Below are 229,367 nucleotides of genomic sequence, written 5' to 3'. Positions count from 1 at the left end.
CGGTGGGCGCGGATCGCCCAGGCGCAGGCCGCCGATCCGGTCGGGCTTTGGGTCGATGTAGACGAAGCGGCGGTCCACCTCGCGCTGCGCGGGGCGGTCGCGCAGCACGTTCATCGCTTCGGCAAAGGGCGCATTGACCAGCACCGACCCGTCGATCAGCGAGACATGCTCGGCATCGCCGCGCTGGCTGTGTTCGGGCATGATCCGTTCGACAAAGGCGGTGCGGCTGTTCCAGCCTTCGCCGCGCTCAGCCGCCAGCGCGTCGATCTCGGACAGTTCGAGCGAGGGGAAGGCCCCCGGAAAGCTCGCCGTGGCGCGCGCCGCGTAAACCAGTTCGAGCGGCGGAGCGAGGCAGCCGCCCGGCTGCTCGGGCGTATCGGCGCGGAACCCGATTGACAGGCGATGCTCGCTCTCCTCGATCGTTTCGGGGGAGTGGAGGTGGAGCCGCTCAAGGTGGCCCTTGAAGTCGGTCGCGGTGACGAACAGGTCAAGCGGGTGGCCGGGCGGGAGCAGCGGCAGCCCGGCAGGGGCCTGGGCCATCGCGTCGAGCGCCTCGCGCAGCAGGCGCGAAAAGCCGAGCCCGCCGAACGGCGCTTCGAACCAGCGCGAACGGATCAGCCGCGACAGCTTGGCCCGCACCTCGCTGCGGGTTTCGCGTGCGACGCTGGCGGAGACCACGTTGCCCGGCCGCTTGAGCATCCAGTAGACCAGCGGCATCGCCCAGAACTTGCTGATCCGCGACCACGGCCGCGCATCGGGATCGAGCAGCACGTCGACGTCAGCGCGTTCCAGCCATAGCTCGGTCAGCGGCTCCAGGCTTTGCCCGGAATGGATCGCCTGGGCCAGGAACACCCCGTTGATCCCGCCCGCGCTGGCACCCGCGACGATATCGGGCAGCACCCGCAGCCGCAGGCCGTGGTGCCGTTCCATCAGGTGCAGCAGCCGGGCATAGACCGCTTCGGTATCGCCCTGCGGCTCCTCTCCGGCGAGCTGGGCGCGGCTGGCGCGGGCGAGCTTCCACAGCTCCTTGGTCACGCCATGCATGTAGACCGCCAGGCTTACCCCGCCATAGCAGACCAGGGCGATGCGTAGTTCCTTTTGCCGCATGGCCGCACTGTGGCAGATTATGGCTAACCACGCCAAGCGCTTCGCATCGGGGAATGTGCGGATTGGTTGCTTGCGTTCTTGCTACGTTCCATTTATCGCCAGGCCATGGCCAAGCCCAAACGCCGTTATGTCTGCCAGTCCTGCGGCAGTGTCACCCACCGCTGGCAGGGCCAGTGCGCCGATTGCGGCGAATGGAATACCTTGAGCGAGGAAGCCCCCGCCACGGTCTTTTCCGCCAAGCACGACCTGTCGTCGGGCGGGCGGGCGATCCGGTTCGAACCGCTCGACGCGCCGGGCGAAGTTCCCAAGCGCCGCTCCACCGGGATTGCCGAGCTGGACCGCGCGCTGGGCGGCGGGCTGGTGCCGGGCAGCGCGATCCTGATGGGCGGCGATCCGGGCATCGGCAAATCGACCTTGCTGCTGCAAGCCGCGGCCAGCGTGGCCAAGGCGGGCGGCACGGCGGTCTATATCAGCGGCGAGGAAGCGGCCGGGCAGGTGCGCCTGCGCGCCGAACGGCTGGGCCTGGCCAATGCGCCGATCCAGCTTGCGGCGGCAACGTCGGTGCGCGACATCCTGACCACGCTGGGCCAGATGGATGCGCCGGCGCTGCTGGTGATCGATTCGATCCAGACCATGCATTCCGACACGATCGAGGGCGCGCCCGGCACTGTCAGCCAGGTGCGCGGCTGCGCGTTCGAGCTGATCCGCTATGCCAAGGAAACCAACGCCGCGCTGGTGCTGGTCGGCCATGTCACCAAGGACGGGTCCATCGCCGGCCCGCGCGTGCTGGAACACATGGTCGACGTGGTGATGAGCTTCGAGGGCGAACGCAGCCACCAGTACCGCATCCTGCGCAGCCTGAAGAACCGCTTTGGCCCAGTGGACGAGATCGGCGTCTTCGCGATGGAAGGGCAGGGGCTGCGCGAGGTCGGCAATCCCTCGATGCTGTTCCTCTCGGGGCGGGAAAACCCGGTGCCAGGCAGCTCGGTATTCCCGGCAATGGAGGGCACGCGCCCGGTGCTGGTCGAAGTGCAGGCGCTGATCGTTCGGCTGGCCAGCGGCGCCACTCCGCGCCGCGCCGTGGTGGGCTGGGACAATGGCCGCATGGCGATGCTGCTGGCCGTGCTCGAAGCGCGCTGCGGGCTGAATTTCTCATCCTGCGAAGTCTATCTGAATGTCGCGGGCGGCTATCGGCTGACCGATCCGGCCGCCGACCTGGCCGTGGCCGCCGCGCTGGTTTCCGCGCTGGCGGACAAGCCGCTGCCGGCCGATGCCGTATGGTTCGGCGAAGTGTCGCTGGCGGGCGAGATTCGGCCCGTCGCCCATGGCGGCATCCGCTTGCGCGAAGCGGCCAAGCTGGGCTTTGGCAGCGCCTTCGGCCCGGCCGAAGTGCCCGGGGGAAGCGACGGATCGCGCTATCGCGGCCTCGCGCTGCTACCGAACCTGGTTGACCGGATCATGGGCGGGGCGTAACCCATTGGCCCATGACGGGTTTCGACATTGCGATCATGATCCTGATCGGCCTTGGCGCGATCACCGGGTTCATGCGCGGGCTGGTGCAGGAAGTGTTCTCGCTCGCCGCGTGGGTCCTGGCGCTGGTCGCAATCCACAATCTGCACACCCCGCTGAGTGAACAGCTGGTCCCCCATGTCGGGACCGAATCCGGCGCGGCGGTGCTGGCTTTCGCCATTCTGCTGCTGGTCCCCTATGCGATCTTCCGCCTGCTGGCCGACCGGCTGGGCCAGGCCAGCCGGGATTCGGTGCTGGGCCCGATCGACCGGCTGCTGGGCTTCGGCTTTGGCGGGATCAAGGGCACGATCATCGCGGTCATGGCCTTTTCGGTGCTCGTGCTGGGCTATGACACGGTCTGGGGCGTGGGCGGGCGGCCGACCTGGATCACTCAGTCGCGCAGCTATCCCTTCGTCAACGCCGGCAGCGAAGCGCTGGTCAGCATGATCGCCGAACGCCGCCGCGCCGCCGTTGAGGCCGAACAGGCCAAGCTGGACGCGGATGCCAAGGGCAAGCCCAAGGCCAGGCATTCCGCCGGACGCAAGGCCGACTGACCATGAGCGGTGCCGCGCGGCTCTATTCGCCAGAAGTGCTGGCGCTGGCGACGCGGCTGGCCGCCTTTCCGCTGGATGAGGATCTGCCCCTGCGCGGCGCGGCGCGCTCGCCCGCCTGCGGCAGCCGGATCGAACTGGGTCTGGCCTGCGACGCGGCAGGCGCGATTGCCCGGATCAGCCTCAAGGCACAGGCCTGCGCGATCGGCCAGGCCGCCGCCGCTATCTTTGCCGATGCCGCAACCGGGCGCAGCCGCGCCGATCTGGCCGCCACGCTCGCCGCGCTGGAAGCCTGGCTGGCCGGCACGGGGGACCAGCCCGACTGGCCGGGGCTGGCGGCGATTGCCCCGGCGCGCGACTTTCCGGGCCGGCACGGGGCAATGCTGCTCCCCTGGAAAGCCGCGCTTGAGGCGCTTCCCAGCGCCTGAAACCGCCGCTAGAGCAGGCGCAATGCAACAGGCGGGAGAACATGCATGAGCGAGCCGGCACGCCACCCGGACGTCAATCCCAGTGCTTCGGAAATCCGGTTGGTCATCGCCGCTTCATCGGCGGGCACGGTGTTCGAATGGTATGACTTCTTCATCTACGGCACGCTTGGCGCGATTCTGTCGAAGACGTTCTTTCCCACCGGCAACGCCACGCTGGAAATGCTGCTGTTCTGGCTGGTCTTCGCGGTCGGCTTCGGCTTTCGCCCGCTGGGCGCGGTGCTGTTCGGTTATCTCGGCGACAAGCTCGGGCGCAAGTATACCTTCCTCGTCACCGTGACCCTGATGGGGATTGCCACGGCGGGGGTCGGGCTGATCCCCTCGGCGGACAGCATCGGATACTGGGCGCCGGCCATCGTCATCCTGCTGCGAATCCTGCAGGGGTTGGCGCTGGGCGGCGAATATGGCGGCGCGGCGATCTATGTGGCGGAACATTCCGCCTTCGCGCGGCGGGGCTATTACACCAGCTATATCCAGGCCAGCGTGGTTGGCGGCTTCGTGCTCAGCCTGATCGTGGTGCTGGGCTGCAAGGCCTTGATGAGCCCCGAAACCTGGAACGCGTGGGGCTGGCGCGTGCCGTTCCTGCTCAGCCTGGCGCTGCTGGCGATCTCGCTGTGGATGCGCCTCAAGCTGTCGGAAAGCCCGGTGTTCCGTGCGATGCAGGAAGAAGGCGAACTGGCCGGCAATCCCTTTGTCGAAAGCTTCACCTATCCCGGCAACAAGCGCCGGATCTTCATCGCCCTGTTCGGCGTGGCCGCCGGGCTGACGGTGATCTGGTACACCGCGATGTTCTCTGGCCTGGGCTTCATCAAGACCGCGATGCGGGTGGATGACACCACGGCCGAAATCCTGGTCGGGATCGGCGCGTTCCTGGGCATGGGGTTCTACCTCTATTTCGGGCACCTGTCGGACCGGATCGGGCGCAAGAAGCCGATCGTCATCGGCTATGCGCTGACCCTGCTGCTGCTGTTCCCGGCCTATTGGCTGATCGGCAATGCCACGCAAAGCGCGGCGGGCGGCCAGCCGTGGACCATCGCCGGGCCGGACTGCCGCTACAGCCCCTTCGCGCAGCAGCAGGAAACCGAGTGCGGCAAGCTGATCGGCGATTTCAGCGCGGCGGGCATCGCCTATACGCTGGAACATGCTCCGGCGCTGACGCTGACCCACGGCGTGCAGGCGCTGGACCTCACCGGGCTGGACTGGAAGGACGCCAAGGCGCGCAAGGCCCAGATCGAGGAACGCGCCGGGACCAAGGTGTTCACCATGGACAAGATCAAGCCGACGCTGGGCCAGTCACTCCAGATCATTGCCGGGCTGCTGATCCTGATGGCGCTGTCGGGGGCGACCTATGGCCCGGTGGCGGCATTGCTGGCGGAAATGTTCCCGCCGTCGATCCGCTACAGTTCGATGTCGATCCCGTATCACATCGGCACCGGCTATTTCGGCGGATTCCTGCCGTTCATCGCCGCCTACATCGTCGCCAAGACGGGCAATCCCTATTCGGGGCTGTGGTACACCTGGGTCGTTGTGCTGGTGGCCTTCCTGGTGGCCTGGTGGGGCCTGCCGAACGGCAAGCCACGCGATTTCAGTGACGATGCATCCTGACTTGCCGCCGCCAGCGCTGCGGCTGAAGCTGGACGGCGAGGCGCTGGCGGCCAACTGGCGCGCGCTCGATCGCCTGTCGGGCGCGGCCTGCGCCGGGGCGGCGGTCAAGGCCAACGCCTATGGCCTGGGGGTGGATTTCGCTGCTCCCGTGCTGCGCGATGCGGGCTGCGAGGACCTCTTCGTTGCGCACTGGGCCGAAGTGCCGGCCTTGCTCGATCACGTTCCCGCCAGCGGCGTAGCGGTGCTGCACGGCCCGCTGAGCGCTGCGGACGCCGCCTATGCCCGCGCCGTGGGCGTGCGCCCGGTGATCAATTCGCTGCCCCAGGCCCGCCTGTGGGCCCAGGCCGGGGGCGGGCGCTGCGACGTGATGGTCGACAGCGGGATGAACCGCCTCGGGCTGACCCTGGCAGAGCTGGCCGATCCGCTGGTCCAGGCGCTCGACGTCGAAGTGCTGCATTCGCACCTCGCCGCCTCGGAAGAGCCGGACAATCCGCTCAATGCCCGGCAGCTCGCCCGCTGGAACGAGGCGCGCGGCGCGCTGCGGCATCGCCGCGCGGCCTTGGCCAACAGCGGCGGGATCATGCTGGGCGCGGCCTATCACGGCGACCTGACCAGGCCGGGCATCGCGCTTTACGGCGGGGTGCCCTGCGCCGCGCTGGAAGGCGTGATCGCGCAGGTCGTCACTCCGCAGGCCGCGCTGCTCCAGGTCCGCGATGTCGAGATGGGGGAAGGGGTCGGCTACAACGCCACCTTCATCGCCCCGCGCGCGATGCGCATCGGCGCGGTCAGCCTTGGCTATGCCGATGGCTACCTGCGCTGCTGGTCGGGCAAGGGCCGGTTGCGGCATGGTGATGCGGTGCTGCCGGTGGTTGGCCGGGTGTCGATGGACATGACTCTGGTCGACCTGTCTGCTGCACCCATGCTGCGCGAAGGCGACTGGCTGGACGTCACCTATGCCTTGCCCGCCGCCGCTACGACAAGCGGGCTTTCGCAGTACGAGCTGCTGACCCTGCTGGGACGCAGATTCCTGCGCTGAACCGGCCATATTGCGAACTGCTTTGTTGCAAACGCGATATTGCGGGTGCTAACATCCGGTAACACGGAGAAGGGGTGGGCCATGAGCGGGGAAGCGGTCGTCATCAAGAAGTACGCCAACCGGCGGCTCTACAACACGCAGTCGTCCAGCTACATCACGCTGGACCACCTCGCCAAGATGACCCGCGAAGGCGTCGAATTCAAGGTCGTCGATGCCAAGACCGGGGCCGACATCACCCACCAGATCCTGACCCAGATTATCATGGAAGAGGAAAGCGCCAGCGGCGAACAGATGCTGCCGGTCAACTTCCTGCGCCAGCTGATCGGGATGTACGGCAATTCGATGCAAAGCCTCGTGCCGCACTACCTCGAAGCGTCGATGGATCATTTCCGCACCAACCAGTCGAAGCTGCGCGAAGCGTTCGAGGACAGCCTGGGCAACAACCCGCTGACCAAGCTGGCGCAGCAGAACCTGGCGATGTTCAAGGCCGCCGCCAGCGCCTTCATGCCGGGCCTGGCCGAAGCCAAGCCAAGCGAACACGACAAGGCTCAGGACGACGAACTGGCCGCCCTGCGCCAGCAGATGGCCGAAATGCAGGCCAAGCTGGACAAGCTCGGCAAGTAACCCCGGCTTGCCCCGTGGGCATGGCTCGGCTAACGGCCACGGCCATGAAGCACGCACTCAACGTCACTCGCGAGGCGGATTTTGCCGCCTGGTATCAGGAAGTCATCGCCGAGGCCGAAATGGCCGAGGAAAGCGGCGTGCGCGGCTGCATGGTGATCAAGCCGTGGGGCTATGGCATCTGGGAACGCATCCAGACGCTGATGGACGCGCGGATCAAGGCCGCGGGCGTGCAGAACTGCTACTTTCCGCTGTTCATCCCGCTGTCCTACTTCGCCGAGGAGGCGGAACACGTCGAGGGGTTCGCCAAGGAAATGGCGGTCGTCACCCACCACCGCCTGATCAGCGATGGCAAGGGCGGGCTGGTGCCCGATCCCGAAGCCAAGCTGGAAGAACCGCTGATCGTTCGCCCGACTTCGGAAACCGTGATTGGCAAGGCGATGAGCCGCTGGGTGCAAAGCTGGCGCGACCTGCCGCTGCTGACCAACCAGTGGGCCAACGTGGTGCGCTGGGAAATGCGCACCCGCATGTTCCTGCGCACCAGCGAATTCCTCTGGCAGGAAGGCCACACCGCCCACGCCGACCGCGCCGACGCGATGGTCGAAACGCTGCGTGCGCTGGAAATGTACCGCTCGTTCTCGGAAGACTGCCTGGCCATGCCGGTGATCGCCGGCGAAAAGCCCGAGAACGAACGCTTCCCCGGCGCGGTCGCCACCTACTCGATCGAAGCGATGATGCAGGACGGCAAGGCGCTCCAGGCCGGGACCAGCCATTACCTTGGCACCGGTTTCGCCGAGGCCGCCGGCATCCGCTATCAGGACCGCGAAGGCGGCCAGCAGCTGTGCCACACCACCAGCTGGGGCGTGTCCACCCGCATGATCGGCGGCGTGATCATGACCCACGGCGATGATGACGGGCTGCGCGTGCCGCCGGCCATCGCCCCGCACCAGATCGTGATCCTGCCGATGCTGCGCGAGGATGATGGCGACACCGCGCTGCTCGCCTATTGCGAGGAACTGCGCGCCGCACTGGCCCAGCAGTGGGCGCTGGGCGAACCGGTCCGCGTCCTGCTCGACAAGCGCGCCGGCAAGGCGACGAACAAGCGCTGGGGCTGGGTCAAGAAAGGCGTGCCGCTGATCCTCGAAATCGGCGGGCGCGATGCCGCCGCCGGCCAGGTTTCGGTGATCCGCCGCGACCGGCTCTACCGCGAGGACGGCAAGGTCCAGTTCGCCGCCATGGCCAAGGATGACTTTGTCGCCCAGGCCGTTGCCGATCTGGAAGACGTGCAGCGCACGCTCCACGCCGAAGCCACCGCGCGCCGCGACGCCAATATCCAACGCGGGATCGACAGCCTTGACGCCCTGGCCAAGTTCTTTGGCGAGGATCAGCGCTATCCGGGCTGGGTCGAACTGGCCTGGTCGCGCCCCACCGGCGATGCGCTGGAACAGGTGGTCCAGCAGCTCAAGGCGCTGAAGCTCACCATCCGCAACACCCCGATGGACGCCGCGCCGGTTTCGGGCCAGTGTGTCTTCACGGGCCAGCCCGCGGTTGAACGGATCTACGTCGCCCGCTCCTACTGATCGGCCCGCTGGGGAACCGATATGCTGGGTGCGATCAAGTACGCGCTGGCCAACCTGGCCAATCCCGCCGGCCGCGATGCACGCCAGACCTTCTGGTACTGGGTGCTCGCGGTGGTGGTGCTGCGCTTTGCCGCCAGCATGGCGCTGTCCGCGCCGCTGACGCTCAAGATCATGGCCACGGCGATGCATGCCGCGCAAAACGGTGCAGCGCAGGATCCCGCCGCAATGCAGGCGATGACGACCCAGCTGATCCTGGCGGAACTGCCGAAGATTGTCTGGGGCGGGGTCGCGATCGGCCTGGTCAGCATGGCGCTGCTCGCCGCCAGCCTGGTCCGCCGCCTGCATGACAGCGGCCTCAGCGGCTGACTGGTGCTGGTGCCCGGCGCGATCTATGCCTTTGTCCTGGCGCGGATGCCCGCCCAGGTTGGCCGTGTGGCCGATGCGCTCGCCACGCTCGATCCGGCCAACCCGCCCAACGCTGGAGCATTGATCCGGGCCGAAGGCGCGATGGCGCTGCTGCCCTACGTGTCCTTGCTGCTCGCCGTCTGGTTCGGCATGCGCAAATCCACCCCCGGCCCCAATCGCTTCGGCGATGCGCCGGTGCGGTTCTGAGCCCGATCATGCCCCGCAAACCCCATACCGTTCCCGGCCTGCCCACCCGCAAGCAGGTGCTCGACTTCATCCAGAACAGCGAAGTGCCCGCCGGCAAGCGCGAGATCGCCAAGGCGTTCGGCCTGAAAGGGCAGGAGAAGATCCAGCTCAAGGCGCTGCTCAAGGACATGGCCGACGAAGGGCTGATCGACGGCAACCGTAGCGCCTTTCACCGCCTCGGCGGCGTGCCCAAGGTCACCGTGCTGCGCGTGGTCGATACCGACGATGGCGAAGCAGTGGCCGTTCCCGACACCTGGCAGCCCGATGATGCCACGCCGCCCCCCCGCCTGCGCCTGATCGAACGCGGCCCCGGCAAGGTCCGCCCGCGCAGCGCCCTGCGCAAGGGTGACCGCGTTCTGGCCCGGACCGAGGAAACCGCCACCGGGTGGATTGCTCACCCGATGAAGGTGCTGCCCCAGCATTCCGAACAGGTGATGGGCGTGGTGGAAATCGACAAGTCGGGCAAGGGCTGGCTCGCCCCGGTCGACAAGCGTGAGCGCCACGCGCCGCCGATTGCCGATCTGGGCGGGGCGGAGCATGGCCAGCTGGTGCTGGCCGAACCGGCAGGCAAATCGCCGCGTTCCGGGGTCAAGGTAACCGCCGTGCTCGGCGATCCGCTCGCGCCCAAGGCGTTCAGCCTGATCGCGATCCACAAGCACGGCATCCCCAACCGCTTTGGCGAGGATGTGCTGGCCGAGGGCAATCGCGCCGCGCGCCTGCCGCTCGATCCGCAAGCCCGCGAAGACCTGCGCCACCTGCCGATCGTGGCCATCGACCCCAGCGACGCGCGCGACCATGACGACGCGATCTGGGCCGCGCCGGACGGGGCGGGGGGCTTTACCGCCCTGGTCGCGATTGCCGATGTCAGCTTCTATGTCCGCCCCGGCGGCGGGCTGGACGGCGAAGCGCGCAAGCGCGGCAACTCGGTCTACTTCCCCGACCGGGTCGTGCCGATGCTGCCCGAAGTGCTCAGCGCCGATGTCTGCTCGCTGCGCGCGGGCGAGGACCGGGCGGCGATGGCCTGCCACCTCGCGATCGACGCGCAGGGCCGGGTGACGTCATGGCGTTTCACCCGCGCAATCGTGCGAATCCAGGAGGTTATCGCCTATGAAGAGGCGCAGCGCCGGATCGACGCGGGCGAGGCGGCGGACAACCTGACCCACCTGTGGGCCGCCTGGCGGGCGCTCGCCGCCGCGCGTGAAAGCCGCGATCCGCTCGACCTTGACCTGCCCGAACGGCGGGTGGTGCTGGACGAGCAGGGCCGGATCACCCAGATCGCGCTGCGCGAACGGCTCGACGCGCACCGCGTGGTCGAGGATTTCATGATCGCCGCCAATGTCGCCGCGGCCAAGGCGCTGGAAGCCAAGGTTGCCCCGGTGGTCTACCGCATCCACGAGCCGCCGAACCGCGAAAAGCTGGTCGCGCTCAAGGATTACCTCGCCACCTTCGGACGCAAGCTGGCCCTGGGGCAGGTTATTACGCCCAGCATTTTCAACCGCTTTATCAAGGATATTGCGGACGAAGCTGAGAAAGCCTTGATCATGGAGGCGGTGCTGCGCAGCCAGACCCAGGCCTATTACGGGCCGCGCAATGCCGGCCACTTCGGGCTGGCGCTGGGCTCTTACGCGCACTTCACCTCGCCGATCCGGCGCTATGCCGACCTCCTGGTCCACCGCGCGCTGGTCGATGCCTATGGGCTGGAACAGCCGCGCCCGGCGGCCGACCTGCCGCCGACCAGCGGCCTGTCGGACCGCGACCGCGCCGATCTTGGCCGGGTCAGCGAAGCGCTCAGCGCCGCCGAACGCCGCGCGATGGAGGCTGAGCGCGAGACGATCGACCGCTATGTCGCCGCCTGGCTGTCGGCTCGCGTCGGCGAAGTGTTCGATTGCCGGGTGACCGGGGTGCAGCGCTTCGGCCTGTTCGCGACCATCCTTGGCCTTGGCGGGGACGGGCTGGTCCCGATCTCGGTCCTGGGGGCGGAACGGTTCAGCCACGATGAAAAGGCCCAGGCATTGGTGGGGGATCGCACCGGCACCCGCTTTACCCTGGGTGACATGCTCCGGCTGCGGCTGGCCGAGGCCAACCCGTTGACCGGCGCCTTGAAGTTCGAGCCGGAAGATATCTCAGGTTCTTACATAGAACCACGTGGCAAGCATTTGCCATTAAAGAAAAAAGGCAATCACCTGGTCGGCCAGCGGGGGCGTCCTGGTAATATCCGCCACCAGGGGCGGCGGCGCTAGCTCAGCCGCTCCAGCGCCTCGTCGTTCATCGCGCCGGGCACCACGTAAAGCGGGCAGGCGAGCTGTCCGGCAATCGCGGTGAAGTGCGATACCAGCGGCCCGGGCCCGCCGCTTGCCGCCGCGCCCAGCACCAGCGCGCTGACTTCGGGATGTTCGGCCAGGTAAGCGCGGATCACGTCCACCCCGTCACCGGTCTGGACCGAAATCACCGGCGGACGCTGGCTGTCGCCCAGCAGGCTGCCAGCCGCCGCCGTCACCAGCGCTTCGGCGCGGGCGCGGGCTTCCTCCTCGATCGTGGCCTGGATGCCGCCGAACGCGACGAACGGCTGGCGGGGGACCAGCGCCAGCAGATGCACCGTCCCGCCGGTGCGCGATGCGCGCCGAGCGGCGAAGCGCAGCGCGACGCTGGCCTCGTCAGTCTCGTCCATGATCACCAGGTAGACGCGCATTGTTATACCCCTGTCCGCCTTCGAATATCCGATACAAACGTATTCTGCGCAAGGACCTTGCCCCGCGCGGTCATTTTGGCCAGAGACGTAACGTCACAACGCTCCCCCCAGAAGGACCGGTTTCCGCATGCCGATCGCAATCAAGATGCCCGCCCTGTCTCCCACCATGGAGGAAGGCACCCTTGCCAAATGGCTGGTGAAAGTGGGCGATACCGTCAGTTCCGGCGACATCATGGCCGAGATCGAGACCGACAAGGCAACGATGGAATTCGAAGCGGTCGATGAAGGCGTGATCGTCTCGATCGACGTCGCCGAGGGAACCGAAGGGGTGAAGGTCGGCACCGTGATTGCCCAGCTCGCGGGTGAGGGTGAAGAAGCGAAGCCCGCCGCACCGGCCCGGGCCGCCAAAGCCGAGCCGGCACCGGCTCCGGTCCCGGCGGCTTCGGCTCCGGCGCCCGCCCCGGTGGCGGGTGCCGCGCCCAAGGGGGACCGGGTGGTGGCCAGTCCGCTCGCCAAGCGGATTGCGGCCGATCGCGGGGTTGACCTGGCCGGGGTCAAGGGCAGCGGCCCGAACGGACGGATCGTCAAGGCCGATGTCGAAGCGGCGCAGCCCGGTGCGGCCGTTGCCGCCCCCTCGGCGCCCCTTGCTGCCGCGGTGCCCGCTGTTGCTGCTGCGGTGCCCGACTTCGGCATCCCCTACGAGGCGGAGAAGCTCAACAACGTCCGCAAGACCATTGCCCGCCGCCTGACCGAGGCGAAGCAGACCATTCCGCACATCTACCTCACCGTCGACATCCGGCTCGACGCACTGCTCAAGCTGCGCGGCGAACTTAACAAGGCACTTGAAGCTGATGGTATAAAGCTTTCAGTCAATGACCTTTTGATCAAGGCCTTGGCCAAGGCGCTGGTCCGCGTGCCCAAGTGCAACGTCTCCTTCGCCGGGGACGAGCTGCGCAAGTATTCCCGCGCCGACATTTCGGTCGCCGTCGCCGCGCCTTCCGGCCTGATCACCCCGATCGTGGTCGATGCCGCCAGCAGGGGCGTTGCCCAGATTTCCCGCGAAATGAAGGCCTTGGCCGACAAGGCGCGCGAAGGCAAACTGATGCCCCACGAATACCAGGGCGGCACTGCCAGCCTCTCGAACCTCGGCATGTTCGGCATCAAGCAGTTCGACGCCGTGATCAACCCGCCCCAGGCGATGATCCTGGCCGTCGGCGCCGGTGAACAGCGCCCTTACGTGGTCGACGGCGCCCTCTCCATCGCCACGGTGATGAGCGCCACCGGCAGCTTCGACCACCGCGCCATCGACGGTGCCGACGGCGCGCAATTGATGCAGGCGTTCAAGGACTTGGTCGAAAACCCGCTCAGCCTGGTGGCTTGACGTCACCATGGCGGAAGAACTGGTCATCCGCGTCACGGCCATGCCGACCGACCTCAACCCCTATGGCGGGGTGTTTGGCGGCTGGCTGATGAGCCAGCTGGCGCTGGGCGCAGGCTCGCTTGCCTCGCGGCGCGGGCAGGGCAAGGCGGTGGTGGTTCATGCCACCGACTTCACCTTTCCCGGCGCGATGCAGGTCGGCGACGAGCTGAGCGTCTATGCCGAAATCGTCGGGCAGGGGCGCACTTCGTTCACTGTACAGGCGCGCGGGCAGGGGCGGGAACGTAATGGCGAGGCGACCGTCGACGTCGCCCGCGGAACTTTCAAATTCGTGCTGCTGGGCGAGGATGACCGGCCCCGCGCGATCGATCTGGCGGAGTGAACATGGCTGAACAATACGACGTTATCGTGCTCGGTTCGGGTCCCGGCGGCTATGTCGCGGCGATCCGCTGCGCCCAGCTCGGCCTCAAGACCGCGATCGTCGAGCGCGAGAACCTCGGCGGTATCTGCCTCAACTGGGGTTGCATCCCCACCAAGGCGCTGCTGCGGTCGGCCGAAGTGCTGCACAACATGAAGCACGCTGCCGCCTATGGCCTGGCGGCGGACAATATCCGCGCGGACCTGGACGCCGTGGTCAAGCGCAGTCGAGGCGTGGCTAAGCAGCTCAACCAGGGTGTCACGCACCTGATGAAGAAGAACAAGATCGCCGTGCATATGGGCACCGGCACGCTGAATGGCGCCGGGAAGCTGGAAGTGCAGGGCGAAAAGGGCAGCGAGACGCTGTCCGCCAAGCACATCATCGTTGCCACCGGCGCGCGGGCGCGCGACTTGCCGTTCGCTCCGGCCGATGGCAACCGGGTGTGGACCTATCGCCATGCGATGACGCCCAAGGAACTGCCGAGCAAGCTTCTGGTGATTGGATCGGGTGCGATCGGCATAGAATTTGCCAGCTTCTACAATGACATGGGGTCGGAAGTTACGGTCGTCGAGATGATGGACCGGATCGTTCCGGTCGAAGATGCGGACGTGTCGAACTTCCTCGAGAAGGCGCTGACCAAGCAGGGTATGACGATCATGACCGGGGCCGGAGTGGAGGCGCTCGAGGTTGGCCCGAAGGGCGTCAAGGCGCGGCTCAAGGGCAAGGACGGCAAGGTTGCCGAGGCGGAATACAGCCACGTGATCGTGGCGATCGGTATTATTCCAAACACTGATAATATTGGCCTTGAAGATGTTGGAATTAAAGCTGAACGTGGCATCATCGCAACCGATGGCCTGGGTCGCACCAATGCGCCGGGCATCTGGGCGATTGGCGACGTTACGCCGGGCCCCTGGCTGGCGCACAAGGCCAGCCACGAAGGCGTGATCGCGGCCGAGGCCATTGCCCAGGCGCTTGGCAACAAGGATGTGCATCCCCACGCCATGGACAAGCGCAACATCCCCGGCTGCACCTATTGCCACCCGCAAATCGCCTCGGTCGGCCTGACCGAAGCCAAGGCTAAGGAGGCCGGATACGCGGTCAAGGTTGGCAATTTCCCGTTTATCGGCAATGGCAAGGCTATTGCGCTGGGTGAGCCGGAAGGCTTCGTCAAAACGGTGTTTGACGCCAGAACCGGGGAACTGCTGGGCGCGCACATGATCGGCGCAGAAGTGACCGAGTTGATCCAGGGCTATGTCGTTGGCAAGACGCTGGAGACCACCGAGGCCGAGCTGATGGCCACGGTGTTCCCGCATCCGACGCTGAGCGAAATGATGCACGAAAGCGTACTTTCCGCCTACGGCCGGGCCCTGCATATCTGATCGAACAGCCAGGCGCTTGGGGCAGCAACTGCCCGCGCGTGATTTTGTCAATGGATTGCAATGCCCAGCTTTCCGTAACGGAAAGTAACCCCTAGTGGATTGATACCTTGCGATTTTTCGTGAGGATTAACGGCGTATTTACCCTGCCTGTGCAGGATAAATACCTATGGGTTCGCAACCATCCGTTTTCCTTTGCCTGTGGAAGCGCCTGCAAGGTGGCATGGCAGGCGCGCGCGCCGTGGCGGGCATCGTTGCTGGCGCGGCGCTGGCCATGGCCCAGCCTGCCCTGGCGCAGACCGTCAATCGCTACACCAATTCGACTGACAGCGCGACCGGCGGGATCAACGAATCCGCCTCACCTTGCACGACGGCAGGCTCGCTGAAGCGGACCTTCAGTATCGGGACCAGCTATACCGTGACAGACGTCAATATCGGCGTGCTGGCTGCGCACAGCTATCGCGGCGATATGCAGATGTTCCTGACCTCGCCGTCGGGAACGCGGGTACAGTTGACGCCGGGGTCAGGATCGAACGGGGCGAGCAATTTCAATGCCTTGTTCGACGATTCTGCGGCGGACGTCATTGCCAACTACACCGCCAATGCCACTGCCACGGCGACCACGGCAGTGCCGCCCTATGCCGGCAGCTTTCGCCCCAGCGCCGCTTTGAGCGCGTTCACCGGCCAGAATGCCGCCGGGACCTGGACGCTTGAACTGTGCGACCAGTACAGCGCCGATAGCGGAACCTTCTACCAGGCGGACCTGTACCTGGCGGCTGCGCCGACCAATTACGCCGACCTATCGCTCGCGATGAGTGTGAGCAACAGCGCCCCGACCAGCGGCGCGAGCATCGCTTACACGTTGACGGTCACCAATGCCTCGGGTTCGCCCCAGACTGCCAGCGGGATTACCGTCTCGAACCTGCTGCCGGCTGGAGTCAGCTATACCAGCTATTCGGGCACCGGCAGCTATTCCAGCACGAGCGGGATCTGGACGGTCGGCACCCTGGCGCCCGGGCAAAGCGCGACGCTGGTGATCAACGCCATGGTTACCGCCAGTTCAGGCGCGCCCATTACCCACACGGCGGAAATCTCGGCTTCATCGCAGGCGGACCTCGATTCCACTCCGGGCAACGGCACCAGCGGCGAGGATGACCTGGCCAGCACCAGCCTGACCGTTGCCGGCACCCGCGTCGCCGGGACTCCGCCCGTTCTGACCTGTGCAGCAGGGACCAGCCTGTTCGATTGGGATACCATCGCCTGGACGGCGGGGAGCACCAGCAACAGCTACACCCTGTCGGGGATCGGCTCGGTCGGCTTCTCGATCACCAATCAGGGCGCGTTCCTCAACAACGCAACCTATGGGGGGCAATCGCCCGCGCTGCAAAGCACCGTAACCGGCGGCCTGGCCGTGGCGCAGAGATCGCTGGCGCAGCTGATCGACCTGGTCAACCGGACGGATTCCGCCACCACCACGATCACGTTGGGCACTGCGGTTCCCGGGTTGCAGTTCCAGATCTTCGACGTCGACTATGCCTCGGGCCAGTTTGCCGATCGGGTGACTGTGACCGGCTCGCTGGCCGGGGCGACCGTGCTGCCCACGCTGACCAATGGCGCTGCCAACTATGTGATCGGCAATAGTGCTTACGGCGATGCGCTCTCGTCCGACACCCAGGCGAATGGCAACCTGACCGTTACGTTCACCAGTCCGGTCGACACGATCACGATCAACTATGGCGATCACGCGCTGGCCCCCAGCGCCCCCGGCCAGCAGGCGATCGAGATCTTCGACATCATCTTCTGCAAGCCGGTTGCCAGCATTGGTGTGACCAAGGTCAGTTCGGTGATCAGCGATCCGGTCAATGGTTCGACCAATCCCAAGGCGATCCCGGGCGCGCTGATCGAATACTGCATCCTGGTTTCCAATACCGGTAGCGCGACGGTGACCGGATTGACCGCCAGCGACACCTTGCCCGCCCAATTCCTCTTTGCCGCCGGGACCATGACGTCGGGCGCCAACTGCGCCGCCGCAACCACTGCCGAGGACGACAACAATACCGGCGGCGACGAGAGCGACCCGTTTGGGGCGTCCATCAGCGGCACGGTCCTGACCGCTACGGCCGGATCCCTTTCGGCAGGCAGTTCATTCGCCCTCAAGTTCCGGGGGACGGTGAAGTGAATGTTATCGGATATATCCTGATAGTTCAGTGCACTGGACTACTCTTATCGTGCACGACACGAGGTTTCGACCGGCATGCCACGGCCCGGCAAGCCGGCGGGAACAGCTAGGGGCCGCCGCTTTACCCTTAAAAACTGCCATTTCCTGCCGTTCAGACAAGGAATTTATCGCAGGATTGGTGGTTCGTTAACCATGGACCGATACGAGATGAACATGCAAAATACATTTTCAATCAATCGCTTGGCGCTTCCACTTGGGTCAGTCGTGGCCCTGTGCCTGCTGCCCCAGGTTGCCCATGCGACCGGTGTTTCGGCCGGGACGCTGATCCAGAACACGGCGTCGGCGACCTACACCTCTGGCGCAGCCAGCGGTTCGGTCACTTCGAACACCGTGACGCTTAAGGTCGACGAGCTGCTCGACGTTGCCGTGGCCGGCCTGACCACTACGCCGGTCGCCACCGGCGCAACGACGGCCGTACTCGAATACCGGATCACCAACACCGGCAACGGCCCCGAGGCTTTCAACGTCATCGTCAATCCGAGCGTGGCCGGGAACAACTTTGACGCGGTCGTGCAATCGGTAGTGATCGATAGCAACGGCAACGGCACTTACGAGCCTGGCGTCGATACCGTGCTGGCCTCGGGTTCGCCGACGCCGGCTCTGGCGGCCGATGCCTCACTCAAGACCTTCGTGATCGTTGCGTTGCCCGCTGGTGCTACCGATGGCCAGACGAGCCAGGTCCGCCTGACTGCCGAAGCCGTCACCGGCACCGGCACGCCCGGCACTTCGTTCAGCGGGCAGGGTGAAGGCGGCGGCGATGCCGTGGTCGGCGCATCCGGCGCTTCGGCCAACGGGCTCGATGCGCTGATCGCCAGCCTGGCCAGCGTTGCGCTGACCAAGTCGGCGGTGATCGTTGATCCGTTTGGCGGATCGAAGCCGGTTCCGGGCGCGGTGGTGACTTATACGCTGGTCGCTTCGGTTAGCGGTAGCGGCCAGGTCGACGGGCTGCACATCACTGACGCCTATCCCACCGGCACCACCTACCAGGCCAGTTCGCTCAAGCTCGAAGGGGCGGCGTTGACCGACGCCAGCGACGCCGACGCCGGTCTCGCTTCTGGCACCGGGATCGACGTCAACCTCGGCACAGTGGCCGGGGGGACGACCAAGACCGTCAAGTTCGACGTCAAGATCAATTGAGGAGCACGCACATGAAAGCCACCCTCCTGAAGGCGCTGATCGGCGCACTTATCGCAGCCGGCGGGGTTTCGTCCGCCACGGCGCAGGCCGCCCAGCCATTCGAGCTGGTCAACGAGGCCAAGCTTGCCAAGGTGACCATGGTCGATGGGCACGAAAAGCATGCGCTGGTCGATCCTGACGTGGTTGTTCCGGGCGACCGGCTGGTGTTCACCACCCGCTATCGCAACAACACCGGCCAGAAGGTCGAAAACATCGTGGTCACCAATCCGATCCGCCCTGGCATTGCCCTGGCTGCGGACGGCGCCGGCGCGCTCGACGTGTCGGTCGATGGGGGCAAGACCTGGGGCAAACTCGCCGCGCTGAAAGTGGCGGACGGGCAGGGCGCCGAACGCCCCGCTGCCAGCGGCGACGTGACTCATGTTCGCTGGGTGCTGGCTACGGTCGCACCGGGTGCTTCGGGCACGCTCAGCTTCAATGCAATCGTCCGCTGAAACGCGGCTGAACCGCCAAGGTACGCGGGCGGAAGGGATCGCGGACCATGTCCAATATCGGGGACCAGGAAATGAATAAGTCAGGCAGACTGCTTGGGACGGTCGGTGCTGCTGCACTTGCCGTTCTGATCGCAGATCCCGCACTGGCGTCAGGGACGCAAGCGGGTTCGAGCATTACCAACAACGTTACGGTCAGTTTCCAGGTTGGCGGTGTTTCGCAGACGGCCGAGGCCGCGGCGAACACTTTTACCGTTGACCGCAAGATCACGATGACCGTGGCCGACGCCGATGGTGCCACCACCACGGTTTCGCCGGGCGAGAACAACATGGTGACCAAGTTCACCGTGACCAACAGCTCTAATGCGGTGCTGGATTTCGGCCTGGCCGTTGCCCAGCAGACGGGCAATGCCGGTGCGCACTCGAACACCGACAGCTTCGACGCCACGAACCTGCGCATCTATGTCGACAACGGCGACGGGGTGTTCAACTCGGGCACCGACACGCTGGTCAGCTATATCGACGAGCTGGCGGCCGATGCCTCGAAGACGGTCTTCGTGGTGTCCGACATCCCGCTGAGCCTTGCCACGGGTTCGGTCGCGGCCGTCACGCTGACCGCCACCGCACGCGAAGGCGGCACCAGCGGTTCGCAAGGCAACGTGGTCACCCAGACCAGCGGCGCCAATACCTCGGGCATGGACACCGTGTTCGCCGATGCCGGCGGCGCGACCGACGCGCAATATGACGGCATGCATTCGGCCAAGGACGACTACACCGTTTTCGCCGCGGCATTGAGCGTGATCAAGACCAGCACCGTGATCAACGATCCGGTGAACGGCACGACCAACCCCAAGGCGATCCCGGGGGCAACGTTGGAATACTGCATCATCGTCTCGAACGCGGCGGGCAGCGCCACCGCGACGGGCGTGACCGTGTCCGACCCCTTGCCATCCACTGTCACCTATGTTGCCGATTCGACCTACCTCAACGGGTCGGTGACCAGCGGCGTCTGCAATTCGGACGGTTCGCTGGGTGGCACATTCTCGGCCGGTACGGTCAGCGGGACGCTGAGCAATATCGCCGCGAGTGACACCAAGACGCTGCGCTTCCGCGCAACGATCAACTGAGGAAGCGGACGGGCGGCAGGGTAACACCTTGCCACCCGTCCAGCCCTTTGCCCCGCACTCGGTAACGTCAACCAGGTCCATGGTCGCTTTCAGGAACCTCGGTATCTTCTTGGTCGCACTGCTGCTGGCAGTGGCGCTGCTTGCCGTGCCCGGCGCGCAGGCGCAGACCATCACCAACATCGCCGCCGCGAACTGGACGCTGGGCGGGCGCACCTATTCCACCGATTCCAATCCCGTCAGCTTCGAGTTGCAGCAGCTGCCGATTTCCATTGAAACCTTTGTCAATGGATCCGGCAATGGCAACCGCCTGGCATTCAATCCCTCCGCCTGCGGAGGCCAGACAATCGTGGTGCCGGGCGGATTGCCGGGCGGCACCTCGATTGCCTCGTTACAGCAGACCACTTCGATCCGCATCGGCAACACGCTGTTCTTCCGCCTGGCCGCGCCGAACGCCAATGTCGATCCGGCCAAGGTGGACAGCGTCAAGGCGATCCTGACCACGACTTCGGGTGACCGCGAGGAAATCACCGTGTTCGAAACCGCTGCTAACAGCGGCGTGTTCATCGGTGCAATCCCGACCAGTGCGATCCCGCCGCAGCCGGTGCAGGGCGATTGCCGCCTGTCGGTCGCGCCCGGCGATGCGATTTCGATCGAATGCGTGCGCACCGGCAACGCCAATGTGATCGCCACCGCGCGGGTCGAAATCCTGGCCGATCCCTTCGGCCTGTTCTTCGACAGCGAGGACGGTACGCCGATCGACGGCGTCAGCGTTACCCTGGTTGATGCGCTGACCGGCGCTCCGGCCCGGGTCTTTGCCGATGACGGCGTGACGGCCTGGCCATCGACCGTCGTTTCGGGGGCCAATATCACCGATGGGGCGGGCAACGTCTGGGCGATGCTGCCGGGCGAATACCGCTTTCCACTGGCGCCGCTGGGCCAGTACCGCCTAGTGGTCAACCCGCCCGCACCCTATTCGGCGCCGTCGAAGGCGACGCCGGGCCAGTTGGCGCTGCTGCGCCGTCCGGATGGCCATCCGCTCGAAATCGTCCCGGCCTCGTTCGGGGAAAGCCTGGCGTTGTCCAGCCCCGCACCGGTCCGCGTCGACGTGCCGCTCGACCGACCGGCAGTGGCGGTTGCGCTCAGCAAGTATGTGTCCAAGCCGATCGCCCTGCCGGGTGAGGTGGTGTTCTACACCGTGACCGCGCGCAACATGGATCCTGCCCGGACCAAGCGCGGCGTGACGCTGGTCGACACCCCGTCCGCGCTGCTGCGCCTGCGCAAGGACAGCGTGCGGATCGACGGCGTGGCCAATGCCGGCGCTGTCCAGGTTTCGGCCGATGGCCGCCATTTGACCATTGTGCTGGGCGATCTTGGCCCGAATGCGAGCCGGCAGGTGACCTATGCCATGACCGTGCGCGGCGATGCGCCTGCCGGTCAGGCGCTGAACAAGGCGGTGGTAACCGATTCCCGCGGCCTGTCGAGCGTTGCCAGCGCGGTTCTGAAGATCGGGCAGGACAACCTCGCCGCGCGCATGACGCTGATCGGGCAGATCACCGATGGCGGCTGTGCGGTTGATGGCCAGCACATCGGCGTGCCGGGTGTCCGCGTGGTGCTGGAAGACGGCAGCTTCGCCATCACCGATGCCGATGGCCGCTATCATTTTGACGGCCTGACGCCGGGCACCCATGTGGTCCAGGCGCTGACCAATACGCTGCCCAAGGGTGGCCAGTTCGTTGATTGCGCACGCTCAACCCGCAGCGCCGGCAGCCCCAGTTCGCGCTTCATTGTGGGGCAGGGTGGCACGCTCGCGGTGGCGGACTTTTCCGTGACTTTGCCTTACAAGCAGGCCGTAACCAACCAGGATCAGGCGAAAAAACTGAAGGACGAGGCCGAGGTCACGTCCGACCGCATCTCTGCGGGTGCCGAAACCGACTGGCTGGCCCTGGGCGACGGCCCGACCGACTTCCTGTTCCCCACCGTGGACCACAATCCGCGCGCGCCGGCCGTGCGCGTGGTGATACGCCACAAGCCCGGCCAGAAGGTCGAACTGCTGGCCGACGGCAAGGTGGTCGACAAGATCGCGTTTGACGGGAGCCGCACCGCTGCTGCCGGAACGCATGCGGTCAGCGTCTGGCGCGCGATCCCGATCTTCGGGGAAACCACCCGCCTGACCGCCTCGGTGCGCAATGCCGATGGCACTGTGGCCGCCACGCTGGCTCGCGATGTGCACTTCGTCGACACCCCGGTCCAGGTCGAATGGCTGCCGGCCCAGTCGCGCCTGATCGCCGATGGTAGCACACGCCCGGTGCTGGCGATCCGCGTGCTCGACAGCAAGGGCCGCCCGGTCCACGACGGCATCTCGGGTGAATTCACGCTTGGCGCGCCCTATGAAAGCGCCGAGGCGCAGGACGCCATGCAGTCACGCGCGTTGACGGGCCTCGGGCGCGCCGCGCCGCGCTGGACGGTCAAGGGTGACCAGGGCATCGCGCTGGTCGAACTGGCCCCGACCATGGTTAGCGGCAAGCTGCACATGGAATTCACCTTTGCCCGCGAACAGCAGCGCCGCCGCCAGCAGCTCGATGCCTGGGTGGTTCCGGGCGAGCAGCCCTGGACGCTGGTCGGTCTGGCCGAAGGCTCGGTTGGTGCGCGCAGCGTGGCCGATAACATGGAACGCACCGGCCGCTTCGAAAGCGATCTCGGTCAGCACGCGCGCGTGGCTTTCTATGCCAGGGGCCGGGTGCTGGGCAAATACCTGCTGACCATGGCCTATGACAGCGCCAAGCAGCGCGACGACCAGCGCCTGCTCGGCGAAATCGATCCGCGCGCCTATTACACCGTCTTTGCCGATGGTTCGGAACGCCGCTTTGACGCCGCCAGCCGCGAAAAGCTGTACGTGCGGATCGAAAGCCGCGCCTTCTACGCACTTTACGGCGATTTCGACACCGGCTTCAACCAGACCCAGCTGGCGCGCTACCTGCGCACCGCGACCGGGTTCAAGGGCGAGGTCAATGCAGGCGGCTTCCATGCCCAGGCCTTCGCCGCGAAGATCGCCGCCAGCCACCGCCACGACGAAATCCAGGGCGGCGGGATCAGCGGCCCCTATCGCCTGTCGAGCCGCGCGATCGTGGCCAACAGCGAAACCGTGCAGATCGAAGTGCGCGACCGCTTCCGTTCGGAAGTGGTGGTTGACCGCCGCAGCCTGAGCCGCTTCATCGATTATGACATCGACCTGCTGTCCGGCACCATCACCTTCAAGGAACCGGTGCTGAGCCGCGACGCGGCGCTCAACCCGCAGTTCATCCTCATCGATTACGAAATCGACGAAACCGCGCGGGGCGGGGCGCTCAACGCCGGCCTGCGCGCGGACTATACCACTGCAAATGGCAAGCTGCGCGTCGGCGCCAGCGCGATCACCGATACCGGATCGGGCGGGCCTGATGCTGCCCGCACCAACCTGGCCGCGCTCGACGTCCGTGCCCGGCTGGGCGAGGGGACCGAACTGCGCGCCGAACTGGGCGTGAGCCGCCGCGAGGGCGAGCAGGCCAAGGCCTGGCTGGTCGAGGCCGAGCACCATGACGGCAAGCTTGACCTGCTGGCCTATGCCCGCTCCTCCGATCAGGACTATGGCGTTGGCCAGATGACCGGGGCGGAACGCGGCCGCCGCAAGTATGGCCTCGACGCCCGCCTGCAGGTGACCGAGCCGATCTCGCTGACCGCCAGCACCTGGTACGATGACAGCCTGACCGATGCCTCGCACCGCTTTGCCACGCAGCTGGGTGCGCTCTATCGCACGCCGAAGACCGACGCCCGGCTGGGCGTGGCAATGATGCGCGATCACCTGGCCGATGGCCGCGACGCCAATTCGACCGTGCTCGAAGGTGGGGTGACCCAGCGCCTGGCCAACAACAAGCTGGAACTGGGCGTGACCAGCTCGATCGCGCTGGACAAGGGGGAATCGGTCGATCTGCCCGAACGCCACCGCTTCACCGCGCGCTATACGCTGACCCCGGCCCTGCGCCTGCTGGGCAGCTATGAAATTGCGAAGGGCGAAGCGGTGAACGCCCGCACTGCGCGCGGCGGGTTCGAACTGACCCCGTGGAGCGGCGCGCGCATGGTCGCGACGGCCGGGCAGCAGGACATCACCGAGCTCGGCAAGCGCAGCTTTGCCGCCTACGGCCTGGCCCAGTCGTTCGACGTGACCAAGCACCTGACCATTGATGCCACGCTGGACGGCGCCAAGACGCTCGGCGGGATTGACGCCGCGCGGCTGATCAATGCCCAGCATCCCGCGTCGAGCGGCGGCACGCAGGGCGAAAGCGGCGCGATTGCAGAGGATTTCACCGCCATGACGCTGGGCGCGACCTGGCGTGGCGGGCGCTGGAGCGCCACGGCGCGGGGCGAACTGCGCAATGGCCAGCTGTCCGACCGCAAGGGCGCGACCTTTGGCGCGATCCGCCAGCTGGGCGAAGGCAGCATGGTTGGCACCGGCTTCACCTGGACCCGCGCCACGGGCATCAACGGTGCCAGCAGCGAAGTGTTCGACGGCGCCATCGCCGCCGCGCATCGCCCCGCGAACTCTGCCGTCGCGTTTCTGACCAAGGTCGAATTCCGCAGCGACAGCGTGACCAATGCGGTCTCCGGCGAAGCTGGACCGGCCGGGCGCACCGCGCTGACGGTCGATGGCGATGCCCGCTCGCGCCGCGTGATTGGCGCCATTTCGGCCAACTGGTCGCCGCGCGGCAAGCATGACGGGCAATTCGTGCAGCGCACCGAGTTGGGCCTGTTCGCCGCCGTGCGCCACAACTTCGATGGCTACGAAGGCTTCAACCTGGCCGGAACGACGGTCATCGGCGGCCTCGACGCGCGACTGGGGCTGAGCGAGCATTTCGACCTCGGCGCGGTCGCAACGGTGCGGCACAGCCTGAACGATCACACCACCAGTTTTGCCTTTGGCCCGCAGATCGGGATCAGCCCGGCCAAGGACGTGTTGCTGACCCTGGGCTACAACATCACCGGCTTCCGCGACCGCGACTTCTCCGCCGCGCGCAGCACCGACAAGGGCCTGTTCGCGACCCTGCGGATGAAGGTCGATGCCGATACCTTCGGCTTCCTGGGGCTGGGCCGCTAAGGGCTGGCCATCGGCAGCGCGATAGGCTCTACTCCCCATGATGCCGGAACAACCGGCGCAACAGGGGACTGGATGCCATGAACGATACTACCAATGCGCCCGCCGCAGCCGCGCCGGGGCCTGTCGCCGGATTGGCGATCACTTTCATCGTACTGCTGGTGATCGTCGGCTGGATTGCGCTGGGGCTGCAATTCCTTGCCGATACGTCGCTGTTCGGCGGCTTCCTGCTGCTGTGGTTCTGGGCCAGCTGCGAACAGCTCGACTTCCGCCGCCTGCCGGTGGCAATCGCCGGGGCGCTGGTCGGGATTTTCCTGGCCTGGTTCATCGTCTTCGCCGGCGCGAAATGGGGCGGGGCGGGGCTGGCGACGGGTATTGGCTTGCTGGTGCTGGCGCTTTACCTGGACGTGATCAAGGCCGTGCCGCTGCTCGTCAACGGATCGACCATGCTCTACCTGACCGTTGCCGCCGCGCCGCTGATCCAGCTGCACGTCAACTGGCTGGAACTGGTCCTGTCGACCGTGGTCGGCGGGGTGTTCTTCGGCCTGGTGGTTGAAGGGCTGAAGCGGCTCGCCGCCCGCATGGCCCCAGCCGGCTAGGGCTGGCCCAGCACCGCGGCCCCGTCGAGCGAGCGGATCGGCACACCCAGTTCGCGCAGCAGCGGCAAGCTGCGCGCGATCCGGCCCGATAGCTCGCTCGCCGGGCGCCAGCACAATTGCAGCGCGGCTTCGACCATGGCTTCCATCGGTTCGATGTGATCACGCTCGTCCCAGCCGCCCACTTCCAGCGCGCCTTCACTGGCCACCGCGCCAACCGGGGCAAGGACGTTGACCGCTATGGCCTTGTCGCCCAGTTCGATTGCCCAGCCGGCGGTCAGCCGGTCAAGCGCGGCTTTGCTCATCCCGTAGACGGTCGGATGGTGCGACTGGTTGTATTCGACGATGCGCTGCGCCGGATCCCACGGGGCGACTGGCGGCAGATCTGCCGTGGCACTCGAAATGTTGAGTATCCACCCGGCGCCGGCCGCCTGAAGGTGAGGCAGCGCCTGCTGCATCAATTCGTGCGGCCCGATCAGGTTCATCTCCAGCGCCAGTTGCACGTGCTTTGGCTGCACTTCCCAGATCGGCACGAAGCGCGACCAGGCGGCGTTGTTCACCAGAATGTCGAGCCGGCCAAACGCGGCCACGGTTTCCGGCACGATCCGGGCGCGGTCCTGGGCGTTGGCAAGGTCGCAGGCAATTGTCACAGCTTCGCCGCCCGCCGCACGGATGGCTTCCGCCGTTTCCATCAAGCTGCCCGGCAGCTTGGGGTGCCGGTCCAGCGTGCGAGCAACCAGCGCCACCCGCGCGCCTTCCGCCGCGAACCGCCGTGCGATGGCCGCGCCGATCCCCCGGCTCGCGCCGGTCACGATCGCCACCTTGCCGTCAAGCTGCCCCGTGCTCATCCGATATTCTCCCGCTCTTGCATGGCGGACAGACCTGCTGGATCGGCAGCCTGCTGCCAAGTGGGCCAGCAGCGATTGAGTCCGGTTTTGCGAAGGGCCTAGAACGCAAGCGCGCGTGCGGTGGCGCGGGGAGGTTCATCTTCGCCTGTCGGGTCGCAGCGGACCAGCCATGTCGCGCGGGAAAGCGGGGCCTGCGCTCCGGAATCCTGGTTGCCAAGCGAAACAAGACCCGATTGCGACAGCGAGGCGCGGACAAAGGTGGTGCGCTGGCCCGCATCCGGCAGGGGCGCCGCCAGCGGCAGCGTCAGCCAGTCCAGTACGGCGTTAAGCGGACGGCCTTGCAGCAGCCCCAGCAAGGGGACCAGGAACAGGCGCGCCGTGACCATCGCCGAGGTTGGATTGCCCGGCAAGCCAAGCACCCAGCGCCCTGCTGCCTGGCCGAGCCAGACCGGCTTGCCGGGCTTGATCGCCACTTTCGCAAACAGCAGTTCGAGGCCGCGGTGCGCAAACATTGCCTTGGCGTGATCGCGTTCGCCCACCGATGCGCCGCCGGTCACCACCACCACGTCGGCCGCAGCCAGGGCATGGTCGGCAAGCTCGTGCAAGGCGGCCAGATCGTCAGCGCCGCTGAGCCGCGCAGTGATGTCCCCGCCAGATTGCCCGGCCAGCGCGGCCACGCCGAACGAGACCGATTCGGGGATCTTCAACGGGTTGGCGCGTGCCAGGCCGGGGGCAATCAGCTCATCGCCAGTGGCAATGATCGCCACCCTTGGCCGCTGATGTACCAGCGCATCGGCCCGGTCGGCACCGGCCAAGGCCACGATCGAGCGGGGACACAAATGCGTGCCCCGCTCCAGCACCAGATCGCCTTCGGCAAAATCACTGGCCGCCTGGCGCACGTGCCAGCCGGGGCCGAATTCGGCGGTGATGACCATGTCCGCCGCATCGGCAGTGCAGTTTTCCTGCATCACGACCCGGTCCGCCCCGGCAGGCAGCGCCGCGCCGGTGAATATCCTTACGCATTCCCCCGGCTCGATAGGCGGTGGCGGACTTCCTCCCGCAAAGCTGGCGCCAACCACGCGCAGTCGCGCGCCGAGTGCCGCATCTGCGTTGCGCAGCGCATAGCCATCCATCGCCGAAACAGCATGGCGCGGCGCCGAAACCGCCGCGTGGACGGGTTCCGCCAGAACGCGGCCAGGCAGCGCGTTCAGCGGCACCCGCTCGGTTCCCAGCGGCGCAACGCGATCATCCAGCAGGCCTATCGCCGCATCGAACCCGATCATGCGCAGACATCGCGCAGGCGGGGGAGGGCTCCGGCAATCGAACAGGGCTTGTGGCGGCTGTCGAATTCCAGTTCGAGCAACCCGTCCCAGGCATCGCGGCAGGCCCCGGTCGACCCGGGCACGCAGAAGATGAAGGCATCGCCCGCCTGCCCGGCAAATGCGCGCGACTGCATCGATGCGACGCCGACCGATTGCAGGCTCTTCTGGTGGAAGGCAACCGAAAACCCGTCCATCTCGCGCCGCAGCAGGGGACGGACGGCTTCAGGCGTATTGTCGCGCGGGGAAAAGCCGGTGCCGCCGGTGGTCAGGATGATCTCGATCTGCGGGCGTTGCAGCCAGAGTTGCAATTGCCCCCGGATTGCCGCGATGTCATCGGTGACGATGGCGCGGTCGTGCAGCGCATGTCCGGCCGCAAGCAGCCGATCGGCCAGCAAGGCGCCGGACGTGTCGGTGGCGAAGCTGCGCGTATCGGAAATGGTCAGTACGGCCATACCAAGCGGGTGGAACGGCAGGGCGGGGTCAATGCCAGGCAAGCGCTATCCTCCGATCGAGGCGAGGTGAGGGGTGCCGCCGCTATGCCCCTCGTGGAGGCGGTGAGCGGGAGCCTTGGTCCGAACCAGCGCCGCGATCCGGGCGAGAAGCGCGGCGTGCTGGTCATCGTCCTGCAGCAGCGGGCGCAGGTCGATCCCGGCATCGCCGAACAGGCACAGGTGCAGCTTGCCCCGCGCCGACACCCGCAGGCGGTTGCAGCTGGCGCAGAAATCGCGCGAATAGGGCGCGATGATCCCGATCCGCCCGCGCCCACCGGGGGCGGCATAGTCCACTGCGGGACCTGCCCCGGCCGCGCACGGCAGGCGCTGCCAGCCGGCTTGCTCCAGACGCTCGGCAATCTGCGCCCCCGCCAGGTGATGGCGGGCAAAGAAGGCCGGGTTGTCGTTGGTGCGCATCACTTCGATGAACCGCAGAGTCAGGTCCCGCTCGGTCACGAAGGCGGCGAAACGCTCCAACTCGTCATCGTTGATCCCGCGCATCAGCACGCTGTTGAGCTTGATCTGGCCGATCCCGGCTTCGCGGGCGGCGGCGATTCCGTCCAACACCTCGTGCAGCCGGTCATGCCCGGTGATCGCCGCGAAGCGCGCGGGTTCGAGCGAATCGACACTGACATTCAACGCCGTGATCCCGCAGGCGGCATATTCCGCCGCCCGCTCGGCCAGGCGGTAGCCGTTGGTGGTCATCGCCAGGGTGCGGATTCCCGGCACGTCAGCCACGACGCGGGCAATCTCGGGCAGCTCGCGGCGCAGGCTCGGCTCGCCGCCGGTCAGGCGCACCTTCCACAGTCCGAAGCTGGCAAAGGCACCGATCAGCCGGCGGATTTCCGGCACGGTCAGGTTGGCGGGCAGACCGGCCTGCTTGCGATAGCCGTCAGGCAGGCAATAGCTGCATCGAAAGTTGCAGACATCGGTCAGCGACAGCCGCAGGTATTCGAAGCGGCGGCCGTGGCCATCGGTAAGCGGCTCGATCATTCTATTGCACCATTGCCCCGTCCGCGCTGCCTAGCGCGACCCCGCTGACCCCGGCCTGCCCGGCCAGGACCGCGATGTATTGCGCCGCCGCCCGGCGATAGCTCGCTTCTTCGAGATAGTTGGCTATCGCCTCCCGTACCGCCTCGAACGGCAGCTGGCGTCCATCCACGCGCCGACCCGATCGGATGACATGGACACCGAACCGGGTCTTGACCGGTTGGGGGCAGAGGGTGTGCTCCGCCAAGCCGAACAGCGCCGTCTCGAACGGCTTGACCATCATCCCCGGGCCGACCTGCCCCAGGTTGCCGCCCTGCTCGCGCGAGGGGCAGGCAGAGCGGCTGCGGGCGAGGTCGGCAAAGCGCTCGGGTTCAGCCTGAAGCTGGCGGATCAGCGTGCGAGCATCGCCGGTGGCAAGGCCCATGGCGAAGGTATCGTCAGGATCGGCGGCGATCAGGATGTGCGCGGCCTCGACCAGCGTGGGCGAAGCGAAGCGCTCGCGGTGGCGCTCGTAGTAACGCCGGCAGGCGGCCTCATCGGCGCTGGGGGTGCGTACTTCGCGATCCAGCAAGGCGTCGATGCGGGCATCTTCGCCGGTCAGAGCTCGGCCTTCTGCATCGCGGCACTCGTCGGAGGCGATGCCCAGGCGTTCGGCTTCGGCCAGCAGCAATTGCCGCACCGCCAGCGCCCTGGCGGCGGCCTGCCATGCCGCTCCGGCGTCGGGGGCCGGGTGGTGCTGAGCCTCGGCGGCGATGGCGGCGGCCGGGATTTCCTGGCCGCCGACGATGACGGGTTCGACAGTCATGCCGCCAGCTTTCGCGAACGGACCACCTGGTAACCGGGCCGCCAGATATAGCGCACCGGGGCAGACAACATGTGCACCAGACGGGTGAAGGGGAACAGCAAGAGGATGGTCAGGCCGAGCAGCAGGTGCAGCTTGAACACCAGCGCGACATCGCGGATCAACTCGGCCGAGCCGGCACGGAAAGTGAATATCCCCTGCGCCCATTCCATGAACTTGACCATTTCATGGCCATCGAGGTGCTGGGCCGAAACCGGGATAGTCCCCAGGCCCAATGCCAGTTGCATCCACAGCAGCAGGATCACCAGGTTGTCGCTGAAACTGGAGGCGGCGCGCACGCGCGGATCGCCGAACCGGCGGTGGATCAGCATGGTCGCGCCGATGATCGCCATGACGCCGGCCAGGCCGCCCGCTACCATCGCCAGCAATTGCTTGGCACCGTGGGGCACGCCCAGCGCATCCCAGATCGCGATCGGCGTGAGCAGGCCGACCACGTGGCCCGCGAAGATCATCAGCACCCCGGCATGGAACAGCACCGAACCGACGATCAACTGCTTGCGGCGGAGCAACTGGCTGGACCCGGCGCGCCAGGAATAAGGCTCGCGATCATACCGGATCACCGAGCCGACCGCGAGGACGGCCAGCGCGATGTAGGGATAGATCCCGAACAGCAGGTGGTGGATGAAATCAGCCATGGGGGATGCTCCTGACGGGGGCGGAGGCGTGCATGCGGGCGACCAGCGCGGCGGCCTGGGGGCAGGCTTCGCCAGCGACGGGCGGGGTGGGCGCGTCGAAGCGGACCTGTTCTTCCGCCCAGGCGGCATCGAGCGCGGCCAGGTCTTCCGGATCGTCCGGCGGGGCGATCTCGAATGTCTCGCCGCCGGCCCCGGCCAGATCGGCCAGGATCCGCAGCGGCGCGGCATAGGGGGTCTGCTTTTCCTCGAGGCGCTCGGCGAGGGCCGAGAAGATTACGCCCGGTTGGGCAAGTTCCCCGAGTACCCGCTTCGAGGATAAAGTGGACAGGTACTCGAGGAACAGCGGGAGATAGTCGGGCAATTCGTTGGCGCTGATTTCCAGCCCCTGCGCCTCGTAGCGGCTGCGCAGGTCGACCATCGCCTGGCCCCGGTCGCGGCTTTCGCCGTGAACATGTTCGAACAGGTGGAGCGAGAAGGCGCGGCCCCGGTCGAACAGCGCGACATAGCGTTCCTGCAGGTCAAGCAGGTCGCCCGTGGCCAGATCGTCGATCAGCCCTTGCAGGCTGGCGCGCTGCGACGGGGCCAGCGCACCCTCGGCGGCCAGGGCGGGGGCGAAGGTGCCCGCAGCCTGCTGCACCGCCTCGTCGGGATAGCGCAGCAGGGCGGACAGGACTCGCAAGGTCAGGCGCATCAGAACACCTCCGTCGGGGTTTGCAGCTTCTTGCGGGCCGGGGCGCCGAACAGGTTCGGCTCGCTGGTTCCGCCCGAACAGCCATTGCCGAAGGAGAAGCCGCAGCCGCCCTTTTCGGCATACATGTCTTCCACATCCTCGCGGTGGCCAGTCGGAATGACGAAACGGTCCTCGTAATTGGCGATGGCCATGATCTGGTACATCTCCTCGATCTGCGCGCCGGTCAGGCCGACTTCGCGGGCGATGTCCTCGATCACGGTGCCCTGGACGGTGCGGGCGCGCATGTAGGCGCGCATCGCCAGCATCCGTTCCAGCGCATCGACCACCGGGGCTTCCTTGCCGGCCGTCAGCAGGTTGGCGAGATACTTCACCGGAATCCGCAGCGAGCGGACATCGGGCATCCCGTTGTGTGCGGAAATCTTGCCCGCGCTGGCCGCCGCGTTGATCGGCGAGAGCGGCGGCACGTACCAGACCATCGGCAGGGTGCGGTATTCGGGGTGCAGCGGGAAGGCGACCTTCCATTCCATCGCCATCTTCCACACCGGCGAATGCCGTGCGGCCTCCAGCCAGGCTTCGGGCACGCCATCCTTGCGGGCCTGCGCAATCACTTCGGGATCGTTCGGATCAAGGAAGATGTCGAGCTGCGCCTGGTAGAGATCCTCGACATGTTCGGCGCTGGCCGCTTCCTCGATCCGGTCGGCATCATAGAGCATGACGCCAAGATAGCGGATGCGGCCGACGCAGGTTTCCGAACAGACCGTGGGCTCGCCCGCTTCGATCCGGGGATAGCAGAAGATGCACTTCTCGCTCTTGCCGGTCTTCCAGTTGAAATAGATCTTCTTGTAGGGGCAGCCAGAGACGCACATCCGCCAGCCGCGGCACTTTTCCTGGTCGATCAGGACGATCCCGTCCTCTTCCCGCTTGTAGATCGAACCCGATGGGCAGGCCGCGACGCAGGTCGGGTTGAGGCAGTGCTCGCACAGCCTGGGCAGGTACATCATGAAGGTGTTTTCGAACTGGCCGTAGATTTCCTTCTGGACCCCTTCGAAGTTGTAATCCGCCGACCGCTTGGCAAATTCGCCGCCCAGGATTTCCTCCCAGTTCGGGCCGCCCTCGATCTTTTCCATGCGCTGGCCGGTAATCAGGCTGCGCGGGCGGGCGGTGGGAAAGGCCTTGCTTTCCCCGGCCGATTGCAGGTGACCGTAATCGAAAGTGAACGGCTCGTAGTAGTCGTCGATTTCGGGCAAGTCGGGATTGGCGAAGATCTTGGCGAGCAAGCGCCACTTGCCGCCCATGCGCGGGCGGATCGATCCCGCCGGGGTGCGTTCCCAGCCGCCGTGCCAGCGCTCCTGGTTCTCCCAGTCCTTGGGATAACCGACACCGGGCTTGCTTTCGACGTTGTTGAACCAGGCGTATTCCATCCCTTCGCGGCTGGTCCACACGTTCTTGCAGGTAACCGAGCAGGTGTGGCAGCCAATGCACTTGTCGAGGTTCAGGACCTTGCCGATCTGCGCGCGGACTTTCATGCTGCGTTCTCCCCGGCGGCCAGCTCTCCTTCGAGCCAGTCGACCTTGCTGAGCTTGCGGACGATCACGAATTCATCGCGGTTCGATCCGACCGTGCCGTAGTAGTTGAAGCCATAGGCCTGCTGGACGTAGCCGCCGATCATGTGGGTCGGCTTCAGGATCGCGCGGGTGACCGAATTGTGGATCCCGCCGCGCTGCCCGGTCAGCGGGGAACCGGGCATGTTCACGTGCTTTTCCTGGGCGTGATACATGAACAGGGTGCCTTCCTTCATCCGCTGCGACACGACCACGCGGGCCACCAGCGCACCGTTGGAATTGAAGGTTTCGACCCAGTCGTTGTCGACCAGGCCTGCCTTGGCGGCGTCCACCTCGCTCATCCAGACGATGGGGCCACCGCGCGACAGGGTCAGCATCAGCTGGTTGTCGGTATAGGTGGAATGGATCCCCCACTTCTGGTGCGGGGTGATGAAGTTGAGCACCACGTGCGGCTGGCCCGCTGCCTCGTTCAGCATCGGCGTTACCGCCTTGGTGTCGATGGGCGGGCGATAGACGCACAGCGCCTCGCCAAAGGCGCGCATCCACTTGTGGTCCTGGTAAAGCTGCTGGCGGCCAGTCAGAGTGCGCCACGGGATCAGCTCGTGCACATTGGTGTAGCCGGCGTTGTAGCAGACGTGTTCGCTTTCCAGCCCGGACCAGGTCGGCGAGGAGATGATCTTGCGCGGCTGCGCCTGGATGTCGCGGAAGCGAATCTTCTCGTCTTCCTTGGGCAGGGCCAGGTGAGTGTGATCGCGCCCGGTAAAGCGCGACAGCGCGTCCCACGCCTTGACCGCCACTTCGCCGTTGGTTTCCGGCGCCAGCATCAGCAGCACTTCAGCGGCGTCGATCGCGGTTTCGATCTTCGCCATGCCCGTGGTCGGACCATCGCCGCCGTGAGTGCCGTTGAGCTTGCGAAGGTTGTCGACCTCGTGGCCCGTGTTCCAGGTGATGCCCTTGCCGCCGTTGCCAAGCTTGTCCATCAGCGGGCCAAGCGCGGTGAAGCGGTTGTAAAGGTTCGGGTAATCCCGTTCGACCAGCGCAACATTGGCCATGGTCTTGCCGGGGATCGGCTCGACCTGGCCCTGGCCCCAGTCGGCCACGTCGAATGGCTGGGCGATTTCGCCCGGGCTGTCGTGCTGGATCGGCTGGAGCACCAGGTCATGCTCGACGCCGAGCACTTCGCCGGCCACTTCGGAAAAGGTCCGGGCAATCCCCTTGTAGATGTCCCAGTCGCTTTTCGATTCCCACACCGGGTCCACCGCCGCCGACAGGGGGTGGATGAAGGGGTGCATGTCGGAGGTGTTGAGATCGTCCTTTTCGTACCAGCTGGCCGTGGGCAGGACGATGTCGGAATAGACGCAGGTGGTGGACATGCGGAAGTCCAGCGTGACCAGCAGGTCCAGCTTGCCCTGCGGCGCTTCATCATGCCACTTCACTTCCCTGGGCTTCTGCCCGCCGCTTGCGCCCAGGTCCTTGCCCTGTACGCCGTGGGCCGTGCCCAGCAGGTGCTTGAGGAAGTATTCGTGCCCCTTGCCGGATGAGCCCAGCAGGTTCGAGCGCCAGACGAACATGTTGCGCGGCCAGTTGGCCTCGTCATCGGGATCGAGGCAGGACAGCTCAAGCTCGCCCGCCTTCAGCGCCTGCGCGACATAGTCCTTCGGCTCCATCCCGGATGCCTTGGCCGCCTTGCCGACGTCGAGCGGGTTGGTCTTGAGCTGGGGCGCCGATGGCAGCCAGCCCATCCGTTCGGCCCGGGCGTTGTAGTCGATCAGGCTGGCGTCCCAATCGCCCTTGGGCGCGGTGGGCGAAAGGATCTCGCCCACGCCCAGCGTCTCGTAGCGCCACTGGTCGGTGTGGGCGTAGAAGAAGCTGGTCGAATTCATCTGCCGGGGCGGACGGTTCCAGTCGAGTGCGAAGGCCAGCGGCAGCCAGCCGGTCTGCGGGCGCAGCTTTTCCTGCCCGACATAGTGCGCCCAGCCGCCGCCCGACTGGCCGACGCAGCCGCACATCACCAGGAGGTTGATGATCCCCCGGTAATTCATGTCCATGTGATACCAGTGGTTGAGGCCCGCCCCCAGGATCACCATCGACTTGCCGTTGGTCGCTTCGGCATTGGCGGCAAATTCGCGCGCTGCGGTGATGATCGCATCGGCGGGAACGCCGGTGATCTTTTCGCCCCAGGCCGGGGTGTAGGGCGAGGCATCGGCATAGTCGCGCGCGACGTGTTCGCCGCCCAGACCCCGGTCGAGGCCGTAGTTGGCGCAGAGCAGGTCGAATACCGTGGCGACGAAGGCCCGGCCGTCCTTCAGCTCCAGCTCGCGCACCGGCACGCGCTTCAGGAGCACTTCGGGGTGGTCGGTCCCTTCGAAATAGTCATGCTCGCGCCCGCCGAAATAGGGGAAGGCCACCTCGACCACCTCGTCGTGGTCCTTGTCGAGGATCGCGGTCATGCGCAGCTTCACCGCCTCGCCCCGGCCATCCCGTTCCTCAAGGTTCCACTTGCCCTGTTCGCCCCAGCGGAACCCCGCCGAACCGGACGGGGCCACAACCTCGTCGCGCTCCTCGTCGATCGCGACGCACTTCCAGTCGGGATTGTTCGCTTCACCCAGGTCGCCCGCAAAGTCGCTGGCGCGCAGCAGGCGTTCGGGCACCAGCTTGCCGTCCTGTTCGACCAGGCGGACCAGCATCGGCATGTCGGAATAGCGCCGGCAGTAGTCCTCGAAATAGGGCACCTGCCGGTCGAGATGAAACTCGCGCAGGATCACGTGGCCCATCGCCAGCGCCAGCGCGGCATCGGTGCCCTGCTTGGGGTTAAGCCACAGGTCGGCGAACTTGGTCGCTTCGGCATAGTCGGGCGAAACCACCGCGACCTTGGCGCCGCGGTAGCGCGCCTCGGTCATGAAGTGGGCGTCGGGGGTGCGGGTCTGCGGCACGTTCGAGCCCCACAGCATCAGGAAGCCGGCGTTGTACCAGTCCGCGCTTTCGGGAACGTCGGTCTGCTCGCCCCAGGTCATCGGGCTGGCCGGCGGCAGATCGCAGTACCAGTCGTAGAAGCTCATGCAGGTCCCGCCGAGCAGCGAGAGATAGCGCGAGCCTGCCGCATAGCTGACCATCGACATGGCCGGGATCGGGGAGAAGCCGATCACCCGGTCCGGTCCCCAGCGCTTGGCGGTATAGGCGTTGGCGGCAGCGATGATCTCGTTGACCTCGTCCCAGGTCGAGCGGACGAAGCCGCCATGCCCGCGGATCGCGGTATAGCTCTTGCGCTTGGCCGGATCGGCCTGGATCGACGCCCAGGCGGCCACCGGGGGCAGGTTCTTTCTCGCCTCGCGCCACAGCTTGACCAGGCGTTTGCGGATCAGCGGGTACTTCAGCCGCTGGGCCGAATAGATGTACCAGCTGTAGCTCGCCCCGCGCGGGCAGCCGCGCGGCTCGTGGTTGGGCAGTTCCGGGCGGGTGCGCGGATAGTCGGTCTGCTGGGTTTCCCAGGTGATGATCCCGCCCTTGACGTAGATCTTCCAGCTGCACGATCCGGTGCAATTGACCCCGTGGGTGCTGCGCACGATCTTGTCGTGCTGCCAGCGCTTGCGATAGCCGTCTTCCCAGTCGCGGGCTTCGCAGGTGGTCACGCCGTGGCCATCCGAGAATTGCTCCTTCTTCTGGCGGAAAAAGTTCAGGCGGTCGAGCAGGTGGCTCATGCGGAAGCTCCTTGGGCGAGGGGGGTAGTGGGGGCGGCCTGGCCGCGTTCGGCGGCGTGCAGCATGCCGCCCGGGCGGGCATAGACCCACCAGGTCAGGGCGGCGCAGCTGACGTAGAAGGCCAGGAAGCCGAACAGCGCGGGCAGGGCCGATCCGCTCAGCGTGATCGAGGTGCCGAACGCCTTGGGGATGTAGAAGGCTCCGTAAGCCGCGATGGCCGAGGTGAAGCCGACAATCGCGCCCGCCTCCTTTTCGGCCTGGCGGGTGGCGTCGGCGGCGGCCAGTTCCGGCATCAGGCGGGGCACTTCGCGGCGCATGATGTTCGGGATCATCTGGAAAGTGGAGGCATTGCCCACACCGGTGACCAGGAACATGAAGACGAACATGGTCAGGAAGCCGGCAAAGTCCTTGGCCTGGAGGAAGTGGACCACGCCCAGCACGCCCAGGATCATCGCCACGAACACCCAGAAGGTCACCCGCGCGCCGCCCCAACGATCGGCCACCCAGCCGGTTGCCGCGCGGCTGATCGCGCCGACCAGTGGGGCGATCCAGACGTATTTCAGCACTTCGACTTCGGGGAATTCCTTCTTGGCCAGCAGCGGCAGGCTGGCCGAAAAGCCGATGAACGAGCCGAACGTGCCGGTGTAGAGCCAGCACATCAGCCAGTTGTGCTTGCGCTGGAAGATCACCGCCTGTTCGGCAAAGCTGGCCTTGGCATCGGCAATGTCGTTCATCCCGAACCAGGCCAGCAGGCTGGCGGCCATGATGAACGGCACCCAGATGAAGCCCGCGTTCTGCAGCCACAGGTGCGCGCCGGTCTTGGCCAGCTGGGCATCGCCGCCGATCGCGCCGAACACCCCGCTGGTGATCACCACCGGCACGGCAAACTGCATCACTGACACGCCCAGGTTTCCCAGCCCCCCGTTCAGCGCCAGGGCATTGCCCTTGCGCGCCTTGGGAAAGAAGAACCCGATGTTCGACATCGACGAGGCAAAGTTGCCGCCGCCCAGGCCGCACAGCAGCGCCAGGATCAGGAAGATGAAGTAGGGGGTATCCGGGTTCTGCACTGCATATCCGATCCCGAAGGCCGGGATCAGCAGCGAAGCGGTGGACAGCGTGGTCCACAGCCGGCCGCCGAAGATCGGGACCATGAAGCTGTAGAAGATCCGCAGCGTCGCGCCCGACAGGCCGGGCAGGGCGGCCAGCCAGAACAGCTGGTCCGTGGTATAGTCGAAGCCGATGAGGGGCAGCTTGGCGACCACCACGGACCAGACCATCCACACTGCGAACGCCAGCAGCAGTGCGGGAATGGAGATGTAGAGGTTGCGGTTGGCGATGCGCTGGCCGGTCGCTTCCCAGAATTCGGCATCCTCGGGCCGCCAGTCGGTCAGCACCTTGGCCGGCTGTACCTGTGCGGCGTGGCGCGCGGCATCGTGCAAACCGGCCATTTCGGGGAATTGCGGCAGCGAACGGGTGTCGATCCCGGCAGCCTTCTGTTCCATCTGGCGGATCGCCAGGTGCATCCAGGTCAGCGCCACGGCAACCAGCGCGAACAGCACGGCAAAGCAGCTGGTCCAGATCCCGGTCAGATCGCTGACCGCGCCGAACACGATCGGCAGGACGAACCCGCCCAGCCCGCCGACCAGGCCGACCAGGCCGCCGACCGAGCCGACATGGTCGGGGTAATAGACCGGGATGTGCTTGTAGACCGCCGCCTTGCCCAGCGACATGAAGAAGCCCAGCACGAAGACGGTGATGACGAAGGGCACCAGGCTCATCGACGTGGCGAAGTGGATGTCGCCCTTGATCCCGTGGATGACATAGTCGGTCGACGGGTAGGACAGCATGAACAGGCACAGCAGCGACACGCCGAAAGTGGCGTACATGATCCGCCGCGCGCCGTAGCGATCAGCCAGGATCCCGCCATAGGCGCGAAACACCGAGGCCGAGAGGCTGAAGGTCGCGGCCAGCATTCCGGCCGCCTTCACATCGACGCCGTAGACCCCGATCAGGTACTTCGGCAGCCACAGCGCCAGCGCGACGAAAGCCCCGAAAACGAAGAAATAGTAGAGCGAGAACCGCCAGACCTGTTCGTTGCGCAGCGGTTCAAGCTGCTCGCGCAGCCCCCGCGGCGCCTCGCCGCTGAACTTGCGGGCGGCAAGGTCGGGATCGTCCTTGGCCAGCACGAAGAACAGCACCGCGGTAACCGCCAGCACGCCGGCCCAGATCTGCGCCACGGCCTGCCAGCCCAGCGCCACCATCACGAACGGCGCGGCGAACTTGGTCACCGCGGCGCCAACGTTGCCCATGCCGAAGAAGCCCAGCGCCGCGCCCTGGCGGTGCTGCGGGTACCACTTGGAAACATAGGCCACGCCCACGGCGAAGCCGCCGCCCGCCAGACCCAGGCCCAGCGCGGCGAGCAGCATCAGGCCATAGCTGTCGGCATGGCTGAGCAGCACGGTCGAGACAGCCGAGGCCAGCATGGTCAGCGGAAAGACGATCCGCCCGCCGTACTGGTCAGCCCAGACCCCCAGGAACAGCCGCACCAGCGATCCGGTCAGGATCGGAGTGCCCACCAGCAGGCCGAACTGGGTGTCGTTCAGCCCCAGCTCCGCCTTGATCTCGATACCGATGATCGCGAAAATCGTCCAGACGGCAAAGCACATCGTGAACGCGAAGGTGCTGAGCCCAAGCGCCCGGTGCTGCTCGGCAGAACTGATTGTTGCGTGCTGTGGCATGACATGACCCCCGTCCATCTGGGTGTGATGCTGCACGGCATGGCGTATCGCCCGGCCTTCAACTTGATCAGTATCAAATTTCCAAGCTGCGTGGCGCCTATCTCGATTTCGCCTGATCTAGGCCGATTCAGGAGCAAATCCAGATCAAGCAGGGGATTGATGCACATCAAGTGAGAGGCTAGACGGGGTGCATAACAGAAGCAGAGGTCAAGGCGTGCGTCCCGGCGAAAAACCCGAAATTGCGAACTTGCCCCTGTTCCGGGAAATGCAGGAAACCCAGCGCGAGCGGATCTTTTCCGGATCGTTCCTGCAGGTTTTCCCGCCGCAGCTGACCCTGTTCGAACTGGGGCAGCATCCCGATTTCCTGCACGTGCTGATCGATGGTCTGGTCGAACTCTATGCCCACAGCGCCGGGCGCGACACGACCATGCGGATCGTCGAACCGGTCACCAGTTTCATCCTCGCGGCGGTGGTCACCGACCAGCCCTACCTGATGTCCGCGCGCACCATTGCTCCGTCGCGCATCTTGCTGGTCCCGGCGGCGCTGGTGCGTGAAGTGGTCAAGGACGACCTGGCGCTGATGCAGGCGACCATGCGCGAACTGGCCCATGCCTACCGTGACATGGTGCGGGCACTGACCGACATGAAGCTGCGCCAATCGGCCGAGCGGCTGGGCAACCTGATCCTGCGGCAGGATCACCGCCAGGGCGGGCGAGGGCAGGTGACGTTGAAAGCGGAAAAGCGCCTGCTTGCTTCGCTGCTGGGGATGACGCCGGAAAACCTCTCGCGCGCGTTTGCTGTGCTGGGCCAGCACGGCATCACCGTGACCGGAGCCAGCGTGGCGATCACCGATCGCGCCGCGCTGGAAAAGTTCGTCCGCCCCGATCCGGTGCGCGACGACCTGGTCTGATCAGAACTTCGCTTCGACCTGGAACCACAGCTTGGTCGTGTCCGTGGCGAAGGCATCGGCTTCATAGCGCGCCGCCTTGGCGGTCAGTGCCAGGTGCTTGCCCAGCGGATAGCTGACCAAGGCATTCCATTCCCGGCCATAGGCGATCCCGCCCCGTGTCGATCCGAAATCGTGCCACGCCGCCCGCAGCGTCAGCCCCGCGAGCGTTCCCTTGCCGGGCACCTTGTAGGCAGCGTCGACATAGACATCGCGCAGGCCGTTGGCCGGCGTGGTCAGGAACTTGTCGGCCCAGCCGTTGAAGGCATGCAGCGTGGCCAGCGGCGTCTGCAGCGCCACCGTGCCATTGCCTTCCAGCCGCTCGTAACCGGCCTTTAAGCTGACCGCGCCCAGCTTCACCCCCGGTTCGAACAGCCAGTAATCCAGCGCGAACCGGCGCGGGTTGGCACCGTGATCATGCTGGCGAGCATACTCGGCGGCATAGAGCACCGACTTGCCCTTGCCGACCGGCAGCTCGCCAGCCATCCGCACGCCCAGGGTCCGCGAGCTTGAGGCCGGTGCTGAGGGAATATCCAGCCACAAGCCATAGCCTGAGATCGTGCCGACGTTCTTGATTGCATATGCGGCGCGGGCCGCATGAATACCCGTGTCGCGCCAGATGCCCTGGGGCGAATCCGGGCCGAATACCCGGTTGACCCGCCAGGCATGGAGGTAGTCCAGGCTGGCACCCTTGAGCGGCTTGACCGCCACTTTGACCGCGTCCAGCGTCTGGTCGTTCTGCCGCCAGCCGACCGAGCCGATCCAGCGCTGGTTATCGACATTGACCGCCTGCCGCCCGCCGGTCAGTTCCAACTCCGGGGCCGACCGCCAGCGCAGCCACGCCTGGTTGAGCAACACGTCCGATGGATCGGCCACGACCGGATAGGCCAGCTTGCCGTTGACGCTGTCGTTATAGCTGGTCTTGCCCAGCACGGCGATCGCCTCGCCTTCGACCAGGCCGCTCAGCCCGTGCCATTCGCCGGTCTTGACCCCGGCGCGCAGGCGCAGCGTCGATGCCGTCGCATCTTCGGGCAGGCCCGCCTGGTCAACCAGTTCAAGGCGATAGCGAATGTCCGCGTATGGCGTTACCTTTGGCTCGGCAGCATAAGCCGGCGCGCTGACCAGCAGAACGGCAAGGTACAGGGCGGGGCGATGAATGGATTGATACATGTTGGTCATATTTGCCGAAATTGCGATATTGTAATTGATATTCGTCAACGATAAGCCGGTCTCACACCGGGCAAGGAACCGGACATGAGCCTTGATCTCTTCACCCTGTCGCGCGTGCTGCATGTCATCGCCATCGTTGGCTGGATCGGCGGGGTATGGTTCGTCACGCTGGTCGTGATGCCGGCCATCACCCGGGCGGAAGCTCCTGCGGGTCGCCTCGCCGCCTTTCACCGGATCGAACAGGGCTTTGCCCCGCAGGCGAAGTTCTGGGTGCTGCTGGCCGGTGCCAGCGGGCTGTGGATGACCCACCAGGCCGCCTTGTGGAGCCGGTTCGCCGATCCACACTACTGGTGGATGCACGCCATGCTGGCGCTGTGGTCTGTGTTCGCGGTGATGCTGTTCGTGGCCGAACCGCTGTTCCTGCACCGCCGCATGGCCGCATCGCCGACACCCGCGGCCGACTTTGACCGCATGGTGCTGGGGCACCGGGTGCTGTCTGCGCTGGCCCTGGTGACCGTTGCTGGCGCCATGGCCGGCGCGCACGGACTGATCTGAGCGGATGACCTATCCCGGCGCCATCCTGTTCACCGCCCCGCACCGGCTGGCCTTCCTGGTCGGCAGCCTTGGCCTTGCCGCCATGTCGCTGTGGTGGCCGGCGCGGCTTGGGGCGCTGTACCTGGGTTGGCCAGGTCCAGACGACGCCAGCCTGCCGGCGCAATTGCTGCATGCACCGGTCCTGCTGCTGCAGGTCTATCCCGCCTTCATCTTCGGTTTCCTGCTGACGGTGTTTCCCCGCTGGATGGGATTGGCCGACCTTACCCCCCGGCAGCATGGTCCTGCCGCGACCGGGCTGGCCCTGGGGCTATCCCTGACCTGTGCCGGACTGTGGGCAGGGGCGGACGATGTGGTTCGAGCAGGCTTTGCGGTCTTCGCGGTCGCTTGGTTACTGGGCCTTGCGGTTCTGGCCGGGGTAGTCCGGGCCAACCGCCGGGCAGCCCGTCCAGCTTGCCTGCACGCGCTCTCCGCGCTTGCGGCACTCGCGCTGGGGTTGGCTTCGCTCGCCCTCGTCTTGGCCTTCTTCATCAGCGGAGATCCTCGCCAGCTGCGCTGGGGCAACGTACTGGGCCTGCATGGCTTCCTGATCCCGGTGTTCCTGACCGTGGCCCACCGGATGATCCCGTTCTTCGCCGGAAACGTGGTCGAACACTACCGGCGCTGGCGCCCGGATTGGTTGCTAGGAGCGCTTTGGGCACTCCTCGCGCTCCGCATCGTTGGGGAATTGGCCGTGCAGCCGGTCATTGCTGGCAGCGCGGCGGCGGGCCTTGCGGCCTGCACCGCGGTGATGGCCTGGCAATGGTGGCCGCGCGGTCCTGTACCGGGATTGCTGCGCGTGCTGTTTTGGGGCTTTGCCTGGGCCCCGCTGGGCTTTGCCCTGGGCGCGCTTGCGGCGTTCGGGTTGCCACTGGGGCTTGCCCCCACCCATGCTCTGGCCCTGGGATTTGCCGCCAGCTTGCTCGTGGCAATGGTAACGCGGGTCACCCTCGGCCATTCCGGACGGCCTCTGGCCATGGTCCCCATCGCCTGGCTGGCCTTCGCCGGCGTGCAACTGGCAGCAGTGCTGCGCATCGTCGCTGCGCTGGAAGGCGATCCGGCCATGCTGCTGGTCACGGCCGCGCTACTGCTCGTCGGCGGGTGGTTGCCATGGCTGACCCGCAATACGTTGATCTACCTGCGGCCAAGGCTTGATGGGAAGCCGGGCTGAACCGGCGGCGCGGGAAATGGCGGACAGGGTGGGATTCGAACCCACGGTGAGCTTGCACCCACGGCGGTTTTCAAGACCGCTGCCTTAAACCACTCGGCCACCTGTCCGTTTGAGCGCGGCTAGCGTCCTGCTGGGCGATTGTCACGCGGTTTGGCGTTTGCAAACGCGAAGCGCTGTGCGAAACAGGGGCATGTCGCTGTTTCGCAAGATCAAACTGGCCGTTCCCATGGGTCTGGCCGTGGCCCTGCTGTTTCCGCCCGCCGTGCCGGTGGCCGCGCAGGAGCAGGGGCAAGACACCAGCCGTCTGGGCTTTGACAGCTACATGCAGTTGCTTGCCGCCCGAGCGCGCGGCGAAGGGGTGAGCGAGGCGACCATTGCGCGCATGACCAACGGGTTGACCCCGAACCCGCGCGTGGTCGATCTTGACCGGGCGCAGCCGGGCGCCAATCCCAATGTCGCGCCCAGTTTCGCGGGCTATTTCCGCAGCCACGTCGACGGCGTGCGCATTTCCGGGGGCCGGACGATGCTGGCCCAGGTCAGCGGGCTCGTCCCGCAGGTCGAACGGGACTACGGCGTTCCGGCCAAGGTCTTGCTCGCGATCTGGGGCCATGAAACCAACTATGGCCGCTACAAGGGCGATTTCGACCTGGCCCGATCCCTGGCGACGCTGGCTTGGGAAGGGCGGCGGCGCGAATTGTTCGCGGACGAATTCATCGCGCTGCTCAAGATGGTCGATCGCGGCGTCCCGCGCGAACGGCTTTATGGCAGTTGGGCGGGCGCTTTCGGCAATCCGCAGTTCCTGCCCAGCGTCTATCTGCGCCTCGCCCGCGATGGCGACGGGGATGGCGATGCCGACATCTGGCAGGACCGCGCCGATACGCTGGCGTCGATCGCCAACTATTTCCGCGATGCCGGTTGGCGGCCGGGCGAGCCGTGGGGCACCCGCGCGCTGGTTCCGGCTGGATTTAATGCCAGCCCGGTAGTGACCCGGCTCGAAGCGCCGAGTTGTCCGCGCGTCCATGCCCGCCAATCGACCTGGAAAACCGTGGCGGAATGGCGCGCGCTGGGAGTGCAGCCCATGGGCTATCTGCCCGAAGGCACCATGGCCACGCTGATCGAACCGGACGGACGCGGCACGGGCGGATTCCTGTTAACCGGGAATTACAAGGTTATCCTGCAATACAACTGCTCGAACTACTACGCTCTGTCCGTGGGGTTATTAGCAGATGAGATTGCCCGTTAACCGAACCTTGCCGCTCGCGGCGCTTGTCCTCCTGGCTGCCTGCGGCGGATCTGGTGGAGCTGTCGAGGATATTCCCGCCGCGCCGAATGGCCCCGCCGGGGACTATCCGATGGTGCTGGGCCCGGTCTACAGCGTCGGCGGGGTGTCCTATACCCCGGCCGATGTGCTGAATTACGACGCGGTCGGGATCGCGGCGGTCAGCGGGGAAGGTGGGCCCGCAATTACAATCGCACACCACACCCTGCCGCTGCCCAGCTATGTCGAAGTGACCGCGCTCGATACCGGCCGAACAATCCTGGCCCGGGTCGAGCGGCGCGGACCGATGACCGGCAATCAGCTACTTCAGCTTTCCCCGGGCGCGGCCGCACAGCTGGGGCTTACGACCCAGCCCCAGGCCGAAGTGCGCGTGCGCCGGGTCAATCCGCCCGAGCCCGAGCGGTCCCTGCTGCGCATGGGCCAGCAGGCTCCGGCGCGGATGGACACGCCCAAGGCGCTGCTCGAAGTGCTGCGCCGCAAGCTCAGCCAGCAAAACGGCGAACTGACCCGTCCGGAAGCTCCGCCCCCGCCGGTCGGGGCACTGCCCGGCGGCCCCAAGTTGCCGCCGGTTCGCCCCGAACCGCAGGCCGCGCCGAGCCCCGCGCCCAAACCCGCGCCCGCGCCCGTCCCCAAACCGGCACCGACGCCAAAGCCCGCACCGGCGCCAAAGCCGGCTCCGACGCCCGCGCCTGTCGCCGCACCCGCTGCCACGCCGCGCGGCGCGCTGATCGTGCAGGTCGGGGCCTTTTCGAACAAGGCCCGCGCCGAAGCCGTGGCCAGCCGCACCGGAGCAACCATCGCCGAGGGCGGCGGGATCTGGCGCGTGCGCATGGGACCGTTCCGCACGCAGGCGGAGGCCCAGGCGGCTCTGGCGAAGGCCCGGGCAGCAGGGTATAGCGAGGCACGAATCCAGCGCGGCAAGTAGGGTCCTGAGGCCCCTCCGGCCGGTGCGCCGGAACGACGGGGACCGCGCTTGAAACCCACCTTGCTGCCGTTGTCGCTTGCACTGGCCCTGCCGGTTGCGGCTGGCGGGGCAGCGCCGGTGCCCGCTCCAGTGCCAGGCGCGGTGGATGCGGCGAAAGTGGCGCTGCTGGTCGATCTCTCGGCCGGGCAAACGCTTTATGCCAAGGGTGCGGAACAGCGCTTCCTGCCCGCATCGATGACCAAGGCCATGACCGCGCTGGTCGCTTTCGACCTGATCGCAGCCGGCAAGCTGCGCGAGGATGACGTGTTTACCGTCCGCCCGGAAACCGCCGCGCGCTGGGCGGGGAAGGGGACCACGCTGTCGCTGCGCCCCGGTGAACGGGTGCGGGTTGGCGATCTGCTGCGCGGGGTTACTACCGTTTCGGCCAACGATGCATCGGTCGCCCTGGCTGAAGGGGCGCTGGGCAGTACCGATGCGTGGTGCGCGGCAATGAATGCGCGCGCGCGGCAACTGGGCATGACCGGCAGCCACTTCGCCAGTCCCAGCGGCTATCCCGACCGCGGCAAAACCTATGTCACGGCGCGTGATCTGGTCCGGCTGGCCAATGCCCTGATCCGCCAGCACCCGCAGCTTTATCGCAGCTACTTCGGCCATCAGGCGATGGACTGGCGCGGGCAGCGGCTGACCAGCCACGATCCCTTTGCCGGTGTGTTTCCCGGCGCGGATGGGATCAAGACCGGCCACACTTTCGAGGCCGGGTTCAACTTCCTGGGCGCGGCAGAACGCGGCGGTCGGCGGCTGGTATTGGTGGTGGCCGGGCTCGAAACCGAACCGGGCCGCGCCAATGCCGCAAAGGCGCTGGCCGAATGGGGTTACCGCGAATGGGATTCCGGCCCGTTGGGATCGGCCGGCCAGGTGATTGGCGCGGTGAAGGTCCAGGGCGGCGATCTGCGCCGCCTGCCCGTCGCGCTGGAGCGCGGCTTTACCCTGGCCGTGCCGCGCGGCACCCAGCCGGCGGTCGCCACCCGGATCGTCTACGACGGCCCCGTCCGCGCGCCGATTGCCCAGGGCGCCCAGGTCGCCGGGCTGGAAGTGCGGATCGAGGGGCGGACGCCACACTACCTGCCGCTGGTCGCGGCTGAGGCAGTTCACCCGGCCGGGCCAATCGACAGGCTGGTCAATGGCCTGCTAGGGGTCTTCGAATGACGCGCGGAAAATTCATTGCCTTCGAAGGCGGGGAAGGGGCAGGCAAGAGCACCCAGGCCCGGCTGCTGGCCGATGCCCTGCGCGAGCGCGGGCTGGAAGTGGTGGTCACGCGCGAACCCGGCGGGACTGCCGGGGCCGAGGCGATCCGCGCGCTGCTGCTGGGCACCGATGGCGATGGCTGGCATCCGCGCGCCGAAGCGCTGCTGTTCGCCGCCGCCCGCTCGGACCATGTCGAACGCCTGATCCTGCCCGCGCTGGAACGCGGTGCCTGGGTGATCTGCGATCGCTTCTTCGATTCCAGCCGGGCCTACCAGGGCGGGGGCGGGGGCCTGTCGGACGCAGACCTGCGCGACTTGCATCGCATCGGCAGCCACGGCCTGCTGCCCGAGTTGACCTTGCTGGTCGAAGTGTCGCCTGCGGTTGCCGCCGAGCGGCTTGACTTGCGCGATGCCGGCAATGCCGATCGGATCGGCGGGCGCGATGCGGCCTATCACGCCAAGGTGGCCGCCGCTTTCGCCCGCTTCGCCGCCGAGGAACCTGCGCGATTTGCCCTGATCGACGGAGATGGTTCGGCCGAGGCGGTCCACGCGGCGATCATGGCCGCACTGGGCAGCTGGCTGCCATGACCCTGCGCGGCCATGACGAGGCCTGGCGCGAATGGCGCGAGGCCATGACGTCAAGTCGGATGCACCACGCCTGGATCCTGGCCGGGCTGGAAGGGCTGGGCAAGTCCAGCTTCGCCCTGGCCGCCGCCGCCGAACTGGTGCGCGAACCTGGCGTGCCGCAGCCGCCGCCCGACCGCCATCCCGACATCCTGATCCCGCAGCACCCGCCCGAAAACAGGGACGAAGCCAAGAAGCGCGACGATGGCCAGGAATACCGCCGCAAGCGGGCGATCCCGATCGACGAGATCCGCGCCCTGCAGCAGCGTCTGACTACCCGGCCAACCCTGGGCAGCCGCCGCGCGGTCATCATCGATCCGGCGGACGACCTGGAAAAGAGCGCGGTCAACGCGCTGCTCAAGAGCCTCGAGGAACCGCCGGCGGGAACCTACTTCCTGCTGGTCGCGCACCGGCCGGGCCGGCTGTTGCCGACGATCCGCTCGCGTTGCCGGATGCTGCGCTTCAATCCGCTGCCTCCGGCCGAGGTGGATGAGATCCTTCGCGCCGAAGCGCCCCAGGCCACCCCCGAAACCCGCGCCGCCGCCGTTGCCGCGGCGGAAGGCTCGCCGGGCGCGGCGCTGGCCTTTGTCGAGCAGGACCTGGGCGCATTGCACCAGTTGATGGGCCTGATCCTGGCCGAAGGCGACGATGGCTTTGCCTTGCGCGGCGCCCTGGCTGAGGAAATCGGCGGCAAGCCAAGCCGTGAGCGGCAGCAGGCCGTGTGCGACCTCGCCCGCGCGGTGGTGGCCGCCGGGCTGGCCGGCGCAAACCGCGAACGACAGGGCCGGATCATCGCCGTCCACGGCGATCTGGTCCGCCTTGGTGCCCAACTCCCGACCTTCAACTTCGACCCCGCGCTGGTGGCGATGGAAATTGGCGGGTTGCTGGCATCCCTTGCCATGCCTAGAGAGACCGCTCGCTAATCATTGGAAAGACTGCCCCGGCCATGGCCGAACCCTTCTACATTACCACCGCGATCAGCTATCCCAACGGCAAGCCGCATATCGGCCACGCCTACGAAGCGATTGCCGCCGATGTCATCGCCCGCTTCCAGCGCCAGCTGGGCCGCGACGTGCGGTTCCAGACCGGGACCGACGAACACGGCCTGAAGATGGCCCAGAAGGCGCGCGACCTGGGCATGACCCCGGCTGAACTCGCTTCGGAAATGTCGCAGCATTTCATTGATATGTGCGATGGTCTGAATGTGTCGTATGACGTATTCCTGCGCACCACCGAACCGCGCCATCATGCCTCTGTCCAGGAATTGTGGCGGCGGATGGAAGCCAACGGCGACCTGTACCTCGATCGCTACGAAGGCTGGTACTCGGTCCGCGACGAAGCCTATTACGACGAGAGCGAGCTGGTCGCCGGGGAAGGGGGGGAGAAGCTTTCGCCCCAGGGCACCCCGGTGGAATGGACGGTTGAGGAAAGCTGGTTCTTCCGCCTGTCGAAATATGCCGAACCGCTGCTGAAGCTCTACAACGAGCAACCCGATTTCATCCGGCCAGACAGCCGCCGCAACGAAATCATGCGCTTCGTCGAAGGCGGGCTGCGCGATCTCTCGGTCTCGCGCACCAGCTTTGACTGGGGCGTCAAGGTTCCGGGCAGCGACAATCACGTGATGTATGTGTGGGTCGATGCGCTGACCAACTATATCACGGGCCTTGGTTTTCCCGAGGAATCCGGCGATTTCGCCAAGTGGTGGCCGGCCGATCTGCACCTGATCGGCAAGGACATCACCCGGTTCCACACCGTCTACTGGCCAGCCTTCCTGATGAGCGCGGGCCTGCCGGTGCCGCGCCATGTGTTCAGCCATGGTTTCCTGCTCAACCGTGGGCAGAAGGAATCGAAGTCGCTCGGCAATGTCACCGATCCGATGGGCCTGGCCGAGCGGTTTGGGGTGGACGTCCTGCGCTATTTCCTGATGCGCGAAGTCGCCTTCGGGCAGGATGGCTCCTATTCGCCCGAAGCCATCGTGATGCGCGGGAATACGGAACTCGGCAACGCCTTCGGCAACCTGGCCCAGCGCACGCTGAGCTTCATCGCCAAGAACCTGGACGGCGCCTTGCCCCGGATCAGCGGCCATGACGAGGCCGATACACGCCTGCTCGAAGCTGTGGGCAAGGCGGTGCAGCAGGACGTGCCGGGCGCCTTTGCCGATCTTGCCCTGCAACAGGGCATCGACGCCTGGCTGCAAGCCGTGTTCGCCTGCAACGCCTACATCGATGAACAAGCACCCTGGGCGCTGCGCAAGACCGATCAGGAACGGATGGAAACCGTGCTGGCCACGCTGTTCATCTGCATCGCGCAGCTGGCCGTGGGCATCCAGGCGGTGATCCCGCAGAAGGCCGGGCAATTGCTCGACATGATGGGCATTCCGGCAGAAAACCGCGGTTTCGAGAGCATTTGCGGGCACTGGTACGCGGCCCTGGCTGAGAGCGATTTCCGCCTCGCCGCACCGACCCCGCTGTTCCCGCGCCTTGAGCTGCCGGCCGAAGACGCCTGATGCTGATCGATTCCCACTGCCACCTCGAATACAAGGGCCTGGTCGAGGATCAGGCCGGCGTGCTGGAACGCGCACGCGCCGCCGGGGTGAGGGGGTTCCTGTCAATTTCAACCCGCCAGCGCGAATGGGACCAGGTCATCGCCACGACCGAGCGCCATGACGACATCTGGGCCAGTGTCGGCATCCACCCGCACGAAGCAGATGGTCACGCGGACCTGGGCGAGGGCGCCCTGCTGGCTGCCGCCGAACATCCCCGGGTGATCGCGATCGGGGAAACCGGGCTCGACTACTATTACGATCATTCCGATAGAGTCATGCAGAAGGCTCTGTTTCGGCGTCATATTTCCGTGTCGCGCCAGACTGGCCTGCCGCTGATCGTCCATACCCGCGATGCCGAGGACGACACCGCTGCGATCCTGGCCGAGGAGATGGAGCAGGGGGCCTTTCCGGCACTGATCCACTGCTTTACCGCATCGGCTGACTTCGGTCGCAAGATGCTCGACCTTGGCCTGACGATCTCGCTTTCCGGCATCGTGACATTCAAGAATGCCAAGGACTTGCAGGCCATTGCGCGCGATCTGCCTGAAGATCGGCTGCTGGTTGAAACCGATGCGCCGTTCCTGGCTCCGGTGCCGCATCGCGGCAAGGTTTGCGAACCGAGCTTCGTCGCGGACACCGCGCGCTTCGTGGCCGAGTTGCGCGGTCAGTCCGCTGAAACGCTGGCGGACAGCACCGGCGCGAACTTTCGCCGGTTGTTCAGCAAGGCTGGGCTATGAAGGTCACGATCCTTGGCAGCGGCACATCGACCGGGGTGCCACGGATCGGCAACGATTGGGGCGATTGCGACCCTGCCGAACCGCGCAATCGCCGCTCGCGGGTTTCCATCCTGCTGGAAAGCGATGCCGGGCAGCGGATCCTGGTCGATACCTCGACCGATTGCCGCGCCCAGTTGCTGGCCAACAACGTCCCGTCGATCGACGCCGTGTTCTGGACCCACGATCACGCCGATCACTGCCACGGCATCGATGACCTGCGCCCATTCCGTTATGGCCGCGGTGGGCCGATCCCGGGCTATGGCACTGCCGAGACCGTGCGCCGGCTGCGCAACCGCTTCAGCTATGTGTTTGCCGGTGAATTCGGCTACGCGACGATCATCAACATCGAACCGCTTGACCGGCTGCGGATGTGCGTCGGCTTTGGCATCGGCTGGTGCCAGATGCCGCACGGACCGGCAAAGAGCACCGGCTATCGGTTCGATTGTGACGGAAAGTCCGTTGGTTACGCGACAGACTTCAGTGAAATTACACGCGAAATGGTGGACCTGTTCACCGGCGTGGATCTGCTGATCGTTGATTGCCTGCGCCGCGAACCGCATCCGACCCACGCGCATCTTGGCATGGCGCTGGAACTGACCGAGGCGGTGCGCGCCCGTCAGTCGGTGCTGACGCATTTGGACAAGAGCATGGATTACCGTTCGCTATGCGACGAAGTGCCGCCGCACGTGACGGTTGGCTTTGATGGCCTGGTGCTGCAGCCGTGAGTGCGATGGCTTTGGGCGTGTCGCTGATTTCGCTGCTCGGTTGGTTGGCGTTGAACGTCGCGAGTTTCCGCGATGATGCGCAGCGGCTAGGCTGGCGGCGGTCGGTGCAGATGGCGCTGGCGTGGTGCGCGATCATTGCCGGACTGGCGTGGCTGGTGACGCTGCTGAAGCCGTGAGGGGCCTCTCGCTCCGTCCATGATTTAACATAATATATATTATCATTCTTATATAGCCGGAGCAGCCATGCCCCCTCTCGACCGTCTCCTCGCCATCATGGCCCGACTGCGCGATCCGCAGCGCGGCTGCGAATGGGACCTGGCCCAGACCTTCGCCACGATCGCGCCGTATACAATCGAGGAAGCCTACGAAGTGGCCGACGCGATCGAGCGCGGCGACATGGCCGCACTCAAGGACGAACTTGGCGACTTGTTGCTGCAAGTCGTGTTCCATGCCCGCATAGCCGAGGAACGCGGCCTGTTCGTCTTCGGCGATGTCGCCGATGCGATCAGCGCCAAGATGGAAACACGCCATCCGCACATCTTCGGCGATGCCCCCGACCAGGGCCAATCGCGCGAGGAACGCTGGGAACGTCTCAAGGCCGAGGAACGCCGCGCCAAGGGCGCCAGCAGCGCGCTTGATGGTGTGGCCCTCGCCCTGCCCGCACTGATGCGGGCTGAGAAGCTGCAAAAACGGGCCGCCAGGCAAGGCTTCGACTGGCCCGATCCGGCCGGCCCGGCCGCCAAGGTGATCGAGGAACTGGACGAGCTGGCCCAGGCTGCAACAGACGCCGAACGCCAAGAAGAGGCCGGTGACCTGCTGTTCGCAGCGGTCAACGCGGTACGGGCCTATGGCGTGGCGCCGGAGGAAGCCCTGCGCGCCGCCAATGCCAAGTTCGAACGGCGTTTCCGGGGAATGGAAGAACTGGCCAAGGAGCGCGGAACAGACTTTGCCGCGCTCTCTCTCGACGAACAGGACGCGCTGTGGGGTGACGTCAAGGCGTCAGAGGCGGGTAAACCGGCCTAGCTCACGCGGTTCAAGCCGCACTTCGAGGCGGCGCAAGGGGCCGCGCTCGTCGCTTCCGGCATCCTCGTCGGCCAGGACTTCACCGTGGGCGTGGAGCCAGGCGAGACGCTGCCCGTCGCTTACCGGCAGGACAAAGGTGTGGTCCCGCGCACCCGAGGTCAGCAAGCGGCTGACCGCCGCAAGCAGGTCTTCGCATCCCATGCCGGTGATCGCGGATAGCGGCACGATCACTTCGTCCCGGCGGTGGGCGATCTGTTCCGACAGGTCCAGGGCGCGTTCCTCGTCAAGCAGGTCCCACTTGTTCCACGCCTCGACAATCGGCACCGTTGGCGCGCCGCCGTCTTCCTCGATCAGGCCAAGGTCTTCCAACACGTCTAGCACCTGGCGCTTCTGCGACTGGGTATCGGGATTGGCGATGTCGCGGACATGCACGATCACGTCGGCGGCGGTCACTTCTTCCAGCGTGGCGCGGAAGGCCGCGACCAACTGGGTCGGCAGGTCGGAGATGAACCCCACGGTGTCGGACAGGATCGCCTTGTCCACCCCCGGCAGGCGAATACGCCGCATGGTGGGGTCGAGCGTGGCGAACAGCAGATCCTCGGCCATCACCCCCGCCCCGGTCAGACGGTTGAACAGCGTGCTCTTGCCGGCATTGGTGTAGCCGACCAGCGCGATCACCGGCCAGGGCGCCTTTTCGCGGCGGCTGCGGTGCAGACCGCGGGTGCGGCGGACCTGTTCCAGCTCGCGCCGCAGCCGCGCCATCCGGTCGCGGATCATGCGGCGGTCGGCTTCGATCTGGGTTTCGCCGGGGCCGCCCAGGAAGCCGAACCCGCCGCGCTGGCGTTCAAGGTGGGTCCACGAACGGACCAGACGCCCGGCCTGGTAATCGAGGTGGGCGAGTTCCACTTGCAAGCGCCCTTCGGCCGTTGCCGCGCGTTCCCCGAAGATTTCGAGGATCAGCCCGGTCCGGTCGATCACCTTGCGCTTGAGCTTTTCCTCAAGGTTGCGCTGCTGGATCGCACTGAGCGGGCCATCGACGATCACCAGTTCCGCATCGCCCAGGTTGCAGGCGACGTCGATATTCTGGATTTGACCTTCCCCGAACAGCGTGCCGGCGCGCGCCTCGCGGATCGGGATGGCCATGGCTTCGACCACCTCCAGCCCGATGGCGAGCGCGAGCCCGCGCGCTTCCTCGAGCCGGGCAGCGGTATCGATCGCGGTCGCACCACGCCCCCGGAATTCCGGGTACACGATTACGGCCCGCGCCCCGCGGGTCACTTCCTCGCGGTTGTCGTCAAGAAAGCTCAGTCTTCCTCACCTTCCCAGCCATCGCCGGTCAGGTCCACCGGACCCAGCGGTTGGATGGTCGAAACCGCGTGCTTGTAGGCGAGCTGCACATAGCCTTCGCGTTCAAGCAGCATGCAGAACAGGTCATAGGCCGCGACCCGGCCCTGAAGCATCACACCGTTGACCAGGAACATGGTGACCTGCACCCCGGACGAACGCACGCTGGAGAGGAACACGTCCTGCAGCAGGCGCACCTTCTTGCCCCCTTCCCCGGCGCTGCCGAACTGGCGCGCGTCGATCGGCTGGCTGGGCATGATGGTGGACACGGCGTGCTTGTAGACCAGCTGCGACTGGCCGTCGCGGCGCAGCAGGATCGAGAAATTGTCGAACCAGGTGACGATGCCCTGCAGCTTCACGCCCTTCACCAGGAACATCGTGACCGGCACCTTGTGCTTGCGCAGCAGGTTCAGGAACTGGTCCTGCAGGTTCTGGCCCTTGGCGGCGGTGGTTCCGGTCAGCGGCGGCGGCGGGGCCAGCTCGGCTTCGTTGGATTCAACTTCGCCTTCGCCTTCGGGTTTGGGCGGGCGCGGGCGCGCAGTGAGAGTGCGAGAGGACATCAATGGGCTCCTTCTTGTTGGCGGCCGCTTCTGCGGTCCGCATTCTGGCCGCCGAACCCGTCAAGCAGGCGCGGCGAACCGGTATCTATTGCCAGATGGTAAACCCAACAGGCCTTTGCTGCAATGCGGAAAAAAGGAACCGGGCTCAGGCGCTTTCTTCTTCCTCCTCGTCCTCGCGCCGGTCGACCATGCCAAGCAGCTTGAGCTTGCGATGCAACGCCGAGCGCTCCATCCCGATGAAGCTGGCCGTGCGCGAGATGTTGCCCGAGAACCGCCGGATCTGGACGCGCAGGTATTCGCGCTCGAAATTCTCGCGGGCTTCGCGCAGCGGCACGCCCATCAGCGCGGAAATGCCGGAATCTCCCGAAATCCGGCCATTCAGCACTTCGGCGGGGAGCATGTCCGCCTCGATCCGGCCCAGGCGTTCGCGCGGGGTCAGAATGATCGTGCGTTCAACCACGTTGCGCAGCTGGCGCACGTTGCCCGGCCATTCATAGCTTTGCAGCGCCGCCATCGCTTCCATGCTGACTTCTGGCGGGGGCACGCCCTGATCGGTGGCAAAGCGGGCGAAGAAGTGATCGACCAGCATCGGGATGTCATCGCGCCGTTCGGCCAGTGACGGGATCGTGACCGGGACGACGTTGAGCCGGTAGAACAGGTCTTCGCGGAAGCGGCGTTCGGTGATTTCCTTTTCCAGTTCGCGCGCGGTCGATGACACCACCCGCACATCGACCCGGATCTGGCGGTGCCCGCCAACGCGGACGAAGGCCTGCTCGGTCAGCACCCGCAGGATCCGCGCCTGGGTGGACAGCGGCATGTCGGCCACCTCGTCGAGGTAAAGCGTCCCGCCATCGGCCATTTCCAGCAGCCCGGCGCGCACCAGCTTGCCGCCCTGCTCTTCCCCGAACAGTTCCTGTTCGAACCGTTCCGGAGTGATCCGCGCCGAATTGACCGTGACGAAGGCGCCGCCAGCCCGCGGGCTCCAGCTGTGGAGCAGGCGCGCGGCCACTTCCTTGCCCGCCCCGGCCGGCCCGGAAATCAGCAGGCGGCTGCCGGTATTGGCGACCCGCTTGAGCGTGGCGCGAACCTGGTTGATCGCGCTGCTGTTGCCGGTGAATTCATCCGATGAGACGAAGCCTTCGCGCAGCCGCGCATTCTCGCGGCGGAGTTGTTCCGTTTCAGTCGCGCGGGCGACCAGCAGCAGCAGACGCTCCGCTTCAAACGGTTTTTCGATGAAGTCCATCGCCCCGCGCCCGATCGCGGAGACGGCGGTATCGATGTTGCCGTGGCCGGAAAAGATGATCACCGGCAGTTCCGGCTCGCGGCTCTTGATCGCGTCGAGCACTTCGAGCCCGTCCATCGGGCTGCCGTGGAGCCAGACGTCGAGCAGCACCAGGCTGGGGCGGCGCTGGTCGATCATGTCCAGCGCGGTGGTGCTGTCGCCAGCGGTGCGGCATTCATAGCCTTCGTCGCTCAGCACGCCGGCCACGAGTTCGCGAATGTCGCGTTCGTCATCGACGATGAGGATATCGAGCGCCATTTCCAGTTCCCGTACTTGCTATTCCGCAGCTTCGCTCGGCCGCTGGTTGCCCAGCGGGTCGCGCGCGAAGCGCATGGTGACGATGGTTCCATCGGGGCTGCCCGGGGCGAAAGTCATTTCGCCGCCGTGCTCCTCGACGATCTTGTTGACGATGGCGAGCCCCAGCCCCGTGCCCTTTTCGCGGGTAGTGACATAAGGTTCGATGATCCGTTCCCGGTCCTGCGGCAGGCCGATGCCATTGTCGGCAATGGCCACCAGGATATCCTCGCCCTGCTTGCGCAAGGACAGTTCGATCCGCCCGCGAAAGTCGGCATCCTCGGTCTTCTGGCGCGCCTCGACCGCCTCGACCGCGTTCTTGAGCACGTTGGTCATCGCCTGGCCGAACTGGTGCCGGTCGCAGGCGATGATGCCGAAGTCGGGATCGGCAGCGAAGGCGAAGTTGATGTCCGGCCGGGCCACTTCCTGCAGGAACAGCGCCTGCCGGGCCAGATCGACCGGATCTTCGCCCCGGAACACGGGTTTGGGCAGGCGGGCAAAGCTGGAGAATTCGTCCACCATCTTGCGCAGGTCGCCGACCTGGCGAATGATCGTGCTGGTAAGCTCGTCGAACAATTCGGCATCGGCGGTAATCAGCTTGCGGTAGCGCCGCTTGAGCCGTTCGGTGGCGAGCTGGATCGGGGTCAGCGGATTCTTGATTTCATGCGCGATACGCCGCGCCACGTCTGACCAGGCCGCCTGGCGCTGGTCGACCAGCTGGCGGGTGATATCCTCGAACGTGATGACGTGACCGGTGCCTTCGCGGCTTACCCGCACGGCCAGGGTCAGCAGGTCGCCGCCCTTGGCGTACTGGACGATCCCGCCATCCTTGCCATCGGCGACCAGCGAGGCGATCGACGGGGCCACATCGGCGAGGCGCGCGCCTTCATCCAGCTTGCCGTCCTTGTCGATCAGCAGCTTCTGCGCGGAACCGTTGATCAGCAGGATCACCCCTTCCGCCGTGGTGGAAATGACCCCGGCGGTCACCGATTCCAGCACTGCCTCGATGAAGGCGCGGCGCTCGTCCAGTTGCTGGTTCGCGCCAACCAGGTCCTGGGTCTGCCGATCCAGCTGCTGGGTCATGCGGTTGAAGGCGCGGTTGAGCAGGCCGATCTCGTCCGCCCCGGTGCGCCCTTCGACCCGCATCGAGAAGTTGCCCGAGCCAACCTGGCGCGCGGCATCGACCAGATCGTACAGCGGCTTAACCTGCCGGTCGGCAAAACGCAGCGCGAACCAGATCGACAGGCCAACAAGCGCGAGCGAGGCGACGAACAGCGCGACGTTGACCTGCAATTGCTGGATCCGCGCCCGCTTGGTCAACTCGTCATAGGCGCGCACGATGTTCTGCGCACGCTGCCCCTGGCTGAGGCTGAGCAAGTCCGACTTGCGCGCGGTGTAGAGATAGATGCCCGAACGACGGTCGATCGGTGTGACCGCCTCGATCTTGTCGGGCTTGGCATCGATCACGATGTCGGCGCCGCTATCAAGCTGGCGCACGACGCCGAGCGATACCTGCCCGCTGAGCGGGTTGTCCCCCCGGGCAAAGGCCGCGCGGCTCAGTGTACCGTCGGGCAGCTTCTGCAGGATAGTGGATTCGTTGATGTTCCGATTGGTGATCTGGAACTGGTAGTAGCTCATGAACTCCGGGCTGACCGCGGATTCGCGGCTAAGGAAATCGCCAAGGTCTCCCGCCATGGCCAGCGACGAATACTTCATGTCGTTCTGGGTCTGCTCGTAATAGCCGCGCGCCAGCTTGTTGGCGTTTTCCAGCATCCCGCGCGAACTGTCGGAAAACCAGAATTCCACGCCCGTCTGGAACAGCACCGAGGCGAAGATCACCACCAACAGGGTCGGGATCGCAGATATCAGCGAGAAGAAGAACACCAGTCGGACGTGCAGCTGCCCACCCCCACCGGCATGATCGGCCGCGCGTTGCAGCGCCAGGCGCCGCCCCAGCAGCACCAGGATCGCCATGGCCGGAACCAGTGTCCCGACCAGCAGCGTCGCGGTCAGGTTGGTGGGCATCACCTGGTCGCGCTGGGCCTGGGCGGCGACGACGTACCAGGTCAGTCCGGTCATCAGCAGGAAGGCGACGACCGAGACCACTTCCATGATTGCAAAGAAATTGGCCCGCCGTGCGGCTATCTGCACGCGCCGCCACCAGCGAGGCGGGGCCTTGGACCTTGCGGCAATCATCGTTGCGCGGTTACAACACCACTGTTGCAACTATGCAAGGGGCAATTCAGCCAAGGCGGTGTACTTCCGCCGGATCGATGGCCAGGTCCGACAGGCGCTTGCGCAAGGTATTGCGGTTGATTCCCAGCAATTGCGCGGCGCGCAGCTGGTTGCCCTGGGTTTCGCGCAGTGCCTCGATGAACAGCGGACGTTCGAACGCGGCCAGCGCGGCATCATAGACGGTGCCGGGCGCCGGGCGGTTAGCCGCCAGCCACTCCACCACCGCCCCGGCCAGGTCCAGCGCCCCGCCGCCCTCGCCGTCGCTGCGCGCGGCCTGCTGGAGCAGGCTGGCGACGCTTTCGGCATCGATCGCGTCCTCGCGCGCCAGCAGGGCCAGGCGATAGATGAAATTGCGCAGCTCGCGCACGTTGCCACGCCAGGGCTGGCGCGACAGGAGGTCTGATGCCTCGTCAGACAGCTGGTGGCGGGGCAGCCCCTCACCCGCTGCCAGTTGCAGGAAATGGCGGGCCAGCGCGGGTATATCGTCAGCCCGCTCGCGCAGCGGCGGCAAGGTGATCGGCACCACGTTGAGCCGGTAGAACAGGTCTTCGCGGAACGTGCCGGCCGCGATCATCGGTTCCAGGTCGCGGTTGGTCGCCGCGACGATGCGGACATTGACCTTGATCTCCTCGCGCCCGCCGACCCGGCGGACCGAACCCGATTGCAGCGCGCGCAGCAACCGGGTCTGGGCCTGCATCGGCATGTCGCCGATCTCGTCCAGGAACAAAGTGCCGCCGTTCGCCTGCTCGAACTTGCCAATGTGCCGCGCCACCGCCCCGGTGAAGGCGCCCTTCTCGTGCCCGAACAGCTCGCTTTCGATCAATTCCGCAGGGATCGCGGCAGTGTTGACCGCCACAAACGGGCCGTCCTTGCGGTGGCCCAGCTGGTGGATCGCTTCGGCGACCAGTTCCTTGCCGGTGCCGCTTTCGCCCAGCACCAGCACGGTCAGATCGTTGCGCAGCACGCGGGTGATCATCCGGTAGACCGCCTGCATCGGCGCCGAGCGACCGACCAGCGGCAGACCGGCAACCGGTGCGTCCTCCTCGGTCTCCCCGCCCCGGCTGGTCGATCCGACCGCCTGGCGCACGGTGCGGGCCAGCTCGTCGATGTCGAACGGCTTGGGGAAGTATTCGAAAGCCCCGGTGTCGCTGGCGCGCACCGCCGTATCCAGCGTGTTCTGCGCCGACAGGATGATGATCGGCATGTCGGGCGCGGCGGCGCGGACGGTGCCGATCGTCTCGATCCCGTCGCCATCGGTCAGCATCACGTCGGTCACCAGCGCGGCAAAGCGCTGCCCGGCAATCAGCCGGTCGCGTTCGGCGATGGAATCGCAATGGGTCACGCGGAAGCCCTCGGCCTCGAGCGCGGCAGTGATCACCAGCGCGATCGAGGCGTCGTCTTCAACCAGCAGCACAGTCATGTCTTGTCCTCGCGCAGGCCATTGCGCCGTTCGCTGGCCATCGGCAGGTGGACGCGAAAGTGGGTCCAGCCCCCGTTTTCATCCCGGTCGTGGCCGATCCGTCCGTTCATGTCGCGCACCAGGCGGCGGACCAGCGCCAGCCCCAGCCCCTGCCCGCTTTTCTTGGTGGTGACGAAAGGTTCGAACACGTGGTCGCGCAGCGCCGGGTCGATCCCGGGACCGTTGTCGGAAATGCGCAGTTCGATCGGCAGGCGCACCGGCGCGCCATCGGTTCCGGGGTGCAGTTGCAGCCCGCTGGCAAAGCGGGTGCGCACGATCACCTGCGGCGCGGGGGCATTGCGGCACGCGTCGGCGGCGTTGGCGATCAGGTTCAGCACCACCTGCACCAGAGCATCGGCATTCCCGAGGACTGGTGGCAGCGATGGGTCGAACTCCTCGACAATCGGCGGGGCCGTGCCGCTGGCGGCAATCACCGAGCAAGCGCGCCGCACCGCCTCGTGCAGGTTGCACGGGGCCAGCGCCTGTGGCGTGCGGCGCGAGAGCGACTGCATCTGGTCGATCAGCTTGGCGATCCGGTCCACCTCGTCGGCAATCAGGCCGGTCAGGGCGAGGTCGCTGCCCTCAAGCTTGCGCCCCAGCAACTGCGCCGCACCGCGAATGCCGGCCAGCGGGTTCTTGATCTCGTGCGCCAGGATGTCGGGCGCGCGCAGCACGCTGTCGTCGCCGGCGGCGGGGTCCTCGCTCATCGCCTCGGCCCCGGAAATGTCGTGCAGGGTCAGCACTTGCCAACCCGGCTGATCGATCACCGGCGCGGCGGTGACGTCAAGGCGGCGCGGCCCTTGCCCGGTCACCACGACATTGGTGGCGCGCGCCGAAACATGGGCATCGGTTTCACCCAGGCGGGCGGCCAGTCGCGGCTCGACAAAGCGGATCACTTCACCAAGGGCGCGGTCCTTCAGGCGGCGAAAGCTTTGCCCGAGGAACTGTTCGGCGGCGGGATTGGCGGCGGCGATGCGTTGCCCCGGGGCCAGCAGGACTACCGCCAGCGACAGGCTGGACAGCTGCCGCTGCGCGTCCTGCATGGGTCAGGCCGCCTGCCGCGACAGGAACGGATCGTAGAATTCACGCAGCGCCTGCATCACTAGCGCGGCATCGTCGACGAAGTTCACCGTGTTGCGGAAATGGGCCGATCCGTGCAGCCCGCGCGTGTACCAGCCCAGGTGCTTGCGGGCCATCTTGACGCCGGTATCCTCGCCGTAAAGATCCAGCATCCACTGGTAGTGTTCAAGGATCAGGTCGAGCTGTTCATCCAGCGTCGGATCAGCCAGTTGCTGCCCGGTCTTCAGCCAGTGCATTACCTGCGCCAGCAGCCATGGTCGGCCATAGGCTCCGCGCCCGATCATCACCCCGTCCGCGCCGCTCTGTTCCAGCGCCTTGGCGGCATCCTCGATCCCGCAGATGTCGCCGTTGACGACCACCGGGATCGACACCGCGTCCTTGACCTTGCGGACAAAGGCCCAGTCGGCATGGCCCTTGTACATCTGGTTGCGGGTGCGGCCGTGGACGGTGACCATCCTGACCCCCAAGTCCTCGGCCCGGCGGGCGAGTTCCGGGGCGTTCAGGCTGTCATGGCACCAGCCCATCCGCATCTTGACCGTGACCGGCACCTTGACCGCCTTGACCGTCGCCTCGATCAGCGCGGTGGCCAGCGGCAGGTCGCGCATCAGGGCGGAGCCGGCATCGCCGTTCACCACCTTGCGCACCGGGCAGCCCATGTTGATGTCGATGATTGCCGCGCCGCGATCCTCGACCAGACGGGCGGCATCGCCCATCTGCTGCGGTTCGCAGCCGACCAACTGCATCGACACCGGCTCTTCCGCCGGATCCCACATCGCCTTCTGCACCGATTGGCGGGTTTCTCGGATCGCGGCGGGGCTGGCGATCATCTCGGTGACGTTGAGGCCCGAACCGAAGCGGCGGACCATGCGGCGGAACGGCAGGTCGGTGACGCCGGTCATCGGCGCCAGGATCACCGGGCAATCGATGCGTTCCGGCCCGACCATGATCGGGGCCAGCTGGGGCGGAGGAGGAAGCGGGTTCATCTGGGTGTGCCTAAAATTTGGGCAGCACATAGGGAATTGCCGAGCCAAGGGCAAGGCACTACCGCACTTGGCACGATGAGCGCCCTGCCCCACCCCGTTGCCGCCGTGATCGTCGCCGCCGGACAAGGCCTGCGCGCCGGCCAGCCCCTGCCCAAGCAATTCGCGCTGTGGCGGGGCAAGCCGGTGGTGCGCCATTCCGCCGAGGCGCTGGCCAAGGCCGGGATCACCCAGATCGTGGTCGCGATCCCCGAGAACGGAGAGGATGCCGCCCGCGCCGCGCTGGATGGTGTAACCGGCGTGCAGCTGGTGACCGGCGGGGCGACCCGGCAGGAATCGGTGCGCAAGGCGCTCGAGGCGCTGGCCGCCGATGCCCCCCAAGCCGTGCTGATCCACGACGCCGCCCGCCCCGGGCTGACCAGCGTGGTGATCGACCGGCTGCTGGCCGCCCTGCAGGACCACCCCGGCGCGATTCCCGTGCTGCCGGTGGTCGACAGCCTGACCGAAGCGAACGACGGTCTAATGGGCCAGCCTGCCCGGCGCGAGGTGCTGCGCCGGGTGCAGACCCCGCAGGCGTTCCGCTATGCCGAAATCCTGACCGCACACCGCCAATGGCCCGGCGCGGCCGAGGCCGGGGACGACGCGCAGGTGGCACGCGCCGCCGGGCTGGCCGTGGCCCTGGTCGATGGAGACGAACAGTTGCACAAGCTGACTTTTGCCAGTGATTTTGCCCAGGCGGCCCCCGCGATGCGGGTCGGCACCGGCTATGACGTCCACCGCCTGGCCGAAGGCGAGGAACTGTGGCTGTGCGGGGTGCGGATCGATCACCCACGCGGCCTGTCGGGCCACAGCGATGCCGACGTCGCGATCCACGCGCTGGTCGATGCGATCTTGGGCGCGGTGGCCGATGGCGACATCGGCAGCCACTTTCCGCCCAGCGATCCGCAGTGGAAGGGCGCCAGTTCCGACCGCTTCCTGGCCCATGCCGTGTCACTTGCCCACGCGCAGGGCTACCGGATCGGCAATGTCGATGTGACGATCATCTGCGAAGCGCCCCGGATCGGCCCGCACCGCCAGGCCATGCGCGAGCGTCTGGCCCAGTTGCTGGAAGCACCGCTGTCGGCCGTCAGCGTCAAGGCGACCACGACCGAGCGGCTCGGCTTCACCGGCCGGGCCGAAGGCATCGCGGCGCAGGCCGTAGCCATGCTGGTGCGGGACTGAGCAATGCGCTCGCTGGCCGCCGCGCTGCTGCTGGCCCTGCCGGGCACCGCCCAGGCAGCCGAGCCACCATGCCTGAGCGCACAGGAATTCTCGGCCGTCACGATCTATACCTTGCCCGCGATGGTGCGCGGCGCGGCGCAGCGCTGCGAGCCGGTGCTGCCCCCGAAGGCGTTCCTGCGCACCAGCGGCGAGAAACTGGCGCAGCGCTATGCCAAGGGGCGCGACCGGCAATGGCCCCATGCCAGGCAGGCGGTAATCAAGGCCGGGGGCAGCTTCGATCCGCAAGCCGGGCCACTGCTGGGCACCCTGCCGGAAGACACGCTGAAGCCGATGGTCGATGACCTGGTCATCGCGGTGGTCGACCAGCGCCTGCCCGAGAACCGCTGCAAGGCGGTGGACCGTATGCTGATGCTGCTGTCCCCCCTGCCCGCGCCAGTCGCCGCCGAGACGATCGCTCTGACCACCGGGCTTGCCGCCCGCACCGGCGAAAGGCGCCTGGGGCAGTTGCGTATCTGTCGCGCTTGACCTTCGCCCCAGACACGTGAAAGGCGCGTGCCGCCCGCACGAATCGGGCGTGACAGGATCGTTATGACGCTACTTCCCGCCGATATCGTTGCCCTGGCCGCCCAGGTGATCGCCGAAAACAAGGCCGCCGGCCGAAACATTGCCCTGGCCGAAAGCTGCACTGGTGGGCTGGTGGCCGCCGCGCTGACCGAGATCGCCGGTTCCTCGGCGGTGGTCGATCGCGGCTTCGTGACCTATTCGAACGAGGCCAAGCAGGAACTGCTGGGCGTATCGCGCGACATTATCGAGACCTTCGGCGCAGTCTCGATCGCCTGCGCCTGGGCGATGGCGCAGGGCGCGCTCAAGCGCAGCAATGCCGATGTGGCCGTGGCAATCAGCGGGATCGCCGGCCCCGATGGCGGGACCGACCAGAAGCCGGTCGGCACGGTCGTGTTCGCCCGCGCCATCCGCGGACAGGGTGAAGAGGAAGCCCTGGCAGAGGAACGCCTGCTCGACGGATCAAGCCGCGAGGCGGTGCGCCATCAGGCCGCGCTGGTGGCGCTGGAAATGCTGCTGCCGTAAAGCACGGCCGCGCGGTCCTCGAACGCCTGGACCATCTTGCGGAAGGCGCGGTCGAAATACTGGCCCGCCAGCTTTTCGAACACCGCGTTGCGGAACGTGAAGCGCACGTCGAACTCAACCTCGCAGCCGCCTTCCACGTCGCGGAACAGCCAGACATTGTCGAGATCGCGCATCGGCCCATCGACATAGTGGACCTTGATCCGCCCGGACCGGTCCTTTTCCACGCGGGAAGTGAACCTTTCCCGCAGCGCCTTGAAGCCGACGAGCATGTCGGCGATCATCTCGTGCTCGCTATCGCTCTTGACCCGGGTGGCCACCACCCAGGGCAGGAATTCGCCATAGCGGGCGACATCGGCCACCAGGTCGAACATCTGCGCGGCGCTGTAGGGCAGCCGCCGGGTTTCGTGGATACCGGGCATTACTTCTTGCGGGCCAACCCGACCTGGGCCTGACGGGCGGCACGCATTTCCTTGAAATCGTCGCCAGCGTGATAGCTCGAGCGGGTCAGCGGGCTGGCTGCGACCTGCAGGAAGCCCTTCGAGCGCGCCACAGAGGCATAGGACTTGAACGTATCGGGTGGGACGAATTCGGACACGGCGACGTGGCGCGGCGTGGGCTGGAGGTATTGGCCCATGGTCATGAAATCGATCCCGGCGCTGCGCATGTCATCCATCACCTGGTGGACCTCAAGCCGCTCCTCGCCCAGGCCTAGCATGATCCCGCTCTTGGTGAAGACCAGCGGATCCTGGTTCTTGACCTCTTCCAGCAGGCGCAGCGAAGCATAATAGCGCGCGCCGGGGCGGATCGTGGGATAGAGCCGGGGGACCGTTTCCAGGTTGTGGTTGTAGACGTCCGGCCCGGCCATAACGATCGCTTCGACCGCAGCGCGCATCTTGCCGCGAAAGTCCGGGGTCAGGATCTCGATCGTGGTGTCCGGCGTCTCGCGGCGCAGCGCCTTGATCACCTTGACGAACTGGCTGGCCCCGCCATCGGGCAGGTCATCACGGTCGACCGAGGTGATGACGATGTGTTCCAGCCCCATCTTGGCGGCGGCCACGGCGACGTGCTCCGGCTCAAGCGGGTCGACCGCGCGGGGCATCCCGGTCTTGACGTTGCAGAACGCGCAGGCCCGCGTGCAGATGTCGCCCAGGATCATCACCGTGGCGTGCTTCTTGGTCCAGCATTCGCCGATGTTCGGGCAGGCCGCTTCCTCGCACACCGTGTGCAGTTTCAGGTCGCGCATCAGCTGGCGGGTTTCGCCGTAACCCTTGCTGGTCGGGGCCTTGACCCGGATCCAGTCCGGCTTGCGCTGGCGTTCGGGCTTCGGAGCGGAGGCGATATCGTTCATCCCGGCCAGATAGGCGTATGCGCGCCCCCTTGCCAGAGGCAATTTCCTTCCCCATGTGGCTTGGCATGAGCGACCCCTTCTCCCCCGAACTCGGCCGGCTCATTGCCGGTTACCGCCGCTTTCGCGAAAATGGCTGGTCATCCAACCGTGAGCGTTGGTCCAGCCTGAGCGAGGGACAACAGCCCCAGGTGATGGTGATCGCCTGTTCCGACAGCCGGGTCGATCCCTCGCAGATCTTCGATGTCGATCCGGGTGAAATCTTCGTGGTGCGCAATGTCGCCGCGATGGTCCCGCCGTTCGAAACCACCCCCGGCTACCACGGGGTGTCGGCCGCGCTGGAATTTGCGGTGCAGTTCCTCAAGGTCAAGGAAATCGTGGTCATGGGCCACGGCATGTGCGGCGGCTGCCGCGCGGCGCTGACCCAGGAAATGCGCGGGTTCGAACCCGGCCAGGGCGGCTTCGTGGCCGACTGGATCGCCCTGCTGGACGACGCCCGCGAGCAAGTGGCCAGCACCCACGGCACCCACGGCCGCCCGGCCGAACGCGCGATGGAACAGGCCGGGGTCAAGGTCAGCCTGAACAACCTGCGCACCTTCCCCTGCATCCGTTCCAAGGAACGCAGCGGCGAATTGAAGCTGACCGGCGCCTTCTTCGCGATCAGCGACGGCGTGCTGCACATGCTGGACGAGGGTGACGGGCACTTCCGCCCGGTCGCCTGACCCGGCCTAAAGCCCCTTTTGCCGGTTGGCGGCATGGACGGCCCACAGCCGGGCCAGCGGTGCTCCGCCGCCGGTAACCCTGGCAAAGCTGGCCTGGGCTTCGGCAAATCTGCCCAGATCGAACTGCGCGATGCCAAGCCGCGTGTTGACCAGGTCTGCATTCGCGTCGGGCCGCGCCTGGGCAATGCGGTAGAGCTCCTCCGCCAGGTCCGGCCGGCCATAGGATAGCGCCAGGCTGCCGGCGCTGACGATGGTCGCCGTGCGCGCGCTGGCCTTGCGCGCATCGCGGTTCGCCAGTTCGAGTGCATTGCTCGCTTGATCCTTGGCCAGTTGCTGCCGGGCCCACTGCTGGGCGGAACTGACGAGTGGATCGGTGGCCTTGAGCAAGCCCGCGGCAGTCCCGGTCTGGACCGCGCCGAGCAGTTCCTGCGGCAACGCGGCAGCCGTGTAGACCCGGACCGATTCCAGGTAGTCCCGCGCTTCCCAGAAACCTGCGGTGCGATCAGCCAGTCTGGCAAGATCGACCATCACCTGCCGATCCGCGCCTTCAGCCTCGAGGCTGATGCGCAGTACGGCCACTGCCGCGGCCCAGTTCTTCCGGTTTGGCTCAAGCCGTGCCGCTTCCGCGCCGAAGTAGGAAGCGAGCAACGAATCGTGGATCTTGTACGACTGGGCCAGGCCCCGCCGCATGGCCTGCAATGACAGCGACTTGCCCTGGGCCTTGGCCCGTTCGCTGTAGAACAGAAGGACCTTCAAGCCTTCGAGCACATTCTTGTCAGGGGACTCCGTGAAATAGGATTCCGCCAGATAGAAATCGATGTCGTTCTCGAAAAAGCCGGCGCCCATCAGCTCCTTGAACCTGACCCGTGCCGACAGCAGATCCTTGTTGTCATAATCAATCTGGCCAAGAGCGAAGTTGAACCTTGGCCGCTTGTCCGGCGCGACCAGTCCCGATGCCAGCGCCAATTCCAGACCGCGGCGCAAAAGGCCGTTGTCACGCGTAAAGCCGCCGAATTCGATCACCATGTTTCCGGCAAAGAAGCGATCATCGTTGCTGACCGCGCTTGACTGGAGGTTCTCGATCGCCGCGCGCTCCGCGCTGAGCAGCCCGAGCAGTTCCGCCCGCTTGGCTTCAAACCTGGCCGCTTCCGGGCTTCCAGGCTTAAGCGGCGCAGCGGCGGTCTTTTGCTGGAACAGAACATCCAGTTCCGCCTTGCGGGCCTGCACTTCGGAACGCTTCCTGGCCTCATTCCAGGCAGACTGCGCGCTGCGGGCGAACGGCAGGAACTCACGCGAAGGCACGATTTTCGGGGACGATGCTGCCGCTTGATTGGCCCGCGCCTCGACATGGCATGTCAGTACCAGCGCCGCACCAAGCGATGCCGCAATCGAACGTCTGAACCGCAGCATCGTTAAACCTTTCCGGTATCCCGTAGTGACGAAACACGAAAATCATAGGGGTCACAATGCCTTGGCCAGACGTAACAGGAAAGGGCGGAGGTTGCCCCCCGCCCTTCTCTGGTCTCCAAAAGGCTGAACGGCTGATCAGCCGCCCTTGGCCTTGATCCCGGCCTGCACGGCCCAGACCTGCGCCACCGGCGCACGCGGGCCGGTGACCTTGCCAAAGCTCGCCGCCGCATCGGCGTACTTGCCCTGATCGTACTGGGCGATACCCATGCGGGTATAGACCAGGCCCTGATCCACGCCCGGCTTGTCAGCCGCCAGCTTGTAGAACTCCTCGGCCTTGGCCGGTTCGCCATAGGACAGGAACGAGTCGCCCGCGCCGACGATGGTCGCCGGCTTGGCGGTCGGCAGGCGCGCGTCGCGGTCATAGCCGCCCAGCAGGTTCTGCGCCGTGTCGGTCTTGATCCGGGCATTGGCCTGGGTGATCGCATCGGCGACCGAGATGTCGGTCTTGGTCAGCTTGCCAGCGGCAACCCCGGCGTCGATCGTCTTGAGCACTTCCTTGGGCAGGCCCAGGTTGGTGCCGATCTGGAGCATTTCCATGTAGTCCGAGCCATTGGAATAGCTGCCGGTGCGGTCGGCCAGGCGGGCGATGTCGAGCAGGACGTACTTGTCGTACCGCCCGGCGCGGCGCAGCGCGGCCAGGGTATCACCCCAGTTTTCGGTGTTCGGCTGGGCCTTGACCAATTCGCTGCCGAAGTAGCCGACATTGCTCACGTCCATCACGTCATTGGCGACCTTGAGCCCACGCTGCAGCGCCGGGATCGAGGCCGGACGGCCCTCGGTCTTGGCAAGTTCGTTGGCATCGCGCAGGACCTTCATCCCGCCCGGGCCGTCGTTCTGCGCAAAATAGGTTTCCGCGTGATAACGGTCCGCCTCACCATCGTGATAGCCGCCCGCGGTAGCCGCCGCCAGCGCGGTGCGCGCCGCCATGTAGTCCTTGGCGCCATAGGCGAACTTGCCGACGTAGTAGTTGAACAGCGCCACCTTGTCCGCCGGGACCAGGCCGCTCTGCAGTTCCAGTTCCAGGCCCTTGCGCTGAAGCGCCTGGCTGTTGGCGAACAGGCCCATGTCGAGCCCGATCGAGCCGGCCTGATACTTGTCATCATTGTTGGCGATCTTGGCAATCGCGCCGTCCAGAGCGGCGGAATCGGCCTGCATCAGCGCGAGCAGTTCGACCTGCTTGGCGTCATAGACCTTCTGCGCATCTGCCTGGGCACGGCGCGTGGTGGCGGCAACCAGCGCCTGTTCGGCAGCCTTCATTTCGGCCTGCTTGGCCAGCACGTCCGGACGCTTCTTTGTGTTCTGCCACTGGATCAGCACCGCGTTCGAGGCGGCCTGGAATTCCTTGGACAGCTTAAGCTTCAGCGGCGGGGGCGCCTTCTGCTTCTCGGCGGCCATGGCCGGCGCGGCGACCAGTCCGGCCCCTGCGACAGTGGCGAGTGCGAGTGCGATGCCCAGCGCCGGGCGCGAAAGAAACGAGGCGCGGATCATGAACCTTCTTCTCCTAAGCAACCGGCGTGGCGGACCTGATTCCGCCTTGCGCCGGGGCAAAACTTCCAACCCTGCCATTGGCGCGAAATCGCCGGTTTGGCAACTGGTGCGCTATCTGCATCGCCGCTGTTGAACCTTGATTGAACGCAACTTGCCGCATCCATTCAGCAAGGGTGCCAAGAGTGTGGAAAAATGCGCCCTTGCCGGGCCTTGTTGTGGCTATCCGGCGGCTCTTGGCCTAGTGCCGGAAGTAGCCATATTCCCGTCAACAACCGATCGAATTCCTGCGTGAGCGAAGAGCTGAACACCCCCGAATCCCAGGGCCCGATGGGCGAGTTCCAGCGCGTCGACATCGTCGACGAGATGAAGACGAGCTACCTCGACTACGCGATGAGCGTGATCGTCTCGCGCGCGCTGCCCGATGTGCGCGACGGGTTGAAGCCGGTGCACCGCCGTATCCTGTTCGCCAGTCAGGAAGGCGGGATGGTTGCGGGCCGCCCCTATCGCAAGTCGGCCAAGATCGTCGGCGACGTGATGGGCAACTATCACCCCCACGGCGACAGCGCGATCTACGACGCCTTGGCGCGCATGACCCAGGACTGGTCGATGCGCCTGCCGCTGATTGACGGCCAGGGCAACTTCGGCTCGATGGACCCCGATCCGCCGGCGTCGATGCGCTATACCGAAGCGCGCCTGGCCCGGGTCGCCAACTCGCTGCTCGACGATCTCGACAAGGATACCGTCGATTTCACCGACAACTACGACGGTTCGCGCCAGGAACCGACCGTGCTGCCGGCGCGTTTTCCCAACCTGCTGGTCAACGGCGCGGGCGGGATCGCGGTGGGCATGGCCACCAACATACCGCCGCACAACCTGGGCGAAGTGATCGACGGCTGCCTGGCCTACATGGACAACCCGGCGATCACTTCGGAAGAGCTGATCCAGTACGTTCCGGGGCCTGATTTCCCCACTGCCCCGCTGATTCTGGGCACCCACGGCGCGCGCTCGGCCTATCTGACCGGGCGGGGCAGCGTGATTATGCGTTGCCGCCACGAGATCGAGGAAGGCCGGGGCGACCGCCGCTCGATCGTGCTGACCAGCATCCCCTACCAAGTTGGCAAGTCGAACCTGGTCGAGAAGATCGCCGAAGCCGCCAAGGACAAGCGGATCGAAGGTATTTCCGACATCCGCGACGAATCCAGCCGGCTTGGCGTGCGTGTGGTGATCGACCTCAAGCGCGACGCCACGCCCGAAGTCGTGCTCAACCAGCTGTGGCGCAACACGCCGGCGCAATCGAACTTTGCCGCGAACATGCTGGCGATCCGGGGCGGCCGCCCCGAGACCATGACGCTGCGCGACATCATCAGCGCGTTCATCACCTTCCGCGAGGAAGTGATCACCCGCCGCACCAAGTTCGAGCTGAACAAGGCGCGCGATCGCGCCCATATCCTGCTTGGCCTGGTGGTCGCGGTCACCAATCTTGACGAGGTGGTGCGGATCATCCGCGGCTCGCCCAACCCGGCTGCCGCGCGCGAGGCGCTGCTGACCCGCGAATGGCCGATCGGCGAGATCGCCCCCTACATCAAGCTGGTCGAGGCGATCGAACCCAGCGCCGAGGAAACGGGCGGAACCTATCGCCTGTCCGAAGTGCAGGTGAAGGCGATCCTCGACCTGCGCCTGCACCGCCTGACCGCGCTGGGCCGCGACGAGATTGGCGACGAGCTCAAGGAACTGGCCGCCGCGATTGAGGAATACCTCTCGATCCTGGCCTCGCGCGCCAAACTCTACGGCGTGATGCGCGATGAACTGACCCAGATCCGCGAGGCCTATGCCACCCCGCGCCTGTCGCAGATCACCGCCGCCGCCGACGGGATCGACGATGAAGACCTGATCGAGCGCGACGACATGGTCGTCACCGTCACGATGGACGGCTATATCAAGCGCACGCCGCTTTCGACCTTCCGCGCCCAGGCACGCGGCGGCAAGGGCCGCGCCGGCATGGCGACCAAGGACGAGGATGCGGTGACGACGATGTTCGTCACCAGCACCCACAACCCGGTGCTGTTCTTCTCGACCGCCGGCAAGGTCTACCGCCTCAAGGTGTGGAAGCTGCCAGAAGGCGGCCCGGCCACGCGCGGCCGGCCGATCGTCAACCTGCTGCCCGCGCTTGACCAGGGCGAGACGATCCAGACCGTGCTGCCTCTGCCCGAGGACGAGGCCGAATGGGGCAACCTGTCGGTCGTGTTTGCTACGGCCAAGGGCAACGTCCGCCGCAACGCGATGGATGCCTTCGCCAACATTCCCAGCAACGGCAAGTTCGCGATGCGGTTTGACGAGGATTCGGACGACCGTCTGATCGGCGTTGCCTTGCTCGAAGCCAGCGACGACGTGCTGCTCGCCACCCGCAGCGGCAAGGCGATCCGCTTTGCCGGTGATGAAGTGCGCGAATTCACCAGCCGGACCTCGACCGGCGTGCGCGGCATGACGCTGAAGGGCGATGACGAGGTGATCAGCCTGTCGATCCTGCACCGCGTCGGCACCACCAGCGAGGAGCGCGAGGACTACGTCAAGTTCGCGCCGTGGAAGGGCGACAAGGACGGCGAACCGGCGATGAGCGCGGAACGCTATGCCGAATTGCAGGCGCGCGAACAGTTCATCCTGACGGTCTGCGCCAATGGCTATGGCAAGCTCAGTTCGGCTTACGAATACCGCCGCACCGGACGCGGCGGCCAGGGCATCACCAATATCGACAATATCGCCCGCAACGGCCCCGTTGTCGCCAGCTTCCCGGCCGTGCAGGCCGATCAGCTGATGCTGGTGACCGACCAGGCCAAGCTGATCCGCCTGCCGCTCGCCTCGCTGCGGGTGATCGGGCGCGGCAGCGCCGGGGTGCGCCTGTTCAACGTGGCTGATGACGAACACGTCGTCAGTGCCGTGCGCCTGGCCGAGGATGAAGGTGGCGACGAAGACGCCGGCGATCAGGTCGGCGGTGAAGCGCCTGAAGCCAGCGACAGCGAGGCGTGATGGCGCTGCGGGTCGAACCTTCGGGCGGGGCGTGCGGGGCACGCGTCACCGGGGTCGACCTGAAACAGCCGCTGGATGCGCAAACGGTCGCCGCGCTGCGCGCCGCCTGGCTGGAACACCACGTCCTCGCCTTTCCCGACCAGGGACTGGACGATGACGGGCTGGAACGCGTCACGCGCCATTTCGGCGGCTTCGGGGATGATCCGTTTTTCGCTCCGATCCCGGGCCGCCGGCACATCGCCGCAATCCGGCGCGAGACGGACGAGCAATCGCCGCTGTTTGCCGAAAACTGGCACGCCGACTGGAGCTTCCAGGCCCGTCCACCAGCGGGCACCTGCCTCAACGCGGTGGAGATTCCGCCCTGCGGTGGCGATACCCTGTTCGCCAACCAGCATCTGGCTTGGGAAGCCCTGCCGCCCGCGCGGCAGGCGCTCTACGCCGATCTGATCGCGGTCCATTCTGCCCGCCTGCCCTATGCCCCCGATGGCACCTATGGCGCGAGGGACAAGGGCCGCAGCATGGACATCCGGCCGAGCGAGGCGGCACTGGCGACGCAAACCCATCCCCTGGTTCCGGCCCATCCCGAAACGGGGCGGCGCGGGTTCTATTCGACGCTGGGCTATATCATCGGGATCGAAGGCATGCCGCAGGACCAGGCCGTGGCCCTGCTCATGGAACTGCAGCAATGGCAGGGTGACGATCGCTTCGTCTTTGCCCAGAAGTGGGAGCCGGGCATGCTGGTGATGTGGGACAACCGCTCGGTCCTGCACCGCGCGACCGGCGGCTACGAAGGCCACCGGCGCGAGCTGCACCGCACCACTATTGCCGCGTGGGACGGCGCCTGAGCTCGCCAATCACCCCGGTGCAGATCAGGAACTGCCCGAAATAGTAGAGCGGCCAGATCAGCAGGCCCGGCAGCGCACTGGTCGCCAGCGGACCAAGCCGGGCAAAGATCAACAGGTCCGACACCGCGAACAGCACTGCGCCGATCCCCACCTGGTAGCGCGGGAAACTGCTGGTCCAGGCCATCGCGGTCATTGCCGAGAGGCCCAGCGAATAGAACAGGATGCCCGGCGCGGCGGCTCGGTCGGCCGGCAGCAACCAGGCAATCAGCGGGATCAGAACCAGCATGGCCAGCGCCGCCAGCTTCTGGCTGGCACTGGTTTCGGCGCGGCGGTGCCGCCAATACAGGTGGATTGCCACCAGGTGCCCGATCAGGAAGGCCACGGCGCCAAGTTCCAGCGATAGTTCGATCAGCACATCGCCCAGCGCGCCCAGCGCCATGACTGTGCCGATCTGCCGAGAATCCGCGCCGTGATGGCGGACCAGTGCATAGACCGCGAGCAGGGCCACCCCTGCCCCTTTCCACGCCATCTGGTACACCCCCGGCAAGTGCCCGTCCTTGACGAACCAGAAGCTGATCCCGGCAATCAGGCTGGCCAGCAGCCAGGGCCGCTTTTCGATCAAGGCACGCTTGGGCATGGTCTGTTTCCCCCTGGCCCCATGCTTGGCGTTGGAAATTGCCGGGCGCAAGAGCTAGGAGCAGGCGCATGACTTATGACGTTCATATCATCGGCGGCGGCATGGCCGGCAGCGAAGCCGCCTGGCAGCTCGCCCGGCGCGGCCTGCGCGTGCGCCTGTCTGAAATGCGCGGCGGGGGAGACAGCACCCCGGCCCATCAGGGAACCGGCCTCGCCGAACTGGTCTGCTCCAATTCGTTCCGCTCCGACGATCACGAAAAGAACGCGGTCGGCCTGCTGCACCAGGAAATGCGCGAGCTCGATTCGCTGCTGATGTCCGCCGCGGCCAAGGCGCAGGTCCCGGCCGGTTCGGCCCTGGCAGTGGACCGCGACGTGTTTTCGGCAGAAGTGGAAGCCGCGCTGGCCGCCCAGCCGACGCTGACCGTGGTGCGCGAGCGGATCGACCGCCTGCCCGAAGCCGGCCTGACCATCGTCGCCACCGGCCCGCTGACCGCCGCCACATTGGCCAGCAGCATCGGCGCGGCAACCGGGGCCGACAGCCTGGCCTTCTTCGATGCGATTGCCCCCATCGTCTACCACGACACGGTGAACATGGACGTGTGCTGGATGGCCAGCCGCTGGGACAAGGGCGAAACCCGCGACTACATCAACTGCCCGATGAACCGCGAGCAGTACCTGGCGTTCCATGCCGGGCTGCTGGGTGGCGAGAAGACCGAATTCCGCGAATGGGAGGCGAATACCCCCTATTTCGATGGCTGCATGCCGATCGAGGTCATGGCCGAACGCGGGATCGACACCTTGCGCTTCGGGCCGATGAAGCCGGTCGGGCTCGACAATCCGCACGATGCCACGCCCGAATTTCCCAAGGGCCGCTGGCCCTATGCCGTGGTCCAGCTGCGCCAGGACAACAAGCTGGGCACGCTGTGGAACATGGTGGGCTTCCAGACCAAGCTGAAGCACGCCGAACAGGTCCGCCTGTTCCGCACTATCCCCGGCCTTGAAAATGCCGAGTTCGCGCGGCTCGGCGGACTGCACCGCAACACCTTCCTCAATTCACCCGAACTGCTGGACCGTCAACTGCGCCTGAAAAGCGCGCCGCACATCCGCTTTGCCGGGCAGATCACCGGCTGCGAAGGCTATGTCGAGAGCGGCGCCGTGGGGCTGCTCGCCGGGCTGATGACGGCGGCGCAGCTGGGCGGCAGGGACTGGACGCCCCCGCCCCGCACCACGGCCCTTGGCGCGCTGCTTTCGCACATCACCGGTGATGCCGAAGCCGATAGCTATCAGCCGATGAACGTCAACTTCGGCCTGTTTCCGCCGGTCGATCCGTCGGTCAAGAAGAAGCAGCGCAAGGAAGCCTACACCGCCCGCGCCAAGGCTGATCTGGCGGAGTGGCTACCGCTGGCTTAGCAGCGGCAGGCTGGCTTTTTCGCCGCCTTGGGCTTGGTCGTGGCGAATTCGGGGCGGGTGAGCTGCCCGTCCCCATTGGCATCCGCGCCCTTGAACCGGTTCGAGGTGGCGACAGCCCATTCCTCGAAGCTGAGCAGGTTGTTGTGATCGGTATCGAGCTTGCGGAACGCCGCGACGCGCGGGGCCAGCGCCTCGTTGCGGTTGATCAGGTTGTCGCGGTTGCGATCAAGCCGGTTGAAGCGCTTTTCCTCGCGCGTGGCCTCGTCCGCTTCGGGCAAGGCGCCGCCCATCAGCCCATCGCCATTCTCGGTCGGGATCGCGTCGGCTTCGCCCAGCGGGGCCGTCTCCACCGGGACCGGCGGGGGCGGCGCATCGGCCTCGGTCGCGGCGCGGCCCTGCCACCAGAACAGGCCGGCGGCGGCCAGCAACAACGCCGAAATCGCGCCCACAAGCGTGCGGTTCATGCCCTGCCCTTCATTTGCGGCCCCACGGCCTAGAATCCCGTCACGCCAAGCCGGATCGCGGCCAGCAGGCTGCCCGGCCCGGTCACCAGTGGCCGTGCCCCGCGATGCCGCCGGGCCAGTCCGTGCAGCACGGCGAGCGGCCGCAAGTCACTCGCCAGGCGCGCCCGCTGCCAATCCTCTGCGGTAATAATTTCAAGCACCTGTGCGCGCTCCTGCGGCAATCCGATCCGGCTGGCCAGATCGGCCAGCGCCCATTGCCGCCCTGCCCGCCGCGCCTCATCGTCCGCGCCGCGAAGCAGGCCTGCCAGAGCCGCCATGGCTGCCGAACGGCCATCGGCAAACGCGCTGATCGCCGCCGCATCGAGCGGATCGGCCAGCAGCAGCGCTTCCCACCCATCGACCAGCGCGGCAAGGTCGCCATCCTGCCCCTGGAGCGGCGCCAGCGCGGCAAGAATCGGCTCGCCCTTTGGCGCGGTTGTCGCGCCGCCCGGCGCAAGCCGTTCGCGCCACCAGGCCAGGCGCAGTTGCGCCAACATCGGCTCGCGTGCACCGCGCACGATACCGGCGAGCTTTGCGTCCAGCGCGAACACCCCCAGGAACAACGCCCGACTTGTTTGCGGAGCATAGGCCAGCGCAAGTCTTTGTTCGGGGGGCAAACTGTCAAGAAGCGGGGAATCGGCCATGGTTCGCCTCCTGACTACAGCCAACGAGGCCGCGCCGCAAAGCCTTGGCGACACGCGGGCGCCCTGACCATCGCAACAACTCGTTAACCACGTTGCTTGAAGGTCCGCACACCACAATCGCTTATCGCAGTCTCGATACCAAGGATTTCGGGTGCACCATGTTCGCTTCGATTCGGAAAAAACTCAACGAGTTGCGGTGTGACACCAGCGGTAACGCAACCATGCTGATGGCGCTGGGCCTGCCCGTCCTGATCGGCGGCTCGGGCCTCGCGGTCGATACCGCGCAGTGGTACATGTGGAAGAACGAATTGCAGTTCGCGGTTGACCAGGCCGCGCTGGCCGGGGCCTGGGCCCGCACCAGTGCCGACACGGCGGTTCAGGATACCTACAAGACCCGCGCGGCGCAGGAATATGCGGTCAACCTTTCGATGGTTGGCGACTTTGATTCCTTCAACAGCGCCGAAGATGTCACCCTGGCCAAATACGGCAACTCGTCGGTCGACAACAGCGTGGTCGTGCACGCCTCGGCGAGCAAGCCGCTACCGTTCTCGAACTTCTTTACCGGCGGCCAAGCCACGGTCACTGTCAGCGCCCAGGCCAAGTACACCTCGGGCGTGGCGTTCAACGCCTGCATGCTGGCGGTCCATCCCACGGCGGATTCGGCCTTCAAGTTCGGCGGCAGCGTCGGCGGTTCATCGACCTGCGGCGCGGGTTCGCTGTCGAACGATCCCAACGCGGCGATGAAGGAAGTCGGCAACACCTCGGTTCCGCTGGGCAAGCTGATCGCGACGGGCGGGATCGACCCCGGGTTTGCCAACAACGGCACGATCTATGAGGACCAGGCGGGCCTGCTCGATCCTTATGCCAGCCTCGATACGCCCAGTTCATCGGGCAGCACGGCCCGGGAATATAATTGCACCCCCGCCTCGTCAGCCGCCACCCAGGCGGACGTGACCGTGCGGACGGTGGTTGAATATGCCTATTACACGAAGAACGGGAACTCCTTCACGCTTAACAGCAATTATAACGGAACCTATAAGAAGTCGAAGAGTGACAACCAGCCTGGCGTGACCACGCAGGATCAGATCGTTACTTCAACCCTGGCCTACACCGATGGTCCGCACACCAGCGATTACGTGAAGTATGGCAGCGGCCAGACGACGATCTATGAAAAGACGACGACGACCAAGTACTACAGCTACTCGGACATCAGGACGATCCCGGCTAACGATGGTATCGCCCGCCCGCAGCCGGGGATCTATACCGATATCTCGATCGCCTGTCCGACGATCTTCCAGGCCGGGATCTACTTCATCAGCGGGTCGATCGACTTCGGGCAGAATCTGCCGGTTACCGCCGCCGGCACGCTGTTCGTGATGACCGGCAACAGCGGCACGATCAAGATCAACTCGAATTCGAACCTGAACCTCAAGGGTATCACCAGCACCACGCTGACCACCACTTATGGGTATGACAGCGCCCAGGCCGCGAAGATGGCGGGGATGCTGTTCTGGGACAAGAATTCCACCGCATCGTTCGACATGGAAGGCAATGCCACGGTCAAGATCGACGGCACGATGTACATGCCCAACCGCGATGCAACCTTCAACGGCAACGTCAATGCCGCCACTGGCGGCTGCATGATGGTCGCCTCGCGTACGCTGACTATCAACGGCAACTTCAACATCACCAATTTCTGTACGCCTTCGGGGGCGAGCTCGATGGCAATCGGCGGCGGCACTGCGTCGGTCAAGCTGGTGGGATGACGATGATCATGCGCCTGCTCCGGCATCTGCGCCGCGACCAACGCGGTACCATGGCGATCGAAACCGCGCTGGTTGCGCCGGTCCTGCTCGCGCTCAGCATGGGCGGTTACGAGGCAAGCCGGATCTTCGCCCGGCAGACCGAATTGCAGACCGCCGTGGCCGAAGCCGGCGACGTGGCAATCGCGATCAAGGTGGATACGTCGCTGGAACGGTCCAAGCTGCGCGACCGGATCAAGGCCTCGACCGGCCTGACGGATGCCGAGGTGACGATCGCCAATTCCTATCGCTGCGGAGCCGATTCAAGCACGGTCACCTCGTCGACGTCGTGCAGCGGGTCGCAGGTCATCACCACTTATCTCGAGATCCACGTCACCGACACGTTGAACCCGATGTGGTCGCAGCTGGGCTTTGGCGATGAGGTGAACTTCAACGTCCGCCGACTGGTGTTGGTCGCATGATCCGCCTGGCCAGCCGTTTGCGCGGACTGCGGCGCGACCAGACCGCCTCGTCCGCGATCGAATTCGGGCTGATCGCCCCGCTGTTCCTTGCCCTGTTCCTGGGTGTGCTGCAGATCGGGATCGGGATGCAGAACTATAACGCGATGCGCTCGATTTCGGCCGATGTGGCGCGCTTTACCGCGATTACCTATCAACAGGGCACCAAGCCCACAGACACGGCGATCGAAAGCTACGCGCTCGATGTGGCTGAAGCGCCGCCCTATGGGCTGCGCAGCGGCAAGCTGACGATCGAGGCCGACACGGTCGCGTCCACCCAGTTCACCGGGGCCAAGGAAATCACGCTCACGATTGAGTATAACGTGCCCAGTTTCCTCGGTTTCGTCGGCATTTCGGAAATACCGCTGACCTATACGCGGCCGATCTTCGTAATGCCGTGATCATTGGCGCAGGCGCGTCGCGGCGGCACGGTGAAGAAATTAACCTTCGCCGTTTATCAAGCGCTTACGCCTGCGATCTAATGAGAAGATCGCAGGATTGTCTTGAACGAGCGCTAGATACATGGTCGCAGAACCTGAAATCGCCAAAAATCAACGCGGTGTCGGCCTGCTGACGCGGCTGGCGCGCGATCGTTCGGGCAACACCCTGGCGATGATCGCGGCTGGCATCTTTCCCCTGCTGGCGATGGTCGGCGGCGGGGTCGACATGGGGCGCAGCTACCTTGCGCAGAGCCGCTTGCAGCAGGCCTGCGACAGCGCCGTGCTGGCGGCGCGCAAGAAGCTCGGCTCGACCGTGGTGGTCGACGGGAAGGTCCCGGGCGATGTCGTGACGGTCGGCAACCGATTCTTCTCGATGAACTTTACCGATGGTTCCTATGGCACCTCCGATCGTTCGTTCGAAATGACGCTGGAGCAGGACTTCGCAATTACCGGCACGGCCCATGTGACCGTACCGACCACGATCATGACCCTGTTCGGGTTCGACGACGTCAGCATCGATGTCGAATGCGGCGCAAAGCTCAACTTCTCCAACACGGACATCATGTTCGTGCTCGATACCACGGGTTCGATGGCGCAGAAGGCCACCCCATCCGATCCCGACACCAAGATCCAGTCGCTGCGCAACGTGGTGAAGAACTTCCACGCCCAGATCGAAGGCAGCAAGAGCCCGGGCACCCGCGTGCGCTATGGCTTCGTGCCCTATTCCACCAACGTCAACGTTGGCTACCTGCTCAAGTCCGACTGGGTGGTCGACAACTGGTCCTATCACGGGCGCGAAGCCAAATCGACCGGCAAGCAGTATCCGATCGACCAGTACGAAACGACCTACACGTACATCAGCGGCTCGTGGACATCGATACCCAGCTACGAAACCAGCGGGGCCTGCCCTCCCTATGCGGTGACCTGGACCTCGCTCGCTTCCGGCACGAATGCCGATGGCAGCACCTATGGTACCACCCAGGTCGATGGCGATGATCCCTGGTGCAATATCAGTTCGGACGGTGCGTCCAAGACGGTGACGGGCAACCGGTTCAACAAATACACCTATTCCTGGGTGACCAAGAAAACCGGCACCGTGATGTACGATGAGTACAAGTGGCAGTACAAACCGGTCAGTATCAACCTGGCCTTCGTGAAGGGCGCGACCGGCAACGACGTGCTGAAGCCCGGTTCGATCGATGTGCAGATGTATGGCTACCCCTCGCCCTCGCCGGCGAACCTGACTGCCTGGTTCAAGGGTTGCATCGAAGAGCGCGACACTTACGAAATCGACGATTACGACAACGTCGATCTCTCCAAGGCGCTCGACCTCGACATCGATCTGGTGCCGACCAAGGCCAATCCCAAGACCCAGTGGCGGCCGATGCTTCACGAAATCTCGTTCGAACCGGAAATCTGGTGGGACGGCACGGGCACGTTCAAGAAATCCGGCGCGCTGAGCAGCAGCGATTACCTGATGGCCGCCTGGGCCGGACTGTCGGCCTGCCCTTCGCCCGCGCGCAAGCTGGGTGAAATGGATAACTCGGCTGTCGCGGCCTATGTCGACAGCCTGGTCGCCGAAGGCAGCACCTATCACGACATCGGCATGATCTGGGGCGGCCGCCTGCTTTCGCCGACCGGGATCTTCTCGGGCGAGAATGCGGATTCCGGCGGCAAGACGACCAGTCGGCACATGATCTTCCTGACTGACGGTGAAACCGCGCCGCTCGATCTGTCCTATGGCACTTACGGGATCGAACCGCTCGACAGCCGCCGGTGGGACCCCGGCAATCCCAAGCTCGGCCTGACCTTGACCGATGTGGTGGAACGGCGCTTCGGCATTGCCTGCAATGAAGTGAAAAAGCGCAACATCACCGTCTGGGTGATCGGCTTCGGGGTATCGCTCAACCCGGTGATGACCGATTGCGCCGGGCCAGGACACTATTTCGAGGCAGCTGACTCGTCCGAATTGAACGATGTCTTCAACCGGATCGCCGCGCAACTGGGCGACCTGCGGATTTCGAAATGATCGCGCCCGCACCACAGCCCCTGCGGCGCGATGCGGAGGGCGCGACCGTTCTGGAGTTCGCGCTTATCACGCCGCCGTTCCTGGTGATGATGATGGGGCTGTTTGACCTGGCGCACAACCAGTACACCAGCGAAATGCTCAATGGCGCGATCCAGAAGGCGGCGCGCGACTCCACCATCGAAGCCGCGTCCGCCACGCAGACCAGCATCGATGCACGGGTGACCAAGGCGGTCCAGGCGGTTGCCCCGAACGCCACGATGCAGTTCGATCGCAAGGCCTACAGCGACTTCACCCGCGTCAATCGCAGCGAAGACTATAACGATGTCGACGGCAACGGCGTCTGCGACAAGGGCGAACCGTTCGAGGATGTGAACGGCAACGGGCAGTGGGACACGGACACCGGCACGGCCGGGTTCGGCGGTGCGCGCGATGCCGTGCTCTACACCGTGACAGTCACTTACCGGCGGGCCTTTCCGATCTACGCCCTGATGCCCGGGCAGTCGGAAGACATGACCTTGCGGGCCACCACGGTCCTGCGCAACCAGCCATACGGGGCCGCGCGCGGGACCTCCGCCCCGGAAACGGGAAACTGCGCATGAACCTGACCACCCTGCTTCGCCGCCTCCGCCGCGCCAGGTCCGGTGTGGCCATGACCGAATTCGCGCTGGGCGCCCCGATCCTGCTGACCGCCGGGTTGTGGGGCGCGGAAATGGCGAACTATGCCCTGATCAACATGAAGGTCAGCCAGCTGGCCGAACACATTGCGGACAACGGCTCACGGATCGGCGATTCCGGCACGCTGCAGAACCGCAAGATCTACGAATCCGACATCAACGACATCATGTACGGCGCCCAGATGCAGGCCGGCGGCGGCATGGACCTGTTCGAGAACGGACGGGTGTTCGTTTCCAGCGTGGAAGTGGATGCGGACGGCAACCAATATATCCACTGGCAGCGCTGCCGCGGGACGAAGAACGTGCCCTCGGGCTATGGCGCGGCCGGCAGCAAGCTGGGCACGGTCGGCATCGGCCCGGCCGGACAGGAAGTGTTCGCCCAGCCCGACGATGCGGTGATCTTCGTCGAGATCAATTACACCTATCAGCCGCTCGTTTCGGAAAAATTCCTGGGCGACCGGACCATCCAGGCCATCGCCTCGTTCACTGTCCGCGATGACCGCGACCTGACGCAGATCTACCAGCGCGACAGCGGCGATCCCGATGACATCCAGACCTGCTCGGAATTCCGTGGCAAGATGGGCATCGCGACCGACGGCAGCTTCACATCATAAGACCGCCGCGGGGCCTGCGCTGCCGGCGCAGGCCCCTGCCCGGCAGGATCAGCGATAGCAGACCTTGCGCACCGCAGCGGCGATCCGCCCGGCATCGATCAGCGCGGCCTTTTCCAGGTTCGCGGCATAGGGCAGCGGCACGTCTTCATCACAGACGCGCAGCACCGGCGCGTCGAGGTGATCGAAGCCTTCTTCCATGCAGATCGCCATGATCTCGGACGAGATCGAGCACTGCGGCCAGCCTTCCTCGGCCACGACCAGGCGGTTGGTCTTGGCCAGCGAGGTCAGCACCGCCTCGCGGTCAAGCGGGCGCAGCGTGCGCAGGTCGAGCACTTCGGCATTGATCCCTTCGTCCGCCAGCACGTCCGCCGCTTCGAGCGCCAGGCCGACGCCGATCGAATAGGACACGATCGTCACGTCCTTGCCCTCGCGCATGATCCGCGCCTTGCCAATCGGCAGGACATGATCGTCCAGTTCCGGCAATTCGAAACTGCGGCCATAGATCAGCTCGTTTTCCAGGAAGACCACCGGGTCATCGCTGCGGATCGCGGCCTTGAGCAGGCCCTTGGCGTCAGCCGCGTCATAGGGCGCGATCACCACCAGGCCGGGGACGTTGGCGTACCACGGGCCATAGTTCTGGCTGTGCTGCGCGCCGACGCGGCTGGCCGCGCCGTTGGGGCCGCGAAACACCACCGGGCAGCGCATCTGCCCGCCGGACATGTAATTGGTCTTGGCGGCGGAATTGATGATGTGGTCAATCGCCTGCATGGCGAAGTTGAAGGTCATGAATTCCACGACCGGGCGCAGGCCGCCCATCGCCGCGCCGGTACCGATCCCGGCAAAGCCATATTCGGTGATCGGGGTATCGATCACGCGCTTCGGTCCGAACTCTTCCAGCAGGCCCTGGGTGACCTTGTAGGCGCCCTGGTACTGGGCCACTTCCTCGCCCATCACGAAGACGCGGGGATCGCGGCGCATTTCCTCGGCCATGGCGTCGCGCAGCGCTTCGCGCACGGTGGAGGTCTTCATGTTGGTGCCCGCAGGCAGCGCGGGATCGGCCTTGCGCGGCGCAGCGGCCGGACGCTCCGGCGCCGCGCTCGCAGGCGCAGCTTCAACCTTGGCCAGAGGCGCAACGGCCGGAGCGGGCGCGGCCGCCCCACCCTCGCCGCCGATCACCGCGATGACCGTGCCGACTTTGACCCCTTCGGTCCCTTCGGGAACCAGGATCGCGCCGATCACGCCTTCATCCACGGCTTCGAATTCCATCGTCGCCTTGTCGGTCTCGATCTCGGCCAGGATGTCGCCGCTCTTGACCTCGTCGCCTTCCTTGACCAGCCACTTGGCCAGGGTCCCTTCCTCCATGGTCGGGGACAGGGCCGGCATTTTCAGTTCGATACCCATCAGTAGCTCTCCACCAGGACGTCGGTGTAGAGATCGTGCATGCCTGGCTCCGGTGAATTTTCCGCGAAATCAGCGCTTTCCGCCACGATGGCGCGAATCCGCTTGTCGATGTCCTTGAGCTTGTCCTCGGCCACGCCGCGCGCCGCCAGTTCGGCCTTGGCAGCGTCGATCGGGTCGTGCTTCTCGCGCATTTCCTGCACTTCCTCGCGCGTGCGGTACTTGGCCGGGTCCGACATCGAATGGCCGCGATAGCGGTAGGTCTGCAGTTCCATCAGCACCGGGCCATTGCCCGCGCGGACATAGTCCAGTGCCACGTTGGCGGCGGCGCGCACTTCCAGCACGTCCATGCCGTTCACGCTCATGCCCGGGATGCGGAAAGCGGTCCCGCGGCGGTAGAAATGGGTTTCGGCGCTGCCCCGGGTCACCGCGGTGCCCATGGCATAGCCGTTGTTCTCGACCACGAAGACCACCGGCAGCTGCCACAGCGCCGCCATGTTGAAAGCTTCGTAGACCTGCCCCTGGTTGGCCGCGCCATCGCCGAAATAGGCCATGCAGACGCCGCCGTCCTCGTTGTACTTGTGGGCAAAGGCCAGCCCCGCCCCCAGCGGCACCTGCGCGCCGACGATGCCGTGCCCGCCGTAGAATTTATGCTCGGTGCTGAACATGTGCATCGAACCGCCCTTGCCGCGCGAAATGCCCGCGCCGCGTCCGGTCAACTCGGCCATGATCACCTTGGGATCGATACCATAGGCCAGCATGTGGCCATGGTCGCGGTAGCCGGTGATGACGCTGTCCTTGCCCGGCGCCAGCGCCGATTGCAGGCCCACCGCCACGGCTTCCTGGCCAATGTACAGGTGGCAGAAGCCGCCGATCAGCCCCAGTCCGTAAAGCTGCCCGGCCTTTTCCTCGAACCGGCGGATCAGCACCATCTGTTCGTAGAAGCGGAGCAGTTCATCATCGCTCGCAGCATAGCGCTTGTCGGCCTCGAAGGCGTCTTGCAGGCTGCGAAGCGCGAAGTTTTCGTCGCCGACGGCGGCCTTGGCGGGCGCCTTGCGGCTCGAAGCGGACTTGGCCAATTGCATCTCCCTGGGGACTGGATTGCTCTTTGCGGCCTATACGGCGAAGGCGCCGTAAGGGAAACAGTCCCATACGTATTTTGTGATCGAATTGGCGAACAATTGTTGCCGCTCAATTGCCGAGCAGCATCACCATCTCGTCAGGGTGGACCACGTTCAGATCCTTGCGCAGCAGTTCGCCGGCAATATCGGGATCGACCCCGCGCGGATCGAGCAGCGCAACGCGGTTCTTCAGATCATCACGCTCAAGCGCGAGCTGCTGAAGTTCCTTCTGGCGCGATTCAAGCAGGCGGTTGTTTTCGCTCCACGCCAACAGGCCGCTAGGCCCGAACACGGCCATACCCGCCATCAGCAACAAGGCCGACAGGGCAAACGCCTGGGTAACGCGTTCCCGCTGGATTCGTGGTTCGTGTTTGCCGCCCCGCATGACGCCTTAGAATCACAAGTGAATCCGGCAGGCAAGCACTATTTGGTAACCACGTTGCAGATTTGTTGCGGCGCACTCACGCCTGGTATCGGCCGGGGGGCCAAACCGATTGAATTGTCGGCAAAATGGTGCGCCCGACGGGATTCGAACCCATGGCCCCCAGATTAGGAATCTGGTGCTCTATCCTGCTGAGCTACGGGCGCCCAACTGCGCCTCTACGGCGCGGGGCGCGCAGTGGCAAGCCGGGGCGATTCAGTTGAGCTTGTCCGGCGGGGCGACCGGGAGCGGCAGGGGCAGCACCGGCACACCCTCCTCAAGCAGTTCCCTGGCCTCCTGCAAGGTGGCCTGGCCGTGGACCGTTTCGTGCTCGCGCTCGCCGTAATGCATCTCGCGGCTGACGTCGGCAAAGCGGTCCCCGACCCAGCGCGACTGCTTGAGCGCCTCGGCCTGGACCTGGGCCAGCTTGCCCAGCATTTCCACCGCTTCGGGCGGCAGCTTGCCCGCCGCCATCGGCTGGACCGGCTCCGCCCGCTGGTTGCCCTTGCGCGGCACGGCGGGCGCCATCGGCGCCTTGATCACTTGGGCACTGCCGCAATGCGGGCAGCACACCAGCCCGCGTTGCTGCTGACCGGAAAAATCCTCGGAACTGGCGAACCAGCCTTCGAACCGATGCCCCAAAGGCTCGCACTGCAAGTCGAATACGATCATGGCGCGCGCTATCTGGGGATTTCGCGCTTGTTGGCAAGACTGGGCAGCTGCGAGCGCACTTCAGCAATGCGCGCCGGATCCAGTTCGGCAAAGCCCAGCCCGGCCTGCTCCCCGCCCATATCGAGCAACACGTCGCCCCACGGATCGATCACCAGGCTGTGGCCATAGGTTTCGCGCCCGTCGGCATGCTTGCCGACCTGCGCCGCGCAGACGACATAGGCGCTCGCCTCGATTGCCCGCGCGCGTTGCAGCACGTGCCAGTGGGCCGCGCCGGTCGGCACGGTAAAGGCGGCGGGGATCGAGATCACATCGCACCTGGCCCGCCCCAGCGCCTCGAACAGCGCGGGGAAACGCAGGTCATAGCAGATCGCCAGGCCCAGGCGGCCGACCGGGGTTTCTACCGTCACCACTTCCTCGCCCGGGGCATAGGCATTGGATTCGCGCCAGCTTTCGCCAGTGGCCAGGTCCACGTCGAACATATGGATCTTGTCATAGCGAGCGGCGATATTACCGCTGGAATCGACGACCAGGCAGCGATTTGCCCAGCGCCCGTCGTCGCGCAGTACCGGAATGCTGCCCAGTACCACCCAGATGCCGGCGCGCGCGGCGGCATCGCGCACTTGCGCCAGCACCACGTTCTGCCCCTCGGGCACGACATGGGCGCTGGCCCGCCTGCGGTCGCGGTCAACCAGTCCGGCCATCTCGGGCGTGAACAGCATTTGCGCCCCGCCCATGGCCGCTCCGCCCACCGCCCCGACAATCGCGCGGGCATTGTCCCCGGGCTCGATCCCCGAGGTCATCTGGAACAGGGCAATACGTGCCATCGCCTGCTAAAGCCCCAACAGTGGATCGAGCTTGCCGGCCGCATCCAGCGCGTGAAGATCGTCGCAGCCACCCACGGCCAGATCGTCGATCAGGATCTGCGGCACGGTCATCGCGCCGGGCACGCGGTCCTGCATTTCGGCCTTCTTCGGCCCGCCCAGGGTGATGTCATATTCATCGTACTTCACGCCCTTGGCGTCGAGCAGGGCCTTGGCCCGCACGCAATAGGGGCAGCCCCACTTGGTATAGATTTCGACCTTCGGCGCGCTCATGCAAATTCCTTTCGGGCAGGTCCCCACCCCCTTGAAACGATCCCGGGCTATCATATCTCTGCCGTGGTGTCATGGTCCCGAGCGGGCATGTCACCACAGTGGGAACGCCGGTTGCGGGTTCCCGTCAGACGTCAATTTCGCTCAAATACGAGGATTTTGCCATGAACCGTTTCGATTTTACCCCCTATCGCCGCACCATGGTTGGCTTCGACCGGCTGTTCGACCTGCTGGAGAACCACAACCGCCTGAACAGCGGCGACAATTACCCCCCCTTCAACATCGAGCGGCGCGGCGACGAAGCCTATCGCATCACCTTGGCGGTGGCCGGGTTCAAGCCCGCCGATATCGAGATCACCGCCCAGCAGAACCTGCTGGTGGTCCAGGGCAAGAAGGGTGATGAAGCGCCTGCCGGCCAGTATCTGCATGTCGGCATCGCCCAGCGCGGGTTCGAACGCCGCTTCGAGCTGGCCGACTATGTCCGGGTCGATAACGCCAACCTGGAAGACGGGCTGCTCAGCATCGACCTGGTGCGCGAAGTGCCCGAGGCGATGAAGCCCAAGAAGATCCCGGTCGGCACGCAGAAGTCGCTGACCGTGGTGGCATCCGACCAGGACACCAGCGCAGCGGCCTGAGCGCCGTTCATCCATGCCTTGAGATAATTCGGGGGTGAGGCCCAAGGGCCCCACCCCCACGGTGTTTGCACACCGCCTCGTCGGCGGATTGATCGTCCGGGTCGCAGAAGACGATCAGCGCTCGACAAGCACGTTGGACAGCATCACTGCCGCCCGAAACTCCAGTCCCGATTGCCTTGCCAATCGGGAAACAACCCGCAACGGGTTCGGTTACGATCACGTAACCGCAAATTGCGTCCAGCCCCTCATGGTCCGCGAGAGCAACACCCACGCCGAGACAGGGGCTGCCATCGCTGCAACAATCGCCATCTCGACCCGGACGTTCGCCTTGATGCGAATCGCTTTCAGTAACGCGTCGCTATTGGATTGCAGGCCCGGATGGCAAGCCAATCTTGCCAAATATGTGCAGATTTCGCCGCACATAGTCCTTTCGGACAAGCCAACCCAACCCGCAAACGTTTACACCAGGCGCGATTGCTGAACCGCCGCAGCGATGAAGCCAGAAAACAGCGGGTGCGGTTCGAACGGCCGGCTTTTCAGCTCGGGGTGGAACTGCACCCCGACGAACCACGGATGGTCCGGCCGCTCAACGATTTCGGGCAGCAGGCCATCGGGCGACATGCCGGAAAACACCAGCCCGCCAGCCTCAAGCCGCTCGCGATAGGCGCCGTTGACCTCGTAGCGATGGCGATGCCGCTCGCTGATCGTGGTCGCGCCGCCATAGATCGCCGAAACGTGGCTGTTGGCCGACAGTCGGGCTTCATAGGCGCCAAGCCGCATGGTGCCGCCAAGGTCGGTATCGGCCCCGCGCGTTTGCAAACCTTCGGGGCTCATCCATTCGGTGATGATGCCGACCACCGGCTCGTTCGTCGCGCCGAATTCGGTCGAGCTGGCCGCGGCGATCCCGGCAGTGTTGCGCGCACCTTCGATGCAGGCCATCTGCATGCCCAGGCAAATGCCCAGGAACGGCACCTTGCGTTCACGCGCAAAGCGCACGCTGGCGATCTTGCCTTCGGTCCCGCGCACGCCGAAGCCGCCGGGCACCAGGATGCCGTGCAGCGGCTCAAGCCGGCTGACGATCTCGCTGTCGTCTTCCTCGAACAGTTCGGCATCGATCCAGCGGATGTTGACCTTGACCCGGTTGGCCATGCCGCCATGGACCAGGGCTTCGTTCAGGCTCTTGTAGGCATCGGGCAGGCCGACATACTTGCCGACCACGCCAATGTTCACTTCGCCTTCCGGATGCTGGTAGCGATCGACGATGTCGGCCCAGCCAGTCAGGTCCGGCTTGGGCGCTGTCAGGCCGAAGTGGTGCAGCACTTCGTCGTCCAGCCCTTCGGTGTGATACTGCAGCGGCACGGCATAGATGCTGCTGGCATCCAGCGCCGGGATCACCGCTTCGCGCCGCACGTTGCAGAACAGCGCGATCTTGGCGCGCTCGTTCGCGGGCAGCGGGTGTTCGCAGCGGCACAGCAGGATATCCGGCTGGATCCCCAGGCTGGTCAGTTCACGCACCGAATGCTGGGTCGGCTTGGTCTTGAGCTCGCCCGCCGCCGAGACATAGGGCACCAGCGTGACGTGGACCGAGCAGCTGCGCTCGCGCCCCAGCTCGTTGCGCAGCTGGCGCAGCGCTTCGATGAACGGCAGGCCTTCGATGTCACCCACCGTGCCGCCGATTTCGCACAGCACGAAATCGAGATCCTCGGTATCGGCCTTGGCGAATTCCTTGATCGCATCAGTGACGTGCGGGATGACCTGCACCGTCGCACCCAGATAATCGCCGCGGCGTTCCTTGGCGATGATGTCGCGGTAAATCCGGCCCGAGGTGATGTTGTCCGCCTGCCGCGCCGAAACGCCGGTGAAGCGTTCGTAGTGGCCCAGGTCGAGGTCGGTCTCGGCCCCGTCGTCGGTGACGTAGACTTCACCGTGCTGATACGGGCTCATCGTGCCCGGATCGACGTTGAGATAGGGATCGAACTTGCGAATCCGGACCTTGTAGCCGCGCGCTTGCAGCAGCGCTGCAAGGCTTGCCGCCATGAGACCTTTGCCGAGCGAGGAGACCACGCCGCCGGTGATGAAAATGAACCGCGCCATGGGAGTCGCGCCTTAATCGGTTAAACGGGATTCGGGCAAGCGCTGCCTGCCGCAATCCACAGTTGGAACGTGCTGCAATGCGCCGCGACCGCGCGGAGCCAGGGCGGCCCCACGCGGCAATCGCGGCAATTGCGCTGCTTACTGCTTGGTCGCGCCGCCCAGCGGGTCGACCGGCGCGGCGGGCGCCGCAGCCGGCGCTTCAGCAGGGACCGCCGGCGCCGAGGCCGGGACCTGGGTGCGCTGCAGGCTGGTATCGATCGAGCGGCCCGAGGTGGTCCGCACCGCGAGCACCGCCAGGACGATGCTGAGCACGACGAACACCGTGGCCAGGATCGCGGTCGAGCGGGTGAGGAAATCGGCCGCGCCGCGCGCCGACATCAGCCCGGTGGGGCTGCCGCCAACGCCGAGACCGCCGCCTTCCGACTTCTGCATCAGGATGACGGTCACCAGCAGGGCGGCGACGATCGCCTGGACGACAGTGATGAAAATGAACAGCGACATGGCCTATCCGCATGAAACGAGAATTGCCGCGCATCTAGGCGCGGTTGGCGGCAAGCGCAAGGTTTGCCGCCCGAAACCCGCGATCAATCGACCGCCGGGCCTGCCGCCGCGACGATCTGGAGGAAGCTGTCCGCCGTCAGGCTGGCCCCGCCGACCAGCGCGCCGCCAACATCCGGCACGCCCAGCAGTTCCACCGCGTTGCCCGCGTTGACCGAACCACCGTAGAGGATCCGAACCGCCGCGCCCGCATCGCCATAGATTTCGACCAGCTTGGCGCGGATCGCGGCATGCATCGCCGCGACATCCCCGACCGAGGGGACCCGCCCCGTGCCGATCGCCCAGACCGGCTCGTAAGCCACGGTAACCCGCGCCGCATCGCCCTCGCCGAGCGGGAGCGAGCCGGCGAGCTGGCCGGTGACGACCGCTTCGGCCTGGCCGGCATCGCGCTCGCCCTCGGTTTCACCGACGCAGACGATCACGTCCAGCCCGGCGGCCAGGGCCGCATCGGCCTTGTCCTTGACCACGGCGTCGGTTTCGCCGTGCATCGCACGGCGTTCGCTGTGCCCCAGAATGGTGAAGGTCGCCCCCGCGTCCTTCAGCATCGGCGCCGAAATTTCGCCGGTGAAGGCGCCGCTCGGCTTGGCGTGGCAATCCTGCCCGCCCACGAACAGTGCCTGGGCGGCTTCGGCCATGGCATGAACCAGCGTGAACGGCGGCGCGATGCCCACGCGCACGCCGGGGTGGCGCTGGGCCCCGCGGTCAATCGCCCGGGCTTCGGTCATGGCGGCGCGCAGGCCGTTCATTTTCCAGTTTCCGACGATGTAGGGTCGGTGCGGCATGTTTTCCCCTGTCTGCTTTGGCTGAATGCGGACATCGCGTCCGTCGAATCCTGATTGCGCCTAGGCCACGGCGGCACGGCTTGTCAAAGCCCGGCATTAACCTTTGCGACAAGCCGTGGGTAGGCGCAGCAGCGCCATTGCGGGATGCCGAATTGCCGCCTAAAGCCGCGCGATGCGCCCGCAATCCGCGGGCGATCCTGTTTGGCGAAGGTGCAATGCTGCAGTTTTTCCGCAATTTCTTTCAGTCCAAGCTGGGCGTGATCGTGACGCTCAGCTTTGTCGGCCTGATGGCGCTGGCCTTTGCCGGGGGCGACATCGCCTCGAGCGGGGCGTTCGGCGGCGTTGCCGGGGGTGACCGGGTGGCCAAGGTCGGCAGCGACCGGGTCGATACATCGGAACTGGAACGCGCGGCGACCCGCATGGTCGAACAATTGCGCCAGGAAGATCCCAAGCTGACGATGAAGGACTTCCTCTCGCGCGGCGGGCTCGACCGGGTGCTGGGCCAGCTGGTCGACCTGGCGGCGCTGCGCAATTTCGGGGAAAACCACGGCATCTTCATCGGCGACCGGCTGATCGACAGTGAAATCGCCAAGATTCCCGATGTGAAGGGCCTCGACGGCAAGTTCAACGACCAGGCCTATCGCGGCTTCCTCGCCCAGCGCGGCCTGAGCGATACGCAGTTCCGCGATCAGATCGCCGCCTCGCTGATGGCGCGCCAACTGCTGACCAGCGCCGAACTGGGCGTGGCAGTGCCAACCGGCCTCAGCCAGCGCTATGCCGGGATCGTGCTGGAACGCCGCAGCGGGCAGATCGCCCTGCTCCCCTCCACCGCATTCGCGCCCAAGGCTGCGCCGAGCGACGCCGATCTCACCGCGTGGTACAAGGCCAACCAGGCCAGCTACGAACGCCCCGAACGCCGCGTGATCCGCTATGCGACCTTCACCGATGCGGTAATCAAGGGCCTGGCCGCACCGACCGAGGCCGAAATCGCCGCGCGCTACAATGCCAACAAGGCGCAGTACGCCGCCAGCGAGGCCCGCAAGTTCAGTCAGCTGATCCTGCCGACCGAAGCGGCCGCCAAGGTGGTGGCCGCCGAAGTGGCCGGGGGCAAGACGCTGGAAGCCTCTGCCGGCGCCAAGGGGTTGAGCGTTGCGACGCTTGACCAGCAGAGCCGCGAGCAGCTCTCGGGGCTGACGTCGGCAGCTATTGCCGATGCCGCGTTCAAGGCCGGCAAAGGTGCGCTGGTCGGTCCGCTCAAGGCGCCGCTCGGCTGGGTGGTGCTGCGGGTCGATGCGATTGAAGGCAAGGCTGGCAAGTCGCTTGACCTGGCCCGCGCTGAAATCGTCACCGCGCTGGCTACCGAAAAGCGCCGCGCCGCACTGACCGACTATTCGGCGCGGATCGAGGATGAATTCGACAATGGCGCGACCCTGGCCGACGTGACCAAGGAACTGGGCCTGACCCTGACCGAAACCGCACCGCTGACCGCCGATGGGCAGGTGTTCGGCAAGCCGGGCGAAACGGCCCCGCCGGTCCTCGCCCGCGTGGTCCAGACCGCCTTCACCATGGAAAGCGAAGGCCAGCCGCAGCTGGCCGAAGTGGAAGCGGGCAAGACCTTCGTGGTGTTCGACGTCGGCCAGATCATGGCCCCTGCCGCGCCCCCGCTGGCCGAAATCAAGGCCCAGGTGCAGACCGATTACATGCTGGCCAAGGGCGCCGAGGGCGCGCGCGAGGCGGCGAAGAAGATCGAGGCTGCGCTGAAGAAGGGCAGCGACATGCAGGCCGCCGTGGCCGCGCTGGGCCTGGCCCTGCCCGCGGTAGAAAAGATCGACCTTCCGCGCCAGGAGGTCCAGGCAATGGGTGAACGGGCCCCGCCGCCGGTGGCGATGATGTTCGCCGTGCCCAAGGGCGCGATCAAGCTGATGGCTGCCCCGCAGCGGCGCGGCTGGTACGTGGTCAAGGTGACTGACGTGATCCCGGGACAGATCGCCCCCAACGATCCGCGCATTGCCGAGGTCAAGGGCTCGTTCACCGGCATCCTTGGCCAGGAATACTACCAGCAGCTGATCGCCGCGATGCGCAAGGACGTGGGCGTGAAGCGCAACGACAAGGCGATCAAGGCGGTCGAAACGCGCCTGCGCGGCGGCAACTGATCCGATGATCGGCGCGGGACTTGAAAACGGCGAAGCGGCACGCGCGGCCCTGATCCAGGGCCGCCCGGGCATCGTCTGGCGACGGCTGATCGCGGACACGGAAACCCCGGTCGGCGCGGCACTCAAGCTGATTGAGCCAGGTCGCGGCGACTTCCTGCTCGAATCGGTCGAGGGCGGCGAAGTGCGTGGGCGCTACAGTCTGCTTGGCCTCGATCCCGATCTGGTGTTCCGCGCCACCGGCCCGGCGGCCGAGATCAACCGCGCCTGGCGCCACGACAAGCACGCCTTCGCCCCCCTGCCCGGCGGCAGCCTGGCCGAACTGCGCGCGCTGGTCGAAGCCTGCAAGATCGATGTCCCCGCTGCCCTGCCTCCGGTGCTGGCCTGCCTGGTCGGCTACTTCGGCTACGAAACCTATGGCCTGGTCGAAAAGCTGCCCCGCCCGCCGCAGAGCGCGTTGGAACTGCCCGACATGCTGTTCGTCCGTCCGACGCTGATCCTGGTGTTCGATCGGCTGAGCGACGAGCTGTACTGCGTCGCCCCGCTATGGCCGGGCGAAGGCAGTGCCGACCAGGCGCTGGCCGCTGCCGGCGACCGGATCGACTCCGCGCTGCGCCGGCTGGCCGCACCAGCCAGTGAGCCCGCACTGGACGCCAGCCTGCCCGAGCCGGTGCTGACCCCCACCCTGCCCGCCGGCGCCTATGGCCAGATGGTCGGCAAGGCCAAGGACTACATCGAGGCGGGCGATATCTTCCAGGTGGTGCTGGCCCAGCGCTTCACCTGCCCGTTCCCGCTGCCGCCGCTGGCGCTGTACCGGGCGCTGCGCCGGGTGAACCCCTCGCCATTCCTCTATTTCCTCGATTTCCCGGGCTTTGCCCTGACCGGGTCCAGCCCGGAAATCCTGGTCCGGGTGCGCGATGGGGAAGTGACGATCCGCCCGATTGCCGGCACCCGTCCGCGCGGCAAGACTGCCGACGAGGACCGCGCCAACGAGATCAGCCTGCTGGCCGATCCCAAGGAACGCGCCGAACACCTGATGCTGCTCGATCTGGGCCGCAACGATGTGGGCCGCGTGGCGCAGGCCGGCACGGTCAAGGTCACCGAAAGCTACACGATCGAGCGCTACAGCCATGTGATGCACATCGTCAGCAACGTGGTCGGCCAGCTTGATGCCGCGCACCACGACGCGATCGACGCGGTCTTCGCCGGCTTCCCCGCGGGCACCGTCAGCGGCGCCCCCAAGGTCCGCGCCTGCGAGATCATTGCCGAGCTGGAGCCCGAAACGCGCGGAGCCTATGCCGGCGGGGTCGGCTATTTCGCGCCGGACGGTAACCTCGACAGCTGCATTGTGCTGCGCACCGGGGTGGTCAAGGACGGCATGTTGCATGTCCAGGCCGGCGCGGGCATCGTCGCCGATAGCGACCCGGCCTATGAACAACGCGAATGCGAGGCCAAGGCCGGAGCGCTGATCGCGGCGGCCCGCGAAGCGGTCCGCGTGGCCGGACTGGCCGGGTTCGGACAATAGGGAGCAGCTCGATGGCAGACAGGCAACTCGCGCTGGTAACGGGATGTTCGACCGGCGTAGGGCTGCACGCTGCCGTGCGGCTGGCCGAAGCCGGCTGGCAGGTCGTCGCCACGATGCGCGACACCGGCAAGAGCGCGGCCCTGCTCGAGGAAGCCGCGAAGCTGGGCGTTTCAGTTGAGATTCTGCCGCTCGACGTGACCAAGCAGGCCTCGATCAACGGCGCGGTCGCCGATGTACTGACGCGGCACGGTCGGATCGACATCCTGGTCAACAATGCCGGGGCCGGATTCCTCGGCAGTGTCGAAAACACCAGCGATGCCGACCTGCGCCGGACGATGGAAGTGAACTTCTTCGGCGTGTGGAACATGACCCGCGCCGTGATCCCGCACATGCGGGAACGCGGCAGCGGGCGGATCATTTCGGTCACCAGCGTCGGCGGCCTGCTCGGCCAGCCGTTTAACGAATCCTATTGCGCGGCCAAGTTCGCGGTCGAAGGGATGATGGAAGGATTTGCCCCGCTCGCCCGCCAGATGGGGATCAAGGTCAGCCTGGTCGAACCCGGCCCGATCAACACCGAATTCGTTGCTTCCGTTCGCAGCACTTCCGCCGAGGCCATCGCTGGAATGACCGAGCCCTATGCGTCGATGGTGGCCAATTACCTGGGCGCCACGGGCAATGTCTTTGCCACCTATGGCCAGAGCGGTGATGACATCGCCCGCATCATCGCGGACCTGGCCCGCCAGGACAATCCGCCGTTCCGCACCATCACGTCCGATTTCGCCAAGGCAATGGTCAAACCCAAGGTGGTCGATGAAACCGGCAACAACGTGATCGACCTGTTCGCCGCCCGCCTGTCTCCCAAGGCCTGAAGGAAGGAAACAATGCGCAACCTGCTGCTTGCCCCGCTGCTCGCCCTGTCGGCCCTGCTCTCCGTACCGGCTCATGCCGAGGACTGGTCGAAACAGGCCAGCGAACGCGATGTGATCCTGCGCGATTTCCGGTTTGGCACGGGCGAGACGATGGACATCTCGATCCACGTCACCACGCTGGGCACGCCTCACCGCAACGCCAAGGGCGAAATCGACAATGCGGTGATGGTGCTGCACGGCACCGGCGGCAGCGGCAAGCAGTTCTACCGCCCGCAATTCGCGGACGAGTTGTATGCACCGGGCCAGCCCTTCGACCTGGCCAAGACCTATGTAATCCTGCCTGACAACATCGGGCACGGCCAATCGAGCAAGCCCAGCGACGGCATGCGGATGAAGTTCCCGCGCTATGACTATGACGATATGGTCACCGCGCAATACCGGATGCTGACCGAAGGGCTGGGCGTGAAGCGGCTCAAGCTGATCCTCGGCACCTCGATGGGCTGCATGCACGCGTTCGTGTGGGGCACCACTCGCCCCGGCTTTGCGGAACGGCTGGCCCCCTTCGCCTGCAACGCGGGCGCGATTGCCGGGCGCAACCGGATGTGGCGCAAGATGTCGATCGACGCAATCGAGGCCGATCCGGCCTGGAATGGCGGCAACTATACCAGCCAGCCCGAACTGGGCCTGCGCACCGCCCGCTACCTGTCGATGATTGCCGGGGCCAACCCGGTGGCGCTGCAGGTGCAGTATCCCACGCGCGACAAGGCCGAAGCGTACCTCGCGGAGAGCTACGCCGCCCGCGCCGCCAATGATCTCGACGCCAACGACCAGATCTACCAGCTCGATTCCTCGCGCAATTACAATCCCGAACCGCTGCTGGAAAAGGTCACCGTGCCTGTGCTGTGGATCAATTCGGGCGACGATTTCATCAACCCACCCGAGCTTGGCCTGGCGCAGAAGATGGTCAAGCGCATGCCCAAGGCGCGGTTCATCCTGATCCCGGCCAGCCCTGAAACCAAGGGCCACGGCACCCACACCTGGGCGAAGTTCTGGAAGCGCGATCTGGTGAAACTGCTGGCGAAATGACCCCGCTGGGCCTAGAGGGCGCGCCATGATCCTTGTCATCGACAATTACGACAGCTTCACCTGGAACCTGGTCCATTACCTGATGGAACTGGGCGCCGAAGTGGAAGTGGTGCGCAACGATGCCATGACCGCCGCCCAGGCGCTGGCCACCGGGGCGCAGGGCTTCCTGCTCTCGCCCGGTCCCTGCACGCCGAACGAGGCCGGGATCAGCCTGGACCTGGTCGGGGCCTGCGCCGATGCGGCCAAGCCCTTGCTGGGTGTGTGCCTGGGTCATCAGTCGATCGGGCAGTATTTCGGCGGCAAGGTGGTGCGCGGCGGGCTGATGCACGGCAAGGTATCGCCCGTCAGCCACGATGGCACAGGCCTGTTCAAGGGACTACCCAGCCCGTTCATTGCGACGCGCTATCACTCGCTGATCGTTACAGATATTCCGGACTGCCTGGTGGTCAACGCCACCAGCGATGACGAACATGTCATGGGCTTCCGCCACGCGCACCTGCCGATCCACGGCGTGCAGTTCCACCCGGAAAGCATCGCCACCGAACACGGTCACGCCATGCTGGCCAACTTCCTCGACATCTGCGGGATCAAGGCCCGCGAACTGGCGTGACCCTGGACGAAGCCGAAGCGCTGTTCGGCCGGATGCTCGACGGCGAACTGGCGGACGATGCCATCGCCGCCACGCTGGTTGACCTGGCCGAGCGCGGTGAAACCGCTGCCGAAGTGGCCGGGGCCGTGCGGGCGATGCGTGCCCGGATGAAGCCCGTCGCCGCCCCGCCCGGCGCGATCGACGTTTGCGGCACGGGCGGCGACGGGCAGCACAGCCTGAACGTCTCGACCGCCGTCGCGTTGGTGGTTGCCGCCTGCGACGTACCGGTGGCCAAGCATGGCAACCGCGCGGCCAGCAGCAAGGCGGGGGGCGCCGATACGCTCGAAGCGCTGGGCCTTAACCTGGCCCGCGCATCGGAGATGGCCGAAGCAACGCTGGCCGATCTTGGCATCGCCTTCCTGTTCGCGCAGGCGCATCACCCCGCGCTCGCCCGGATCGCGCCGATCCGCAAGGCACTGGGCCGCCGCACGATCTTCAACCTGCTTGGGCCGCTGGCCAATCCGGCCGGAGTCACTCGCCAACTGGTCGGCGTGTCGCACCCCGGCCTGATCGCGCTGTACCGCGACGCGATGAATCTGCTCGGCTCGGAAGCCGCACTGATCGTCTCGGGCGAAGAGGGTCTGGACGAGTTGTCCATCGCCGGGACCAGCTATGTCGCCGCGATTGGCCTGCCAGGGTTTCTGACCGAGATTCGCCCCGAGGATGCAGGGCTGCCCTCGCACCCCCTGGAGGAACTGCGTGGCGGCGATGCCGCGTTCAACGCCGATGCCCTGCGCCGCCTGCTCATGGGCGAACGCAGCGCCTACCGCGATGCAGTGCTGCTCAACAGCGCGGCGGCGCTACTCGTCGCGGGCCAGGTCGATGACTGGCTCGAAGGGGTGGAGGAAGCCGCCGAAGCGCTCGACAAGGGGCTGGCCAAGGCGCTGCTGGACTGCTGGATCGAGACTGTGAAATGACCGACAAACTTGCCGAAATCTGCGCCACCAAGCGCGAGGAAGTGGCCGAGCGCAAGCCGCTTGCCAGCCTCGCCGAACTCGACGCCCGCGCGGCCGCACAGACGGCCTCGCGCGGTTTCCGCCGCGCACTGGAATCCAAGGCCGCCAATGGCTTTGGCCTGATCGCCGAAATCAAGAAGGCCAGCCCCAGCAAGGGCTTGATCCGCCCCGATTTCCACCCGGCCGACCACGCCCGGGCCTATCAGGCTGGCGGCGCGGCCTGCCTTTCGGTGCTGACCGATGCGCCTTATTTCCAGGGGCACGAGGACTATCTGGTCGAGGCCCGCGCTGCCTGTGATCTGCCTGTTCTGCGCAAGGACTTCATGGTCGATCCCTGGCAGGTAGCCGAAGCCCGGGCAATTGGCGCCGACGCGATCCTGATCATCGTCGCCGCGCTGGATGACGGGGCCATGGCCGAGATCGAGGCCGCCGCGCTCGAACGCGGGATGGACGTGCTGGTCGAAGTCCACAACGAAGCCGAGATGGAGCGCGCCGCCCGGCTGCGCAGTCGCCTCATCGGGGTCAACAACCGCGACCTGAAGCGCTTCGTCACCGACATCGCCAACACCGAACGGCTCGTTCCAATGGCGCCCGAAGGCACGCTGCTGGTCAGCGAAAGCGGGATCAACAGCCATGCCGACCTGCTCCGGCTTGAAGCCCACGGGGTGCGCTGCTTCCTGGTCGGCGAGAGCCTGATGCGCCAGGCCGATGTGACGGCTGCCACCCAAGCCCTGCTGCACGGCTGAACCAGACAATGAGCGGCCTCACCCACCTCGACGAACAGGGCAAGGCGCGGATGGTCGACGTCGGCGGCAAGGCGGAAACGCAGCGCGTCGCCGTCGCCTCCGGCCGAATCACCATGTCGCCCGCCGCGCTCGCCGCGATCCGCGATGGCACGGTGCCCAAGGGCGACGTCCTGGCTACGGCGCGGATCGCCGGGATCATGGCCGCGAAGAAGACCGCCGAGCTGATCCCGCTGTGCCACCCGCTCGCACTCGATGCGGTAACGGTCGATTTCGCGCTGGAGGCGGACAGCCTGCGCGCCACCGCCAGCGCCAGCCTGACCGGGCGAACCGGGGTGGAAATGGAAGCTATGACCGCCGTCTCAGTCGCGTTGCTGACCGTCTATGATATGGCCAAGGCGGTCGACAAGGGCATGATCATCGGCGAAGTCCACTTGATCGAGAAGCGCGGCGGCAAATCCGGCCACTGGCGAGCGGCGGACTGATGGCCGCGCCGCTGCCGCTGGATCAAGCGCAGGCGCGGCTGCTGGCCCTGGCATCGCCGCTTACGATTGAGCGGATCCCGGCTGGAGAAGCGCTGGGCCGCTACCTCGCAGAACCGCTGCTTGCCCGGCGCACCCAGCCATCGGCAGACCTCTCGGCCATGGACGGCTACGCCTTGCGCGCGGCAGACTTACCCGGCCCCTGGCAGATTATCGGCGAAAGCGCGGCGGGCCATCCCTTTGGCGGCACGGTTGGCGCCGGGCAGGCGGTGCGGATTTCAACCGGGGCGCTGCTCCCCACCGGGTCGGACATGGTGCTGTTGCAGGAAGACACGGCACGCGATGGCACTGCCCTTGCCCTCACCGGCACGCCGCCGCAGCCCCATGACCGCCACATTCGCCGCTGCGGCAACGATTTTGCGGTTGGAAGCGAATTGCTCCCCGCCGGCACACCGCTCGGGGCAGCCCAGATCGGGCTGGCGCTCGCCGCCGGACAGCGGCTCGTCGCGGTGCGGCGCAGGCCCCGGCTGGCGGTGATCGACAGCGGCGATGAACTCGCCCCCGATCCAGAAGCCTGCGCCCTGCACCAGGTTCCGGCCAGCAACGCCGCCATGCTGGCCGCCATGGCGGCGCCCTATGCCCACGAAGTGCGGTGCCTTGGCCCGGTGGCAGACGATCTGGCCGCGCTGACCAGAGCCCTCGATTCGGCAGGCGACGCGGACGTCATCGTCACCAGCGGTGGCGCGTCGGTCGGCGATCATGACCTGATCCAGCCCGCGCTGGAGCGCTGGGGCGCGCAGATCGATTTCTGGAAAGTCGCGATCAAGCCGGGCAAGCCACTGCTGATCGCCCGGCGTGGTACACAACTGGTGGTCGGCCTCCCCGGCAATCCGGTATCGAGCCATGTTACCGCCTACCTGTTCCTGCTCCCGCTGCTCCGCGCTCTGGGCGGCAGCGCGCAGCCGCTTCCCCGCCCGTTCATGGTCCCCACCTCCGAGGCACTGCGTGCCGGTGGCGATCGGCGCGAATTCCTGCGCGGCTGGTGGGACGGCGCTGCGGTGACCACGCAGATCAACCAGGACAGCGGCGCACTCGCCGCGCTCGCCCGCAGCAACGTCCTGATCGAACGCCCACCCCTTGCCCCCGCCACCGCAGAAGGAACACCTGTTCCGGTCTATCTGCTCGAAAATGGCGGAATTGCTTGACGAGATTCGAATCGTTGCCTAATTGTTCCACATTCGTTCACTGAACGATGCGGGAACGTCGCCGTGATGCCCCCGCTTCGTTCCAACGGAGTATGGCCCGCATGCTGACCCGCAAGCAGCACGAGTTGATCCGCTTCATCCAGACCCGGCTCGAAGAATCGGGCGTCAGCCCTTCGTTCGAGGAGATGAAGGAAGCGCTGGATCTCAAGTCCAAGTCGGGCGTGCATCGCCTTATCTCGGCGCTGGAGGAACGCGGGTTCATCCGCCGCCTGCCCAACCGCGCCCGCGCGCTGGAAGTGCTGCGCCAGCCTGAAGACGTCGGGACCAAGGCCCCTGCCCGCGCGGCCAATACCAACAGCGCCGCCGCCGCCGTGGTCCGCCCGCCCGAGGTGAAGCCTGCCCCGGCCAACGACGTTATCGAGATCCCGCTGCACGGCCGCATCGCCGCCGGCGTCCCGATCGAGGCTCTGGAAACCTCGGCCACGCTGCCCGTCCCCGCCGCGTTGCTGGGTGCTGGGGAACATTACGCGCTGGAAGTGTCCGGGGATTCGATGATCGAAGCCGGCATTCTCGATGGCGATTATGCCTTGATCCGCCGCACCGACAGCGCCCGGGATGGCGAAATCGTGGTCGCCCTGGTCCGGGGCGAAGAAGCGACGCTCAAGTACCTGCGGCGCGAGAATGGCCGGGTGCGGCTCGATCCCGCCAATGCAGCTTACGAGGCGCAGATCTACGATCCGCGTGAAGTGGTGGTCCAGGGCAAGCTCGCCGGGCTGCTGCGCCGCTATCACTGATCGGCTGATTGCCCGGCGCCAGCGGCGTCCGGCAGGTGCGGAATTCAGGGGGCGCCCGTGGCCGTTGCCGCGGGCGTTCCAGCATTTGGCTCTGCACTTTCGGGTCTGTGGCGGGCTGGTCTGCGATCGGGCGGCGGGTTCCACCAACCGTGCTGGCCCTGGCCCTGCGCCACGCTGCGCACTTCTCCATCCGTCAGATCGATGGCCAGCCCCCCGCTCTGCGACAGGAACCGGCGGTCGGCCTTGAGCCAGCGCGGGCGGCAGGAGCGCGGCAGGTAGCGCTCGGAGATCACCACGTCCGCGCGTTCGCAGGCTGCGGCCAGAGCGCGCTCGGCGGTCAGATCATCGCCGCGTGATAGTAGCAGTTGCCAGTCACGCCCGCCCCGGTTGAGGCGGATTGCACAGAAGTCAGCATTGCAGCGCGCCCCGGGCCAGTCTTCAAGGGCGCGGACATCGCCGCTCATTCCCGCCAGTTCAGTCAGGTTTTCGAGCGCATAGCCGCCCCGTCCCGGGCGCAGCACCAGCAATTCGCTGGCCTCTCCCGTGATGCCGACATGGCGGCCATCGCCAGACACCAGCAGGTCTGGCGGACGCAGCGTTACCAGCAGGAGCACGCCCAGCGCCGCCGGAACCAGGCCCAGCATTCGCACCCGGCCACTCCACAGTGCCAGCCACAGCCCGCCGGCCACGAATAGCAGGAACGCCCCCTCGCCCATGGCCGGCATGCTGCTGACCGCACCAGGCATGGCCGCCGTCCAGTGCGCCAGCGCCAGCAGCAGCTCCAGCGACTTGCCGGTCAGCCACCAGACCGGCGCGCCTGCACCAATGGTATCGAACAGCAGCGCCAGCGCGATCAGCGGCATCGATGCCAGCGTGGTCAGCGGGATGGCGATGACATTGGCCAGCGCGCCGTAAACCCCGGCCTGGTGAAAGTGGAACAGTCCGATCGGCATCAGTGCCAGTTCGATCACCACCCCGGTCAGCAGCAACATCGCCACATGGCGCAGCTGCCGCGCCCACCACGGCTCCTCGCGCGGGGCGAGGAAGGCGCGCACCGGCGCGGCGCCGTGCAACGCGACAATAGCGATAACGGCCGAGAAGCTCATCTGGAAACTTGGCCCAACCAGTGCTTCGGGCCAGAACACCAGCACCAGAAAGGCCCCCACCGCGACCAAGCGCAAGGACAGGGGCTCCCGCCCAAGCACCAGGGCCAGCAGCACCAGCACCGCGCCGATGCACGAGCGCACCGTCGGCACCTCTGCCCCGGTCAGCAGGGTATAGCCGATCCCGGCCGCCGCCCCGGTCGCTGCGGCAAGCAGTGGTACCCGCACGCGCAGCGCCAGCCATGGCCAGGCGGCGAACAGTCGTCCGGCCAGGAAATAGATCGCCGCGATCACCGCGCTGACATGCAGCCCGCTGATCGACAGCAGGTGAGTCAGCCCCGAATTGCGCATCGCCTCCTCGTCAGCCGGGGCAATCGCGCCCCGGTCGCCGCTGGCAAAGGCCGCGGCCAGCGCGCCGGGCGAGCCATCAAGCCGTTCGCGCACATGGCGCGACAGCGCACGCTGCGCCCGGCCGAGCCCTGTCCCGCTGTCACCCGGAGCCAGGATCGCGACCTTGCCCACCACGCTGCCAGTTGCCGCGATTCCCGCGAACCATGCAGTGCGGGCAAAGTCATAGCCGCCTGGCAGCATCGGCGAGGCTGGCGGCATCAGCCGCGCACGCAGCTGCACCCGGGCCCCCTCGGTCAGCCCGATCAGATCACTGTCGGCATCGAGATTGACCCGCACCTTGATCGCCCGGCCGGTCCCTGGCTCACGCGTGGCAAGCAGCATTCGCACGCGGTGCTCGGCTGGTTGATCAGCACGGTCCAACACCTTGCCGACCAGGGTAACCACCATCGGCCGCTCGATCGCTCGGGTTCCGACCAGCGCCGACTTGGCCCAGACCAGGGCGCAGCCCATGGCCATTGCCAAGGCCATCGCCGCAAGTGCCTGGCGCGCAAAGGGAAAGCGCCCATCCTCGCGCAACATGAGCAACGACGCGCTGCCCAAGGCAGCCAATCCGCACAGCAGCGCAAGCCACTGCGCCGCGCTGTCCAGGGCGAACCACGCCGCGATCCCGACGGCAAAGGCCACCACCAGCCAAGGCGCGCGGTCAAACCCGGCCCTCGCAAGGAATTGTTCAAGGTGCGCAAGGCCGCTTGCCAAGTTCGCGCGCATGCGCCAATGGCCATGTTGCAGTGCAGCGCCCGTCGGCGCAGGACTGTCCATGGGCACGGGCGGGATCGCATCGCTGGCCATGGACACACAACAACAGGATGGATCGGGTAATGGCAAGTGGCGGCGTGACAGGCGGAGCAGCGGCAAGCGGCCGCGACGTCGTGACTCGCTTTGCCCCCTCGCCCACCGGCTACCTGCACATCGGCGGCGCACGAACCGCACTTTTCAACTGGCTTTATGCCCGCCACCACGGCGGCAAGTACCTGCTGCGGATCGAGGATACCGACCGCGCCCGTTCCACCGAACCGGCAATCGAAGCGATCTTCGACGGCTTGGAATGGCTGGGTCTGGCTGGCGATGAACCCGCAACCTTCCAGTTCGCCCGGTCGGATCGCCATGCCGAGGTGGCGCAGGCGCTGCTCGACGCAGGCCATGCCTATCGCTGCTATCTGACGCCCGAGGAACTCCAGGCGCGGCGCGAAGCCGCCCAGGCTGAACGCCGCACCTTCCGCATCGACAGCGAATGGCGCGATGTCGATCCCGCCACCTGGCCGGCGGACAAGCCTTATGTCGTGCGGATAAAGGCCCCGCGCGAGGGCGAGACGACGATCGATGACCAGGTGCAGGGCACGGTCACCGTCAGCAACGCCGAACTCGACGATTTCGTGCTGCTGCGTTCGGACGGCACCCCCACCTACATGCTGGCCGTGGTGGTCGATGATCACGACATGGGCGTGACCCATGTGATCCGCGGTGACGACCATCTCAACAACGCGTTCCGCCAACTGGTGATCATCCGCGCAATGCACGCGGTGGAGGGCGGCTGGCCTGATCCGATCTACGCTCACGTTCCGCTGATTCACGGCCACGACGGCGCCAAGTTGTCGAAGCGCCACGGCGCGCTGGGCGTCGATGCCTATCGCGACGAACTGGGTATTCTGCCCGAAGCGATGTTCAACTATTTGCTGCGCCTCGGCTGGGGCCACGGCGACGACGAGCTTATCGACCGTCAACAGGCGACCGAATGGTTCGACATCGCCCATGTCGGCAAGAGCCCGTCGCGGTTTGACCTGGCCAAGCTGCAGAACCTCAACGGGCATTACCTGCGCGAGGCGGACGACGCGCGGCTGGCCGATCTGGTTGCCCCGCGCATGGCGGGCGAGGTCGATCTGGCGCTGCTGACCCAGGCGATGCCGGTGCTGAAAGTCCGAGCCAAGGACCTGAACGAGCTGGCCGCCGGAGCCGCCTTCCTGTTCGCCCAGCGCCCGCTGGTGCTGGAACCCAAGGCCGAGGCCCTGCTGACCGACGACGCGCGCGGCCTGCTGGCGCAGGTTCACGCCCGCTTCGACGCGGAAAACGGCTGGACAAGCGAAGGGCTGGAAGTAAGCCTGAAAGCAATGGCGGAAGAGCTCGGACTCGGGCTTGGCAAGCTTGCGCAACCCCTTAGGGCGGCGCTAACGGGGCAGACAACTTCCCCGGGTATTTTCGATGTGCTGGTTCTGCTGGGGCGGGACGAAAGCCTGGCGCGGATTGCCGCGCAGGCCCGGTCCGCCTGAAGCGCGATCCGTTTGTTAGGAGTAGATAGGGTGGGCAATCAGGTGAAGGTGAACACCGGCAACGGTGAGTTCGAATACCCCGTGCTTTCGGGCAGCGTCGGTCCGGACGTGATCGACATCCGCAAGCTCTATGGCCAGACCGGCATGTTTACCTATGACCCGGGCTTCACCAGCACGGCCAGCTGCGAAAGCGCGCTGACTTATATCGATGGTGATGAAGGCGTCCTGCTGCACCGCGGCTATCCGATCGGTCAGCTGGCCGAACAGTCAAGCTTCATGGAAGTCAGCTACCTGCTGCTCAACGGCGAACTGCCGAGCAAGACCGAGCTCGACAACTTCACCCGCACGATCAGCCGCCACACCATGGTGCACGAGCAGCTGACCAGCTTCTACAAGGGCTTCCGCCGCGATGCGCACCCGATGGCGATCATGTGCGGCGTGGTCGGTGCGCTTTCGGCCTTCTACCATGACAGCACCGATATTTCGGATCCGGTCCAGCGGCGCATCGCCAGCCACCGCCTGATCGCGAAGATGCCGACGATCGCAGCGATGGCCTACAAGTATTCGGTTGGTCAGCCGTTCATCTATCCGGACAACAAGCTGTCCTACACCGGCAACTTCCTGAAGATGACCTTCGGCGTTCCGGCCGAGGAATACGAAGTCATTCCGGCCGTCGAAAGCGCGATGGACAAGATCTTCATCCTGCATGCCGACCACGAACAGAACGCCTCGACCAGCACCGTGCGTCTTGCTGGCTCGTCGGGCGCCAATCCGTTCGCCTGCATCGCGGCGGGGATCGCCTGCCTGTGGGGTCCGGCGCATGGCGGCGCGAACGAAGCCGCGCTCAACATGCTCAAGGAAATTGGCACCCCCGACAAGATCCAGCACTACATCGAGCGCGCCAAGGACAAGAACGATCCGTTCCGCCTGATGGGCTTCGGCCACCGCGTCTACAAGAACTACGACCCGCGCGCGACCGTGATGCAGCAGACCGTGCGCGAAGTGTTCGACGCGCTGAAGGTCAACGACCCGCTGTTCGAAACCGCGCTGCGGCTTGAGGAAATCGCGCTCAGCGATCCTTACTTCATCGAAAAGAAGCTGTTCCCCAACGTCGACTTCTATTCGGGGATCATCCTGTCGGCGATCGGTTTCCCGACCGACATGTTCACCGTGCTGTTCGCTCTCGCCCGCACCGTTGGCTGGGTCGCGCAGTGGAACGAAATGATCAGCGACCCCGGCCAGAAGATCGGTCGTCCGCGCCAGCTCTACACCGGGCCGACCCAGCGCGATTATCTTGCCATCGACAAGCGCTGAGCTTTGACCGATGCTGTCCCCGGCGGGTGCCCAGACAGAGGCGACCCGCCGGGAGACACGGTAAATGGCTGCAATCCGTCTGTTGTTAAGCGTGATCGCCGTACTGGCGATTGCCATGGGCCTGCTGTGGGTGGGCCAGGGCCTGGGCCTGATCATGTGGCCCAGTTCCAGTTTCATGCTGGCCGACCGCCAATGGGCGGTGAACGGTTCAATCCTCGCCGGGCTGGGCGCTGTCGGTCTGTGGCTGCTGCGCCGTCGTCGGGCGTGAGGCCAGCAGATCGGCCGGCACGCCGAGGATAAAGCGCGCACCCTGTCCGGGAGCGCTTTCCACGCTCAGGTCACCGCCCATCGCCCGTGCCAGCCGGCGCGAGATGTAAAGGCCGAGGCCCGATCCGCCATCCTCGCCGCTGCGGCCCAGTCGTTCGAACTTCTCGAACACCTTGCCCTGCTGATCCTGTGACAGGCCAGGCCCTTGATCGGCCACGATCAGGCGTGCCCGTGTGCCGGCATCTTCCAGCCTGATCCACACCTGCGAATTGTCCGGGGCATAGCGGATCGCATTGCCGACCAGGTTAAGCAGCACCTGCAGCACGCGGCGGAATTCCGCGATGGCAGGCAAATGCTCGCCCTGCTTGGGCGCATCGATCACGATCCCGCGCTCCTGCGCCCTCACCCCCAGGATCCCCGCGGCGCGGCGCGCCACGTCGGCCAGGTCGATGCGGTCGGGCGCGGTGTTGAAATCGTCGGATTCGACCACTTCAAGGTCAGCCAGGTCCTCGACCAGCGAAAGGAGGTGCTGCCCCGCCGCAGCAATATCGGCGGCGTACTGGCTATATTCGTCGGCCAGCGGCCCGGCGAGGCGCGTGCGGATCGTCTCCGCATTGGCAATGATCCGCGCGATCGGCTGGCGCAGCACCGGAGCAATGTCGCGCCCAACCAGGCCGGGGCCGTTCTGCGGCATGACATTGGCGGGCAATACTGCGCTGGGGGCCACCAGTGTCTCGGCCAGCGGCGTCTCAGCGGTCAGACACAATTCGAACCCGGCCGGTTCCGCGCCGGGGCTGGCCTGCGGAAACAGGCTGGCGCGCCAGCTGCGCTCCGATCCGGGAATGGCAATCACGGCGCCGTCCAGCAGCCGCCAATGCAGCGGCTGGCGGTGCACGTTGCCTTCAATCGTGACGAAATCGGTCCAGGGCAGCCCCGGGCCGGCACGCATCCGCTCGGCGAGGTCGACAAGGTCCGCCGCACCGGCCTCTGCGGCAAGAACGCCTTGTCCGGCATCGAGCCGGGCCGTGAATTCGGCCACGGTGCGATCGATTGCGGCGCGCCGTTCAGCCGTGGCGGCCATGTCCTCAGGCGGCAAGGGCACAGCCTGCCAACTGCGCAGGGCAATCTGGCACACACCATCGGCCTGCGGCTCGATCTCGACCCAGGCGGTGACCTGGTTCTGCCCATCGGTAGCACGCATCACCCGGGCCAGCTTCAGGCCATAAGCGCGCGCCTTGCGCACCTGCTCGAGCAGCGCCGGGATCGCCACGGTGCCTGGCAGCTCCCCGCCACAGCGCAAGTGCAGGCCGGCCAGCGGCTCGTCCGCGCTGACCAGGCGGTCGGCGGCGTCAACGGTGGCGCGGGCCAGAGGGACGGCCTGGGCTGTCATGGTTCAGCCGCCGAACACCACGGCGGAACTGGCCAGCAAGGCCGCCGCGCGGTCCGATCCGAGCGATTCGAACCCGTCGGGCAGCGCCACTTCGGGATGCAGCGAAACAAATTGCTCCTCGACCGCGGCGGGCTTGAGCCCGGATGCCCGCAGCGCCAACGCCAGACGCGCCAGTTGCCCTTCGTTCGTGGCCAGCACCGCCAGGTCACGGTCCTGGCCAGAGGCAATCGACAGGGCGGACAGGAACAAGGCCACCCCGGCATGGCTGATCGACAGCGCGGCCGTGGCCCCCGCCCCCATCCCCGTGATGATCCTGGCCATCAGCCCAAGCCGCCCGCGCGCTTCGTCATAGTCGGCGCGCAAGCTGGCCTCGGCTGCCGCGGCCAGATCGTCGCGCCCACCGGAAACTGCGTGCAAGGTGTGAATCGCGACATGGAACAGGTCACCCGGCAGTTCGGCCAGGGATAGCTGCATGCGGCGCTGGGCCTGCGCGAAGCGGGCCTGCGCGGCAAGCACGGACATTGCGCCGCCCGCCATGGCTGTATCCGGCGAAGCGATCAGTGCCTGCAGCAGCGGGGAAAGCACCGGATCGAGGCTGAGCCGGGCCTCGAGCCGTTCGGTCAGCTGCCATTCCAGTGCCAGGGCATGAACATGCGACAGGAACTGGGAATGCGTGACGAAAGCAGCAGTAATGGCCTGGCGCTGCTCGGCCGGATGCCGGCCATCGCCTTCAAGCCCGCTCGCAACCGCGAGCGCATCCAGCAACTGGCGCGCCAGATCATCCATCATCCCCCGAACCCGGGCGACGATTTCATCGCTGAACAACGAATGGTCATCATTGTTCAACAAGTGCCGCAGGATGGGCGCAACCGTGCCAAGCAGGGCATCGGCATGGGCCAAGTCTTCCCGCAAGGCGGTTTCCACGGGAACAGCGTTCATGAACTGGGCAGCGTTGTGGTTCATGCATGCTGCCATAGCCTCGCTTGGTTAAGCTCACGTTAGCTCAGAATCTCCGCGCGGGATGAGGATTCCTGCCAGCGCAAGGCCAATCGCCAGGGCGCGAACCGCTTCATCACCCAACCCCGAGATGGTCGCTCCGGCCAGCAAGACAGCCAGCAATGCGCGATCGTCGAGCCACGCCCCCCAGCGCATGCCCAGCGTGCGCGGGAGAATGCGCAGCAGCGCCACTAGCATGATACCCGGAAAATAGCGCACGTACTGTGGCACCATCGCCGGCAAGTCCGACCCCCAGGCGATCAGGGCCACCACGATCCCGTCCAGCAACCAGCCATAGGCTGCGTCGCTGCTCAGCGCTCGCGAGGCTTCGGCCCGCTGGTCGTCCTCGATCCGGGCCAGCAGAATCGCAGCATGCCTCAGGATCCAGCCCAGTGCGCAGGCCCCTAGTCCCAGCGGGACCAGGCCGAACCACCCCGCACCCAGCCCCAGCAACGCCAGCAGCGCCGCGCCGATCGCCAGCATCCCGGCCCCGCTACCTGCATGGAGCAACGCCGGGCCAAACCGCCGCACGCTGGCCAGCGCCAGCCAGCGCGATGGCCCCAGCGGGCGGTCCTGGTGGGTACGCAGACGGATCCATAGCGGCTCCAGCGCCAGCGCGTCAGCCTCTTGCCGAACTAGCGACCAGATCGGCCCGCGCTGGCCGGCGCCCGGGATCGGCCGCTGCGGCACCCCAGCCTGGAGCGCAATCCGCTGCAGCGCCGAAATCGCGTTGCAGTCAGCTGGCAACTCGGCCAGTCGCTCCACCAGTCGGCCCGGAATGCGCATCGCGCCGGCGCTGGCATGGTTGAGGTCGATCCGTTCGAACCCGGCATCCAGCCCCTGTTCAACCGGCTGCACCAGCACCCCTTGCCCTCGCCCCAGCAAGGTGGCCAGTTCTGCGCCCGGGGCCAACAGGCCATCGTCCAGCGCAATCACCTCGTCAGCGGCGGTCACCAGTCCCGACAGCGCGCGCGGCGCGGAAATCACGTGAAAACTTGCTCCGGCCTTTTCCACCAGGTGCTGCAATTCGACCAGTTCCGGGCTGATGCCGCTGCCCAGGCAGACCACCCGTTCGCATTCCAGCGCCAGCACCAGGCGCAATTGCTGGCGCAGCACGCTCGCTCCGCCGACGCGCAGCATCGCGCGCGGGGTATTGCCCGCGGGAACCGGTTCAATCGTGGATAACAGGGCGACCCGCAGCGTCTTGCTCCGCGCATGGGGATTGGGACGCAGGGTTTAGAGCTTCGGCTGGCCGCTGCCAAGCCATCACGAGTCTAGGCCGCGGCGAACTCGTCCAGAAAGGCCTTGATCCGGCGCAGCACGGCAGGATCGCCGGGCGCTCCGTCCAGCGCCTCGTCGGCCAGATCCATCAGCGGTTCGGCGTGAAAGCTGGCCGCCAGCCCCTTCAGGCGCAGCGCAGCCATCTGCCAGTTGGCATCGCAGCGCGAGCGCCGCAACAGGTCCAACTGGCGCGCGGCGCTTTCCGTGAAAGCCAGGCGCAGTTCGGCAAACAGTGCGGAATCCTCACCTGCTGCCGCCGCAAGGGTCGCGTCCAGTGCTCCTGCTTCGTAAGCCATTTCTCCCGATTAGTGCGATTTGGTTAAAGTGGGGTTTATCCACAGCGGGCCGCCGTGTTATCCCTGCGCGATGACCAGGGGATCACGGATTGTCGCCATCGATGCATCTGCCGAACAGGCCGCAGCAATCGAACCGCCTGCCAGCCTGGAAACGCCCCTCAAACTTGAGGAAGTGTGGGAGGACGCCGCGCCTGCCCTGGCCCGCCCATGGCGCCTGATCGCAGCAGCGTGCCTGGCAGTTGGCGCTGTGATCGGCTGGACCGTGCTGTTCGTCATGGTCAATCTGGAAGCCATGGCCGCAGGCGGTTCACCCGCGCAGTGGGCGGCGTGGATCGGTGACTATTGCGGCCCGGTGCTGCTGGTCGGCGTGGCCTGGCTGCTGGCGATGCGCAGCAGCCGGCGCGAAGCGCTGCGTTTTGGCGAAACGGCCCGGTTGCTCAGCGACGAATCCACCCGGCTTGAAACCCGCCTGATCACCGTGAACCAGGAATTGAGCCTGGCGCGCGAATTCATTTCCGCCCAGGCCCGCGATCTTGAGGCGTTGGGCCGGATCGCGGCCGAGCGGCTGGGCGAGAATGCCGACCGGCTCGCCGACCTGGTCCGCGACAACGGCCTGCGGATCGACGCGATCGGCGATGTCAGCAGCGCGGCGCTGGAAAACATGGAAAAGCTGCGCGGGCAGCTGCCGGTGATCGCCAGTTCCGCCAAGGACGTCACCAACAACATCGCTGCCGCCGGTCGCACCGCCCATGGCCAGCTTGAGGACATGATCGCCGGGTTCAACAAGCTCAACGATTTCGGCCAGGCGAGCGAACGGCAGGTGCTCTCGCTCAAGGCACTGGTCGAAAACACCCTTTCGGAATTCATCCGCCAAACTGACCAGCTCGATACCATCACCGGCCAGCGCTTCGCCGCGTTGGGCCAGCAGAGCGAGGAATTCCGCACTCGCCTGGATGGGCACGAAGTGGAAGCGCTGGCCGCAGTCCGCAGCCGCGCCAGTGCCATGGCGACCGAACTGGAACGCGCGCGCGAACTGCTCGACACGCAGGAAGCCGAAAGCCTCACCTCGCTGCGTGCGCGGCTCAGCGCGGTGCGCGATGAAGGGGCTGTGATCGGGCGTTCGCTGCGCGAGGCGGAAGCGACCGCTTTGGAAAGCTGGCGGGACGCGATTGTCCGGCTGGAAGAACAGCTGCGCGAAGCCATCGCCAAGATCGCCGATGTCGATGCCAAGGCGCTGGAAACCGCGCGCAGCCGACTGAGCGAACTCGCCAGGGAAGCGGAAGATGCCGACTCCCGCATGGCCGAGCGCGACCGTCTGTTCGCCGAAGAAATCGAACGTCGGCGCGACGAAATTGCCGCCCAGGGCGAAGCCTTCAGCGAGCGCCTGAACGCGCAGCTCGCCCAGCTTGACGCTGCCATTGCCGAACGCCGGGCCGAGCAGGATAACCACGGCCGCAAGATGGCGGAGCATGGCGAGGCGATTGCCGCGCAGCTTGGCGACTTTGCCGCGCGAATGGGCGAGGCCGCCGATCACGCGCGTGACGTCGAACAAGGCACCGCGAGCAGCCTTGCCCGCCTGACCGAGAACCTGACGCTGAGCCGCGCGGCGCTGGCCGGGACGGATACCGCAGTCAAACAACTGACCGACAACAGCGTGCGGCTGCTCGAACTGATCCAGGCCAGCGTACAGCACAGCAGCAACGATCTGCCTCAGGCCATGCAGCACAGCGAAGCTCGCCTGCGTGAGATCGAGGAGCGCGCCGCCGCCCTCAAGAGCCTGCTTGTCGAAGCCGAAGGCCAGGGCAGCGCCCTCACCGGTCACATCCAGCAAGGTCAGGCCATGCTGGCCGGCGCGCTGGGCGAGATCGAGATGCTGCATGGACGGATCGGTGGCCATGTCAGCGAACATGGCGAAGAGCTGACCCGGCTGTCCCGCTCCCTCGAACAGATCCGCAGCGAAAGCGAGGCCCTGTCCGGTCACGCGCAAGGTGAACTCAAGGTCTCGATCGAAGCATTGAACGCCGCCGCCAGCTCGGCCGTTGCCGAGATCGGCGAAATGAGTGCCGCCTCGATCAAGTCGCTGGCCGAACGGCTGGGCGAAGACAGCGCCCAGGCAATCGAGCAGGCGATGCGCAGCCGCGCCGCCGAAGTGGCCGGGCAACTTGAACTTGCCGCGGAACAGGCCGCCGGGGTCAGCCGCGAGGCGGCTATCCAGCTGCGCGACCAACTGGCCAAGGTCAACGAACTGGCGGGGCATCTCGAACGCCGGGTCGCCCATGCCCGCAGCCGCGCCGAGGAGCAGGTCGACAACGACTTTGCCCGCCGGGTGGCGCTGATCACCGAATCACTCAATTCGAACGCCATCGACATCGCCAGGGCGATGGACGTCGATGTCTCAGACAGCGCCTGGGCGGCTTACCTGCGCGGGGATCGCGGCGTATTCACGCGCCGTGCGGTCAAGCTGCTCGACACGCCCGAGGCCAAGTCGGTCACCCGCCTCTACGAACACGATCACGATTTCCGCGAACATGTCAGCCGCTACATCCACGATTTCGAAGCCATGTTGCGGCAGCTCCTGTCCACGCGGGATGGCCATGCGCTGGGGGTCACCCTGCTGTCCTCCGACATGGGCAAGCTCTACGTCGCGCTGGCCCAGGCAATCGAGCGGCTCCGCAAGTAGCGCAGTCTATTGGCCGATCAGGCCCGGGAACCAGCGGGTAATGTCGAGGTCTTCGATGCTGATCCAGCCATTGGTGTAATTGGCGTAATAGAGCGCGAAGAACACCAGCCCCAGCACCGAGGCGCGCCGAGCAATCTTGCGCGGATCGAAATGCGCGGGGGCGCTCTGCGCCTGGCCGGGCACCTTCGGCAAGCCGGCCTCATCGTGGGTGCGCACGCCGAACGGCAGCATGAAGATCGCCGCCATCACCCAGAACAGCGCATAGATCGCAATCATCGACGTCAGCTTCATCGCCTCAGGCCTCCGGCAGGATAACGCGCACCTGGGGCTTCTTGCCGGACCAGCGCGTTGCGGCGCGGCGGGCGGCAAGCCGCGCCACTTCGGTAATGGCATCGCGGTCATGCCGCTGCCCGCCCTTGAGCTTTGTCAGGGCCACGGCCACATCCTCGCGCGCTTCCGCGACGAATTCGTCATAGTCCTCGTCCAGCGGCAGGCCGATGCCTTCAACATGAACACGGCCCTTGCCGTCGAGCACCACGATCACCAGTCCGTTGTAAGCGAGGCGGCGGCGCATCACCATAGCCTCGCCATCGGCGGGAACGATCAGGTCGCCGTCCAGCACCAGGCGGCCAGCGCGCACCTCGCCGAACTTGCCGGGCTTACCAGGGGCAAGCCGGACCAGATCGCCGTTCTGCTGGACCACCGTCTGCCTGATCCCGCAAGACTTGCCGAGCCGGGCCTGCTCCTTCATGTGCCGCACTTCACCGTGCACTGGCATCAGTATCTGCGGCCTCAGCCAGCCATAGAGCGCTTCTAGTTCTGGCCGGCCGGGGTGGCCCGAAACGTGGATTTCGGCCTGGCGGTCGGTCACGATCACGACGTCACGTGCCGCCAGGCGGTTCTGGATCCGGCCGATCGCCAATTCGTTGCCGGGGATCTGACGGCTGGAAAACAGCACAACGTCGCCCGCTTCCAGCCCGATCTGGTGGCTGTCCTCGGCAATCCGCGCCAGCGCGGCGCGTGGCTCGCCCTGCCCGCCAGTCGCCACGATCAGGACTTCGCCGCGCGGCAGGTTCATTGCCGTGTCGAAATCGACCGTTTGCGGAAAGTGCTTGAGATAGCCCGACGCCTGCCCGGCGCGGATGATCCGGTCGAGCGAGCGTCCGGCCACGCACAACCGCCGGTTCGCCGCCTCGGCCACTTCGGCCAGCGTCTGCAACCTGGCGACATTCGAGGCGAAAGTGGTCACCAGCACGCGGCGGCCCTGGTGACGGCGCACTTCATCCAGCAGCGCCTGCCGCACTGCGCCTTCGGACCCGGAGGCGGAAGGATTGAACACGTTGGTCGAATCGCAGACCAGCGCCAGCACGCCTTCGTCGCCAATTTGGGTCAGCTGCGCCGGGGTTGCAGGCGTACCGATCAGCGGCTCATCATCCAGCTTCCAGTCGCCGGTATGGAAAATCCGCCCCTGCGGCGTTTCGATCACCAGCGCGTTACCTTCGGCGATCGAATGGGCCAGCGGGACGTAGCGGATGCCGAAGGGGCCCAACTGGAACGGATCGAGGTGGTCGATCACCTTGAGTTCAACGTCGCCGGCAATGCCCGCTTCGGCCAGTTTTTCGTTGACCAGGCGAGCGGTGAACGGCGTGGCATAGAGCGGCACGCCCAGTTCCTTGGCGAAATAGGGCACCGCGCCGATGTGATCCTCGTGCCCGTGGGTCAGGACGATACCAACGAGGTCCTTGCGGCGCTCCTCGATGAATTCAAGATCGGCAAAGACCAGTTCGACGCCGGGATATTCGGTCCCGCTGAAGGTCATCCCCAGATCGACCATCAGCCACTTGCCCTCGCAGCCATAGAGATTGACGTTCATGCCAATCTCGCCCGAGCCGCCGAGCGCGCAAAACAGGAGTTCCTTGCCGGGTCTGGTCATCACGCGGCCCTGCTGGCCTTTTCCGCCAGGATCGCCATGCCTTCCAGCGTCAGGTCGGGATCGACCGCGTCGAACAGGCTGGTGTGCTTCTGAAACAGGATGGCGAGCCCCCCGGTGGCGATCACCTTGGCCGGGCGGGCAATTTCCGCGCGCATCCGGGCGATCAGCCCTTCCATCATCGCAACATAGCCCCAGAACACCCCGATCAGCATCTGGTCCTCGGTGTTGCGGCCGATCACGCTGTCATTGCGCGGACTTTCGATGGCGATGCGCGGCAGCTTGGCGGTGTTGCCAACCAGCGCGTCGAGCGACAGGTTGATCCCCGGGGCGATCGAGCCGCCCTTGTAGGCGCCATTGAAGTCGATCACGTCAAAGGTGGTGGCCGTGCCGAAATCGACCACGATCAGATCGCCCGGATACTTCGCATGGGCGGCAATCGCATTGACTGCCCGGTCAGCACCTAGCGAGCGCGGTTCGTCCACGTCGATCTCCATGCCGTAGTCGACCGGCGCGATCCCGGCGACCAGCGCGGGGACCTTGAAATACTTGTCGGCCAGCACCTGCAGGTTGTGCAGCGCGCGCGGCACGACGGTGGAAATGATGATCTGGGTGATCGCACTGCGCTCCACCCCCTCGATTTCAAGGAGCTGCATCAGCCACACGGCATATTCGTCGCCGGTGCGGCGCGGATCGGTCGCGATGCGCCAGCGCGCCTTGATCGTGCGGCCTTCGAACAGCGCGAAGACGACATTGGTGTTCCCGACATCGACGGCGAGCAGCATGGTATGATCCTCAATTGCCAGGGGCGAGGCGAACCTCGCCAGCGTGGATGACACGCGTCGTGCCGTCAGCCAAGCGCAGTTGCAAGGCCCCATCTGCGGCCAGCCCCGCGAAAGTGCCGCGCAAGGGCTCCTCACCCGGTTCGCCGACCAGCAAGGGCGTGCCCTCGGCATGGCCCGCGGCCATCCAGCGGCGGACCAGCGGCTCCAGCCCGAAGGTGCGCCAGCGTTCAACTTCCCGGGCGAAGTTACGGGCCAGCGCTTCGGCAAACAGGTCACGGTCTGGCGCCGGGCCGAAGGTAGACAGCGCGATCGTCTCCCTGCCAGCCACCGTGGGGGCCTGAGCCAGGTTGACGCCAATGCCGACGATGATCCCCTGCCCCGCCCCTTCGAGCAGGATGCCGCACAGCTTGGCGCCGCCAATAAGCACGTCGTTCGGCCATTTCAGCACGGCCCGGTGTGGCGGCGGAATCACCGACGAGACTGTTTCGAAGACCGCCAGGCCAGCGACCAACGCCAGAGTACCGGGCAGCGGATCGCCCGGGCGGCGCTCGATCCAGGTCGAACCCATGAAATTGCCCAGGCCGTCAAACCAAGCCCGCCCCTGGCGGCCGCGCCCGGCAGTCTGGCGGTCGGCAACCAGCCAAACGCCCTCGCGCAGGGCCTCACCCGCCGCCACGCGGCAGGCAAGGTCGGCATTGGTTGAGCCGGTTTCGGCGACCGTGTGGATCAAGCGGCGTGGAACAACGCCGCGGCAGCAGCAGCGGCCAGGCCACCCAGGCACTTGGTCAGCAGATACCCGGCGGGCGAGATGAACAGCGCCGATGCGGCGAGCAGCGCCTGGTGAATCCAGTCGCTGTACCCCACAGCCTTCATCGCCGGTTCGTCGAAGTACATCAACTTGACCACCTTGAGGTAGTAGAAGGCGCCGATCACGCTGGCGGCAATCCCGATCACGGCGAGCGGCAGCAGCCCGGCTTCGACCGCGGCCTGGAACACCACGAACTTGCCCCAGAAGCCGAACAGCGGCGGAATGCCCGCCAGGCTGAACATCACCATGGCAAGACACGCCGCGAGCACCTTGCGATGGCTCGACAGGCCGGCCATGTCGGCAATCTGTTCAACGGGGTTGCCGTTCTCGTCCTTGAGCATCAACACGGCAACGAAGCCGCCGATGGTCATCGCGACGTAGATCGCCAGGTAAACCAGCATGCCCGCAGCCCCCGCGGGCGTAGCCGCAGCAAGACCGATCAGCAGGAAGCCGACGTTGTTGATCGACGAATAGGCCAGCAGGCGCTTGATATTCTGCTGCCCGATGGCCCCCAGCGCACCGACCACGATCGACGCCAGCGCGGCAAAGATCACGATCTGCTGCCAGGCCGAAACCTGGCTGCCGAACGCTTCGAGCGCGACCCGCATGGTCAGCGCAAGGGCCGCAACCTTGGGCGCCGACGCGAAGAAGGTGGTGACCGGGGTGGGCGCGCCTTCATAAACGTCAGGCGTCCACATGTGGAACGGCACGGCGCTGATCTTGAAGGCAAGGCCGGCCAGCACAAAAGTCACGCCGAACAGCGCGCCGGTGGATACCCCGCCCTGCAGCGCGGCCGAAATGCCTGCGAAGCTGGTGGTCCCAGTGAAGCCATAAGTCAGGCTCATCCCGAACAGCAGGATCCCGCTGGCAAGCGCGCCGAGCACGAAGTACTTGAGCCCCGCTTCGGCCGAACGGTCATCGTCCTTGAGGAAAGCGGCCAGCACATAGGCGGCGAGCGAGTTGAGCTCGAGCCCGATGTACAGAGTCAACAGGTTCGTTGCCGAAACCATGATCCCCATGCCGGCCGTCGCGAACAGCACCAGCACCGGGTATTCCGGGCGGTAGCCGCGCACACGCTCGAAGAAAGCAGGCGCGACCAGCAGCGAAGCGCCAGCGGCAGCATAGATCAGCAGCTTGGCATAAGAAGCGAAGGCATCAGCCGTGAAAAGGCCGTAGAAGGCCAGCGTTTCGGCTCCGCGCGCGCCGCCGAACGCCCAGGGCGCAACGATCGCCGCAGCCACGGCCAGGGTGGCAACTGCAAGCCAGGTGATCGCGCGGGCATCCCGCGCAGTCTTGGCCCAGGCCGAGCCGAGCAGTAGGACCAGGCCCGCAACGCTCAACAGTTCTTCAGGCGCAACCAGGCGCAGTGACTGGGACCAGTCCATTAGTGCGCCCCCCCATGCTGCGCAGGTTCGTGGTGTTCACCGGCCGCCTTCGGCTTGCCGGCAGTGAGCTTCGCATCGCCTTCCGGGCGTGCCTGCGACAGCCGGGCGTCAAGCGCGGCAATGTCCTGGCGCATCGGGGCAAGGAAGCTTTCGGGATAAACGCCCATCCACAGCACGGCGGCGGCAATGGGCGCAAGCATCACCAGCTCACGCGCCGACAGGTCGGGCATGGCGGCGGCATCGGCGTTCTTCTGTTCACCAAAGGCGATGCGCCGATAGAGGTAAAGCATGTAACCCGCCCCCAGGATCACTCCGCTCCCGGCAACGAAAGCCACCCAGCTTGAAGTCTGGTAGATCCCCGCCAGAGCGAGGAATTCGCCCACGAAGCCGCTGGTCGCCGGCAAGCCGACCGAGGCCATGGTGAACAGCATGAAGAGCAGGGCATACTTGGGCATGTTGATCGACAGCCCGCCGTAGCGATCGATCTCACGGGTGTGCAGGCGATCGTAGATCACGCCAACGCACAGGAACAGTGCGCCCGAAACCAGGCCGTGGCTAAGCATAACGATCATCGCGCCTTCCAGCCCCTGGACGTTGAAAGCGAACAGCCCGACCGTGACAATCGCCATATGCGCGACCGACGAATAGGCGATCAGCTTCTTCATGTCGCTTTGCACCAGGGCGATCAACGAAGTGACCACCACCGCGATCATCGACAGCGCGAAGACCAGCCAGGCAAAATGCGCACTAGCCTCGGGGAACATCGGCAGGCTGAAGCGAATGAAGCCATAGCCGCCCATCTTCAGCAGCACGCCGGCCAGGATCACCGAACCGGCGGTCGGGGCCTGTACGTGCGCGTCCGGCAGCCAGGTGTGAACCGGCCACATCGGCATCTTCACCGCAAAGCTGGCGAAGAAGGCCAGCCACAGCCACTTCTGCGCCTCGACCGGGAAGTTGTATTCCATCAGCGTCGGAATGTCGGTCGTGCCGGCTTCGTTCACCATCCACAGCATGGCGATCAGCATCAGCACCGAACCCAGCAGGGTGTAGAGGAAGAACTTGTAGCTGGCGTAGATCCGATCCGCACCGCCCCAGATGCCGATGATCAGGTACATCGGGATCAGCCCGGCTTCGAACATGATGTAGAACAGGTACAGGTCCTGCGCCGCAAACACGCCGATCATCAGCGCTTCCATCAGCAGGAAGGCCGCCATGTATTCGCCCACGCGCTTCTCGATCGAAGCACTGGCAAGGATGCAGATCGGCATCAGGAACACCGACAGCTCGATCAGCATCAGGGCGATGCCATCGATCCCGAGTTTCCACGAGAAGCCCGCGAACAGGGCCGCGTTTTCCTGGAATTGCCAGCGCGCGCCGCCGACATCGAACTGGCTCCACAGAACCAGGCCAAGCGCAAGGTCGATCAGGGTCGCCACCAGCGCAACGGTCCGCGCGGTGCGGCCATCGACCAGCAGACAGGCCACCGCACCCAGCAGCGGCACGGCCAGCATCAGCGAAAGGATGTGATTCAACATATCAGTGCACCATCACCCAGCTGATTGCCGCCGTCAGGCCCAGCAGCATGACCAGGGCATAGGAATAGAGGTAACCCGACTGGACCTTCTTTGCGGCGCGGCTGCCCTGCGCGACCACCCAAGCCGCGCCGTTGGGACCGAACCGGTCAATCAGGCCGATGTCGCCCAGCTTCCAGAACTTGTCCCCCAGCCAGAAGGCGGGACGGACGAACAGGAAGTTGTACAGCTCGTCGAAGTACCACTTGTTAAAGACGAACTGGTGGACCACGCCGAGCTGCTCGACAAAGGCGGCAGGCAGCTTCGGATTGCGGATATAGGCGAACCAGGCGGTGACGAAGCCCAGGGCCATCACCACGAAGGGCGCCCACTTCACCCAGATCGGCACGCCGTGCATGTGGTGGATCAGCTCTTCGCTGAACGCCACGCTGCCCTGCCAGAAGTGCCCGGCCCCTTCGCTGATGAACGAATGGTGGAACACGTAACCGGCGAAGATCGCGCCCAGGGTCAGCACGCTCAGCGGGACCAGCATGTTGATCGGGCTTTCATGCGGGTGATAGCCTGCCGTGCCGTCATCATCATGGGCATGGCCATGATCGTCGTGCCCGTGAGCGTGATCACCGTGACCGTGCGCGTCATGGACAGCGTGCTGGATATGCTCGCTCATCGCCCAGCGCGGCTTGCCGTAGAAGGTCAGGAAGACCAGGCGCCACGAGTAGAAACTGGTCAGCAATGCCGCCAGGATCCCCATCCAGAACCCGAAACGACCGCTGTCGCTGGCCGAGGCATAGGCCGCCTCGAGGATCGAGTCCTTCGAATAGAAGCCCGCGAAACCGAACACGTCGACGATGCCCAGCCCCGTGATCGCCAGGGTACCGGCAAGCATCGCGTAGTAAGTCAGCGGGATGTGCTTACGCAGGCCGCCGTAATAACGCATGTCCTGTTCGTGGTGCATGGCGTGGATCACCGAGCCCGCGCCCAGGAACAGCAGCGCCTTGAAGAAGGCGTGGGTGAACAGGTGGAACATCGCCGCACCCGGCGCACCGACGCCCGCAGCGACGAACATGTAGCCCAGCTGCGAACAGGTCGAATAGGCGATGACGCGCTTGATGTCCCACTGCGTGGTGCCAATCGTCGCCGCGAAGAACAGTGTCGCCGCGCCGACATAGGTGACGACCTGCATCGCGGTTTCGCTGGTCTGGAACATCGGCGACAGGCGGCAAACCATGAACACGCCTGCGGTCACCATGGTCGCGGCGTGGATCAGCGCCGACACCGGGGTCGGGCCTTCCATCGCGTCGGGCAGCCAGGTGTGCAGGCCAAGCTGCGCCGACTTGCCCATCGCGCCGATGAACAGCAGGATGCACAGGATCGTCATCGTATCCCACTGCGTGCCGAGGAAATGGATGGTCGACCCAGCCATCGACGGCGCGCGCACCAGAATTTCCGGGATCGAAACGGTGTTGAACACCAGGAAAGTGCCGAAGATCCCCAGCATGAAGCCAAGATCACCGACGCGGTTGACCACGAAAGCTTTGATCGCCGCAGCGCTGGCCGAAGGCTTCTTGAACCAGAAGCCGATCAGCAGGTAAGAGGCCAAGCCCACCCCTTCCCAGCCAAAGAACATCTGGACCAGGTTGTCGGCGGTCACCAGCATCAGCATGGCGAAAGTGAACAGGCTGAGATAGGCAAAGAACCGCGACTGATCCGGGTCTTCGGCCATGTAACCCCAGCTGTAGAGGTGAACCAGCGCCGAGACGGTGGTGATCACCACCAGCATGATCGCGGTCAGCGTGTCGACACGCAGCGCCCAGTCAAAGGTCAGGCTGCCCGAGCGGACCCATTGCAGCACCTGCACGACCTGCGGTTCGGCATGACCGGACACGAAGCTGATGAAGATCGGCCACGACAGCGCGCAGCTGATGAACAGCCCGGCGGTGGTCACCGACTTGGCCAGAGTGTTGCCCAGCGCGCGATTACCCAGCCCGGCGATGACCGAGGCGAGCAGCGGCAGGAAAACGATGAGGAGGATCGGATTCACGAGTCTCTTACCCCTTCATCTGGTTGACGTCGTCGACGGCGATGGTGCCGCGATCACGGAAGTAGATCACCAGAATCGCGAGGCCGACAGCCGCTTCACCGGCCGCCACGGTCAGCACGAACATGGCGAAGATCTGCCCCGTCAGGTCGTGCAGAAAGCTGCTGAAAGCGACCAAGTTGATGTTCACCGCGAGCAAGATCAGTTCGATTGCCATCAGAATGATGATGACGTTCTTGCGGTTGAGGAAGATCCCCAGCACGCCCAGCACGAACAGGACCGAGCTGACGATGACGTAATGTTCGATGCCGATCATCAGAGCTGGACCCCCTTGCCCACTTCCGGCTTGACGTTGACCGTCGCTTCATCAGGACGGCGCGCGATCTGCTTGGCCACGTCCTGGCCGCGCACCCCGCCGCGCTGGCGGTGGGTCAGCACAATCGCGCCGACCATGGCGACCAGCAGGACGATACCTGCCGCTTCGAACAGGAACAGGTACTTGCTGTAGAGCAGCGCCCCGATCGCTTCGATGTTGCTCGCACCAGGCGCTGGCGCGGCAGAGCCATCGGCAGTACCGAGCTCAAGCGCGCCGGTGCGATAGGCGCCGACGCCGATTACCAGTTCACCCAGGATCACCAGCGCGAGCAGCATGCCCAGCGGGAAATTGCGGATGAAGCCGGCCCGCAGCGTCGCGAAATCGATGTCGAGCATCATCACGACGAACAGGAACAGCACCGCGACCGCGCCGACATAGACGATGACCAGCAGCATCGCGATGAATTCGGCGCCGCACAGCACCATCAGGCCGGCAGCGTTGAAGAAAGCCACGATCAGCCACAGCACCGAATGGACCGGATTGCGCGACAGGATCGTGAAGGCCCCGGCGGCAATCGTCAGGGCGGCGAACAGATAGAAGGCGATGACCTGGATCATGATAGCGCGCGCCCCCTAGCGATACGGCGCATCGGCTTCAAGGTTCGCGGCAATCGCCCGCTCCCACTTGTCCCCGTTCGCCAGCAACTTGGCCTTGTCGTACAGCAGTTCTTCGCGCGTTTCGGTCGCGTATTCGAAGTTCGGCCCTTCGACGATGGCATCGACCGGGCAGGCTTCCTGGCAGAAGCCGCAGAAGATGCACTTGGTCATGTCGATATCGTAGCGCGTGGTGCGGCGGCTGCCGTCATCGCGCGGTTCGGCTTCGATAGTGATCGCCTGCGCCGGGCAGGTCGCCTCGCACAGCTTGCAGGCAATGCAGCGTTCCTCGCCGTTGGGATAACGGCGCAGCGCGTGCTCACCGCGGAAGCGGGGCGAAAGCGGGCTCTTCTCGAAGGGATAGTTGATCGTCGCCTTGGGCTTGAAGAAATACTTCAAGGTCAGCCAATGCGCTTTCACGAACTCCCACAGGGTGAAGCTCTTGATGAATTGGGCCGCGCTCATGCGGAATGCCCCCCAAAGTGACCCGTAGCCATCAGGTAGCCGCTCACCACGACGACGAACAGCAGCGAAACCGGCAGGAACACCTTCCAGCCAAGGCGCATCAACTGGTCATAGCGATACCGCGGGACGGTCGCCTTCACCCAGCTAAACACGAAGAAGAAGAAGAAGATCTTGATGAACAGCCACAGCCAGCCCGGGATCAGGTAGAGCACCGGCAGGTCGAGCGGCGGCAGCCAGCCACCCCAGAACAGCGTCGCGTTGAGCGCGCACATCAGCAGGACGTTGGCATATTCGCCCAGCCAGTAGAGCGCGAAGCTCATCGAGCTGTATTCGGTCTGGTAACCCGCGACGAGTTCGCTTTCCGCCTCGGTCAGGTCGAACGGCGCGCGCTGGGTTTCGGCCATGCCCGAAATCAGGAACATCACCCACATCGGGAACAGCAACGGATTGAACACGAAACCGTTGAACAGGCCGAGCACGTGGCCCTTCTGCGCCAGGACGATGCCGTTCATGTTGAACGTGCCGGCCCACAGCACCACGCAGATCAGGATGAAGCCGATCGAGACTTCATACGAGATCATCTGCGCCGAGGCGCGCATTGCCGAGAAGAACGGATACTTCGAATTCGACGACCAGCCTGCGATCACCGTGCCGTAGACCCCCAGCGACGAGATCGCGAGGACGTAGAGCAGGCCGACGTTGATATCGGCCAGGATCGCGCCCGAATTGAACGGGATCACCGCCCAGGCCATCAACGCGACGGTAAAGGTGATGATCGGCGCGAGCAGGAACAGCGCCTTGTTCGAGGCGCTGGGAATGATGGTTTCCTGCAGGAACACCTTCAGCCCGTCCGCGAACGACTGGAGCAGGCCAAGCGGGCCGACCACGTTGGGCCCGCGCCGCAGCGCCATCGCCGCCCAGATCTTGCGATCGACATAGATGATCATCGCCACCGCCAGCATCAGCGGCAGGGCAATCAACAGGATGCCGGCAATGGTCGAGGTGAACCACGCCCATTCATAGGTCATCCCGAGGGTCTGGAAGAACTCGGTCATTCCGCCGCCTCCGCAAAGGTTTCACCGTGCAGCAGTTCGGCCGAACAGCGCTGCATCGTCTCGCTGGCGCGGGCGATCGGGTTGGTGAGGTAGAAGTCCTTGACAGGGTAGCCCTCGATCACGCCTTCCGCCTTGGCCTTCCCGCCCTTGGGCAGCGCGCCGTAATCGGCCAGCCCTTCCCGGCCGAGCGCCGGGACGGCAGCCGCCATCGCCGCGCGCAGCTGGTCGAAGCTGTCGAAGCCCACCGACACGCCCAGCGCATCGGCCAGCGCGCGCAGGATCGTCCAGTCCTCGCGCGCATCGCCGGGCGCGAAGACCGCCTTGTCGGCCAGCTGGACCCGGCCTTCGGTGTTGACGAAGGTGCCCGGCTTTTCGCTGAACGCCGCACCGGGCAGGATCACGTCAGCCGCATGGGCGCCCTTGTCGCCGTGGTGGCCGATATAGACCACCGTCGAGCCAGCGAACTTGGTGTAGTCCACTTCGTCGGCGCCAAGCGAAAGCACCAGCTTGGGCGCGGCCGCGACCAGGTCGGCAATCCCGCCAGCCTGGAAATAGCCCAGCATCAGCCCGCCCATCCGCGCAGCCGAGAAATGCAGCACGTTGAAGCCGTTCCAGCCATCGCGGACCAGGTTGAACTTGTCCGACAGGCCGAGACAGGCCGCCAGCGCGCCCTTGCCGAGTGCGGCCCCGCCAGCAATCAGCGCCGGGCGCTGGGCCGCCTCGAAAGCGGCCTCCGCGTCCTTGGGCAGCTTGTTCAGCACGGCGAGGTCATTGCCGAGGTTGGTGACCGGATAGGTCGCATCCCATTCGGGGCCGACCACGAACACCTTCGCGCCGTGCTTCGCCGCCTTGCGCAGGCGGGCGTTGAGCAGCGGGGCTTCCCAGCGCACGTGGCTGCCGACGATCAGGATCGCATCGGCAGTTTCGATGCCCGCCAGGGTCGAATTGAAGTTGACCGCCGCGAGGTTCGAGCAGTCGTAGGCGAGACCCGTCTGCCGCCCTTCGAGCAGCGAGGAACCGAGCGCCCCGGCCAGTGCCTTGGCGGCAAACATGGTTTCGCAATCGACCATGTCGCCCGCGATCACCGCGACCGACTTGCCCGGATTGACGCTGGCGACTGCGGCAAAAGCCTCGTCCCAGCTGGCCGGAACCAGCTTGCCGTCGCGGCGGACATAGGGCCGGTCGAGCCGGCGCTTGGTCAGCCCGTCAACCTGGAAGCGGCCCTTGTCGCTCAGCCACTCCTCGTTCACGTCATCGTTGACGCGCGGCAGGATGCGCAGCACTTCGCGGCCCCGGCTGTCGAGGCGCACGTTCGCCCCGATCGCGTCAGACACGTCGATCGACAGGGTCTTCTTCAGTTCCCACGGCCGCGCTTCGAACGCGTAGGGCCCGCTGGTCAGCGCGCCGACCGGGCACAGGTCGATCACGTTGGCCGACAGCTCGTGCTTGGCGGCCTTTTCCAGGTAGGTCGTGATCTGCATGTTCTCGCCGCGATAGAGCGCGCCGATCTCATCGACCCCGGCGATCTCCTCGCTGAAACGCACGCAGCGGGTGCACTGGATGCACCGCGTCATCGTGGTCTTGATCAGCGGCCCCATGTACTTTTCAGTCACGGCGCGCTTGTGCTCGTGGAACCGGCTGGAACCACGGCCATAGGCGACCGACTGGTCCTGCAGGTCGCATTCGCCGCCCTGGTCGCAGATCGGGCAGTCGAGCGGGTGGTTGATGAGGAGGAACTCCATCACCCCTTCGCGCGCCTTCTTGACCATCGGGCTGTCGGTCTTGATCACCTGGCCTTCGCTGGCCGGCAGCGCGCACGACGCCTGCGGCTTCGGCGGCCCGGGGGCGACCTCGACCAGGCACATGCGGCAGTTGCCCGCGATGGACAGCCGCTCGTGATAGCAGAAGCGCGGGATTTCCTTGCCCGCCAGCTCGCAGGCCTGCAGGACGGTCGCGCCCTGCGGGACTTCAAGCTCAACGCCGTCGACGGTAACCTTGGGCATTACTCAGCCGCCTCCCGAACGTTTTCAGCGATCCGCTTTTCCAGCTCGGGGCGGAAATGGCGGATCAGGCCCTGGATCGGCCAGGCGGCCGCATCGCCCAGGGCGCAGATGGTGTGGCCTTCGACCTGCTTGGTCACGTCCCACAGCATGTCGATTTCAGCCACGTCGGCATCGCCGGTGCGCAGGCGTTCCATCACCCGCCACATCCAGCCCGTGCCTTCGCGGCAGGGGGTGCACTGGCCGCAGCTTTCGTGCTTGTAAAAGTAGGACAGCCGGCTGATCGCGCGGACGATGTCGGTGCTCTTGTCCATGACGATCACGGCGGCGGTGCCCAGGCCCGAGCCGACCGCGCGCAGGCCGTCGAAGTCCATCGGCGCGTCCCAGATTTCCGCTGCCGGAACCAGCGGAACCGACGAACCGCCGGGGATCACCGCCAGCAGGTTGTCACGCCCGCCGCGAATGCCGCCGCAATGCTTCTCGATCAGCTCGCTGAACGGGATGCTCATCGCTTCCTCGACCACGCAGGGCTTGTTCACGTGCCCGCTGATCTGGAACAGCTTGGTGCCCTTGTTGTTCTCGCGCCCGAAGCTGGAGAACCAGGCCGCGCCGCGCCGCAGGATCGTGGGAGCAACCGCGATCGATTCGACGTTGTTGACCGTGGTCGGGCAGCCATAGAGCCCCGCGCCGGCCGGGAACGGCGGCTTGAGGCGGGGCTGGCCCTTCTTGCCCTCGATGCTTTCGATCATCGCGGTTTCTTCGCCGCAGATGTAGGCGCCCGCGCCGCGGTGGACGAAGACGTCGAAATCGTAGCCGCTTTTCGCCGCGTTCTTGCCCAGCAGGCCCGCGTCATAGGCTTCCTGCACGGCGGCCATCAGCGTTTCGGCCTCGCGGATGTATTCGCCGCGAATGTAGATGTAGGCAGCCCGCGCGCGCATCGCGAAGCCGGCAACCAGTGCGCCTTCGATCAGCTTGTGCGGATCGTGGCGGATGATTTCACGGTCCTTGCACGAACCCGGTTCGGATTCGTCAGCGTTGATCACCAGGAAGCTCGGACGACCGTCCTTCGATTCCTTGGGCATGAAGGACCACTTCATGCCGGTCGGGAAACCGGCGCCGCCGCGCCCGCGCAGGCCCGAAGCCTTGATTTCCTCGATGATCTTGTCCTGGCCCAGCGCCAGCAGGGCCTTGGTGTTGTCCCAATCGCCGCGCGCCTGGGCGGCCTTCAGGTTCCACGGCTGGTAGCCGTAGAGATTGGTGAAGATGCGGTCCTTGTCAGCGAGCGACATGGCTTACCACTCCTTCCGGTAGTCGTGGTTGGCATCGACCATCGCCGTCAGCGTGCTGGGTCCGCCCAGCGGTTCGACGGTGTGGCGACCCGGTTCCTGCGTTCCGGCCTTGGGCGTCTGGCCGGCGGCCAGCGCATCGAGCACTGCGTCGAGCCGCTCGGGGGTCAGGTCTTCGTAATTGTCGTCGTTGATCTGGACCATCGGCGCCGAGGCGCAGTTGCCCATGCATTCGACTTCGGTCAGCGTCCACAGGCCATCGTCGGTGGTGTGGCCCTTGTGCATCCCGCGCTGCTTGCAGGCGGCCAGGATGTCGTCGCTGCCGCGCAGCATGCACGGGGTGGTGCCGCAGACCTGGACGTGGAACCGGCCCACCGGCACCAGGTTGTACATGGTGTAGAACGAGGCGACCTCGACCACGCGGATGATCGGCATGTCGAGATACTTGGCGACATATTCCATCACCGGGATCGGCAGCCAGCCCTGTGTGTTCGTTTCCTCACCCACCTGGCGCTGGGCGAAGTCGAGCAGGGCCATGACGGCGCTGCGCTGGCGCCCGGCGGGATAGCGCGCGATCGCGGCCTTGGCCTTGGCGTCCCAGGCGGCGTTGAAGGCGAAATTGCCCCAGCGCGCGCGCAGTTCAGGCGTATCGGGTTCGAGATGACGGTCAGCCATTAGCGGATGAACTCCACGCGAGAGCACTTGTCGCCCTCGAACGAGTAGACGGCGATCACGTCGAACGGCTCAACCAGTTCCGAACCATCGGAAGCCGGGCCGCGCGTGACGTGTTCGCGCATGAGGACATAGGTGCCGATCGCCTGCGCCTCGACGATTTCGGCATGGTTCTGCGGCCACTTGGCAAAGGCGGCGGCGAGGCCCGAACGGGTCCCTTCCTTGCCTTCGCGCACCACCGCACCGCGATAGTTGGCTTCGCAGGCATCGTCGGTCATGTACGAGACGTAGGTATCGACGTCCTGCGCATTGTAGGCCGCGATCATCGCCTTGGCGGTATCGAGGTTGCTCAACGGTCGCACTCCCCGAACACCACGTCGATCGCGCCGAGAATGGCGGTCGCGTCGGGCAGCATGTGGCCCTTGCACATGAAGTCCATCGCCTGAAGATGGCTGAAGGCGGTCGGGCGGATCTTGCAGCGGTACGGCTTGTTGCTGCCGTCCGAGACGAGATAGACGCCGAATTCGCCCTTGGGGCTTTCGGTGGCGACATAGACTTCGCCGGCCGGGACGTGGAAGCCTTCGGTGTAGAGCTTGAAGTGGTGGATCAGGCTTTCCATCGACTGCTTCATTTCCGCGCGCTTGGGCGGCGAAACCTTGCGGTCGTCGGAATTGACCGGGCCGGCGGGCATGTCGCGCAGGCACTGCTGCATGATCCGGGCCGACTGGCGCACTTCCTCGACGCGGACCATGAAGCGGTCATAGCAGTCCGAGTTGGTGCCGACCGGGATTTCGAAGTCCATGCGGTCGTACACATCATAGGGCTGGCTCTTGCGCAGGTCCCACGGAATGCCGGCGGCGCGGATCATCGGGCCGGAGAAGCCCCAGGCCAGCGCGTCTTCCTTGCTAACCTTGGCGATGTCGACATTGCGCTGCTTGAAGATGCGGTTGTCGATCACGAGGCTCATCGCGTCCTCGAACAGGGTCGGCATGCGCTTGTCCAGCCACACCGCCATGTCGTCGAGCAGCGCCTGCGGCACGTCCTGGTGGACGCCGCCCGGGCGGAACCAGGCGCTGTGCATGCGCGCGCCGGACGCGCGTTCGAAGAAGTTGAGGCAATCCTCGCGGATTTCGAACAGCCACAGGTTCGGCGTCATCGCACCGACGTCCATCACGTGCGACCCCATGTTGAGCATGTGGTTGCAGATGCGGGTCAGTTCCGCGAACAGCACGCGCAGGTATTGCCCGCGCAGCGGCACTTCGACGTTGAGCAGCTTTTCGACCGCCAGGACGTAGCTGTGCTCCATCCCCAGCGGCGAGCAATAGTCGAGCCGGTCGAAATAAGGCAGCGCCTGGAGGTAGGTCTTGTTTTCGATCAGCTTTTCGGTGCCGCGATGCAGCAGCCCGACGTGCGGATCGACGCGTTCGATGATCTCGCCGTCGAGTTCCAGCACCATGCGCAGCACGCCGTGCGCCGCCGGGTGCTGCGGACCGAAGTTGATCGTGTAGTTGGTGATGACTTCATCGCCGGTGGTCGGCGATTCCTCGAGGGTGAAGCTCATGCCTTCTTCTCCTCGGCTTTTTCATCGCCCGGCAGCACGTAGTCCGCGCCTTCCCACGGGCTCATGAAGTCGAACTGGCGCAGGTCCTGGGCCAGCTTGACCGGTTCATAGACCACGCGCTTGTCTTCTTCGGAATAACGCAGCTCGACATAGCCGGTCAGCGGGAAATCCTTGCGGAAGGGGTGCCCCTCGAAGCCGTAGTCGGTCAGGATCCGGCGCAGGTCGGTGTTGCCTTCGAAGATCACGCCGTACATGTCGAACACTTCGCGCTCGAGCCAGCCAGCGACCGGCCAGATCGTGGTCACGGTCGGCACCGGGGTATCCTCGGCAGCCGTGGTCTTGACGATCAGGCGGTGGTTCCTGGTCACCGACAGCAGGCAGTAGACCACTTCAAAGCGTTCAGCCCGGCCCGGATAGTCCGCGCCGGCGATTTCCACCAGCTGCTGGTATTCGTGCTCGTCGCGCAGCTGCCGCAGCGCATTGGCGACCTCGGCGCGGGCGACGGTGATCACGACTTCGCCGTGTTCTTCCTTGCCCGCGACAACCTTGGCGCCGAGCGCCTTGGTCAGCGCGTCAAGCACGCCTTCGTTCGAGGCGAAGCGCGGGGCGGAATGGAGAACCTTGCTCATCGCCTGCCCCTCAACGCTCGATCGTGCCGATGCGGCGGATTTTCCGCTGCAACTGCATCACGCCGTACAGCAGCGCTTCGGCGGTCGGCGGGCAGCCCGGGACATAGATGTCCACCGGCACGATCCGGTCGCAGCCGCGCACCACGGAATAGCTGTAGTGATAGTAGCCGCCGCCATTGGCGCAGCTGCCCATCGAGATGACGTACTTCGGCTCCGACATCTGGTCGTAGACCTTGCGCAGCGCCGGGGCCATCTTGTTGCACAGCGTGCCGGCCACGATCATCACGTCCGACTGGCGCGGCGAAGCGCGCGGGGCGACGCCAAAGCGTTCCATGTCATAGCGCGGCATGTTGACGTGGATCATCTCGACCGCACAGCAGGCGAGGCCGAAGGTCATCCACCACAGCGAGCCGGTACGGGCCCATTGGAACAGGTCCTCGGTGCTGGTGACAAGGAAACCCTTGTCATGCACTTCCGAATTGAGGTCATTGAAAAAGCCCTGGTCAGGCGGGATCACCGCCTGGCCACTCGAAAGGGGCTGACCCGCAGAGTTGACGAGCGTGCTCATTCCCAATCCAGAGCTCCCTTTTTCCACGCATAGGCGAAGGCGATCACCAGTTCGCCCAGGAAGACCATCATCGTCAGCCACCCGGCCCAGCCCGTTTCGCCCAGGCTGACCGCCCAGGGAAACAGGAACGCGGCTTCAAGGTCGAACACGATGAACAGGATCGCGACCAGGTAGAAGCGCACGTCAAACTGGCTGCGCGGATCCTCGAACGCGGGAAAGCCGCATTCATATTCGCTGTTCTTGTCGACGCTGGGCTGGTGCGAGCCGGTCAGGCGCGAAACGCCCATCGGCAGGAACACGAACAGCGCCGACAGGGCGAAGGCGATCCCCAGGAAGATCAGGATCGGCAGGTATTGCGAGAGATCGACCACAAACAGTGCCTTTCTGGGGCCTGAATCGGCCTTGCCAAGGAATGAGCGCGCCCTAGTCCCCACTGGCCGGACGCGCAAGTGGGGCTAGGGCCAAATCCGGGTGAAATATACGCTTCGCTTACAAGATCGCACACAACACGGCCGGGACCTGACGGCCCCGGCCCTGCTGCCAGCACCCCGGTGCCCCTACTTCTTGAGTTCGCGCGCCAGGGTTGCGTGGGTCTGTTTGCCGTAGGGCGGCTTGAAACCCGACAGCTTGCCCACGTCCAGCCCGGCCTGGCGATAGACCGCGCGGGCATGGCTGAAGGTCTTGAACCCGTCGAAGCCGTGGTAATTGCCCATCCCCGAAGGACCGACCCCGCCGAACGGCAAGTCTTCCATCGCGTTGTGGAACAGCACGTCGTTGACCGTGACCCCGCCCGAGATCGTGCGATTGAGCACCTTTTGCTCCTCGGCCTTGTCCTGCCCGAAGTAATAGAGCCCGAGCGGCCGGTCGTGCGCGTTCACATAGTCGATCGCCTGGTCGATGCTGTCATAGGTCATCACCGGCAGAATCGGGCCGAAGATTTCCTCCTGCATGACCTTCATGTCGTCGGTCACGCCGCGGACGATGGTCAGCGGCATCTTGTTGCCGTTGCTCGACTTGAAGTCCTCGCCCGCCGGGTTGACCTCGATCAGTTCGGCCCCCTTCTCGCGCGCGTCGGCCAGGTAGCCTTGCAGCCGCTCGAAATTGCGGCCGTTGACGACCGAGGTGTAATCGTCGTTCGCCAGCAGGCTGGGATACATCGCCGCAACGCCCTGGCGGACGCTGTCGATCACTTCGCCTTCCTGCTCCTTGGCCACCAGCAGGTAATCGGGCGCAAGGCAGATCTGTCCGGCATTCATCATCTTGCCCATGGCGATGCGCTCGCCCGCCTGGCCCTTATTGGCGCTGCGGCCAATGAAGGTGGGCGATTTGCCGCCCAGTTCCAGCGTCACCGGCACCAGGTTTTCAGCCGCCGCGCGCATGATGTGTTTGCCGACGCTGGTCGCCCCGGTGAAGATCAGGTGATCGAAGGCCAGCTTGCTGAACGCCGTGCCGACTTCGACCCCGCCGGTGAACACCGCCATTTCGCTCTCGTCGAAATACTGCGGGACCACTTCGGCGAACAGGTCGGCGACGCGTTCGGTAAACTCGCTCGGCTTGATCATCGCGCGGTTACCGGCGGCGAGGATGCCCGCCATCGGCACCATCACCATGCCTACGGGGAAATTCCACGGCGCGATCACCCCGACCACGCCTTTGGGCTGGTACATCACCTTGGCGCTGGCCCCGATCAGGCCCAGCGGGAACATGGGCCTCCGCTTGTCATCGCGCGACCAGGCCTCGAAATGCTTGCGCGCATGTTTGAGCGCACTGACCGACGGCATGACGTCGCTCATCAGCGTCTGTTCGATGCTGCGGTGGCCGAAATCGGCACTGACCGCCTTGGCGAAGGCATCCTTGTGATCAACGAGCAGCGCAATCGCGCGGTCGATCCGGTCGCGCCGGACGGACATCGGTTCCGGCAGGGCGGCGGTAAAGGCGGCACGCTGCTTGGCCAGCACGGGCTGCAGGCGGGCAATTTCAGTGTCGGACACGGGTCCCCTCCGTTGCAATTTGCCACTGTTGTTCCGCAAGTCGCCTCGCTTGGCAAGCACGGCCGCCGCGCATCTGCGCGATTGCCAATGATGCAGTGCAACATTATGCCACGCGAGACTCAAGGCTCTGCTGATAGAAAGGCGCACCCATGGCCACCTTTTCCGCCAACGATCCCGTCGTGATCCTGTCCTATGCCCGCACCCCGATGGGCGGCATGCAGGGCGAACTGTCCGAAGTTCCCGCCCCGGAACTGGGCGCCATCGCGGTCAAGGGCGCGGTTGAGCGCGCGGGCGTCGATGGCGCGGCGATCGAGCGTATCTACATGGGCTGCGTGCTCTCGGCTGGCCTGGGCCAGGCCCCGGCGCGCCAGGCGGCACTGAAGGCCGGCCTGCCCCAGTCGGTCGAGGCGACCACGGTCAACAAGATGTGCGGCTCGGGCATGCAGGCCCTCATCATGGGTGCCGAAGCGCTGGCTTCGGGCAGCATCGACTATGCCATTGCCGGCGGCATGGAATCGATGACCAATGCCCCCTACATTCTCAAGAAGCACCGGTCGGGCGCGCGGATCGGCCATGACATGGCCTATGACCACATGTTCCTCGATGGTCTCGAAGACGCCTACGAACCGGGCCGGGCGATGGGCAGCTTCGCGCAGGTGACGGCTGACGAATACCAGCTGACCCGCGAAGCGCAGGACGAATTCGCGATTGCCTCGCTGACCCGGTCGCAGGCGGCGACCAAGGACGGCAAGTTCGCGCGCGAGATCGTGCCGGTGACGATCAAGACCCGCGCCGGCGAAGTGGTGGTGACCGAGGACGAGCAGCCCAAGAAGGGCCGTCCAGACAAGATCCCCGCGCTCAAGCCCGCTTTTGCCAAGGACGGCACGATCACCGCGGCCAACGCCTCGTCGATCTCGGACGGCGCTGCGGCGCTGGTGATCTCGCGCGAAAGCGTGGCCAAGGCCAATGGCCAGGCCCCGGTCGCCCGGATCATCGCCATGGCCGCCCATGCGCACGAACCGGCCAAGTTCACCACCGCCCCGGTCGCCGCGATCCAGAAGGTGCTGGACAAGGCCGGCTGGACCGCCGCTGATGTCGACCTGTTCGAAGTGAACGAGGCTTTCGCCTGCGTCACCATGTTCGCGATGCAGGACCTGGGCATCCCGCATGACAAGGTCAACGTCCACGGCGGCGCGACCGCGCTGGGCCATCCGATCGGTGCGTCGGGCGCGCGGATCATCGCCACGCTGATTTCGGCGCTGCAGACCTACGGCAAGACCAAGGGCGTCGCCGCGCTGTGCATCGGCGGCGGCGAGGCGACTGCGGTCGCGCTCGAACTGGCCTGAGCACCGGCGCGCGGTCAGACGCGCGACACATTGCGACAGAAATGACCCGGAACTGACCAGTCGGTTCCGGGTCGCTTCATTTTCAGGGGGTTATCCAGCCTCTGTCACCCGAATGGCGGGTGGCAGCACCACGCACGAAGGAGGCTCCCCATGAACCGCAAGCTGCTCGGCATTCTGATCGTTGCCGGACTCGCCCTGCCCGGCGTTGCCCAGGCCCACACCACCCGCGCCGAACTGCACCGCGACCGGGTGGCGGTGAAGCACGAGCGCCATCAGTTGCACCGCGCCGCGGCCCACCACAACTGGCAGCGCGCCAAGGTGGAACGCCGCGACTTGGCCCGCGCCAAGCATGAACTGCGCGAAGACCGCCGCGACTTCCGTCGCCATCGCTGAAGCACTGGCCGGGCGGGCCTAGGGCTCGCCCGCGCCCCACAGGCGGCTTTGCTCGACATAGCCCTTGCGCTCGCCCACGGTGAACGCGCACCAGCCATTGGCGCAGTCCCCCAGCAGGCCGGTTACGCCCGGGGCAAGCCGCCACAGCAGCTTGGCCCCCGGCTCGCCGCTTTCGCGCATGTCGGCCGGTTCCTTGCCGATCACATGGCCCCCGCGCCGCCGGGTCAGGAAGCGCGAATGGACCCAGCCCTGCGCCCCGTCCGGATCGCGCACGAAGCGCCAGGCTTCCTTGATGCGCAGCACTTTCAGCGGCAGGTTCGGGCGGTGATAGACCCAGTTGATCTGGTATTCCTCGCCGGGGCCGACCCGCATGTTCAGCTCGTCCGGGCGGATCGAGGCCCAGTAGGGCACCTTGGGATCATCGGCGGCGCTGGCCGGTGCCGCCATGACCAGGCAGGACAGGGCCAGCGCGGCCCCTTTCAGGACAGTGCGGTAACGAAACATCATGAGTCGCTGATAGGCCGCCCAGCGCCTGCCATTCAAGCCGCTTGACCCGTGCCCCCGCAAAGTCCTAGCGGATAAACCGATGACCGTCGTCACCGATACCCCCCTGGCCCGCCGCGTTCACGGCAAGCCCCGCGTCGTGGTGACGCGCCACCTGATGCCCTCGGTCGAGGCGCGGCTGGCCGAACTGTTCGACGTGGTGCTCAACGCTGGCGACCTGCCACTGACCCGCGCCGAGCTGATCGCCGCGATGCGCGGGGCCGATGTGCTGGTGCCGACCGTGACCGACCGGATCGACGCCGAAATGATCGCCGAAGCCGGGGACCGGCTGGGCCTGATCGCCAATTTCGGCGCCGGGATCGAACATATCGACCTGGCCGCCGCCCGCGCCCGCAAGATCATCGTCACCAACACCCCCGGCGTGTTCACCGACGATACCGCCGACCTGACCATGATGCTGATCCTGTCAGTCCCGCGCCGACTAGGCGAAGGCAGCCGCCTGGTCCGCGATGGCCAGTGGACCGGCTGGGCCCCTTCGACGCTGCTGGGGCGCTGCATCGGCGGCAAGCGGCTGGGGATCGTCGGCATGGGCCGGATCGGCCAGGCCGTGGCCCACCGCGCCCGCGCCTTCGGCATGGAAGTGGTCTATCACAACCGACACCGCCTGCCCGCCAGCATCGAGACGATGCTGGGCGCCCGCTATGAGGCGGACCTCGACCGCCTGCTTGCCGAAGCCGACGTGCTGACCCTGCACTGCCCCGCCGGCCCCGGCACGCACCACCTGCTCAACGCCGCGCGGCTCTCCGCGATGAAGCCGGGCGCCTACCTGATCAACACCGCGCGCGGCGACCTGATCGACGAGGAAGCGCTGGTCGAGGCACTGCGCAGCGGCCACCTTGGCGGGGCGGGGCTCGATGTCTACGCGCGCGAACCCAAGGTCGATCCGCGCCTGATCGCCCTGCCCAATGTCATTACCCTGCCCCACCTGGGCAGCGCCACGGTGGAAGGGCGCGAACACGCCGGGGAAAAGGTGATCGCCAACATCCGGTTCTGGATGGACGGCCACCGCCCGCCCGATCAGGTGCTGGAAGGCTGGGCATAACCGTCCCACGGCGCAACATCCTGTCGCCTGCGCCTTGCCAGCGATGCAATCGTTGCCCTAAGCCCCCCGGCACGGGAATCGGCGCCTTCCAGGCGTGGGGAGAATAATCGCGATGCGCACCTTTTCAGCCTTGGCCCTGACCGCTGCCGCAGCGGCAACGCCCGTTGCCGCTTTCGCCCAGGATGCCGCGGTGGACGTGGCCGATACCGGCGACACCGCCTGGATCCTCATTTCATCGGCGCTGGTGCTGATGATGACCATGCCAGGCCTGACCCTGTTCTATGGCGGTCTGGTCCGGGCCAAGAATTTCCTCGCCGTGCTGGTCCAGGTCGGCGCGATCGCCGCAGTCGCTTCGTTGCTGTGGGTGATCTGCGGCTACACCATGGCGTTCGGCCACGTCACCAACGGCTGGCTGGGCGCGGGCAACGCGTGGATGCTGATTGACCTTGGCAACGTGCGCGAAGGGCTGACCATCCCCGAAAGCAGCTTCGCGCTGTTCCAGATGACCTTTGCCGCGATCACCCCGGCGCTGATGGCCGGGGCCTGGGTCGACCGGGCGCGGTTTGGCTGGGTGGTCGGTTTTGCGGCGCTGTGGGGCCTGCTGGTCTATGCTCCGGTCGCGCACTGGGTGTGGGGCGGCGGCTGGCTGTCGAACGCAATGGGCACGCTGGATTTCGCCGGCGGGATCGTGGTCCACACCACCGCCGGGGTTTCGGCGCTGGTCGTCGCCGCCCTGCTGGGCAAGCGCCAGGGCTTTCCGCGCACGCTGATGCTGCCGCATGCCCCCTCGCTGACCATGGCCGGCGCGGCGCTGCTGTGGGTCGGCTGGTTCGGCTTCAACGGCGGTTCGGCGCTCGCCGCCAACGACGATGCGGCCAGTGCGATCATCAATACCCATGTCGGGGCCTGCACCGCGGCGCTGGTCTGGCTGCTGATCGAACGCTTCACCGTGGGCAAGCCGACCAGCGTCGGCTTTGCCACCGGCGCGGTTGCGGGTCTGGCCACGGTCACCCCGGCGGCCGGGTTCATTTCACCGGGCGGGGCGATCCTGATGGGGGTGGCTGCCGCCTCGGTCTGCTATCCGATGATCCAGGTGGTCAAGGCGCGGCTCAAGATTGACGATTCGCTCGACGTGTTCGCCGTCCACGGGGTCGGCGGGATGATCGGTTCGATCCTGCTGGCCGTGTTCATGGCACCCGGCTTCGGCGGCACCGGCTATGCCGAAGGCAAGACCATGGTGTCGCAGCTGGCGGCGCAGTTTGTTGGCGTGGGCGTGGTGGCAATCTGGTCGGCGGTGGCCAGCGCACTGATCGCGGTGCTGGTCAGCCTGATCATGCCGATGCGGGTCAGCGAGGACGACGAGCGCGAGGGGCTGGACCTGGCCAGCCACGGCGAACGGGCCTGGGAATTTGACTAAGCCGGACCTGGCCGGGGGCACACTGCCCTTTGCCTATCCGGGCTTCGTCCCCACCCTGGGCGGGGTCCTGCGCCGCAGTTTCACGATCCGTGGCCGGGCGCGCCGCACCGATGTGGTGATCTATGCCGTGACCGCGCTGTGGCTGGTGCCGCTGGCGCTGTCACTGGGCGAAGCCGTGGCCGGGCGCGATCTGCCCCGGCAGGCCGACCTGGCGATCGGCGCCCTACTCACCCTTCCCTTCCTCACTCTGCTGGCGCGGCGCTGCCATGACAGCGGACGCAGCGGCGCGCTGGCCTGGCTGGCGCTGCCGGGACTGGCCCTGCCGTTGGTGCGCGGGATTGCCGGTGTGCTTGGCGGGATCGAGGCGAACCTGTCGCTCGATCCCCTGCTCTGGCCGCTCGACTGGCTGGCGATCCTCACCAACCTTGCGGTCGTGGCGCTATGCCTGCTGCCGGGCAGCGCCGGGTCCAACGCCCATGGCGAAGACCCGCGCGCCGCTGGCTGACCGCGCTCAGTCGCCGGTCAGGATCCGGTCGATCAGCTGCTTCACCGTGGGGGTGAAGTTGTTCGAATAGAACGGGTCGGTCTTGAAGTTGAACGCGGCGTGGCCGGCAAACATCAGGTTCTGGTCGATCGGCCCGCCGTGGGCGATCTCCTGCAGGGTCTTCTGGATGCAGAAGCTGCGCGGATCAGCCAGATAGCCCGTGGTGTAATCGTCGTGGTCCTTCCACGCCGAGAACCCGCAGTGCGACAGGCAGCCCATGCAGTCCTTCTGGTCCTTCTGGATCACCGCGCGCTCATCCTCGCTGACGAAGATGATCGTGTCGTCGGGGGTGCGCAGCCCTTCCTTGAAACCGGCTGCCACCCAGGCGCGGGCGCGTTCCAGATCGGCCGGGGCCACCCAGTAGTTCTTGTTGCCCACCCCGACATCAAGCCGCGCGGTGTGTTCGCCCGCCTCGACCTTGGAATAGGGGATCTGGCGTTCCGAGCGCGCTTCAAGGTTGCGCAGGAACGGATTGCGCACTGCCGAGCTGTAGAAGCCGGTGGGCGAAAAACGGTGCAGCAGCACGTCGCCCGGCTCCAGCGTGCGCAGGTGGTCCTTCCACGCCAGCGGGATCGGGCTTTCCTGCGTCAGCAACGGGCGGGTGCCAAACTGGAACACGATCTGGCCCAGTTCCGGGTTGTCGATCCAGTCGTTCCAGTCACGCAGGAACCACACACCGCCGGCCATCACGATCGGCACGCTGTCCGCAATGCCTTCGGCGCGCATCGTGTCGCGCAGCGCCTTGACGCGCGGATAGGGATCCTGCGGCTGGCGCGGATCTTCGGCGTTGGACAGGCCGTTGTGGCCGCCGGCCAGCCACGGATCTTCATAGACCACGGCGGCCATCAGGTCCGCGACCTTGTGATAGGCGCGCTTCCACAGCGCGCGGAACGCGCGGGCAGAACTGATGATCGGCAGGTAGTGGACGTTGAACCGCGCCGCGATTTCCGACAGCTTGTAGGGCATGCCCGCGCCGCAGGTCACCCCGGTGACCAGTCCCTGGGTGCGTTCCAGCACCCCTTCCAGGATCTGCTGCGCGCCGCCCATTTCCCACAGCACGTTAATGTTGATCGCGCCCTTGCCGCCCGCAATCTCATGCGCGCGCTGGACCTGTTCCACCCCACCCCGGATCCCGAACTGGACCAGCTGTTCGTGGCGTTCCTTGCGGGTCAGGCCGTCATAGATCTGGGGAACAATCTTGCCATCGGGGTCATAGCTGTCGGCATTGACCGCGCTGACCGTCCCGATGCCCCCGGCCGCTGCCCACGCGCCCGAGCTGGCATGGTTCGAAACCGCCACGCCCTTGCCACCTTCGACCAACGGCCACACTTCGCGCCCGCCGTAAAGGATCGGCTTCAACCCCTTGAAACTCATTACGTCCCCGTCTTTCCCTTGGCTGTGTTGCACGGCTTGATCGCAGCAGGATCGGGCCGGTCGCCCGAAGCCTCGAACTGCGCATAATAGCCCTTGAGTTCCGGCTTACGGACAAATTCGACCAAGCGAAAGCCCACTGCCTGAAATTCGCAGAATAGCAGCTCCGGCGGCATGCCGTGCTGGTCGGTCGGCCGGTCGGCATCGACCACGATCACCTGCCCGCCGGGGCGCAGCGCCGGGCGCAGCCGCCACAGGAAGGCATAGGGTTCGCCGACCTCGTGGTACATGTGGACCAGGAAGATGCGGTCGAACGAATTGTCCGGCAGGCGCGGATCGTCGGGCGTGCCGGTCTTGATCGAGACGTTGTCGAGCCGCTCGCGCACCACCCGCTCGCCCAGGCGCTTGATCGCGCCGGGGTCGATGTCCTCGGCCAGGACGCGGCCTTTTGCGCCGACCCGTTCGGCCAGACGCACGGTGTAATAGCCTTCGCCCGCGCCGATGTCGGCCACGGTGGTGCCTTCACCAATCCGGGCAAGGTCCATCACCACTTCGGCTTCGCCCAGGTTGTCGCGCTGGTCCTCGCTGGCGGCTTCCTTGCCGCCAAGTGCGGAGACGGAGCGCCAGGCGCGGGGAAACTCGCGCGCGGTGGCCGGGCGGTCAGCGTCGGGATCGCTAGCGGCGGTGCAGCCCGCCAGCGTCAGCAAGGTCAGCAATGCGGCGGCCAGTGGCCTCAATCGACATCCTCCACCTGCACCTTTTCACCCGTCACGCGCTGGGCCAGCGCGGCGGCCATGAAAGGATCCAGGGCCCCGTCTAGCACATCATCGGGCGAGGTCGAAGTGGCGCCGGTGCGCAGGTCCTTGACCAGCTGATAGGGCTGCAACACGTAGGAGCGGATCTGGTGACCCCAGCCAATCTCGGTCTTGGACTGGTATTCACCGCTGGCTTCCGCCTCGCGCTTGGCCAGTTCAGCCTCGTACAGGCGTGCCTTCAGCATGTTCATCGCGGTGGCGCGGTTCTTGTGCTGGCTGCGGTCGTTCTGACTGGCAACGATGATCCCGCTGGGCACGTGGGTGATGCGCACCGCCGAATCGGTGGTGTTGACGTGCTGCCCGCCCGCGCCCGAGGCACGGTACGTGTCGATCTTGAGGTCGGCCGGGTTGATCTCGATGTCGATGTCATCGTCGATCACCGGATAGACCCAGACCGAGCTGAAGCTGGTGTGGCGCCGGGCCGAACTGTCATAGGGACTGATCCGGACCAGGCGGTGGACGCCGCTTTCGGTCTTGGCATAGCCATAAGCGTTTTCGCCCTTGATCATCAGCGTCGCGCTCTTGATCCCGGCCTGTTCGCCCGCATGGTAGTCGACCAGTTCAACCTTGTAGCCGTGGCGTTCCGCCCAGCGGGTGTACATCCGCTGGAGCATTTCGGCCCAGTCCTGGCTTTCGGTGCCGCCCGCGCCCGCGTGAACTTCAAGGTAGGCGTCGTTGGCGTCGGCCTCGCCGGCCAGCAGCGCCTGGACCTTGTCGGCATCGGCGCGATCGGCCAGCGCGGCGAGCGCGGCCAGACCTTCGTTCACCGTGTCCTCATCGTCTTCCATTTCGCCCAGTTCGACGTATTCGACGGCGTCGGCCATTTCCTTGGCGATGCCCTGGACCGTGCCCACCGCTGCTTCGAGGCGGCGGCGTTCGCGCATCACGGCTTCGGCTTCCTTGGGATTGTCCCACAGCTTGGGGTCCTCGACCCGCGCGTTGAGTTCGTCGAGCCGGCGCAGCGCGCGGTCCCAGTCAAGGAACTTGCGCACCAGCGCCAGCGCGGCTTCGATCCGGTCGATATGGGCCTGCCCTTCGGCACGCATGGAAATCACTCCGCAAATTCGGGAGAGAGCGCCCTAGCCGGATCGCGCGCAAAGTAAAGGGGGCGTCCCCGCGTCAGGCGGGCTTGCGGCGCAGCGCGCGACGCAGCGGCAGCACGGCAAAGGCGCCTGCCATCAGCCCCAGCATGCCCGGCTCGGGCACGGGGGTCGGCCCGCCCCCGCCGCCGAACGTGGGCAGGTTCCAGCCCCCGCTGAACAGCAGACTGAAGAACCCGGTGCCCGTCCCGCTGGTCAGGTCGGTCGACATCACGCCGATATTGCCGGTCCCCAGCGAACCATCGGCGTTCTGCCTTAGCTGGAACAGGATGGGATCGGCTCCGGCATAAGTGGTGCAGGCTGCGCCGCCGGTACACCCGACATATTGCGTGGTTGCCGCATTGTAGATGTAGCCCGGCCCGGCATAGGCCCCCGATGCGAAATCGCCCGCACCCACGATCGAATAGCTGTCGGCGTTGTAATCGTAGACGATCGTCATGCGGGTATTGGTCGGCTGCCCGGAATTGAGCGCGGGATTGATTGCCCCGGTAATGTCCGCCGCGGTCGAATTGCCGACCCCGCCAGGCGTGGTACCCCCGTTGTAAAACGGTGAACTGACGCCGATCCGGTAAATTCCATCCGCCGCGAGTTGCCCCTGATAGACCCCGCTATCGTAAAAGGCGCGGGTCGGGACCGTGGCGTTGAAGCTGATCGAGACCTGATCGCCAGTCTTGTAGGGAAAGTCCGGCAGCGGCCCGGTGTAGCGCGTCAGCGAGCCATCGGGCTGGCGGATCATGATCGTGTCCGCGGCGCTTTGCGTGACCGTGCCGGTATAGGTCAGAGTGATCGTTTTCGAAATCGGCGCGGTCTGCGCGCTGGCGGCAAGCGGCGCCAGGACGAGTGCGGCAGTAATGGCGATGCGACCTAGCATGTCAGCCCCCTGTGGTTGGAGGGCAGACCCTGCTCCTGACCTAACTTATTGCAAGGCCTTGATTTAAACTGTCATGCAACGGGACAGTTTCAGCCCTTGGGCCGCGCCTTCAGCGCCCGCACCGCGGTCAGCGACTGCTTGACGTGATCCTTGTAGTCCATGTTGGTGTAGGTCAGCTTGATCCGCCCGTCCCGGCCGATGACATAGCTGGTGCGCGAGGTCATCGGCAGCAGCGCGCCGTCGGGCTTCTTCAGTTGCACCTGGTAGGCCTGGATGATCGCCGGAGTGGCAATCGCCACCGGGAACTTGTCGCGGCAATGCTCGGTCGAGAACTTCTTCTGGGTTTCCAGATCGTCCGCCGACAGGCCGATCACCGTTGCCCCGGCCTTCTGGAAATCGTCCATCGCCTCGGCAAAGGCGTGCGCTTCGAGGGTGCAGCCCTGGGTAAAGCTCTTGGGATAGAAATAGAGCACCACCGGCCCCTTGCGCAGCGCGGCGGTGAGGTTGAAGCCGAACGCCTTGCCCGCCAGCGCTCCCTGGGTGGCAAAGCCGGGGGCCTTGGCGCCGACCGGCAATTCAGCCGTAGCGGCGGCGGGAACGATCAGGGCGGCAGCGGCGGCAAGCGCGAGGGGCAGGATGCGAGTCATTCGCAAGAAATGCGCCGCTCCGCCGCGCTTGTCCAGAGCTTCCTACTGGTTGAGGATCGAAGGATCGGCCGCGATCGGCGGCGGAGAGGCCCCACCCTCGCCCGCGCTTTCGCCACCGGCTTCATCCGCCTTGGCCTTGGCCGCGCTGCCGCGGCGCAGCGCCGCGATCAACTGGTCGCGCTGCGAGGCAAGCTCATCCTGGCGGGTGGTGCGCTTGGCCTCACTGTCCTGCTTGAACGCTTCCCAGATGAGCGAGCTTTTCGCCTCAGCCCCCGGCGTGCCGCCGAACACGCGCTTGCCGGTGACCCGGTCAACCTTGACCATGTGGATCCCCTGCGGCGCAACGAACGGCACGCTGCTCCAGCGATTGCGGGTCTGCTGGACCAGTTGCTTGAAGATCGGCGCGGCGAAAGTACCGCCCTGGGCATAGCCGCCCAACGAACGCGGCTGATCATAGCCGAGATAGACCGCGCCGACGATGTCCTGCGATCCGCCCGCGAACCACACGTTGGTCGGGCCGGATGTGGTGCCGGTCTTGCCGAACAGCGGCAGGCCCAGGTCCGACAGCACCACCGCCGTACCACGCGTGACCACGCCTTCCAGCATGTGCACCACCTGGTAAGCGGTACGCGGATCCATCACCTGCTTGCCCCGCGTGCCCATGCGCGGCATCGGCTTGCCGTCCCATTCCGCCATGTTGCAGGTGGTGCAACGCCGCGTATCGGCGCGCCAGATCACCTTGCCCGAACGGTCCTGGACATAGTCGATCATGCTGGGTTCGTATTGCACCCCGTTGTTGGCCAGCGCGGCATAGGCGTTGGTCATCTGGAGCACCGTGGTTTCACCGGCGCCCAGCGCGAACGACAGGTAGGGCGGATATTTGCCAATCCCGACCCGGCCGATCGTATCAACCACGTGGTCCATGCCGGTATCGTTGGCGATCCGCACGGTCATCAGGTTGCGCGACTGTTCCAGCCCCCAGCGCATCGTGTGGGTGCCGCCTCCGGCGCGGTTGTCGAAGTTCTTGAAGCACTTCTGGCCGAGCGAGGCGCCCTGATAGACGCAGAAGGTGCCGTCCAGCACTTCGCTCGACGGGGTCATGCCGTAATCAAGTGCGGTGCCATAGACGAACGGCTTGATCGTCGATCCGGGCTGGCGCATCGCCTGGGTGGCGCGGTTGAAGCTGCCCAGCCCGGCGTCGAACCCGCCCTGCATCGCCAGCACCCGGCCCGAGCGTGGATCCTGCACCGCCATGCCGCCCGACACTTCGGGAATGACCTTGACCACCCAGGCGTTGCCCTGCGGCGCGGCGGCCGTCAGGTCGCCCGGCTTGATCGCGTCGGGCAGGCCGACCAACGGCGCGGTCTTGCCATCGGCAAAACCGATCGTTGCCTGACTGCCGCTGCGCGCGACGACCATGCCGATCCGCCAGTCCTGGTAATCGATCGACTTGTTGAGCGTGACCAGCTGGCTTTGCCAGTTGTCCTTGTCGAGATCGACGTGGGCCACCGGGCCGTGCCAGCCCCGCCCGCCGCCATAGCGCATCAACCCGGTGCGCAGCGCGTCCTGCGCCGCCTTCTGCAGCTGCGGATCGAGCGAGGTGCGCACCCACAACCCGCCGGCATAGACGCTGTTCGGGCCGTCTTCGGCATTTTCGCCGTACTTGTCGATCAGGCGCCGGCGCACTTCCTCGACGAAATAGCCGACCGAGGGATCATAGGCATCGGCATGGCGTGGCTGGAGGCCCAGCGGCTGGGACTTGGCCTGGGCGGCAGTCGCGACGTCGAGGTAGCCGTTCTTGACCATCTGCTCGAGCACCCAGTTGCGCCGTTCCAGCGCCTGCTCGGCATACTTGGCACGGCCATAGGTTTCGGGCGCCTTGGGCAGGATCGCCAGGAACGCCGCCTCGTGCAGTTGCAGTTCGGCGACGTCCTTGTTGAAATAGGCGCGCGCGGCGGCCTGGACGCCGAAGCTTTGCCGGCCGAGCGGGATTTCGTTGAGATAGAGTTCGAGGATCTGCTGCTTGTTCAGCACGCTTTCGATACGCCGCGCCAGGATCATTTCCTTGAGCTTGCGGGTGACCGAATATTCGTTGCCGATCAGTATGTTCTTGGCGACCTGCTGGGTAATGGTCGACCCGCCGCGGGCGCGGTTGCCCGAACCCAGCTTGGCCACATAGTCGACCACTGCCCCGGCGAGGCCCGTGTAATCGACCCCGCCATGGGTCCAGAAGGTCTTGTCCTCGGCCGAAAGGTAGGCGTTGATCAGCGGTTTGGGCAAATCGACGAAGCGCAGCTGCACCCGCCGTTCGCGGGCATAGGAATAGACGATCTCGCCGTTCACGCCGCGCACCATGGTCGGCAACGGCGGCTGGTAGGTCAGCAGGCTGTCGGCCGAGGGCAGGTTGCGCGTGACCGTGGCCCACAGCAGCAAGTTGAAGGCGACCAGCGCGGCCAAGGCGTACCCGGCGATGCGGAACAACTGGCTGGTGCGCCATTTTTCGCGCGACCAATCGCCCAGCGGGTGTTCGCGCAGCCAGGTCAGCAGGCCGCGCGCTTCGCGGCGGATGCGCAGGTGGACGGATTCTGGCGCGTCGGGATCGGTCATCTCGGGCCGGGCACTAGCATGGGAAAGAGAGCGTTCCTAGCCACCTGCGCCGCCTTGAGACTGGCGCGCGAAATAGGCCCGCACCGCCTTGCCGACGATCCCGGCGAATGTGGCGCGCCCTTCGGCCGAGGACAGGCGGGCCGCATCCTCCGGGTTGTTGATGTAGCCGCTTTCGAACAGGATCGAGGGCAGGTCGGGCGCTTTCAGCACGGCGAAGGCGGCCGATTGCTCGGAGCGTTCGCGGAACGGCAGGCGGCCCTGCCCTTCGCGCAGGATCAGGCGGGCGAATTCCTCCGAGCGGGCCTGCGTCTCGCGCTGCGACAGGTCGACCAGGATCGCGCTGACCGCCTCGCTCTGCTCCTTGATCCGTACCCCGTTGATCTCGTCCGCCGCGTTTTCGCGCGCGGCGATCTTTTCGGCCGCTTCGTTGCTGCCCTTGGCCGACAGGGTATAGACCGTGGCGCCGCTCGCGCCATTCGCGCTTTCGGTGCTGTCGGCATGGATCGAAATGAACAGGTCCGCCCCCAGGCGGCGGGCAATGGCGCTGCGTTCGGGCAGAACCAGGTAAGTGTCGTCATCGCGGGTCAGCGCCACGCGGATCCCGCCCCCGGCCAGCAATTCGTCGCGCAGCGCCTTGGCCAGCGCCAGGGTCAGGTCCTTTTCGCGGATCTGGCCAGTGCCCGCGCCGGGATCCTTGCCGCCGTGCCCGGCATCGATCACCACCAGCGGCCGGCCAGCATCGAGCGGTCCCTCGATCCGGGGCAGGCCGAGCGAGCGCTCGCCCTGCGGCAGGTCGACCCTGACGACATAGTCATAGCCGCGCCCGGGTGCGCCAAACATGCGGTCTGCCGCGACCATCGCCGCGAACACCCCCAGCGGGGCAAGAAACAGAACCAGGATCAGCAGGGCGCGACGCATCTGCGCGCCTGACTATAAGTGACCGCGCCAATGCGCAATTGTTTCGCTAAGGTTACCCATCGGGTTCTTACCAACTTGCCGCCAGCGCCAAGCGGTGCTAGCACTTGAGATCACCGGGGCAACCACGCCCGCCAGCACTGTTGCAGGCGGGCCAGAACAAACCTCCGGGGGAGAATTCCGGGCAGCTTCGCCCGGGGTCACACAGGTTGATGCTGGAATGAAGAGTTTTTCGCCGTCCCGTTTGCCGCTGCCCCACGGGCTTGCGGCAATGCAGGCTGCGTCCGCGCGTTCGGTTTCGCCGCGCCTTTTCATCCTTGCAGACACGCACCACGCCGCCGGCGCGAAGGATCGCCCCGGCTTTTTAGATACCTCCGCTCGCGGTGCCGGACCCGTTCCGGCCGCGCGCGGTCGTTCCGCACAGATCCGCGCCAGCCTGGCTGGTCGCCCCCTCTCGCAGGCGGCACCCCGGCGGCGCGCACGGAGAATACTTAATGACCCAGCGCATGCTAATCGATGCGCGCCACCAGGAAGAAACCCGGGTGGCGGTGCTCAAGGGCAACCGGATTGAAGAATTCGACTTTGAATCCGCTGAACACAAGCAGATCAAAGGCAACATCTATCTCGCCAAGGTAACCCGCGTCGAACCGTCGCTGCAGGCGGCCTTCGTCGACTTTGGCGGCAATCGCCACGGCTTCCTGGCATTCAGCGAAATCCACCCCGACTACTACCAGATCCCCAAGGAAGACCGCGAGGCACTGCTCGCCGAAGAAGCCGCCCACGCCGAGGAAGAGGCCGCGCTGCGCGCCATCGCCGAGGGTGAGGAAGACTTCGTCGGCGACGACGAGTTGGGCGAAACCCTGGCCGATGAACTGGCTGGCACCAGCCACGATCACCACGACAACGAATTCGGCGGCGTGACCGAAGTCGACACCGCCGAAAAGGACGAGGTCGCCACGATCGAGGACGGCCACGTCGAGGACGCGTTCGACCACGAGGGCGAGGAAGCCGCCGAAAGCGAAGCCGGCGAAGATCGCCGCGGGCGCCGCGGGCGCCGCCGTCAGGGCGGCAACAAGGGCCACGCCAAGGAAGCCGACGAGCTGCGCGCCAAGCGCATGGCGCTGCGTCGCCGCTACAAGATCCAGGACGTGATCCAGCGCCGTCAGGTGCTGCTAGTCCAGGTGGTCAAGGAAGAACGCGGCAACAAGGGCGCGGCGCTGACCACCTACCTCAGCCTCGCGGGCCGCTACTGCGTGCTGATGCCGAACTCCAGCCACGGCGGCGGCATCAGCCGCAAGATCAGCTCGGCCTCGGACCGCAAGCGCCTCAAGTCGATCATCTCGGAAATGGACCTGCCCAAGTCGATGGGCTGCATCGTCCGCACCGCCGGCCTGTCGCGCACCAAGACCGAGATCAAGCGCGACTTCGACTACCTGGCCCGCCTGTGGGACGAGATCCGCGAAAACACGCTGAAGTCGGTTGCCCCGGCGCTGATCCATTCGGACAGCGACCTGATCAAGCGCGCGATCCGCGACATCTACAACCGCGACATCGAGGAAGTGGTGGTCGAGGGCGAGCACGGCTACCGCGCCGCGCGCGACTTCATGAAGCTGCTGATGCCCAGCCACGCCAAGCGGGTGAAGCAGTATGCCGACCCGGTGCCGCTGTTCCAGCGCTATGGCGCCGAGGATCAGCTCACCGCGATGTACGACCCGGTCGTCCAGCTGAAGAGCGGCGGCTACATCGTCATCAACCCGACCGAAGCACTGGTTTCGATCGACATCAACTCGGGCCGTTCGACCAAGGAACACGGGATCGAGGCGACCGCGCTCAACACCAACCTGGAAGCCGCGCGCGAAATCGCCCGGCAGCTGCGCCTGCGCGACATGGCGGGCCTGGTGGTGATCGACTTCATCGACATGGAGTACAACTCCAACGTCCGTAAGGTCGAAAAGGCGATGAAGGACGCGCTCAAGAACGACCGCGCCCGCATCCAGGTCGGCCGGATCAGCTCGTTCGGGCTGATGGAGATGAGCCGCCAGCGCCTGCGCACCGGCGTGCTGGAAGCGACCACGCGCGGCTGCCCGCACTGCGACGGCACCGGCCTGGTTCGCACCGCATCCAGCGCCGGCCTGTCCGCGCTGCGCCTGATCGAGGACGAAGCTGCCAAGGGCAAGGGCTCGATCATCTCGCTCTATGCCAGCACCGAAGCGGCAGTCTACCTGCTCAACGCCAAGCGCGCCGATCTGTCCGAGATCGAGGAACGCTATGGCGTGCGCGTCGAAGTGCTGCCCGAGGGCGAGAACGAAGGCGCCAAGATGCGCGTCGGCTCGTCCGGTCCGCGCCCCGAATTCGTCCCCCGCTTCGAACCCATCGCCATCGAGGAAGATGACGACGAGGTGATCGAGGAAGAGGAAGAGTTCGAAGCCGAAGAACGCGCCGAAGACGACGATGCGCGCGGCAAGCGCCGCCGCAAGCGCCGCCGCCGGGGTGGACGCGATCGCGACGAGCGTGAAGATCGCGGCGAAGCCAGCGACGAAGCCGGCGAAGGCGAAGGCGAAAGTGACGACGCCGATGAAGACGGCGGCGAAGCTTCGGGCGATGAACGTGGCGAGGATGGCGAAGCACCGCGCAAGCGTCGCCGCCGTGGTCGCCGCCGGCGTGGTGGCCGTGGTCGCGGCGAAGGCGAAGGCACCGAGGGCGGCGACGAAGCCGCTGCGGACGGCGCCGACGAGGTAGCGGCTGAAGCCGCCGAAGCCACGGTCGAGGCCGAAGTCGCCGCTGAAGCGCCGGTGACCGAGGAAGCCCCGGCCAAGCCGAAGCGCACCCGCAAGAAGAAGGTCGAGACCGAAGCCGAAGTGCCCGCCGAAGCCGTGGTCGAAGCCGAAGCACCGGCTGAAGCTGCCGCCGAGGAAGCCCCGGCCAAGCCGAAGCGCACCCGCAAGAAGAAGGCTGAAGCCGAATCCCCCGCCGAAACAGCGGTCGAAGCCGAAGCACCGGTCGAGGCTGCCGCCGAGGAAGCTCCGGCCAAGCCCAAGCGGACCCGCAAGAAGAAGGTCGAAGCCGAAGCTCCGGCTGAAGTGCCTGCCGCCGAGGAAGCCCCGGCCGAAGCACCCGCCGCTGCCGAAGCCGAGGCACCTGCCAAAGCCGAATCCGCTGAAGCTCCGGCTGCGGAAGAAGAACCTGCCGCGCCGCGCCGCGGCTGGTGGCAGCGCACCTTCGGCGAATAAGCGCCTGCTGAATGCCTGAACCCGTCGCCGGTCCGGAGCTGCGCCCCGCGCATCACCGGCCCGGCGGCGGGTTTCGCAATCCGCCGGGCAGCCCGCGCCGCCGCGCGACCTTGCGCGATTACCTCAAGTTCCTGCTGTGGGACATGCGCGTGGCGCGCTTGCCCGCCCTGCCCCCCGACCTCGCCCTGCCCGGCACGCCGGACCTGGCCGCCCTGCCCGAAAACGCGGTGTGCTGGCTGGGCCATGCCTGCTTCGCGCTGCGCATCGGCGGCAAGCTGGTGCTGACCGATCCCTATCTCAGCCGCACGGCAGGTCCATTCGGGCTGGGGCCAAAGCGCTTCCTGCCCGCTGCCGTGTCGGCGGCGCAGCTGCCCCGGCTCGACGCGATCGTCATCAGCCACAACCATTACGACCACATCGACCTCGCTGCGCTGCGAGCCTATCGCTGGCGGGCAGAAACTCCGGTGGTCTGTCCGCTGGGGGTCGGCGCTCTGCTGCGCCGGCAGGGCTATCAAACGGTGATCGAGCTCGACTGGTGGCAGGCCTGGACGCTGGACGGCCTGACCGTCACCGCGCTACCGGCCGTGCACTTTTCCGGGCGCGGGCCGTTCGACCGGGACAAGACGCTGTGGGCCAGCATTGCGCTGGCCAGCAGCGAACGGAAGGTCTGGTTCGGCGGCGACACCGGCTATGGCGAAGTGTTCCGCGAGATCGGCCAGCGCGCCGGGCCGTTCGACCTCGCCCTGATCGGGATCGGCGCCTACGAACCGCGCGTGATCATGGAGGCAAGCCACGCCACCCCCGAGGAAGCGATCGCCATCGCCCGCGACATCGGCGCGGCTCGGACCATCGGCATGCATTGGGGCAGCATCATGCTGACCCCGGAAGACCCGTTCGAAGCCCCCGAACGCTTCCGCCGCGCCGCGCTGGAACAGCAGTATGGCGAAAGCAACGCCTGGATCCTGAAAGTGGGCGAGACCCGCACTTTCTAACAATCGGTAAGATTGCTGCTTGCCGAATCCGCCTTGGCCCGCCAAATTGCTGCCCAAAGCAGATACGGGAGAGCACGATGCAGGACTTCACGGGCCAGGTGGCCTTCATCACCGGCGGCGCTTCGGGCGCGGGGCTGGGCCAGGCCAAGGTGTTCGGCCGCGCCGGGTGCAAGGTGGTGATCGCGGATATCCGCCAGGATGCGGTGGACCAAGCGCTGGCCACACTGCGCGGCGAAGGAATCGAATGCCACGGCATCCAGCTCGATATTACCGACCGCGCCGCCTATGCCGCCGCCGCGGACGAGGTGGAGCACGTGTTCGGCCAGGCCCCGACGCTGCTGTTCAACACCGCCGGGGTCAACAATTTCGGACCGATCGAAAAGACCACCTATGGCGATTTCGACTGGCTGATCGGGGTCAACCTGGGCGGCGTGGTCAACGGCATGGTGACCTTCGTGCCGCGCATGATCGCCAGCGGCAAGCCGTGCCACGTGGTCACCGTGGCCTCGCTTGGCGGGTTCACCGGCTCAGCGCTGGCCGGGCCCTATTCGGCGGCCAAGGCGGCGGTCATCAACCTGATGGAAGGCTATGCCCAGGGGCTTGAAAAGTACGACATCGGCGTATCGGTGGTGTGCCCCGCCAACATCAAGTCGAACATTGCCGAAGCCACGCTGACCCGCAGCGCCCAGTATGGCGACAGCGGCTATGTCGAAGGGCCGGAGGCGATCGCCTCGCTCCATTCGATCTACCAGCACGGGATGGAACCCGAAGTGCTGGCCGCGCACATCATGCAGGGGATCCGCGACAAGGCGCTCTACATCATCCCCTATCCCGAAACGAAGGACATGCTGGCGGCGCACTTCGCCCGGATCGTCGATGCGATCCCGGCGCTGGAAACCGATCCCGATGGGGCGAAGCAGCGCACCGATGCGTTGATGGCATGGGCGCAGGGCGGCGCGAAGGTGTTTACGCCGGGGGCATAGCCCTACCGCTCCAGCGCGCATCCGTCCGGCTTGTCGGGCAGCACTTTTGCCGCCCACAGGACGCAGGCAGCCCGGTCACGATCGGCCAGATAGGTCGCGAGTTCGTGGCTCGGCTGGCTGAATTCGAGCGACTGGAACAGTGTGCTGGTCGCGCCCTTGCCGAAAGCAGCCGTGGTCCGCGCAATGAAATCCCGATTGCCGCCAAGCCGGGTATCTCCGCCCAGCGTATCGGGCAGGTTCAGGCCCTTGCCGTGCTTGGTAACCGCAGGATCGCGCGGGTTCCATGCGACGTAGAGCCGGGATAGGGCCGTGAACCGGGCCGGATCCAGCGGTTCGCGCCCGATCCCCAACTGCCCGCCACCGACCGCCGGGGCAAAGGCCGCAATCCGCACGTCCGACAGGTTCGCCGGGACTGGCGGCGGCTTCCTGCCGCCGGAACAGCGCATCGCCGCCCAGCCCTTGGCCGGTTCCGTTACCGCATCGAGGGCCGCAGCCCCGCCCAGGCTATGCCCGACAATGCTGACTTCGGTTCCTTGCCGGAACCGCGCCAGCAGGTCACGCAGGCCGCATTGCGCCATCCGCTCGGCATTGCCGCGCGCACGAGGGAACAGTCCGACCGGATAGGGGACCTTGCCCCCGGCACGGTGCAGCGCATCCCAATAGACTTCGACGTAGCGCTGTTCCGGGACGGCCCCCTGTTCGCCCAGCCACTGCCGCGTCGCGGCGAATTTGCCCCGGAAGCTGCCGAAGCTGTTGTTGAACCCCTTGATCAGCACGACGACCCGGCCTTGCGGCGCTATCCGCCGCGCTGCTTCGGCCAGGATTGCCTCACGGTCATAGGGTTGGCGTGCCTTGGCCAGCCCCTTGGCCAGGCCGAAGTGGCGCTGTTTGTCGAGATCGGCGGGCAGCAGCGCCAGGGCTGCCGGATCGGCGTCCAGCGGCCAGGGGTCGCCATTCTCGTCGAACACGATCCGCACCACCCCCGGCGGCGGGGGCTCGGTGTAGTCGCGCGCGGGCAGGCTGTGAAAGGCGACACAGCCGGACAGAACAAGCAGCAACGCCAGCGCGGAAAACAAACGTAAGATTGGCGGCATCACCCCGCCTTAACCGCCTCGCCCCATTCCATCCACCCGGCAAAGCGCGGCATTTTCGGGGCATAGCGCTGGCCCAGCACGTTCATGGCAAAGCCCTGCTGCGCAATCGCGCTGCTGACCGGGCGGGTCAGGTGGCAACCGCCGGCCAGCTTCTTCCAGACCGGTTCGATCCGGTTCTGCCACTTCTGCACCCCGGCATCGTGTGCGCGGCCGTGTTCGGCATAGAGCAGCCGCCCGCCCGGCTTCAGGATCCGGCGGAGTTCACGCACCGTTTGCATCTGGTCGCAGACCGAACAGAGCGTGAAAGTGCAGACCACCGTGTCGAAACTTTCATCCTCGAACGGAATCGCCTCGCCAAAGCCCTGGCGGATGTCAGCCTGCCAGCCCGAGTTCGCCACCGCCTCGCGCGTGTAGTCCAGCCCTTTGGTCGATGGGTCCATACCTGAAAACGAGGTCACTTTCCCATGGTCATAGAGCGGCTGGTTGATCCCGCCGCCACAGCCGATCTCGAACACCTTGCCACTGGCCAGCGGCACTACCTTTTCGCGCATCTTCATGATCGTCGGCGATGAACAGGCGCACTGAATGAAGCGCGGCACCACGTGTTCATCATACCATTTGGCAAAACCCATGCCGATCCCCTTCCCTGCCCCGTGTTTGCGCGCCATGATGCCACAAAACACAACGGGGGAAAGGGGATCATGCAAGTCTATCGCACGCCAGAGGAACGCTTTGCCGCCCTGCCCGACTTTCCCTTTGCGCCGCATTACCTGACGCTGCGCGACGGGCTGCGGGTCCACTACCTCGACGAAGGACCGCGCGGCGGCCCGGTGGTGTTCCTACTGCATGGTGAACCGACCTGGTGCTACCTGTTCCGCCACATGATCCCGCTGCTGGTGACGCAGGGATTCCGGGTCGTCGCACCGGATCTGATCGGCTTCGGCAAGAGCGACAAGGTGCTGGCGCGCGGGGCCTATTCCTATGCCGGACAGGTCGCGTGGATGCGCGAATGGATCGAGGCACTGGACCTTCGCGGCATGACGCTGGGTTGCCAGGACTGGGGCAGCCTGATCGGCCTGCGGCTGGCGGCGGAAATGCCCGAGCGGTTCCACGGCGTCGCCTTGTCAAACGGCGGGCTGCCCGATGGCCAGGAGCCGCCGCGCGCCTTTGCCATCTGGCGCGCCTTTTCGCGCTACAGCCCGGTCTTCCCGATCGGCGGGATTGTGAAACGCGGGACCAAGCGGGCGCTCTCGCCGCTCGAAGTGGCCGCCTATGACGCACCCTTCCCGACCCGCGCCAGCAAGGTCGCCACGCGGGTCTATCCCGGCCTGGTGCCGTTTGCCGGCAACCCCGCCGTGCCTGACCAGCTGCGCGCCTGGGAGGTGTTCCGGCGCTGGGACAAGCCGTTCCTGTGCTGCTTTGCCGATGGCGATCCGATCACCCGCGGCGGCGATGCCATGTGGCTGGAGCGAGTGCCCGGAACACGCGGCATGGCGCATCGCACCCTGCACGGCGGCCACTTCATCCAGGAGGATGACCCCGCCGGTTTCGCCGCGGCAATTGCCGAGGTGGTGCTCACCCGACCGGGCTGAAGCTCGGAGCGAAACCGAAATTAGTTAACAAGTTATTGTCGTCATTCGGCTTCTCGGTTAGTCCTGACGGACGAGACGCGAATCCCATGGCGACCATTCCAACCGATCACGAACCCCTGCCCCAACTCACGACCAAGCAGCGTGAGGTGATGGCGCTTGTCGCCGACAATCGCACCAGCAAGGAAATCGCAGGCCTGCTCGGCATCTCGGAATCGGCGGTAAACCAGCGGATCGAGATGATCCGCACCCGGCTGGGCGGGATTCCACGCGGTGAACTGGCCCGGCTCTATCGCCAGGAATTTGCCCGAAACCGCGCGATTTCCGCCACTTTCCCACCAAACTGGCAGAAAATTCAGGTTCCGGAACCGGGCGCCGCCGGGCAGGAAAGCGTCACGGAAAGTATCTCCGAGCTTGAGGTGGTCGGGTCGCAAACAGGATCGCCCGGGAGCGGAGATGGGTCGCAGCTTTCCTCACCCTCGTTCCTCCCGGGTGGGCCGAAATGGCTCACCCGGGAGCATCCTGTGATGGCCCTGCTGCGCGCCGCCGCGATCGCTTCCATCGTCGTTGCCGGCATGGCCATTGCCGCCGAAGTGACCCAGCTGGTCAGCTAAGGCCGATTTCACGCAACTGCCCGCTTGCCCCGCCGCGCTGAATCGGTAAGGAGAGCCGCAAAGGGCGGTACGCCGCATCAGCGAACAGGGACGATCATGGCCAGTTTCTCTCTTCCCGCAAACAGCAAGATCAACGGCAAGGGTCGGCATCACGCCGTGGCCGAAGCCGCGCGGGTGAAGAAGTTCACCGTCTATCGTTATGACCCGGACAGCGGCGAGAACCCCCGCTATGACACGTTTGAGATCGATCTCGACAATTGCGGGCCGATGGTGCTCGACGCGCTCATCAAGGTGAAGTCGGAAATGGACCCGACGCTGACCTTCCGCCGCTCGTGCCGCGAAGGGATTTGCGGGTCCTGCGCGATGAACATGAACGGTCGCAACGGCCTTGCCTGCACCACCGCGATCGAAGACCTGAAGGGCGATGTGCGGATCACCCCGCTGCCGCACATGGAAGTGATCAAGGACCTGGTGCCCGATTTCACCCACTTCTACGCCCAGTACGCCTCGATCCGTCCCTGGCTGCAGACCGTCAGCACCACCCCCTCGGGCAAGGAACGGCTGCAGAGCCCCGAACAGCGCGAAAAGCTGGACGGGCTGTACGAATGCATCCTGTGCGCCTGCTGCTCGACCTCGTGCCCGAGCTACTGGTGGAACAGTGACAAGTTCCTGGGCCCGGCGATCCTGCTCCAGGCCTATCGCTGGCTGGCCGACAGCCGCGATGAAATGACCGGTGAGCGCCTGGACGAGCTGGAAGATCCCTTCCGCCTCTATCGCTGCCACACGATCATGAACTGCGCCAACGTCTGCCCCAAGGGCCTGTCGCCGGCGCGCGCGATCGCTGAGATCAAGAAGATGCAGGCCGAACGGCACGTCTAAGTGGAAGACGGACCGAAGATCCGCCACGTTCCCGATCCGGACAATCCGGGCTGGCATACCTGGAACCTGGCGGACAACACGCGCTTCAATGCCCAGACCATGGGGCACATGCTGGTGCGCAAGGACAGCGACACGCTGTGCCGGGTCCGCATGTTCCCCGAACGGCGCCACACCAACCTGCTGGACATGGTCCACGGCGCCATCACCCTGGCGCTGATGGATGTGGCCCTGTTCGCGTCGATGCGCATCCTGCTCGGCGGTGACGCCGGCGGATCGGTGACGCTGGAACTGTCCAGCCAGTTCATCGGCGCCGGGCGCCCCGGCGTGCCGCTGGATGCGCTGGTCGAAGTGATGCGCGAGACGAAGCGACTGGTGTTCCTGCGCGGCACCGTGGTCCAGGGCGAGAACGATGAACACCTGGTGGCATCGTTCTCGGGGATCGTGCGTAAACCTTCGGGCAAATGACCCGGATCATCGCCCGCTACGATGAACTGGTCGCGGCCGGCGAACTGCGGCCCGATCCGGAACAGCGCGCAGCAGCGGCCAAACTCGATCACTTGCAGCACCAGTTGCAGACGGCGCCTTCAGGCGGCCTGCTCGGCAAGCTGTTTGGCCGCAAGGCGCCCGCACCGCCGCGCGGGCTTTATCTGTGGGGCGGGGTCGGCCGCGGCAAGTCGATGCTGATGGACCTGTTCCACGATTGCCTGACCATCCCCGAAAAGCGCCGCGTGCACTTCCATGCCTTCATGCTGGAGGTCCACGCCCGCCTGCGCGACGCGCGCAAGAGCGAGAGCGGCGATCCCATCCCCCCCGTGGCAGCGGCCATCGCCGATGGCCTGCGGGTGCTGGCCTTCGACGAGATGGTGGTCAATAATTCCGCCGACGCGATGATCATGAGCCGGCTGTTCACCGCGCTGATCGAACGCCACGGCATGGTGATCGTCACCACCAGCAATCGCGCCCCGTCCGAACTCTACAAGGACGGCCTCAACCGCGAGCATTTCCTGCCGTTCATCGCCCTGATCGAGCGCGAGCTTGACGTGCTGGCGCTGAACGGCCCGGTCGATTACCGGCTTGAACGGCTGGCGGGGATGGCCACCTGGCACACCCCGCTGGGCGATGCAGCGACCGCACAGGTGCGCGAAGCCTTTTTCCGCCTGACCGACTATCCGCCCGAGGACAGCGCGCACGTTCCCTCGGCTGAACTCGATGTCGGCGGCGGACGCATGCTGCGCGTGCCCAAGTGCCTCAAAGGCGTCGCGGTGTTCAGCTTCAAGAAGCTGTGCGGCGAAGCCCGCGGCGCGCCGGATTACCTGGCCATCGCGCAGACCTATCACACCGTGATCCTGGTCGGCATTCCGCGCATGGGCCCGGAAAACCGCAACGAGGCAGCGCGCTTCGTGACGCTGATCGACGCGCTGTACGAACACAAGGTCAAGCTGCTGGCCACCGCCGATGCCGAACCCGAGGAGCTCTATGCCGCCGGTGACGGACGGTTCGAATTCGACCGTACGATCAGCCGGCTGATGGAAATGCAGAGCGCGGACTACCTCGCCGCAGGCCACGGCGAGGAATAGCCCCCTTCGTCTTCAGATCTCAAGCCGCGCGGTGATCCGGATGTCTCTCCCGGCCAGCGGGGCGTAATCCTTGAGGAACGAGGCGTGGCGCCGCGCCGTCACATCGAACAGGTTGTTGGCGCTCAGCACGAAGCTCAGCGGGCGCTCCTTGCCCCAGGGCCGGAAGGCGACCTGGGCGTTGACCATCGTATAGCCAGGCGTTGCCGTTTCGAACGCGGCGACGCGGTTCTGGCCCGTCACTCGCTCCACTTCGGCCCGCAGGTCCCACTTGGGCGAATGGGCGGATAGTCCGCCCAGCACTCGCAGCGGCGGAATGCGCGGCGCCGGCCCCGCCCCGGTGATGGTCGCGTGGACATAGTCGGCCAGGGCATCCGCCTTGATCGTCCAGATCCCCGGCCGCACCAGGGTCACATCAAGCTGGGCCTCGAAGCCATAGAGCCGGGCGTTTGCCTGGCTGATCCGGTATTCGGGCAGACCATCGACGATCGCGCCGCTGCGCGCCTCGTAGATGAAGTTGTCGAACCACGAATGGTAGGCGCTCAGTTCCAGATCAAAGACATCGCCGCTGCCACGCACCACCAGTTCCGCGCTCTTGGCACGTTCCATCCGCAGCAGCGGATTGCCGACCTCATAGGATTCGGTGCCGTGGTGCGGACCATTGGCGAACAGTTCCTCGGCCGAAGGGGCGCGTTCCGCCTGCGACAGGTTGATCCCGACCTTCCAGCCCGGCGCCACGTCCATCGCCCCGCCGAAGGAGGCCGACAGCGCATCGAAGCTGCGCTGGCCGTTGAAGAATTGCGGCTGGGCGGCGTCAGGCTTCGCCGTCTGGCGGGTTTGCTCGTAACGCAGGCCCGCCTCAAGCTTGACCAGCCCAAGTTCAAGCTGCTGGACAGTGAAGAACCCGATCTGGCTGGTCGCATTGCGCGGCAGATAGGCCTCGTCACCGATGACATTGAAATCGCGCAGCACGAATTGCACGCCGCTGCCGCCCTTCCACCCGCCATTCGCCGCCTGCGTCAGTTCAAGGCGGCCTTCCTGCCCGGTGCTGAGGAAGCGGGTGCCGATCACCCCGGACGGTTCGATTTCGGCATGGGTGTAATCGCCATAGGCATAGCGCACCGCGATCTTGTCGAGCCAGTCACCGCCGGTGATGACTTCCGCTCGCGCATCAAGCCGGTCCTGCTTAAGATGCAGCACCGGCTCTTCCTGCTCGTGCCCATCCTGCGTGGCCAGGCGCGGCGGCACGCCGTAGCGGCTGTCGAAATGGCTATAGGCCACCCCGATGCTGCCGCCGTCGTTAAGATAGGCAAGACCGGTGCCCGCCGACCAGGTCCGCACCGCGCTGTTGGGCAAACGGTCCTTGACTGCCGCGTTGCCGGCAAAGTCGATCTCCGGATCATGCGGCAGCAGGCTGGTTGCCAGTGCTTCGGCGCGCAGGGCCGGGGGCAGCGCATAGCCGCCAATGCGCAGGTCGTGTGTGCGGGCATAGGAGCCATCGGCGTGGAGCACCCAGCCCCCACCCAGCCCGACATCGGCCGAACCTGCCAGCGAACGTTCGTCGGCAGCGGAACCGTAACTGGCCAGCGCGGCGAGGTGGATCGGCTCGTCTGGCACTTCCACCGGGATCCGGTGGTCAATCACGTTGACCACCCCTCCGATCGCCGCCGAACCATATTGCAGCGACTGCGGCCCGCGCAGAACTTCGATCTTGTGCGCCAGCAACGGGTTCACCGCAGGGGCATGATCGGCCGAGGTGTTCGAGACGTCGATCGAGCCGATGCCGTTGGTCAGCAGGCGCACGCGCTCGCCCTGAAGGCCGCGCAGCACCGGACGGGAAGCGCCAGGCCCGAACGAGGTGGCCGTCACCCCGGGGGTGCGCGCCAGGGTGTCGCCGATGCTGGTGCGCAGCGCGCCAGTGAGTTCCTCACCGCTGAGCACGGCCACGCCGGACAGCACATCCTTGCGCGATACCTGCACCGCGCCGGTGACCACGATGTCCCGCTCATCATGGGTGTGAAAGGCATCGTCCTGCGCGCCCTGCGCCGCGGCCGGAGCCGCCACGGCGATCAGGGCAAGGACGGAAGAAACGGAAATGAAGGTACGCATTACGACTCCGCGTTGGTCTAACGAGGCGCCGCTTAGCACTGCGCGCTTTATGTTACAACATTACATTGAACTGGCGATTGCCACTGGTCGCACCTCTTGAACCGGTCGGCACACACCCCATCTGACCGGCATACCGGCGTCAACATCCCGCCGAGGTGGAACCCAGACATGATTGAAGTACGCCCCTTTGCCGGGCTGGGCCATGCGCAGCATGGCTGGCTCGATGCCACCCACCATTTCAGCTTTGCCGATTACCACGATCCCACGCGGACGCACTGGGGGCAGCTGCGGGTGTGGAACGATGACAGTATCGCCCCGCAGACCGGCTTTCCGCCCCACGGCCACCGCGACATGGAAATCGTCACCTTCGTGCGCAGCGGGGCGATCTCGCACCGTGACAGCCTGGGGAACGCGGGCCGAACCGCGGCCGGCGATGTCCAGGTGATGAGCGCCGGGAGCGGCATCCAGCATTCCGAATACAACCTGGAAGCCGAAGTCACCACGCTGTTCCAGATCTGGATCATGCCGGATGCGCCAGGCGGCAAACCCGCCTGGGGGCAGCGCGAATTCCCGCGTGCCGACCGATCCGGACAATGGACCGTGGTGGCGAGCGGCCAGCCAGACGCCGACAAGGCCCTGCCGATCCGCGCCGACGCCAGGGTCCTGGCCGCAACCATCGCTGCGGGAGGGCAGATTCGCTACGCCGCCGATCCCCGGCGTCACCTCTACCTGGTGGCTGCCACAGGCCGGATCCGGGTCAATGGCGTTGAGGCCCATGCCCGAGACGGGGTCGCCATAACTGGCGAGGCCGAAGTGTTGGTCGAAGCCGTTGAGGCCAGCGAAGTGGTGATGGTCGACACGCGCTGAACCCGGATCGGGAACCAGCGCCAGGCCCAGATGCGCGAAGGGCTCGCCTCACGGCGAGCCCTTCAAAACCATAAGCTGTTGACCGAATCAAATGGTTAACATTCGATTCGCGCTGCTCAGTGATGTCAATGAGGCAGCCCAGATTCCCGAGGCTATCTCATTGCAATCAACGGAAAAGATAGTCCCAAACGATCGAGAACATACAAAGCTCCTCCGACAGACCCGGAGCCCTGTATCTAGTGCAAACAGCTATGGTTAACAAGAATTAAATATTAACGGTTAACCGGCCCGCTGTGCCAAGGTGGGACGTATCCAGCAGTTCCATCAGGTCGTCGAGGCGCATCGGCCGTCCGATGTGATAGCCCTGTGCCAGGTCGCAGTTCATTTCACGCAGCGCGCCTAGCGTCACGATGTCCTCGATCCCTTCGGCAACCACTTCCTGCCCCAGCGCATGGGCCAGGCTGATCACGCTTTCGACGATCAGCCGTTCACGCGGATCGGTGGTAATCGCCTGGATGAAGCGCCGGTCGAGCTTGATCTCGTCGCTGGGAATCTCGGCCAGGTAGGCCAGACTGGCCTGGCCCGTGCCGAAATCGTCGATCGACAGGCGGAACCCCATGGTCCGCAGCGCCGCCAGGTTGCGCTTGGCCTGTTCGCGGTTGGTCATGCTGAAGGTCTCGGTCACTTCGAAAGTGATCAGCCCGCAGTCTTCCAGCTTCTGCTCGCGCACGATGTCGGCCACGCGGTGGACCAGCGCCGGGTGATCGACCATCCGGGCCGACAGGTTGACGCTGATCTGGAACGGCCCGGCAATCGCGTTGAGATCGCGCAGCATGCCGATCGACTTTTCCAGCACCCAGTATGTGATCGCCTCGATCCGGCCCGCCCGTTCGGCCTGCAGGATGAAGGCATCGGGCGGAATCGCGCCGCGCTGCGGATCGTTCCACCGGATCAGCGCTTCGGCGCCGGACAAGCGATTACTGCGGAAATCGTACTGCGGTTGCAGCGCCAGCCAGATATCGCCGTTGCGCAGCCCTTCGTCGATGCGCGCGTGGAGCGACAGTTCCCAGGACGATTCGGCCAAGCGGCGCTCGCCGAACTCTTCGTACAGCTTGCCCTTGCCTTGCGCTTCCTGCGCGCTGGCAAGCGCAGACTTGATCCGGCTCATCGGCTTGGAATGGGTGTTACGGTCGATCCCGAAATGGACCGTCGTGTCGAGCACGTGGCCATCGATCACGATCGGCGACGAGAACAGCGCGCGCAACCCTTCGAGATGTTCAATCAGGGATTCAAGCGTCTGCGAATCTTCCAGCCACACGAACAACCCGTTGTCGTTATCGAACACCGCGCGGTCGCCGCCAACGAACGACAGCCGACGGGCAATGTGCCGCGCGCAGGCGCCATGCAGCTCGCGCGGAAGGCTGGCCAGCATCTGTTCGTACTGGTTGATCGAAACCGCGATCACGTCCTTCGACTGGGCCACGCCCAGCTCGGCCATGGCCGCGATGTTCGGCAGACCCGAGGCGCTGCTGGTCTGCTGGACCCGGTTGCGCCATTTCTGCGAACTGCGCAGCGGCGCATAGAGCACCAGTGCAAACAGGCTTGGCCCCATGCTGGAGATGATGTTGGCCTCGCGCAGCACGCCCGGCACCACGAACAGCGTCGCAACCAGCCCGCCATAGACGGCCAGCTTGATCCGTAGTTTCCCAAAGCGGCTGCCGATCAGCACAAGCGCCGCGAACAAGACCAGTAGCGGCACCCAACCGATGTTATAGGGCGTGCCCTGGCGCAGGCCGTGATAGCCGGCAATATCGACCAGCGCGGCCGGAACCTCGGCATGGCCGAAATAGCCCAGGACCGTTTCCTGTTCCGGGCTCGTGCTGGTGACGAACACCCGCTTGCCGGCGATGACGCTGGCTGGCACCCGCCCGGCAAGGATGTCGCCGCCGGCAATTACGCGCACGGAATCCGGATCGAAGCGGAAGTCGGGATAGATGACCGCGGCCGGATCGATGCCCAGCCCTTCGGCGGAAACCGATTCAACCCGCTGCTGACCAAGCAGGCCGGCGGCTTGGGCACTTTCGGCAAAACCCAGAAAGTTCACGTTCCAGTTCGAAACCGCCACGGGCACGCCAGGCGGCACACTGATCCGGTCTGCCAGGAATTCGGAACGGTTGTAGCGCGGGACCGGCAGGCTGCGATGAACCAGCACGATCTTGCCGCCGCCCTGGGCAAGCGCCGCCTGCAATGCCTGCATTCCGGCTGGATTTTCATCATCGTTGCGCGGCGAATCGAAGTATATCCGCAGCGCGCCCGCACCCCGCAACCGGTTCAGCAGGTCGGCCTGGGACTGCAGCGACGCCGTGGCAGCTGCCCCCGCGCCCTTGTGTCCACCACGGTCGAGCGACACCAGCACAGTGTTGGTAGCGGTCGCGCGCTCACGATTCTTGAACCACACATTCCAGTAGACATGGTCCAGCGCCTGCAAGGATTGCGTCAGCACGCCAAGCAGGACGATGACCAATGTCATCAACAGGGGTGATTTCAATTTTGCGCGCATTAACCCGTCAATGCTGTCGTTTACCGAACAGCCCTAACACCGGGTTGGTTAAGGATGACTAAAGCAAACCACAGTGCCCGGGTGAAACCCCGCAGAACTGCGCGAGTCACGCAAGGTCAAGCCACCTTGCCATTTGTTCTCAGGAAATTCCCATGCGATCCAGAGACTTATCCAGCATGAGCAGCTGCCACAAAAGGCGCGAATGATCCGCGCGGCCGGCGATGTGCAGTTCGGCCATGCGCCCCAGCGCCGCGCTGTCAAACCAGCCCGTCCGGGCCAGCGCGGTGCTGGACCCGATGCCGCGCGCCGCCTCGGCCAGCGGGCCGCGGAACCAATGCGCGATCGGCGTGACGAAGCCCTGCTTCTGGCGGAACAATATGTCGTCCGGCAGATAGCGGCGCATGGTCTTCTTCAGCAGCCACTTCCCCTCGCCCCGGCGCAGGCGCAGGCCTTCAGGCAGCGCAGCGGCGAATTCGACCAGGCGGTGATCCAGCAAGGGCTCGCGCGCTTCCAGGCTGACCGCCATGCTGGTCCGGTCAACTTTGGTCAGGATGTCGCCCGGCAGCCAGAACTTGATGTCCGCGTATTGCGCACGGTCCAGCCCCGAACGCGCGGGTGCTGCGCGCATCAGGGCCTCGAACGGTTGCTCGGCCCGATAATCCCCCCGCAGTGCCTTGAACTCGGCGGTATATAGGGTGTCGCGCAGTTCCGGCGGCAAGACCCCGATCGCGCGGGCGTAACCCTGCTCGCTGGTCCCGGCCAGCGCCAGCAGCGTGGTCTTGGCGCGCAGCGGGCGCGGCGCCCAGTCCGCCTTGGGATAGATCGACCCCAGCGTGCCCAGCAGCGGGCCGCGCAGCGCCTGCGGCAGCAGCGAGCGGACGCGGTCCTCGCCATGCTGGAAACGGTGGCGGCGGTATCCGGCAAAGGCTTCGTCCGCCCCGTCGCCTGACAGGGCGACGGTCACTGTCTCGCGCGCCAGCTGGCAGACCCGCCAGGTTGGCAGCGCCGAGGCATCCGCGAAAGGTTCATCGAACATCGCGGCGAGCGTGTCGACATGTTCGAAATCGTCCGGCGAAACGGTGCGCGCGCGGTGATCGGTGGCGAACCGGCGGGCAACCTGTTCGGCATAGCTGGTTTCATCAAGCGCGCCGACATCGAAGCCGATCGAACAGGTCTTGACCGGATTGCCGCTGGCTTCGGCCATCAGCGCGACCACGCTGGAACTGTCGACCCCGCCTGACAGGAAAGCCCCCAGCGGCACGTCGGACACCATCCGCGAGGTCACCGCCTGACGCAGCAGGTGCAGCAGTTCCGCTTCCAGATCGGCCGCCCGCCCGCGTCGGCGTTCGGCAAAGGACAGGTCCCACCACTGCACCGGACGCGGCAAGGGCGCGCCGTGGCGCAGCAGCAGCGAATGACCCGCCGGCAGCTTGTGCACGCCCTGCAGGATCGAGCGATGGTCAGGCACATAGCCCCAGGCGAGGTAATCCTCGACCGCCAGCGGATCAACTTCGCGGCGCAGCAGCGGATGGGCCAGCAGGCCCTTCAACTCGGACGCGAAAGCCAGGCTGCCATCGCTGAGCGGGGCATAGAACAGCGGCTTCACCCCCATCCGGTCCCGCGCCAGGAACAGGGTGCGCTGCACGGTGTCATAGATCGCGAAAGCGAACATGCCGTGCAGGCGCGGCAGGCAATCCGGGCCCCAGCGCTGCCAGGCGGCCAGGATCACCTCGCTGTCGCCATCGGTGTGGAACTGCGCCCCGCCGCCGCGCAATTCCTCGCGCAGTTCGCGGTAGTTGTAGATCTCGCCGTTGAACACCAGCACCGCCCGGCCATCGCTGGACACCATCGGCTGCGGCGATCCGGCCACGTCGATGATCGAAAGGCGCAGATGCCCCAGGCCAACCCCCGGCGCAGTCCACACCCCCTGCCCGTCCGGGCCGCGATGCGCCATCACCGCGCACATCCGGTCGATCCGCGCCGGATCAACCGGCTTGGGCGTGGTCAGATGGAAGATACCGGCAATACCGCACATGATCTTTCTGCGCCTAGCGAAGCTGCGCCATCCGGTCCATCCACGGCGCAAGGTCGCCCGTGGACAGCCGGAACGCGGCCAGCGCGCGGGCGGGATCGTGGCCCGGGCGCGCTTCGGCCGAAAGGATCAGCAGCATCGTCGCGCGCGGGCGGAGCAGCAGCCGATCGGTGATATTTTCCAGCTTGAGCCGGGCGTTGCTGCCGCCCAGCAAGTCGCCGCTGCGATACCAGGTCTGCGCCAGGCGCATGACCCGCCCCTGGGCGAGCAGGCGCTCGGTTCCGGCACCGCCAACTTGCGGGCCTTCGCCCTGCCAGGCCCAATCGCTGTCCGGGCGCAGCGCCCCTTCGCCAAAGCCACCGGCCTCCTTGCCTTCGGACTGGGCGGCATAGAGCGCCACGAACACGTCCACCTCGTTACCGGCGGCATCGGCATAGCGCCCGAGCAAGCGGTGATCCGCCCCGCTGGCGCGCGGTTCCCACCACACCTGCGGGCGATAGTCGATCCGCTGCCAGCCCGGCACGTCTGGCAGGTGGATCTGGCGCGGCAACGGCGCGCTGAGCGCATCGGCGGCTCGCGCCCAGGCCTGGCCGCCCAGCACCAGCGCGGCCGCGCCAACCAGCGCCAGTCCCACTGGCAGGCGCTGTGCCGCCAGCGTGGCGAGGCGCGGCGACGCCTCGATTTCGGCGGCGTCGATCATCGGATCGTCAATCGCCCGGTCGAAGAACCGCCATGACAGGCCCAGCACCAGGGCAATGACCACGGCAAAGAATATCCAGCCGTAGACGATGTGATCGATCCCGGCGGCCTTTTCCACGCCGACATATTGCGCGGCAAAGATCGTGCCCCAGGCGCGGATGCCATTGGCCAGGATCGGCGCGGCCAGGCACAGCGCCAAGAACGCGGCCCGCCGCCCCCAGCGCTTGAAGCAGACATTACCGACCAAGGCGCCCAGCGCGATCATGGCGATCAGGAACTTCACCCCGGAACAGGCCTCGGCCACTTCGAACAGGCCGGCGGGCGTGTCTATGAACACCCCGTCGATCTTGGCTGGCACACCGCTCAGGTGCACCAGCGCGATCGTGATCTTGGCAGTGATCATCTGCAGCAGCGGCACCAGTTCATCCCCGAACGGCACCAGGAAAGCCATATAGCAGAGCGGAAACAACAGCGCCGCGCCGACGCGCGGGCCCAGCAGCAACAGCAGGCTTGCCGGCAGCAGCGCGACCGCCCCGGCCTGGCGGAACAGGTCGAACCCGGCAAAGGTGCCCAGCACCCACAGCAGCGTGGCCCCTGCCACGGCGAGCAGCGCGGGCCACCAGGCGGTGGGAGTCAGCTTGCGCAATTCGGGCAGGCGCAGCCAGACCAGCCAGCCCAGGATCGCCGGAACCAGCAAGATGTGGTTGTAGGTCGAACTATCCCACCACTGCGCGAACATCTTGCCCCAGTCCTGCGCGAACAAGACTATCAGCAGCAGCCATGCACCGCCCAACGCGGCCAGCGCCTGGCGCCATGGTCCCACCGCCAGCGCAATCCGCGCGGCATCCCGAGGCAGGACCCCATCAGGCGGCATGACGCACACCGGCGGGATCGCGGCCCAGCAGCGCGGGCAGCGGTGCCAGGGTGGCCGCCCAGCTCATCTGGTCGACCACGAAGCGGCGCGCGTTTGCCCCCAGGCTCGCGGCGAGCGGGGCATCGCCGGACAGCCTGACCACGATTTCCGCCAGTGCGGCGTCATCGTCGCTGACCAGGAAGTCGCGGCCATCCTGCGCCGGAATGCCGGTTGCCGCGCCGCTCGACAGCACTACCGGCAGCCGCATCGCCATGGCTTCCAGCACCTTGTTCTGGATGCCGCGCGCGATGTCCAGCGGCAGCAGGGCGATGTCGGCCCCGGCCAGCCAGCAGCGAATGTCATCGACCGCCCCCCACACATGGACGCCGCCCTGGCCATGCAGCGCGGTCAGCGCCGGAACGGGATTGCGTCCGACGACATGGAACGTGGCGTCCGGCAAATGGCGACGCACTTCGGGCAGGATCGAGCCCGCCACCCGCAGCGCGGCCGCCACGTTAGGGGCATAGTCCATTTGCCCGGTAAAGATCAGGCGCGGCCCCGGCATGGCCAGCAGGCGCGGTTCCGGCACGGCTACGGCGGGATCGAAGGCTGCCGCATCGATTCCGTTGCGCAGGCCCAGCACGGTGCAGGCGGCGCGGTCCTCGGGCGCAAGGCGCGCCGCGAACAGCGCTGCCTCCTCGGGTGAGACCAGCAGGCTGAAATGGCTGCGCCGCGCCAGCCGGGCCTCCTCGGCGCGCAGCAGGCGCGCTTCGCGGGCGTGGATCCAGGCCATCGGCCAGGCGCTCTGCTCGGCATAGGCTTCGAACTTGGCGGAATCGACGTCGACGAAATCGAACACCACTCGTCCGGCAAAATCTGCCGGAATGTATTGTCCCATCTGGCTGGAGAAGGCGACGATCGTCTCGATCGGCCGCTTGGCCAGCACATGCCGGACATAGGCTGCCAGCGCCGGATGGTGGAACGCGGTCTGGCTGACCGGCCGGCCGGTCGCCAGCGCCTCCAGGCCGGCGCGCCACATCGGCTTGCTCCGGCGGGCCAGGCAGTGGCTTTGCGCCACTGCGGCCAGCTCCGCCTCGCAGGCAAAGTCCCGGGGGTCGTCAGCCAGGGTCGCGACATGGACCGGGGCCAGCGCGGTCACGGCCTTCAGCAAGTGGTGCGAGCGGATCTTGTCGCCGCGATCAGGCGGAAAGGGGATGCGATGCGCCAGGAACAGGATTTCGCCAGCACTCACGCCAGCCCCCGCGCAATCAGCGGGCCGATCAGGTTGGCCACTGGCAGCGGCAGGCGCTTCCACAGCTCGATCTTTGCCGAATGCTTCGCGCTGGTCGGATCGGCATCGCGCGCTTCGGCCCCCGGTGCGGTCCAGGCGGCATAGCCCAGCGGCTCAGGCTCGAACCCCCAGTTGCGCTTGAAGTCATAGGCGCCGCTGCCGGTCTTGGAGCGGCCGAAGTCGAACCGGTCGCACCCGCGCCGCCGGGCGTGGAGCATCAGCTCGTAATACATCCGGTCGTTGGCCCGCAGCCGCCGCGCATCATAAGTGCCCCCGCCCCAATAGGGCATCACCGCCCCGCCGTGATAAAGCGACAGGACCGAGGCGACGGGTGCATCCTGATGCCACACGGTCAGGATGTCAGCCTGATCGCCAAAGGCATCGAGGACTTCATCGAACAGCCGACGCGGAAACACCGGCGTGCCCAGATTGCGGACGCTTTCGGCGTAGATGGAGTAATGCGCGGCGCGGTCTGGAGCGGCGCTGCCGACAGTGACCATCAACTCGCTGGCCAGCCCCTTGCGCACTTCGGCGCGCTGCTTGCGCGGGATCGCGGTGAGCTGCGCCTCGTCGTCGGCGGCCAGCGGCGTGACGAAGCCGCAGTGCGAATCGAACCGCACCTTCCAGCCCGGCCGCCCTTCCGGCAGCGGGCCGCCGCGCAGTTCTATCGAGGGACAACAGGCCCGCAGCGCCAGTTCCTCGGCCGCGGCAAGCAGCGCCTCGACATCGCTGGCGCGGTCGGCCAGCACGCCGCCGCCCACTCCAAACCCGCTCGACACCAGCACCCGCCCGAACAGCGGCGAATGAACCTGGAGCAGCGGCAGGTAACCCGACACTTCGCCGCGCCGTTCGATCACCAGCGCCAGCGGGCGATTGCCGCTGCCACGGGCCACGGCGCACAGCCAGGCCGGGCGGTGAAACGGCGTGCCATCGGCATGTCCGGCCACGAAGCGCTCGATCCGCTGCGCCTCGTTCGGGTCGGTCAGGTCGATCGGATGCAGGACCTGCGCCTGCGGACGGAACGGCGCGTTCATGCCGCCAGCTCCGCCGCCTGCCGGGCTTCGCGCAGGGCGATCATGTCCATCCGGCCCCAGGCGAAATCGCCGATCAACTGTTCCAGCTTGTCGGCCATGACCGACAGGTTGGTATAGTGCCGCAGCTTCGAACGCATCGGAGCATGGGGCACGCGCGGCTGGTTCGGGTCGATTTCCCAGGGGTGGAAATAGAACACCGCCGGGCGCCTCTCCTGCCGGTTGACCTGGCGGATCGCCCAGCGCGAAAAGGCATAGGGCAGGACCCGGAAAAAGCCCCCGCCCCCGGCGGCCAGGCGCTTGCCCGCAAACAATGCGGTGGTGACCGGAATTTCCACCAGCCCCGACCAGGGCAGCGGCCGAAAGGCAAAGCGCGGCGCGTCGCGCCAGCCATAGTGATCGTGGACGATCGGCGCGACCGACGAGGAATATTCGAAGCCCTGTTCGTGCAAGGCCATATAGGCCCACGGGGTGCGATGATCGATCGAAAAGCTGGGCGCGCGGTAGCCGGTGATCCGCGTGCCCGCCGCATCTTCCAGCGCCTTGCGGCTGCGTTCCAGATCGCGGGCGAACAGCTGCTGGTCCATCGTGAACACGCGGGCATGGTCCCAGCCGTGGCTGGCCAGCTCGTGCCCTTCGGCGACGATCCGCCGCATCAGCGGCCCGTGCCGCCGGGCCACCCAGCCCAGCGTGAAGAAGGTGCCCTTCACCTCCAGCCGCGCGAACATGTCGAGGATCAGGTTGCAGTTGCGATCGACCCGGCAATCGAGCGAATCCCAGTCATCCTTGTCGATCACCCCTTCGAAGGCGCCGACCTGGAACCAGTCCTCGACATCGACCGACAGGCCGTTGACCACCGGGGAGTGCGACATTGCGACCTCGTCCTTCCCGCTGGATCAGGCAGCCGCGCGCTGGGCGTCGTCGCTTTCGATCCACTCGATCAGCATGGTCAGCGTCTGGCGGATGGTGACTTCCTGTTCGGTCATCTTAGCTTCGAGCGCGGCCATCTTGGCTTCCAGCGCGGCCATCGCGGCGCTGCCGGCCAGGTCTGCCACCGGCTCGGCGGGCGCATCACGTTCGTTCGCCAGTTCGATCACCGCCTGCTGCAGTTCGACAATCTGCGCATCGCGCTCGGCCAGCAGCGCCTGGAGCTGGGCCATGGCGACCACTTCGACCGCGGGCGCACTCGGCACGTCCGGTTCGGCCGCAGGCTGAGGCAACGGGGCGGCGGCCACCGGCGCGGGGGCCGGTTCGGCCTTGCGCTCGGGCCGCTTCAATTGCAGCGTGCCGTCCAGTTCCAGTTCTTCCAGCACCTGGCTCAGCATCGCCCCGTCGATCCGGCTGCGCTGCTCGACCGCGCCCAGCATCATCAGGCGGTTGCAGATCTGGTTGATCCGGCGCGGCACGCCGCCCGACACTTCGTAAAGTTCGGTGAACACGCGCTGGTCGAACTGCGGGTTTCCGGTCCACCCCACGCACTTCAGGCGGTGTTCGATGTAGGGCTGCACTTCGCCAAGATCCATCGCCTCAAGGTGGTGCGCCGCGATCACCCGCTGGCGCAGCTGTTCCAGCTGCGGATGATCCTGGATCATGTCGCGGAATTCCGGCTGGCCCAGCAGCAGGGTCTGCAGTAGCGGATGCGCGCCCAGCTGGAAGTTCGACAGCATGCGCAGTTCTTCCAGCGCATCGAAGCCCAGGTTCTGGCTCTCGTCGACCACCAGCAGGCAGCGGCGGCCCGCGCGGGCCTCGTCATGCAGGAAGGCTTCGATTGCCCCCAGCGCGCTGGCCTTGTCATGTCCATCGACGATCAGGCCGAATGCCTGGGCGACAACGTGGACCAGTTCCTCGGCGTCAAGCTTGCTGGTAACGATCTGCGCCGCGGTCAGCCGCGCCGGGTCGATCGTTGCCATCAGGTGCGCGACCAGGGTCGACTTGCCCGCGCCAACCTCGCCGGTAATCACCACGAAGCCTTCGCCCTGGGCCAGGCCGTAGGACAGGTAGGACAGCGCCTTGCGGTGCGTAAGGCTCTCGAAATAGAACGTCGGATCGGGAGTCAGCTGGAACGGCCGTCCGGTGAGCCCGTAGAAATCATTGAACATCAAGAATACTCCTTCAGGCTCAGAACGAATAGCGCACGCCGGCCATGGCCTGGGTCGACCAGATGTCGACCAGGTCCTCGCGGGTCACGCCGTCCAGGCCGACCGCGGCAGTGACCGACAGGTGATTGGTGATCGAACGGTAGTAGGCGGCCGTCGCCCCCACCCCGCGCTGGTCGCCAATCGCGGCGTCACCCGGCTGGTACCAGTTGGCATAGACATTGGTTGAGAAGCTTGAGCTGCGGTCGATCCGCCCGCTGAGATAGGCGGCGATCCAGTAGTTCTCGTCGATGATGCCATTGGCGGCGGCCAGCACCGTGCCCGGCGCGGCCAGGAACTTGCGCCGATCATAACCCAGCCCGACGCCGTACTGCAGGCGGTCGCCCGAACGGCTGTACGAGGCCATCACCCCGCGCGAACGGAATACCGAGCTGCGCACCGAGGACAATGCCGAACCCAGGCACGCGCTCTGCCCGCTACCGACCGATCCGGTCGCCGCGACGCAGGTGTTGAGATTGCCGTTGAACGGATTGCGCACCGCCTCGAACTGGGTCGGCATGCTGGCCAGCGCGTTGTTGAGCTGACCGCCGAACCCGGCAATCGTGTCATAGACAGACAGATTCAGGCTGGTGCGATTGTTGGGCGCATAGGCAAAGCTGCCGTAATAGGTGGTCGAGCCATAACGGCGGCCGACATGCGCCTCGAGCGCGGTGCGGCGACTGGGCCGCCACAGCACACCGGCATCCCAGATCAGCCCTTCGACATCATAGGCCATCTGGCGCGGCGCGGCCTTGTCGGTGACATAGCGGCCATCCTTGCCGATCACCGGATTGCCGGTCAGCGGATCGCGCACGGCATCGCGGCTCGACACCTGGACCTTTTCCCAGCCCACGCCGCCTACCAGCGACAGGTCGGATGTGACCGGCAGGGTCGCATCGGCCCGGGCGTGAAAATCCTCGACCCGCTGGTCAAGATTGGAAATATCCTCGCGGTTGTAGCCCGCGCCCACGCCCAGCCCCACCGGCAGCACATCGCCCGGCTTGACCCCGGCATGGAGCGAGGCGCTGTGCACCACGCTGTCGTCGAACAGGTCGATCTGCGGCTGGCCCGCGGCGACCGGGATGGCATTGGGGCTTTCAACCCGGTTGTAGCCCAGTCGGTAGGCACCGTTGATCGCCACGTCGCCCGCATGGGTGGTCAGCGTCGGCCCGGCGTAGACCGAATAGATCTGCGTGACCGAATCCCCGAAGGCGAGCCCGCCGCTCGACAGCGAACCGTTGTTTTCAACCGCATTGCGCGCGGCCATGGCCCCGGCGTCGATCCGCAGCGTGCCCGGAACCACGGCGGAACTGACCCGCGCAATCCCGCTGACCACGTTGCTGTCCTGGGCCTGGTTGCCCCAGCCGAAGCGCCGTTCATACCGCAGCGAGACCGACCCCTGGTTGTTGCGCCCGGCCAGCGCCGCATCAACGCCCGCCGCGACCACCGAATAGGTCAGCGTTTCCTTGCCCGGATGCAGTTCGGCGAAGACCACCTGCTGCGCCTCGATATAAGGCGAGATCTTGACCCGCGGCTTGCCCGAGCGGCGCGGCGCATCACCGTTATCGTCGCCATCGTCCGCCGCATCGGCGGCGGCACGGTCGCGCGAGCCGGCACCATAGCCCGCCCCGCCCCCGGTCATGTCGCCATAGGGCAGCGATTGCGCCTGGGCGAGCGTGGGGGCGGCGGCGGCCAGCGCCACAGCCAGCGAAAGCAGATTGCGCGAAAGGGGCGACTTCATGGTCAACCTCCGTATCCATAGTAGGAGCCAAAGCGGCGGCCGCTCGGGCTGAAGTGAACGGCATTGAGCAGCAACTGAATGTTCGGGCAGCCGGACAGCAGCGAAACCGCGTCCTCCAGCGAGCCCTGGCCGGTACGGTCACAGCGGGCGACGAGCACGGCCTGGCCAACATATTTGGCCAGTTCAGCCGCGGGCGAGGCCGCCAGCGCGGGCGGGGAATCGAAAATCACGATTCGGTTGGGCGCCCCCTGGACCAGCCGGTCGAGCACCGCGTGAGTGCGCGAGCTGGAGAGGTATTCGCTATCCGACGTGGTGGCGCTGCCAGCCGGGAGCACCCACAGCCCGGCAATGTCAGTGCCGATCACGCAATCGGCCACGTCGATTTCGGGATTGGCCAGCGCGTCCATCAGCCCCGGTCCGCCCGGCAGGCCCAGCATCGAGAGGACCGAAGGCTTGGCGAAGTCCGCGTCGACCAGCAGCACTTCGCTTTCCTTTTCGGCGGCAATCGCCAGCGCGAGGTTGACCGAGGTGAAGCTCTTGCCCTCACCCGGGTGGGGCGAGCAGATCAGGATGCGCTGGGCTTCCAGCCCCATGCCCTGCTGGCGCAGCTGCGAGCTGTTCAGCAAGAGCTGGCGCTTGACGATGCGGAACTCCTCAAGCAGCGCGGTTACGCTGCCTTCGGGCACGATCAGCCCCTGGTCGCGCAGGTGCTGGCGGCGCACGGGATGACGTTCCCCCTGGAACACCACCGGCTGGACCATTGGCACGGGAACCTGCGCGGCCACCGGGGCCGAAGCCGCCGCCGGCACGGGCGCGATCACTTCGGGTTCGACCACTTCCGGACGCGGCGCAGCGGCAGCGGGCGGCGGCGGGGCCGGCTCGGCGGTCGGGGCAACGGGCGTTGCCTCGGCGTCGACGATTTCCTCGCCCGCGCGGCGATAGCGGCGACGCTTGGCCACCGGCGGGACCAATTCCTCGGGAATCGGCGCAGGCGCCAGTTTCACCAGGTCGTAGTTACGCACCACCCGTTCGATCAAGGTCGACTTGGGTTCCGCCTGCGCGTTCTCGTCAGGGAGCGGGATCTTGCTGTGTTCGGTCATCTCCACCCCCTCAGGCCACGCGGGCCCGTTGGAAGAACTCGACCGCCAGCAGCAGGACGAACAAGCCGCCCAGGGCCGCCGACGAGGCGTAGAACATCTTGAGCCGCTTGCGGCTGAGCGCGCGGGCGCTTTCGGTCAGCGTCTGGCTGATCGCGCCCAGCACCGGCAGGCCCAGCGTACGCTCAAGCTTGGCTGTGGTGGCAAAGGTCGAACGCAGTTGGCCGACCGCGAAAGCCACGGCCACACCGGCACCTAGCCCCACCACCAGGACAGCGAACAGTAGCAACGGACGGTTGGGAGCGACCGGCGAGCGCGGCGTGGTCGGCGGATCGATCACCTGGAACTTGATCGCGCTGTGTTCGGTTTCGACCTGGCCGCGCAGACGCAGTTCCTCGCGGTCCTGCAGCAGCTTGTCGTACTGCTGCTTGAGCACGTCGTAATCGCGGTTGATGCGCTGCTGTTCGGCGGCCACTTCGGGGTTGCCGATCTGCTGCGAGGTGATCCGGGCAATGTCCGCCTGGACCGCCGCGCGCCGCGCGCTGAGTGCCTGGACGTTGGCCTGGCGTTCAGCCAGGATCGACTGGAGCGAGCTGTAGGCCGGGTTTGGCATCCCCGCCGCACCGCCCCCGCCTTCGGCGGCCGCCGCGCCGCGCAGGGCGTTGACCTGGTTCTTTGCCGCGATCACGTCGGGATGGTTTTCGGTCAGCCCGCGCGAGCGCATGGCGGACAGCTGGGCCTGGGCTTCGGCCAGGGCACCGCGCGCGCCGCCGATCTGCCCGGCGCTGCCGGCGATGGTCTTGGGCGTGCCGGCCAGCTGGCCGTTGATCGAGGCCAGCGCGCTTTGCGCGGCGGCCAGATCGGCATCGATCCCGCGCAGTTCGGCGCGGCTCGCTTCAAGCTTCTGCAGCACCGACATGCCGCCCTGAGCCAGGTCCGGGTTCTGCGCCTCGAAGGCCAGGCGCTTCTGTTCGGCCGCTTCCAGTTCCTTTTGCCGGTTAGCCAGCTGCTGGTTCATGAAGTCGAGCGACTGGCTCATCTCGCCGCGATTGCCGGCCAGGTTTTCCTCGCGGAAGATGTCGATCATCTTCTGGACGATGTCCTGGGCGATCTTGGCATTGGCCGCGTCGCTGTTGCCGCCGTCACCATAGGTGGCAGTGATCTCGAACAGGTTTTCCTGCTGGCTTTCGACCTTGATCTTCTTGCCCAGCCCCAGCACCGCGCCTTCCATCTGCTTGGGCGAAGTGATCTCCTCGCCGATGGAGGTGGCGCGGATGACCTTTTCAAGGTTCACCGCGCTGGTCAGGGTCTGCTGGACCCGGTCGATGTCGGCCTTGCGGTTGCCCTGGATGCCGATCTGCTGCGCCAGCACATCGTCCAGCTGGACGAAGATGCGCGCGCGCGATTCGTAGCTGTTGGGCACCATCGCCACCACCAGCCAGCCCAGCACGCTGACCGCCCAGGCCACGCCCAGCACGATCCAGCGGCGGTGCCAGACCGAATAGAGCGCCGAGCGCAATTCGTCGTAGATATTGTTCATCGCCTGCCCCGCGGCCCCTTCCTCAGAACGAGCTTTCGGGGATGATGATCACATCCCCCGGCATCAGCATGACGTTGGCCCGGCTTTCGCCCTTGCGCAGCAGGTCGCCCAGCCGCAGCGCGAATTCCTTTTGCCGCCCGGTTTCCTTGTCGAAGCGGATCAGCCGCGCCTTGTTGCCGGCGGCATATTCCGACAGCCCGCCGACCGCGATCATCGCGTCGAGCAGGGTCATGTTGGCGCGGTAGGGGATCGAGGCCGGCTTGCCCGTGGCGCCGACCACGCGGACCTGCTGGCTGAACGTGCCGGCGAACTTGTTGACGATCACCGAGACCAGCGGTTCCTGGATGTACTGCGACAGTTGCAGGGTGATGTCGTCGGCCAGCATCTTGGGGGTCTTGCCCACGGCCGGCATGTCGGTGATCAGCGGCGTGGTGATGCGCCCGTCGGGCCGGACCTGCACTTGCGCGCCGAGTTCCGGGTTGCGCCAGACGAAGATCGTCAGCTCGTCGAGCGGGCCGATGACGTATTCCTCGCCCGGGCCTTCCTGCATCGCCACGAAGCTGGCCGGCGGCAATTGCGGGCCGCTCGACACCCCGGCGCAGCCCGTCAGCGCAAGGCTGAGCAAGGCGCTGCCGGTCAGCAGGCGGGCGAAACGGTTGGTCGGCATTCGGCGTTCCCTTTCAGGCACCGGACGCTGCCCTGGGGACGCAAATCCCGCACGCAGGCCCGGCTATTCAGCCTGCGGTATCGGGAAAAAGGGTGAATATTGCGTTAGCCTTGACCGTATAATCCCTGACGCCTGCAGGGAATTTTGCCCACGGTCCCGAAACGGGACAGCGCGCGCGGCCAGTCTTACACCAGCATTTCCAACGCCGGGCCCTGCCCCAGGAACTGCGCCGGCGAAGCGCTGGCGCCGTATGCCCCGGCGCAGAATACCGCGACCAGATCGCCCACCTCTGCGCGCGGAAAGCCCGCCTTGTCGGCCAACCGGTCAAGCGGGGTGCACAGGCAGCCAACCACGCTGGCCTCCTCCTCCACCGGCGCGCCGAACCGCGTGGCGATGGCCACGGGGTAATTGCGCCGCACCACGGTGCCGAAATTGCCCGATGCGGCCAGCTGGTGGTGCAGTCCGCCATCGGTGACAAGGTAGGTTTCGCCGTGGCTGTCCTTGCGATCGACGATCCGGGTCAGATAAACCCCGGCCTCGCCCACCAGATAGCGGCCCAGCTCGATGCAGAACTGCGTTTCGGCCAGAGCGTCGGGCAGCCTGGCAAACTCGTCCGCCAGCCGCTGCCCGACCAGGGCCAGATCGACCGGCTCGTCCCCCGGAAAATAGGGAATGCCCAGCCCCCCGCCCAGATTGCAGTGTGGCAGCGGCGCGCCGCTCTGCGCCGCCAGATCGGCCGCCAGCGCCAGCGCCTGGGCCTGGGTATCGGCAATCGCCCCGGCGTCGAGCGCCTGGCTGCCGGCAAAGATGTGGAAACCCCGCCAGTCGGCCCCGCTGGCGATGAGCCGCCGGGCCAGCGCAGGCACGCGGTCCGCATCCACTCCAAACGGCTTGGCCCCGCCACCCATCTTCATCCCCGAGCCCTTGAGGTCGAACGATGGGTTGACCCGGATCGCCAGGCGCGGCGTCACGCCCAGCTGCCCGGCAATTGCCAGCGCCCGCTCGGCTTCGCCCTCGGATTCAAGGTTCAGGGTAACCCCGGCGGTGATCGCTGCTTCCAGTTCCCGGTCACGCTTGCCCGGACCCGCAAAGCTGACCCGCGCCGGATCAATCCCCGCCGCGCGGACCATGGCCAGTTCCCCGCCCGAGGCGATGTCGAACCCGTCGACCAGCCCCGCCATGACTTCCAGCAGCGGGCCATAGGGATTGGCCTTGACCGCATAGTGCAGCGCCAGCCGCGCGGGCATGGCCCGGCGCAGATCGGCAACGCGCTGTTCCAGCAGGGCCCGCGAATAGACGAACAGCGGAGTATCGCCCGCTTCGGCCACCAGGTTGGACACCTTGCGCCCGGCAATGGCCAGTTCGCTGTCAATCGCCGCATATCCGACGGGAATGGGGCCAAGCGGCTTCATCCGGCAAGCTCCTGGTAAAGCCCGGTCCGGTCGATCTTGCCGTTGGGCGAAATGGGCATGGCCGCGCGCCAGTGGATCTGCCGGGGCTGCATGAAGTTTGGAAGCTCTTTCCGCAAGATACGAGGTAATTCTTCCTCAACCTCTGAAGCACCGGGCGCAGCCCGAACGACCAGGTGCACTGCCTGTCCCAGCCGCGGATCGGGCAGGCCCAGCGCCACCGCTTCGGCCACCAGTCCGGTGGCGAGCGCGGCTTCCTCGATCTCTTGCGGGCTGATGCGATTGCCCGCGCTCTTGATCATCGCGTCGCGCCGTCCGACGAAATAGAGCAGCCCATCGCGATCGCGCCGCACCCGGTCGCCCGACCAGACCGCCATGCCGCCATAAATCGACCCTGCGGGCGCTGGCTTGAACCGCTCGGCGGTTCTTTCAGCATCTTGCCAATATCCCTGCGCAACCAACGGACCGCAATGGACAAGTTCGCCTTCCTCGTCATCGGCGGCGAGCGCACCGGCATCGTTGATCACCAGGATCTCGGCATGGGGAATGGCCTTGCCCATCGAGGTGGGGTGGCTGTCGATCAGCGCGGGATCAAGGAAGGTCGAGCGGAACGCCTCGGTCAGCCCGTACATCGCGAACAGCCGCGCCTGCGGGAACAGGCCGCGCAGCCGCTGGACCAGGTCCACGGTCAGCGCTCCGCCCGAATTGGTCAACCGCCGCAGCTTGACCGCGACTTCCGGCGGCCAGTCGAGTTCGGCCAGTTGCACCCACAGCGGCGGCACGCAGGCCAGCGTGGTGACGTCATGGCGGTCAATCGCCTTCACCACATCGCGCGGGGTCAGGTAATCGAGCGGCACCGCGCTGCCCCCGGCATACCAGTGCGACAGCAGCTGATTCTGGCCATAGTCGAACGACAGCGGCAGCACCGCCAGCGCCCTGTCATCGCTCTTGAGGCCCAGGTAGGTCGCCACGCTTTCCGCCCCCAGCCACATGTTGGCATGGCTCAGCATCACGCCCTTGGGCCGCCCGGTCGATCCGCTGGTATAAAGGATCGCGGCCAGCTCGTCCGGATCGGCGGCGGATGGCGGCAACGGCGTCGCCGCCGCCGCCGCTGCCATGGCCTCGCCCTCGCCCAGCGCGCGGCAGGCGGGCGGCACGTCGCTTGGCTCCAGCGAAGCGATCCGCGCCGGCGTGCCGATCAGCAGCCGCGCGCCGCTATCGGCCAGGATATGCGCCACCTGGGCGTGCTTCAGCAGCGGGTTTACCGGCACGTGGACCAGCCCGGCACGCGCCGCCGCCAGCGGCATCAGGCAGGTCAGCGCGCCCTTGGCCGCCCAGGTCGCCACCCGGTCTCCCGGAGCCAGCCCTTCGGCCCGCAGCCACCCCGCCATGATGGCGACACGATCCCTTAAGTCCTTGTAGCTATAGGTTCCCTCGCGCAGCACCAGCGCAGGGGCATTGTCCTCCCCCCGCAAGGCGAGATGGTCCAGCGGACGGATCGCGGAAGGGATGGAAACGGACAAGGCTCTGCGGTGCTCCGGTAGAAAGGGAATTCGTTCGCTTGATCAATGTCGTCTATCACGATGATCTTAAGGAAGTGCAAGACGATGCGGTGCTGGCAGGCTTGCTGGCAGCGCCGGCGGCGCGCGCGCCGTTCGACCGGCTGGCTTGGTGGCGGGGGTTGAACGAGGTCTGCGACATGTTCCCGCTGATCGCGGTTGCACGGGATGGCGATCAACGTGCCGTCATGCCGCTGCTGCGCCGGGCGCGGCAGGTTCATTGCCTGGCCAACTGGTACAATTTCCGGGTGGCGCCGCTGTTTACCCCGGGCGCCAACCGCGCGGCGCTGCTCGATGCGCTGGCCCAGGACTTGCCAGGACAGACCCCGCACCTGGTGCTGGCCCCCCTGCCCGACGAGCAGGACGAGGCGACCATGCTGGCCGCCGCGCTGCGCCGCGCTGGCTGGGTGACCTTCATGGAGCCATGCGACGTCAACCACGTGCTGCCAGTGGCCGGGCGCAGCTACGGCGAATACCTTGCCGCGCGCCCCGGCCCGGTGCGCACCACGTTGAAGCGCAAGGCAAACAAGGTTCAGGTCAGCATCGAAACCAGCTTTAATCCTGTCAGTTGGGCCGCTTACGAGGCGATCTACGCGCAAAGCTGGAAGGGCGAGGAAGGCAGCCCCGTTTTCCTGCGCCGCTTTGCCGAAGAGGAAGGCGCGGCGGGCAGGCTGCGGCTGGGGCTGGCGCGTGCCGCTGGCGAGCCGGTGGCCGCGCAGCTGTGGACGGTGGAGCATGGCACCGCCTTCATCCACAAGCTGGCCCATACCGAAGCGTCCAAACCGCTTTCGCCCGGAACCACGCTGACCGCCGCGCTGTTCGAACAGGTGATCGACCGTGACGGCGTGGACCTGGTCGATTTCGGCACCGGCAACGATCCCTACAAGCGCGACTGGATGGAGCAGGTCCGCCCGCGCTACCGGATCGAGGCGTTTCGCCCCCGCTGGCCCGGAACCTGGCCCGCGATCGCCAGAAAGGCGCTGCGCCGCCTTGTGCCGGGCGGCGCGCATGGCTAGAGCCCGCCGCGAAGGCCGCAGGGCCGCTATCCAGGGATCGAAAATGCGTTCGCAGACCGACCAGCAACTCCGCAAGATCCTGACCGACGTGCTCGGCCTCAAGCCCGGGCAGGCGGATCAGTTCGATGCCGACACCGGCCTGTTCGGCCACCTGCCGGAACTGGATTCCATGGCGGTGGCCGGTCTGCTGACCGAAATGGAAGACCGTCTGGATATCATCATCGAGGATGACGAAGTCGATGGCGAACTGCTGGAAACCTACGGCGCGCTGCTGACTTTTGCCGAGGCGAAACGCGGGGACGCGTGAAGCCGGCCGCCTACGCCTTTGCCCTGCCCCATTGCGGCGTGGCGCAGGAATATGCGCTGAGCTTTGTTGCCGGGCGCGCGTACCGGCTGCTGGTGATCCCGGCGCTGTTCGATGAAGGCCACAAGCTGCGCCGCCTGTGCGTGGACGTGATGCGCCGGCTCGACGCGTCAGGGGTCGACTCTTTCCTGCCGGACCTGCCCGGCACGGGCGAAAGCGAACAGGACCTGGCCGCCATCGCGCTGGAAGACTGGCAAGCGGCCATGTCGGCGGCCGCGAACAGTTTCAACGCCACCCATGTCCTTGCAGTGCGCGGCGGCGGGTTGCTGCTGCCCGAAGGGCTGCGCGGCTGGCATTACGGCGCGGTCAAGGGCGCCAGCCTGCTGCGCACCCTGCTGCGCGCCCGGACCCTCGCCGCGCGCGAGGCGGGCCGCGAGGAAAGCGCCGATATGCTGCTGGCCGAAGCCGAAGCGAGCGGGATCGAACTGGCAGGCTACCGCCTCTCCGCCGCGATGATTCGCGGCCTGCAAGGCGCCCTGCCCGCCCCGCGCCCCGGCGTGCAGGCGGTCGAGCAGGAACTGCTTGGCGGCAGCCCGCTGTGGCTGCGCGCAGAACCCGATGCCGACGCCGCCCAGGCCGATGCACTCGCCGCCGTGATTGCCATGGGGATCAAGGCATGACCCGGCGCCATTTCACCTTTGCCTGCGAGGGCGAAACGCTGGTCGGCTCGCTCGACCCGGCCCCGGCCACCACCGGGCTGCTGATCATCAGCGGCGGAAACGAGCAACGCAGCGGCCCCTGGGATAGACAGGCGCTGATCGCAGCCAAAGTCGCTGCCTCCGGCTTTCCCGTGCTGCGCTTCGACCGGCGCGGCGTGGGCGACAGCTCGGGCGAGAACGGCACCTTCCTGGCCAGCGCGCCGGATATTGCCGCCGCGCTGACGGCATTCCGCGCTCATGTTCCCACGCTGAAGCGCGTGGTCGCTTTCGGCAACTGCGACGCGGCCAGCGCGCTGATGCTGGCGGGCGGCGCGGGGATCGACGCCATGGTGCTGGCCAACCCCTGGACTTTCGAACCGGAGCCGGAAACTGAGCCCGAGGCGGAAGCAGCGCCCGAGCCGGAACCGACCCCGATGCCGCCATCGGTGCTGCGCCGCCACTACCTCAAGCGGCTGACCGATCCGCGCGCCGTGTGGCGGCTGCTGACCGGCAAGGTCGAGGTGCGCAAGATGGCCGCCTCGCTGGTCGATGCGGCCCGGCCGGATGCGCCGCCATCCTCGCTCGCGCAGCAGATGACCGAAGGACTGGCGCTGTTCGGCGGGCCGGTGACGATCCTGCTGGCGGAAAACGACCGCACCGCGCAGGCGTTCCTCGCCAACTGGGACAAGCACGATGCGCGGCTGCGCAAGTGCCCCGACGCCAGCCACAGCTTTGTCGAGCCGCAGGCCCGGATCTGGCTGCAGGGCCAGATCCTCGCCGCGCTGCGCGCGCAGGCTTAGCCCCGCGCGAGGAATTCCCGTTCAGCGACGAAGCGTTCGGCATCGAGCGCGGCCATGCAGCCAGTGCCCGCGGCCGTGACTGCCTGCCGGTAGGTGTGGTCCATCACGTCACCGCAGGCGAACACGCCGGGAATCGCGGTCTTGGGCGTGCCCGGCTGGACCACCAGGTAACCGCCCGCATCCACTTCCAGCTTGCCCTTGAACAAATCGGTCGACGGCGCGTGGCCGATTGCGACAAAGGCGCCGTCGGTCGGCTCGACCGAGGCTTCGCCCGTCACCGTGTCCTTCAGCGCTACGCCGCTCAGCATGCCGTTTTCCGCGGCAACGAAGTGATCGACCGCCTTGTTCCACAGCACCTTGATGTTCGGGTGCGCCAGCAGGCGCTCCTGCAGGATCTTTTCGCTGCGCAGCGAATCGCGGCGGTGGATCAGGGTCACGTCCTGCGAATGGTTGGTCAGGTAGAGCGCTTCTTCCACGGCGGTGTTGCCGCCGCCGATCACCACCACCTTCTTGCCGCGATAGAAGAACCCGTCGCAGGTGGCGCAGGCCGACACGCCCTTGCCCGACAGTTCCTGTTCGCCCGGCACGCCCAGCCACTTGGCCTGCGCGCCGGTGGCGATCACCAGCGTTTCGCCTTCATAGACATCGCCGCTGTCCCCCACCGCGCGAAACGGCGGACCGGACAGGTCGACCTCGGTGATCGTGTCCCACAGCATCCGCGTGCCGACATGTTCGGCCTGGGCCTGCATTTCCTGCATCAGCCAAGGCCCCTGGATCACGTCGCGGAAACCGGGATAATTCTCGACATCGGTGGTGATGGTCAGCTGGCCGCCAGGTTGCAGGCCCTGCACCACGATCGGCTGCAGCCCGGCGCGCGCGCCATAGATCGCGGCGGACAGACCGGCCGGGCCGGAACCGATGATCAGCATGCGGGTGGTGTGGGTGGTCATGCCTGGCAATCCTGCGTTCGAAAAGGGTCGCGGGCATCTAGGAACGCGGGCGGCCAAGCGCAAACCCCGCCTGCGTGCTTGCCCACAAGTTGACGCGCGAAATGGACTGGCGCAAACCGGCGTCATGACGATGCCCGGCCCCACTTCCAACAGCTTCATCTCGCAGCGCCTGCGCCTTCACTATGTCGATTGGGGCAATCCCGATGCGCCGCCGCTGATCCTGCAGCACGGCGGGCGCGATCATTGCCGCAGCTGGGACTGGGTGGCGCAGGAACTGGCGCGCGACTGGCACGTGATCGCCCCGGACCTGCGCGGCCACGGTGACAGCGCCTGGGCGCCCGACGGCAGTTACGAAATGAACGCCTTCGTCTATGACTTCGCCCAGCTGGTCCACACGCTGGGGTACGATCAGGTAACGATCGTCGCTCATTCGCTGGGCGGGAACATTTCAAGCCGGTTTAACGGGCTTTATCCCGAAAAGGTGAGAAAGTTCGTGAACATCGAGGGGCTTGGCCCTTCGCCCAAGGTCCGGGCCGAACGCGAGGCCGCCGGCTATTCCAACCGCTTCCGCGACTGGATCGAGAATCGCCGCAAGGCATCTGGCCGCGCCCCGCGCCGCTATCCCACGCTGGAAGCCGCCTATGCCCGCATGAAGGAGGAAAACAGCTTCCTGACCGACGAGCAGGCCCGCCACCTCACGATCCACGGCGCCAGCCGCAACGAGGACGGCACCTGGAGTTGGAAGTTCGACCCCTATCTCAACGTCTGGCCGTTCGAGGACGTGCGCGACGACCGCACGCACGAGTTGTGGGCGGCGATCACCTGCCCGATGCTGCTGCTTTACGGCAAGGACAGCTGGGCGAGCAGCCCGGCGCTCGACGGGCGGTTGGCATTGTTCAACAACGATCCGCAGGTAATCGAATTCGAAAACGCCGGCCACTGGCTGCACCATGACCAGTTCGACCGGTTCATGGCGGAAATCCGAGCTTTCCTTTAGGCGGTCAGGAAGCGCGCGCGCAGGGCATCGGCCCGCGCCGCATCCACGTCCAGCACTTCGGCCAGATAGGCCTCGACGCTGCCGTGCGTCTCGCGCAGCGAGGCAAAGGCCGTGTCGAGATAGGCCTCCTCGACCCCCATCAGCATGCGCAGCGCCGCATCGTCGATCGCGCCATACTTGGCGCGGATCTGTTCGGCCCCGGCGGCAATCCGCGCCTCGATGTTTCCGGCCACATTGGTCAGGACATAGTCGGCCATGATATCGTCCGGGTGGACGCCGAGAATGTGCTGCATCAGCGCCACGGCAAACCCGGTGCGGTCCTTGCCCGCCACGCAGTGGACCAGGCTGGTCCCGTCGCGCTGTTCCAGCGCGCGGAAATAGCGCTGCAACACCGGGATCAGGTTTGGGCGAAAGGCGATCCCGGCGTAAAGCCGCAGCATCGCCGCACGCGCTTCATCGGCCGTCGGGCTGCCGGACGCGGCCTCGACATGCAGGCCCGCCGTTTCCCCTTCATGGAACAGCACTTCGCCCGCAAAACCGGGATAGCGGCGGCACGGCTTGGCCTTGCGCTCGGTGATCCCGCGCAGGTCGATCACGGTACGGATGTGCAGCGGGCGTAGCTGATCCAGATCGGCATCGGTGGCATCGCCGTGCTGGGCCGAACGCCACAGCACGCCCTGCACCACCTGCCCGCCCCCGGCGACACGGTAGCCGCCATAGTCGCGGAAATTGTGGATGCCTTCGAGCGGGAGGATGCGATCTGCCTGGGTCATGCTCTGCGCTTGGCAGCACTGGGGCCGCGGTGCAATGGTGGACTTGTGTCCTACGGTGTCACAATCCGCTTTCCTTTGTGCCCCGGGACGCTAGGTTTCGATCGCAGATGGCCAGTCGCTGGCCACATCGGGAGAATGACATGAACCAGGCCCGCGCCACCACCAGTGAACGCGCGATCACCCTGCTGATCGTCCTGCTGTTCTTGGGCAATGCGCTCAACTATGTCGACCGCCAGGTGCTGGCGCTGCTCAAGCCGACGCTTGAAGCGGAGTTCGGCTGGACCGATCGCGACTATGCCCACCTCGGCTCCTCGTTCCAGGTTGCCGCCGCCGCCGCGCTGCTCGCGGTTGGCTGGTTCGTCGACCGGCTCGGGGTGCGCCTCGCCTATGCCATCGCGGTAACGGTGTGGAGCCTGGCCGGGGCGGCCCACGCGCTCGCCGCCACGGTGCAGCAATTCGTCGCCGCGCGCGTTGTCCTGGCGGTGGGCGAAACGGTCAGCACCCCGGCGGGGCTGAAGGCGGCAGCGATCTACCTGCCGCCCGAACGCCGCAACTTCGCCATCGGGGTGGTCAACACCGCCAGCAACATCGGCGCGATCATCACCCCCCTGCTGATCCCGCCATTTGCCGTGGCTTTCGGCTGGAAGGCTGCTTTCGTCGTGACCGGGGGCCTGGGCTTCCTGTGGCTGGCGGGCTGGTGGCTGGGCACCCGCAACCTGACCCCGGTGGGATCAGTGCCCGAACGCGCGCCGGTCAACTGGGGCGAACTGTTTGCCGACAAGCGCACCTGGGCGGTGATCGGGGCCAAGTTCCTGACCGACTGCGTGTGGTGGTTCGTGCTGTTCTGGATGCCGGACTTCTTCTCGCGGGTCTACGGCCTCAAGCAGGCGCAACTGGGCTGGCCGATCGCGATCATCTTCAGCCTGGCCGCGCTGGGTGCGATCACCTCGGGCGGGCTTTACCCGCTGCTCCAGGCGCGCGGCTGGTCGATGAACCGGGCGCGCAAGGGCTCGATGCTGCTCTATGCGCTGGTCGTGCTGGCCATGCCGCTGGCGCTGCTGGTGGAAAGCCACTGGGCCGCCGCCGTGCTGATCGGCCTGGGACTGTTCGCGCACCAGGGCTTTTCGACCAACATCTTCGGGATGACCGCCGATGTGGTGCCCGCCACCCGCATCGCCAGCGTGATCGCGATGGGGGCGGTCGCGGGCAACCTCGCCGGCATGGGGGTCATCGAGCTGGCCGGCTGGTCGCTCCAGAACGGGCACGGCTATGTCCCGATGTTCGCGATCTGCGGCGCGGCCTATCTTGCGGCGCTGGGCTTCATCCACCTGGTCCTGCCAAACCTCGACCGGGTCAAGGCCGCGCCGCACGGCTGATCCTGCGCCCTGCACAAGCCGGGCAAAAGAAAGGGGCCCTGCGGACACGATCCGCAGGGCCCCGTCAGTTTGGGTGGAAGGGTTTAGAAGCTGTAGCGTGCGCTCACGCCCCAGTAGCGGTCGGCATCGCGCGGGATCTGGTAGCGGTAGGACCCGCTGACCCCGCCGTTGACGATCGCGGCGGCGTAGCTCTTGTCGAACACGTTGCGGACCTGGGCGATGATCTTCCACTTGTCCGCCGGATCGACCAGCGCGACCGACAGGTTGACCAGGGCATAGCCCGGGATCGTGCCCAGCTGGCGCTGCACCGCGTCAGGCGCGAACAGCGACAGCTGCTTCGACTGGAAGTTCATCGAACCACCCAACGCGACGTCGGCAAAGCCGCCGGTGACAATGCGGTGATCGACCGAGAGCGAACCCTTCCAAGTGGGCGCAAAGCCCAGCTTGGTGCCCGACGGGATGATCGCCGTCGCCGCTGCGCCCGGCGCCACCTTGAAGGCATCGACATGGGCATCGGTCAGGGCAACGCCCCCGCTGATCGAGGTGTTCGGCCCAGCGCGCCAGTTCATGTCAAGTTCGACCCCGCGGGTCGAGATTTCACCCGCGTTGGTGAAGCGAGTCACCACCACGCCGGCTACGACATCCGGGTTGTTCGCCTGGAAGTTCTTGTACTTGGCGTAGAACCCCGCAAGGTTCAGCGTCAGGCGGCCACCGAACAGGGTGTTCTTCAGGCCCACTTCGAACGAGTCCGAGGTTTCCGGATCGATCACGTTGGTGCCGGTCGCGGTCAGGTTGAAGAACACGTTGTAGGCCGGGCCCTTGTATCCGCGCGCATAGCTGGCATAGCCCATGACGTCGTCACTCAGGTCATACTGCAGCGCGACCTTGCCCGACACGTTGTCGTTGCTGGTGCGCGAACGCCACGGGGTGCCGTTCGAACCAGCCACGGCCGCGCTGGCCGCCGCCGAAGCGGTCGACCCGCCCGCGATCAGCGAGAGGTAGCGGTCATAGACGCCCTGGTCGAAATTGGCCTGGATGCCGGGGCCCGTCAGCGGCGAAACGCGGCTGTGGAACACCGACAGCTTGTCGTGGGTGTAACGCAGGCCGCCGATCAGGCGGGCGCTTTCGCCCAGCTTCAGGGTTGCCTGGCCGAACAGCGCCAAGTTGTTGAACACCGAACCGAAAGTCGCGCTGCCATTGGGCGTGGTCGCCGCGAGGGCGTTGACGCTCCCGCACGGGATCAGCACGCCAGTCGGCGCGGTGGCCGTGGCGTTGCACTGCGTGACGTTACGGGTGAAGGTCCGCTCGCTGTCGGCGCGCGAATAGTAGGCGCCCAGCACATAGGACAGCGTCTGGTCGGCAGGCGAAGTCAGGCGCAGTTCCTGGCTGAAGGTGTTCGAGCTTTGCGGCCCGCTGTCATGCAGCTGGGCAAAGCCGACATAGGCCCGGTCGAGCCAGTCGCCGTCGCGGATTTCGGTGTTGTCCCAGCCGCGATAGGCGGTGATCGAGGTCAGGGTGTGGGTGCCCACTTCGAGGTCGATCTGACCCGAAACGCCCCAGCCCTTTTCCTTGGTCGCGGTGACCAGGTTCTGCGCGACCTGGCGGGTATCCGCGCCCTGCGGGGTCGGCAGCACGCCGAACGCCAGGCTGGTGGTGGCCGCGCCCGCGCCGGTCAGCGGACCGGTGGCGATGATGTCGGCGCAGCAATCGTCGTCGTTCTTGTAGTAATCGGCGGCGAGGTAGACGCGCAGCGCGTTGCTCGGCTCGTACAGGAACTGGCCGCGCACGCCCCAGTGCTTGTAACCGTTGACCCACTGGTTGGTGGTGGTGTTGCGGATGTTGCCGTCATAATTGCCGTAGAAGGCGGTCAGGCGGGCGGCGCTGTCCGGACCGACCGGCAGATTGACCGCGCCCTTCACGCGCACTTCATTGCGGTCGAAGTAGCTGGCTTCGAACGAGCCGCCCAGTTCCTGCTTGGGCATCTGGGTGGTGATGTTGATCACGCCGGCCGACGCGTTCTTGCCGAACAGCGTGCCCTGCGGGCCGCGCAGCACTTCGATCTGGGCGACGTCGACGAGGTCCGAGAAGGCTTCGCCCGAGCGGGCATAGACCACGCCGTCAACCACGGTCGAGACCGAGGGTTCGCCCGCGATCGAGAAAGTCGCGGTGCCGACGCCGCGCAGGAAGATGGTCTGGTTGAGCGTGGTGCCCGACTTCAGGAAGTTGAGCGAAGGCACCAGCTGGGCGGCGCTTTCGATGCCCGGGCGCGCGGTGTCGGCAAGGTCTTCGCCCGAGACGACCGAGACAGCGACGGGGACCGATTGCAGGCTTTCCGAGCGCTTCTGCGCGGTGACGACGATTTCACCGGGGTTGGCGGAATCGGCATCTTCGGCCTGCTGGGCGAAGGCCGGGCTGGCGGTCAGGGCCAGGGCCGCAACCGATGCATAAAGCAACGTTTTCATGGAGTTCCTCCCACTTTGGCCGGACCGAACGATGGGGTTCCGGCGGCTGCAAACCGCGGCTCGGGCCCGGATGCACTGCCCGGGACCCTGCCACTTGTGGTGCTTGAAATGCGTCGATTGGCCCGATATGTCAAGCGGTGTCACACTGCTTGACGCGCCTGGCGCACAAGTGCAGCAAGCCGGTGCAGAGGGAGAGCAAAAGACCGTGAAAACGGGGTTTAAGGCGCTTGAAGACGGGTTCGACCTGCTGTTCGCGGGCCGAGTCGTGCTGTCGCACCGCAAATCCTGTCCTGCGGTGGTCATGGCGATCGGCAATGCGACCGTCGAAATGGTCCGCGGCAACTTCCGGATCGAGGATGCCCCCCACGGCGAAGTCCAACCCGAAGGCTGGGACCTGGACGAGATCAGCGCGACCCTGCTGCATCAGGGCGTCCCCACCGCGCGCCTCACGCTCGACGGCAATTTGCTCACCGCGCAGGCGTTGCTGCCCGGCCATGACCGCCTTCACCTGCGCTTTCACGCCGAGCCCGAAGAGACGGTCTGGGGCGGCGGCGAGCAGATGAGCTACCTGGCGCTGAATGGCCGCGCCTTTCCGATGTGGACCAGCGAACCCGGCGTCGGGCGCGACAAGTCGACCGAGCTGACCCGGCGGATGGATGCCGATGGCATGGCCGGGGGCGATTACTGGAACACCAATTACCCGCAGCCGACCTTCCTCACCTCGCGCTGGCTGGCGGTCCATTGCCGGGCCGAGGCCTACAGCGTGATCGACTGCAGCGATCCGGCGTTCCACCGCGTCGAGGTCTGGGCTCCGGCCACTACGTTCGAGCTTTACGCCGCCGATGGCCCGCAGGACCTGGTCGGCCAGCTGGCCCGCCGGTTCGGCCAGCAGCCCCCCCTGCCCGACTGGGCGATTGGCGGGGCGATCGTCGGCCTGAAGGACGGCGCGCAGAGTTTCGAGCGGCTGGAGCGCTTCATCAAGGCCGGCGCCGCCGTTTCCGGCCTGTGGTGCGAGGACTGGGCCGGAATCCGCGAAACCAGCTTTGGCCGCCGCCTGTTCTGGGACTGGCGGCGCGACCGCCAGCGCTATCCGGACCTGCCCGAACGCATCGCCGCCCTGCAGGCGCGGGGGATCCGCTTCCTCGCCTATGCCAACCCCTACCTCGCGGTGGACGGCATCCTGTATGACGAGGCGCGCGAACAGGGGCACTTCTGCCTGCGCCAGGACAGCGACGAGGTTTACCTCGTCGATTTCGGCGAATTCGACTGCGGCGTGCTGGACTTTACGCGCGAGGAAACCCGCGCCTGGTTTGCCGAAAAGGTGCTGGGCCGCGAAATGCTCGACATCGGGATTTCCGGCTGGATGGCGGATTTCGGCGAATACCTGCCCACCGATGTGCGGCTGGCCGATGGCAGCGATCCGATGGAAACGCACAACCGCTGGCCGGTGCTGTGGGCCGAAGTCAACGCCCGCGCCGTCGCCAGCCGGGGCAAGACCGGCGATGCCGTGTTCTTCATGCGCGCCGGCTTTTCCGGGGTGCAGGCGCACTGCCCGCTGCTGTGGGCGGGGGACCAGTCGGTCGATTTCACCCGGCATGACGGGATCGGCACGGTGATTACCGCCGCACTGTCGGCGGGCCTCGTTGGCAATGCCTACAGCCATTCGGACTGCGGCGGCTATACCTCGCTCCACGGCAATGTGCGGACGGTGGAGCTGATGCAGCGCTGGTGCGAGCTGGCCGCCTTTGCCCCCGTCATGCGCAGCCATGAAGGCAACCGCCCGGACGACAACCTGCAATACGACAGCAGCGCCGAGCTGCTCGCCTGCTTTGCGCGGTGGAGCCGGGTCCATGCGCACCTTGCCCCCTATGTCCGCCACCTGTGCGATGAAGCGCAGGCGCTGGGCCTGCCCGCGCAGCGCCCGCTGTTCCTGCACTATGGCGAAGATACCGCGCTGTTTGCGGTGCAGGACCAATACCTTTACGGCGAAGACCTGCTGGTTGCTCCGGTGATCGAGGCGGGCGCGCGGGCGCGGCAGGTGATCCTTCCCGGGACAAGACCCTGGCGCCATTGCTTGACGGGCGAAGACTATGCCCCCGGCACCCACGAAGTTCCCGCCCCGATCGGCCAGCCGCCGGCGTTCTACCGCCCGGACAGCGCCTTTGCGCCGCTGTTCGCGGGCCTTGCGGGGGTATTGGGGGAATGAGCGAACGCGCTAACATCCGCGATGTGGCGGCCCGGGCCGGGGTGGCGGTGAAAACCGTCAGCCGCGTGCTGAACGGCCATCCCTATGTCAGCGCGGATACCCGCACGCGGGTGGAAGAAGCGATGCGCGCGCTGGATTTCCGGCCCAGCGTCGCGGCGCGGATCCTGTCGGGCGCGAAAAGCAACCAGATCGCGCTGATCTATGACAATCACAGCCCCTACTACATGTTCCAGATCCAGACCGGGTGCTGGGACTTTTGCCGCGCCAACGGCATCCGCCTGCTGGCCCAGCCGGTCGACGTGGCCGACCCGCAGGTGGGCGAACAGGTGCGCGGGCTGGTCACCGAAACCCATGTCGACGGGATCATCCTGTCCAGCCCGGTGACCGATTGCGACCCGGTGCTGCGCGCGCTGGAAGCGCTCGACATTCCCTTCGTGCGGATTTCCCCCGGCACCAACCACGCGCTGACCAGTTCGGTCTACATGGACGATGCCCAGGCGGCGGACGACATGACCACCCACCTGATCAACATGGGGCACCGCCGGATCGGCTTCATCAAGGGTCACCCCAACCACATGGCATCGGACGACCGCCTGTTCGGCTATCGCCGCGCGCTCGACCGGGCGGGGATTTCGTTTGAACCCTGCCTGGTCTGCGACGGAGAATTCGATTTCGATTCGGGCGTGCGCGGCGGGCGCATGCTGCTGGACCTGCCCGATCCGCCGACCGCGATCTTCGCCTCGAACGACGATATGGCCGCCGGCGTGCTGGCCGTGGCGCATGATCGCGGGGTCAATGTGCCGGGGCAGCTTTCCGTCACCGGGTTCGACGATACCACGCTGGCGCGCACCGTCTGGCCGCCGCTGACCACGATCCACCAGCCGATGGCCGAACTGGCCCGCACGGCCACCGAAATCCTTATCGCCGGGGGCGACATCACCCATCGCCGCCTTCCGCACCAACTGATCGAGCGCGCATCCGTCGCGCCGCCAACCAGGAACCTTGCATGAGCGAACTTCCCTTGCCCCCCGCGACGTGCAGCCTTGGCGCCAGCGGCATTGCCGTCTCCCCGATTGCCTGGGGGATGTGGCGGCTGGCCGAAAATGGCCGCAGTGCCGCCGATGCGGCGCGGCTGGTCCATGCCGCGCTCGATGCGGGGATCAACTTCCTTGATACGGCGGACATCTATGGCTTCGACGGCAGCGGCGGGTTCGGCGATGCCGAAGCCCTGCTGGGCGAAGTGCTCGCGGCCGAGCCCGCCCTGCGCGCGCGGATGGTGCTGGCGACCAAGGGCGGGATCATGCCCCCTCTGCCCTATGACCAGAGCGCGGATTACCTGCGCGGCGCGATCGACCGGTCGCTGGCCCGGCTGAAGACCGACGTGATCGACCTGTGGCAGGTCCACCGCCCGGACATCCTGGCCCATCCGCAGGAAGTGGCGCGTGTGCTGGACGATGCGGTAGCCGCGGGCAAGATCCGCACCCTGGGCGTCTCCAACTTCACCATCCACCAGACCGCCGCGCTCAACCAGTTTCTGGGCCACAAGCTGGTCTCGACCCAGCCGGAAATCAGCCCGCTGCGGATCACCTGCTTCGAAAACGGCGAGCTGGACCAGACGATGATGCTGGGGCTGACCCCGCTGGCATGGTCGCCGTTGGGCGGCGGGCGGCTCGCCAATCCCGAAAGCGCGCGCGATCAGGCGGTCGCCGCCGAGCTGGACCGGGTGGCCGAAGCGCAGGGCGTGTCGCGCACGGTCGCGGCCTATGCCTGGCTGATGGCCCACCCGGCGGGGATCATTCCGATCATCGGTTCGCAGCAGGCGGACCGGATCGCGGAAGGAACGCAGGCATTGAAAGTCCGCTGGACCCGGCAGGACTGGTACGCCGTGCTGGTCGCGGCGCGGGGAGAACGGCTGCCCTAGGGCCAGCCGCCTGGAATGGAGCGAGCAGCGGACGGCGAGCCCCATGCGGTTTTGCCGGATGGACAGTGACGTCCGCCGCCAAGGTGAGGAAGCGAAACGATGACCGAGCAACAATGTGAAGTGGCCTGGTTCTCCGCCCTGTGCGACGACGACTATGAATTCCTGGGAGTGCCCGACCCCTACCTGAAATCGAGCTGGGAACACTGCCGCAACATCGTGCTGCGCGCCGAGGAAGGCGGGTTCGACAATATCCTGCTGCCTTCGGGGTACGAGCTGGGGCTGGACACCACCGCCTTTGCCGCCGCCGTTGCCACCCAGGTGCGGCGGATCAAGCTGCTGTGGGCGACCCGCATGGGCGAGGACTGGCCGCCGCAGCTGGCGCGGCGCATCGCCACGCTGGACCGCATCCTCGGCCCCAACGCGGCGGGCACCGGCGGGCGGCTCAACGTCAACATCATCTCGTCCGACATGCCGGGCGAGAAGATCGAGAGCGCACCCCGCTATGCCCGCGCGACCGAGATCATGAAGATCGTGCGCACGCTGCTGAACGGCGAGCATCTCGATTTCCAGGGCGAGTTCTTCAACCTGAAGCTCGATCCGGCGCGGATCACGACCATTTCGGGCAAGTGCCCGGCGTTCTACTTCGGCGGCTTGTCCCACGAGGCGCGCGAATGCGCCGCCGAAGCGGCCGACGTCTACCTGATGTGGCCCGACACGATGGACAAGGTGCGCGAAACCATCACCGACATGAAGGCCCGCGCCGCTGCCAAGGGCCGCAACCTCAAGTTCGGCTACCGCGCCCACGTGATCGTGCGCGAGACCGAGGACGAAGCGCGCGCCTATGCCGACCGGCTGCTGTCCAAGCTGGACGAGGACGCGGGCAAGGCGATCCGCGAAAAGTCGCTCGACGCCAAGAACTATGGCGTGCAGCGCCAGCAGGAACTGCGCAGCGCGGCGGGCGGCGACGGCTTTGTCGAAGACAACCTGTGGACCGGGATCGGCCGGGCGCGCTCGGGCTGCGGCGCGGCGATCGTCGGCACGCCCGATCAGGTGCTGGCCAAGCTGCGCGCCTATCAGGCTGAGGGGATCGAAGCGTTCATCCTGTCGGGCTATCCGCACATGCAGGAAGCCGACATGTTCGCCCGCCACGTCCTGCCCCACATCCAGCACGCCCCGCTGACGCTGTGATCCAGCCGCACCGGCAGGCCGCACCGCGCGGCCTGCCGGTGCTTGTCATCGCCGCGCGAAGCCCATATCCCGGTGCGGCGACACCGACGAGCGGGGGCTGGCCATGCAGGTACTGATTTGCGATGACCATCCGATCGTCGCGTCGGCCCTGGGCATGACGCTGGAAAGCGCCTTCGATGCCCAGGTCCACATCGCCCATTCCTGCGCCGCCGCGCTCACCGCCGCGCGCAGCATCGGCCAGGTCGACCTGCTGCTGCTTGACCTGCACATTCCGGGCGAAGACCCGCGCAGCAACCTGATTGCTGCACGAACCGCCTGCCCGCAGACGCCGGTGGTGGTCTTTTCCGGCAGCGAGGACCCGGAGCACCTGCGCATGGTACTGGAACTGGACGTGCGCGGCTTTCTGCCCAAATCGGCGCGGCCGGAAGTGCTGGAAGCGGCACTGCGGCTGGTGCTGGCGGGCGGTCGCTACCTACCCGAGGCGGTGCGCGACCTGGTGCTTGAAGGCAGCGGCGGCACGGCCGAAGCGGTCACGCCTGCCCCCGATGGCGCGCTGACCGAACGGCAGCGGGAGGTGCTGCACCTGCTGGCCAGTGGCTGCGCCAACAAGCAGATCGCCCGCGACCTGGGCATTTCCCCCAGCACCGCCAAGGCCCACGTCGCCCAGATCCTGACCGTGCTGGGCGCCGCCAACCGCACCGAAGCGGTGGCCCTGGCCCGCGGGCGCGGCCTGCTTTGAGCGGCGACGACCGCCTGATCCACCAGGAAGTGCGCGCGGCGGAATCGCGCGTGGAATTCGCGCTGGCCGGGCTGCTGACGCTGCTGGTCGGCGGGACGCTGGCCTATGTCCATTCGCTGTTCGCCCCGCTGGTCCCGCCGCGCGAATTGTGGACCTGGACCGGGGCGATGGCGGTGGTCACCGCGATCATGCTGATCGTCCCGCTGGCAGTCTACTTCCGCCAGCCCGACGCCGCGCAGATCGAACGGTTCTGGTCGCCGCTGGGCAAGGTGGTCGCGGTACTATTCGACCTGACCGTGGCGGCCAGCGTGTGGATGCTGCTGCCCTACGCCTCCGAACCGCTGCAACTGCTGATGGTGATCTTCTATTCGGCGGCGATCAGCGGCCAGGTGGTGGCGACCGCCGAATCCACCGGCACGATCGCCTTTGGCGTGATCGCCGTGTTCGGATCGGCGGCGCTGTTCTTTTTCCAGAGCGAGACGGTCTATGCCAATTCGCTGGCGATCTTCCTGCTGGCCTTCGGCGCGCTGATGATCGGCACCGGGTTGGTGCTCAAGCACGCGATCCGCACCGCCATCACCCAGCGCCTGCGCGCAGAGGCGATGTCGGCCGACCTGGCCGACGCCCTCGCCGCGACCCATGCCGAGCGCGATGCCCGCACCCGCTTCATCGCCGCCGCATCGCACGATCTGCGCCAGCCGCTGCAAGCGGCCATGCTGTTCTTCCGGCAGGTGCTGCGCGCCGCCGATCCCGAACGTCAGGCCCGCGCGGCGCAAGGGGTGGAGCGCGGGCTGGAAGAAGCGATGGTCCTGCTGGAAGGGATGGCCGAACACCTGCGGCTGGAAAGCGGCGCGATGCGCGCAGCGTGCGAGGCGGTGCCGCTGGCCACGATGGTGGCGGCGCTAGAGGCCGAACTGGCGCCGTCGGCCCGGCGCGCAGGGATCGACCTGCGCATGGCCCGCCCCGCGCGGGCGGCCTGGGCCGACCCGGCGCTGCTGACCCGGATCCTGCGCAATCTGGTGGCCAATGCGATCCTCCATTCAGGCGGGCGGCGCGTGCGGGTGCTGGTGCGCCAGCGCGAGCGGATCGAGATCATGGTGCTGGACGATGGTACCGGCATTCCCCCGGCCGAGGCCGAGGCGCTGTTCGTCGCCTATGCACAAGGTGCGGGATCGCGGCGGCTGGGTTATGGATCCGGCCTTGGGCTGGCGATTGCCCGCGAAATGGCGCAACTGATGGACGGCACATTGGCACTGGACCCGCGCTGGCAGCGCGGCTGCGCCTTTGTCGTCACCCTGCCGCCCGCGCCGCTGCCGCTGGCCGCCGCCCCGGCGCCAGATGTCGAGCCACTCCCCGCCATGCCGCTGGCGGGACGCCACATCCTGCTGGTCGAGGACCGCGCCGATACCCGCGAGGCGCTGGCCGGGCTGCTGCGCCTGCACGGCGCCGAGGTGCACGCCTGCGCCGCTTCCGCGCCAGTCGCCGCCGCGCTGGCCGCAGGGCTGCGCCCCTGGGCGGTGGTGACCGACTGGGACCTGGGCCGCGACGATAGCGGCGCACAGGTGCTGGCCATGGTCCGCGCCGCCGCGCCCGCCGCCCGCGCGATCGTGATCAGCGGCGATGCCACCAGCGAAACCGCCGCCCAGGTGGCCGCCGCCGGCGCGGTCCTGCTGCTCAAGCCGGTGCCCGAACCGGCCCTGCTGGCCGCCCTGGCCTAGGGCAAGGACCCTGGGCGGCGCGGACAAAGCCGATGTCTGCTGTTCGGCCCCTGCCGCGACCCCTACCGCCCCGTCACCCCGGGCTTGACCCGGGGGCCAGCTTCCTGTCCTGCCCCGCAAAGAATAGCTGGTCCCCGGGTCAAGCCCGGGGTGACGCCAAGGGGGGCAGGCGAAGCGTGCGAGTGCCAGTCCGTCGCCCCAAATTCCCGGTCGGAATTCGACCACGCCGCCTGGGGTCAGAACCCAAGGCCCGACGCTCAGTTCCCACCCGGCAAGACCAGTTCGCCGATCATCTGTTCCGCGGCGGGGCGCGCTTCGGGGAAGGTGGTGGAGACATCGCCGCGCTGCATCCGGGTGAACAGGCGCATCCGCCCCAGCGTTGCCGCGGTCTGGGCGGCATTGCTCATCGGATCGACCACTTCGGTCCACAGCCGGGCCAGCTGCGCCGCCGCATCGCCGCGCGCCCAGGCCCGGCCCGGCGCCACCAAGGGCCGCGCCGGGGTTACCAGAACCATCACCGAGTCCCGCCGCCGCACGGCGTTGCGTTCGTTGAAGGCATTACCCACCACCGGAATGTCGCCGAGCAGCGGCGTCTTGGAAAAGGTCTTGTCCTCGACCGCTTCGTTCAGGCCCGACAGCAGCAGGGTTTCGCCAAAGCCGATTTCGGCCGTGGCCACCACGCGTTGGCGGAAAGTGGTCAGCGCTTCGGCAAACGATCCGGCCGGATCGGCGGTCAGGAAACTGCGCCCGGCCTCGATCCGCACGCGGGTGCCGGTGGGGGTGATTTCCACCGGGGTCACTTTCAGGTCGATGCCGATATCGACCTGTTCCAGGCTGGTGGTGTTCACCCCGCCAACCGCCACGCGCAGCGTGCGCCCGACGAAGAATTCGCTCTGTTCACCGCGAAAGGCGGTCAGCTGCGGCCGGGCGACCACCGAATAGTATTGCCCACCCCGGTTGAACAGGTTGAGGTTGTAGTTGATCTGCGGGATCGAGATCGAGGCGGTCAGCACCCGCTGGTAGCCGTTGCCAACCTGGGTGCCGTTATCCTGCGTGATCGTCCGCGTGGCATTGCGCGATCCGCCATATTGCAGGCTGAGCCCGTCAAGCAGGTTGAAGCCCGAGCGATCGCGCTGGGTGTTCTGCGACAGGATGATCGCCACGTCGAGCGAGACCTGGTTGGGCGCGGCAACCGGCGCCAGATCGGCCGCACCGCCCGCCACCGGCAGGTCCAGCGCGGCGGTCTGCAACAGGGTTTCGACCCGCGCGGAGACCGCATCGGCCTGGGCGGGAAACTGCGCGGCGAAAACCGCCAAGCGCTGCCGCGCGAGGGCGCTTTCGCCATTGGCCGCAGCGGCCAGCGCGGCGAGGCGCAGGTTCTCGCCGTTCACGCCGGGCTGGATCGCAGCGGCGCGCCCCGCCGCCAGGCTGGCCAGCGCGGCATCGCCCGTCATATAGGCCGCCGCCGCCACTGCCGACAGCGTCGCCCCGTCCTGCGGGCGCAGCAGCGCCGCGCGCGAGAAGAAGGCCAGGGCTTCATCATACTTGCCCTGATCGAACGAGCCGCGCCCGGCCATGGCCACGGGCCAGTACTGGCCCGGTTCACTGCGCATGGCGATGTCATAGCCGGCCAGCGCCAGATCCAGCGCCTGCGAATCGCGCTGGGCCGACAATTGATAGGACAGCCCGAGCAACGCCTGGGCCGTGCCGTTGCGCGGCTGGCGCGAGGCCAGTTCCGCCAGCGACTGGATCGCCTGCGGCGCATCCCCGGCTCGCAGCGCCGCGACGCCTTGTTCCAGCAGCCGTTCGGCCGCAACCTGCGACAGGTCGGCGGCGGCCTCGGCCTTGCTGCGCCGGGCCGCTTCGGCCGCCTGGGGCATGGCCAGCGCCAGCACCAGGGCGGCGGCCAGCGCGGGGCGAACAGTGATCGGGCGCGAAACTGGGGGCATGGGTCAATTCTCCGGTGGGATCGGGCCGATGCAGCGATCGGCGGTGCCAAAGGCGTCAATGCGATAGGTCTGCGCGGCCTGCGGGCATTCTGTCGGCAGGAACCCCGCTGCGGTCGGGCGGCCGCTGGGGCTGAGCGTGGGACCGCAGATGTCCCGCCCCGCGCGCTGCAGCAGCCGTTCGTGGCTGGCGGTGGGACAGACGGGGGGCACGCTGCTGGCGACCTTGCGCGAGGCAGCCCGCGCGGCCATCCACGGCGGCGATACGGCCAGCACCAAAACCGGGGCCAGGGCCAGGACCGGCAGGGCAAGCATGCCTCGCGGCATGGTCAATTCCCCTCGATCTTTCCGCCGCTGACCCGGACGCTGGCGGGGGCGTCCTCGCGCAGCGCGCTGCCCTTGATCGGCACATCCTTGTTGGCCTTCACGGCGATCTTCTGGCCATCAAGGTCGATCAGCGGGGCCTTCAGGCTGATCTTCTGCCCCGCCGAAAACGTCACTTCGTCCGCGATCAGGGTAAGACGGGCAAAGCGCAGCACGGCATCCTTGCCCACCAGCGACAGGCCGCGCGCGCGATCGGCCCCGGTGCGCAGGTGCAACTCGTCAACCCCGCGCTCGCCGCCAATGGTGGTGACCGCGCCCTGCTGGACCACCAGCGCGTCCAGCGCGGCGACCCGCGCGGACAGCTTATCGACCCGGGCCTGAAGCGCGTGCAAGTCGGCGGCGGCATCGGCCTGGGCCTGGGCCGCCCCCTGACCGAAAGCCAGCGACAGTCCGCCAAGGGCAGCTCCCAGGGCCAGCGCGCGGGCAAGCGTGGTGCGGATCATGGTGCGGGGCTCCTCAGCTAAGCTCAGCGCAGGGTGAACGGCAGCGATTCGGTGTAGAGCGCGTGGCCCATGCGTCCTTCCGGCGCGACCACCAGGGTGAAGCTCGCACCCGCGCAGGCGCCTTCCGAAACGCGCGGCACGGATAGCGAGACCCGCCCGGCCCCGGCGGCCGGGGCCAGCGTGCCCGCCCCCACGGCGAAGCACGATGCGGCTGCGGTGGGCCGGCCCTGCGCATCGCGCAGTTCCCAGCGCAGCGGACGGGCCGCGGTATCGCTGGGCGCCAGGTCGATATCGAACGCCAACGCTGCCGACGGGCCGGCGGGCCGCGGGGCGTCGAACCGGCCCACGCCCAGCTGTCCGGTTGCGGCCAGCGCCGTGGCCGGCGCGATCCGCGTGACGCCATAGGGCACGACCGACTGGACCCGCACGTCCAGCGCCTGGCTGCGCTGGGCGAAATTGGTGGCGATCACACGGTAATTGCGCACCCCCACCATCTGCGCGGCGAAATCCCGGTTGAGCGAGAACTTCGCCCGTTCGGGATCGAGCGAGGGCGATACCACCGCATCGGCTCCGGCCGTGGTGGAAAAGGCGATGCGCGGTGCTTCCTGCGCGGACTGGCCGACGATGTCGACCTGCTCATAATCCTGCCCGGTAACGGCGAACGAACCCGCCGTCAGGCAATCGCGCACCGCGCCGCGATCATCGGGCAGCATGATCTCCAGCCGCCGCCCATCGAGGCGGGCATCGCCGCCGCGCCCCATGATGCAGGCGGCGAGCGAGCGTCGCGCCTCATTGTCCGTAGCGTTGCCGCCGCCCGTCAAAGGCCCCGAATTCTGGACGAAACCCGTGGTGCCGCCGCCGCCGCAGGTCTGGGCCTGGGTGCAGCTCGGCCCGGAACGGACGATCGGGGGCGATTGCGGCGGCAGGGCGCCCCCGCTCGGCGTCGGTGCGCCTTGCGGCCGTTCGGTCGCAAGCGGGCCGTCATACTGGCGGAAGCTGCCCGGGTCCCATTTCAGGGTCTGGAAGCGGCTGGGCAGGATCGCGGTGACGCGGATCGTCTGATCGCCGATCCGCAAGGTGAAATCGCGCTGAGCCGTGGCCGCCGATGCGGGGTAGGCGTGCGACACCGCCAGCTGCAGCTTGACTGAACCGATCGCCCCGCAGCCCCGCCCGACATTGGCCGCGCCGCCATAGCTGCCGCGCCAGTTGACGGAGCCCCCATCGAAGCTGAAGTCGCGGGTCAGGTCGATGCCATGCCCCAGCACCTCGATCTCCACCGACGCGCCCGCTGCCACGCGCAGCGCGCGGTTATCCGCTGCGCGCAGCACGGTGGTCGAACAGCGGTCGACCAGGTTCTGGACCGGGGCAATGCGGATTTCCTGCCATTGGGCCAGCGCCGGGGCTGGCAGGGCAAGAACCGTGGCCAGCGCAGCCGCGCTGGCAGTGCGGGAAAGGGACCGGGGTGCGAACATGACAGGCTCCTCCTTCAGTCCTGCCAGTGTGCCGGATCGCCCCGGCAGGGCCATTGGCCTGATGGGCAAGGCGGTGGCCTAGGCCGTCTGGCCAATGGCGCGCGGCGGCGCCGGCAAGCTAGCCTGCATCGCAACGCCAACTGCCGGGATCATGCCATGACTGCCATTCGTTCGATGCGCGCGGGCCGCCACCTGCTGACGCTGGTGCTGCTGTCGGGCGCCGCGCCAGCGCTGGCGCAGACGGCGCCGACCTTTTCCTGCAACACCGGCAGGATGGATGACAGCCCGCAGCTGACCGCAGGCCACGAACCCCTGCCCCGGATCGTGCGCTGGGGCGTGTCGTCGGCCAGCGATCCGGCCGCGAGTGCAGCGCGCGAACCGCGCGAGGCCAGCGTGGTTGGCGGCGATGCCGCGCACGGCTGGCTGCGGATCGACCTGGCCTTCGACGCCGCCGTGCCGAGCGGGTGCCGACTCCCCCTGATTTTGACCGTGGCCGCCGACCAGGGCCTGCCCGGCGACCGCGCCGTGGCCAGCCAGCAGGCGCGCGTGTTTGACGGCATGACGGCCAGCGCCGGCCGGATCGATGTGATGGACCACCTCCAACAGGCGATGAGCGTGACCGGCCGGGGCACCGACACGGTGACCTGGCAGGTGCCGATCCGCGTGACCGAAGGCACAGCGCCCGGGCGCCACGCGATGAAGCTGGTGACCGGGCGCGACTATGCCGGCGGCCTGCCCTTCACGCTTGCGGTTCAGCCCCTGCCTGCCCCCGTCCTGGTCCCGCCCGGCGGCGATCTGCGCCACGGCGCGCCGGCAGTGATCCGCGCCGATGCGCCGCAGCGCCTGCTGCCCGGCGCGGCCGCCTTGCCGGTCAGCTTCCGGCTTTCCGCCAGCGCGCTGGGCAGCTGGCAGCAAAGCGGCAGCACGCCGCCGGCCGATCCTGCGGCCACCCTTGGCGGCTGGGACAACCGCTTTGCCACGCCCCGCGCCGAAGCCGTGCTGCTGCCGGGCGAAGTCGCCCAGCCCACGCCAGGCACGATCACCGTGGCCTGGGCCGGACGCAGCCAGGTCCTGCCGATCACGGTCAATCCCGCCGTGGTCTGCGATCCGGCCTTCACGCTGGCGGCCGTTCCGGGCGGCCTGCGCCTGACCATGTCCAACCGCAATCGCGGGACCTGCCCGGCCCATGTCGCCACCCCGCTGATGCCTGCGAAGGCGGTGCTGCAGCTTAGCCCCGCACGGGCCACGCTGACCGGCCCTGCCGCCGGATCGACCACCGGCGGCCTGCGCCCCGGCGCACCGGTTGCCCGACTTCCCGTCAGGCCGGGACCGCTGCCAATGCTGGCCGGCACGCGCGGCGACGGCGGCGCCTTGTTTACCATCAGCCGCCTGGCCTTCACCCAGTTGACCATCGGCAGCCGGTTCGAAATCGAGGTTCAGCCCGACACCCCAGCCGAGCAGGCCCCCAGGCGCCGCATCGCCATCACGCTCAGCGCGGCGGATATCGCGGCAATCACGGCTACTCCCCCCACCATTCCCTGACCCGACCCGGCGCGAACGGGTCTGCCGCGCCGAAACGACCGACGCGGGCCTCCGCCAACCAGCCAGGACTTGAAAATTACCAGTCAGGTCAAGCGGATGGTTGACATCAATTGGTTTGCAACTTTATCCCTACGTAAGCATGTCTTAACGCTTTACTGGGGACAGCAAGAAATGCTCTCGAGATGGCTTGGCATGATCTTCCTCTCGCTGTGCCTGTCCGGTTGCTGGATGTCGCGCGGCGATCTGCTGGCCGGCCAGACCCTCAGCGATTCAGGATTCGAGGGTGAGTATACTTACGCATTCAATGAACTGAATCCGACCCGGCGGGTTTCGATTACCCGCACGGGAACGGGTGTTCTTTCGGTCTACGAACACCCCGCCGTCAATTACGGCGCCACTACCAAGCGCATGCAGACCCTTGAACTGGGGCAAGGCTACTTCCTCGTGTCCGAGCCGATGAGCTACTCGGGCTATGCCATGGCATACGGGCTGGTCCGGCGCGGCGCGGATGGCAGTGTGGTGCGTTATCGCACCCTGTGCGAGGACTGGGTTGCCAGCATCCCCGGGGTCGGGCGGGATGGCACCGACCGCAAGGTCTGCGGCTTCCGCTCGTTTACCGCGCTGGAAGCAGCGGCGCTCAGCCTGATCCGGCGCGGCAGCCTGCAGCCAGAGACGATCTATCAGCCGGTGCCGCGCTGATGCGGCGGCCAATCGGCGCAATTTGCGGGAGACCCGGTTTGACAGCTTCGCGGGCAGTGCGTGCCATCACCGCCATGACCGGCCTCGCCAGCCTTGCGCTTGGCCAGCCGGCGTGGGCCCAGTCCTATGGGCCGGCGGGAACGCCGGTCGAGGTCTATCGCGGGCGGATGGACAACTGGACGCCGGTCTGGGTCGAACTGGCCGATCTTGGCAACGGCACCTATGTCCTGACCGCACTGGACGGCCTTGACGTTACCGACAACCCGCCGCTGACCTATGTCATGCGCAGCAACGGGCGGCGCGGCTCGTCCTGCGCGCTGACGGCCAGCGATGGCCTGCCGCTCAGCATTGCCGGGTGCCCCAGTGGCAAGCCGGCCAGCCTGCGGGCCAACCTGCGCGGGATCAAGGGCACGGTCCAATTCGTTCCGGTCGGCCTGGCCGGCGCGATGGGCTATGCCGGGCAAGCGGCAAGCGGCGGCTCCGCGGCGACCAATTCCTGCGCCCTGGCCACGCTGGACCGGGCCGATCTGTTCCCGGCTGGCGGAGTGGCTGGCGCGCTGGCCTCGACCCGCCAGGCCCTGGCCCAGCTGCCCCTGCGCCGGCAGACAAGCGCCGACCTCGCCGGCCTGCGGCGCGAACGCCTGCAGGCGATTGGCCGGCTGCAACCTTCGGCCTGGGAGATCGAGCGGCTCAACTACTTCGATTTCCGGATCAATCGCATGTTCGATTTCCGGTATCGCGCGCAGGTCATGCAGGAAAAGCAGCAGTTCCAGGCGCAGATGGCCAACCAGCCGGCGCGGATCCAGGCATCGAACCGGATCGCGCAGATCGATGCCGCCCTGGCCGCCGCCTATGATCCGCAGCAGGCGCGGCAACTGGCCGCCAGCCTGGCGGCGTTCCGCGACAGCGGCGTGCTGACCAGGCTGGACCAGGCGATCGCGGCCGAGCTGGACGGCGCCGGGCCGCTGCCGGTGCAGCGCGCCCTGCAGATCGAACGCGGCCTGGCCGAGCTGGACGGCTGCGCCGCTGCCCATGCTCCGGCGCAGCAGCCCGCGCTGGCCCGCGCCGCGCTGGGCCGCCAGTTCGAGCGGCTGGCGGCCACTTTCGAACAAGCCTTCACCGCCGAAATCGACAGCGGCCTGCGCAGCAGCGCGCTGCAAGGCCGACTGGCCGAATACGAATCCAGCCCCGGACTGACCGCCGCACTGGCGGCGGCGGGGCGGTCCGGCATCTGGGCCGCCAGCGAAGCACGAATCGCGGCTATCGCCAACCGCGAGGCGAACGCCCGCACCGCCGAAGCCCAGGCCGAGGCCCGCGCCCGCGAACGCGCGGCCCAGGCGGCCGTCGCGGCGGAAGCGGCCCGGCTGGCGGTCAGCCGGTCGGGCGCCAATCCCCCGACCGACGGCGATATCCTGAACGCCTATGTTGGCTATCTGGCCCGCATCTCGCAATCGACCACCGGCGCCGTCCGGCTGCAACAGGTCCCCGGTTCGCGCTTCGAGCTGAGCACGCGCGGCGCGATGGGCGGCCAATTGTGGCGCGTGCGCTTCGATGTGACCGGAAAAAGCTGCACCCGCCCGGCGGCGGGAACCTATGATTGCAGCTTCACGATCCGCAACAGCTTCTCCAACGCGCGGGACGGATCGTTCGAAGCCGGCATGATGGCATTTTCGGACGGGCTGATGGGGCTGATCTTTGGCCGGGACGCCGAAGGCCTGACCGGGCGGCTCCAATCGAACAACGTCAACCGCCTGCTGCTGACCGATCAGGTGCCGATGCGGGCGCGGTTCCGCTTCGCGAACGGGCAGTTCCAATCGCCGCAACTGTTCGAAAAGGTCTGGGACAACACCTTGATCCGAATGCCGGCGGGCAGGCGCTAGAAACCTATGGAGCAGACAGGGGGCATCATGACGGCATCACGAATGCGGCGCGCGGGCCAGGGGCTGCTGGCCATGGGGCTGGCCCTGGCGCTGGCGGGCTGCAACCTGCTTGGCGGGGGCGGGGAGCCTGATCGGCTGGCCAAATGGGTGCTGCCCAATGCAGTGCTGCTGGGCGATGCCACGGCCGATCCGGCGGCCGGCAACCAGATCCAGCAGAGCCCGGATGGCCGCGGCTACCTGATCGTTCCGCCGCCCGGATCCAAGGACGTGCCGTCGCGGATCTATTTCGTGCCCCTGGCCAAGATCGATCCCGAAATTGACAGCGCCGTGCGCAAGGCCGTGTTTCCGGGCGGGGTCGCCACGATCCGGACCGGCCGCAACATTGGCGACATGGCCGATAGCGGCACTCTCGAAAAGCTTGCCGAAACCGAACTGGACGCGCTCTATCTCGGCTTCACGATCGTCGACCAGTCAGCGCTGTGCGAGGGGCTGTCCAAGCCATGCGACGGCGTGGGCCGGATCATCCTGCTCGGCAAGCTCAAGGGGCGTTCGCTGCTGGGCCAGGACAGCCAGGTGCTGATGCTGGATGCGATGACCAGTGCAGCGCTGACCATCTTCGACAAGATTGGCGACAAGGCCGTCGAACGCTGCGGGTTCGACCCAGAAGGCGAGGCCCTGCCAAGGCACATCGCCGGGGCCTGCCGGACCATGCTCAAGCTGGAATGGGCCAAGGACAACGATTTCACGCTCGATTCCATCGGCAGCGCCTTGCCGCTCTCGCCAGAGGCCTTGAAGGTGCTGCTGGCGCAGTTGGCCAAGACCAGCTTCTACGAAAAGGGTGCACTCCAGGGACGTTTGGAGAAAGTGCAATGAACAAGCGCAACTGGCTGGCTGCCGCTGCCGCCCTGATCATGGTGGCATGCACTCCGGATCTCCAGAACCGGATCATCGTCCCTGCCCCGATCGAATTCGGCGCGGCGGCGCAGGGCGCGCAGCTGGCCGCGCTTCGCAAGGCCTATGTATCGGAAGACGGCACGCGGGCGCTGTTCTTCGTCGGAGATGGCGCCGCCATGTCGGTTCATCTGATCGACAAGGACGGCCTGATGGCGACCGACAAGATCCTCGCCCCGCGCAAGCAAGGCACCGCAGATCAGGCCGCGAACGACGCCGGCAATGCCGCCGCCGATGTCCTCGATCGGCTGTACCTGCCCGCTGGCGGCTTTGCCGTGATCCCGGCGCAGCAGGGGCAACTGGCCTATTACCGCCAGGGCAAGCTCAGCATGGTCAGCTACATCGCCGATCAGGGCGGCGCCTTGCAGTTCGGCGCGGCGATCGACACCGGGCTGCTGGCCAAGCTGATCGAGGCGGAGGGCGAATCCTCGGCCATCGACGTGCTGCCCGCGGTGTGGGACGGCATGGGCGAAAAGAACCTGCGGCTGGTGCTGTTCAAGGACGCGCCGGACGCGCTGGGCAAGATCCTGATCGAGAACACCCGCGCCCTGTTCCACGCCGTGGTCGAAGGGGATCAGGGCGGGCGCTGGACCGCAAGCGATCTGCCCGCGCCGACCAGCCTGGCCGATACCGCCGCAATCGAAGCGTTGCGCCAGAAGACCGCCGAAGCGGGCTGACGCACGGCGCCGGTCAATCGGCGGTATAGGTCCCCTTGCCGCAGGCCCGTGCCCCGCGCAGCGACGAAGTGCAGGTGTCGGCACGCCCGCCGCAGGCCGCATCGTAGCCATCCAGGCTGGTGGTGCAGATGCTCGCCTCGCCGCCACAGGCCACGTCATTTCCGTTCAGCGATGAGGTGCAGATCGAGGCGCGCCCGCCGCAGGCCACGTCTTTGCCGTTGAGCGACGAGGTGCAGATGCTCGCCTCGCCGCCGCAGGCCACATCGTTGCCGTGCAGCGATGACGTGCAGATCGAGGCACGCCCCCCGCAGGCCACCCGCCGCCCATCGAGCGAGGACGTGCAGATGCTGGCTTCGCCGCCGCAGGCCACATCGTTGCCGTGCAACGATGACGTGCAGATCGAAGCCCGCCCGCCGCAAGCCACCCGTCGCCCGTCGAGCGAGGACGAGCAGATCGTCGCTTCCGGCCCGCACCACACCTGCCGGCCATCGGCCGATGTCGTGCAGATGCTGCTGCCCGCACTATAGGCCGGTCTGGTTTCGAGCGGTTCCACTGGCGGCGAAGGCGGAGGCGGCGGGGGTGGTGGCAGCGTCGGCTCGGCCGCCGGCGCCGACGGTGCCGATGTCGGCTGCCGCGCGGGCGGCATGCGCACTTGCCCCTCGCCCAGCGGCCGGCACTGCCCGCTGGTGACGCGGACCGGGACGATGCCCCGCGACAGGTCCGGCATGCCGTCCGTCTCGGTCAGGCGCAGTTCGGCGGTTTGCGGATTGAACCCCAGTCCGCAGTACCACAGCGGCATGACCCCGGCCTGGTTGGGCTGGCCATTGGCGGCGTGGTACAGGCAGATGAACTTGTCGGTGCCCGATCCGATCGGCTGTTCGATCCCGCCGACCTTGAACGGAGCAGCGGTATACCCGCTATCGGTGCCAAGCGAATAGAACGAGGCCCCCTGGGGATCGAGCCGCAGGCGCAGGTATGCCGCGCCGCGAGGGCGCGGCTGGGTATTGAGCGTCAGTTGGCCGTTTTCGCGCCAGCCTTCGCCGGCCAGGGCGGTCTGTTCGGCCAGGTCGCAGACATATTCGCGCGCTTCACGTTTGCCGGTGCGAAACACCGGCCGCACCACATCCTCGCTCTGCCAGTAAGTGGCGTAGTTGGCCCTGGTGTCGAACCGCGCGGCGGCGGGACCAAGCGCCGCCAGCACGCCGCGCGGCGCGTTGCTGGGCTGTTCGGTCCACCAGGCCGCCAGCGCAGCGATCGCAACCAGCGCCCCGACCAGCCACGCCGGCTTGCGCCAGGCCGACATCAGCCGCCGGTCCGGCAGTTGTAGACCCGGCGTTCGCCCGGCGCGCTGGTGATCGCGCTGATCACCTGGCGCTGCCCATCGGCCAACTGGTCCAGAGCGGCCTGGTCCTGAACGCAGCCCTGGCGCATCACCCGCTCGCGAATCTGGCGCACTTCGCCCATCACCTCCGGATCAACCACCCAGCGTTCCTGCGTGTAGGTCCGGTTGGCCATGTCGAAGCTGCTGCGCACGACGGTGTTTTCGCCGTTCAGCACGGAAATGCGCTGCCAGCTGTTCGCCCCGGTCCTGGCGTACTGGGTACGGCCGTTGACGCAGCCCGCGCCGTCGATCGTCACCGGCACGACATCGCGCTCCATCGCGGTCTGCTGGCTCTGCCCCGGATCGAGCGTGCAACTGAGCGCGGTCTGCCCGCTGGCTGACGCCGCGGCCTGCCCGGCATCGACCACGCCCTGGCTGGCGCCGGAAGTCGGCGCAGGCTGGGCCGCGGGCGCAGACAGGGCATTGCCCGCTTCGGCCAGCGACGGCCGCGTAAAGAACGCGGCCACCGCCACCGCAGCGGCGATTCCGCCACCGATCAGCCACTTGCGCCCCAGTTCCTCGCGCCCGGCACTGCGATGGTTAAGGCCCAGCACCGCCGCGATCCCGCCCAGCAGCAGCAGCACCGCCGCCCCCGCCAGGTGATTTTCGCGCTGGGTCTGCACTTCCTCGGTCGCCCGCTGCTTCTGTTCGCCTTCCAGCCGCAGGCGTTCCAGTTCGAGCCGCGCCTTCTCGCGTTCGTGTTCCAGATCCTGCTTCAGCGTTTCGGTCGCGGCCATGCTGGCTCGCGCCGCCGCGGTGACGCATTCGTCGGCCTTGATCGTCGCGGTCACCCCGTTGCGCCGGGCGAAAGCGAGCAACTCGTTCGTCGTGATCGCGAAGGGAAAGGATTCGCCGCCCCGATTGTCCGCCGTCGCCGCCGTATTGATCCCGACCACGCGGCCGCAATCGTCGACCAGCGGCCCGCCGCTGGAGCCCTGGTTGATCTTCGCGGTGTGCAGGATGCTTTCGATGCCCTTGACCCGGTCCAGGTTCGAGAAGTTGCCCACCGCGCGCACCGGCTCGCGCGCTTCCAGCTCGTCCGCGCCGGTCGCCGCGTCAACGTTCGCCGGATAGCCCAGCGCGTTCACGTTGGAGCCGGCCGGAAGCAGTCCGCTGAAAATCGCGAGCGGCGCGATCGCTTCGCCCCGGAAGCGCAGCAGGGCCATGTCCTTGTCCTGGTCATAGGCCAGGATCTGGGCCTGGATCGGCTTGGCCGCGCGGGACGGCACAATCGCCACCAGCGCCCGGCCGGTGGTGTTGTAGGCGTTTGCGACCACGTGGGCGTTGGTCATGATCACGCCGGGCGCAATCGCAAAGCCGGTGCCCTTGGTCGTGCTCGATCCGTAATAGTCTTCACCGACCGACAGAACCCTGACAACGCCCGCCGCCGCGTCCTGCACCTCGTCGGCTGCGACGGAGTTGCCAGTCATGGCGACCATGACGCAGACGATGACCGCAATCAATCTCTGGAATTGCACGCTTCCCCCGCCTCGCAAGCTTGCTTCACCTTTGATAGAATTGAAGAAACTTTCGTAAAAGGTCAACGCCGCGCGCAGTATTGTTGACGCCATGGGCTCTGTTTGAATCGCGCATTCCGGATTGGACTTTCGCCGCCTGGCTATCGCCCTGCACCTGATCACGCCGCAGGGACGGCGACTGTTCGCCTACTAGGCAGACAGCCGGCGCGAAACCGGCGCAAGTCGATTCAGCCGATGTGCGATCGCCCCGCGTCAGAAGGGGTTCCCTCTACCCCCAGCGCGGCGGAAAAGGCGGCGACAAGCCGCGCTGCAACTGCGCCGCGCGTGCAGCCTCTCCGCTCAACGACGCCGACTTTCGAGTATCCCCCGGCGGAAAGTTCGAGGGCGAGTTTCACCATGCGGCCCTCGGCCAGTTCCGGCTGCATGGCTAGCTCCATCCCGAGCAATACGCTGTTCGTCGCCATGACCACCTGCTTGAGCACGGCACTGTATTCACAGGCAATGGCTGCGGCCGTCTCGGGCACCAGCGCGCGATGTTCTCCCAGCGCGGGAGAAGCCATGGAAAACGGCGCAAGGTCATCGGGAGCAAGCCCGGCCCGCCCCGCAAGCGGGTGCCCGGCCCGAACATAGTATCCCGCATGAATGCTGCGCAAAGGCTCGATCACGAATTTCCCGGCATCGCCGGCCTGCGACGTATCGGCGATGAAGAAATCAATTCGATCATCCAACAGCCGTTCGCCCAGGACATGCACCGGCTCGATATCCACGCGAACATCGATAGCGGGATCACCGGCAAGGACATCGGACAGCACCGGACCGAGCAGCGGAACCAGCATCGGGCCGATGCCGAACGCGATCCTGCCCGCCTCGCCGCGGGCAAGCAGCGCGGCTTCCTTTCGCAGGCCTGCTTCGAGGCGAAGCAATTCTTTGCCGTGTTCGAGAATCCGGCGCCCCTCGACCGTCGGCCGCACCCCGCCCGGAAGGCGATCGAACAATCGCAGGTCCAGCGACGCTTCAAGCCCCTGAATGCTGCGCGATAGCGCGGGCTGCGTGAAGTTGAGCCGCCGCGCGGCGCTGATGAAATTGCCTTCCTCGGCAAGAATGCAGGCATGGCGGATCTGGCGAATGTTCATGCCGAATATGATCATCATGCATCAAAACAGTCAATGCAATGCATTGGACTTATAGCGCTCCAATGCCGACACGATCCGCAAATGTCGCTGAAGGAGATGGGAATGAAGCCCGAGGCATGGATTTTCGTGTGCGCAGCCACGCTGTTCGCGATCAAGGTGGCGCAAGGCCGGCACCGAAATGTTCACCGCCTGCAGGACGGCTACATCATCACGGCTTCCTTCATCGGCGCGTTTGTCATGCGGCCGATCATGGCGTTTCTCACCGCACTGGTGATCGGCGCGCTCCTGCCGCAAGGTCGGGGGGCGCTGGCCAGCGTGCCCGCCTGGGCGGCGTTTCCGGTGCTGCTGATCACGGCGGAATTCGCCCAGTACTGGCTGCACCGCTGGGCCCACGATTCCAATCGCCATCCCATCCTTTACGGCATGCACCGCACGCATCATTCTGCCCCTTACGTCAACACGACGCTGCTCTATCGCTCGAACTTCTGCTGGGGCCTGATCCACCCCTACAGCTGGGTTTCGGCGCTGGCGCTCTATGCCGGCCAGACCGAGGCCGCCGTGCTGTTCTATCTCACGATCCTGCTGTGGAATGTGATTACCCACAGCGATTGGCGCTGGGACGATACGATCATCGCCCGGGTTCCAGGCGGGCTTCGCATCGTCCAGGCCTTCGAATTGCTGCTCGTCACCCCGCGAATTCACCACACGCACCACGGATACGGCAAGGACGGCAAGGCCTATCGCAACTTCAACACCATGCTGACCGTGTTCGACCGGCTCTTTGGCACGCTTCACGTTCCCGAAGGTCGGCCATGGCGTTATGGCCTGCCGGGCGGTGAACGCCATTGGCTCGGGCAAATACTGTTCCCGCTCGTGCCGCTGGGACCTGTCCGACGCCGGGATCGCCGCAACCGGGTGGTGCAGGATTAGCGCCCTGTCCGAGCAATCCCGGTCAGCCCGGCTCAGCCATGGCGCACCGCCCAAAAACCACGCGAATGGCTACGAGCCTCAAAAAGGAGGCTTACGCACTGAATTTATTGAGAGATTTGGTAGCGGAGGAGGGATCGCCGGAAGATCAGTAATTATTTGATTTTGATAGATTAAATTCGATACCCCCAATGCCATACCCCCAGTCATACCCCCATTTTTGTGCCCATTTTTCTTGGGTTCAGGTCCTCAAAGGCACAAGCAGAGCGTGTGCTGGTCGTCCACTTCGGTCCACTTTCCAGACTTTCAATTGCCGTTATATGTCGGTCACGTCAGCCCGCAGTACGACGGCCTTCGAGCAATGTCGGGCCGTCTGGCGTAGATCTTAAAGTGTCAGCTTACGCCGACAGCGGTTATTGCGAGCTCGTTGTTCGAGGACGTTAACATGATGGGATTGATATCGACTCATTTTTAAAAAAGTCCGACGCGGCTTCTGTTGTTCGAACCCGAGATCATGCGCCTGTTCAAGAAGCTGCGCAGTGAACTTTACCATGCAGAGGTCAACTCAACGGACCCGCTTCACCGGAGGCGGCAACCATGCCCCTTCCTGCACCGCTTGACGCGGGAGATAGAGGCGCAGGTTCATCGAGAACGCTCCGTTTGGCGCGGGGAGCCAGTTTGCTTCCCTGTCTCCGCCGGGCCTCTCGTTCTGGATATAGAGATCGAGCGAGCCGTCCGGATTGAAGGCCAGCTTGTCGCGATCGCCGATGGCAAAGCGGTTGATCGGATTGGCAACGAAGAACTGGTCCTCGCCATACATGGTGAGTGACCAGAACGCATCGGCTGGCGGGATCTCGTCCTTGGCGAAATGGAGCACATACTGCGACGCGCCCGTCAGCGGCACACCATCGCCATCGAGCCGCACCATCGGGTAGACCGCTTCCTCGGGTGGCAGCGCGCCGAGACCCGCAAAGGCGATGAAGGCACGCTGCAGATAGTCGTTGCCATAGACCCCGACAGCGCCGCCAAGCACGTTCCAGCCTGCCCTTGTCACGGGGACCGCCTTGCGTCGATCGGTAATCCGGCGCAGTCCATCCTGCGCTGCGCGGGCAAGGCCGCGCTGCATGGCCGGGTCGGTCTTCGCCAGATCGAAAGGCTTGCCTGGAACCAGGCCGAGCGCCTCCATGCGCAGCAGCATGCCATAGTCGCTGGCATGGGGCGGGTTTCGTTTCAGCAACTTGGCGAACAGGGCGAAGAACGCATCCGGTTTCATCTGCGCAACCTGCTCGACCGGCGGCAGCGGCGCGGCTACAGCTGCGGGCACGGCGGGCGGACCCGCTGCAACCGGCTTGTTCGAACCCGATAGCGGCGCAGCTGCAAAACCCTTCTGGATGGCGTGGACGTGATCATAGTCCGCCGGGCCATTGGTCTGTACCCGGCCGATGATCCAACCGCTCGCCGTCGGGCTGCGCACGATCCGCAGGGCAGCAGGCAGCTTCCCGTTCCAGTGCGGGCCGACGATCGCCACCTTGCCCCCTCCGCTGCCGGTCGTGCGGGTGCCGAGCGTGGCGAAGACATCGGTCCACATGTCCATCAGAGGCACGACGTGATAGCGCCCGCCCGTATCGGGCAGGGTCAGGATCAACGGCTGGTCGCTGACATCGTACCATAGCGTCGAATAGAGCGTATCGGCATTGGGCCGCACGACATCCTTGAAGCTGGCATCGGGATAGGTGCGCATGTGCGCGAAGCGGTTCATCGGTGCATAGGGCCGACCTGCTCCCCCCGGGCTGGTCGCCACGCGCCGCGTCACTTCCATCAGCACCAGCGGATAGGCGTAAACATAGGCGTCCAGCCCGATCGCGTAGGCTTCGTCCTCGCTCACCGGCCGTGCCCATGCACCGCGTCCCAGCAACATCGCGGCAAGCGCGATCATTGCAAGAATTCTTCTCATCATACCCTGCTCCTCGGCCCTTTTCTGCTGGCTAGCGGCTGCAAAGGTCAAAATCTGTCGCCCCGACGACAATCCATTGGGATGTGCCCGGAGGCGGCCTATAAACTCTCGAAAGGGGCACGGCAGCAGGGCGAAGATGGGCGGAAAGACAGGAACATGGTCTCACAAGGACCGCATGGAAGCGCTGCGCCAGTGTCGGCTGTTTGCCACCTGGCCGGACGAGCGGCTCGCCGATCTTGCCATGATCGCCTACGCCAAGTTCCATCCGCGAGGGGCTGAAATCTTCGCTCGTGACCCCGAACATCGGGAGGCGTTCGTGATTGCTGCGGGGGAAGTGGAGATCGGGCGCGAATCCGTCGATGGACGCCGATTTGTGCTGAGCGTGCAGGGACCGCACGAGATTCTCGCTGTCGTCAGGCTGCTTGCTGCCCCCCCGATCCACTATGTCTATCGGGCCTACGAGGATACCGTACTGCTCCATCTCCCGTGCGATGCGCTGACAGCCCTGCTCGACAGTGATCCCATACTGTGGCGCGATGTCGCTCTGCTGATGTGCGCCCGTCAGGGGGAAAGCCTGCGCCAGCTTGACGCAGTCAGGTTGGGCACGCTGGAACAGCAACTGGCGCGCACATTGATCGACCTGTCGCTCATCCACGGCATCGAACGTCCCGACGAGGTCGAACTCGGACTGCGGCTCCCTCAGGAACAGCTGGCGGCGATGCTTGGCATCTCCCGCCAGAGCGTAAACAAGCTGCTGCGCAAGTTGGAGGAAGAGGCGATCATTGCGCTAGACTACAATCGCATCACCATCCTCAGGCCAGCCGCTCTGGAAGCGCTGGCCCACCCGAAGGCGCCGAAATCACTCGCGGGTTTCGATTGCCGCTGAGCCGATGCTGGGGATCTCAATGAGCGGGTGATCGAGCTTGACGTTACGTACAAACCCACCGCCTGCTCGGGGCCAACCAGTTGGATGCCGGATATTGGTTACGAAATCGCCAGTCAACACGGTGTCAATGGACACCCAGTGTTACGAGGTGTCGCGCTGCATGAGAGGTATGATTTCACGGTTGGGGAGCATGCTCCCCACCCCTGAAATTTCTTCGACGAAGATTGGCGATCAGGCCTTGACGGGGTCCTCGAGGTCGCGCAGGCGGTAACTGCGACCTTTGATGTTGAGGACATGGGCGCGGTGGCGAAGCCGGTCGTGGATGGCGGTGGCGAGGACTTCGTCGCCGGCAAGCAGTTCGGTCCAGTCGCGGATGCTTTTGTTGGTGATGATCATGGCCCCGCTACCATAGCGATAGCTGACGAGGCGAAAGAACAGGCTGGCTTCCTCGCGGTTGAGCGGATCGTAGCCCATCTCGTCGATCAATAGCAGCGCGCTCGACATGTATTTGCGCATCTTGATGCGCGGCGGTGGCAACTGGGCGTCGTGGCGCAGCGCGGCCATGAGCTCGTCGAAGCGGTAGTATTGGACCGAGAAGCCAAGTTGGACCGCACGGATGCCCAGCGCGGCGAGCAAGTGCGACTTGCCCACGCCAGGCGCCCCCTGCAGCAGGACCACTTCGGCGTTGCGGATCTAGGTGCCAGTGGCGAGTGTGTCGATGCGTGAGCGCTCGATTACAAGCTGGAAGGCAAAATCGAAGTTTTCCAGCGTCTGCCCCGACGGCAGCTTCGAGTTCTTGAGCATGACCCGCACCCGACGCTCCTCGCGGCCAGCAAGTTCGGTCGTGAGGAGCCGGACGAGGAAGACGTGCGCACTGATCTCGTCACGCACCGCCTCGCCAATCATGTCATCGAGAGTGTCTGCGGCATGGCCACAGGCAAGCTGGCACAGCTTCTCGCGGGTGGCATCGATATCGAGCCTCATCCGGGGCGTGTTCATCGAGCCACCTCCGCGACGAGCGCATAGAGGTCGAAAGAGCGGTGCTGGACACCAGCGCTTGCAATCTCCTGCAGTTTGCGGCCCATCCGGCCCAGCGGCAGCGGCGCGAGTACCCGGGACGTGCTCGGACCCTCGAAATGGGCGGGGTCAATGACGACCAGCGCCTCGGTTCCACGCGGATGGTCGGCGACAACTTCGCAGTTCTTCAGGAACAGTACCCTGCCAGAGACCCCACGTCCCTCGACGTCCTGGCGGAAGAAGCGAAAGGGCACACTGTAATGGCGTCCCTCAAAAATCGCCAAGCAGTAATCTCAACCAGTCGCGCAACCGCACTCTGCGTATGCCCTTGCTTCAACAGCACACTCATCGCCGTCAATGTCTCGCCATCGAGACAACCCATCGTCCTCTCCCGGAAGACTACCCGCCGGGAAATCGATCAGGCCAAGGCGACAAATCGTAAAGGTAGATGTCGCCTTACGGCCCCCGTGACCCGTCCTTAAACAAGCTGATCGTAGCGGGTGGCGATAGCGCGGTTGATCTTCAAATGACCGAACATGCGCTCGATGCGGTGGCGCTGTTTGTAGAGCATTCGATTGTGCTCGATTTTTACTCGGCGTTTTGACCGGCCGGGTATGGCGGCTTCGATCTTTCTGTCGGCGAGGTCTGCCCGGATCGCGTCGGTGTCGTAATCATTGGCGGCGAGCAACGCGTTTGGTGCGCGCGCGGGCAGCTCGATCAAATCCTCATGAGCCTTACAATCAGCGGCTTCACCGACCGTTAGATGGAAGGCGGGCATCGTGACCAACAAGCGAGACACAGCCTGCTTAATCCTGACTGCAGATACCCGGTCTTCGAAAAGATACTCAATACAGCGCTCATTCGGGAACCAGACCTGAACCCTAGACTTTCGTAGGTGCTTAACCATTACGACTGCAGCAGTATCCGGTTAACCATCGGACAGGATCGATGGTGACCTCTTCCGGATTTTCACCACATTTTTTGTATAAAAGGTCATATCGGATTATTTTAACACCGAGAACGCCTGCATAAACTTAACCACGACACATCTCCATAAATCTCCCCAGAAATTCAATATTTGCATTTACATCCGAACTTAAATAGCCGCTTATCAAAAACCTTCTTGTCGATAAAAGCATCGCAATCCAGTGATATGGATTGCAGTATCTTGCCAGAATGTATCAAGCTAGGGGTTATTGGCAGGCGCCGATGAGGAAAGCGCGCGCTGCGCACAATTTCATCAACGCCTGCCACTGCCGTGCGACCGAAGGGCTGTTCCAGAGGCAGCCTTCCCCTGCTACTATAAACCGCAGATAAATCAAGCACAGTTCCATCAGTCTAGAACAAAAAAGTGCCGTCCAAAAAGGAGTGCTGCATTTTTTGACAGCACGGAGAAATGGCGACCTCCTTAACTAAGGCCTGTCCCGACGTTCCATCCCGATACCGACTTATCCAAGGACTGCTGCGAGAGCCTTATAGACACCCAGACCTGATCAAACTGAATATCTGGAAGCCACGTAGTGATGAGCGCCCCCATGCCGCCCAGAAGTAGGCATGTCAGGCGAATCGGCGAACCTGCATCTGTTTGCCTAAGCCTATGCAGACGCCGCGCTGAAACAATGCAAATGTAAACTACCATCCACGCCACTCTGGCAGCCTTATCAGCGAGCTCTAAGAGCCAGATCCGAAACTAAGTTGAGTGGTATCAGCGGCTTAGCTTGACAGCTTGCCCAGTCGTTGATTCAGGGGTTTCGCCAGAAGCTACCTTGCATACAACAATGCGGACAGATACCACTCGCGCTCTCCATGCGCGAAGCGAGTCGGCTTTGCCAACAGATTTGACCGATGCTGAGAGGGCCATTTTTCAGCCCCTTCTTCCTCCACCAGCGAGAACGCGCCGGCGACGGAAGTGGGAAATACGCCGGATTGCCGAGGCCATCTTCTATCTGCTCTGAGGTGGGCTGCCATGGCGAATGCTGCCGCCTTGCTTTCCTCCGGTCTCAACGGTGCGCCGTTGGTTATACCTCTGGCGCGATACGGGATTGTGGCAGGCCTTGAACCGTGGACTTCTCATGCTGGTCCGCGAAGCGCAGGGTCGCAAGGCCACGCCCAGCGCCGGTGTAATCGACAGCCAGAGCGTCAAAACCACGGCAAGTGGCGGCCCTCGGGGCTACGATGCCGGGAAGAAGATCAAAGGGCGCAAGCGCCACATCCTCACCGACACCGAAGGCAATCTGGTTCTCGCCGTTGTCCATACCGCCGACATTCAGGATCGCGAGGGAGCTCCAATTGCCTTGGGTGGCGTCATAAAGCGGTTTCTCTGGCTGAGGCACATATTCGCTGATGGTGGATATGCTGGCCAGAAGCTAAAAGATGCCCTGAAGCCTTTGGGCAGGTGGATGATCGCAATCATCAAGCGCTCCGACAAGGTCATGGGCTTCGAAGTCCTGCCCCGCCGGTGGGTGGTCGAAAGGAGAATTGCCTGGCTCAACCGAAATCGCCGACTTGCCAAGGACTTCGAGCAAACCATCGCATCCGCCACGGCTTGGCTCTTCGTAGCTACGGTCCAAGCCTTTGTTCGGTGTGCCGCAAGGCATTGTCTCTCAACGACTTAGTTTCGAACCCGACTCTTAGAGCCGATAATGGATTGCTGGTTAGAAGGGTCGCACTTGAGCCGTCGTGAAACCGTGTCGCTGTGCTAACAGACAATCCGAACTATCCAAACCGGGATGATCTGAAGAGTAACACAATACAGTTGGTCGGTCGCGTGATATCGGCGGGTTCAGAGGTTACCTGACGCGCCCAATTTTGCCATAACGTGACGCCAAAGCAAATGAAGTATAGGTTGAAGAGAATATTTTTTCCATTAATTTTCAATAGCGTAGGATTGACAGTTTATTTTTGAAAATCTTTAAGACATTCGGAAATTTTGATGAATAGATCTGTCTGTTAGCCTTCTCTATATATCTTACATTAGACTGACAATTGCAAAAAGAGGATACGTGGCCGTCGTAAGCGTCAACTTTACCATCAGCTAATGCTGTGTTCGAGTACGTCTTCGTTTAGTCTACGCTGGAAAGCTGGGGGCCTCGTCAGACGCAGTTGATCCTGCAGAACGCATTTTCGATGGTCTGTCGTCTGCGGTGATGATCGTCATGTATTATCTGCAAGCAGTCCCGTCCAACGGCGCTTACGATCGGTGATTGGACCGTGGAGATCAGCGCATCTTTTGATCAGCGCTCAACGGAGATAGGAAAGCCCAGAAACGCACACGGCACTCGAAGCAAAGAGCCTGTGCGAGGCTTCATCGGAAAGCTAGGGGCTACTCATAAACCGCCTAACACCAGTGCTGCATCAGCAACCCTCTGTACTTGCTAAGGCGGCCTTCAGCAAAGGTGTAATCGAGGAAATTGCGGATCACTTCGCAGTGGCGGCACTCGACAGCTGGGCCATCGTTAGCATGTTGCCCAGTTTGAGGCCCACTGCCATGTCTGGCAGGGGGAGACGGGAGACGTCCAGCCCAATTGTCTGCCCGGCCTGCTGCGCGAGGAAGCTGATCGGGAAGTGATTGACGCTGCGCTGGACCTCGACGCGGGCATAGCCGGCGGTTTCCAGCACCTTCGTCATCGTCTCGGGATTGTAGAGCTCGGGATGCTGGAGGCAGAAGGGCGGGAAGGTGCGCCCCATCACCGCGCGCAGCAGCGACTTCTCGTTGTGCGTCACAATCAGAATCCGCCCGCCCGGCTTCAGCTTGGCGCGGATCTGGCGCAGGATCGCCAGCGGCTCGATGATGTGATCGAGCACATGGATCATTACGGCAAGGCTGATCGTGCCATCGGGAACCCCGCCGAAATCATCCATCGCCGCGCTGATCGTGTGCGGCAGCGCACCGGCCGAGCGCGCCAGCACATCGTGCACAGCCCGGTTCGGCTCGAACAGCCAGGCGTGGCCGAACTTGCCCGAAGCGGCCGCAGAGGTGACGATGTGCCCGACATCCGGACCGATCTCGAGGTAATCGCCCGGCGCAACGCTGCGGGCCACCGCAGACCAGTATCCGCGCTGCGTTGCCTCGATGGCGGAGGAAGGCACGATATCCATGTTGGGCGCGAGATTGGCGTAGAGTTTGCCGAGCTGTTCGCCGGTGAAATAGCGCGGGCAATAGAGCAGGCCGCAGCCCGAGCACCGGGCGTAGGTGAAGAACATGCGCTCCTTGCGCAGCCCTTCCCAGAACGGCACTAGGCCATCGAGCCCGACATCCTCGCCGGCGGGCTTGCTACGCATTTCAGGGCTCGCCTGCGTGCTTCCGCAGCACGGGCAGGCCCGTTCAAGTAAGGCTGCCATCGATCATCAAGTCCCTGTATCAGAACGAAACGTTACGGCCTGGTGCCAGAAGTAGCTGCCAATCATCGTGACCATCGCAAAGCCGAACTGGGCAGGTATGGGATGGAGGCCCAGACCCTGGACCAGCAGTGGCAAGGCAATCAAGTTGGCCCCGAAGACGATGTAGGAATAGGAAGAGAAATAGGCGAACTCGCGCAGGATGTTCTTGCGCGTGCGGAACACCCCGATCTTGTAGGTGCTGAAGGCGAACACGACACAGACCAGCTGCGACAGGACGAGCGCCGCCATGTAGTTGCGCGCAAACCACGGCCAGATCCACAGGAGCGCCGGGAAGAACGACAGCCCGAACGCGGTGTTGGCCGCGCCGGCAAGGAGATAGCGCACCGGGCGCTCGCCCCGGCGCAGACTTTCGAGGACGCGGTCGATCAACGTCACGCGGTCATTCGTCCAGCAACGTGATGCGCATGTTCTCGCGCAGCACTTCGCGCGGAAGGAACGGCGAGAGATCTTCGAGCGGCGGGGAGGTCATCCGCCCGTCCGGATGGACCTTGGCCCCTAGCTTAGGCGCGAACGAGGCATTCTCGTCAATCATGACTTCGCAGATCGTGGCGCCGGGCGCTTCGATCGCGTCGCGCAACAAGCCAAGGTTCTCGTGCCCGTCGATCCGCCAGTAGCCGTAGCCGAAGGCCGCCGCCAGCTTGGAGAAATCCGGGAACGTCACGTTGCTCTTGGGTCCGCCACCCACTTCGACGCCGTTGAAGTAGTTGCGGTGGGTCTGGAAGATCGAGACGTAGCCGTTGTTGTTGAGCAGGATGATCTTCACCGGCATGCCATAGCCGACGATCGTCTGCAGCTCCTGCAGGTTCATCATGATGCTGCCATCGCCGGCCACGCAGATCACCCGGCGCGGATTGCCGAGCCCGACGCAGGCGCCGATCGCGGCCGGCAGATCATAGCCCATCGTGGCGCAGCCCGAATTGGTCCACAGCCGCAGGCCCTGCTTGATCTGCGCGGTCTGGAAGCCGACGACGCAGGCGCTGCCATTGCCGCAGACGACCACATCCTCCCCGTCGAGCACCTGGAACATCGCATCAAGCGCGACATAGGGATGACAGACGGCATTCTGGTTGTATTCGGGCAGGACGACCGGGAACCTGCGCCGCCGCTCAACCGCCCATTCCAGCCATTCGCGCTGCTCTTCGGTCGGGCCTTCGGGCGCGGCGGCGATAAGCGCAGGGATGAGATCCTTGAGATCGGCCACAACCGGCATGTCCGGCTTGACGTTAGGCTTCTGCAGTTCGAGCGGATCGATATCGACCCAGATCTTGTAGGCCTCGCGCGCGAAGCTGTCCCAGTTGTAACTGACCTGCCGGATATTGAGCCGACTGCCGAGCACGAGGAGGAAATCGGCGCTCTGGTTGACCATGTTGCCACCCCGGTCGCCGACCGTGCCGGGGCGGCCGCAATAAAGCGGGTGATCATCCCAGATCACGTCGTGCGCGTTCCACCCGGTGACGACCGGCACGCCGAGCTTTTGAACGAGTTCGATGAAGGCCGCATGCGCGCCGCTGAGCCGGACACCGCCGCCGGCAAAGACGACGGGTCGCTTGGACGTCTTCAGCTTCGCGATGATCGCCTCGGCTGCGGCGGCAAGGTCGATCCTCGTCCACGGCTCGTCGAGTTCGGCGGGATCGAAGCCGGGATCGAGCGTATCGGGATCGATCCGCGCGGCCTGCACATCGAGCGGAATGTCGAGCCACGTTGGCCCAGGGCGGCCCGAACGCGCGAGGTAGATCGCCTTTTCAAGGTGATAGCGGATGGTCTGCGGATCGGTGACCATCTCGGCATACTTGGTGATCGTCTGCACGATCGGGGCGATATCGAGTTCCTGATCGCCATACTGACGCAGCGGCAGCCCGGTGTGGCGCACCGTAGTCTCGTTCTTGACCTGTCCCGAAAGCACGAGGACGCCGACCGAATCCACGAAGGCGCCGTAGATGCCTGTGATGGCGTTGGTGCCGCCCGGCCCGGAAGTGACGTTGACGACCGGCAGCCGCCCGGTCAGCCGACCATAGGCCTCTGCCGCGATCGCGAGGGCCTGCTCGTGGTGGCAGAACGTGGTGCGGATCGCCTCGTGCGTGCCGATCGAATGGTTGAGGTGCATGGCCCCGCCACCGGTGAGCATGAACACGTCGCCAACCCCATGCGCAACCAGTTGCTGCGCCACCCAGTCAGAAAGTTTCACCTTGGTCATCGCGTCCATCCATTCCACGCTGCGGTGCGGCGAATTGCCTCGTCCAGATCAACGGTGAAAACCACGCCCAGTTCGCTGCGGATCCTTGCGGTCGAGGGCACATAGCGCCCCGGGTTCCAGCCATGATCCGGCTTGCCGAGAATCTCGAACCGGCCGCTGCCAAGCAGGGTCGCTGCGCGCTCGGCCAGTTCGCCAATCGAAACGGCCTCTTCCGAGCCCAGATTGTACGTCGCGCCGGCTGGGGCCCGCAGCAGCACGGCCCACATCCACGCCGCGAGGTCAGCCGTGTAGAGATAGGAGCGCACCGCCAGCCCGTCGCTGTTCACCGTGATGGTGCGCCCGACCATGGCATCGCGGATGAAATTGCCTGCCGCGAAGTGGATATCGAGCGCCAGCATCGGGCCGAGCAGCGCGAAGATGCGCGTCGTCACGATGTCGAGCCCGAACTGGCGGCGATAGATCGCGCACAGCATTTCCGCCGCGCGCTTGCCTTCGCCGTAGCTGGACCGGTGGGTCGAGAGGTCGGGACTGCCACGATAGTCCTCGTCGACATGGGTCAGGTCCCACGGCTGCCCGCCGTAGACCGCGCCGGAGGACATGAATAGCACGCGCCCAGCCCCCGCGGCCAGCGCGAAATCGAGCGTATTGCGCGTGCCGGCCACGATCGTATCGAACATGCGCAGCGGATCGCTCTCGTTGAGATCGGCACTGGCATCGGTCGCGCCGTGGATCACATGCGTGTAGCGCGCGCCATCGGGCTGCAGGGAGAGGACATCGCCGGCCACCAGCCGCAGCGCAGGCCACGCGGCGAGCGTGGGGGCCTTGGCGGCAAAGGCGGCGGGATCGCGGGTCAGCACCGCGACCTCAAGGCCCAGCCCATGCGCCACATCGGCCAGTCGCAGTGCTTCCAGCATCCAGCGCCCGATCAGGCCCGTGCCACCAGTGATGAACAGGCGCGCACCGCGTAGCGCGGGCCAGTCCGCCGCAAGGCTCTCAACCACGCAGCCGAGGTCTTCAGCGAGGATCGGATGCAGGCTCATGCCGCCGCCTGCGCCGCGCCGAACGAAAGCTGGGGCCGCTGTGTGCGATAGGTTAGCGTCGCTTCACGGATCGTATCGAGCGAGAGCAGCATCAGCACGGCGAGCAAGCCGATGGGGTGCGTGAACTGGCCGACGGCAATGCCGAACTGCGCCGTCACCGCCTTGCCGCTGAGCCATGCCGTCGCGTGGATCACCGGCAGCGTCGAAATCTGCCAATCGACGTTGAGCGCGTTGAGATAGATGATCGTGATCGAGCCAATGCGGGCAAAGCCGCGCCACGGCTCCATGAACACTAGGAACACGAGGAACATCTCGGTATAGCCGCCAGGCGAGCGGATCGTCAGCGAGATCAGCAGCGCGATGGCGGCCAGCCGCGTGATCGAGACGGCCTTGGGCTGGAGCCAGGCGAGGAGCAGAGCCGCGACGCCGGTCAACTGCGCCACCGCCATCGCCGTGGACAGGACGAAGCGGAAGGTCTCGTAGGTGTCGGAGCGGAAGTAGCGCAGTACCGGGAACCGGCCGCTGTCAATCACGCCGAACAGGCCGTTGAAGCTCGTCGAATAGTAGATCTCGCCAACGACATCGCCGCTCGTGAAAGTGATCCAGTTGGCCGTGTTGGCAAGCAGTTCGGCCACGCTGCCGCCGCCGACGAAGGCCCATGTCGCCAGATAGAGGAGCACGGTGGCAATCGCGGCGAGTTCGAGCTGCCGCCAATCGCGGCGGATCGCCCAGGCGAAGGTCGTCACCAGCATGTAGGGCTTGAAGTTGATCATCAGCGCGGCGGCGATGGCGCGGACCGGCCGCGAGGTGGCGAAGAAGCCGAACGCCACGACCATCGCGATGTAGCACATGATGAGCAGTTGCCCGCGTTCCAGCGCGTAGAGCGAGCGATAGCCGAACGCGAGGGCGAGCGTGCGCATGACCGCCGTGCGCGGGTCGTTGCGGCGCAGGGCCAGGTAGGAGACGGCGATGGCCGCGACATAGGACGCGAGGATCGTGACGATCGACAGCCAGTCGCAATCCCGCGCCGCGAACGAGGAGGTGACGTAGCACGACGAGATGCTGAACAGCCTCAGCAGCACGAACGAGAGGGGCGGATAGATCGAGCGCCAGACCGAATAGGCGCCCCGGTGATTGGCCCAGTAGGCGGTGTTGAACCAATCCATGAAGGTATCCTGCGGATCCCATATGAAGGGCTGGGGCAGGTATCCGGTCTCGAAGAAGCAGTGAACGACCGAGACGAACGAGGCGAGCACGAGCAGCAGCAGCGCAAGTTCGTGCAGCGTGGCGCGGAGGGCCAGCCGCAGGGTATCGAGCCGATCCGGTTCGGCTGCCTCAGTCATCTTCGGCTACGACGAACGGCTGGCGCACCGGCCTGGTGCGGCTCGGCGGAAAGTTCAGTCGCTCCTGCTCGATCACCAGCGGGACGCGCCGCGTCCGTTCGGCGATGATGCGCACCTGTTCGCCCAGGAGCCCGGTGAACAGGAAGCCGAAGCCGAACAGGCCGAACTGGCTGGCAAGGATGACCCACGGCCATGCGGCCCAGCCGGCAAAGGCTGCCGCCGCGCCGCAGATCGCCAGCGCGAAGCCGAGCGCCATAAAACCGAGCGACCACACGATGGGTCGGCGCAGCAGCGCCTTGGACGAGCCGGCAAGACCCGAGACCGCGAAATCGAGCAGCGCGAAGACGTCGTTCTTGGTCTGCCCGCCGCGCCGCTCCGGCCGGTCGTAAGGAACGAGGCCGATCGAATAGCCGCTTTCCACCAGCATGCCGCGGAAGAACGGTTCGGGCTCGTGCCAGCGGGCGAGCGTTTCGACCACGCGTCGGTCGTAGAGGCCGAAACCGGTGGCGCCGGGGATCACGGCATAGTCCGCATTACGCGCAAGGAAGCCGTAGCCGGCCTTGCGGGCTGCAGTGAGCACGGCCCCGGCTGCTTCCTCGCTGCGCCGCACGCCCAGCACGATCATGCGGCCTTCACGCCATTGGCGGATGAATTCGCCGAGCAGCGCGGGCGGGTCCTGGAAATCGGCGCACATGCCGATCACGGCAGCGCCTTCGGCCTGATAGATCGCGTGCGTGGGCGAACGCATCTGGCCGAAATTTCGCGTGTTGAAGATCGCCCGCACATTGCTGTCCGCATCGCAGATCTTGCGGACCAGCTCGCGGGTGCGGTCGCTCGAGCCATTGTCGATGAAGAGGATTTCCCACGAACGCGCGTGCTTCACGAGCTCGGCGCGGACTTCCTCGTAGATGCCCGGTACATTCTCTTCCTCGTTAAGGCAGGGGATCACGACCGAGACTTCTATATCGTTCATGCTGTGGCCCGCCTGCGTCAATCGGCCGGCGCACTTGGCGTGGGGCCAGTCTCGCGTGGTCCAGCGCCAGGATCGAACAGTCCCGTCGCCGGCGCATAGAATTCGACGAACACGATCAGCCCCGCGAGCAGCGCAAGAAGCGCCACCGCGGTGGTGTTGAAGTAACGGTCGGGATCGACATGGGGCACGTCGATAACCGAAAGCTGGGCGCGGTCCTGCGAGACGATTTCCTGCACCGCAATCTCTTCGGCGGCGCGCTGATAGACGTCGGAAACGCCCTGCGCGAAAGCAAAGTTGCGATAGAGCCGGGCGTAGGCGAGCGCCGTTTCCGAAATCGCACCGACGTTAGGGCTGGCCTGCCCATCTTTCGCGGTGGCCGCGCGGGCGATCTGCGCCTGAAGCGAGGCAACCTGCCCCGCCACGACGGCAAGACGCGGGTTGTCCGGCCCGGCAATGTCGCGCAGCGTGGAAAGCTCGACCTGCTTGGCCTGAAGCTGGCCCTCGAGCCCTGCCCGCACCGTCAACTGCTCACCGAGCTGGGCGGTGGGATCGGCAATGCGGTTGGCCTTTCGGAAGGCCTCGAGCTGGGTCTGCGCCTGCACCAGTCTTTCCTGTGAACTGTTGAGCCGGTCCTCGACGATGCGGCGCTTGCGCGAGACCTGCATGCGCACATAGGCGCCCATGCGGTCGCTCATCGCGGCGACATAGGCCTTGGTCAGATCAAGCGCCCAGTCCTGATCATAGGCCCGCGTCTCGAACTCGATGATGCCGCCGAGCAGCGAATGAATGTCGACCCGCTTTTCCAGCGCAACCAGCGCCGCGCGCTCGTCGGCATAAGGACGCCCCGGGCCGGCGAGCTTGAGGCGGGCGACCACGTCGCGGCCGACAGCATCGCTCTTGGCCAGCTGAAGCGTCACTTCGGTCGCGCTGCGATCGCCGAACAGCGAGGCAAGGTTCTGCAGCTGCGTTCCTGCACCCGACATGCTGAACAGCGAGGCCGCGTTGTTATCCCCTGGCACAACTTTCGCGCGGGCCATGAACGGTCGCGGGAAGAGGCAGAGCACGGCCAGAACCGCGCCCAGCACGCAGTACACATAGACCCGGATCCGGCGTTCGCGCAGCCGGCCGATGCGCTGCCAAGCCGTCACTTGGTGATCGCCACGATCGACGCACTCGCGAGCGCGCCCTGGAAACCGAAGTTGAGCAGATCCTTGAAGCGCGCCCAGAACGCGCCGCGTTGGGAATCGATCGGCACGAACACGAGATCGCCCGGCAGCGCCGCGGCCGAAAGCGTGCCCCGTCCGCTCAGCAACGTGCCGTTCGCGCGCACGATGAAGACGTGCCTGCGGTCGGCCAGCCGGTTGACCCCCCCGGCAAGCTTCACGTAATCACCCACCTTGGTGCCGGGATTGTAGCGAAAATCGGCCGAGCTGTTGACCATGCCGTAGACCCCGACCGCAAGCGAGCGGGTGGGGATCACGAGATTGTCGTTGTTCTCGACGACGAAGCTTCCCGGCAGGCTCTGGTCATTCGGCGCGACCGGCAGGACGAGACGCCCTTCGATCCGGCGGCCATTGAGTTGCTTTACCAGCGCATCGACGGCCGAAAGGCGGGCGCTGTGGTCCTTGTCCTGATTTTCGTAGCGCACTAGCGGCTGCGCTGTGAGCGAGACTTTCAGTTCGTCGACCGCCTTGGCGAAATTGTAGGCCTGCTGGCGGCGCAGGCTGTCGCGCACGAACACCGCGCCGAAGGGGTAGGCCTGTGGCGTAAGCCCGCCTGCCTTCGCGATCACTTCATCAAGCGTGGTGCCCGGCTGCACGAAGTAGCGGCCGGGGTTCTGCACCTCGCCGCCGATGGTGACGAGCGCGGGCAGTCGCTGCTGCGGCTGGGCGATGCCAACGGCAGAAAGGACGCGCAGCACAAGCCCGCGCCGCGCCGGCGTTGCCGCAGCAACCTCCGGTGTCAGTTCTTGCCAGCCCTGATCGCTCATCGGATCGAGCACATGGAGGCGACGAATGTCGGCAACGGTGTTGACCCCGCCGCCATAGACCAGCACGTCCTTGAGCGTATCACCGGCGCGAGCTTCGTAGATAGCCTCGTTGTTCACGCTGCCGATCGCCGCGATCTGCGCGCCGGCAGGCGCGATGAAGATCACGTCGCCGTTCTGCAGCACGGCATCGGCGGATTTGTCGCCCTTGAGCAGGAAATCGTAAAAATCGAAATCGGAGATGAGCTTGCCGCCGCGCCGGACCTGGATCGAGCGGAAGCTGCCCCCGGCCGCCGGACCGCCCGCGGCAAGCACCGCGTTCACCACCGTCGACAGGCTGCTGACAGTGTAGGAGCCGGGCACGGCAGCAAAGCCCGTCACGTAGACGGTAATGCCGTTGAGCCGGGTGACCCCGACCGTTGCGGTGAAATCCTTGTACTGGCGCGAGACCGCTCGGCCGATCACGGTCTGGAGATCGCGGTAGGGCACGCCCGCAACCTGGATCGCGCCGACTTCGGGGACGAAGATCCGCCCCTCGGTATCGACCTTGAGCCTGAGGTTGGTGGCCTGCACGTTGCCGGTCAGCCCGAGCCGGATCTCATCACCCGGATTGATGCGGTAATCGGGCGGCACCGAAACGACCGGGGGCGCGATGAAATCCCGCGCGCTGGGGGTGAGCAGATCGGACCCGAACCGGCGGACCGGCTTGCCCACGAGTTCGGAAACGAACGCCTCGAATTCCCCGGGCGGACCGGCAGGCTGGCGGCGCAGGCGCGCTAGTGGTTCATCCGTGGCCACGGGGCGCGGCTCGGCAGCAGCCTCGCCATCGGCGGGCAGCGTGAGCTGCGTCGGACGATAGTCCGGAATGGCGCTGCTCTGCACGCTGGGCGCGGGCTGCAGGCCGCGGTTCGTGGCGTTCTGGGCGGCGCTGGACTGCGACATGCCGGTCGAAACCTGACCGCTATAGGTCGAGGCGACCTGTCCGGGATCGACGACCTGCGCCACGCCCGGCATCGCCACCAGATCGCAGCACAGCGCAAGCAAAGCCAGTGTAGCGCAAGATCCAAGCTTGGAGATTTTCAACGGATTGCCCATCTATCAGCTGTGCACGGGTTCGCCTGATCAGGGATTCATCAGGCCATCACAGCATGGGCCCAAATGGCCCGCCACACAAAACTCCCTAGCATGCGGCGCCAAAGCTGCCGACATGGAGTATGTCCGGGCAGGCCCGAAGAGCGCTGCCCGTAGCCCGCCGAAGTCAGCGCCCGACGGCCGCCAGCTGCACGCGCGAGGCCTGCCGCTCTTCCATCATCTTGATCCGGGTGAGATCTTCTCCGGCGATCTGACTGTAGTATTCGTGCTTGTTGCGCAGCCACGTCAGCTCGAACTCGACCGCGGTGGCAATACCCAGCGAAAGCGACTCGCTTTCGGCGGCAGCGCCATCGAACACGACCTTGCGGGTCTCGAACCGGTCGAGCCGCACCGCGCGGAAACGCGCGAGCGCCGCCGCAGCTTCGGCCGCGACCGAGCCGCCGACGACGAGATCGAGATCATGCTCTGCACAAGCGGCTGCGACTTCGAGGACCGCAGTGGTGATCGCGGGATCGTTGATCGCACCACGTGGCATCCCGCGCGAAAGGGTGAAATCGACGCGGCCGAACACGATCCCGTCAATCCCGCCCTGCTTGGCAACCGGCACCATCCCGGCAAGATTCTCGAGCGTCGCCTGCGTCTCGAGGTTGACCAGGAATTCGGTTTCCTGCTCGTTCTTGCCGTAAACCTTGTTCTTGGCAACGACGAACTTGGACAAGGCGTAGGGCGTTTCCACCATCGGGGCGATAATGTAATTGGCTCCATAATTGCGGCATTGCAGCAAATCCGACACCGCTTCGCAGCCGCCGATCTTGATCGCAACCTTCAGATCGGCCCGGTGTGCAACCTCCAGCAGCCGAAGAAGTTCGTCCGCACGCGTGCCTTCGGCCTCAAACTCTGCCTTAACAGCAACAAAACCGCAATAATCGCGACCATGCTTCAACAGGTCAAGCATGTGGCGTTCAGCAATGTTCACAAAGACCTCCAGAAGGTCACGTCCGTCAACGTGGTGTAATTTCGGCGGTGGCCCTGGGTCATCGTCAGGCGGCCTTTGCGGTGATGTGTAGTGGCTGATTTTCCTCCTCGATCATGGATTGGTTGAGTTCGGCCATACCC

The 229,367-nt window shown here is 66.0% G+C and carries 199 protein-coding genes, 2 tRNA genes and 3 pseudogenes (1 of these 204 running past the window's edge); 94 read left to right on the top strand and 110 right to left on the bottom strand.

Annotated elements, in window-relative coordinates; all coding sequences use genetic code 11:
• A protein-coding gene (locus ACE3N9_RS02960) for a patatin-like protein (RefSeq protein WP_374280706.1) crosses the window boundary here: on the bottom strand, window positions 1-1,107 show its 5' portion. Its footprint begins 1,215 nt before the window's first position; 1,107 of the gene's 2,322 nt are visible here — the first part of the coding sequence; the start codon lies at window positions 1,105-1,107; its stop codon lies off the left edge, out of view.
• Window positions 1,108-1,212: 105 nt separating this feature from the next.
• Here ACE3N9_RS02960 and radA point away from each other — a divergent pair, with 105 nt between their 5' ends.
• The 10 genes from radA to ACE3N9_RS02910 all read left to right on the top strand — a co-directional run bounded on the left by radA (window position 1,213) and on the right by ACE3N9_RS02910 (window position 11,385).
• Window positions 1,213-2,580, top strand: a complete 1,368-nt coding sequence (radA, locus tag ACE3N9_RS02955; RefSeq protein WP_374280704.1) for a DNA repair protein RadA — start codon at window positions 1,213-1,215, stop codon at window positions 2,578-2,580.
• An 11-nt stretch (window positions 2,581-2,591) separates the two neighbouring features.
• Window positions 2,592-3,170: a CvpA family protein gene (locus tag ACE3N9_RS02950; protein ID WP_374280702.1), complete on the top strand. Its 579-nt coding sequence runs from the start codon at window positions 2,592-2,594 to the stop codon at window positions 3,168-3,170.
• A gap of 2 nt (window positions 3,171-3,172) precedes the next feature.
• Window positions 3,173-3,595: an iron-sulfur cluster assembly scaffold protein gene (locus ACE3N9_RS02945; protein ID WP_374280700.1), complete on the top strand. Its 423-nt coding sequence runs from the start codon at window positions 3,173-3,175 to the stop codon at window positions 3,593-3,595.
• Window positions 3,596-3,640: 45 nt separating this feature from the next.
• Complete coding sequence (locus tag ACE3N9_RS02940) at window positions 3,641-5,257, top strand: MFS transporter (protein ID WP_374280698.1); 1,617 nt, start codon at window positions 3,641-3,643, stop codon at window positions 5,255-5,257.
• Window positions 5,247-6,293, top strand: coding sequence for an alanine racemase (locus ACE3N9_RS02935; RefSeq protein WP_374280696.1), 1,047 nt, complete (start codon window positions 5,247-5,249; stop codon window positions 6,291-6,293). The genes ACE3N9_RS02940 and ACE3N9_RS02935 overlap by 11 nt, the downstream gene beginning before the upstream one ends.
• Window positions 6,294-6,374: 81 nt before the next feature.
• Window positions 6,375-6,917, top strand: coding sequence for a polyhydroxyalkanoate synthesis repressor PhaR (gene phaR, locus ACE3N9_RS02930; RefSeq protein WP_374280694.1), 543 nt, complete (start codon window positions 6,375-6,377; stop codon window positions 6,915-6,917).
• Window positions 6,918-6,961: 44 nt separating this feature from the next.
• Window positions 6,962-8,494 carry an aminoacyl--tRNA ligase-related protein gene (locus tag ACE3N9_RS02925; RefSeq protein WP_374280692.1) on the top strand — a complete coding sequence of 511 codons (1,533 nt, stop codon included), beginning with the start codon at window positions 6,962-6,964 and terminating at the stop codon, window positions 8,492-8,494.
• 21 nt (window positions 8,495-8,515) lie between these two features.
• Window positions 8,516-8,860, top strand: a complete 345-nt coding sequence (locus ACE3N9_RS02920; RefSeq protein ID WP_374280690.1) for a DUF805 domain-containing protein — start codon at window positions 8,516-8,518, stop codon at window positions 8,858-8,860.
• 3 nt (window positions 8,861-8,863) lie between these two features.
• The gene (locus ACE3N9_RS02915) at window positions 8,864-9,106 is read left to right on the top strand and encodes a hypothetical protein (RefSeq protein WP_374280688.1); all 243 of its coding nucleotides are present in this window, start codon (window positions 8,864-8,866) and stop codon (window positions 9,104-9,106) included.
• 8 nt (window positions 9,107-9,114) lie between these two features.
• Entirely contained in the window at window positions 9,115-11,385 is a 2,271-nt protein-coding gene (locus ACE3N9_RS02910; RefSeq protein ID WP_374280686.1) for a ribonuclease R family protein, read from the top strand.
• On the opposite strand, the gene ACE3N9_RS02905 is transcribed toward ACE3N9_RS02910, so the two are convergent.
• A complete protein-coding gene (locus ACE3N9_RS02905) occupies window positions 11,382-11,834 on the bottom strand; it encodes a universal stress protein (protein WP_374280684.1) in 453 nt (150 codons plus the stop codon). The genes ACE3N9_RS02910 and ACE3N9_RS02905 overlap by 4 nt on opposite strands.
• A 127-nt stretch (window positions 11,835-11,961) precedes the next feature.
• On the opposite strand from ACE3N9_RS02905, the gene ACE3N9_RS02900 reads away from it, so the two are divergent.
• The 9 genes from ACE3N9_RS02900 (at window position 11,962) to ACE3N9_RS02860 (ending at window position 25,721) form a co-directional block, all read left to right on the top strand.
• A complete protein-coding gene (locus tag ACE3N9_RS02900; protein WP_374280682.1) occupies window positions 11,962-13,215 on the top strand; it encodes a pyruvate dehydrogenase complex dihydrolipoamide acetyltransferase in 1,254 nt (417 codons plus the stop codon).
• Between the two features lie 7 nt (window positions 13,216-13,222).
• Window positions 13,223-13,594 (top strand): acyl-CoA thioesterase, encoded by a 372-nt coding sequence (locus tag ACE3N9_RS02895; RefSeq protein WP_374280680.1) that lies wholly within the window; start codon window positions 13,223-13,225, stop codon window positions 13,592-13,594.
• Window positions 13,595-13,596: 2 nt separating this feature from the next.
• Complete coding sequence (gene lpdA / locus ACE3N9_RS02890) at window positions 13,597-15,009, top strand: dihydrolipoyl dehydrogenase (RefSeq protein ID WP_374280678.1); 1,413 nt, start codon at window positions 13,597-13,599, stop codon at window positions 15,007-15,009.
• A 220-nt stretch (window positions 15,010-15,229) separates the two neighbouring features.
• On the top strand, window positions 15,230-17,185 hold the full coding sequence (locus ACE3N9_RS02885) for a proprotein convertase P-domain-containing protein (protein WP_374280676.1): 1,956 nt from the start codon (window positions 15,230-15,232) through the stop codon (window positions 17,183-17,185).
• Window positions 17,186-17,449: 264 nt separating this feature from the next.
• Entirely contained in the window at window positions 17,450-18,382 is a 933-nt protein-coding gene (locus ACE3N9_RS02880; protein WP_374280674.1) for a hypothetical protein, read from the top strand.
• Window positions 18,383-18,393: 11 nt separating this feature from the next.
• Window positions 18,394-18,873, top strand: coding sequence for a hypothetical protein (locus ACE3N9_RS02875; RefSeq protein WP_374280673.1), 480 nt, complete (start codon window positions 18,394-18,396; stop codon window positions 18,871-18,873).
• 269 nt (window positions 18,874-19,142) lie between these two features.
• Complete coding sequence (locus ACE3N9_RS02870) at window positions 19,143-19,997, top strand: hypothetical protein (protein ID WP_374280671.1); 855 nt, start codon at window positions 19,143-19,145, stop codon at window positions 19,995-19,997.
• Window positions 19,998-20,892: 895 nt separating this feature from the next.
• The gene (locus ACE3N9_RS02865) at window positions 20,893-25,125 is read left to right on the top strand and encodes a hypothetical protein (protein ID WP_374280857.1); all 4,233 of its coding nucleotides are present in this window, start codon (window positions 20,893-20,895) and stop codon (window positions 25,123-25,125) included.
• A gap of 77 nt (window positions 25,126-25,202) precedes the next feature.
• Window positions 25,203-25,721, top strand: a complete 519-nt coding sequence (locus ACE3N9_RS02860) for a hypothetical protein (protein ID WP_374280669.1) — start codon at window positions 25,203-25,205, stop codon at window positions 25,719-25,721.
• On the opposite strand, the gene ACE3N9_RS02855 is transcribed toward ACE3N9_RS02860, so the two are convergent.
• The 10 genes from ACE3N9_RS02855 to ACE3N9_RS02810 all read right to left on the bottom strand — a co-directional run bounded on the left by ACE3N9_RS02855 (window position 25,718) and on the right by ACE3N9_RS02810 (window position 39,555).
• Window positions 25,718-26,566 carry an SDR family NAD(P)-dependent oxidoreductase gene (locus ACE3N9_RS02855; RefSeq protein WP_374280667.1) on the bottom strand — a complete coding sequence of 283 codons (849 nt, stop codon included), beginning with the start codon at window positions 26,564-26,566 and terminating at the stop codon, window positions 25,718-25,720. The genes ACE3N9_RS02860 and ACE3N9_RS02855 overlap by 4 nt on opposite strands.
• A 98-nt stretch (window positions 26,567-26,664) precedes the next feature.
• The gene (locus ACE3N9_RS02850; protein ID WP_374280665.1) at window positions 26,665-27,849 is read right to left on the bottom strand and encodes a molybdopterin molybdotransferase MoeA; all 1,185 of its coding nucleotides are present in this window, start codon (window positions 27,847-27,849) and stop codon (window positions 26,665-26,667) included.
• The gene (locus ACE3N9_RS02845; protein ID WP_374280663.1) at window positions 27,846-28,340 is read right to left on the bottom strand and encodes a molybdenum cofactor synthesis domain-containing protein; all 495 of its coding nucleotides are present in this window, start codon (window positions 28,338-28,340) and stop codon (window positions 27,846-27,848) included. The genes ACE3N9_RS02850 and ACE3N9_RS02845 overlap by 4 nt, the downstream gene beginning before the upstream one ends.
• 45 nt (window positions 28,341-28,385) lie before the next feature.
• Window positions 28,386-29,372: a GTP 3',8-cyclase MoaA gene (gene moaA, locus ACE3N9_RS02840; protein WP_374280661.1), complete on the bottom strand. Its 987-nt coding sequence runs from the start codon at window positions 29,370-29,372 to the stop codon at window positions 28,386-28,388.
• 1 nt (window position 29,373) lies between these two features.
• Window positions 29,374-30,174 (bottom strand): peptidylprolyl isomerase, encoded by an 801-nt coding sequence (locus tag ACE3N9_RS02835; RefSeq protein WP_374280660.1) that lies wholly within the window; start codon window positions 30,172-30,174, stop codon window positions 29,374-29,376.
• A complete protein-coding gene (gene narI, locus ACE3N9_RS02830; RefSeq protein ID WP_374280658.1) occupies window positions 30,171-30,866 on the bottom strand; it encodes a respiratory nitrate reductase subunit gamma in 696 nt (231 codons plus the stop codon). The genes ACE3N9_RS02835 and narI overlap by 4 nt, the downstream gene beginning before the upstream one ends.
• Window positions 30,859-31,557: a nitrate reductase molybdenum cofactor assembly chaperone gene (narJ, locus tag ACE3N9_RS02825; protein ID WP_374280656.1), complete on the bottom strand. Its 699-nt coding sequence runs from the start codon at window positions 31,555-31,557 to the stop codon at window positions 30,859-30,861. Before narJ ends, narI begins: the two co-directional genes overlap by 8 nt.
• Window positions 31,557-33,083: a nitrate reductase subunit beta gene (gene narH / locus ACE3N9_RS02820; protein ID WP_374280654.1), complete on the bottom strand. Its 1,527-nt coding sequence runs from the start codon at window positions 33,081-33,083 to the stop codon at window positions 31,557-31,559. The genes narJ and narH overlap by 1 nt, the downstream gene beginning before the upstream one ends.
• Window positions 33,080-36,817: a nitrate reductase subunit alpha gene (locus ACE3N9_RS02815; RefSeq protein WP_374280652.1), complete on the bottom strand. Its 3,738-nt coding sequence runs from the start codon at window positions 36,815-36,817 to the stop codon at window positions 33,080-33,082. The genes narH and ACE3N9_RS02815 overlap by 4 nt, the downstream gene beginning before the upstream one ends.
• Window positions 36,814-39,555, bottom strand: a complete 2,742-nt coding sequence (locus ACE3N9_RS02810; RefSeq protein WP_374280650.1) for a nitrate/nitrite transporter — start codon at window positions 39,553-39,555, stop codon at window positions 36,814-36,816. The genes ACE3N9_RS02815 and ACE3N9_RS02810 overlap by 4 nt, the downstream gene beginning before the upstream one ends.
• A gap of 187 nt (window positions 39,556-39,742) precedes the next feature.
• On the opposite strand from ACE3N9_RS02810, the gene ACE3N9_RS02805 reads away from it, so the two are divergent.
• Entirely contained in the window at window positions 39,743-40,465 is a 723-nt protein-coding gene (locus tag ACE3N9_RS02805) for a helix-turn-helix domain-containing protein (protein WP_374280648.1), read from the top strand.
• Here the strand turns inward: ACE3N9_RS02805 and ACE3N9_RS02800 are convergent, their stop codons facing one another.
• On the bottom strand, window positions 40,466-41,671 hold the full coding sequence (locus tag ACE3N9_RS02800) for a porin (RefSeq protein WP_374280646.1): 1,206 nt from the start codon (window positions 41,669-41,671) through the stop codon (window positions 40,466-40,468).
• Between the two features lie 84 nt (window positions 41,672-41,755).
• Here ACE3N9_RS02800 and ACE3N9_RS02795 point away from each other — a divergent pair, with 84 nt between their 5' ends.
• The gene (locus tag ACE3N9_RS02795) at window positions 41,756-42,226 is read left to right on the top strand and encodes a hypothetical protein (protein WP_374280644.1); all 471 of its coding nucleotides are present in this window, start codon (window positions 41,756-41,758) and stop codon (window positions 42,224-42,226) included.
• 4 nt (window positions 42,227-42,230) lie between these two features.
• Complete coding sequence (locus ACE3N9_RS02790; RefSeq protein WP_374280642.1) at window positions 42,231-43,433, top strand: NnrS family protein; 1,203 nt, start codon at window positions 42,231-42,233, stop codon at window positions 43,431-43,433.
• A gap of 17 nt (window positions 43,434-43,450) precedes the next feature.
• Here the strand turns inward: ACE3N9_RS02790 and ACE3N9_RS02785 are convergent.
• Window positions 43,451-43,540: transfer RNA gene (locus ACE3N9_RS02785), tRNA-Ser, on the bottom strand.
• Between the two features lie 83 nt (window positions 43,541-43,623).
• Between ACE3N9_RS02785 and ACE3N9_RS02780 the strand changes: the two genes are divergently transcribed.
• The 10 genes from ACE3N9_RS02780 to mazG all read left to right on the top strand — a co-directional run bounded on the left by ACE3N9_RS02780 (window position 43,624) and on the right by mazG (window position 52,574).
• Window positions 43,624-44,676 (top strand): lytic transglycosylase domain-containing protein, encoded by a 1,053-nt coding sequence (locus ACE3N9_RS02780; protein WP_374280640.1) that lies wholly within the window; start codon window positions 43,624-43,626, stop codon window positions 44,674-44,676.
• Window positions 44,677-44,785: 109 nt separating this feature from the next.
• Window positions 44,786-45,637 (top strand): septal ring lytic transglycosylase RlpA family protein, encoded by an 852-nt coding sequence (locus ACE3N9_RS02775; RefSeq protein WP_374280638.1) that lies wholly within the window; start codon window positions 44,786-44,788, stop codon window positions 45,635-45,637.
• Between the two features lie 48 nt (window positions 45,638-45,685).
• Window positions 45,686-46,843: a D-alanyl-D-alanine carboxypeptidase family protein gene (locus ACE3N9_RS02770; RefSeq protein WP_374280636.1), complete on the top strand. Its 1,158-nt coding sequence runs from the start codon at window positions 45,686-45,688 to the stop codon at window positions 46,841-46,843.
• A complete protein-coding gene (gene tmk / locus ACE3N9_RS02765) occupies window positions 46,840-47,469 on the top strand; it encodes a dTMP kinase (protein WP_374280634.1) in 630 nt (209 codons plus the stop codon). Before ACE3N9_RS02770 ends, tmk begins: the two co-directional genes overlap by 4 nt.
• Window positions 47,466-48,428: a DNA polymerase III subunit delta' gene (locus ACE3N9_RS02760; RefSeq protein ID WP_374280632.1), complete on the top strand. Its 963-nt coding sequence runs from the start codon at window positions 47,466-47,468 to the stop codon at window positions 48,426-48,428. Before tmk ends, ACE3N9_RS02760 begins: the two co-directional genes overlap by 4 nt.
• A gap of 23 nt (window positions 48,429-48,451) precedes the next feature.
• A complete protein-coding gene (metG, locus tag ACE3N9_RS02755) occupies window positions 48,452-50,011 on the top strand; it encodes a methionine--tRNA ligase (protein WP_374280630.1) in 1,560 nt (519 codons plus the stop codon).
• On the top strand, window positions 50,011-50,787 hold the full coding sequence (locus ACE3N9_RS02750; protein WP_374280628.1) for a TatD family hydrolase: 777 nt from the start codon (window positions 50,011-50,013) through the stop codon (window positions 50,785-50,787). The genes metG and ACE3N9_RS02750 overlap by 1 nt, the downstream gene beginning before the upstream one ends.
• Window positions 50,784-51,551, top strand: coding sequence for an MBL fold metallo-hydrolase (locus ACE3N9_RS02745; RefSeq protein WP_374280626.1), 768 nt, complete (start codon window positions 50,784-50,786; stop codon window positions 51,549-51,551). The genes ACE3N9_RS02750 and ACE3N9_RS02745 overlap by 4 nt, the downstream gene beginning before the upstream one ends.
• Window positions 51,552-51,568: 17 nt before the next feature.
• On the top strand, window positions 51,569-51,727 hold the full coding sequence (locus tag ACE3N9_RS02740) for a hypothetical protein (protein WP_374280624.1): 159 nt from the start codon (window positions 51,569-51,571) through the stop codon (window positions 51,725-51,727).
• Between the two features lie 67 nt (window positions 51,728-51,794).
• Window positions 51,795-52,574, top strand: a complete 780-nt coding sequence (gene mazG / locus ACE3N9_RS02735; RefSeq protein WP_374280623.1) for a nucleoside triphosphate pyrophosphohydrolase — start codon at window positions 51,795-51,797, stop codon at window positions 52,572-52,574.
• Here the strand turns inward: mazG and hflX are convergent.
• The 7 genes from hflX to dusB all read right to left on the bottom strand — a co-directional run bounded on the left by hflX (window position 52,551) and on the right by dusB (window position 61,811).
• Window positions 52,551-53,852 (bottom strand): GTPase HflX, encoded by a 1,302-nt coding sequence (hflX, locus tag ACE3N9_RS02730; RefSeq protein WP_374280621.1) that lies wholly within the window; start codon window positions 53,850-53,852, stop codon window positions 52,551-52,553. The two genes, mazG and hflX, sit on opposite strands and share 24 nt — an antisense overlap.
• A 26-nt stretch (window positions 53,853-53,878) precedes the next feature.
• On the bottom strand, window positions 53,879-54,478 hold the full coding sequence (gene hfq, locus ACE3N9_RS02725) for an RNA chaperone Hfq (RefSeq protein ID WP_374280618.1): 600 nt from the start codon (window positions 54,476-54,478) through the stop codon (window positions 53,879-53,881).
• A 145-nt stretch (window positions 54,479-54,623) separates the two neighbouring features.
• Complete coding sequence (locus tag ACE3N9_RS02720) at window positions 54,624-56,018, bottom strand: sigma-54-dependent transcriptional regulator (RefSeq protein ID WP_374280616.1); 1,395 nt, start codon at window positions 56,016-56,018, stop codon at window positions 54,624-54,626.
• A gap of 18 nt (window positions 56,019-56,036) precedes the next feature.
• Window positions 56,037-58,166, bottom strand: a complete 2,130-nt coding sequence (locus tag ACE3N9_RS02715) for an ATP-binding protein (protein ID WP_374280614.1) — start codon at window positions 58,164-58,166, stop codon at window positions 56,037-56,039.
• Between the two features lie 130 nt (window positions 58,167-58,296).
• Window positions 58,297-59,709, bottom strand: a complete 1,413-nt coding sequence (locus ACE3N9_RS02710) for a sigma-54-dependent transcriptional regulator (RefSeq protein ID WP_374280612.1) — start codon at window positions 59,707-59,709, stop codon at window positions 58,297-58,299.
• Window positions 59,706-60,791 (bottom strand): nitrogen regulation protein NR(II), encoded by a 1,086-nt coding sequence (locus tag ACE3N9_RS02705; RefSeq protein WP_374280610.1) that lies wholly within the window; start codon window positions 60,789-60,791, stop codon window positions 59,706-59,708. Before ACE3N9_RS02705 ends, ACE3N9_RS02710 begins: the two co-directional genes overlap by 4 nt.
• A 3-nt stretch (window positions 60,792-60,794) precedes the next feature.
• Complete coding sequence (dusB, locus tag ACE3N9_RS02700) at window positions 60,795-61,811, bottom strand: tRNA dihydrouridine synthase DusB (RefSeq protein ID WP_374280608.1); 1,017 nt, start codon at window positions 61,809-61,811, stop codon at window positions 60,795-60,797.
• Window positions 61,812-61,886: 75 nt separating this feature from the next.
• Here dusB and ACE3N9_RS02695 point away from each other — a divergent pair, with 75 nt between their 5' ends.
• From ACE3N9_RS02695 to ACE3N9_RS02685, 3 genes are all read left to right on the top strand, one after another.
• The gene (locus ACE3N9_RS02695; RefSeq protein WP_374280606.1) at window positions 61,887-63,029 is read left to right on the top strand and encodes a bifunctional 2-C-methyl-D-erythritol 4-phosphate cytidylyltransferase/2-C-methyl-D-erythritol 2,4-cyclodiphosphate synthase; all 1,143 of its coding nucleotides are present in this window, start codon (window positions 61,887-61,889) and stop codon (window positions 63,027-63,029) included.
• Between the two features lie 3 nt (window positions 63,030-63,032).
• The gene (locus tag ACE3N9_RS02690; RefSeq protein ID WP_374280604.1) at window positions 63,033-63,554 is read left to right on the top strand and encodes a hypothetical protein; all 522 of its coding nucleotides are present in this window, start codon (window positions 63,033-63,035) and stop codon (window positions 63,552-63,554) included.
• Window positions 63,555-63,617: 63 nt separating this feature from the next.
• Entirely contained in the window at window positions 63,618-64,115 is a 498-nt protein-coding gene (locus ACE3N9_RS02685) for a CinA family protein (protein WP_374280602.1), read from the top strand.
• Here ACE3N9_RS02685 and ACE3N9_RS02680 read toward each other — a convergent pair.
• Both ACE3N9_RS02680 and lipA read right to left on the bottom strand, forming a co-directional pair.
• A complete protein-coding gene (locus tag ACE3N9_RS02680; RefSeq protein WP_374280600.1) occupies window positions 64,076-64,534 on the bottom strand; it encodes a type II toxin-antitoxin system RatA family toxin in 459 nt (152 codons plus the stop codon). The two genes, ACE3N9_RS02685 and ACE3N9_RS02680, sit on opposite strands and share 40 nt — an antisense overlap.
• A complete protein-coding gene (lipA, locus tag ACE3N9_RS02675; RefSeq protein WP_374280598.1) occupies window positions 64,534-65,463 on the bottom strand; it encodes a lipoyl synthase in 930 nt (309 codons plus the stop codon). Before lipA ends, ACE3N9_RS02680 begins: the two co-directional genes overlap by 1 nt.
• Window positions 65,464-65,528: 65 nt before the next feature.
• Between lipA and ACE3N9_RS02670 the strand changes: the two genes are divergently transcribed.
• Window positions 65,529-66,182 carry a carbonic anhydrase gene (locus tag ACE3N9_RS02670; protein ID WP_374280596.1) on the top strand — a complete coding sequence of 218 codons (654 nt, stop codon included), beginning with the start codon at window positions 65,529-65,531 and terminating at the stop codon, window positions 66,180-66,182.
• Between the two features lie 6 nt (window positions 66,183-66,188).
• On the opposite strand, the gene ACE3N9_RS02665 is transcribed toward ACE3N9_RS02670, so the two are convergent.
• Together ACE3N9_RS02665 and ACE3N9_RS02660 are read right to left on the bottom strand one after the other, a co-directional pair.
• On the bottom strand, window positions 66,189-67,592 hold the full coding sequence (locus tag ACE3N9_RS02665) for a hypothetical protein (protein WP_374280593.1): 1,404 nt from the start codon (window positions 67,590-67,592) through the stop codon (window positions 66,189-66,191).
• 135 nt (window positions 67,593-67,727) lie between these two features.
• Window positions 67,728-69,140, bottom strand: coding sequence for a hypothetical protein (locus ACE3N9_RS02660; protein WP_374280591.1), 1,413 nt, complete (start codon window positions 69,138-69,140; stop codon window positions 67,728-67,730).
• Between the two features lie 327 nt (window positions 69,141-69,467).
• Here ACE3N9_RS02660 and gyrA point away from each other — a divergent pair, with 327 nt between their 5' ends.
• Window positions 69,468-72,164, top strand: coding sequence for a DNA gyrase subunit A (gene gyrA, locus ACE3N9_RS02655; protein ID WP_374280855.1), 2,697 nt, complete (start codon window positions 69,468-69,470; stop codon window positions 72,162-72,164).
• On the top strand, window positions 72,164-73,009 hold the full coding sequence (locus ACE3N9_RS02650; protein ID WP_374280589.1) for a TauD/TfdA dioxygenase family protein: 846 nt from the start codon (window positions 72,164-72,166) through the stop codon (window positions 73,007-73,009). Before gyrA ends, ACE3N9_RS02650 begins: the two co-directional genes overlap by 1 nt.
• On the opposite strand, the gene ACE3N9_RS02645 is transcribed toward ACE3N9_RS02650, so the two are convergent.
• The gene (locus tag ACE3N9_RS02645; RefSeq protein WP_374280587.1) at window positions 72,984-73,646 is read right to left on the bottom strand and encodes a lysoplasmalogenase; all 663 of its coding nucleotides are present in this window, start codon (window positions 73,644-73,646) and stop codon (window positions 72,984-72,986) included. The genes ACE3N9_RS02650 and ACE3N9_RS02645 overlap by 26 nt on opposite strands.
• Window positions 73,647-73,714: 68 nt before the next feature.
• Between ACE3N9_RS02645 and trmFO the strand changes: the two genes are divergently transcribed.
• Entirely contained in the window at window positions 73,715-75,055 is a 1,341-nt protein-coding gene (gene trmFO / locus ACE3N9_RS02640) for a methylenetetrahydrofolate--tRNA-(uracil(54)-C(5))-methyltransferase (FADH(2)-oxidizing) TrmFO (protein WP_374280585.1), read from the top strand.
• On the opposite strand, the gene ACE3N9_RS02635 is transcribed toward trmFO, so the two are convergent.
• Window positions 75,052-75,519 carry a hypothetical protein gene (locus tag ACE3N9_RS02635; protein WP_374280583.1) on the bottom strand — a complete coding sequence of 156 codons (468 nt, stop codon included), beginning with the start codon at window positions 75,517-75,519 and terminating at the stop codon, window positions 75,052-75,054. The genes trmFO and ACE3N9_RS02635 overlap by 4 nt on opposite strands.
• A 29-nt stretch (window positions 75,520-75,548) precedes the next feature.
• Complete coding sequence (locus ACE3N9_RS02630; RefSeq protein ID WP_374280581.1) at window positions 75,549-76,202, bottom strand: hypothetical protein; 654 nt, start codon at window positions 76,200-76,202, stop codon at window positions 75,549-75,551.
• Window positions 76,203-76,423: 221 nt separating this feature from the next.
• Here ACE3N9_RS02630 and ACE3N9_RS02625 point away from each other — a divergent pair, with 221 nt between their 5' ends.
• The 6 genes from ACE3N9_RS02625 (at window position 76,424) to ACE3N9_RS02600 (ending at window position 82,219) form a co-directional block, all read left to right on the top strand.
• The gene (locus ACE3N9_RS02625; protein WP_374280579.1) at window positions 76,424-77,968 is read left to right on the top strand and encodes a pilus assembly protein TadG-related protein; all 1,545 of its coding nucleotides are present in this window, start codon (window positions 76,424-76,426) and stop codon (window positions 77,966-77,968) included.
• The gene (locus tag ACE3N9_RS02620; protein WP_374280577.1) at window positions 77,965-78,426 is read left to right on the top strand and encodes a TadE/TadG family type IV pilus assembly protein; all 462 of its coding nucleotides are present in this window, start codon (window positions 77,965-77,967) and stop codon (window positions 78,424-78,426) included. Before ACE3N9_RS02625 ends, ACE3N9_RS02620 begins: the two co-directional genes overlap by 4 nt.
• Window positions 78,423-78,863, top strand: coding sequence for a TadE/TadG family type IV pilus assembly protein (locus ACE3N9_RS02615; protein WP_374280575.1), 441 nt, complete (start codon window positions 78,423-78,425; stop codon window positions 78,861-78,863). The genes ACE3N9_RS02620 and ACE3N9_RS02615 overlap by 4 nt, the downstream gene beginning before the upstream one ends.
• Before the next feature lie 121 nt (window positions 78,864-78,984).
• Window positions 78,985-80,931: a pilus assembly protein TadG-related protein gene (locus ACE3N9_RS02610; RefSeq protein WP_374280572.1), complete on the top strand. Its 1,947-nt coding sequence runs from the start codon at window positions 78,985-78,987 to the stop codon at window positions 80,929-80,931.
• The gene (locus tag ACE3N9_RS02605; protein ID WP_374280570.1) at window positions 80,928-81,530 is read left to right on the top strand and encodes a TadE/TadG family type IV pilus assembly protein; all 603 of its coding nucleotides are present in this window, start codon (window positions 80,928-80,930) and stop codon (window positions 81,528-81,530) included. Before ACE3N9_RS02610 ends, ACE3N9_RS02605 begins: the two co-directional genes overlap by 4 nt.
• On the top strand, window positions 81,527-82,219 hold the full coding sequence (locus ACE3N9_RS02600) for a TadE/TadG family type IV pilus assembly protein (protein WP_374280568.1): 693 nt from the start codon (window positions 81,527-81,529) through the stop codon (window positions 82,217-82,219). The genes ACE3N9_RS02605 and ACE3N9_RS02600 overlap by 4 nt, the downstream gene beginning before the upstream one ends.
• Window positions 82,220-82,267: 48 nt before the next feature.
• Here ACE3N9_RS02600 and ACE3N9_RS02595 read toward each other — a convergent pair whose 3' ends face one another.
• The 7 genes from ACE3N9_RS02595 to grxC all read right to left on the bottom strand — a co-directional run bounded on the left by ACE3N9_RS02595 (window position 82,268) and on the right by grxC (window position 86,925).
• On the bottom strand, window positions 82,268-83,620 hold the full coding sequence (locus tag ACE3N9_RS02595; RefSeq protein WP_374280566.1) for a pyruvate dehydrogenase complex E1 component subunit beta: 1,353 nt from the start codon (window positions 83,618-83,620) through the stop codon (window positions 82,268-82,270).
• Complete coding sequence (pdhA, locus tag ACE3N9_RS02590; protein ID WP_374280564.1) at window positions 83,620-84,702, bottom strand: pyruvate dehydrogenase (acetyl-transferring) E1 component subunit alpha; 1,083 nt, start codon at window positions 84,700-84,702, stop codon at window positions 83,620-83,622. Before pdhA ends, ACE3N9_RS02595 begins: the two co-directional genes overlap by 1 nt.
• A 106-nt stretch (window positions 84,703-84,808) precedes the next feature.
• Window positions 84,809-85,123, bottom strand: coding sequence for a septum formation initiator family protein (locus ACE3N9_RS02585; protein ID WP_374280562.1), 315 nt, complete (start codon window positions 85,121-85,123; stop codon window positions 84,809-84,811).
• 126 nt (window positions 85,124-85,249) lie between these two features.
• Window positions 85,250-85,326 (bottom strand) — tRNA-Arg (locus tag ACE3N9_RS02580).
• Window positions 85,327-85,375: 49 nt separating this feature from the next.
• Window positions 85,376-85,831 carry a DUF1178 family protein gene (locus ACE3N9_RS02575; RefSeq protein ID WP_374280560.1) on the bottom strand — a complete coding sequence of 152 codons (456 nt, stop codon included), beginning with the start codon at window positions 85,829-85,831 and terminating at the stop codon, window positions 85,376-85,378.
• Between the two features lie 8 nt (window positions 85,832-85,839).
• On the bottom strand, window positions 85,840-86,655 hold the full coding sequence (locus ACE3N9_RS02570) for a carbon-nitrogen hydrolase family protein (protein WP_374280558.1): 816 nt from the start codon (window positions 86,653-86,655) through the stop codon (window positions 85,840-85,842).
• Between the two features lie 6 nt (window positions 86,656-86,661).
• Window positions 86,662-86,925 carry a glutaredoxin 3 gene (grxC, locus tag ACE3N9_RS02565; RefSeq protein WP_374280556.1) on the bottom strand — a complete coding sequence of 88 codons (264 nt, stop codon included), beginning with the start codon at window positions 86,923-86,925 and terminating at the stop codon, window positions 86,662-86,664.
• Between the two features lie 161 nt (window positions 86,926-87,086).
• Between grxC and ACE3N9_RS02560 the strand changes: the two genes are divergently transcribed.
• Window positions 87,087-87,557, top strand: coding sequence for an Hsp20 family protein (locus ACE3N9_RS02560; protein WP_374280554.1), 471 nt, complete (start codon window positions 87,087-87,089; stop codon window positions 87,555-87,557).
• A 459-nt stretch (window positions 87,558-88,016) separates the two neighbouring features.
• Here ACE3N9_RS02560 and ACE3N9_RS02555 read toward each other — a convergent pair whose 3' ends face one another.
• The 3 genes from ACE3N9_RS02555 to tpiA all read right to left on the bottom strand — a co-directional run bounded on the left by ACE3N9_RS02555 (window position 88,017) and on the right by tpiA (window position 90,991).
• Window positions 88,017-89,651, bottom strand: a complete 1,635-nt coding sequence (locus tag ACE3N9_RS02555; RefSeq protein ID WP_374280552.1) for a CTP synthase — start codon at window positions 89,649-89,651, stop codon at window positions 88,017-88,019.
• A 138-nt stretch (window positions 89,652-89,789) separates the two neighbouring features.
• Complete coding sequence (gene secG / locus ACE3N9_RS02550) at window positions 89,790-90,146, bottom strand: preprotein translocase subunit SecG (protein WP_374280853.1); 357 nt, start codon at window positions 90,144-90,146, stop codon at window positions 89,790-89,792.
• Between the two features lie 89 nt (window positions 90,147-90,235).
• Window positions 90,236-90,991 (bottom strand): triose-phosphate isomerase, encoded by a 756-nt coding sequence (gene tpiA / locus ACE3N9_RS02545; protein ID WP_374280550.1) that lies wholly within the window; start codon window positions 90,989-90,991, stop codon window positions 90,236-90,238.
• Between the two features lie 215 nt (window positions 90,992-91,206).
• Here tpiA and ACE3N9_RS02540 point away from each other — a divergent pair, with 215 nt between their 5' ends.
• From ACE3N9_RS02540 to lexA, 10 genes are all read left to right on the top strand, one after another.
• Complete coding sequence (locus ACE3N9_RS02540; protein ID WP_374280548.1) at window positions 91,207-93,144, top strand: peptidyl-prolyl cis-trans isomerase; 1,938 nt, start codon at window positions 91,207-91,209, stop codon at window positions 93,142-93,144.
• Between the two features lie 4 nt (window positions 93,145-93,148).
• Window positions 93,149-94,666: an anthranilate synthase component I family protein gene (locus tag ACE3N9_RS02535; RefSeq protein ID WP_374280546.1), complete on the top strand. Its 1,518-nt coding sequence runs from the start codon at window positions 93,149-93,151 to the stop codon at window positions 94,664-94,666.
• A gap of 11 nt (window positions 94,667-94,677) precedes the next feature.
• A complete protein-coding gene (locus tag ACE3N9_RS02530) occupies window positions 94,678-95,535 on the top strand; it encodes an SDR family oxidoreductase (protein ID WP_374280544.1) in 858 nt (285 codons plus the stop codon).
• A 12-nt stretch (window positions 95,536-95,547) separates the two neighbouring features.
• A complete protein-coding gene (locus ACE3N9_RS02525; protein WP_374280542.1) occupies window positions 95,548-96,621 on the top strand; it encodes an alpha/beta fold hydrolase in 1,074 nt (357 codons plus the stop codon).
• 25 nt (window positions 96,622-96,646) lie between these two features.
• Window positions 96,647-97,231 (top strand): aminodeoxychorismate/anthranilate synthase component II, encoded by a 585-nt coding sequence (locus ACE3N9_RS02520; RefSeq protein WP_374280540.1) that lies wholly within the window; start codon window positions 96,647-96,649, stop codon window positions 97,229-97,231.
• Window positions 97,201-98,187, top strand: a complete 987-nt coding sequence (gene trpD, locus ACE3N9_RS02515; protein ID WP_374280851.1) for an anthranilate phosphoribosyltransferase — start codon at window positions 97,201-97,203, stop codon at window positions 98,185-98,187. The genes ACE3N9_RS02520 and trpD overlap by 31 nt, the downstream gene beginning before the upstream one ends.
• Window positions 98,184-98,972, top strand: coding sequence for an indole-3-glycerol phosphate synthase TrpC (trpC, locus tag ACE3N9_RS02510; protein ID WP_374280538.1), 789 nt, complete (start codon window positions 98,184-98,186; stop codon window positions 98,970-98,972). The genes trpD and trpC overlap by 4 nt, the downstream gene beginning before the upstream one ends.
• 8 nt (window positions 98,973-98,980) lie before the next feature.
• Window positions 98,981-99,454, top strand: a complete 474-nt coding sequence (moaC, locus tag ACE3N9_RS02505; RefSeq protein ID WP_374280536.1) for a cyclic pyranopterin monophosphate synthase MoaC — start codon at window positions 98,981-98,983, stop codon at window positions 99,452-99,454.
• A complete protein-coding gene (locus ACE3N9_RS02500; protein ID WP_374280534.1) occupies window positions 99,454-100,656 on the top strand; it encodes a molybdopterin molybdotransferase MoeA in 1,203 nt (400 codons plus the stop codon). Before moaC ends, ACE3N9_RS02500 begins: the two co-directional genes overlap by 1 nt.
• 101 nt (window positions 100,657-100,757) lie before the next feature.
• Entirely contained in the window at window positions 100,758-101,450 is a 693-nt protein-coding gene (gene lexA, locus ACE3N9_RS02495) for a transcriptional repressor LexA (RefSeq protein WP_374280532.1), read from the top strand.
• 44 nt (window positions 101,451-101,494) lie between these two features.
• Here lexA and ACE3N9_RS02490 read toward each other — a convergent pair whose 3' ends face one another.
• Window positions 101,495-103,753, bottom strand: a complete 2,259-nt coding sequence (locus ACE3N9_RS02490) for a ComEC/Rec2 family competence protein (RefSeq protein WP_374280530.1) — start codon at window positions 103,751-103,753, stop codon at window positions 101,495-101,497.
• 29 nt (window positions 103,754-103,782) lie between these two features.
• On the opposite strand from ACE3N9_RS02490, the gene gltX reads away from it, so the two are divergent.
• From gltX to ACE3N9_RS02475, 3 genes are all read left to right on the top strand, one after another.
• The gene (gltX, locus tag ACE3N9_RS02485) at window positions 103,783-105,228 is read left to right on the top strand and encodes a glutamate--tRNA ligase (RefSeq protein ID WP_374280528.1); all 1,446 of its coding nucleotides are present in this window, start codon (window positions 103,783-103,785) and stop codon (window positions 105,226-105,228) included.
• Between the two features lie 30 nt (window positions 105,229-105,258).
• A complete protein-coding gene (locus ACE3N9_RS02480; RefSeq protein WP_374280526.1) occupies window positions 105,259-106,542 on the top strand; it encodes a citrate synthase in 1,284 nt (427 codons plus the stop codon).
• A gap of 64 nt (window positions 106,543-106,606) precedes the next feature.
• Entirely contained in the window at window positions 106,607-106,810 is a 204-nt protein-coding gene (locus ACE3N9_RS02475; RefSeq protein ID WP_374280524.1) for a hypothetical protein, read from the top strand.
• Here the strand turns inward: ACE3N9_RS02475 and ACE3N9_RS02470 are convergent.
• The 4 genes from ACE3N9_RS02470 to ACE3N9_RS02455 all read right to left on the bottom strand — a co-directional run bounded on the left by ACE3N9_RS02470 (window position 106,751) and on the right by ACE3N9_RS02455 (window position 110,772).
• On the bottom strand, window positions 106,751-108,199 hold the full coding sequence (locus tag ACE3N9_RS02470; protein WP_374280522.1) for a sensor histidine kinase: 1,449 nt from the start codon (window positions 108,197-108,199) through the stop codon (window positions 106,751-106,753). The two genes, ACE3N9_RS02475 and ACE3N9_RS02470, sit on opposite strands and share 60 nt — an antisense overlap.
• Window positions 108,200-108,202: 3 nt before the next feature.
• Window positions 108,203-109,138 carry a hypothetical protein gene (locus ACE3N9_RS02465; RefSeq protein ID WP_374280520.1) on the bottom strand — a complete coding sequence of 312 codons (936 nt, stop codon included), beginning with the start codon at window positions 109,136-109,138 and terminating at the stop codon, window positions 108,203-108,205.
• A 54-nt stretch (window positions 109,139-109,192) separates the two neighbouring features.
• Window positions 109,193-110,335 (bottom strand): hypothetical protein, encoded by a 1,143-nt coding sequence (locus tag ACE3N9_RS02460; RefSeq protein ID WP_374280518.1) that lies wholly within the window; start codon window positions 110,333-110,335, stop codon window positions 109,193-109,195.
• A 134-nt stretch (window positions 110,336-110,469) separates the two neighbouring features.
• Window positions 110,470-110,772: an Hpt domain-containing protein gene (locus ACE3N9_RS02455; RefSeq protein ID WP_374280516.1), complete on the bottom strand. Its 303-nt coding sequence runs from the start codon at window positions 110,770-110,772 to the stop codon at window positions 110,470-110,472.
• A 70-nt stretch (window positions 110,773-110,842) separates the two neighbouring features.
• Between ACE3N9_RS02455 and ACE3N9_RS02450 the strand changes: the two genes are divergently transcribed.
• Window positions 110,843-113,452 carry an ATPase gene (locus tag ACE3N9_RS02450; RefSeq protein ID WP_374280514.1) on the top strand — a complete coding sequence of 870 codons (2,610 nt, stop codon included), beginning with the start codon at window positions 110,843-110,845 and terminating at the stop codon, window positions 113,450-113,452.
• A gap of 6 nt (window positions 113,453-113,458) precedes the next feature.
• On the opposite strand, the gene ACE3N9_RS02445 is transcribed toward ACE3N9_RS02450, so the two are convergent.
• From ACE3N9_RS02445 to ACE3N9_RS02350, 20 genes and pseudogenes are all read right to left on the bottom strand, one after another.
• Window positions 113,459-113,743 (bottom strand): DUF1467 family protein, encoded by a 285-nt coding sequence (locus tag ACE3N9_RS02445; protein ID WP_374280512.1) that lies wholly within the window; start codon window positions 113,741-113,743, stop codon window positions 113,459-113,461.
• 4 nt (window positions 113,744-113,747) lie between these two features.
• Window positions 113,748-115,385 (bottom strand): ribonuclease J, encoded by a 1,638-nt coding sequence (locus ACE3N9_RS02440; RefSeq protein WP_374280510.1) that lies wholly within the window; start codon window positions 115,383-115,385, stop codon window positions 113,748-113,750.
• Window positions 115,385-116,167: a type III pantothenate kinase gene (locus tag ACE3N9_RS02435; RefSeq protein WP_374280508.1), complete on the bottom strand. Its 783-nt coding sequence runs from the start codon at window positions 116,165-116,167 to the stop codon at window positions 115,385-115,387. Before ACE3N9_RS02435 ends, ACE3N9_RS02440 begins: the two co-directional genes overlap by 1 nt.
• 10 nt (window positions 116,168-116,177) lie before the next feature.
• Window positions 116,178-116,897, bottom strand: coding sequence for a biotin--[acetyl-CoA-carboxylase] ligase (locus tag ACE3N9_RS02430; RefSeq protein ID WP_374280506.1), 720 nt, complete (start codon window positions 116,895-116,897; stop codon window positions 116,178-116,180).
• A complete protein-coding gene (gene nuoN, locus ACE3N9_RS02425; RefSeq protein ID WP_374280504.1) occupies window positions 116,894-118,360 on the bottom strand; it encodes an NADH-quinone oxidoreductase subunit NuoN in 1,467 nt (488 codons plus the stop codon). Before nuoN ends, ACE3N9_RS02430 begins: the two co-directional genes overlap by 4 nt.
• Window positions 118,360-119,895, bottom strand: coding sequence for an NADH-quinone oxidoreductase subunit M (locus ACE3N9_RS02420; RefSeq protein WP_374280503.1), 1,536 nt, complete (start codon window positions 119,893-119,895; stop codon window positions 118,360-118,362). Before ACE3N9_RS02420 ends, nuoN begins: the two co-directional genes overlap by 1 nt.
• Window position 119,896: 1 nt before the next feature.
• Window positions 119,897-121,933 (bottom strand): NADH-quinone oxidoreductase subunit L, encoded by a 2,037-nt coding sequence (nuoL, locus tag ACE3N9_RS02415; protein WP_374280501.1) that lies wholly within the window; start codon window positions 121,931-121,933, stop codon window positions 119,897-119,899.
• Between the two features lie 7 nt (window positions 121,934-121,940).
• A complete protein-coding gene (nuoK, locus tag ACE3N9_RS02410) occupies window positions 121,941-122,246 on the bottom strand; it encodes an NADH-quinone oxidoreductase subunit NuoK (RefSeq protein ID WP_374280499.1) in 306 nt (101 codons plus the stop codon).
• A complete protein-coding gene (locus ACE3N9_RS02405; RefSeq protein ID WP_374280497.1) occupies window positions 122,246-122,863 on the bottom strand; it encodes an NADH-quinone oxidoreductase subunit J in 618 nt (205 codons plus the stop codon). Before ACE3N9_RS02405 ends, nuoK begins: the two co-directional genes overlap by 1 nt.
• 15 nt (window positions 122,864-122,878) lie before the next feature.
• Complete coding sequence (gene nuoI / locus ACE3N9_RS02400) at window positions 122,879-123,364, bottom strand: NADH-quinone oxidoreductase subunit NuoI (RefSeq protein WP_374280495.1); 486 nt, start codon at window positions 123,362-123,364, stop codon at window positions 122,879-122,881.
• Window positions 123,361-124,419, bottom strand: a complete 1,059-nt coding sequence (gene nuoH / locus ACE3N9_RS02395; RefSeq protein WP_374280493.1) for an NADH-quinone oxidoreductase subunit NuoH — start codon at window positions 124,417-124,419, stop codon at window positions 123,361-123,363. The genes nuoI and nuoH overlap by 4 nt, the downstream gene beginning before the upstream one ends.
• The gene (nuoG, locus tag ACE3N9_RS02390; RefSeq protein ID WP_374280492.1) at window positions 124,416-126,422 is read right to left on the bottom strand and encodes an NADH-quinone oxidoreductase subunit NuoG; all 2,007 of its coding nucleotides are present in this window, start codon (window positions 126,420-126,422) and stop codon (window positions 124,416-124,418) included. The genes nuoH and nuoG overlap by 4 nt, the downstream gene beginning before the upstream one ends.
• Complete coding sequence (gene nuoF / locus ACE3N9_RS02385; RefSeq protein ID WP_374280490.1) at window positions 126,422-127,708, bottom strand: NADH-quinone oxidoreductase subunit NuoF; 1,287 nt, start codon at window positions 127,706-127,708, stop codon at window positions 126,422-126,424. The genes nuoG and nuoF overlap by 1 nt, the downstream gene beginning before the upstream one ends.
• A gap of 3 nt (window positions 127,709-127,711) precedes the next feature.
• Window positions 127,712-128,380 carry an NAD(P)H-dependent oxidoreductase subunit E gene (locus ACE3N9_RS02380; RefSeq protein ID WP_374280488.1) on the bottom strand — a complete coding sequence of 223 codons (669 nt, stop codon included), beginning with the start codon at window positions 128,378-128,380 and terminating at the stop codon, window positions 127,712-127,714.
• Complete coding sequence (locus tag ACE3N9_RS02375) at window positions 128,380-128,730, bottom strand: nuclear transport factor 2 family protein (protein ID WP_374280486.1); 351 nt, start codon at window positions 128,728-128,730, stop codon at window positions 128,380-128,382. Before ACE3N9_RS02375 ends, ACE3N9_RS02380 begins: the two co-directional genes overlap by 1 nt.
• Entirely contained in the window at window positions 128,727-129,938 is a 1,212-nt protein-coding gene (locus tag ACE3N9_RS02370; protein WP_374280484.1) for an NADH-quinone oxidoreductase subunit D, read from the bottom strand. The genes ACE3N9_RS02375 and ACE3N9_RS02370 overlap by 4 nt, the downstream gene beginning before the upstream one ends.
• Before the next feature lie 11 nt (window positions 129,939-129,949).
• A pseudogene (locus tag ACE3N9_RS02365) lies at window positions 129,950-130,567 on the bottom strand (NADH-quinone oxidoreductase subunit C); the annotation flags it as partial.
• A 10-nt stretch (window positions 130,568-130,577) separates the two neighbouring features.
• Window positions 130,578-131,135, bottom strand: coding sequence for an NADH-quinone oxidoreductase subunit B family protein (locus ACE3N9_RS02360; RefSeq protein WP_374280482.1), 558 nt, complete (start codon window positions 131,133-131,135; stop codon window positions 130,578-130,580).
• Window positions 131,132-131,506, bottom strand: a complete 375-nt coding sequence (locus ACE3N9_RS02355; protein WP_374280480.1) for an NADH-quinone oxidoreductase subunit A — start codon at window positions 131,504-131,506, stop codon at window positions 131,132-131,134. The genes ACE3N9_RS02360 and ACE3N9_RS02355 overlap by 4 nt, the downstream gene beginning before the upstream one ends.
• 186 nt (window positions 131,507-131,692) lie before the next feature.
• On the bottom strand, window positions 131,693-133,126 hold the full coding sequence (locus ACE3N9_RS02350; protein WP_374280479.1) for a coniferyl aldehyde dehydrogenase: 1,434 nt from the start codon (window positions 133,124-133,126) through the stop codon (window positions 131,693-131,695).
• A 149-nt stretch (window positions 133,127-133,275) separates the two neighbouring features.
• Between ACE3N9_RS02350 and ACE3N9_RS02345 the strand changes: the two genes are divergently transcribed.
• Both ACE3N9_RS02345 and ACE3N9_RS02340 read left to right on the top strand, forming a co-directional pair.
• Complete coding sequence (locus ACE3N9_RS02345) at window positions 133,276-134,472, top strand: acetyl-CoA C-acyltransferase (RefSeq protein WP_374280478.1); 1,197 nt, start codon at window positions 133,276-133,278, stop codon at window positions 134,470-134,472.
• Window positions 134,473-134,622: 150 nt separating this feature from the next.
• Window positions 134,623-134,865: a hypothetical protein gene (locus ACE3N9_RS02340; RefSeq protein ID WP_374280476.1), complete on the top strand. Its 243-nt coding sequence runs from the start codon at window positions 134,623-134,625 to the stop codon at window positions 134,863-134,865.
• An 18-nt stretch (window positions 134,866-134,883) separates the two neighbouring features.
• On the opposite strand, the gene ACE3N9_RS02335 is transcribed toward ACE3N9_RS02340, so the two are convergent.
• Window positions 134,884-135,372, bottom strand: coding sequence for an SH3 domain-containing protein (locus ACE3N9_RS02335; protein WP_374280474.1), 489 nt, complete (start codon window positions 135,370-135,372; stop codon window positions 134,884-134,886).
• A gap of 79 nt (window positions 135,373-135,451) precedes the next feature.
• Here ACE3N9_RS02335 and ACE3N9_RS02330 point away from each other — a divergent pair, with 79 nt between their 5' ends.
• From ACE3N9_RS02330 to ACE3N9_RS02320, 3 genes are all read left to right on the top strand, one after another.
• Window positions 135,452-136,471, top strand: a complete 1,020-nt coding sequence (locus ACE3N9_RS02330) for a 2-hydroxyacid dehydrogenase (protein ID WP_374280472.1) — start codon at window positions 135,452-135,454, stop codon at window positions 136,469-136,471.
• Between the two features lie 112 nt (window positions 136,472-136,583).
• Window positions 136,584-137,888, top strand: coding sequence for an ammonium transporter (locus ACE3N9_RS02325; protein WP_374280470.1), 1,305 nt, complete (start codon window positions 136,584-136,586; stop codon window positions 137,886-137,888).
• On the top strand, window positions 137,881-138,393 hold the full coding sequence (locus ACE3N9_RS02320; protein ID WP_374280468.1) for a DUF805 domain-containing protein: 513 nt from the start codon (window positions 137,881-137,883) through the stop codon (window positions 138,391-138,393). Before ACE3N9_RS02325 ends, ACE3N9_RS02320 begins: the two co-directional genes overlap by 8 nt.
• A 6-nt stretch (window positions 138,394-138,399) precedes the next feature.
• Here ACE3N9_RS02320 and ACE3N9_RS02315 read toward each other — a convergent pair whose 3' ends face one another.
• The 7 genes from ACE3N9_RS02315 to ACE3N9_RS02285 form a co-directional block, all read right to left on the bottom strand.
• Window positions 138,400-139,806, bottom strand: a complete 1,407-nt coding sequence (locus ACE3N9_RS02315) for an NAD(P)H-dependent flavin oxidoreductase (RefSeq protein WP_374280466.1) — start codon at window positions 139,804-139,806, stop codon at window positions 138,400-138,402.
• Window positions 139,806-140,540 (bottom strand): class I SAM-dependent methyltransferase, encoded by a 735-nt coding sequence (locus tag ACE3N9_RS02310; RefSeq protein WP_374280464.1) that lies wholly within the window; start codon window positions 140,538-140,540, stop codon window positions 139,806-139,808. The genes ACE3N9_RS02315 and ACE3N9_RS02310 overlap by 1 nt, the downstream gene beginning before the upstream one ends.
• Window positions 140,537-141,664 carry a peptide chain release factor 2 gene (gene prfB, locus ACE3N9_RS02305; RefSeq protein ID WP_374280462.1) on the bottom strand — a complete coding sequence of 376 codons (1,128 nt, stop codon included), beginning with the start codon at window positions 141,662-141,664 and terminating at the stop codon, window positions 140,537-140,539. Before prfB ends, ACE3N9_RS02310 begins: the two co-directional genes overlap by 4 nt.
• A gap of 73 nt (window positions 141,665-141,737) precedes the next feature.
• Complete coding sequence (locus ACE3N9_RS02300) at window positions 141,738-142,589, bottom strand: hypothetical protein (RefSeq protein WP_374280460.1); 852 nt, start codon at window positions 142,587-142,589, stop codon at window positions 141,738-141,740.
• A gap of 89 nt (window positions 142,590-142,678) precedes the next feature.
• The gene (locus ACE3N9_RS02295; RefSeq protein ID WP_374280459.1) at window positions 142,679-143,236 is read right to left on the bottom strand and encodes a peroxiredoxin; all 558 of its coding nucleotides are present in this window, start codon (window positions 143,234-143,236) and stop codon (window positions 142,679-142,681) included.
• A 42-nt stretch (window positions 143,237-143,278) separates the two neighbouring features.
• The gene (locus tag ACE3N9_RS02290; RefSeq protein WP_374280457.1) at window positions 143,279-145,843 is read right to left on the bottom strand and encodes a penicillin-binding protein 1A; all 2,565 of its coding nucleotides are present in this window, start codon (window positions 145,841-145,843) and stop codon (window positions 143,279-143,281) included.
• 36 nt (window positions 145,844-145,879) lie between these two features.
• Window positions 145,880-146,761, bottom strand: coding sequence for an N-acetylmuramoyl-L-alanine amidase (locus ACE3N9_RS02285; RefSeq protein WP_374280455.1), 882 nt, complete (start codon window positions 146,759-146,761; stop codon window positions 145,880-145,882).
• A gap of 491 nt (window positions 146,762-147,252) precedes the next feature.
• Between ACE3N9_RS02285 and ACE3N9_RS02280 the strand changes: the two genes are divergently transcribed.
• The 3 genes from ACE3N9_RS02280 (at window position 147,253) to ACE3N9_RS02270 (ending at window position 151,963) form a co-directional block, all read left to right on the top strand.
• Window positions 147,253-149,988, top strand: coding sequence for a ribonuclease E/G (locus tag ACE3N9_RS02280; protein ID WP_374280453.1), 2,736 nt, complete (start codon window positions 147,253-147,255; stop codon window positions 149,986-149,988).
• Window positions 149,989-149,999: 11 nt separating this feature from the next.
• Entirely contained in the window at window positions 150,000-150,980 is a 981-nt protein-coding gene (locus ACE3N9_RS02275) for an MBL fold metallo-hydrolase (protein WP_374280451.1), read from the top strand.
• A gap of 77 nt (window positions 150,981-151,057) precedes the next feature.
• On the top strand, window positions 151,058-151,963 hold the full coding sequence (locus tag ACE3N9_RS02270; protein WP_374280449.1) for an SDR family NAD(P)-dependent oxidoreductase: 906 nt from the start codon (window positions 151,058-151,060) through the stop codon (window positions 151,961-151,963).
• 2 nt (window positions 151,964-151,965) lie between these two features.
• On the opposite strand, the gene ACE3N9_RS02265 is transcribed toward ACE3N9_RS02270, so the two are convergent.
• Together ACE3N9_RS02265 and ACE3N9_RS02260 are read right to left on the bottom strand one after the other, a co-directional pair.
• A complete protein-coding gene (locus tag ACE3N9_RS02265) occupies window positions 151,966-153,057 on the bottom strand; it encodes a hypothetical protein (protein ID WP_374280448.1) in 1,092 nt (363 codons plus the stop codon).
• Window positions 153,057-153,725 carry a class I SAM-dependent methyltransferase gene (locus ACE3N9_RS02260; RefSeq protein ID WP_374280446.1) on the bottom strand — a complete coding sequence of 223 codons (669 nt, stop codon included), beginning with the start codon at window positions 153,723-153,725 and terminating at the stop codon, window positions 153,057-153,059. The genes ACE3N9_RS02265 and ACE3N9_RS02260 overlap by 1 nt, the downstream gene beginning before the upstream one ends.
• 33 nt (window positions 153,726-153,758) lie before the next feature.
• Here ACE3N9_RS02260 and ACE3N9_RS02255 point away from each other — a divergent pair, with 33 nt between their 5' ends.
• The 5 genes from ACE3N9_RS02255 (at window position 153,759) to zapE (ending at window position 157,716) form a co-directional block, all read left to right on the top strand.
• Window positions 153,759-154,649: a haloalkane dehalogenase gene (locus tag ACE3N9_RS02255; protein WP_374280444.1), complete on the top strand. Its 891-nt coding sequence runs from the start codon at window positions 153,759-153,761 to the stop codon at window positions 154,647-154,649.
• Window positions 154,650-154,684: 35 nt separating this feature from the next.
• A complete protein-coding gene (locus ACE3N9_RS02250; RefSeq protein ID WP_374280442.1) occupies window positions 154,685-155,260 on the top strand; it encodes a helix-turn-helix transcriptional regulator in 576 nt (191 codons plus the stop codon).
• Window positions 155,261-155,356: 96 nt separating this feature from the next.
• Complete coding sequence (locus ACE3N9_RS02245; protein ID WP_374280441.1) at window positions 155,357-156,139, top strand: succinate dehydrogenase iron-sulfur subunit; 783 nt, start codon at window positions 155,357-155,359, stop codon at window positions 156,137-156,139.
• The gene (locus tag ACE3N9_RS02240; protein ID WP_374280439.1) at window positions 156,140-156,604 is read left to right on the top strand and encodes a PaaI family thioesterase; all 465 of its coding nucleotides are present in this window, start codon (window positions 156,140-156,142) and stop codon (window positions 156,602-156,604) included. It begins immediately after the preceding gene.
• Entirely contained in the window at window positions 156,601-157,716 is a 1,116-nt protein-coding gene (zapE, locus tag ACE3N9_RS02235; RefSeq protein WP_374280437.1) for a cell division protein ZapE, read from the top strand. Before ACE3N9_RS02240 ends, zapE begins: the two co-directional genes overlap by 4 nt.
• A gap of 12 nt (window positions 157,717-157,728) precedes the next feature.
• On the opposite strand, the gene ACE3N9_RS02230 is transcribed toward zapE, so the two are convergent.
• The gene (locus ACE3N9_RS02230; protein ID WP_374280435.1) at window positions 157,729-159,822 is read right to left on the bottom strand and encodes a TonB-dependent receptor; all 2,094 of its coding nucleotides are present in this window, start codon (window positions 159,820-159,822) and stop codon (window positions 157,729-157,731) included.
• 168 nt (window positions 159,823-159,990) lie between these two features.
• Between ACE3N9_RS02230 and ACE3N9_RS02225 the strand changes: the two genes are divergently transcribed.
• Window positions 159,991-160,689 (top strand): pirin family protein, encoded by a 699-nt coding sequence (locus ACE3N9_RS02225; protein ID WP_374280432.1) that lies wholly within the window; start codon window positions 159,991-159,993, stop codon window positions 160,687-160,689.
• A 265-nt stretch (window positions 160,690-160,954) separates the two neighbouring features.
• Here the strand turns inward: ACE3N9_RS02225 and ACE3N9_RS02220 are convergent, their stop codons facing one another.
• The 13 genes from ACE3N9_RS02220 to ACE3N9_RS02160 form a co-directional block, all read right to left on the bottom strand.
• Entirely contained in the window at window positions 160,955-163,219 is a 2,265-nt protein-coding gene (locus ACE3N9_RS02220) for an EAL domain-containing protein (protein ID WP_374280430.1), read from the bottom strand.
• A 169-nt stretch (window positions 163,220-163,388) separates the two neighbouring features.
• Entirely contained in the window at window positions 163,389-165,284 is a 1,896-nt protein-coding gene (locus ACE3N9_RS02215) for an XrtA/PEP-CTERM system amidotransferase (protein ID WP_374280428.1), read from the bottom strand.
• A 13-nt stretch (window positions 165,285-165,297) separates the two neighbouring features.
• A complete protein-coding gene (gene xrtA / locus ACE3N9_RS02210; protein ID WP_374280426.1) occupies window positions 165,298-166,803 on the bottom strand; it encodes an exosortase A in 1,506 nt (501 codons plus the stop codon).
• Window positions 166,804-166,843: 40 nt separating this feature from the next.
• Entirely contained in the window at window positions 166,844-168,085 is a 1,242-nt protein-coding gene (locus ACE3N9_RS02205) for a TIGR03087 family PEP-CTERM/XrtA system glycosyltransferase (RefSeq protein WP_374280424.1), read from the bottom strand.
• Window positions 168,082-169,158, bottom strand: a complete 1,077-nt coding sequence (locus tag ACE3N9_RS02200) for a FemAB family XrtA/PEP-CTERM system-associated protein (protein WP_374280422.1) — start codon at window positions 169,156-169,158, stop codon at window positions 168,082-168,084. The genes ACE3N9_RS02205 and ACE3N9_RS02200 overlap by 4 nt, the downstream gene beginning before the upstream one ends.
• On the bottom strand, window positions 169,155-170,027 hold the full coding sequence (locus ACE3N9_RS02195) for an XrtA system polysaccharide deacetylase (RefSeq protein ID WP_374280420.1): 873 nt from the start codon (window positions 170,025-170,027) through the stop codon (window positions 169,155-169,157). Before ACE3N9_RS02195 ends, ACE3N9_RS02200 begins: the two co-directional genes overlap by 4 nt.
• A gap of 24 nt (window positions 170,028-170,051) precedes the next feature.
• Window positions 170,052-171,254, bottom strand: coding sequence for an XrtA/PEP-CTERM system-associated ATPase (locus ACE3N9_RS02190; protein ID WP_374280418.1), 1,203 nt, complete (start codon window positions 171,252-171,254; stop codon window positions 170,052-170,054).
• Between the two features lie 19 nt (window positions 171,255-171,273).
• Window positions 171,274-173,031 carry a preprotein translocase subunit YajC gene (locus ACE3N9_RS02185; RefSeq protein WP_374280416.1) on the bottom strand — a complete coding sequence of 586 codons (1,758 nt, stop codon included), beginning with the start codon at window positions 173,029-173,031 and terminating at the stop codon, window positions 171,274-171,276.
• Between the two features lie 2 nt (window positions 173,032-173,033).
• Entirely contained in the window at window positions 173,034-174,131 is a 1,098-nt protein-coding gene (locus tag ACE3N9_RS02180; RefSeq protein ID WP_374280414.1) for an AAA family ATPase, read from the bottom strand.
• A gap of 10 nt (window positions 174,132-174,141) precedes the next feature.
• A complete protein-coding gene (locus ACE3N9_RS02175) occupies window positions 174,142-175,668 on the bottom strand; it encodes an XrtA system polysaccharide chain length determinant (protein ID WP_374280412.1) in 1,527 nt (508 codons plus the stop codon).
• Between the two features lie 22 nt (window positions 175,669-175,690).
• Window positions 175,691-176,335 (bottom strand): XrtA/PEP-CTERM system exopolysaccharide export protein, encoded by a 645-nt coding sequence (locus tag ACE3N9_RS02170; protein WP_374280410.1) that lies wholly within the window; start codon window positions 176,333-176,335, stop codon window positions 175,691-175,693.
• A gap of 185 nt (window positions 176,336-176,520) precedes the next feature.
• A complete protein-coding gene (locus ACE3N9_RS02165) occupies window positions 176,521-177,747 on the bottom strand; it encodes a pyridoxal-dependent decarboxylase, exosortase A system-associated (protein ID WP_374280408.1) in 1,227 nt (408 codons plus the stop codon).
• A complete protein-coding gene (locus ACE3N9_RS02160; RefSeq protein WP_374280405.1) occupies window positions 177,744-179,267 on the bottom strand; it encodes an acyl-CoA ligase (AMP-forming), exosortase A system-associated in 1,524 nt (507 codons plus the stop codon). The genes ACE3N9_RS02165 and ACE3N9_RS02160 overlap by 4 nt, the downstream gene beginning before the upstream one ends.
• A gap of 38 nt (window positions 179,268-179,305) precedes the next feature.
• Between ACE3N9_RS02160 and ACE3N9_RS02155 the strand changes: the two genes are divergently transcribed.
• Genes ACE3N9_RS02155 through ACE3N9_RS02140 form a run of 4 tightly spaced genes read left to right on the top strand, consistent with a single transcriptional unit; the run spans window position 179,306 to window position 182,121 of the window.
• Window positions 179,306-180,319 carry a GNAT family N-acetyltransferase gene (locus tag ACE3N9_RS02155; RefSeq protein ID WP_374280403.1) on the top strand — a complete coding sequence of 338 codons (1,014 nt, stop codon included), beginning with the start codon at window positions 179,306-179,308 and terminating at the stop codon, window positions 180,317-180,319.
• 43 nt (window positions 180,320-180,362) lie between these two features.
• Complete coding sequence (locus tag ACE3N9_RS02150) at window positions 180,363-180,626, top strand: acyl carrier protein (protein ID WP_374280401.1); 264 nt, start codon at window positions 180,363-180,365, stop codon at window positions 180,624-180,626.
• Window positions 180,623-181,303 (top strand): hypothetical protein, encoded by a 681-nt coding sequence (locus ACE3N9_RS02145; RefSeq protein ID WP_374280399.1) that lies wholly within the window; start codon window positions 180,623-180,625, stop codon window positions 181,301-181,303. The genes ACE3N9_RS02150 and ACE3N9_RS02145 overlap by 4 nt, the downstream gene beginning before the upstream one ends.
• Window positions 181,300-182,121: a hydrolase 1, exosortase A system-associated gene (locus ACE3N9_RS02140; RefSeq protein WP_374280397.1), complete on the top strand. Its 822-nt coding sequence runs from the start codon at window positions 181,300-181,302 to the stop codon at window positions 182,119-182,121. Before ACE3N9_RS02145 ends, ACE3N9_RS02140 begins: the two co-directional genes overlap by 4 nt.
• Here ACE3N9_RS02140 and trxB read toward each other — a convergent pair.
• Window positions 182,118-183,071, bottom strand: a complete 954-nt coding sequence (trxB, locus tag ACE3N9_RS02135) for a thioredoxin-disulfide reductase (RefSeq protein WP_374280395.1) — start codon at window positions 183,069-183,071, stop codon at window positions 182,118-182,120. The genes ACE3N9_RS02140 and trxB overlap by 4 nt on opposite strands.
• Window positions 183,072-183,195: 124 nt before the next feature.
• Here trxB and ACE3N9_RS02130 point away from each other — a divergent pair, with 124 nt between their 5' ends.
• The gene (locus tag ACE3N9_RS02130; protein ID WP_374280393.1) at window positions 183,196-184,068 is read left to right on the top strand and encodes an alpha/beta fold hydrolase; all 873 of its coding nucleotides are present in this window, start codon (window positions 183,196-183,198) and stop codon (window positions 184,066-184,068) included.
• On the opposite strand, the gene ACE3N9_RS02125 is transcribed toward ACE3N9_RS02130, so the two are convergent.
• Window positions 184,065-184,841, bottom strand: a complete 777-nt coding sequence (locus ACE3N9_RS02125; RefSeq protein WP_374280391.1) for a tyrosine-protein phosphatase — start codon at window positions 184,839-184,841, stop codon at window positions 184,065-184,067. The genes ACE3N9_RS02130 and ACE3N9_RS02125 overlap by 4 nt on opposite strands.
• A gap of 140 nt (window positions 184,842-184,981) precedes the next feature.
• Between ACE3N9_RS02125 and ACE3N9_RS02120 the strand changes: the two genes are divergently transcribed.
• A complete protein-coding gene (locus ACE3N9_RS02120) occupies window positions 184,982-186,217 on the top strand; it encodes an MFS transporter (RefSeq protein ID WP_374280389.1) in 1,236 nt (411 codons plus the stop codon).
• Between the two features lie 83 nt (window positions 186,218-186,300).
• Here ACE3N9_RS02120 and ACE3N9_RS02115 read toward each other — a convergent pair whose 3' ends face one another.
• A complete protein-coding gene (locus ACE3N9_RS02115; RefSeq protein WP_374280387.1) occupies window positions 186,301-188,679 on the bottom strand; it encodes a TonB-dependent receptor in 2,379 nt (792 codons plus the stop codon).
• Between the two features lie 205 nt (window positions 188,680-188,884).
• Between ACE3N9_RS02115 and ACE3N9_RS02110 the strand changes: the two genes are divergently transcribed.
• The 6 genes from ACE3N9_RS02110 (at window position 188,885) to ACE3N9_RS02085 (ending at window position 196,451) form a co-directional block, all read left to right on the top strand.
• Entirely contained in the window at window positions 188,885-190,885 is a 2,001-nt protein-coding gene (locus ACE3N9_RS02110; RefSeq protein ID WP_374280385.1) for an alpha-glucosidase, read from the top strand.
• Complete coding sequence (locus ACE3N9_RS02105; protein ID WP_374280383.1) at window positions 190,882-191,895, top strand: LacI family DNA-binding transcriptional regulator; 1,014 nt, start codon at window positions 190,882-190,884, stop codon at window positions 191,893-191,895. The genes ACE3N9_RS02110 and ACE3N9_RS02105 overlap by 4 nt, the downstream gene beginning before the upstream one ends.
• Window positions 191,892-192,806, top strand: coding sequence for an aldo/keto reductase family oxidoreductase (locus tag ACE3N9_RS02100; RefSeq protein WP_374280381.1), 915 nt, complete (start codon window positions 191,892-191,894; stop codon window positions 192,804-192,806). Before ACE3N9_RS02105 ends, ACE3N9_RS02100 begins: the two co-directional genes overlap by 4 nt.
• A 99-nt stretch (window positions 192,807-192,905) precedes the next feature.
• The gene (locus ACE3N9_RS02095; RefSeq protein ID WP_374280379.1) at window positions 192,906-193,994 is read left to right on the top strand and encodes an LLM class flavin-dependent oxidoreductase; all 1,089 of its coding nucleotides are present in this window, start codon (window positions 192,906-192,908) and stop codon (window positions 193,992-193,994) included.
• Between the two features lie 103 nt (window positions 193,995-194,097).
• Window positions 194,098-194,733: a response regulator transcription factor gene (locus ACE3N9_RS02090; protein WP_374280377.1), complete on the top strand. Its 636-nt coding sequence runs from the start codon at window positions 194,098-194,100 to the stop codon at window positions 194,731-194,733.
• Window positions 194,730-196,451: a hybrid sensor histidine kinase/response regulator gene (locus ACE3N9_RS02085; protein ID WP_374280374.1), complete on the top strand. Its 1,722-nt coding sequence runs from the start codon at window positions 194,730-194,732 to the stop codon at window positions 196,449-196,451. The genes ACE3N9_RS02090 and ACE3N9_RS02085 overlap by 4 nt, the downstream gene beginning before the upstream one ends.
• 257 nt (window positions 196,452-196,708) lie before the next feature.
• Here the strand turns inward: ACE3N9_RS02085 and ACE3N9_RS02080 are convergent, their stop codons facing one another.
• Genes ACE3N9_RS02080 through ACE3N9_RS02065 form a run of 4 tightly spaced genes read right to left on the bottom strand, consistent with a single transcriptional unit; the run spans window position 196,709 to window position 200,696 of the window.
• Entirely contained in the window at window positions 196,709-198,400 is a 1,692-nt protein-coding gene (locus ACE3N9_RS02080) for a hypothetical protein (RefSeq protein ID WP_374280373.1), read from the bottom strand.
• A gap of 3 nt (window positions 198,401-198,403) precedes the next feature.
• Window positions 198,404-198,724 carry a hypothetical protein gene (locus tag ACE3N9_RS02075; protein WP_374280371.1) on the bottom strand — a complete coding sequence of 107 codons (321 nt, stop codon included), beginning with the start codon at window positions 198,722-198,724 and terminating at the stop codon, window positions 198,404-198,406.
• A gap of 2 nt (window positions 198,725-198,726) precedes the next feature.
• Window positions 198,727-199,224, bottom strand: coding sequence for a hypothetical protein (locus ACE3N9_RS02070; protein ID WP_374280369.1), 498 nt, complete (start codon window positions 199,222-199,224; stop codon window positions 198,727-198,729).
• Between the two features lie 23 nt (window positions 199,225-199,247).
• Window positions 199,248-200,696: a hypothetical protein gene (locus ACE3N9_RS02065; protein WP_374280367.1), complete on the bottom strand. Its 1,449-nt coding sequence runs from the start codon at window positions 200,694-200,696 to the stop codon at window positions 199,248-199,250.
• A gap of 156 nt (window positions 200,697-200,852) precedes the next feature.
• Between ACE3N9_RS02065 and ACE3N9_RS02060 the strand changes: the two genes are divergently transcribed.
• From ACE3N9_RS02060 to ACE3N9_RS02040, 5 genes are all read left to right on the top strand, one after another.
• Window positions 200,853-202,238 (top strand): hypothetical protein, encoded by a 1,386-nt coding sequence (locus ACE3N9_RS02060; protein ID WP_374280365.1) that lies wholly within the window; start codon window positions 200,853-200,855, stop codon window positions 202,236-202,238.
• A gap of 171 nt (window positions 202,239-202,409) precedes the next feature.
• Window positions 202,410-202,937 (top strand): hypothetical protein, encoded by a 528-nt coding sequence (locus ACE3N9_RS02055; protein ID WP_374280363.1) that lies wholly within the window; start codon window positions 202,410-202,412, stop codon window positions 202,935-202,937.
• 74 nt (window positions 202,938-203,011) lie between these two features.
• The gene (locus ACE3N9_RS02050; protein WP_374280361.1) at window positions 203,012-204,817 is read left to right on the top strand and encodes a hypothetical protein; all 1,806 of its coding nucleotides are present in this window, start codon (window positions 203,012-203,014) and stop codon (window positions 204,815-204,817) included.
• A 27-nt stretch (window positions 204,818-204,844) separates the two neighbouring features.
• A complete protein-coding gene (locus ACE3N9_RS02045; RefSeq protein WP_374280359.1) occupies window positions 204,845-205,690 on the top strand; it encodes a hypothetical protein in 846 nt (281 codons plus the stop codon).
• Window positions 205,687-206,445 carry a hypothetical protein gene (locus ACE3N9_RS02040; RefSeq protein WP_374280358.1) on the top strand — a complete coding sequence of 253 codons (759 nt, stop codon included), beginning with the start codon at window positions 205,687-205,689 and terminating at the stop codon, window positions 206,443-206,445. The genes ACE3N9_RS02045 and ACE3N9_RS02040 overlap by 4 nt, the downstream gene beginning before the upstream one ends.
• A 13-nt stretch (window positions 206,446-206,458) precedes the next feature.
• On the opposite strand, the gene ACE3N9_RS02035 is transcribed toward ACE3N9_RS02040, so the two are convergent.
• The 3 genes from ACE3N9_RS02035 to ACE3N9_RS02025 form a co-directional block, all read right to left on the bottom strand.
• Complete coding sequence (locus ACE3N9_RS02035; RefSeq protein WP_374280356.1) at window positions 206,459-207,748, bottom strand: hypothetical protein; 1,290 nt, start codon at window positions 207,746-207,748, stop codon at window positions 206,459-206,461.
• Window positions 207,748-209,256 carry a serine protease gene (locus tag ACE3N9_RS02030; RefSeq protein WP_374280354.1) on the bottom strand — a complete coding sequence of 503 codons (1,509 nt, stop codon included), beginning with the start codon at window positions 209,254-209,256 and terminating at the stop codon, window positions 207,748-207,750. The genes ACE3N9_RS02035 and ACE3N9_RS02030 overlap by 1 nt, the downstream gene beginning before the upstream one ends.
• Before the next feature lie 275 nt (window positions 209,257-209,531).
• Entirely contained in the window at window positions 209,532-210,437 is a 906-nt protein-coding gene (locus ACE3N9_RS02025; protein WP_374280352.1) for a LysR family transcriptional regulator, read from the bottom strand.
• On the opposite strand from ACE3N9_RS02025, the gene ACE3N9_RS02020 reads away from it, so the two are divergent.
• Window positions 210,414-211,367: a sterol desaturase family protein gene (locus tag ACE3N9_RS02020; protein WP_374280350.1), complete on the top strand. Its 954-nt coding sequence runs from the start codon at window positions 210,414-210,416 to the stop codon at window positions 211,365-211,367. The two genes, ACE3N9_RS02025 and ACE3N9_RS02020, sit on opposite strands and share 24 nt — an antisense overlap.
• 562 nt (window positions 211,368-211,929) lie before the next feature.
• Here the strand turns inward: ACE3N9_RS02020 and ACE3N9_RS02015 are convergent.
• Window positions 211,930-213,300, bottom strand: a complete 1,371-nt coding sequence (locus ACE3N9_RS02015) for a DUF1254 domain-containing protein (protein WP_374280348.1) — start codon at window positions 213,298-213,300, stop codon at window positions 211,930-211,932.
• Window positions 213,301-213,493: 193 nt separating this feature from the next.
• On the opposite strand from ACE3N9_RS02015, the gene ACE3N9_RS02010 reads away from it, so the two are divergent.
• Window positions 213,494-214,204 (top strand): Crp/Fnr family transcriptional regulator, encoded by a 711-nt coding sequence (locus ACE3N9_RS02010; RefSeq protein ID WP_374280346.1) that lies wholly within the window; start codon window positions 213,494-213,496, stop codon window positions 214,202-214,204.
• A 231-nt stretch (window positions 214,205-214,435) separates the two neighbouring features.
• Here the strand turns inward: ACE3N9_RS02010 and istB are convergent.
• The 3 genes and pseudogenes from istB to ACE3N9_RS01995 all read right to left on the bottom strand — a co-directional run bounded on the left by istB (window position 214,436) and on the right by ACE3N9_RS01995 (window position 215,999).
• Window positions 214,436-215,188 (bottom strand): annotated as a pseudogene (istB, locus tag ACE3N9_RS02005) (IS21-like element helper ATPase IstB).
• A gap of 11 nt (window positions 215,189-215,199) precedes the next feature.
• Window positions 215,200-215,505 (bottom strand): hypothetical protein, encoded by a 306-nt coding sequence (locus tag ACE3N9_RS02000; protein WP_196275891.1) that lies wholly within the window; start codon window positions 215,503-215,505, stop codon window positions 215,200-215,202.
• Between the two features lie 194 nt (window positions 215,506-215,699).
• Window positions 215,700-215,999, bottom strand: a complete 300-nt coding sequence (locus ACE3N9_RS01995; RefSeq protein WP_343071052.1) for a transposase — start codon at window positions 215,997-215,999, stop codon at window positions 215,700-215,702.
• Between the two features lie 1,000 nt (window positions 216,000-216,999).
• Here ACE3N9_RS01995 and ACE3N9_RS01990 point away from each other — a divergent pair.
• Window positions 217,000-217,836, top strand: a pseudogene (locus ACE3N9_RS01990) (IS5 family transposase).
• 802 nt (window positions 217,837-218,638) lie between these two features.
• Here ACE3N9_RS01990 and ACE3N9_RS01985 read toward each other — a convergent pair.
• From ACE3N9_RS01985 to ACE3N9_RS01945, 9 genes are all read right to left on the bottom strand, one after another.
• Window positions 218,639-219,502 carry a class I SAM-dependent methyltransferase gene (locus ACE3N9_RS01985; protein WP_246465766.1) on the bottom strand — a complete coding sequence of 288 codons (864 nt, stop codon included), beginning with the start codon at window positions 219,500-219,502 and terminating at the stop codon, window positions 218,639-218,641.
• A gap of 66 nt (window positions 219,503-219,568) precedes the next feature.
• Window positions 219,569-219,991, bottom strand: coding sequence for a GtrA family protein (locus tag ACE3N9_RS01980; protein WP_214652470.1), 423 nt, complete (start codon window positions 219,989-219,991; stop codon window positions 219,569-219,571).
• Between the two features lie 10 nt (window positions 219,992-220,001).
• Window positions 220,002-221,816, bottom strand: a complete 1,815-nt coding sequence (locus tag ACE3N9_RS01975) for a thiamine pyrophosphate-binding protein (RefSeq protein WP_246465765.1) — start codon at window positions 221,814-221,816, stop codon at window positions 220,002-220,004.
• Window positions 221,813-222,856 carry an NAD(P)-dependent oxidoreductase gene (locus ACE3N9_RS01970; protein ID WP_196277345.1) on the bottom strand — a complete coding sequence of 348 codons (1,044 nt, stop codon included), beginning with the start codon at window positions 222,854-222,856 and terminating at the stop codon, window positions 221,813-221,815. The genes ACE3N9_RS01975 and ACE3N9_RS01970 overlap by 4 nt, the downstream gene beginning before the upstream one ends.
• Window positions 222,853-224,199, bottom strand: a complete 1,347-nt coding sequence (locus ACE3N9_RS01965; protein WP_196277344.1) for a hypothetical protein — start codon at window positions 224,197-224,199, stop codon at window positions 222,853-222,855. The genes ACE3N9_RS01970 and ACE3N9_RS01965 overlap by 4 nt, the downstream gene beginning before the upstream one ends.
• The gene (locus ACE3N9_RS01960) at window positions 224,192-225,172 is read right to left on the bottom strand and encodes a glycosyltransferase family 2 protein (protein ID WP_196277343.1); all 981 of its coding nucleotides are present in this window, start codon (window positions 225,170-225,172) and stop codon (window positions 224,192-224,194) included. Before ACE3N9_RS01960 ends, ACE3N9_RS01965 begins: the two co-directional genes overlap by 8 nt.
• A gap of 17 nt (window positions 225,173-225,189) precedes the next feature.
• Entirely contained in the window at window positions 225,190-226,320 is a 1,131-nt protein-coding gene (locus tag ACE3N9_RS01955) for a capsule biosynthesis protein (protein ID WP_196277342.1), read from the bottom strand.
• Window positions 226,317-228,254: an SLBB domain-containing protein gene (locus ACE3N9_RS01950; RefSeq protein WP_374280341.1), complete on the bottom strand. Its 1,938-nt coding sequence runs from the start codon at window positions 228,252-228,254 to the stop codon at window positions 226,317-226,319. Before ACE3N9_RS01950 ends, ACE3N9_RS01955 begins: the two co-directional genes overlap by 4 nt.
• Window positions 228,255-228,417: 163 nt before the next feature.
• Window positions 228,418-229,206, bottom strand: coding sequence for an aldolase/citrate lyase family protein (locus ACE3N9_RS01945; protein WP_196277350.1), 789 nt, complete (start codon window positions 229,204-229,206; stop codon window positions 228,418-228,420).
• Window positions 229,207-229,367 lie beyond the last annotated feature (161 nt).

The sequence above is a fragment of the Novosphingobium sp. genome, from assembly GCF_041905565.1.
In the GTDB taxonomy this organism is placed as follows: Bacteria; Pseudomonadota; Alphaproteobacteria; order Sphingomonadales; family Sphingomonadaceae; genus Novosphingobium.
This window is presented reverse-complemented; position numbering and strand designations above follow the sequence as displayed.

Bases quoted from the DNA above. Each gene is read 5' to 3' on its own strand.
- radA (WP_374280704.1), top strand. From the start codon at position 1,213: ATGGCCAAGCCCAAACGCCGTTATGTCTGCCAGTCCTGCGGCAGTGTC.
- ACE3N9_RS02950 (WP_374280702.1), top strand. From the start codon at position 2,592: ATGACGGGTTTCGACATTGCGATCATGATCCTGATCGGCCTTGGCGCG.
- ACE3N9_RS02945 (WP_374280700.1), top strand. From the start codon at position 3,173: ATGAGCGGTGCCGCGCGGCTCTATTCGCCAGAAGTGCTGGCGCTGGCG.
- ACE3N9_RS02940 (WP_374280698.1), top strand. From the start codon at position 3,641: ATGAGCGAGCCGGCACGCCACCCGGACGTCAATCCCAGTGCTTCGGAA.
- ACE3N9_RS02935 (WP_374280696.1), top strand. From the start codon at position 5,247: ATGCATCCTGACTTGCCGCCGCCAGCGCTGCGGCTGAAGCTGGACGGC.
- phaR (WP_374280694.1), top strand. From the start codon at position 6,375: ATGAGCGGGGAAGCGGTCGTCATCAAGAAGTACGCCAACCGGCGGCTC.
- ACE3N9_RS02925 (WP_374280692.1), top strand. From the start codon at position 6,962: ATGAAGCACGCACTCAACGTCACTCGCGAGGCGGATTTTGCCGCCTGG.
- ACE3N9_RS02920 (WP_374280690.1), top strand. From the start codon at position 8,516: ATGCTGGGTGCGATCAAGTACGCGCTGGCCAACCTGGCCAATCCCGCC.
- ACE3N9_RS02910 (WP_374280686.1), top strand. From the start codon at position 9,115: ATGCCCCGCAAACCCCATACCGTTCCCGGCCTGCCCACCCGCAAGCAG.
- ACE3N9_RS02905 (WP_374280684.1), bottom strand. From the start codon at position 11,834: ATGCGCGTCTACCTGGTGATCATGGACGAGACTGACGAGGCCAGCGTC.
- ACE3N9_RS02900 (WP_374280682.1), top strand. From the start codon at position 11,962: ATGCCGATCGCAATCAAGATGCCCGCCCTGTCTCCCACCATGGAGGAA.
- ACE3N9_RS02895 (WP_374280680.1), top strand. From the start codon at position 13,223: ATGGCGGAAGAACTGGTCATCCGCGTCACGGCCATGCCGACCGACCTC.
- lpdA (WP_374280678.1), top strand. From the start codon at position 13,597: ATGGCTGAACAATACGACGTTATCGTGCTCGGTTCGGGTCCCGGCGGC.
- ACE3N9_RS02885 (WP_374280676.1), top strand. From the start codon at position 15,230: ATGGCAGGCGCGCGCGCCGTGGCGGGCATCGTTGCTGGCGCGGCGCTG.
- ACE3N9_RS02875 (WP_374280673.1), top strand. From the start codon at position 18,394: ATGAAAGCCACCCTCCTGAAGGCGCTGATCGGCGCACTTATCGCAGCC.
- ACE3N9_RS02870 (WP_374280671.1), top strand. From the start codon at position 19,143: ATGACCGTGGCCGACGCCGATGGTGCCACCACCACGGTTTCGCCGGGC.
- ACE3N9_RS02865 (WP_374280857.1), top strand. From the start codon at position 20,893: ATGCTGCCGGGCGAATACCGCTTTCCACTGGCGCCGCTGGGCCAGTAC.
- ACE3N9_RS02860 (WP_374280669.1), top strand. From the start codon at position 25,203: ATGAACGATACTACCAATGCGCCCGCCGCAGCCGCGCCGGGGCCTGTC.
- ACE3N9_RS02855 (WP_374280667.1), bottom strand. From the start codon at position 26,566: ATGAGCACGGGGCAGCTTGACGGCAAGGTGGCGATCGTGACCGGCGCG.
- ACE3N9_RS02850 (WP_374280665.1), bottom strand. From the start codon at position 27,849: ATGATCGGGTTCGATGCGGCGATAGGCCTGCTGGATGATCGCGTTGCG.
- ACE3N9_RS02845 (WP_374280663.1), bottom strand. From the start codon at position 28,340: ATGGCCGTACTGACCATTTCCGATACGCGCAGCTTCGCCACCGACACG.
- moaA (WP_374280661.1), bottom strand. From the start codon at position 29,372: ATGATCGAGCCGCTTACCGATGGCCACGGCCGCCGCTTCGAATACCTG.
- ACE3N9_RS02835 (WP_374280660.1), bottom strand. From the start codon at position 30,174: ATGACTGTCGAACCCGTCATCGTCGGCGGCCAGGAAATCCCGGCCGCC.
- narI (WP_374280658.1), bottom strand. From the start codon at position 30,866: ATGGCTGATTTCATCCACCACCTGCTGTTCGGGATCTATCCCTACATC.
- narJ (WP_374280656.1), bottom strand. From the start codon at position 31,557: ATGCGCCTGACCTTGCGAGTCCTGTCCGCCCTGCTGCGCTATCCCGAC.
- narH (WP_374280654.1), bottom strand. From the start codon at position 33,083: ATGAAAGTCCGCGCGCAGATCGGCAAGGTCCTGAACCTCGACAAGTGC.
- ACE3N9_RS02815 (WP_374280652.1), bottom strand. From the start codon at position 36,817: ATGAGCCACCTGCTCGACCGCCTGAACTTTTTCCGCCAGAAGAAGGAG.
- ACE3N9_RS02810 (WP_374280650.1), bottom strand. From the start codon at position 39,555: ATGCCACAGCACGCAACAATCAGTTCTGCCGAGCAGCACCGGGCGCTT.
- ACE3N9_RS02800 (WP_374280646.1), bottom strand. From the start codon at position 41,671: ATGTATCAATCCATTCATCGCCCCGCCCTGTACCTTGCCGTTCTGCTG.
- ACE3N9_RS02795 (WP_374280644.1), top strand. From the start codon at position 41,756: ATGAGCCTTGATCTCTTCACCCTGTCGCGCGTGCTGCATGTCATCGCC.
- ACE3N9_RS02790 (WP_374280642.1), top strand. From the start codon at position 42,231: ATGACCTATCCCGGCGCCATCCTGTTCACCGCCCCGCACCGGCTGGCC.
- ACE3N9_RS02780 (WP_374280640.1), top strand. From the start codon at position 43,624: ATGTCGCTGTTTCGCAAGATCAAACTGGCCGTTCCCATGGGTCTGGCC.
- ACE3N9_RS02775 (WP_374280638.1), top strand. From the start codon at position 44,786: ATGGTGCTGGGCCCGGTCTACAGCGTCGGCGGGGTGTCCTATACCCCG.
- tmk (WP_374280634.1), top strand. From the start codon at position 46,840: ATGACGCGCGGAAAATTCATTGCCTTCGAAGGCGGGGAAGGGGCAGGC.
- ACE3N9_RS02760 (WP_374280632.1), top strand. From the start codon at position 47,466: ATGACCCTGCGCGGCCATGACGAGGCCTGGCGCGAATGGCGCGAGGCC.
- metG (WP_374280630.1), top strand. From the start codon at position 48,452: ATGGCCGAACCCTTCTACATTACCACCGCGATCAGCTATCCCAACGGC.
- ACE3N9_RS02750 (WP_374280628.1), top strand. From the start codon at position 50,011: ATGCTGATCGATTCCCACTGCCACCTCGAATACAAGGGCCTGGTCGAG.
- ACE3N9_RS02745 (WP_374280626.1), top strand. From the start codon at position 50,784: ATGAAGGTCACGATCCTTGGCAGCGGCACATCGACCGGGGTGCCACGG.
- mazG (WP_374280623.1), top strand. From the start codon at position 51,795: ATGCCCCCTCTCGACCGTCTCCTCGCCATCATGGCCCGACTGCGCGAT.
- hfq (WP_374280618.1), bottom strand. From the start codon at position 54,478: ATGTCCTCTCGCACTCTCACTGCGCGCCCGCGCCCGCCCAAACCCGAA.
- ACE3N9_RS02720 (WP_374280616.1), bottom strand. From the start codon at position 56,018: ATGGCGCTCGATATCCTCATCGTCGATGACGAACGCGACATTCGCGAA.
- ACE3N9_RS02715 (WP_374280614.1), bottom strand. From the start codon at position 58,166: ATGGAAGTGGTCTCGGTCGTCGCCTTCCTGCTGATGACCGGACTGACC.
- ACE3N9_RS02710 (WP_374280612.1), bottom strand. From the start codon at position 59,709: ATGACTGTGCTGCTGGTTGAAGACGACGCCTCGATCGCGCTGGTGATC.
- ACE3N9_RS02705 (WP_374280610.1), bottom strand. From the start codon at position 60,791: ATGCAGGACGCGCAGCGGCAGCTGTCCAGCCTGTCGCTGGCGGTAGTC.
- dusB (WP_374280608.1), bottom strand. From the start codon at position 61,811: ATGAACCCGCTTCCTCCTCCGCCCCAGCTGGCCCCGATCATGGTCGGG.
- ACE3N9_RS02695 (WP_374280606.1), top strand. From the start codon at position 61,887: ATGAGCGCCCTGCCCCACCCCGTTGCCGCCGTGATCGTCGCCGCCGGA.
- ACE3N9_RS02690 (WP_374280604.1), top strand. From the start codon at position 63,033: ATGCGCTCGCTGGCCGCCGCGCTGCTGCTGGCCCTGCCGGGCACCGCC.
- ACE3N9_RS02685 (WP_374280602.1), top strand. From the start codon at position 63,618: ATGACGCTACTTCCCGCCGATATCGTTGCCCTGGCCGCCCAGGTGATC.
- ACE3N9_RS02680 (WP_374280600.1), bottom strand. From the start codon at position 64,534: ATGCCCGGTATCCACGAAACCCGGCGGCTGCCCTACAGCGCCGCGCAG.
- lipA (WP_374280598.1), bottom strand. From the start codon at position 65,463: ATGAACGATATCGCCTCCGCTCCGAAGCCCGAACGCCAGCGCAAGCCG.
- ACE3N9_RS02670 (WP_374280596.1), top strand. From the start codon at position 65,529: ATGAGCGACCCCTTCTCCCCCGAACTCGGCCGGCTCATTGCCGGTTAC.
- ACE3N9_RS02665 (WP_374280593.1), bottom strand. From the start codon at position 67,592: ATGCTGCGGTTCAGACGTTCGATTGCGGCATCGCTTGGTGCGGCGCTG.
- ACE3N9_RS02660 (WP_374280591.1), bottom strand. From the start codon at position 69,140: ATGATCCGCGCCTCGTTTCTTTCGCGCCCGGCGCTGGGCATCGCACTC.
- gyrA (WP_374280855.1), top strand. From the start codon at position 69,468: ATGGGCGAGTTCCAGCGCGTCGACATCGTCGACGAGATGAAGACGAGC.
- ACE3N9_RS02650 (WP_374280589.1), top strand. From the start codon at position 72,164: ATGGCGCTGCGGGTCGAACCTTCGGGCGGGGCGTGCGGGGCACGCGTC.
- ACE3N9_RS02645 (WP_374280587.1), bottom strand. From the start codon at position 73,646: ATGCCCAAGCGTGCCTTGATCGAAAAGCGGCCCTGGCTGCTGGCCAGC.
- trmFO (WP_374280585.1), top strand. From the start codon at position 73,715: ATGACTTATGACGTTCATATCATCGGCGGCGGCATGGCCGGCAGCGAA.
- ACE3N9_RS02635 (WP_374280583.1), bottom strand. From the start codon at position 75,519: ATGAACCGCACGCTTGTGGGCGCGATTTCGGCGTTGTTGCTGGCCGCC.
- ACE3N9_RS02630 (WP_374280581.1), bottom strand. From the start codon at position 76,202: ATGGCCGATTCCCCGCTTCTTGACAGTTTGCCCCCCGAACAAAGACTT.
- ACE3N9_RS02625 (WP_374280579.1), top strand. From the start codon at position 76,424: ATGCTGATGGCGCTGGGCCTGCCCGTCCTGATCGGCGGCTCGGGCCTC.
- ACE3N9_RS02620 (WP_374280577.1), top strand. From the start codon at position 77,965: ATGACGATGATCATGCGCCTGCTCCGGCATCTGCGCCGCGACCAACGC.
- ACE3N9_RS02615 (WP_374280575.1), top strand. From the start codon at position 78,423: ATGATCCGCCTGGCCAGCCGTTTGCGCGGACTGCGGCGCGACCAGACC.
- ACE3N9_RS02610 (WP_374280572.1), top strand. From the start codon at position 78,985: ATGGTCGCAGAACCTGAAATCGCCAAAAATCAACGCGGTGTCGGCCTG.
- ACE3N9_RS02605 (WP_374280570.1), top strand. From the start codon at position 80,928: ATGATCGCGCCCGCACCACAGCCCCTGCGGCGCGATGCGGAGGGCGCG.
- ACE3N9_RS02600 (WP_374280568.1), top strand. From the start codon at position 81,527: ATGAACCTGACCACCCTGCTTCGCCGCCTCCGCCGCGCCAGGTCCGGT.
- ACE3N9_RS02595 (WP_374280566.1), bottom strand. From the start codon at position 83,620: ATGGGTATCGAACTGAAAATGCCGGCCCTGTCCCCGACCATGGAGGAA.
- pdhA (WP_374280564.1), bottom strand. From the start codon at position 84,702: ATGCAATTGGCCAAGTCCGCTTCGAGCCGCAAGGCGCCCGCCAAGGCC.
- ACE3N9_RS02585 (WP_374280562.1), bottom strand. From the start codon at position 85,123: ATGCGGGGCGGCAAACACGAACCACGAATCCAGCGGGAACGCGTTACC.
- ACE3N9_RS02575 (WP_374280560.1), bottom strand. From the start codon at position 85,831: ATGATCGTATTCGACTTGCAGTGCGAGCCTTTGGGGCATCGGTTCGAA.
- ACE3N9_RS02570 (WP_374280558.1), bottom strand. From the start codon at position 86,655: ATGGCACGTATTGCCCTGTTCCAGATGACCTCGGGGATCGAGCCCGGG.
- grxC (WP_374280556.1), bottom strand. From the start codon at position 86,925: ATGAGCGCGCCGAAGGTCGAAATCTATACCAAGTGGGGCTGCCCCTAT.
- ACE3N9_RS02560 (WP_374280554.1), top strand. From the start codon at position 87,087: ATGAACCGTTTCGATTTTACCCCCTATCGCCGCACCATGGTTGGCTTC.
- ACE3N9_RS02555 (WP_374280552.1), bottom strand. From the start codon at position 89,651: ATGGCGCGGTTCATTTTCATCACCGGCGGCGTGGTCTCCTCGCTCGGC.
- tpiA (WP_374280550.1), bottom strand. From the start codon at position 90,991: ATGCCGCACCGACCCTACATCGTCGGAAACTGGAAAATGAACGGCCTG.
- ACE3N9_RS02540 (WP_374280548.1), top strand. From the start codon at position 91,207: ATGCTGCAGTTTTTCCGCAATTTCTTTCAGTCCAAGCTGGGCGTGATC.
- ACE3N9_RS02535 (WP_374280546.1), top strand. From the start codon at position 93,149: ATGATCGGCGCGGGACTTGAAAACGGCGAAGCGGCACGCGCGGCCCTG.
- ACE3N9_RS02530 (WP_374280544.1), top strand. From the start codon at position 94,678: ATGGCAGACAGGCAACTCGCGCTGGTAACGGGATGTTCGACCGGCGTA.
- ACE3N9_RS02525 (WP_374280542.1), top strand. From the start codon at position 95,548: ATGCGCAACCTGCTGCTTGCCCCGCTGCTCGCCCTGTCGGCCCTGCTC.
- ACE3N9_RS02520 (WP_374280540.1), top strand. From the start codon at position 96,647: ATGATCCTTGTCATCGACAATTACGACAGCTTCACCTGGAACCTGGTC.
- trpC (WP_374280538.1), top strand. From the start codon at position 98,184: ATGACCGACAAACTTGCCGAAATCTGCGCCACCAAGCGCGAGGAAGTG.
- moaC (WP_374280536.1), top strand. From the start codon at position 98,981: ATGAGCGGCCTCACCCACCTCGACGAACAGGGCAAGGCGCGGATGGTC.
- ACE3N9_RS02500 (WP_374280534.1), top strand. From the start codon at position 99,454: ATGGCCGCGCCGCTGCCGCTGGATCAAGCGCAGGCGCGGCTGCTGGCC.
- lexA (WP_374280532.1), top strand. From the start codon at position 100,758: ATGCTGACCCGCAAGCAGCACGAGTTGATCCGCTTCATCCAGACCCGG.
- ACE3N9_RS02490 (WP_374280530.1), bottom strand. From the start codon at position 103,753: ATGGCCAGCGATGCGATCCCGCCCGTGCCCATGGACAGTCCTGCGCCG.
- gltX (WP_374280528.1), top strand. From the start codon at position 103,783: ATGGCAAGTGGCGGCGTGACAGGCGGAGCAGCGGCAAGCGGCCGCGAC.
- ACE3N9_RS02475 (WP_374280524.1), top strand. From the start codon at position 106,607: ATGGCTGCAATCCGTCTGTTGTTAAGCGTGATCGCCGTACTGGCGATT.
- ACE3N9_RS02470 (WP_374280522.1), bottom strand. From the start codon at position 108,199: ATGACAGCCCAGGCCGTCCCTCTGGCCCGCGCCACCGTTGACGCCGCC.
- ACE3N9_RS02465 (WP_374280520.1), bottom strand. From the start codon at position 109,138: ATGAACGCTGTTCCCGTGGAAACCGCCTTGCGGGAAGACTTGGCCCAT.
- ACE3N9_RS02460 (WP_374280518.1), bottom strand. From the start codon at position 110,335: ATGCTGCGCGTCGGCGGAGCGAGCGTGCTGCGCCAGCAATTGCGCCTG.
- ACE3N9_RS02455 (WP_374280516.1), bottom strand. From the start codon at position 110,772: ATGGCTTACGAAGCAGGAGCACTGGACGCGACCCTTGCGGCGGCAGCA.
- ACE3N9_RS02450 (WP_374280514.1), top strand. From the start codon at position 110,843: ATGACCAGGGGATCACGGATTGTCGCCATCGATGCATCTGCCGAACAG.
- ACE3N9_RS02445 (WP_374280512.1), bottom strand. From the start codon at position 113,743: ATGAAGCTGACGTCGATGATTGCGATCTATGCGCTGTTCTGGGTGATG.
- ACE3N9_RS02440 (WP_374280510.1), bottom strand. From the start codon at position 115,385: ATGACCAGACCCGGCAAGGAACTCCTGTTTTGCGCGCTCGGCGGCTCG.
- ACE3N9_RS02435 (WP_374280508.1), bottom strand. From the start codon at position 116,167: ATGCTGCTCGCCGTCGATGTCGGGAACACCAATGTCGTCTTCGCGCTG.
- nuoN (WP_374280504.1), bottom strand. From the start codon at position 118,360: ATGGACTGGTCCCAGTCACTGCGCCTGGTTGCGCCTGAAGAACTGTTG.
- ACE3N9_RS02420 (WP_374280503.1), bottom strand. From the start codon at position 119,895: ATGTTGAATCACATCCTTTCGCTGATGCTGGCCGTGCCGCTGCTGGGT.
- nuoK (WP_374280499.1), bottom strand. From the start codon at position 122,246: ATGATCGGCATCGAACATTACGTCATCGTCAGCTCGGTCCTGTTCGTG.
- ACE3N9_RS02405 (WP_374280497.1), bottom strand. From the start codon at position 122,863: ATGATCCAGGTCATCGCCTTCTATCTGTTCGCCGCCCTGACGATTGCC.
- nuoI (WP_374280495.1), bottom strand. From the start codon at position 123,364: ATGAGCGCGGCCCAATTCATCAAGAGCTTCACCCTGTGGGAGTTCGTG.
- nuoH (WP_374280493.1), bottom strand. From the start codon at position 124,419: ATGACCGAGTTCTTCCAGACCCTCGGGATGACCTATGAATGGGCGTGG.
- nuoG (WP_374280492.1), bottom strand. From the start codon at position 126,422: ATGCCCAAGGTTACCGTCGACGGCGTTGAGCTTGAAGTCCCGCAGGGC.
- nuoF (WP_374280490.1), bottom strand. From the start codon at position 127,708: ATGTCGCTCGCTGACAAGGACCGCATCTTCACCAATCTCTACGGCTAC.
- ACE3N9_RS02380 (WP_374280488.1), bottom strand. From the start codon at position 128,380: ATGGCTGACCGTCATCTCGAACCCGATACGCCTGAACTGCGCGCGCGC.
- ACE3N9_RS02370 (WP_374280484.1), bottom strand. From the start codon at position 129,938: ATGAGCTTCACCCTCGAGGAATCGCCGACCACCGGCGATGAAGTCATC.
- ACE3N9_RS02360 (WP_374280482.1), bottom strand. From the start codon at position 131,135: ATGAGCACGCTCGTCAACTCTGCGGGTCAGCCCCTTTCGAGTGGCCAG.
- ACE3N9_RS02345 (WP_374280478.1), top strand. From the start codon at position 133,276: ATGGCCACCTTTTCCGCCAACGATCCCGTCGTGATCCTGTCCTATGCC.
- ACE3N9_RS02340 (WP_374280476.1), top strand. From the start codon at position 134,623: ATGAACCGCAAGCTGCTCGGCATTCTGATCGTTGCCGGACTCGCCCTG.
- ACE3N9_RS02335 (WP_374280474.1), bottom strand. From the start codon at position 135,372: ATGATGTTTCGTTACCGCACTGTCCTGAAAGGGGCCGCGCTGGCCCTG.
- ACE3N9_RS02330 (WP_374280472.1), top strand. From the start codon at position 135,452: ATGACCGTCGTCACCGATACCCCCCTGGCCCGCCGCGTTCACGGCAAG.
- ACE3N9_RS02325 (WP_374280470.1), top strand. From the start codon at position 136,584: ATGCGCACCTTTTCAGCCTTGGCCCTGACCGCTGCCGCAGCGGCAACG.
- ACE3N9_RS02315 (WP_374280466.1), bottom strand. From the start codon at position 139,806: ATGAGTTTCAAGGGGTTGAAGCCGATCCTTTACGGCGGGCGCGAAGTG.
- prfB (WP_374280462.1), bottom strand. From the start codon at position 141,664: ATGCGTGCCGAAGGGCAGGCCCATATCGACCGGATCGAAGCCGCGCTG.
- ACE3N9_RS02300 (WP_374280460.1), bottom strand. From the start codon at position 142,589: ATGCTAGGTCGCATCGCCATTACTGCCGCACTCGTCCTGGCGCCGCTT.
- ACE3N9_RS02295 (WP_374280459.1), bottom strand. From the start codon at position 143,236: ATGACTCGCATCCTGCCCCTCGCGCTTGCCGCCGCTGCCGCCCTGATC.
- ACE3N9_RS02290 (WP_374280457.1), bottom strand. From the start codon at position 145,843: ATGACCGATCCCGACGCGCCAGAATCCGTCCACCTGCGCATCCGCCGC.
- ACE3N9_RS02285 (WP_374280455.1), bottom strand. From the start codon at position 146,761: ATGCGTCGCGCCCTGCTGATCCTGGTTCTGTTTCTTGCCCCGCTGGGG.
- ACE3N9_RS02280 (WP_374280453.1), top strand. From the start codon at position 147,253: ATGACCCAGCGCATGCTAATCGATGCGCGCCACCAGGAAGAAACCCGG.
- ACE3N9_RS02275 (WP_374280451.1), top strand. From the start codon at position 150,000: ATGCCTGAACCCGTCGCCGGTCCGGAGCTGCGCCCCGCGCATCACCGG.
- ACE3N9_RS02270 (WP_374280449.1), top strand. From the start codon at position 151,058: ATGCAGGACTTCACGGGCCAGGTGGCCTTCATCACCGGCGGCGCTTCG.
- ACE3N9_RS02265 (WP_374280448.1), bottom strand. From the start codon at position 153,057: ATGCCGCCAATCTTACGTTTGTTTTCCGCGCTGGCGTTGCTGCTTGTT.
- ACE3N9_RS02260 (WP_374280446.1), bottom strand. From the start codon at position 153,725: ATGGCGCGCAAACACGGGGCAGGGAAGGGGATCGGCATGGGTTTTGCC.
- ACE3N9_RS02255 (WP_374280444.1), top strand. From the start codon at position 153,759: ATGCAAGTCTATCGCACGCCAGAGGAACGCTTTGCCGCCCTGCCCGAC.
- ACE3N9_RS02245 (WP_374280441.1), top strand. From the start codon at position 155,357: ATGGCCAGTTTCTCTCTTCCCGCAAACAGCAAGATCAACGGCAAGGGT.
- zapE (WP_374280437.1), top strand. From the start codon at position 156,601: ATGACCCGGATCATCGCCCGCTACGATGAACTGGTCGCGGCCGGCGAA.
- ACE3N9_RS02230 (WP_374280435.1), bottom strand. From the start codon at position 159,822: ATGCGTACCTTCATTTCCGTTTCTTCCGTCCTTGCCCTGATCGCCGTG.
- ACE3N9_RS02225 (WP_374280432.1), top strand. From the start codon at position 159,991: ATGATTGAAGTACGCCCCTTTGCCGGGCTGGGCCATGCGCAGCATGGC.
- ACE3N9_RS02220 (WP_374280430.1), bottom strand. From the start codon at position 163,219: ATGACATTGGTCATCGTCCTGCTTGGCGTGCTGACGCAATCCTTGCAG.
- ACE3N9_RS02215 (WP_374280428.1), bottom strand. From the start codon at position 165,284: ATGTGCGGTATTGCCGGTATCTTCCATCTGACCACGCCCAAGCCGGTT.
- ACE3N9_RS02200 (WP_374280422.1), bottom strand. From the start codon at position 169,158: ATGAACGCGCCGTTCCGTCCGCAGGCGCAGGTCCTGCATCCGATCGAC.
- ACE3N9_RS02195 (WP_374280420.1), bottom strand. From the start codon at position 170,027: ATGTCGCACTCCCCGGTGGTCAACGGCCTGTCGGTCGATGTCGAGGAC.
- ACE3N9_RS02190 (WP_374280418.1), bottom strand. From the start codon at position 171,254: ATGTTCAATGATTTCTACGGGCTCACCGGACGGCCGTTCCAGCTGACT.
- ACE3N9_RS02185 (WP_374280416.1), bottom strand. From the start codon at position 173,031: ATGAAGTCGCCCCTTTCGCGCAATCTGCTTTCGCTGGCTGTGGCGCTG.
- ACE3N9_RS02180 (WP_374280414.1), bottom strand. From the start codon at position 174,131: ATGACCGAACACAGCAAGATCCCGCTCCCTGACGAGAACGCGCAGGCG.
- ACE3N9_RS02175 (WP_374280412.1), bottom strand. From the start codon at position 175,668: ATGAACAATATCTACGACGAATTGCGCTCGGCGCTCTATTCGGTCTGG.
- ACE3N9_RS02170 (WP_374280410.1), bottom strand. From the start codon at position 176,335: ATGCCGACCAACCGTTTCGCCCGCCTGCTGACCGGCAGCGCCTTGCTC.
- ACE3N9_RS02165 (WP_374280408.1), bottom strand. From the start codon at position 177,747: ATGAAGCCGCTTGGCCCCATTCCCGTCGGATATGCGGCGATTGACAGC.
- ACE3N9_RS02150 (WP_374280401.1), top strand. From the start codon at position 180,363: ATGCGTTCGCAGACCGACCAGCAACTCCGCAAGATCCTGACCGACGTG.
- ACE3N9_RS02140 (WP_374280397.1), top strand. From the start codon at position 181,300: ATGACCCGGCGCCATTTCACCTTTGCCTGCGAGGGCGAAACGCTGGTC.
- trxB (WP_374280395.1), bottom strand. From the start codon at position 183,071: ATGACCACCCACACCACCCGCATGCTGATCATCGGTTCCGGCCCGGCC.
- ACE3N9_RS02130 (WP_374280393.1), top strand. From the start codon at position 183,196: ATGACGATGCCCGGCCCCACTTCCAACAGCTTCATCTCGCAGCGCCTG.
- ACE3N9_RS02125 (WP_374280391.1), bottom strand. From the start codon at position 184,841: ATGACCCAGGCAGATCGCATCCTCCCGCTCGAAGGCATCCACAATTTC.
- ACE3N9_RS02120 (WP_374280389.1), top strand. From the start codon at position 184,982: ATGAACCAGGCCCGCGCCACCACCAGTGAACGCGCGATCACCCTGCTG.
- ACE3N9_RS02115 (WP_374280387.1), bottom strand. From the start codon at position 188,679: ATGAAAACGTTGCTTTATGCATCGGTTGCGGCCCTGGCCCTGACCGCC.
- ACE3N9_RS02105 (WP_374280383.1), top strand. From the start codon at position 190,882: ATGAGCGAACGCGCTAACATCCGCGATGTGGCGGCCCGGGCCGGGGTG.
- ACE3N9_RS02100 (WP_374280381.1), top strand. From the start codon at position 191,892: ATGAGCGAACTTCCCTTGCCCCCCGCGACGTGCAGCCTTGGCGCCAGC.
- ACE3N9_RS02095 (WP_374280379.1), top strand. From the start codon at position 192,906: ATGACCGAGCAACAATGTGAAGTGGCCTGGTTCTCCGCCCTGTGCGAC.
- ACE3N9_RS02090 (WP_374280377.1), top strand. From the start codon at position 194,098: ATGCAGGTACTGATTTGCGATGACCATCCGATCGTCGCGTCGGCCCTG.
- ACE3N9_RS02080 (WP_374280373.1), bottom strand. From the start codon at position 198,400: ATGCCCCCAGTTTCGCGCCCGATCACTGTTCGCCCCGCGCTGGCCGCC.
- ACE3N9_RS02075 (WP_374280371.1), bottom strand. From the start codon at position 198,724: ATGCCGCGAGGCATGCTTGCCCTGCCGGTCCTGGCCCTGGCCCCGGTT.
- ACE3N9_RS02070 (WP_374280369.1), bottom strand. From the start codon at position 199,224: ATGATCCGCACCACGCTTGCCCGCGCGCTGGCCCTGGGAGCTGCCCTT.
- ACE3N9_RS02065 (WP_374280367.1), bottom strand. From the start codon at position 200,696: ATGTTCGCACCCCGGTCCCTTTCCCGCACTGCCAGCGCGGCTGCGCTG.
- ACE3N9_RS02060 (WP_374280365.1), top strand. From the start codon at position 200,853: ATGACTGCCATTCGTTCGATGCGCGCGGGCCGCCACCTGCTGACGCTG.
- ACE3N9_RS02055 (WP_374280363.1), top strand. From the start codon at position 202,410: ATGCTCTCGAGATGGCTTGGCATGATCTTCCTCTCGCTGTGCCTGTCC.
- ACE3N9_RS02050 (WP_374280361.1), top strand. From the start codon at position 203,012: ATGACCGGCCTCGCCAGCCTTGCGCTTGGCCAGCCGGCGTGGGCCCAG.
- ACE3N9_RS02045 (WP_374280359.1), top strand. From the start codon at position 204,845: ATGACGGCATCACGAATGCGGCGCGCGGGCCAGGGGCTGCTGGCCATG.
- ACE3N9_RS02040 (WP_374280358.1), top strand. From the start codon at position 205,687: ATGAACAAGCGCAACTGGCTGGCTGCCGCTGCCGCCCTGATCATGGTG.
- ACE3N9_RS02035 (WP_374280356.1), bottom strand. From the start codon at position 207,748: ATGTCGGCCTGGCGCAAGCCGGCGTGGCTGGTCGGGGCGCTGGTTGCG.
- ACE3N9_RS02030 (WP_374280354.1), bottom strand. From the start codon at position 209,256: ATGACTGGCAACTCCGTCGCAGCCGACGAGGTGCAGGACGCGGCGGCG.
- ACE3N9_RS02020 (WP_374280350.1), top strand. From the start codon at position 210,414: ATGGCGGATCTGGCGAATGTTCATGCCGAATATGATCATCATGCATCA.
- ACE3N9_RS02025 (WP_374280352.1), bottom strand. From the start codon at position 210,437: ATGAACATTCGCCAGATCCGCCATGCCTGCATTCTTGCCGAGGAAGGC.
- ACE3N9_RS02015 (WP_374280348.1), bottom strand. From the start codon at position 213,300: ATGATCGCGCTTGCCGCGATGTTGCTGGGACGCGGTGCATGGGCACGG.
- ACE3N9_RS02010 (WP_374280346.1), top strand. From the start codon at position 213,494: ATGGAAGCGCTGCGCCAGTGTCGGCTGTTTGCCACCTGGCCGGACGAG.
- ACE3N9_RS01995 (WP_343071052.1), bottom strand. From the start codon at position 215,999: ATGCCCGCCTTCCATCTAACGGTCGGTGAAGCCGCTGATTGTAAGGCT.
- ACE3N9_RS01985 (WP_246465766.1), bottom strand. From the start codon at position 219,502: ATGCGTAGCAAGCCCGCCGGCGAGGATGTCGGGCTCGATGGCCTAGTG.
- ACE3N9_RS01975 (WP_246465765.1), bottom strand. From the start codon at position 221,816: ATGACCAAGGTGAAACTTTCTGACTGGGTGGCGCAGCAACTGGTTGCG.
- ACE3N9_RS01970 (WP_196277345.1), bottom strand. From the start codon at position 222,856: ATGAGCCTGCATCCGATCCTCGCTGAAGACCTCGGCTGCGTGGTTGAG.
- ACE3N9_RS01965 (WP_196277344.1), bottom strand. From the start codon at position 224,199: ATGACTGAGGCAGCCGAACCGGATCGGCTCGATACCCTGCGGCTGGCC.
- ACE3N9_RS01960 (WP_196277343.1), bottom strand. From the start codon at position 225,172: ATGAACGATATAGAAGTCTCGGTCGTGATCCCCTGCCTTAACGAGGAA.
- ACE3N9_RS01950 (WP_374280341.1), bottom strand. From the start codon at position 228,254: ATGGGCAATCCGTTGAAAATCTCCAAGCTTGGATCTTGCGCTACACTG.
- ACE3N9_RS01945 (WP_196277350.1), bottom strand. From the start codon at position 229,206: ATGCTTGACCTGTTGAAGCATGGTCGCGATTATTGCGGTTTTGTTGCT.